Source organism: Bradyrhizobium sp. USDA 3315 (assembly GCF_054056795.1).
In genome coordinates this window covers 4,538,616-4,766,204 of sequence record NZ_JBSRYP010000001.1, presented here as the reverse complement: position 1 = coordinate 4,766,204, position 227,589 = coordinate 4,538,616, and the positions used below count along the sequence as shown (strand labels likewise).

At 62.6% G+C, this 227,589-nt stretch carries 203 protein-coding genes, 1 tRNA gene, 1 other RNA gene and 11 pseudogenes (2 of these 216 running past the window's edge); 68 read left to right on the top strand and 148 right to left on the bottom strand.

Annotation, left to right across the window (positions count from 1 at the left end):
- Window positions 1-358, bottom strand: the 5' portion of a protein-coding gene (gene galE / locus ACVIYL_RS21950) for a UDP-glucose 4-epimerase GalE (RefSeq protein ID WP_456781865.1). The gene continues 686 nt to the left of window position 1, outside the view; 358 of the gene's 1,044 nt are visible here — the first part of the coding sequence; its start codon is at window positions 356-358; the stop codon falls past the left edge of the window.
- Window positions 359-490: 132 nt separating this feature from the next.
- On the bottom strand, window positions 491-1,720 hold the full coding sequence (locus tag ACVIYL_RS21945) for a glycosyltransferase (RefSeq protein WP_456779718.1): 1,230 nt from the start codon (window positions 1,718-1,720) through the stop codon (window positions 491-493).
- Window positions 1,721-1,986: 266 nt separating this feature from the next.
- Between ACVIYL_RS21945 and ACVIYL_RS21940 the strand changes: the two are divergent.
- Window positions 1,987-2,150, top strand: a pseudogene (locus ACVIYL_RS21940) (IS630 family transposase); the annotation flags it as partial.
- 360 nt (window positions 2,151-2,510) lie between these two features.
- Window positions 2,511-3,863, top strand: coding sequence for an O-antigen ligase family protein (locus ACVIYL_RS21935; RefSeq protein WP_456779717.1), 1,353 nt, complete (start codon window positions 2,511-2,513; stop codon window positions 3,861-3,863).
- 1,082 nt (window positions 3,864-4,945) lie between these two features.
- Here ACVIYL_RS21935 and sfnG (ACVIYL_RS21930) read toward each other — a convergent pair.
- From sfnG (ACVIYL_RS21930) to ACVIYL_RS21900, 7 genes are all read right to left on the bottom strand, one after another.
- Window positions 4,946-6,031 carry a dimethylsulfone monooxygenase SfnG gene (sfnG, locus tag ACVIYL_RS21930; protein ID WP_456779716.1) on the bottom strand — a complete coding sequence of 362 codons (1,086 nt, stop codon included), beginning with the start codon at window positions 6,029-6,031 and terminating at the stop codon, window positions 4,946-4,948.
- Window positions 6,032-6,043: 12 nt separating this feature from the next.
- Window positions 6,044-6,823 carry an ABC transporter ATP-binding protein gene (locus ACVIYL_RS21925; RefSeq protein WP_456779715.1) on the bottom strand — a complete coding sequence of 260 codons (780 nt, stop codon included), beginning with the start codon at window positions 6,821-6,823 and terminating at the stop codon, window positions 6,044-6,046.
- 32 nt (window positions 6,824-6,855) lie between these two features.
- Window positions 6,856-8,178, bottom strand: a complete 1,323-nt coding sequence (locus tag ACVIYL_RS21920) for an ABC transporter substrate-binding protein (protein ID WP_456779714.1) — start codon at window positions 8,176-8,178, stop codon at window positions 6,856-6,858.
- A 235-nt stretch (window positions 8,179-8,413) separates the two neighbouring features.
- Window positions 8,414-9,481, bottom strand: coding sequence for a branched-chain amino acid ABC transporter permease (locus ACVIYL_RS21915; protein WP_456779713.1), 1,068 nt, complete (start codon window positions 9,479-9,481; stop codon window positions 8,414-8,416).
- A 3-nt stretch (window positions 9,482-9,484) separates the two neighbouring features.
- Entirely contained in the window at window positions 9,485-10,366 is an 882-nt protein-coding gene (locus ACVIYL_RS21910) for a branched-chain amino acid ABC transporter permease (protein WP_456779712.1), read from the bottom strand.
- Window positions 10,367-10,373: 7 nt separating this feature from the next.
- Window positions 10,374-11,141: an ABC transporter ATP-binding protein gene (locus ACVIYL_RS21905; protein ID WP_456779711.1), complete on the bottom strand. Its 768-nt coding sequence runs from the start codon at window positions 11,139-11,141 to the stop codon at window positions 10,374-10,376.
- 6 nt (window positions 11,142-11,147) lie between these two features.
- The gene (locus ACVIYL_RS21900; RefSeq protein WP_456779710.1) at window positions 11,148-12,569 is read right to left on the bottom strand and encodes an LLM class flavin-dependent oxidoreductase; all 1,422 of its coding nucleotides are present in this window, start codon (window positions 12,567-12,569) and stop codon (window positions 11,148-11,150) included.
- 525 nt (window positions 12,570-13,094) lie between these two features.
- Here ACVIYL_RS21900 and ACVIYL_RS21895 point away from each other — a divergent pair.
- Window positions 13,095-14,318 carry an acyl-CoA dehydrogenase family protein gene (locus ACVIYL_RS21895; protein ID WP_456779709.1) on the top strand — a complete coding sequence of 408 codons (1,224 nt, stop codon included), beginning with the start codon at window positions 13,095-13,097 and terminating at the stop codon, window positions 14,316-14,318.
- 84 nt (window positions 14,319-14,402) lie between these two features.
- Window positions 14,403-14,681 carry an NAD(P)-binding protein gene (locus tag ACVIYL_RS21890; RefSeq protein ID WP_456779708.1) on the top strand — a complete coding sequence of 93 codons (279 nt, stop codon included), beginning with the start codon at window positions 14,403-14,405 and terminating at the stop codon, window positions 14,679-14,681.
- A 348-nt stretch (window positions 14,682-15,029) separates the two neighbouring features.
- On the opposite strand, the gene ACVIYL_RS21885 is transcribed toward ACVIYL_RS21890, so the two are convergent.
- Window positions 15,030-15,521 (bottom strand): Lrp/AsnC family transcriptional regulator, encoded by a 492-nt coding sequence (locus ACVIYL_RS21885; RefSeq protein WP_456779707.1) that lies wholly within the window; start codon window positions 15,519-15,521, stop codon window positions 15,030-15,032.
- 857 nt (window positions 15,522-16,378) lie between these two features.
- On the opposite strand from ACVIYL_RS21885, the gene ACVIYL_RS21880 reads away from it, so the two are divergent.
- The 4 genes from ACVIYL_RS21880 to groL all read left to right on the top strand — a co-directional run bounded on the left by ACVIYL_RS21880 (window position 16,379) and on the right by groL (window position 19,396).
- A complete protein-coding gene (locus ACVIYL_RS21880) occupies window positions 16,379-16,528 on the top strand; it encodes a transglutaminase domain-containing protein (RefSeq protein ID WP_456781864.1) in 150 nt (49 codons plus the stop codon).
- Window positions 16,500-16,943 carry a hypothetical protein gene (locus ACVIYL_RS21875; protein ID WP_456779706.1) on the top strand — a complete coding sequence of 148 codons (444 nt, stop codon included), beginning with the start codon at window positions 16,500-16,502 and terminating at the stop codon, window positions 16,941-16,943. Before ACVIYL_RS21880 ends, ACVIYL_RS21875 begins: the two co-directional genes overlap by 29 nt.
- A 403-nt stretch (window positions 16,944-17,346) precedes the next feature.
- Window positions 17,347-17,661: a co-chaperone GroES gene (gene groES, locus ACVIYL_RS21870; RefSeq protein ID WP_456779705.1), complete on the top strand. Its 315-nt coding sequence runs from the start codon at window positions 17,347-17,349 to the stop codon at window positions 17,659-17,661.
- An 88-nt stretch (window positions 17,662-17,749) separates the two neighbouring features.
- On the top strand, window positions 17,750-19,396 hold the full coding sequence (gene groL, locus ACVIYL_RS21865; protein WP_456779704.1) for a chaperonin GroEL: 1,647 nt from the start codon (window positions 17,750-17,752) through the stop codon (window positions 19,394-19,396).
- A gap of 1,098 nt (window positions 19,397-20,494) precedes the next feature.
- Here groL and ACVIYL_RS21860 read toward each other — a convergent pair.
- Window positions 20,495-20,632 (bottom strand): hypothetical protein, encoded by a 138-nt coding sequence (locus ACVIYL_RS21860; RefSeq protein WP_456779703.1) that lies wholly within the window; start codon window positions 20,630-20,632, stop codon window positions 20,495-20,497.
- Window positions 20,633-20,691: 59 nt separating this feature from the next.
- On the opposite strand from ACVIYL_RS21860, the gene ACVIYL_RS21855 reads away from it, so the two are divergent.
- Both ACVIYL_RS21855 and ACVIYL_RS21850 read left to right on the top strand, forming a co-directional pair.
- Complete coding sequence (locus ACVIYL_RS21855) at window positions 20,692-21,087, top strand: helix-turn-helix domain-containing protein (RefSeq protein WP_456779702.1); 396 nt, start codon at window positions 20,692-20,694, stop codon at window positions 21,085-21,087.
- A 143-nt stretch (window positions 21,088-21,230) separates the two neighbouring features.
- Window positions 21,231-21,619, top strand: a pseudogene (locus tag ACVIYL_RS21850) (IS5/IS1182 family transposase); the annotation flags it as partial.
- An 80-nt stretch (window positions 21,620-21,699) separates the two neighbouring features.
- On the opposite strand, the gene ACVIYL_RS21845 reads toward ACVIYL_RS21850, so the two are convergent.
- Complete coding sequence (locus tag ACVIYL_RS21845; RefSeq protein WP_456779701.1) at window positions 21,700-22,959, bottom strand: Glu/Leu/Phe/Val family dehydrogenase; 1,260 nt, start codon at window positions 22,957-22,959, stop codon at window positions 21,700-21,702.
- A gap of 1,280 nt (window positions 22,960-24,239) precedes the next feature.
- Here ACVIYL_RS21845 and ACVIYL_RS21840 point away from each other — a divergent pair.
- Window positions 24,240-25,910, top strand: a pseudogene (locus ACVIYL_RS21840) (MFS transporter); the annotation flags it as partial.
- Between the two features lie 1,233 nt (window positions 25,911-27,143).
- On the opposite strand, the pseudogene ACVIYL_RS21835 reads toward ACVIYL_RS21840, so the two are convergent.
- Window positions 27,144-27,503 (bottom strand): annotated as a pseudogene (locus ACVIYL_RS21835) (response regulator); the annotation flags it as partial.
- Between the two features lie 826 nt (window positions 27,504-28,329).
- Between ACVIYL_RS21835 and ACVIYL_RS21830 the strand changes: the two are divergent.
- From ACVIYL_RS21830 to ACVIYL_RS21815, 4 genes are all read left to right on the top strand, one after another.
- A complete protein-coding gene (locus ACVIYL_RS21830) occupies window positions 28,330-28,938 on the top strand; it encodes a hypothetical protein (RefSeq protein ID WP_456779700.1) in 609 nt (202 codons plus the stop codon).
- Window positions 28,939-29,055: 117 nt separating this feature from the next.
- The gene (locus ACVIYL_RS21825) at window positions 29,056-30,321 is read left to right on the top strand and encodes a methyl-accepting chemotaxis protein (RefSeq protein WP_456779699.1); all 1,266 of its coding nucleotides are present in this window, start codon (window positions 29,056-29,058) and stop codon (window positions 30,319-30,321) included.
- A 375-nt stretch (window positions 30,322-30,696) separates the two neighbouring features.
- The gene (locus ACVIYL_RS21820; RefSeq protein ID WP_456779698.1) at window positions 30,697-30,918 is read left to right on the top strand and encodes a hypothetical protein; all 222 of its coding nucleotides are present in this window, start codon (window positions 30,697-30,699) and stop codon (window positions 30,916-30,918) included.
- A 471-nt stretch (window positions 30,919-31,389) separates the two neighbouring features.
- Window positions 31,390-31,572, top strand: coding sequence for a hypothetical protein (locus ACVIYL_RS21815; protein ID WP_456779697.1), 183 nt, complete (start codon window positions 31,390-31,392; stop codon window positions 31,570-31,572).
- A gap of 918 nt (window positions 31,573-32,490) precedes the next feature.
- Here ACVIYL_RS21815 and ACVIYL_RS21810 read toward each other — a convergent pair.
- The 6 genes and pseudogenes from ACVIYL_RS21810 to ACVIYL_RS21785 form a co-directional block, all read right to left on the bottom strand.
- A pseudogene (locus ACVIYL_RS21810) lies at window positions 32,491-34,327 on the bottom strand (diguanylate cyclase domain-containing protein).
- A 275-nt stretch (window positions 34,328-34,602) separates the two neighbouring features.
- A complete protein-coding gene (locus ACVIYL_RS21805; RefSeq protein WP_456779696.1) occupies window positions 34,603-35,064 on the bottom strand; it encodes a hypothetical protein in 462 nt (153 codons plus the stop codon).
- A gap of 33 nt (window positions 35,065-35,097) precedes the next feature.
- Window positions 35,098-35,460, bottom strand: coding sequence for a hypothetical protein (locus tag ACVIYL_RS21800; protein WP_456779695.1), 363 nt, complete (start codon window positions 35,458-35,460; stop codon window positions 35,098-35,100).
- Between the two features lie 29 nt (window positions 35,461-35,489).
- On the bottom strand, window positions 35,490-35,630 hold the full coding sequence (locus tag ACVIYL_RS21795; RefSeq protein WP_456779694.1) for a hypothetical protein: 141 nt from the start codon (window positions 35,628-35,630) through the stop codon (window positions 35,490-35,492).
- Between the two features lie 106 nt (window positions 35,631-35,736).
- A complete protein-coding gene (locus ACVIYL_RS21790) occupies window positions 35,737-35,868 on the bottom strand; it encodes a hypothetical protein (protein ID WP_456779693.1) in 132 nt (43 codons plus the stop codon).
- A 230-nt stretch (window positions 35,869-36,098) separates the two neighbouring features.
- Window positions 36,099-36,344 (bottom strand): PilZ domain-containing protein, encoded by a 246-nt coding sequence (locus ACVIYL_RS21785; RefSeq protein WP_456779692.1) that lies wholly within the window; start codon window positions 36,342-36,344, stop codon window positions 36,099-36,101.
- Window positions 36,345-36,939: 595 nt separating this feature from the next.
- Here ACVIYL_RS21785 and ACVIYL_RS21780 point away from each other — a divergent pair.
- The 4 genes and pseudogenes from ACVIYL_RS21780 (at window position 36,940) to ACVIYL_RS21765 (ending at window position 42,333) form a co-directional block, all read left to right on the top strand.
- Window positions 36,940-38,097 (top strand): annotated as a pseudogene (locus ACVIYL_RS21780) (YihY/virulence factor BrkB family protein).
- A gap of 928 nt (window positions 38,098-39,025) precedes the next feature.
- A complete protein-coding gene (locus tag ACVIYL_RS21775; RefSeq protein WP_456779691.1) occupies window positions 39,026-40,048 on the top strand; it encodes an amino acid ABC transporter substrate-binding protein in 1,023 nt (340 codons plus the stop codon).
- Window positions 40,049-40,060: 12 nt separating this feature from the next.
- The gene (locus tag ACVIYL_RS21770; RefSeq protein ID WP_456779690.1) at window positions 40,061-41,254 is read left to right on the top strand and encodes an amino acid ABC transporter permease; all 1,194 of its coding nucleotides are present in this window, start codon (window positions 40,061-40,063) and stop codon (window positions 41,252-41,254) included.
- Window positions 41,251-42,333: an amino acid ABC transporter permease gene (locus tag ACVIYL_RS21765; RefSeq protein ID WP_456779689.1), complete on the top strand. Its 1,083-nt coding sequence runs from the start codon at window positions 41,251-41,253 to the stop codon at window positions 42,331-42,333. The genes ACVIYL_RS21770 and ACVIYL_RS21765 overlap by 4 nt, the downstream gene beginning before the upstream one ends.
- A 207-nt stretch (window positions 42,334-42,540) precedes the next feature.
- Here ACVIYL_RS21765 and ACVIYL_RS21760 read toward each other — a convergent pair whose 3' ends face one another.
- From ACVIYL_RS21760 to ACVIYL_RS21750, 3 genes are read right to left on the bottom strand one after another with little or no spacing between them, the layout of a single operon-like run.
- Window positions 42,541-43,380, bottom strand: a complete 840-nt coding sequence (locus ACVIYL_RS21760) for an ABC transporter ATP-binding protein (protein ID WP_456779688.1) — start codon at window positions 43,378-43,380, stop codon at window positions 42,541-42,543.
- Entirely contained in the window at window positions 43,377-44,180 is an 804-nt protein-coding gene (locus ACVIYL_RS21755; RefSeq protein ID WP_456779687.1) for an ABC transporter permease, read from the bottom strand. Before ACVIYL_RS21755 ends, ACVIYL_RS21760 begins: the two co-directional genes overlap by 4 nt.
- Before the next feature lie 3 nt (window positions 44,181-44,183).
- Window positions 44,184-45,581 (bottom strand): ABC transporter substrate-binding protein, encoded by a 1,398-nt coding sequence (locus ACVIYL_RS21750; RefSeq protein ID WP_456781863.1) that lies wholly within the window; start codon window positions 45,579-45,581, stop codon window positions 44,184-44,186.
- A gap of 345 nt (window positions 45,582-45,926) precedes the next feature.
- On the opposite strand from ACVIYL_RS21750, the gene ACVIYL_RS21745 reads away from it, so the two are divergent.
- On the top strand, window positions 45,927-46,190 hold the full coding sequence (locus tag ACVIYL_RS21745; protein ID WP_456779686.1) for a hypothetical protein: 264 nt from the start codon (window positions 45,927-45,929) through the stop codon (window positions 46,188-46,190).
- Between the two features lies 1 nt (window position 46,191).
- A complete protein-coding gene (locus ACVIYL_RS21740; RefSeq protein WP_456779685.1) occupies window positions 46,192-46,767 on the top strand; it encodes a Crp/Fnr family transcriptional regulator in 576 nt (191 codons plus the stop codon).
- On the opposite strand, the gene ACVIYL_RS21735 is transcribed toward ACVIYL_RS21740, so the two are convergent.
- The 5 genes from ACVIYL_RS21735 to ACVIYL_RS21715 all read right to left on the bottom strand — a co-directional run bounded on the left by ACVIYL_RS21735 (window position 46,764) and on the right by ACVIYL_RS21715 (window position 50,744).
- On the bottom strand, window positions 46,764-47,726 hold the full coding sequence (locus ACVIYL_RS21735; RefSeq protein WP_456779684.1) for a HEAT repeat domain-containing protein: 963 nt from the start codon (window positions 47,724-47,726) through the stop codon (window positions 46,764-46,766). The genes ACVIYL_RS21740 and ACVIYL_RS21735 overlap by 4 nt on opposite strands.
- Before the next feature lies 1 nt (window position 47,727).
- Window positions 47,728-47,961 (bottom strand): 4Fe-4S dicluster domain-containing protein, encoded by a 234-nt coding sequence (locus ACVIYL_RS21730; RefSeq protein ID WP_370987106.1) that lies wholly within the window; start codon window positions 47,959-47,961, stop codon window positions 47,728-47,730.
- A gap of 14 nt (window positions 47,962-47,975) precedes the next feature.
- Entirely contained in the window at window positions 47,976-49,712 is a 1,737-nt protein-coding gene (locus ACVIYL_RS21725; RefSeq protein WP_456779683.1) for a fumarate reductase/succinate dehydrogenase flavoprotein subunit, read from the bottom strand.
- A gap of 9 nt (window positions 49,713-49,721) precedes the next feature.
- Window positions 49,722-50,015 (bottom strand): gamma-butyrobetaine hydroxylase-like domain-containing protein, encoded by a 294-nt coding sequence (locus tag ACVIYL_RS21720; protein ID WP_456779682.1) that lies wholly within the window; start codon window positions 50,013-50,015, stop codon window positions 49,722-49,724.
- Window positions 50,016-50,531: 516 nt separating this feature from the next.
- A complete protein-coding gene (locus ACVIYL_RS21715) occupies window positions 50,532-50,744 on the bottom strand; it encodes a hypothetical protein (protein ID WP_456779681.1) in 213 nt (70 codons plus the stop codon).
- Window positions 50,745-51,251: 507 nt separating this feature from the next.
- Here ACVIYL_RS21715 and ACVIYL_RS21710 point away from each other — a divergent pair.
- The 4 genes from ACVIYL_RS21710 to ACVIYL_RS21695 all read left to right on the top strand — a co-directional run bounded on the left by ACVIYL_RS21710 (window position 51,252) and on the right by ACVIYL_RS21695 (window position 57,019).
- Window positions 51,252-52,754, top strand: a complete 1,503-nt coding sequence (locus tag ACVIYL_RS21710) for an FAD/NAD(P)-binding protein (RefSeq protein WP_456779680.1) — start codon at window positions 51,252-51,254, stop codon at window positions 52,752-52,754.
- Window positions 52,755-53,334: 580 nt separating this feature from the next.
- A complete protein-coding gene (locus ACVIYL_RS21705; RefSeq protein WP_456779679.1) occupies window positions 53,335-53,625 on the top strand; it encodes a PilZ domain-containing protein in 291 nt (96 codons plus the stop codon).
- A gap of 1,032 nt (window positions 53,626-54,657) precedes the next feature.
- On the top strand, window positions 54,658-55,086 hold the full coding sequence (locus ACVIYL_RS21700) for a DUF3551 domain-containing protein (protein ID WP_456779678.1): 429 nt from the start codon (window positions 54,658-54,660) through the stop codon (window positions 55,084-55,086).
- Window positions 55,087-55,585: 499 nt separating this feature from the next.
- Window positions 55,586-57,019: an IS4 family transposase gene (locus ACVIYL_RS21695; protein WP_456779677.1), complete on the top strand. Its 1,434-nt coding sequence runs from the start codon at window positions 55,586-55,588 to the stop codon at window positions 57,017-57,019.
- Window positions 57,020-57,797: 778 nt separating this feature from the next.
- On the opposite strand, the gene ACVIYL_RS21690 is transcribed toward ACVIYL_RS21695, so the two are convergent.
- Together ACVIYL_RS21690 and ACVIYL_RS21685 are read right to left on the bottom strand one after the other, a co-directional pair.
- Complete coding sequence (locus tag ACVIYL_RS21690) at window positions 57,798-58,559, bottom strand: SDR family oxidoreductase (RefSeq protein WP_456779676.1); 762 nt, start codon at window positions 58,557-58,559, stop codon at window positions 57,798-57,800.
- 82 nt (window positions 58,560-58,641) lie between these two features.
- Window positions 58,642-59,457 (bottom strand): hypothetical protein, encoded by an 816-nt coding sequence (locus ACVIYL_RS21685; RefSeq protein WP_456779675.1) that lies wholly within the window; start codon window positions 59,455-59,457, stop codon window positions 58,642-58,644.
- Between the two features lie 35 nt (window positions 59,458-59,492).
- On the opposite strand from ACVIYL_RS21685, the gene ACVIYL_RS21680 reads away from it, so the two are divergent.
- The 3 genes from ACVIYL_RS21680 (at window position 59,493) to ACVIYL_RS21670 (ending at window position 63,076) form a co-directional block, all read left to right on the top strand.
- Complete coding sequence (locus ACVIYL_RS21680) at window positions 59,493-60,215, top strand: SPASM domain-containing protein (protein WP_456779674.1); 723 nt, start codon at window positions 59,493-59,495, stop codon at window positions 60,213-60,215.
- Between the two features lie 280 nt (window positions 60,216-60,495).
- A complete protein-coding gene (locus tag ACVIYL_RS21675) occupies window positions 60,496-60,690 on the top strand; it encodes a hypothetical protein (RefSeq protein WP_456779673.1) in 195 nt (64 codons plus the stop codon).
- 484 nt (window positions 60,691-61,174) lie between these two features.
- Entirely contained in the window at window positions 61,175-63,076 is a 1,902-nt protein-coding gene (locus ACVIYL_RS21670; protein ID WP_456779672.1) for a recombinase family protein, read from the top strand.
- A gap of 449 nt (window positions 63,077-63,525) precedes the next feature.
- Here ACVIYL_RS21670 and ACVIYL_RS21665 read toward each other — a convergent pair whose 3' ends face one another.
- The 4 genes from ACVIYL_RS21665 to ACVIYL_RS21650 all read right to left on the bottom strand — a co-directional run bounded on the left by ACVIYL_RS21665 (window position 63,526) and on the right by ACVIYL_RS21650 (window position 67,149).
- Complete coding sequence (locus ACVIYL_RS21665) at window positions 63,526-64,188, bottom strand: nitroreductase (RefSeq protein ID WP_456779671.1); 663 nt, start codon at window positions 64,186-64,188, stop codon at window positions 63,526-63,528.
- 124 nt (window positions 64,189-64,312) lie between these two features.
- Window positions 64,313-66,088: an ABC transporter permease subunit gene (locus ACVIYL_RS21660; protein ID WP_456779670.1), complete on the bottom strand. Its 1,776-nt coding sequence runs from the start codon at window positions 66,086-66,088 to the stop codon at window positions 64,313-64,315.
- A gap of 34 nt (window positions 66,089-66,122) precedes the next feature.
- Window positions 66,123-66,458, bottom strand: coding sequence for an extracellular solute-binding protein (locus ACVIYL_RS21655; protein WP_456781862.1), 336 nt, complete (start codon window positions 66,456-66,458; stop codon window positions 66,123-66,125).
- Window positions 66,388-67,149, bottom strand: a complete 762-nt coding sequence (locus ACVIYL_RS21650; protein WP_456781980.1) for a hypothetical protein — start codon at window positions 67,147-67,149, stop codon at window positions 66,388-66,390. Before ACVIYL_RS21650 ends, ACVIYL_RS21655 begins: the two co-directional genes overlap by 71 nt.
- 360 nt (window positions 67,150-67,509) lie before the next feature.
- Here ACVIYL_RS21650 and ACVIYL_RS21645 point away from each other — a divergent pair, with 360 nt between their 5' ends.
- From ACVIYL_RS21645 to ACVIYL_RS21630, 4 genes and pseudogenes are all read left to right on the top strand, one after another.
- The gene (locus ACVIYL_RS21645; RefSeq protein WP_456779669.1) at window positions 67,510-67,788 is read left to right on the top strand and encodes a DNA -binding domain-containing protein; all 279 of its coding nucleotides are present in this window, start codon (window positions 67,510-67,512) and stop codon (window positions 67,786-67,788) included.
- A 297-nt stretch (window positions 67,789-68,085) separates the two neighbouring features.
- Window positions 68,086-68,885: pseudogene (locus ACVIYL_RS21640) on the top strand (ATP-binding cassette domain-containing protein).
- Window positions 68,882-70,441 (top strand): ABC transporter permease/substrate-binding protein, encoded by a 1,560-nt coding sequence (locus ACVIYL_RS21635; protein ID WP_456779668.1) that lies wholly within the window; start codon window positions 68,882-68,884, stop codon window positions 70,439-70,441. Before ACVIYL_RS21640 ends, ACVIYL_RS21635 begins: the two are co-directional and overlap by 4 nt.
- A 179-nt stretch (window positions 70,442-70,620) precedes the next feature.
- On the top strand, window positions 70,621-70,905 hold the full coding sequence (locus ACVIYL_RS21630) for a DNA -binding domain-containing protein (RefSeq protein ID WP_456779667.1): 285 nt from the start codon (window positions 70,621-70,623) through the stop codon (window positions 70,903-70,905).
- Window positions 70,906-71,106: 201 nt separating this feature from the next.
- Here ACVIYL_RS21630 and ACVIYL_RS21625 read toward each other — a convergent pair whose 3' ends face one another.
- The gene (locus ACVIYL_RS21625) at window positions 71,107-71,292 is read right to left on the bottom strand and encodes a hypothetical protein (RefSeq protein WP_456779666.1); all 186 of its coding nucleotides are present in this window, start codon (window positions 71,290-71,292) and stop codon (window positions 71,107-71,109) included.
- A gap of 582 nt (window positions 71,293-71,874) precedes the next feature.
- Here ACVIYL_RS21625 and ACVIYL_RS21620 point away from each other — a divergent pair.
- The gene (locus ACVIYL_RS21620) at window positions 71,875-72,153 is read left to right on the top strand and encodes a DNA -binding domain-containing protein (protein WP_456779665.1); all 279 of its coding nucleotides are present in this window, start codon (window positions 71,875-71,877) and stop codon (window positions 72,151-72,153) included.
- 437 nt (window positions 72,154-72,590) lie between these two features.
- Here ACVIYL_RS21620 and ACVIYL_RS21615 read toward each other — a convergent pair whose 3' ends face one another.
- On the bottom strand, window positions 72,591-72,872 hold the full coding sequence (locus ACVIYL_RS21615) for a helix-turn-helix domain-containing protein (protein ID WP_456781861.1): 282 nt from the start codon (window positions 72,870-72,872) through the stop codon (window positions 72,591-72,593).
- A gap of 367 nt (window positions 72,873-73,239) precedes the next feature.
- On the opposite strand from ACVIYL_RS21615, the gene ACVIYL_RS21610 reads away from it, so the two are divergent.
- Window positions 73,240-73,932, top strand: a complete 693-nt coding sequence (locus ACVIYL_RS21610; RefSeq protein WP_456779664.1) for an outer membrane protein — start codon at window positions 73,240-73,242, stop codon at window positions 73,930-73,932.
- 62 nt (window positions 73,933-73,994) lie between these two features.
- Window positions 73,995-75,116, top strand: a complete 1,122-nt coding sequence (locus ACVIYL_RS21605) for a type III polyketide synthase (RefSeq protein WP_456779663.1) — start codon at window positions 73,995-73,997, stop codon at window positions 75,114-75,116.
- Window positions 75,117-75,448: 332 nt separating this feature from the next.
- On the opposite strand, the gene ACVIYL_RS21600 is transcribed toward ACVIYL_RS21605, so the two are convergent.
- From ACVIYL_RS21600 to trbB, 11 genes are read right to left on the bottom strand one after another with little or no spacing between them, the layout of a single operon-like run.
- Window positions 75,449-75,706 (bottom strand): DUF2274 domain-containing protein, encoded by a 258-nt coding sequence (locus ACVIYL_RS21600; RefSeq protein WP_456779662.1) that lies wholly within the window; start codon window positions 75,704-75,706, stop codon window positions 75,449-75,451.
- Entirely contained in the window at window positions 75,703-76,911 is a 1,209-nt protein-coding gene (locus ACVIYL_RS21595) for a TrbI/VirB10 family protein (protein ID WP_456779661.1), read from the bottom strand. The genes ACVIYL_RS21600 and ACVIYL_RS21595 overlap by 4 nt, the downstream gene beginning before the upstream one ends.
- A complete protein-coding gene (trbG, locus tag ACVIYL_RS21590) occupies window positions 76,902-77,981 on the bottom strand; it encodes a P-type conjugative transfer protein TrbG (protein WP_456779660.1) in 1,080 nt (359 codons plus the stop codon). The genes ACVIYL_RS21595 and trbG overlap by 10 nt, the downstream gene beginning before the upstream one ends.
- Window positions 77,978-78,667, bottom strand: coding sequence for a conjugal transfer protein TrbF (trbF, locus tag ACVIYL_RS21585; RefSeq protein WP_456779659.1), 690 nt, complete (start codon window positions 78,665-78,667; stop codon window positions 77,978-77,980). The genes trbG and trbF overlap by 4 nt, the downstream gene beginning before the upstream one ends.
- 3 nt (window positions 78,668-78,670) lie before the next feature.
- The gene (trbL, locus tag ACVIYL_RS21580) at window positions 78,671-80,029 is read right to left on the bottom strand and encodes a P-type conjugative transfer protein TrbL (protein ID WP_456779658.1); all 1,359 of its coding nucleotides are present in this window, start codon (window positions 80,027-80,029) and stop codon (window positions 78,671-78,673) included.
- 11 nt (window positions 80,030-80,040) lie between these two features.
- The gene (gene trbK-alt, locus ACVIYL_RS21575) at window positions 80,041-80,346 is read right to left on the bottom strand and encodes a putative entry exclusion protein TrbK-alt (protein WP_456779657.1); all 306 of its coding nucleotides are present in this window, start codon (window positions 80,344-80,346) and stop codon (window positions 80,041-80,043) included.
- A 12-nt stretch (window positions 80,347-80,358) separates the two neighbouring features.
- Window positions 80,359-81,114, bottom strand: coding sequence for a P-type conjugative transfer protein TrbJ (gene trbJ, locus ACVIYL_RS21570; protein WP_456779656.1), 756 nt, complete (start codon window positions 81,112-81,114; stop codon window positions 80,359-80,361).
- On the bottom strand, window positions 81,111-83,549 hold the full coding sequence (trbE, locus tag ACVIYL_RS21565; protein ID WP_456779655.1) for a conjugal transfer protein TrbE: 2,439 nt from the start codon (window positions 83,547-83,549) through the stop codon (window positions 81,111-81,113). Before trbE ends, trbJ begins: the two co-directional genes overlap by 4 nt.
- 7 nt (window positions 83,550-83,556) lie before the next feature.
- The gene (locus ACVIYL_RS21560; RefSeq protein ID WP_456779654.1) at window positions 83,557-83,832 is read right to left on the bottom strand and encodes a VirB3 family type IV secretion system protein; all 276 of its coding nucleotides are present in this window, start codon (window positions 83,830-83,832) and stop codon (window positions 83,557-83,559) included.
- On the bottom strand, window positions 83,832-84,173 hold the full coding sequence (locus ACVIYL_RS21555) for a TrbC/VirB2 family protein (protein WP_456779653.1): 342 nt from the start codon (window positions 84,171-84,173) through the stop codon (window positions 83,832-83,834). Before ACVIYL_RS21555 ends, ACVIYL_RS21560 begins: the two co-directional genes overlap by 1 nt.
- On the bottom strand, window positions 84,170-85,120 hold the full coding sequence (gene trbB, locus ACVIYL_RS21550; protein WP_456779652.1) for a P-type conjugative transfer ATPase TrbB: 951 nt from the start codon (window positions 85,118-85,120) through the stop codon (window positions 84,170-84,172). Before trbB ends, ACVIYL_RS21555 begins: the two co-directional genes overlap by 4 nt.
- A gap of 663 nt (window positions 85,121-85,783) precedes the next feature.
- Between trbB and ACVIYL_RS21545 the strand changes: the two genes are divergently transcribed.
- Window positions 85,784-86,908 carry a YopJ family acetyltransferase gene (locus ACVIYL_RS21545; RefSeq protein ID WP_456779651.1) on the top strand — a complete coding sequence of 375 codons (1,125 nt, stop codon included), beginning with the start codon at window positions 85,784-85,786 and terminating at the stop codon, window positions 86,906-86,908.
- 382 nt (window positions 86,909-87,290) lie between these two features.
- Here the strand turns inward: ACVIYL_RS21545 and ACVIYL_RS21540 are convergent, their stop codons facing one another.
- The 21 genes from ACVIYL_RS21540 to ACVIYL_RS21440 all read right to left on the bottom strand — a co-directional run bounded on the left by ACVIYL_RS21540 (window position 87,291) and on the right by ACVIYL_RS21440 (window position 105,856).
- Window positions 87,291-88,487, bottom strand: coding sequence for an acyl-CoA dehydrogenase family protein (locus ACVIYL_RS21540; protein WP_456779650.1), 1,197 nt, complete (start codon window positions 88,485-88,487; stop codon window positions 87,291-87,293).
- 33 nt (window positions 88,488-88,520) lie between these two features.
- Window positions 88,521-89,324 carry an ABC transporter ATP-binding protein gene (locus tag ACVIYL_RS21535; protein WP_456779649.1) on the bottom strand — a complete coding sequence of 268 codons (804 nt, stop codon included), beginning with the start codon at window positions 89,322-89,324 and terminating at the stop codon, window positions 88,521-88,523.
- Between the two features lie 66 nt (window positions 89,325-89,390).
- Window positions 89,391-90,719, bottom strand: a complete 1,329-nt coding sequence (locus ACVIYL_RS21530) for an ABC transporter substrate-binding protein (RefSeq protein ID WP_456779648.1) — start codon at window positions 90,717-90,719, stop codon at window positions 89,391-89,393.
- A 29-nt stretch (window positions 90,720-90,748) separates the two neighbouring features.
- Complete coding sequence (locus ACVIYL_RS21525; RefSeq protein WP_456779647.1) at window positions 90,749-91,810, bottom strand: branched-chain amino acid ABC transporter permease; 1,062 nt, start codon at window positions 91,808-91,810, stop codon at window positions 90,749-90,751.
- A 4-nt stretch (window positions 91,811-91,814) separates the two neighbouring features.
- Entirely contained in the window at window positions 91,815-92,705 is an 891-nt protein-coding gene (locus ACVIYL_RS21520; RefSeq protein WP_456779646.1) for a branched-chain amino acid ABC transporter permease, read from the bottom strand.
- Window positions 92,705-93,628, bottom strand: coding sequence for an ABC transporter ATP-binding protein (locus tag ACVIYL_RS21515; RefSeq protein WP_456779645.1), 924 nt, complete (start codon window positions 93,626-93,628; stop codon window positions 92,705-92,707). Before ACVIYL_RS21515 ends, ACVIYL_RS21520 begins: the two co-directional genes overlap by 1 nt.
- Window positions 93,629-93,646: 18 nt before the next feature.
- A complete protein-coding gene (gene sfnG / locus ACVIYL_RS21510) occupies window positions 93,647-94,756 on the bottom strand; it encodes a dimethylsulfone monooxygenase SfnG (protein WP_456779644.1) in 1,110 nt (369 codons plus the stop codon).
- A 566-nt stretch (window positions 94,757-95,322) separates the two neighbouring features.
- Window positions 95,323-95,754 (bottom strand): CopG family transcriptional regulator, encoded by a 432-nt coding sequence (locus ACVIYL_RS21505; RefSeq protein WP_456779643.1) that lies wholly within the window; start codon window positions 95,752-95,754, stop codon window positions 95,323-95,325.
- 7 nt (window positions 95,755-95,761) lie between these two features.
- Window positions 95,762-97,744: a conjugal transfer protein TraG gene (locus ACVIYL_RS21500; RefSeq protein WP_456779642.1), complete on the bottom strand. Its 1,983-nt coding sequence runs from the start codon at window positions 97,742-97,744 to the stop codon at window positions 95,762-95,764.
- Window positions 97,745-97,789: 45 nt separating this feature from the next.
- Entirely contained in the window at window positions 97,790-99,529 is a 1,740-nt protein-coding gene (locus ACVIYL_RS21495) for a relaxase/mobilization nuclease domain-containing protein (RefSeq protein WP_456779641.1), read from the bottom strand.
- 354 nt (window positions 99,530-99,883) lie between these two features.
- Window positions 99,884-100,792 carry a lytic transglycosylase domain-containing protein gene (locus tag ACVIYL_RS21490; RefSeq protein ID WP_456779640.1) on the bottom strand — a complete coding sequence of 303 codons (909 nt, stop codon included), beginning with the start codon at window positions 100,790-100,792 and terminating at the stop codon, window positions 99,884-99,886.
- A 4-nt stretch (window positions 100,793-100,796) separates the two neighbouring features.
- The gene (locus ACVIYL_RS21485) at window positions 100,797-101,132 is read right to left on the bottom strand and encodes a DUF736 domain-containing protein (RefSeq protein ID WP_456779639.1); all 336 of its coding nucleotides are present in this window, start codon (window positions 101,130-101,132) and stop codon (window positions 100,797-100,799) included.
- 36 nt (window positions 101,133-101,168) lie between these two features.
- The gene (locus ACVIYL_RS21480) at window positions 101,169-101,714 is read right to left on the bottom strand and encodes a S26 family signal peptidase (protein WP_456779638.1); all 546 of its coding nucleotides are present in this window, start codon (window positions 101,712-101,714) and stop codon (window positions 101,169-101,171) included.
- The gene (locus ACVIYL_RS21475; RefSeq protein ID WP_456779637.1) at window positions 101,711-102,229 is read right to left on the bottom strand and encodes a DUF2840 domain-containing protein; all 519 of its coding nucleotides are present in this window, start codon (window positions 102,227-102,229) and stop codon (window positions 101,711-101,713) included. The genes ACVIYL_RS21480 and ACVIYL_RS21475 overlap by 4 nt, the downstream gene beginning before the upstream one ends.
- Window positions 102,216-102,479: a ribbon-helix-helix protein gene (locus tag ACVIYL_RS21470; RefSeq protein ID WP_456779636.1), complete on the bottom strand. Its 264-nt coding sequence runs from the start codon at window positions 102,477-102,479 to the stop codon at window positions 102,216-102,218. The genes ACVIYL_RS21475 and ACVIYL_RS21470 overlap by 14 nt, the downstream gene beginning before the upstream one ends.
- On the bottom strand, window positions 102,476-103,114 hold the full coding sequence (gene parA, locus ACVIYL_RS21465; protein WP_456779635.1) for a ParA family partition ATPase: 639 nt from the start codon (window positions 103,112-103,114) through the stop codon (window positions 102,476-102,478). Before parA ends, ACVIYL_RS21470 begins: the two co-directional genes overlap by 4 nt.
- On the bottom strand, window positions 103,111-104,196 hold the full coding sequence (locus ACVIYL_RS21460; protein WP_456779634.1) for a replication initiator protein A: 1,086 nt from the start codon (window positions 104,194-104,196) through the stop codon (window positions 103,111-103,113). Before ACVIYL_RS21460 ends, parA begins: the two co-directional genes overlap by 4 nt.
- A 13-nt stretch (window positions 104,197-104,209) precedes the next feature.
- Window positions 104,210-104,461 (bottom strand): helix-turn-helix transcriptional regulator, encoded by a 252-nt coding sequence (locus tag ACVIYL_RS21455; RefSeq protein ID WP_310882656.1) that lies wholly within the window; start codon window positions 104,459-104,461, stop codon window positions 104,210-104,212.
- Window positions 104,462-104,668: 207 nt separating this feature from the next.
- Window positions 104,669-105,184: a DUF2285 domain-containing protein gene (locus tag ACVIYL_RS21450; RefSeq protein ID WP_456779633.1), complete on the bottom strand. Its 516-nt coding sequence runs from the start codon at window positions 105,182-105,184 to the stop codon at window positions 104,669-104,671.
- Between the two features lie 61 nt (window positions 105,185-105,245).
- Window positions 105,246-105,455 (bottom strand): transcriptional regulator domain-containing protein, encoded by a 210-nt coding sequence (locus ACVIYL_RS21445; protein WP_456779632.1) that lies wholly within the window; start codon window positions 105,453-105,455, stop codon window positions 105,246-105,248.
- Window positions 105,456-105,592: 137 nt separating this feature from the next.
- A complete protein-coding gene (locus ACVIYL_RS21440) occupies window positions 105,593-105,856 on the bottom strand; it encodes a DUF2285 domain-containing protein (RefSeq protein WP_456779631.1) in 264 nt (87 codons plus the stop codon).
- Window positions 105,857-106,091: 235 nt separating this feature from the next.
- Here ACVIYL_RS21440 and ACVIYL_RS21435 point away from each other — a divergent pair, with 235 nt between their 5' ends.
- Together ACVIYL_RS21435 and ACVIYL_RS21430 are read left to right on the top strand one after the other, a co-directional pair.
- Window positions 106,092-106,325, top strand: coding sequence for a helix-turn-helix domain-containing protein (locus tag ACVIYL_RS21435; RefSeq protein ID WP_456779630.1), 234 nt, complete (start codon window positions 106,092-106,094; stop codon window positions 106,323-106,325).
- A 154-nt stretch (window positions 106,326-106,479) separates the two neighbouring features.
- A complete protein-coding gene (locus ACVIYL_RS21430; protein WP_456779629.1) occupies window positions 106,480-106,893 on the top strand; it encodes a hypothetical protein in 414 nt (137 codons plus the stop codon).
- Window positions 106,894-107,007: 114 nt separating this feature from the next.
- Here the strand turns inward: ACVIYL_RS21430 and ACVIYL_RS21425 are convergent, their stop codons facing one another.
- From ACVIYL_RS21425 to ACVIYL_RS21410, 4 genes are all read right to left on the bottom strand, one after another.
- The gene (locus tag ACVIYL_RS21425; protein ID WP_456779628.1) at window positions 107,008-107,331 is read right to left on the bottom strand and encodes a DUF736 domain-containing protein; all 324 of its coding nucleotides are present in this window, start codon (window positions 107,329-107,331) and stop codon (window positions 107,008-107,010) included.
- Between the two features lie 602 nt (window positions 107,332-107,933).
- Entirely contained in the window at window positions 107,934-108,362 is a 429-nt protein-coding gene (locus ACVIYL_RS21420; protein ID WP_456779627.1) for a hypothetical protein, read from the bottom strand.
- A 993-nt stretch (window positions 108,363-109,355) separates the two neighbouring features.
- A complete protein-coding gene (locus ACVIYL_RS21415) occupies window positions 109,356-109,652 on the bottom strand; it encodes a hypothetical protein (protein WP_456779626.1) in 297 nt (98 codons plus the stop codon).
- An 87-nt stretch (window positions 109,653-109,739) separates the two neighbouring features.
- Window positions 109,740-110,861 carry an IS630 family transposase gene (locus tag ACVIYL_RS21410; RefSeq protein WP_456779625.1) on the bottom strand — a complete coding sequence of 374 codons (1,122 nt, stop codon included), beginning with the start codon at window positions 110,859-110,861 and terminating at the stop codon, window positions 109,740-109,742.
- On the opposite strand from ACVIYL_RS21410, the gene ACVIYL_RS21405 reads away from it, so the two are divergent.
- Window positions 110,860-111,162, top strand: coding sequence for a LexA family protein (locus ACVIYL_RS21405; protein ID WP_456779624.1), 303 nt, complete (start codon window positions 110,860-110,862; stop codon window positions 111,160-111,162). The genes ACVIYL_RS21410 and ACVIYL_RS21405 overlap by 2 nt on opposite strands.
- A 316-nt stretch (window positions 111,163-111,478) precedes the next feature.
- On the opposite strand, the gene ACVIYL_RS21400 is transcribed toward ACVIYL_RS21405, so the two are convergent.
- From ACVIYL_RS21400 to ACVIYL_RS21365, 8 genes and pseudogenes are all read right to left on the bottom strand, one after another.
- Window positions 111,479-112,828 (bottom strand): IS701 family transposase, encoded by a 1,350-nt coding sequence (locus ACVIYL_RS21400; RefSeq protein WP_456779623.1) that lies wholly within the window; start codon window positions 112,826-112,828, stop codon window positions 111,479-111,481.
- Between the two features lie 520 nt (window positions 112,829-113,348).
- On the bottom strand, window positions 113,349-114,278 hold the full coding sequence (locus tag ACVIYL_RS21395) for a DUF2493 domain-containing protein (RefSeq protein WP_456779622.1): 930 nt from the start codon (window positions 114,276-114,278) through the stop codon (window positions 113,349-113,351).
- Window positions 114,279-114,606: 328 nt separating this feature from the next.
- Window positions 114,607-115,668: a DUF7146 domain-containing protein gene (locus ACVIYL_RS21390; RefSeq protein WP_456779621.1), complete on the bottom strand. Its 1,062-nt coding sequence runs from the start codon at window positions 115,666-115,668 to the stop codon at window positions 114,607-114,609.
- Window positions 115,668-119,998: pseudogene (locus ACVIYL_RS21385) on the bottom strand (strawberry notch-like NTP hydrolase domain-containing protein). Before ACVIYL_RS21385 ends, ACVIYL_RS21390 begins: the two are co-directional and overlap by 1 nt.
- A 277-nt stretch (window positions 119,999-120,275) precedes the next feature.
- Window positions 120,276-120,689, bottom strand: coding sequence for a hypothetical protein (locus ACVIYL_RS21380; RefSeq protein ID WP_456779620.1), 414 nt, complete (start codon window positions 120,687-120,689; stop codon window positions 120,276-120,278).
- A gap of 102 nt (window positions 120,690-120,791) precedes the next feature.
- Window positions 120,792-122,936, bottom strand: coding sequence for a ParB/RepB/Spo0J family partition protein (locus tag ACVIYL_RS21375; protein ID WP_456779619.1), 2,145 nt, complete (start codon window positions 122,934-122,936; stop codon window positions 120,792-120,794).
- Between the two features lie 124 nt (window positions 122,937-123,060).
- Complete coding sequence (locus ACVIYL_RS21370; protein ID WP_456779618.1) at window positions 123,061-123,432, bottom strand: DUF2958 domain-containing protein; 372 nt, start codon at window positions 123,430-123,432, stop codon at window positions 123,061-123,063.
- A complete protein-coding gene (locus ACVIYL_RS21365; RefSeq protein ID WP_456779617.1) occupies window positions 123,429-124,379 on the bottom strand; it encodes an ArdC family protein in 951 nt (316 codons plus the stop codon). Before ACVIYL_RS21365 ends, ACVIYL_RS21370 begins: the two co-directional genes overlap by 4 nt.
- A 1,179-nt stretch (window positions 124,380-125,558) precedes the next feature.
- Here ACVIYL_RS21365 and ACVIYL_RS21360 point away from each other — a divergent pair.
- Window positions 125,559-127,196, top strand: a complete 1,638-nt coding sequence (locus ACVIYL_RS21360; protein ID WP_456779616.1) for a hypothetical protein — start codon at window positions 125,559-125,561, stop codon at window positions 127,194-127,196.
- A gap of 354 nt (window positions 127,197-127,550) precedes the next feature.
- On the opposite strand, the gene ACVIYL_RS21355 is transcribed toward ACVIYL_RS21360, so the two are convergent.
- The 6 genes from ACVIYL_RS21355 to ACVIYL_RS21330 all read right to left on the bottom strand — a co-directional run bounded on the left by ACVIYL_RS21355 (window position 127,551) and on the right by ACVIYL_RS21330 (window position 133,167).
- Window positions 127,551-127,626, bottom strand: a tRNA-Lys gene (locus ACVIYL_RS21355).
- Between the two features lie 164 nt (window positions 127,627-127,790).
- Window positions 127,791-128,381: a Spy/CpxP family protein refolding chaperone gene (locus tag ACVIYL_RS21350; protein WP_028332421.1), complete on the bottom strand. Its 591-nt coding sequence runs from the start codon at window positions 128,379-128,381 to the stop codon at window positions 127,791-127,793.
- Between the two features lie 162 nt (window positions 128,382-128,543).
- Complete coding sequence (locus ACVIYL_RS21345; protein ID WP_168857133.1) at window positions 128,544-129,827, bottom strand: TRAP transporter large permease; 1,284 nt, start codon at window positions 129,825-129,827, stop codon at window positions 128,544-128,546.
- Window positions 129,827-130,399, bottom strand: a complete 573-nt coding sequence (locus ACVIYL_RS21340; RefSeq protein ID WP_225649490.1) for a TRAP transporter small permease — start codon at window positions 130,397-130,399, stop codon at window positions 129,827-129,829. The genes ACVIYL_RS21345 and ACVIYL_RS21340 overlap by 1 nt, the downstream gene beginning before the upstream one ends.
- 320 nt (window positions 130,400-130,719) lie before the next feature.
- On the bottom strand, window positions 130,720-131,724 hold the full coding sequence (locus tag ACVIYL_RS21335) for a TRAP transporter substrate-binding protein (RefSeq protein ID WP_028342401.1): 1,005 nt from the start codon (window positions 131,722-131,724) through the stop codon (window positions 130,720-130,722).
- Between the two features lie 1,089 nt (window positions 131,725-132,813).
- Complete coding sequence (locus ACVIYL_RS21330) at window positions 132,814-133,167, bottom strand: DUF2200 domain-containing protein (RefSeq protein WP_057020632.1); 354 nt, start codon at window positions 133,165-133,167, stop codon at window positions 132,814-132,816.
- 311 nt (window positions 133,168-133,478) lie between these two features.
- Here ACVIYL_RS21330 and ACVIYL_RS21325 point away from each other — a divergent pair, with 311 nt between their 5' ends.
- Window positions 133,479-134,432 (top strand): MBL fold metallo-hydrolase, encoded by a 954-nt coding sequence (locus ACVIYL_RS21325; RefSeq protein WP_092090555.1) that lies wholly within the window; start codon window positions 133,479-133,481, stop codon window positions 134,430-134,432.
- A 531-nt stretch (window positions 134,433-134,963) separates the two neighbouring features.
- On the opposite strand, the gene dapD is transcribed toward ACVIYL_RS21325, so the two are convergent.
- The 4 genes from dapD to ACVIYL_RS21305 all read right to left on the bottom strand — a co-directional run bounded on the left by dapD (window position 134,964) and on the right by ACVIYL_RS21305 (window position 142,164).
- Window positions 134,964-135,935, bottom strand: a complete 972-nt coding sequence (gene dapD / locus ACVIYL_RS21320) for a 2,3,4,5-tetrahydropyridine-2,6-dicarboxylate N-succinyltransferase (RefSeq protein WP_456779615.1) — start codon at window positions 135,933-135,935, stop codon at window positions 134,964-134,966.
- A 232-nt stretch (window positions 135,936-136,167) separates the two neighbouring features.
- Complete coding sequence (fdhF, locus tag ACVIYL_RS21315) at window positions 136,168-138,954, bottom strand: formate dehydrogenase subunit alpha (protein ID WP_456779614.1); 2,787 nt, start codon at window positions 138,952-138,954, stop codon at window positions 136,168-136,170.
- 36 nt (window positions 138,955-138,990) lie between these two features.
- Entirely contained in the window at window positions 138,991-140,703 is a 1,713-nt protein-coding gene (locus ACVIYL_RS21310) for an NADH-ubiquinone oxidoreductase-F iron-sulfur binding region domain-containing protein (protein ID WP_253607635.1), read from the bottom strand.
- Between the two features lie 207 nt (window positions 140,704-140,910).
- Window positions 140,911-142,164: a molybdopterin molybdotransferase MoeA gene (locus ACVIYL_RS21305; protein ID WP_456779613.1), complete on the bottom strand. Its 1,254-nt coding sequence runs from the start codon at window positions 142,162-142,164 to the stop codon at window positions 140,911-140,913.
- 184 nt (window positions 142,165-142,348) lie between these two features.
- Between ACVIYL_RS21305 and ACVIYL_RS21300 the strand changes: the two genes are divergently transcribed.
- Window positions 142,349-143,233: a formate dehydrogenase accessory sulfurtransferase FdhD gene (locus tag ACVIYL_RS21300; RefSeq protein WP_082653657.1), complete on the top strand. Its 885-nt coding sequence runs from the start codon at window positions 142,349-142,351 to the stop codon at window positions 143,231-143,233.
- The gene (gene mobA / locus ACVIYL_RS21295) at window positions 143,226-143,858 is read left to right on the top strand and encodes a molybdenum cofactor guanylyltransferase MobA (protein ID WP_456779612.1); all 633 of its coding nucleotides are present in this window, start codon (window positions 143,226-143,228) and stop codon (window positions 143,856-143,858) included. Before ACVIYL_RS21300 ends, mobA begins: the two co-directional genes overlap by 8 nt.
- A gap of 15 nt (window positions 143,859-143,873) precedes the next feature.
- Here the strand turns inward: mobA and ACVIYL_RS21290 are convergent, their stop codons facing one another.
- From ACVIYL_RS21290 to ACVIYL_RS21225, 14 genes and pseudogenes are all read right to left on the bottom strand, one after another.
- Window positions 143,874-144,512, bottom strand: coding sequence for an HD domain-containing protein (locus ACVIYL_RS21290; protein WP_456779611.1), 639 nt, complete (start codon window positions 144,510-144,512; stop codon window positions 143,874-143,876).
- Window positions 144,513-144,792: 280 nt separating this feature from the next.
- Window positions 144,793-146,412: a hypothetical protein gene (locus ACVIYL_RS21285; protein ID WP_456779610.1), complete on the bottom strand. Its 1,620-nt coding sequence runs from the start codon at window positions 146,410-146,412 to the stop codon at window positions 144,793-144,795.
- Between the two features lie 230 nt (window positions 146,413-146,642).
- The gene (locus tag ACVIYL_RS21280; protein WP_456779609.1) at window positions 146,643-147,632 is read right to left on the bottom strand and encodes a LysR family transcriptional regulator; all 990 of its coding nucleotides are present in this window, start codon (window positions 147,630-147,632) and stop codon (window positions 146,643-146,645) included.
- Between the two features lie 318 nt (window positions 147,633-147,950).
- Complete coding sequence (locus ACVIYL_RS21275) at window positions 147,951-149,510, bottom strand: 2-isopropylmalate synthase (protein ID WP_038383406.1); 1,560 nt, start codon at window positions 149,508-149,510, stop codon at window positions 147,951-147,953.
- Window positions 149,511-149,919: 409 nt separating this feature from the next.
- Window positions 149,920-150,933 carry a phosphatase PAP2 family protein gene (locus tag ACVIYL_RS21270; RefSeq protein ID WP_456779608.1) on the bottom strand — a complete coding sequence of 338 codons (1,014 nt, stop codon included), beginning with the start codon at window positions 150,931-150,933 and terminating at the stop codon, window positions 149,920-149,922.
- Between the two features lie 92 nt (window positions 150,934-151,025).
- On the bottom strand, window positions 151,026-151,967 hold the full coding sequence (locus ACVIYL_RS21265) for a polyphosphate kinase 2 family protein (protein ID WP_253607626.1): 942 nt from the start codon (window positions 151,965-151,967) through the stop codon (window positions 151,026-151,028).
- Window positions 151,933-152,943 carry a branched-chain amino acid ABC transporter permease gene (locus ACVIYL_RS21260; protein WP_456779607.1) on the bottom strand — a complete coding sequence of 337 codons (1,011 nt, stop codon included), beginning with the start codon at window positions 152,941-152,943 and terminating at the stop codon, window positions 151,933-151,935. Before ACVIYL_RS21260 ends, ACVIYL_RS21265 begins: the two co-directional genes overlap by 35 nt.
- Complete coding sequence (locus ACVIYL_RS21255) at window positions 152,940-153,821, bottom strand: branched-chain amino acid ABC transporter permease (RefSeq protein ID WP_057015074.1); 882 nt, start codon at window positions 153,819-153,821, stop codon at window positions 152,940-152,942. The genes ACVIYL_RS21260 and ACVIYL_RS21255 overlap by 4 nt, the downstream gene beginning before the upstream one ends.
- A gap of 232 nt (window positions 153,822-154,053) precedes the next feature.
- Window positions 154,054-154,758 carry an ABC transporter ATP-binding protein gene (locus ACVIYL_RS21250; protein WP_253607624.1) on the bottom strand — a complete coding sequence of 235 codons (705 nt, stop codon included), beginning with the start codon at window positions 154,756-154,758 and terminating at the stop codon, window positions 154,054-154,056.
- 4 nt (window positions 154,759-154,762) lie between these two features.
- Window positions 154,763-155,536, bottom strand: coding sequence for an ABC transporter ATP-binding protein (locus ACVIYL_RS21245; RefSeq protein WP_050385458.1), 774 nt, complete (start codon window positions 155,534-155,536; stop codon window positions 154,763-154,765).
- Between the two features lie 22 nt (window positions 155,537-155,558).
- The gene (locus ACVIYL_RS21240) at window positions 155,559-156,869 is read right to left on the bottom strand and encodes an ABC transporter substrate-binding protein (protein WP_057015073.1); all 1,311 of its coding nucleotides are present in this window, start codon (window positions 156,867-156,869) and stop codon (window positions 155,559-155,561) included.
- Between the two features lie 378 nt (window positions 156,870-157,247).
- Window positions 157,248-157,811: pseudogene (locus ACVIYL_RS21235) on the bottom strand (substrate-binding domain-containing protein); the annotation flags it as partial.
- Between the two features lie 15 nt (window positions 157,812-157,826).
- The gene (locus tag ACVIYL_RS21230) at window positions 157,827-158,528 is read right to left on the bottom strand and encodes an NUDIX hydrolase (protein WP_438073271.1); all 702 of its coding nucleotides are present in this window, start codon (window positions 158,526-158,528) and stop codon (window positions 157,827-157,829) included.
- Between the two features lie 12 nt (window positions 158,529-158,540).
- Window positions 158,541-159,566 carry an ABC transporter substrate-binding protein gene (locus ACVIYL_RS21225; protein WP_456779606.1) on the bottom strand — a complete coding sequence of 342 codons (1,026 nt, stop codon included), beginning with the start codon at window positions 159,564-159,566 and terminating at the stop codon, window positions 158,541-158,543.
- A gap of 182 nt (window positions 159,567-159,748) precedes the next feature.
- Between ACVIYL_RS21225 and ACVIYL_RS21220 the strand changes: the two genes are divergently transcribed.
- Together ACVIYL_RS21220 and ACVIYL_RS21215 are read left to right on the top strand one after the other, a co-directional pair.
- Window positions 159,749-160,198 carry a cupin domain-containing protein gene (locus ACVIYL_RS21220; protein ID WP_225162591.1) on the top strand — a complete coding sequence of 150 codons (450 nt, stop codon included), beginning with the start codon at window positions 159,749-159,751 and terminating at the stop codon, window positions 160,196-160,198.
- Between the two features lie 218 nt (window positions 160,199-160,416).
- Window positions 160,417-161,742, top strand: a complete 1,326-nt coding sequence (locus ACVIYL_RS21215; protein ID WP_456779605.1) for a 4Fe-4S binding protein — start codon at window positions 160,417-160,419, stop codon at window positions 161,740-161,742.
- A gap of 72 nt (window positions 161,743-161,814) precedes the next feature.
- On the opposite strand, the pseudogene ACVIYL_RS21210 reads toward ACVIYL_RS21215, so the two are convergent.
- Window positions 161,815-162,264: pseudogene (locus ACVIYL_RS21210) on the bottom strand (NAD-dependent epimerase/dehydratase family protein); the annotation flags it as partial.
- 3 nt (window positions 162,265-162,267) lie between these two features.
- Here ACVIYL_RS21210 and ACVIYL_RS21205 point away from each other — a divergent pair.
- Window positions 162,268-162,750: pseudogene (locus tag ACVIYL_RS21205) on the top strand (MmyB family transcriptional regulator); the annotation flags it as partial.
- A 482-nt stretch (window positions 162,751-163,232) separates the two neighbouring features.
- Here the strand turns inward: ACVIYL_RS21205 and ACVIYL_RS21200 are convergent.
- On the bottom strand, window positions 163,233-164,018 hold the full coding sequence (locus ACVIYL_RS21200; protein WP_456779604.1) for an ABC transporter permease: 786 nt from the start codon (window positions 164,016-164,018) through the stop codon (window positions 163,233-163,235).
- Window positions 164,018-164,833 carry an ABC transporter ATP-binding protein gene (locus ACVIYL_RS21195; RefSeq protein WP_456779603.1) on the bottom strand — a complete coding sequence of 272 codons (816 nt, stop codon included), beginning with the start codon at window positions 164,831-164,833 and terminating at the stop codon, window positions 164,018-164,020. Before ACVIYL_RS21195 ends, ACVIYL_RS21200 begins: the two co-directional genes overlap by 1 nt.
- Before the next feature lie 199 nt (window positions 164,834-165,032).
- Between ACVIYL_RS21195 and ACVIYL_RS21190 the strand changes: the two genes are divergently transcribed.
- A complete protein-coding gene (locus ACVIYL_RS21190; RefSeq protein ID WP_253607615.1) occupies window positions 165,033-165,956 on the top strand; it encodes a ketopantoate reductase family protein in 924 nt (307 codons plus the stop codon).
- Here ACVIYL_RS21190 and ACVIYL_RS21185 read toward each other — a convergent pair.
- The gene (locus tag ACVIYL_RS21185; RefSeq protein WP_456779602.1) at window positions 165,932-166,729 is read right to left on the bottom strand and encodes an IclR family transcriptional regulator; all 798 of its coding nucleotides are present in this window, start codon (window positions 166,727-166,729) and stop codon (window positions 165,932-165,934) included. The genes ACVIYL_RS21190 and ACVIYL_RS21185 overlap by 25 nt on opposite strands.
- Before the next feature lie 130 nt (window positions 166,730-166,859).
- On the opposite strand from ACVIYL_RS21185, the gene ACVIYL_RS21180 reads away from it, so the two are divergent.
- From ACVIYL_RS21180 to ACVIYL_RS21150, 7 genes are read left to right on the top strand one after another with little or no spacing between them, the layout of a single operon-like run.
- Window positions 166,860-168,095: an ABC transporter substrate-binding protein gene (locus tag ACVIYL_RS21180; RefSeq protein ID WP_456779601.1), complete on the top strand. Its 1,236-nt coding sequence runs from the start codon at window positions 166,860-166,862 to the stop codon at window positions 168,093-168,095.
- Window positions 168,096-168,151: 56 nt separating this feature from the next.
- Window positions 168,152-169,501 carry an aromatic ring-hydroxylating oxygenase subunit alpha gene (locus ACVIYL_RS21175; RefSeq protein ID WP_456779600.1) on the top strand — a complete coding sequence of 450 codons (1,350 nt, stop codon included), beginning with the start codon at window positions 168,152-168,154 and terminating at the stop codon, window positions 169,499-169,501.
- Complete coding sequence (locus ACVIYL_RS21170) at window positions 169,498-170,304, top strand: SDR family NAD(P)-dependent oxidoreductase (protein ID WP_310880635.1); 807 nt, start codon at window positions 169,498-169,500, stop codon at window positions 170,302-170,304. Before ACVIYL_RS21175 ends, ACVIYL_RS21170 begins: the two co-directional genes overlap by 4 nt.
- A gap of 32 nt (window positions 170,305-170,336) precedes the next feature.
- The gene (locus ACVIYL_RS21165; protein WP_456779599.1) at window positions 170,337-170,930 is read left to right on the top strand and encodes a 3-phenylpropionate/cinnamic acid dioxygenase subunit beta; all 594 of its coding nucleotides are present in this window, start codon (window positions 170,337-170,339) and stop codon (window positions 170,928-170,930) included.
- Window positions 170,931-170,972: 42 nt separating this feature from the next.
- A complete protein-coding gene (locus tag ACVIYL_RS21160; RefSeq protein WP_028342366.1) occupies window positions 170,973-171,167 on the top strand; it encodes an SH3 domain-containing protein in 195 nt (64 codons plus the stop codon).
- Window positions 171,168-171,190: 23 nt separating this feature from the next.
- Window positions 171,191-171,586, top strand: coding sequence for a hypothetical protein (locus ACVIYL_RS21155; RefSeq protein ID WP_225162579.1), 396 nt, complete (start codon window positions 171,191-171,193; stop codon window positions 171,584-171,586).
- 10 nt (window positions 171,587-171,596) lie between these two features.
- The gene (locus tag ACVIYL_RS21150) at window positions 171,597-172,796 is read left to right on the top strand and encodes an FAD-dependent monooxygenase (protein ID WP_456779598.1); all 1,200 of its coding nucleotides are present in this window, start codon (window positions 171,597-171,599) and stop codon (window positions 172,794-172,796) included.
- A 24-nt stretch (window positions 172,797-172,820) separates the two neighbouring features.
- Here ACVIYL_RS21150 and ACVIYL_RS21145 read toward each other — a convergent pair whose 3' ends face one another.
- The 4 genes from ACVIYL_RS21145 to ACVIYL_RS21130 all read right to left on the bottom strand — a co-directional run bounded on the left by ACVIYL_RS21145 (window position 172,821) and on the right by ACVIYL_RS21130 (window position 175,182).
- Window positions 172,821-173,093, bottom strand: coding sequence for a DUF3551 domain-containing protein (locus tag ACVIYL_RS21145; RefSeq protein WP_016844297.1), 273 nt, complete (start codon window positions 173,091-173,093; stop codon window positions 172,821-172,823).
- A gap of 115 nt (window positions 173,094-173,208) precedes the next feature.
- Window positions 173,209-173,481, bottom strand: coding sequence for a DUF3551 domain-containing protein (locus ACVIYL_RS21140; protein ID WP_456779597.1), 273 nt, complete (start codon window positions 173,479-173,481; stop codon window positions 173,209-173,211).
- Window positions 173,482-173,522: 41 nt separating this feature from the next.
- Complete coding sequence (locus tag ACVIYL_RS21135; RefSeq protein WP_229190056.1) at window positions 173,523-174,194, bottom strand: hypothetical protein; 672 nt, start codon at window positions 174,192-174,194, stop codon at window positions 173,523-173,525.
- Between the two features lie 151 nt (window positions 174,195-174,345).
- Window positions 174,346-175,182, bottom strand: coding sequence for a metal-dependent phosphohydrolase (locus ACVIYL_RS21130; RefSeq protein WP_310880641.1), 837 nt, complete (start codon window positions 175,180-175,182; stop codon window positions 174,346-174,348).
- Window positions 175,183-175,412: 230 nt separating this feature from the next.
- On the opposite strand from ACVIYL_RS21130, the gene ACVIYL_RS21125 reads away from it, so the two are divergent.
- The 3 genes from ACVIYL_RS21125 to ACVIYL_RS21115 all read left to right on the top strand — a co-directional run bounded on the left by ACVIYL_RS21125 (window position 175,413) and on the right by ACVIYL_RS21115 (window position 178,120).
- Complete coding sequence (locus tag ACVIYL_RS21125; protein ID WP_016844293.1) at window positions 175,413-175,628, top strand: hypothetical protein; 216 nt, start codon at window positions 175,413-175,415, stop codon at window positions 175,626-175,628.
- Between the two features lie 147 nt (window positions 175,629-175,775).
- The gene (locus tag ACVIYL_RS21120) at window positions 175,776-176,564 is read left to right on the top strand and encodes an ATP-binding cassette domain-containing protein (protein ID WP_253607606.1); all 789 of its coding nucleotides are present in this window, start codon (window positions 175,776-175,778) and stop codon (window positions 176,562-176,564) included.
- Window positions 176,561-178,120, top strand: coding sequence for an ABC transporter permease/substrate-binding protein (locus ACVIYL_RS21115; protein ID WP_456779596.1), 1,560 nt, complete (start codon window positions 176,561-176,563; stop codon window positions 178,118-178,120). Before ACVIYL_RS21120 ends, ACVIYL_RS21115 begins: the two co-directional genes overlap by 4 nt.
- A gap of 18 nt (window positions 178,121-178,138) precedes the next feature.
- On the opposite strand, the gene ACVIYL_RS21110 is transcribed toward ACVIYL_RS21115, so the two are convergent.
- From ACVIYL_RS21110 to ACVIYL_RS21090, 5 genes are all read right to left on the bottom strand, one after another.
- The gene (locus ACVIYL_RS21110) at window positions 178,139-179,101 is read right to left on the bottom strand and encodes an ABC transporter permease (RefSeq protein ID WP_456779595.1); all 963 of its coding nucleotides are present in this window, start codon (window positions 179,099-179,101) and stop codon (window positions 178,139-178,141) included.
- Complete coding sequence (locus ACVIYL_RS21105; protein WP_092089964.1) at window positions 179,091-180,077, bottom strand: ABC transporter ATP-binding protein; 987 nt, start codon at window positions 180,075-180,077, stop codon at window positions 179,091-179,093. Before ACVIYL_RS21105 ends, ACVIYL_RS21110 begins: the two co-directional genes overlap by 11 nt.
- Window positions 180,074-181,252: a COG1470 family protein gene (locus ACVIYL_RS21100; protein ID WP_456779594.1), complete on the bottom strand. Its 1,179-nt coding sequence runs from the start codon at window positions 181,250-181,252 to the stop codon at window positions 180,074-180,076. Before ACVIYL_RS21100 ends, ACVIYL_RS21105 begins: the two co-directional genes overlap by 4 nt.
- A 292-nt stretch (window positions 181,253-181,544) precedes the next feature.
- Window positions 181,545-183,257, bottom strand: a complete 1,713-nt coding sequence (locus ACVIYL_RS21095) for a sulfatase-like hydrolase/transferase (RefSeq protein ID WP_057015052.1) — start codon at window positions 183,255-183,257, stop codon at window positions 181,545-181,547.
- Between the two features lie 171 nt (window positions 183,258-183,428).
- Window positions 183,429-184,136 (bottom strand): TetR/AcrR family transcriptional regulator, encoded by a 708-nt coding sequence (locus tag ACVIYL_RS21090; RefSeq protein WP_253607604.1) that lies wholly within the window; start codon window positions 184,134-184,136, stop codon window positions 183,429-183,431.
- A gap of 107 nt (window positions 184,137-184,243) precedes the next feature.
- On the opposite strand from ACVIYL_RS21090, the gene ACVIYL_RS21085 reads away from it, so the two are divergent.
- Window positions 184,244-184,864 carry a hypothetical protein gene (locus ACVIYL_RS21085; RefSeq protein ID WP_456779593.1) on the top strand — a complete coding sequence of 207 codons (621 nt, stop codon included), beginning with the start codon at window positions 184,244-184,246 and terminating at the stop codon, window positions 184,862-184,864.
- Window positions 184,865-184,876: 12 nt separating this feature from the next.
- On the opposite strand, the gene ACVIYL_RS21080 is transcribed toward ACVIYL_RS21085, so the two are convergent.
- Window positions 184,877-185,110 (bottom strand): hypothetical protein, encoded by a 234-nt coding sequence (locus ACVIYL_RS21080; RefSeq protein ID WP_168857163.1) that lies wholly within the window; start codon window positions 185,108-185,110, stop codon window positions 184,877-184,879.
- 28 nt (window positions 185,111-185,138) lie between these two features.
- On the bottom strand, window positions 185,139-185,540 hold the full coding sequence (locus ACVIYL_RS21075) for a lysozyme inhibitor LprI family protein (protein WP_456779592.1): 402 nt from the start codon (window positions 185,538-185,540) through the stop codon (window positions 185,139-185,141).
- A gap of 136 nt (window positions 185,541-185,676) precedes the next feature.
- Here ACVIYL_RS21075 and ACVIYL_RS21070 point away from each other — a divergent pair, with 136 nt between their 5' ends.
- Window positions 185,677-186,696 (top strand): adenylate/guanylate cyclase domain-containing protein, encoded by a 1,020-nt coding sequence (locus ACVIYL_RS21070; protein WP_456779591.1) that lies wholly within the window; start codon window positions 185,677-185,679, stop codon window positions 186,694-186,696.
- Window positions 186,697-186,889: 193 nt separating this feature from the next.
- The gene (locus ACVIYL_RS21065) at window positions 186,890-187,996 is read left to right on the top strand and encodes a DUF2336 domain-containing protein (RefSeq protein WP_456779590.1); all 1,107 of its coding nucleotides are present in this window, start codon (window positions 186,890-186,892) and stop codon (window positions 187,994-187,996) included.
- 157 nt (window positions 187,997-188,153) lie between these two features.
- Here ACVIYL_RS21065 and ilvC read toward each other — a convergent pair whose 3' ends face one another.
- The 8 genes from ilvC to miaA form a co-directional block, all read right to left on the bottom strand.
- A complete protein-coding gene (ilvC, locus tag ACVIYL_RS21060; RefSeq protein WP_018272993.1) occupies window positions 188,154-189,173 on the bottom strand; it encodes a ketol-acid reductoisomerase in 1,020 nt (339 codons plus the stop codon).
- A gap of 151 nt (window positions 189,174-189,324) precedes the next feature.
- Window positions 189,325-189,933 carry a LysE family translocator gene (locus ACVIYL_RS21055; protein ID WP_456779589.1) on the bottom strand — a complete coding sequence of 203 codons (609 nt, stop codon included), beginning with the start codon at window positions 189,931-189,933 and terminating at the stop codon, window positions 189,325-189,327.
- Window positions 189,934-189,940: 7 nt separating this feature from the next.
- On the bottom strand, window positions 189,941-190,816 hold the full coding sequence (locus ACVIYL_RS21050; RefSeq protein WP_456779588.1) for an EamA family transporter: 876 nt from the start codon (window positions 190,814-190,816) through the stop codon (window positions 189,941-189,943).
- 35 nt (window positions 190,817-190,851) lie between these two features.
- Window positions 190,852-191,547 carry a class I SAM-dependent methyltransferase gene (locus ACVIYL_RS21045; RefSeq protein ID WP_028332477.1) on the bottom strand — a complete coding sequence of 232 codons (696 nt, stop codon included), beginning with the start codon at window positions 191,545-191,547 and terminating at the stop codon, window positions 190,852-190,854.
- A 3-nt stretch (window positions 191,548-191,550) separates the two neighbouring features.
- Complete coding sequence (gene ilvN / locus ACVIYL_RS21040; RefSeq protein ID WP_016841057.1) at window positions 191,551-192,093, bottom strand: acetolactate synthase small subunit; 543 nt, start codon at window positions 192,091-192,093, stop codon at window positions 191,551-191,553.
- A gap of 21 nt (window positions 192,094-192,114) precedes the next feature.
- Window positions 192,115-193,101 (bottom strand): threonine dehydratase, encoded by a 987-nt coding sequence (locus ACVIYL_RS21035; protein WP_456779587.1) that lies wholly within the window; start codon window positions 193,099-193,101, stop codon window positions 192,115-192,117.
- 207 nt (window positions 193,102-193,308) lie between these two features.
- On the bottom strand, window positions 193,309-195,084 hold the full coding sequence (locus tag ACVIYL_RS21030) for an acetolactate synthase 3 large subunit (RefSeq protein WP_016841059.1): 1,776 nt from the start codon (window positions 195,082-195,084) through the stop codon (window positions 193,309-193,311).
- A 359-nt stretch (window positions 195,085-195,443) separates the two neighbouring features.
- Complete coding sequence (miaA, locus tag ACVIYL_RS21025) at window positions 195,444-196,373, bottom strand: tRNA (adenosine(37)-N6)-dimethylallyltransferase MiaA (protein WP_456781860.1); 930 nt, start codon at window positions 196,371-196,373, stop codon at window positions 195,444-195,446.
- Between miaA and serB the strand changes: the two genes are divergently transcribed.
- Window positions 196,372-197,277: a phosphoserine phosphatase SerB gene (gene serB / locus ACVIYL_RS21020; RefSeq protein ID WP_456779586.1), complete on the top strand. Its 906-nt coding sequence runs from the start codon at window positions 196,372-196,374 to the stop codon at window positions 197,275-197,277. The two genes, miaA and serB, sit on opposite strands and share 2 nt — an antisense overlap.
- 97 nt (window positions 197,278-197,374) lie before the next feature.
- Here serB and ACVIYL_RS21015 read toward each other — a convergent pair whose 3' ends face one another.
- From ACVIYL_RS21015 to ACVIYL_RS20960, 12 genes are all read right to left on the bottom strand, one after another.
- Window positions 197,375-198,871, bottom strand: a complete 1,497-nt coding sequence (locus tag ACVIYL_RS21015; RefSeq protein WP_168857168.1) for a Do family serine endopeptidase — start codon at window positions 198,869-198,871, stop codon at window positions 197,375-197,377.
- 269 nt (window positions 198,872-199,140) lie between these two features.
- Window positions 199,141-199,341, bottom strand: a complete 201-nt coding sequence (locus tag ACVIYL_RS21010) for a DUF2065 domain-containing protein (protein WP_028332483.1) — start codon at window positions 199,339-199,341, stop codon at window positions 199,141-199,143.
- Window positions 199,342-199,435: 94 nt separating this feature from the next.
- Complete coding sequence (hflC, locus tag ACVIYL_RS21005) at window positions 199,436-200,335, bottom strand: protease modulator HflC (RefSeq protein WP_310880648.1); 900 nt, start codon at window positions 200,333-200,335, stop codon at window positions 199,436-199,438.
- Window positions 200,332-201,471 (bottom strand): FtsH protease activity modulator HflK, encoded by a 1,140-nt coding sequence (gene hflK / locus ACVIYL_RS21000; protein WP_028342342.1) that lies wholly within the window; start codon window positions 201,469-201,471, stop codon window positions 200,332-200,334. The genes hflC and hflK overlap by 4 nt, the downstream gene beginning before the upstream one ends.
- Window positions 201,472-201,615: 144 nt before the next feature.
- Window positions 201,616-202,128, bottom strand: a complete 513-nt coding sequence (locus tag ACVIYL_RS20995) for a dihydrofolate reductase (protein ID WP_283069694.1) — start codon at window positions 202,126-202,128, stop codon at window positions 201,616-201,618.
- Window positions 202,128-202,613 carry a GNAT family N-acetyltransferase gene (locus ACVIYL_RS20990; RefSeq protein WP_310880649.1) on the bottom strand — a complete coding sequence of 162 codons (486 nt, stop codon included), beginning with the start codon at window positions 202,611-202,613 and terminating at the stop codon, window positions 202,128-202,130. Before ACVIYL_RS20990 ends, ACVIYL_RS20995 begins: the two co-directional genes overlap by 1 nt.
- Window positions 202,614-202,633: 20 nt before the next feature.
- The gene (locus tag ACVIYL_RS20985; protein WP_310880650.1) at window positions 202,634-203,428 is read right to left on the bottom strand and encodes a thymidylate synthase; all 795 of its coding nucleotides are present in this window, start codon (window positions 203,426-203,428) and stop codon (window positions 202,634-202,636) included.
- A 174-nt stretch (window positions 203,429-203,602) separates the two neighbouring features.
- Window positions 203,603-204,583, bottom strand: coding sequence for a tripartite tricarboxylate transporter substrate binding protein BugD (locus tag ACVIYL_RS20980; protein WP_310880651.1), 981 nt, complete (start codon window positions 204,581-204,583; stop codon window positions 203,603-203,605).
- 134 nt (window positions 204,584-204,717) lie between these two features.
- Complete coding sequence (locus ACVIYL_RS20975) at window positions 204,718-206,232, bottom strand: tripartite tricarboxylate transporter permease (RefSeq protein ID WP_018272999.1); 1,515 nt, start codon at window positions 206,230-206,232, stop codon at window positions 204,718-204,720.
- A gap of 7 nt (window positions 206,233-206,239) precedes the next feature.
- A complete protein-coding gene (locus ACVIYL_RS20970; protein WP_057015038.1) occupies window positions 206,240-206,740 on the bottom strand; it encodes a tripartite tricarboxylate transporter TctB family protein in 501 nt (166 codons plus the stop codon).
- Window positions 206,741-206,833: 93 nt separating this feature from the next.
- Window positions 206,834-207,367, bottom strand: a complete 534-nt coding sequence (locus tag ACVIYL_RS20965; RefSeq protein WP_076824254.1) for a chromate transporter — start codon at window positions 207,365-207,367, stop codon at window positions 206,834-206,836.
- Entirely contained in the window at window positions 207,364-207,975 is a 612-nt protein-coding gene (locus ACVIYL_RS20960; protein ID WP_310880652.1) for a chromate transporter, read from the bottom strand. The genes ACVIYL_RS20965 and ACVIYL_RS20960 overlap by 4 nt, the downstream gene beginning before the upstream one ends.
- A gap of 89 nt (window positions 207,976-208,064) precedes the next feature.
- Here ACVIYL_RS20960 and ssrA point away from each other — a divergent pair.
- The 6 genes from ssrA (at window position 208,065) to ACVIYL_RS20930 (ending at window position 211,821) form a co-directional block, all read left to right on the top strand.
- Window positions 208,065-208,420: a transfer-messenger RNA gene (gene ssrA / locus ACVIYL_RS20955) on the top strand.
- Between the two features lie 148 nt (window positions 208,421-208,568).
- Window positions 208,569-209,090, top strand: coding sequence for an SspB family protein (locus ACVIYL_RS20950; protein WP_057015035.1), 522 nt, complete (start codon window positions 208,569-208,571; stop codon window positions 209,088-209,090).
- Window positions 209,091-209,257: 167 nt separating this feature from the next.
- Window positions 209,258-210,676: a class II fumarate hydratase gene (gene fumC / locus ACVIYL_RS20945; protein ID WP_196238196.1), complete on the top strand. Its 1,419-nt coding sequence runs from the start codon at window positions 209,258-209,260 to the stop codon at window positions 210,674-210,676.
- Between the two features lie 274 nt (window positions 210,677-210,950).
- Window positions 210,951-211,139: a DUF4169 family protein gene (locus tag ACVIYL_RS20940; protein WP_016841076.1), complete on the top strand. Its 189-nt coding sequence runs from the start codon at window positions 210,951-210,953 to the stop codon at window positions 211,137-211,139.
- Window positions 211,136-211,411: a ribbon-helix-helix domain-containing protein gene (locus ACVIYL_RS20935; RefSeq protein WP_024580116.1), complete on the top strand. Its 276-nt coding sequence runs from the start codon at window positions 211,136-211,138 to the stop codon at window positions 211,409-211,411. Before ACVIYL_RS20940 ends, ACVIYL_RS20935 begins: the two co-directional genes overlap by 4 nt.
- 56 nt (window positions 211,412-211,467) lie before the next feature.
- Window positions 211,468-211,821: a VOC family protein gene (locus ACVIYL_RS20930; RefSeq protein ID WP_076824248.1), complete on the top strand. Its 354-nt coding sequence runs from the start codon at window positions 211,468-211,470 to the stop codon at window positions 211,819-211,821.
- A 64-nt stretch (window positions 211,822-211,885) separates the two neighbouring features.
- Here the strand turns inward: ACVIYL_RS20930 and ACVIYL_RS20925 are convergent, their stop codons facing one another.
- Both ACVIYL_RS20925 and ACVIYL_RS20920 read right to left on the bottom strand, forming a co-directional pair.
- Window positions 211,886-215,593, bottom strand: coding sequence for an AsmA family protein (locus ACVIYL_RS20925; protein WP_456779585.1), 3,708 nt, complete (start codon window positions 215,591-215,593; stop codon window positions 211,886-211,888).
- A gap of 199 nt (window positions 215,594-215,792) precedes the next feature.
- Window positions 215,793-217,025 (bottom strand): cytochrome P450, encoded by a 1,233-nt coding sequence (locus ACVIYL_RS20920; RefSeq protein ID WP_456779584.1) that lies wholly within the window; start codon window positions 217,023-217,025, stop codon window positions 215,793-215,795.
- A 157-nt stretch (window positions 217,026-217,182) separates the two neighbouring features.
- On the opposite strand from ACVIYL_RS20920, the gene ACVIYL_RS20915 reads away from it, so the two are divergent.
- Window positions 217,183-217,794 carry a TetR/AcrR family transcriptional regulator gene (locus tag ACVIYL_RS20915; protein WP_028342330.1) on the top strand — a complete coding sequence of 204 codons (612 nt, stop codon included), beginning with the start codon at window positions 217,183-217,185 and terminating at the stop codon, window positions 217,792-217,794.
- A 4-nt stretch (window positions 217,795-217,798) separates the two neighbouring features.
- Here the strand turns inward: ACVIYL_RS20915 and ACVIYL_RS20910 are convergent, their stop codons facing one another.
- The 8 genes from ACVIYL_RS20910 to ACVIYL_RS20875 form a co-directional block, all read right to left on the bottom strand.
- The gene (locus tag ACVIYL_RS20910) at window positions 217,799-219,091 is read right to left on the bottom strand and encodes an MFS transporter (RefSeq protein ID WP_456779583.1); all 1,293 of its coding nucleotides are present in this window, start codon (window positions 219,089-219,091) and stop codon (window positions 217,799-217,801) included.
- A gap of 170 nt (window positions 219,092-219,261) precedes the next feature.
- Window positions 219,262-219,900 (bottom strand): hypothetical protein, encoded by a 639-nt coding sequence (locus ACVIYL_RS20905; RefSeq protein WP_253607591.1) that lies wholly within the window; start codon window positions 219,898-219,900, stop codon window positions 219,262-219,264.
- Window positions 219,860-220,501 (bottom strand): hypothetical protein, encoded by a 642-nt coding sequence (locus ACVIYL_RS20900; protein ID WP_310880656.1) that lies wholly within the window; start codon window positions 220,499-220,501, stop codon window positions 219,860-219,862. The genes ACVIYL_RS20905 and ACVIYL_RS20900 overlap by 41 nt, the downstream gene beginning before the upstream one ends.
- A gap of 40 nt (window positions 220,502-220,541) precedes the next feature.
- Window positions 220,542-223,781, bottom strand: a complete 3,240-nt coding sequence (locus ACVIYL_RS20895) for an AAA family ATPase (RefSeq protein ID WP_456779582.1) — start codon at window positions 223,779-223,781, stop codon at window positions 220,542-220,544.
- 223 nt (window positions 223,782-224,004) lie between these two features.
- A complete protein-coding gene (locus ACVIYL_RS20890; protein ID WP_456779581.1) occupies window positions 224,005-224,751 on the bottom strand; it encodes an ABC transporter ATP-binding protein in 747 nt (248 codons plus the stop codon).
- Window positions 224,732-226,531 carry a branched-chain amino acid ABC transporter ATP-binding protein/permease gene (locus ACVIYL_RS20885; RefSeq protein ID WP_310880659.1) on the bottom strand — a complete coding sequence of 600 codons (1,800 nt, stop codon included), beginning with the start codon at window positions 226,529-226,531 and terminating at the stop codon, window positions 224,732-224,734. Before ACVIYL_RS20885 ends, ACVIYL_RS20890 begins: the two co-directional genes overlap by 20 nt.
- On the bottom strand, window positions 226,531-227,388 hold the full coding sequence (locus ACVIYL_RS20880) for a branched-chain amino acid ABC transporter permease (RefSeq protein WP_310880660.1): 858 nt from the start codon (window positions 227,386-227,388) through the stop codon (window positions 226,531-226,533). The genes ACVIYL_RS20885 and ACVIYL_RS20880 overlap by 1 nt, the downstream gene beginning before the upstream one ends.
- A 19-nt stretch (window positions 227,389-227,407) precedes the next feature.
- Window positions 227,408-227,589, bottom strand: partial view of an ABC transporter substrate-binding protein gene (locus ACVIYL_RS20875; protein WP_253607585.1) — the 3' end only. Its footprint extends 1,015 nt past the window's final position; the window shows 182 of its 1,197 coding nt (coding positions 1,016-1,197); its start codon lies beyond the right edge, outside the window; it ends in the stop codon at window positions 227,408-227,410.

Here is a 227,589-nt window from a genome sequence, read left to right as displayed (position 1 = left end):
AAATGAGTTTCTTGACGTTGGCATTCTTCATCGCTGACACGAGCCGGAGTGTTCCGACAAAGTTGTTGTCGTAATAGCCCACGGGATTATCGTTCGACTCTCCGACGGCCTTAAGTCCCGCGAGATGCAAAACGGCCGTCACGCCGAACTCTTTTAGGGTCGCACAGATCGCCTCCTCGTCCCGGATGTCAATCCGTCTGAACGAAAGCGATCTTCCACAAATCGCTTGAACCCGATCCAACGAAGTGCGCTTGCTGTTCGACAGATTGTCTACAACGACAACATCGAACCCCGCGTCGAGCAATGCGATGCAGACGTGAGAGCCAATGTACCCGGCTCCGCCCGTTACCATGATCATTTGAACAGCACCAATCGGTCGATATTCGCCACAAGGATCCAATCGACGCATGGCCCAGCTTTGCATTCCGACGCTTGTCGTGCCACTTGTTGAGCTCACGGTCATTTCTAGAGAATGGATGTCGCTTGTGCCTTAGTTCAGATTGGCGACATCGTCTGAGTCGACGGTCATGGCATCGTTCGATGCACACAAGGCACGACGACCACCAGTCGCGCTTTGGTTGTTCACGTACCTCTTGGTGACTTGTGCCCCTTCAAGTAGAGAGTGGAACAACTCTTCGTACTCCGCTTGAATGATTGCGTTAGTGCTAGTGGCGCAGACCCGAGCACGCGCCGCCTCTCCAAATTTCACAATGTCCTCCGGAGAATTCATTAATCGGATAATCGCATCCTTTAGAGCCTGGCTTGAATCGCAGGGAACAACATAGCCCTCCAGGCCATTTCTGATGAAGTCTCGACATCCGGGGACTGCCGTGACGATGGATGTGCGGCCGCAGGCTGACGCTTCCAGAAGCGCACGTGGAAGGCCTTCACCGCCCCGGCTGGTAAAGATGCCCGCGTGAGCTTCTTGCCAAACGGTTGCGACCTGATCGGAGAAGCCATGATAGTGGATCCCGACAAGCGTACTCCACGTCGCTGGATCAATCGGCTGTGGGTTAGCAGAATCTGGAACGCCGTATATGTGCAGTTCCACTGGATACCCCTCCTGAGCGAGCGATGAAATCGCATCAATGCCAATATCGATGCCCTTCGACCAGATCAGGCGAGAAACGGTTGCGAAACGGAATGGTGGTCTCGTTGGAAGTCCGGTGATCGCAAATTCATCTGGATCAACGCCCGCGCCCATAAATATAGATGTCTTGTGGCCGCGCATGGCAATCCCCGTCAACCAGGCGTCCGAACTGTTCTCGAAAATGAAGTGAGTTCGCTTGCGGGAGGCTAGGCTCAATATCCCGAAGACCAGCCGGCGCGTTAGTCGCGCTTTGATCGTGTGAGAGATTCCGAGAAGGCCTATGCCGGTTACGACAAAAATGAACTTGCAAGATGCAAACAGCCAGTGCACGAGCGTGATGATAAGGCACATCCGCAGGGAATAGACGACGACCACGGATGGCTTCACCTTGCGTAGCGTGGCCGCATACCATAGCGCTTCGCCGAGGATCGATTGAGGCGAATTCTGAGCCCTGATCGTGGGGCTTCGGATAGTCCTCACTCCATCGATCCGTCTGCCATCGCCGGATCGTGACCCAGGTACGATGATAATGACCTCTGCTGTTGTAGTTTTTGCTGCTTCGATTGCAGGAGAAAAATGTCTGAAAAGAAACTCCTCGCTGCTTGCAATTAAACAGATCGCATTCCCCACTCGCTGCCCCCGTCTAAAATTCCTAAAGTAATGATCAACTCGCATGCTACTTTTCAGACCTTGCCTGCGGCAGCCCTCCTAGCCGCTCATCGCGGCGCATGTATCAACTGCAAAGTGGATAGTCTGCGCTAGACCTCCACAATTTGTGGCATAGGTAATTGAAAGACGTGAAAGAAGTCAGCACGGTTAGGTGCTGCGACTACATGATCAGAGCGAGAGTTGTATAACTGGTACACATTTGTTCAATGCGTACCAAATGGTCCGTCTTCAACCCAATCCAAATGACCCTCTCTAAATTGAAAGCGATATTGCGGGCCGCGGGAGCCCGTACAGTGTCCGATCTCTGGCAGGCAATCGCCAACGCGCTCACGCGCTTCTCACCGAGGAATGTCGAGATTATCTCGACACTGCTGGTTACGACGCAACGTAATCGGAAACTGCTCTCGCGGCATGCAGCCGAGCTTCGTAATCAAGGCAAGTCTCGACTATTTGTACGTTACGTACCAACTGTGTTGACGGTGATAGGAAGCCACTAATTCCGTTGCCGGAACGCAAGGTCTCGCTGGACGATTTCGGAGTACGGTCAAAGTGACTTAATCGCTATGGTGAAAAGCAACGGACGCTCGATCGCCTCAACGGCCGACGGAAAGGTCGACGAGTCCTTTGGTCCGTGATAGGCGGGTGCAAGGGAAAGCAAAAGCGGTGACGCAGTGTGCTCGATCTAGAGCTCTCACCACGAGGTCAAGTACTTTGGCCTATCCCCGTCTATCGTTGAGTGCAGCGACCAAAAATGCCCAAACGCCCAGAACGCCCGATTGGTGGTTCTAAAGTTACCGATAGCGCCAACTCGTTTGGCCCCCTCAGGTTCCTTTTCTGTGTTTGGAGCGATACGGACGAGCCCCAACTGCGCGTCACCCAAGTGGGTACAATCGATTTGGCCATCATGCTCATGGCCGCGGCCCTCCCCTGGTCCACGTCCGTTACGATCGTCATCGCACTCACCGTGCTGGTCATGATGCTGATCACGTACGGTCCGAGAAAAATGTTGGGGGACGTCTCGCGACCCGCCTACGCTCTTCCAATCGCGATCGTCGGAATGGCTGCCATCGGGACCTTCTGGACCCATGATGTGTCATGGCCGGATCGATTGCATGCGCTCGAGAAGGTTCTGAAGTTGGTTTGGGTGTTGCCGTTCGCTTTTCATTTCCGGAGAACCGGTTGCGCGCAGTGGGTTTTCGGGACCTATGTCATATCCAATCTGGCGCTGCTCGCATTCTCATTTATGTTGTTCTTCTCGCCCGACCTCTTCCATCTGATTGGAGCGAAAGAGCCAGGCGTCCCAGTTAAAAACTATATCGACCAAAGTCAGGGATTCGTTCTCATAGCGGTTATCTTACTCGGATGTTCCGCTGAGTCCCTACGGACTGGACAACAAACCAAGGCGGCACTTCTCTGTGCAATTTCGGTCGCCTTTCTTGCCAATCTCGCGTTTGTCAACGTTGCGCGCACTGCTTTTATCTATTTACCCATAATGTTGGCACTCCTTGCACTGCGCTACGTTAGAGGATGGCTGCTGCTTGCGCTGTTCGTAGGGACCTGCGTGCTAACGGCGGGATTGTTGGCAACATCACTAAATCTGCAATCGAAGACAACGCGTCTGCTTGAAGAAATAGGCAGCTTTCAAGCGAATGCTGTGACAACCGATCACGGATATCCAGCCGGAGGGGCCGAGCGCCTCGAGTTTTGGCGCAAGTCGATCGGTTTTGTGCGTTCCGCACCGTTTATCGGGCATGGGACCGGCTCGACTAAAGGTCTGTTCGCCGCAGCCGCCGCAGGACATGACGGCCTGACGGGCTTGGTAGTCGACAATCCGCACAATCAAACGCTTGCCGTCGCAATCCAATGGGGATTCCTTGGCTGCGCGATGCTGTTTGGAATGTGGGGAGCCCATCTCTGGCTATTTCGCGAAGGGATGATTAGGCGGACCGGAGGTTTCCTGGCATGGATCGGCTTTATCGCCGTAGTTCAGAACATTACGAGTTCTATCTTCAACTCACACCTGTTTGATTTCTACCAAGGCTGGCTGTACGTGCTGGTGGTTGGGATTGTAGGCGGACAATTAGAGCGGAAAAACGCGGTTTAGTCGTTCGCAACGACGTACCATAATTCGATTGCTGCAAACAAAGCCATTCAGGAACGAACGGATCATGCATGCCATGTGCGGGCAGGCCTTCAATACGGATCACACAAAGACAGTGTTGGTTGACTAGTCAATTGAGCGGGCGCAAGAGCTACATTGGAATTGATTCGCAGCGCAGTTACGAAATTAATCGTTGCAACGGCGGAGCTTTCCGCCTCGCGATGCGCATTACCGGCCGAGCAAAAGGCGAGATGCGATTGCGGATCACACTTATGACTATCCGAACCGGTAACTGGACCAGAGCCGTCAGCCATTTGTCGGGCGCAGCTAAAACCATCCACCGTACCTCAGTCTCATCTCGTCAGCTCGACCTGTCGCCGATTGTCCAATCTTGTCGAGCAAGCCGATATCGTTTCGCAGCCAGGGCCGTGAAGGATACTGCTCGAATCTCCCCGGTCTGAGGAAGGCCGGGCGGTGCAGCCAAGCGACTATCAACCCGGCGAGCCTATTGACCTGTTTGTGCGTGGCTTATGCACGCAACCCCCGTTCCTCGCTGCCGACAAACCGTCCTGAGATGCTGTGCCATCGCCGATGATAATGCGCTCTCGTTGCCTATAGTTCCCTTCAGCCATCATTGAGCCTTATCCGGTACATCTCGCCATGCGATTTGATGAAGAACCATTAATTTAGCGAATGTTCTGATCCCGATTCATGCGATGAGCGGCTCGTCGACGGTTAAATCCTGCGTTCAGGTGCTGTTCTTCGAGGGAGCTGGTTGGCCACCGGCAGAGTCTGGAGGCAACCTATATGCTGACTGGCCGTTTGCAGCGGTGCGCCGCCAGCGGACCACGCTCAGGCGGTGAAGCGGTGGTGTAGCGAATCGCGCGTCATCGCGGGATTAAAGTGCCTCGGGATCAGGTCGGAGTGCCACGCAAAATCTGTGCGGTTTCCATGTTTGCGAGATCCACCAACCAGCCAGCAGGCAGAGTTGCATCACTAACGGGATCGGTGGTTCGAGTTTGCCGCGCTCTCCCGTTTGGTTGGCTTATATGCAGATCATCCCTTTTTTACATCTTGCAATCGTCTCAGGCAGGCACTGGCTCGTGGGTTCGGTTGGCTTTGGCGGGGTTCAAAAGCGGAATCACCTCGCGGCCGAACGCCGGCAACTCGTCGGTGAAATTCAGGAAGGCGCAGAGGATCATGTCGACGCCGATCGCTTCATAGGCCCGAATGCGCTCTGCGATCAGCTCAGGGGGACCGAACAGACGGGTCTTGAAGCCGTCATTGGGCTGGACCAGATTGGCGTGGCTCGAATCCGCCCACATCCCGATCTTCTCGGCTGTCGATGCGCCGGCCTGCTTCACCTGGTCGGCGAAGGCCTGCACGATCTCGGGGGCGGCGCCGGCGATGATCGCTTCGAGCTGCTCGAGCGCTTCCCGCTCGGTCGGCCGCTGGATAACGAAGCCGTTGAGCCCGAACTTGACGGTGCGGCCTTCCGCCTTGGCGAGCGCGCGAACCTCGTCGATCTGCTGCTTGGCGCCCTCCACCGTGGTGCCATTGAGAAAATACCAATCCGAATATTTCGCGGCCATCCGGCGCGCGGCCTTGGAATTGCCGCCCTGGAAAATCTCCGGATGCGGTTGCGAGATCGGCCTCGGCTTCAACCAGGCGTCGTTGATGCTGTAGAAGTCGCCCTTGAAGGTGAAACGGTCCTGTGTCCAGAGACCCTTGAGCACCTGGATGAACTCTTCCGAGCGGCGGTACCGTTCGTCATGTTCCAGCCAGGGCTCGCCGAAGGCGCGAAACTCGTCCTTGAACCAGCCGGTGAGGATGTTGATCGCAAACCGCCCCTTGGAATAGACGTCGATCGTGGCCCCCACCTTCGCGATCATGGCCGGGTGCCAGAAGCCGGTGTGAATCGCGCTGATGAGCTTCAGCCGCCTGGTCTGGGCGGAGAGCACTGCCGTGCAGGTGATGGCCTCCTGCTGCAACTCCCAACCATGGCTCGCGATGAAGCGCGCCGGTGCCAGGCCATATTCGAAGCCGAGCTCCTCAGCCTCGCGGGCGAGCGCAGCATTGTAGTCGAGCGTCCAGTCGGTGCGCTGCGGCACATTGCTGATGACGAAGCCGCCGCTGCCGAGCGGCATCCAATATCCGAAACGAATTGCCATGACTGCTCCTGCTCATGCGACCGGGGTTTGGATTGGCTCCGCGGCGGCCGCGGCTCCCAGATAGAATTCGGCAACATCGTCCCGGCCGGCGAGCTCGGCCGCTGTGCCTGACGCGGCCACCCTGCCGTTCTCAAGCACGTAGCCCTGATCGGCAAACTGAAGCACGAGGTGAGCGTTCTGCTCGGCCAGCAGAAAGCTGACGCCCTCATTCCTGTTGAGATCGCGGATGATGTGGAAAATCTCCTCCACGATGATCGGCGCGAGGCCCATCGATGGCTCGTCGAGCAGCACGAGGGTCGGGCGCGTCATCATCGCACGCCCGATCGCAACCATCTGCTGCTCGCCGCCCGAGGTCAGGCCGCAGCGCACGCCACGGCGCTGCTTGAGCCTTGGAAACCAGTTGAGGATGCGTTCAAGGTCGTTGGTGAGTTCACGGCGGCTCGGCCGGCGCACGAACCCGCCGCTGAGAAGATTCTCCTCGACCGTAAGCTGGGGAAAGACGTGACGGCCCTCGAGAACCTGGACCACGCCTCTGGCAACAAGGTCGGCGGGATCAAGCCTTCCGGTGATCTCGCCGCGCCACGTGATGGACCCACGGTTCAAGTGACCGCGCTCGGACGCGAGCAGGTTCGAGATTGCCTTCAGCGTGGTGGTCTTCCCGGCGCCATTGGCGCCGAGAAGAGCAACGATGGATCCCTCTTCGACCCTGAGCGAGACGCCGCGCAAGGCCAGGATCGCCTGACTGTAGAGGACCTCGATGTTATCGACTTCGAGAAACTTCGACGTGGTCATGGCGATACCTTCGGCGATCCTTCAGGGCAACATCAGTTGGTTGCATCGCGCGGCGTGATGCCCTTTTCCCTGGCGTAGGCGGCGGCGCGCTCATAGATCAGCGGCAACAGCAACTCCCGGTCGGATTTCACCCAGCCGTTGGACACCACGTTCCACTTCTCGCCGTCCCATTGCAGCACCTTGCCGGCGCCACCGCCCTCGTGATCCTTTGCTGAGAGCTTCAGCGGCTGCTGAAGACCGGTGGCGCCGATTTCCGCAAGGCGCTTCTCGGAGAGGTCGAGGTGTTCGAGGCCCCACTGCGCTTCCTCGCCGTTGATCGGCCGCACGCCGAAATGCGCCTGTGCGGTCCGGATCGCCTCCACCGCGACGATCGCCTCGTCCACGCCGGAATTGTAGTAGACCGAGCCGAAGCTCTTCGGGTCCTTGAGATCGCTGAGACCCTTGTCGAGAATGTACTTCTTGAGCTTCTGGTGGATCTCGAAATTCGCGCCGGCGGGGAATGGCGTGATCGCGAGATAGCCCTTGCCTACCGCGCCGGCGGGGCGAACGTCCTCCTCGGAGCCCGACCAGATGCCACCGATGATGTGATCGACCGGAAAGCCCACCTTGGCGGCGGTCTTGATCGCAACCGGCGTCATGACGCCCCAGCCTCGCAAGAACACCCAGTCAGGCTTGAGCTGGCGGATCTTGGCCCATTGCGCCGATTGTTCATTGCCCGGATGCGGCACCGGAATCTGGATGTCCTCGAAGCCATACGTCTTGGCAAGATGGGCAAGCGGGACCTGGGTCTCCTTGCCATAGGGCGAGTCGTGATAGACGGTCGCGATCTTGAGGCCCTTCAGCTTGTCCTTGCCGCCGACCTTCTCCGCGATGAAATTGACCGCCGAGGAGGCTTCGCTCCAGAAGCTGAAAACGACGGGGAAGCTGTAGGGGAACACCCGCCCGTCGATCGCCTCCGTACGACCATAGGCGATCGTCACCAGCGGAATCTTGTCGGCCACCGATTTTTCGGTCAGCGCCTTCGAGATCGGATCGCCATGCGGCAGGAAGATCGGCACCGGCGAACCGTTCTTGCCCGCCTTCACCCGTTCATAGCATTCGACGCCCTTCTCGACCTCCCAATTGGTCTCGCATTCGTCCCAGACCAGCTTGATGCCGTTGATGCCGCCTTCGACCTCGTTGATGTAGCGGAAATAATCGATCTCGCCGGCCCAGACCGGAATGCCGCTCGACGCGTAGGCGCCGACGCGAAATGTCGCGAGCGGGAAGTATTGTGTTTTTGCGTCCTCCGCCGACGCAGTGGCACCGATGGCCGCCGACAGAACGAGGGCTGTCAGCCCGATCGCCCTGCTCATGATCCGCTTCTGCTTCCGTAAAGACATCTGCTTACCCTCCATTTGATGCAGAATTCAGGTTTGACCGTGCGTGTCGCTCACACCCACGGATGATGGTTGCGTTGCCTCTAGATCGCGATGTGATTCCACGGAATCGCGTTACGATCTCATCTCTTTGTTTGAGCATGATCTCCGCGCAAACGCGTTCCGCGTTTGTCGCGAGGGAAAACCGGTTTCCACTTTTCCGGATCATGCTCTAGCGGCCGAGCCGCGAAGACAGCTGCGTCCATGCCCGCGACAGCAACGCTGCGAGTCCTCTCGGCTCCTTGATCAGGAACCAGACGATCAGCGCGCCGAACAACGCCTTCTGAAGATTTTCAAGCTGCCCGGGATCGATCGCGCCACCGAACACGGTGCCTCCGACATGATCGAGCAGGATCGGCAGCAAGATCATGAAGGCGGCGCCCAGATAGTTGCCGCTGATGCTGCCCATGCCGCCGATGATGATCGCAAACATCACCTGGAACGAACGATCCAGGTTGAAGCTGCGCGCATCGACCGTGCCAAGATAGGCAAAGGCCCATAGCGCACCAGCGATTCCGATCACCAGCGAGCTCACAAAGAACGCCTTCAGCTTTCCCGCGGATACCGGAATGCCGATCACCGCAGCCGCGGTATCCATGTCGCGGATCGCCATCCAGGTCCGGCCGGTCTGGCTGCGAACCAGCCGCGTCGCGACGGCCGTCACGACGACGACGGTGACAAGGGTCAGGAAATAGCGACCGGTCGGGCTCGAGAGATCATGACCGAAGATCGCAAGCCGTGGCGCCGAGATCGAGCTCGAGGTCGAATAGTTCGAGAACCAGCCATACTGATTAAACAACCATTCGAGCAGAAACTGCGTCGCCAGCGTCGATGCGACGAGATAGAAGCCTTTGATCCGCAGGCTCGGCAGCCCCGCGACGATCCCAACGAGCCCGGAGATGATGCCGCCGAGCAGCAGGCTGACCGGCAGCGGCAACTCCGGCAGGCGCAGCAGCAGATTGTATGTCGCATACGCGCCGACCGACATGAACCCGCCGGTGCCAAGCGAGGCCTGACCGGCGTAACCCATCAGCAGGTTCAGCCCCAGCGCGGTGAGCGACATGATCAGGAACGGAATCAGGACCGCATTGAGCCAGTAGTCGTTGGCGACCAGGGGAATACCAAGCAGCACCGCAAGCAGCAGCACCGCCGCGCCGACACGCGGCCGGTCCCGCGTCGCCTGCGCGGTGCTATCAGTCGTGCCGAACCCTTCGATGGCGTCGGTGCCGATCGCAGACATGCGTCAAATCCTTTCGATCGGCGCTTCGCCGAACAGGCCAGCCGGACGAACCAGAAGAAAGGCGACCGCCAGCACATAGGCGAACCAGGTCGATACGCTGCCTCCCAGCAGGCTTCCGAGATAGATTTCAGCGAGGCTGTCGCCTGCGCCGACGATCAGCCCGCCGATAATCGCGCCCGCGATCGAGGTAAATCCGCCGATGATGAGCACCGGCAGCGCCTTGAGCACGACGAGGGTGAGTGCGAACTGCACGCCCTGGCGCGCGCCCCACAGCAGACCTGCAACCAGCGAGACGAAGCCCGCGACGCCCCACACGATCTGCCACAGCGTCTGGAGCCGGATCCCGATCGAGAGTGCGGCCTGAGGATCGTCGGCGATCGCACGCAGCGCGATCCCGACGCGCGTCTTGTTGAAGAAGATCGAGAGCGCTATCACGAGAATGCCGGCCGTGCCCGCCGCCGCGAGGTCGAACTGGCTGACCTGGACCCCGCCGATCTCGATCGGGGTATCGACGATGCCGAGATCGAGCTCGTGAACGCTCGCCCCCATCGCGATCTGCGCGACGCCCTCGATCACGAAGGATACGCCCAGCGTCGCCATGAACAGCGTGATCTGCGGCCGGTTGACCAACGGCCGCAACACGACGCGTTCCACCGCGATCCCGAGCACCACCATGACCGAAAGCGTGATCAGCGCGGCCAGCCAGAAATCGAGGCCCTTGTCGCGCAGGGTCACGAAGGTGAGCGCCGCACACAGCACCATCGAGCCTTGTGCGAAATTGAAAACGCCGGACGCCTTGAAGACCAGCACAAAGCCAATCGCAACCAGCGAGTACATGACGCCCGCAAGCAGGCCGCCGACCAGCGTTTCGACGAAGAAGCTCATCTGGACCTCAATGTGCCGTGCCGAGATAGGCGGCGACCACGTCCGGGTTCCGACGCACCTCCTCCGGCGAGCCATCGCCGACCTTGCGGCCATAATCGAGCACGACCACGTGATGCGAGAGTCCCATCACGCTCATGTCGTGCTCGATCAGCACGATGCTGGTGCCAAGGCTCGCGTTGGTCTCCAGGATGAAGCGGCTCATCTCGTGCTTTTCGTCCTGGTTCATCCCGGCCATCGGTTCGTCCAGCAGCAGCAGGCTCGGGCCACCGACCAGTGCCCGCGCGAGATCGACCCGCTTCTGAACGCCATAAGGAAGCGTCGCGACCACCCGGTCACGATGCTTGGTCAGGTCCAGAAAGGCGACGATCTCGTCGACCCGCCGGTTGAACTCGCGCGACTCGCGCCGGTCGCGGCCTATGCCGAAGGCGTGCTCGACAATGCTGGCGCGGCAATGCCGGATCAGTCCGGCCAGTACGTTGTCGAGGACGCTGAGATGCCGGAACAGGGCATTGTGCTGGAAGGTCCGGCCAATGCCCAAATGCGCGGCTTGTGCCGGGCGAATCCGGACGAACTGCTCACCATTGAAGGTGATGCTGCCACCGTCGGCCCGATAGACCCCGTTAATGATGTTGAGCAGCGAGCTCTTGCCGGCCCCGTTCGGACCGATCAGCGCGCAGATCTCGCCTCGCTCCACATTGAAGCTCAGCGCATTCAGCGCCTTGATCCCCTTGAACGACAGCGAGACGTCACGCAGCTGTAGAATCGGTTCGGCCATTGCCCGTCACGCCTCGACGGGCTGACGCGCGGCCGAACCGGTCGCCTCGCGCTCGCGGCGCTTGACCGCCTGGATGTCGCGATAGCTTGCTGCCGGATGGCTCGCCGGCAGGTACGGGCCGTCTCCGAACAGCTTCTCCCGCAGAGTGCCAGGACGATAGCCGGTCGGATAGACGCCACGCTTCTGCAGCTCCGGAACCAGCAGATTGACGACGTCCTCGAAAGTCTCCGGGGTCACTGCGTAAGCGAGATTGAAGCCGTCGACGTCCGTCTCCTCCACCCACTGCTGCAGGATATCGGCCACCGTCGACGCCGAGCCGACGAACACCGGGCCGAGCCCGCCGATGCCGCCCCAGCGCGCCAACTCCTCGATGGTCCAGGACTTGCTGCCACTGGCGAGATGATCGACGACGGAAACGATCGCATTGGTCTCGACTTTCCTGACCAGATCGGTCGGCGCGTACTGTCCGAAATCGATACCGCTCCAGCCGGACATGAACACCAGCGCGCCGTCATAGGAGGCGTATTGCTGATACTCCTTGAACTTTGCCTCCGCCTTTGCGTCGGTTTCGTCGACGATCACCGTGACCAGATTGTAAGTCAGGATCTTGCGCGGATCCCGACCGGCCTCAGATGCCAGTCGCCGCACCTCGGCGACGTAGGATTTCAGGACCGGCTTGATCGGAGCGGCGACAAACACGCATTCGGCGTGCCCGGCAGCAAAGGCCTTGCCGGCACCGGATGCACCGGCCTGATACAGCACCGGCGTCCGCTGCGGCGACGGTTCACAAAGATGATAGCCCGGCACCTCGAAGTATTTTCCCTTGTGCGCGATCTCGTGCACCTTCGAAGGATCGGTGAATACCCGCTTCCCGACATCGCGCAGGACGGCCCCCTCCTCCCAGCTCCCCTCGAGCAACTTGTAGAGCACCTCGGTATATTCCGTCGCCACCTCGTAGCGATTATCGTGACGACGCAGCCCGCCTTGGCCGATATTCTTTGCTCCACTCTCCAGATACGAGGTCACGATGTTCCAGCCGACGCGACCCTTGCTGTGATGATCCGCAGTCGAGAGCCTGCGAGCGAAAGTGTAGGGATGCTCGAATGATGTCGATGCCGTGATGCCGATACCAAGATGTTCGGTTGCGAGGGCGATGGGCGCCACCAACTGCAAGGGGTCGTTCACGGGGATCTGCGCCGCTTGCTCAAGCGCATGGAACAGAGAGCCCCTGTAGACGTCATAGTAGCCGATCACGTCGGCGATGAAGATGCCGTCAAATACCCCCCGCTCCAGCGTTCGCCCCAGATCCTGCCAATAGTCGAGATCCTTGTACTTGTATGAGCGATCGCGCGGGTGCGCCCAGACACCGGGAGACTGATGGCCGACACAATTCATGTCGAATGCATTGAACCTGATCTGTCGCGCCATTCACACATCTCCGTCACGTCGCTCAACGCGACACTGTTGGTTCTTTCGCGCAACATCTCGCCACAAGACGAGATCAATCGTCCATCGCGTTTATCGATCTTTTTCGACACGCATCTTTCGTCGCATCTCGTCGCGAGATGAAAAACTCGCCCCTGGCTGCTTCCGGCGAGGCGCCGCAGGTTTGGCTCATGCGACACACTCGATGCAAGGTGCGATAGCAACTTGCTTCGATTCGATCGCGCTTCGACACGATCCGTCGCGCAAACTGCGCATCACGGAGAAGACTCCTTTCGTGCTCGATGCAATCGCGAGCATCGCAATCTTTTCGCCGACCCTTGCGTCACTTCAGACGACATCGATCGGCAGGCTCACGCGGCAGATTTTTCTTCGCGCGACGTGCAGATCCAAACGATCGTGTTGCATCCGAACAGAAATTCAGTCTGGCTCTCGCGGGCGGGCTGATTATTCTTCAAGACAACAAATTCTGTCCATTCATGGACTCACGGAACGAGCGGACGCAACACGATGACCATTCATCCCGGTAGACCGAGCATCAGCGACGACGACCTGCACAGGCGCTTCGCTCCAATCTTTGAGACGATCGCTGCAAGTGCGGTGGCGCGCGAGCGAAACCGCGCGCTACCGATCGAGGAAATCAGACTGTTGAAGGAGGCCGGCTTCGGAGCCCTGCGTGTGCCGATCGAGTTCGGAGGGCTCGGCGCAACGCTCCGCCAGACGTTCGACCTGCTTATCGAGCTCGCGGCCGCAGATTCTAACCTGCCGCAGGCGTTACGGGCGCACTTCAACCTGGTGGAGGACTTGCGGCTGCACAAGGATGAGGCGGTCAAGGCGCGGTGGCTCGGAGCGATCGCGAACGGCGCGCTCGTCGGTGTCGCCGTTACCGAGCCGGGCCTTGGTGCGGTCGATCGCTACCGGACGGCCGTCACATCGGAAGGAGCCGCGCTACGTCTCAACGGGCTGAAGTATTACACGACCGGCACGCTCTACGCCGATCATTTGCTTGTCGCGGCCGACCGGGACGGCAAGCGAGTTACCATTCTTGTCGACACCAGCCAGCCCGGCGTCAGCGTTGAGGACGACTGGGACGGCTTCGGCCAGCGGCTCACGGCAAGCGGCACCGCGGAGTTCAAGAATGTCACGGTCACCCCGGATCGGATCATCGGCCCCGGCTATGGAACGGAAGGCCGGGTGTTTGGAACGGCCCACGTTCAGCTGATCCTGCTCGCCACGCTCGCAGGGATTGCGAAACGTGCCGCGGCGGATACGACCGACTGGATCAAGGCGCGCACCCGCACATTCACCCATGCCGTCGCCGACCTGCCACGCAACGATCCTCTGGTACAGCAGGTCATCGGTCAGCTCTTCAGCGCCGCCTTTGGTGCGCGGGCAACGGTCCTCGCCGCTGTCGACGAGCTCGCGCGGACGCTCGATGGCGGCCACCAGGACCCTCATCAGCTCGATGCCTCCGAACTTGCGGCGGCGCAGGCGCAAGTAACCGTCATCAAGCTCGTGCTCGACGCCGTGACCACGCTTTTCGAAGTGGGCGGCGCCTCGCTCAGCTCGGACAAGCTGGCCATTGACCGGCACTGGCGTAACGCACGGACCATCGCTTCCCACAACCCCGCCATCTTCAAGCTCCGCGCAATCGGCGCTTACGAGTTGAATGGCGAGACACTTCCATATGCATGGAGTGCTGGCGTTCGTTCCGCACGACAACACGCCAGTTAGCGGGCGCTCGTTTGGTGGCTCGACGCGGTGCCGAGAGGCATGCCCCCGATCGTTCCCAGTCCATTGTTCCATCAGGAGAGCCAAGTGTCCAACAAGCGGAAAGTCGCAATCATCGGAGCGGGTCTAGCCGGAACGACGGCCGGACTTGGTCTCGTCAATGCCGGATTTGACGTCACGATTTATAGCGATCGAAACCGCGCGTCGCTTCGCAACGATGTGCCTCCCACCGGGACGGCTGTCTATTTTGGCAAATCTCTCAAATACGATGCGGAGATCATCGAGGATCTCTATGACATCGGCACCAGCACCGGGATCTGCACGATCGGCTCACAAAAGTTCAGATCTTCGGCACCTTCTATGTAGTGCAAGACAATTTCAGACAGCAGCTGCTGCAACCAACTCCTTGAGGCGCGCGTTCTCTTGCTTGCAACGCTCCAGTTCGCGCTCTTCTGTCATTGCCAATGCGTCGCGAGAACGTGTCATCTACCGTCATGGTTCATGTAGAGCCTGTTCGCGAAAGAATACTCCGGCGAAATTGGTACGTGAGGTACGAACATCTCGCTGCCCACCAAGATGTGTCATCCTGGCTTCAGATTCGTTCGTTTCGTACAAAATGATCCCGTGCTCTCCCTCGTCGCGGTGAGGTGGAGGGTTTGCCAGGAGAGCAATGAGATAGCAGCTGCCAATTGACCTGCTTGATCGAGGACACCATCAACGATTGCTTAATCTATCGCTGGGAGGTCGCTCAACCGGAATAGCAAAGCCGGCTTTCACCCGATCCAATACAACCATCGTCTTGAAGCATTTGATGTCCGGGTTCTTATAGAAGAAGCGTCTAGTGAATTCCTCGTAGTCCTCCATGGTACGCGCGGTAACGTATAAGATGAAGTCAGCATCGCCGGTGACGTAGAAGCCATTGACGACTTCAGCCGACGATTTGATGTCCTTCTTAAACCTGTCAATGATGTCCGAACGCTCCCGCTCCATTGTAACCAACACAAGCATTTGGATTGGCCGTCCCACGGCCTTCGGCGAAACGACCGAGACATCGGCCTCGATGATTCTTTCCGCACGGAGCCTCTTCAATCGTCGTTGGCACGCGGTGGCCGAGAGCCCCGCCATTTCGCCGAGCACCTCGGAAGTCAGTCGGTTGTTCTGTTGCACGATCTCGAGAATGCGGGCGTCTATCTGGTCGTACTGCATTGCATAACAGCTCCGGCCCTGAGGTGAATTTCACCGCCACTCCATGCGTCGGGCAAAGAAAATTGTCCAAGAGCATGAAAATACGGAGAAATTCTCAGCGAGCCCCTTAGCGTGTCAAGCGCGGTAAACTACTTGCCACTGGCGTATGCGCCCTGCACCACCACGCCCATCCTCGGTAATTGCGGCCTGTCCCGGCCGCATTTCTGCTCCTATTGACCATATTGCGCCGCAAAATACACGGAGACTGAATGCTTCAGCCGAGGGCAAAGCCGGGACTTACCGCTGCAGCGATCGCCGGACTACCGCTCGATGGCGAAACCAAAGTAGAACGTATCAGCCCGGTATGCCGTAGGCTCGTGGAAAGCGGACGTCTCCGGCCCATTCACCTATCACCTGCTAACGCATAAGCACCCAGCCCCCGACGTGACGACAAGAGCGCCACCCTTCAAAGTATTGATTGCCGCCGAGCTGGCGCGCATCGAGGCTCAACTCGTGAATACGCCCCACGGGCCAGAGCGCGAGGAGCTTGACCGCAAGCTGCGTCGGCTCAGGACAGCCTTCAACGTCGACAGTTGGGACCGACCAACTTAAAGAGTTCGCTGACGGCCGGGTCTGTTCCTGACGATTTCCGACCCCGTGCGCGCTGACCCATCCAGGCCCTTATGACATTTTGATCAGCGGCCTTCCGTCAGATATTCCGGTGTTGTGTTGCGCCTTGCAGGGTCTCCTGATCCACGAAGCATGGATCGAGAGGAATGGGTTGAACCCAGCCACTTTTGCCGGTCAAAGCCGCTCGACCTTGCCGGTGGCGCAACGCCTGGAGCAGCTTCTGGCGATCGACCCACGACCGCTGACGACTGCTCGACCGGGCAACTCAAGAGCCCCGAGCAACATGCCGGGACTTTTCGTTGATGTTGTGCAGCGTTCTGCGGCATCACGGCGTGCCGGCCCGCATCCGGTGCGGTTTCGGCAGGTACTTTGCTCCGCATCCCTTTCACGATCATTGATCATTGGGTGTGCGAATACTGGGACCGGAGTGCGCGGCGCTGGGTCCTGGTCGACGCTCAACTGGACCAACTACACCGCAGCCTCCTCAAGTTCGATTTCGAACCCGTCAACGTGCCTCGCACAGCGTACATTACCGGTATCGAGGCGTGGAAGCTGTGCCGATCCGTCGTCATTGATCCTGCACAGCTTGGCCACGGAAGCACCACCGGCCTGTTCTTCGCCCGCGTCAACCTGGCGCGCGATCTGCTGGCCCTTGCCAAGATCGAGACCTCGGCATGGGACACGTGGCGCGAGGCGCGTGAACCGCATCGTGCATTGGAAGACGCAGCTCTGCTGCTATGTGATAGCATGGCGCAACGTGGTGAAGAGAGCGCCATCGAAAATGCGCCGTTGTTGGGCACTCCACCCTGGTAAGGGCAGCCGCTTGTGGACGCAGTGTCCAACTCCAAAGCAAGAATTCTTGAATGTGCTTGGCAGGCTGATCGGGTACCGAACCCGGACTGCAGGCCAGGCGTGCGGTTTAATTTCTTGAGCTTGGCGGTGGCGATGAGGGTGTGGCGGGCCGGCCGCCCTCATCCGTCCACCGAAGGTCCAGTTTCTTCTTCCCAAGTGCTCATCGCCAATGACCGTATCAGGAGGCCCCTGTAAGAGCCGAGATTGCTTGTCCGTTTCGTACGAATTTGTTGGAGCAGGCCTTGCAAGCTCTTGCTTCCGAAAAACCCTGTCCTATTTCAGCTGCGCCTGCGTTGGCACTCGCTGACGTCGACTGCCATCAATTCAGCTTTCATCAACGTCTACAGATACTTAGGAGGACCGCATGAAATTCCGTCCGCTTCACGACCGCGTCGTGATCAAGCGCATCGACGCAGAAGAGAAGACCGCCGGCGGCATCATCATTCCGGACAGCGCCAAGGAAAAGCCCTCCCAGGGCGAAGTCATCGCCGTTGGCCCGGGTGGACGCGATGAAGCTGGCAAGCTGATCCCTGTCGACGTCAAGGTCGGCGACCGCGTGCTGTTCGGCAAGTGGTCAGGCACCGAGGTCAAGATCGACGGCCAGGAGCTGTTGATCATGAAGGAGAGCGACATCATGGGCGTTCTCACCGATGTGTCTTCCAGCAAGAAGGCCGCCTAATCTACCGCTCGCAACGCTCACCCTGAGGAGCGCCTGCCGGGCGCCTCGCCAAGGGTGAGACCGATCTAAACACTCAGGGAAACCCGATATGTCAGCTAAAGAAGTTAAATTCGGCGTAGACGCACGCGACCGCATGTTGCGCGGTGTCGACATCCTCGCCAACGCAGTGAAGGTCACTCTCGGTCCGAAGGGCCGCAACGTCGTTCTCGACAAGTCGTTCGGCGCTCCCCGCATCACCAAGGACGGCGTCACCGTCGCCAAGGAGATCGAGCTCGAGGACAAGTTCGAGAACATGGGCGCCCAGATGGTGCGCGAAGTCGCCTCCAAGTCCGCTGACGCGGCCGGCGACGGCACCACCACGGCGACCGTGCTCGCCCAGGCGATCGTGCGGGAAGGCGCCAAGTCGGTCGCCGCCGGCATGAACCCGATGGACCTGAAGCGCGGTATCGACCTCGCGGTCGAAGCCGTCGTTGCGGACCTCCAGAAGAACTCGAAGAAGGTCACCTCGAACGAGGAGATCGCCCAGGTCGGTACCATTTCGGCCAATGGCGATGCCGAAATCGGCAAGTTCCTCGCCGACGCCATGAAGAAGGTCGGCAACGAGGGCGTGATCACGGTCGAGGAAGCCAAGTCGCTCGAGACCGAACTCGACGTCGTCGAGGGCATGCAGTTCGACCGCGGTTACATCTCGCCCTACTTCGTCACCAACGCCGACATGCGCGTTGAGATGGACGACGCCTACATCCTGATCAACGAGAAGAAGCTCTCCTCGCTGAACGAGCTGCTGCCGCTGCTCGAGGCCGTGGTGCAGACCGGCAAGCCGCTGGTCATCGTCGCCGAGGACGTCGAAGGCGAAGCCCTCGCCACCCTCGTCGTCAACCGCCTGCGTGGCGGCCTGAAGGTCGCGGCCGTCAAGGCTCCGGGCTTCGGCGATCGCCGCAAGGCCATGCTGCAGGACATCGCGATCCTGACCGGCGGCCAGGCCATCTCGGAAGACCTCGGCATCAAGCTCGAGAACGTCACGCTGCAGATGCTCGGTCGCGCCAAGAAGGTGATGATCGACAAGGAGAACACCACGATCGTCAACAGCGCCGGCAAGAAGGCCGACATCGACGCCCGCGTTGCCCAGATCAAGGCGCAGATCGAGGAGACCACCTCGGACTACGACCGTGAGAAGCTGCAGGAGCGTCTCGCCAAGCTCGCAGGCGGCGTCGCGGTGATCCGCGTCGGCGGCGCGACCGAGGTCGAGGTGAAGGAGCGCAAGGATCGCGTTGATGACGCGATGCATGCGACCCGCGCGGCTGTCGAGGAAGGCATCCTGCCTGGAGGCGGCGTGGCGTTGCTCCGTGCCACCGAAGCGCTCAAGGGCCTGCGCACCAAGAACGATGACCAGAAGACCGGGGTCGAGATCGTACGCAAGGCGTTGTCCTGGCCAGCCCGCCAGATCGCGATCAACGCTGGTGAAGATGGTTCGGTCGTGGTTGGCAAGGTCCTGGAGAAGGATCAGTACTCTTACGGTTTCGACGCGCAGACGGGCGAGTACAGCAACCTGGTCTCCAAGGGCATCATCGACCCCACCAAGGTCGTGCGAGCCGCAGTCCAGAACGCGTCCTCCGTGGCGGCGCTGCTGATCACCACCGAGGCCATGGTTGCCGAGCTGCCGAAGAAGAACGCCGGCGGCCCCGCGATGCCTCCGGGCGGTGGCATGGGCGGCATGGGTGGAATGGACTTCTGATCCACCTTAATGCAAAAACCCCGGCAGGAATGCTGGGGTTTTTGTTTGCTCTTCCAGTCTTTCACGCTATTCCGGGCTCGCCTTGCGCGCGCCTTGGAAGCCGGCGTGCAGGACCAATAGCCAACCTCGCTGGCTGATTCCCCTCGCTGTACAGCGACCGCCCGTAGCCGCCGAGAGCTCGCATTCGTCCGTTCCGTACAAAGATTGCAAGCCGATAGCAGATGCAATTCGTCAATATCACATCCGTGAAAAGTCTTCGAGTCGCACCAGGACCAGGCGTGATTTTGCGGCCCCCCTAGGGTAAGTGGGCGATGCCTGCGAGTCACCAGCATTGCTGAAGGCAATCACGGCGCGTCGGAGTAATTCGCGGTTAAGAAGTGGATTTGAAGAGCGCTGAGGACGATGACGTGACCCTTCTCCCACTGGGTCCGCCGATCTGCGACTTGACCGCGGAGGCAGCACTGCATCAGAGTTGCGTAGGCATCGCACTTTGCACAGGAAGGTAGAACGATGCACCTGACGAGTGGAAAGCCCATCGGTTATGACCCGCAGTCCATGGTCTATAGATTCACTATGTTCGACGGCGATAGGTGCGTCGATTGCGATATCAGCAATGCAGCGTTGTCCGCTTTGGGAGTTATGTGGGCAAATCCTGGTCTCACTCACGAGTCTGTATTCAAGAACCGTCGTAGGCTCATCGAGAGAGTCGCGTCAAACTTATACAGGGGCGGTCTGGCACCGGTCACGATTTTCGCGAAGCATCTTCCTTCACTGAGGGCGCGAGATAGCGGTTTAGCCAAGCGACCCTCCAGCCGTCGCCAAGTCGCTGCTAGTTTTAACGAAACGCCGATTTAGATCGACTCTTCGTTGGGTTACCGTCGAGCGCCGCCCCGCGCTTATTCCTCAGCCTGCACGGCAAACTGCATCGTAAAGTCTTCTACCGCGCGACCGGCCCGACAATGGCGAACGACGGCAGGTGCGGATCACGTCGTTCGAAGGCATCCGCCGCTTCCCCCGTTATCCGAGGCTCGTCAGTAGACGGGTCTGGTGCATGTCAAGCTGGCGACGATTAAACCCGCACTAGTTGTGATTCGGTCATCATTCTGCCAAATCTGTTGGGCGACGTGTCGATGCTTCCAACACGGCAAGTGCGTCTGGATTTCTTCTTGGATTGCCGTGGTTCTTACGACCAACTGATAACTGAGGATCCAGACGATCATTAATGCGGTACATCATTGACGAATCCCTGAGCAATCCGGGGCCAGGGTTTCCCGATCGAAGGACGGGTCACGAGAATGAACAGATCAACAGCAAAGAAGATGAAGCAGCGCAGCGCCGGCAAACCGGACATTGAGTTGGGCAAGCGGATCCGCCTGCGGCGTGTGGAGCAGAAGATTTCGCAGGCCGAACTCGGCGACAAGCTCGGCGTCAGCTTCCAGCAGATCCAGAAGTACGAGAAGGGCGTCAATCGCGTGGGCGCTTCCCGCCTTCAGCAGATCGCATCCGCACTCGACGTGCCTGTGACCTTCTTCTACGACGGCGACAATAAGGCCCGCGAAGTCGAGAGCCTCCTATTCCTCGACAGCGCTTTCAGCCTCCGGTTGCTGCGCGCCTACAGCATGATCAACGACCAGACCGTACAGCGCCAGCTCGTTTCGCTGATGGAATCGATCGCAGCCAACGAGGACTGAGCGGCACCCGATGTCAGATCGCGGCGCCGCGGACGCGATCGACCCAGCATGAGTGGATCGGCCGGCAACCAACCGCGCGACACACATGATCCGCCAGTCTCCATCGTCAACAACAGTCGCGGGGGTTCTCGGTGGCCGGTTCGCTGCGCGCCAGGTCGCTGCTCGACAACGGTCACACCTTGCGGTACGCAATTTACCGGGCTGAGACGCTCACCAGCTGGGCGGTCGAGCGGGCTTATGTCGACAAGAGCTACCGCGGCTCCGACGCGCAAAGTCGTCGCCGCGTCGTCTCCGACCAATAACGCGGCGTCTTTGGCGCCATCAAACGCGAGCTGTGCCGTCGCTCCGCCATCGAGCCCATCACCACACCTCGGAAACCGAAGGGCACCGGTGTCCTCCGCCAACGTCGTCCTCTCAGCCGTCGGCCACAACTTCCGCCGTATCCTCGCCTGGTTCCGAGAATTGTTGCCCCTGTTGCTGGCCTCCTTCTCAGTGCACACTCAACTGTCCAGCTCAGCTCATCCGGAGATGACTACTGCTGCTTGGGATCATCGAAGCGCTGACGATCGGCGCGAACGGACGATTGTCGTCGGTCTTAATGCGCTGAGCGGGCTACGGGAACAGTCCGCGCATCTCCTTTGCACCCCGTACCCGCTCCACACCGATGGCGGTAGCGGCGGTGCGGTTGAAAACCTTGTCCCGCTGACTTCGCGATAATACCTGTTTAAACGCTCTGTCCAGGATCTGATACTCCCGCTGCATGACCTCGTCCTCCTCCCAGAACAATCGCTGAAGGTCCTGCACCCACTCGAAATAGCTGACGACGACACCTCCCGAATTGCACAGAATGTCCGGGATGAGGAAGATTTCGTCCTGACGCTTTTCCAGGATTCGATCAGCTTCTGGCGTCGTCGGACCATTGGCTCCTTCGGCAAGTATGCGGCAGCGCAGATTACCGGCCACTTTGCCGTTGATGACCCGCTCCACGGCAGCCGGAACAAGCACATCGCAAGGTAAAGTCAGCATCTCCATTGAATCAAACGCGAGTTCGCTGGAGTAGCCGCACAGGCTACCTCGCGAGGTTGCATATCTGACCAACTCGGGGACATCGAGTCCTGCTGGCCTGTAGAGAGCGCCCGTGTGATCGCTCGCCGCTATCACTTTGACTCCCATGTTGTGCAGCTCGAGTGCGGCGATCGAACCGACATTTCCGAATCCTTGCACCACGGCGGTGGCGCCATCGAGACGGAGATCAAGCTCATCTGCTGCACGACTGACCAAATGAGCGACGCCTCTCCCTGTGGCTTCACGACGTCCGAATGTCCCGCCGGCGCTGACGGGCTTTCCCGTCACGATTTCCGTGACGGTTTGTCCTTGATACATTGAGTACGTATCCATGAACCAGGCCATGATCTGCTCATTGGTCCCCATGTCAGGCGCCATCACATCTGTATGCGGACCAACAAACGGAATCATTTCTTGCATGTATCGGCGCGAAAGCGCTTCAAGTTCGCGCTTGGATAAGCTCGAGGGATCGACGCTAATTCCTCCCTTCGCGCCGCCATAGGGCAGTCCGACCAGGGCGCATTTCCAGCTCATCCAGATAGCGAGCGCCGCGACCTCGCCGAGATCAACGCTTGCAGCGAACCGCGTACCGCCCTTCGTGGGGCCCAGCGTCAGGTGATGCTGCACACGATAGCCCTCGAAGACCGCCGTCGTGCCGTCATCACGGTGAATCGGACAAGAGACCGTGACCGCGCGCTTCGGCATCAGTAGCCGCGCTCTCGCGTCCTGCGGTATGGATAGATAATCTGCGATCACTTCGAATTGCTTCACGGCCATGTCAAAGACCGGCCCGCCGTATACGGTCAACGTTCGCTCCTTAACGTGAAGTTACAGACATGCTGGGGGGATGAGGCGGCATCTGTGTCGTAGTCTCCGAATACCCCTTCGCTGCGATGGGCTCACTATCTACTGCGGCAGCAGTCGTCGGTCACGGTCCATTCCCCTCCCAGTTTGCAAGTTATGTTGATCAATTGCGCTCGCTACAGGTACAGACTTTGTACGGAACGGACTATTCTGCGCACTCTTTCAGATCACTACCGACCGATTTAGGCGCTGGCGAGCCGCGCCAGCATCCGGTGGCAATTTCGCAGTCTACAATCGAACCAAGGTCTCACCGGCTCTTGCAATCGACGAGAGAATTTGCAAACAGAGTTTGTATTGTCGCAAGAGACGATGGTGAATCGCGATTATTGTAATCGCCGTTGTTTCCGGATTAACGACGTAGCTGAGAGATATTCCGGCATGACGTTCGTCGAACGGCTTGAAGGGCGGCTGGGCTCGTGACAGAGCACGCGCGATTGCTGAAGCGAGTCAAGCTCATTTCGTAGACGCGGATAGAGGTAGCCAATCCGCGTTGACGCTTGCCACCTCGGTGCACAGGGGACGCGATATCGAGGGGGAGTTACTGGGATGTTTCACAACAGCGCCACGACCTCACTTGTCGAGTACGAAGGCGATCTGCTTGTCTAGCGGAGAGAGAGAGAGAGAGAGAGAGAGATGATCGCTGCCTTGCAGCTCGACCCGTTATTCTGCCGATCATTATTCGACTTCAGCGCATTATTCCTGCGGTTTCTTGGAAATGATGCATTTTATTGGCATGTCAAATCATAGTACGCTGCGTTGGAGCAATGTATTGAAATGCGTGGATTCCTAATCCTCTTTGCGACCGCAATCATTATGTTAGCAGCACGCGGCCAGCACCAATCTGGTTTTGTGCCGTTTCCGACCGCGTCCCTACCACCGGTGAACGTGCCATAACAAGGTTCCGTTCAAGCAGTAGCTGCGCTTCCGATGTTTTCAGATCTGTAGCGCGGCTGCCGCCGTGTCCCTTGCCACCCCTTGAAGCGACGCCCCTCTGGCAATGCCATTAATCGGGAGGGCGCCGATATCACGTCGGCGATGGTGAGCGCGTCTCAGTTGTTCGTGCGACGGCGGGGCGGTAAGACCATCGCCTAGATCAAAGGCGGTCAAGCCGTCGGCATTGCACGACTGCGCTAATATTTCGACGCGAAATCTCGCCGGGGAACGTCATTGTGATTCGTACCAGACTCGAATCGTGATAGATTGTCAGGATCTCACGATCCGATATGACCGATCCAGCCAAAGTCCCTACACGCAGCGCCGACGGTATCACGGCGCCGCTGCGGCACGCGGCCTTCCGGCGCATCTGGCTTGCGAGCCTCCTCTCCAATCTCGGCATCTTGATTCAAGGCGTTGGTGCGGCTTGGGCGATGACGCAAATGACGTCTTCGGCCGACAAGGTCGCACTGGTGCAGACCGCGCTGTTGCTGCCAGTGATGCTGATCTCGATGCCGGCCGGCGCGATCGCTGATATGTATGACCGCCGCATCGTGGCGCTGGTCTCGCTTGGCATCGCGTTCGCGGGGGCAACCGGCCTGACGGTGGTCGCCTGGGCTGGTTTGGCCACACCGAACCTCTTACTTGCACTTTGCGTCGTCGTCGGCAGCGGCATGGCGCTGATGGGACCGGCTTGGCAATCATCGGTTGCCGAACAAGTGCCGTCGGAGGCACAGCTGCCTGCGGCGGTTGCGCTGAACGGCATCAGCTACAATATCGCAAGGAGCGTAGGTCCGGCGATCGGCGGAGTCGTGGTCGCGACCGCGGGCGCAGTGGCCGCATTCGCGCTCAACACGTTGCTCTATCTGCCGCTGATGGTCGCGTTGTTCCTTTGGAGGCGCATCAGCACGCCCTCACGCCTGCCGCCAGAGGGACTTAGCCGCGCCATGATCTCAGGCGTGCGGTACATCACCAATTCGCCGTCGATCAAGATTGTGCTCATTCGGACCCTGGTGACCGGCGTCGTCGGCGGCGCGATCATCGCGCTGATGCCGCTGGTGGCGCGTGATCTTTTGCATGGCGACGCCCAGACCTACGGCATCATGCTCGGCGCCTTTGGCCTAGGTGCTGTGATCGGCGCACTGAACGTCACCGAGGTCCGCAAGCGGATGAGCGGCGAAGCCGCGATCCGCGCCTGCGCGCTGTCCATGGGCGCGGCGATCGCCGCGGTCGCGCTGAGCCGCGTACCTGTGTTGACCGCGGCAGCGCTGGTCTTGGCCGGGGCCGTCTGGATGATGGCGTGGACCGTATTCAACATTGGGGTGCAGCTGTCGGCGCCGCGCTGGGTCGCCGGACGATCGCTTGCTGCCTATCAGGCGGCGGGCTCGGGCGGGGTCGCCGTCGGCAGCTGGGGCTGGGGCCATCTGACCGACACGGCCGGGGTCGAAACCGCGCTGCTGGTGTCGGCCGCCCTGATGCTCGCCTCACCACTCATCGGCCGCTGGCTGCCCATGCCCCGCGTCGGCGCGCGGGGTGAGGCGACCGAGACGCTCGCCGATCCCGAGGTACGGCTCGCCTTGACTGGACGCAGCGGGCCGCTCGTTGTCGAGATCGAATACCGAATTGTACAGGAGAATGCCCGGGCGTTTCATAATGTCATGCAGGACGTGCAACTGTCCCGCCAGCGCAACGGGGCCTATGGTTGGTCGATCGCGCGCGACATTGCCGATCCGGAATTGTGGACCGAGCGCTATCACTGCCCGACCTGGTTTGACTACCTGCGCTGGCGCAACCGCTTGACCCAGTCGGAACGTGCCTTGGAACGGCAGGCAATTCGATTCCACATCGGCCCTGCGCCGGTACGCGTCCGCCGCATGCTGGAGAGGCCGTTCGGCTCAGTACGCTGGAAGGACGACACGCCTGATCACGCGGCCGCCGACGTGCTGCCGGAGATCGCAACCGGGAAGAACCGTACGCAGCCGACCGCTCCGGCCAGCCAGGTGACCCAACTCGCCGGGAGGCGCCGGAAAGCTGCAAGCGGTTCAAAATGACTGAAGCTCAGTTTCCGCCAGGTTCGCCTCTGACCGGTTAATCGTGGGGCAATTGACCTAACGCCGACCGCGACCGCATTCACGCTTCGGGCCCTGGTTGTCGGCACGACTTCTGGCACCGCTACCCGATGGTTAGTCTTCGACGCAACGCATCGTAAGGATTTGCCAACCATGCAGGCTTACCGATCCGCTCGCTAACAATCGACAATCGTTCTGGCACACCTTCCCGTCGGAGTGAAATGGAGAGTTTCGAGCATAACCGGTCTGGCTGTTGTGGAAAATGTGCGCCGCTACCGCGCAATAGCTTCAGTTGTGCCGTCAGGCCGCGACATTTCGACCGTTCAACGGACCTCATTGCTGACGCAGGCCGGGGAATGGGAATGGCAAGCTGTCGTCGAGCTCGAAGCATATTTTGGCCCCTCAAACGGACATCATGGATCTGAAATGGGAGGTCGAGCCACCGCTGATCGGCCCTCCCTCGTGCAATTTAACATTGCTCCGCACGGCAAGTTCGCCCAAATCCTCGTAGCGCGTGGATTTCGACCAAGCCGGCCACCAATGCCAGCGTGAAGCCGGCGCTCCGCGGTCGCGATCGACCGGGCCGATCTCTCCGCAAGCTTCAAATTCTTCCTCGTGGCAAGAAATTCTCGCGAGATCTCCGATTAGTCTCGTTCATCGCGTATCGCTCCCTTGAGAGGTTCTGGCAGGCTCCTCCGACACCGGCCTCGATACGGCGCCTATTTCAGTCCTCATCCTCCTTCCCAACAGACAAGGACCCCGCCGAGCAGAACACGGCGAGGTCCCTCTTTGCGCGATTGGACCCGGGGAGCTACCCCGGGCGTGCCAATAGTAACACGACGCGCGACCACGTCCAGGTAGGGTGGGAATTCGACGCGACTGCGAAAGTGGCCGCCGCACTTCCGGCCGATAACAATTGCAGGGAACGATACTACAGGCTGGGCGTTCTCGCTTGGCACTGCCACTCGGAAATAGGCCTCGACGCAATCAGCCCCGGCGTCGGGGCCTATCGACGTTTCGAAGGTCACAGCAGCCCGAATGCGGGCGTGCATGTAAGAACCCTTCTGCGACCCGCGCAGATGCGAAACCTGTTCACAAGTACCCTTGCGTTGCCCTCGGATGATCGAGCCCGCGCGAATCGTTGGCCACTGCTGCGAAGATTTCCGCAATCAATTCAGGATCCGGCGGCAGCGGGAGGAATTCGTTGGCGCCGGCATGGATCGCGGCGAGCCCGGCGCGGGTGCCATTGGAAATGCCGCAGGCCACGATCGGCACATGCGCGCGCTCGGCCTCGAGCCGTGTGACTAGGTCGCCAATGTCGAGACCGATGTCGACCAGCAGCAGGTCGGTTTCCATGCCACTGCGAAGGATCCGCATTGCCTGTTCATGGTTCTCGGCATGGCTCACGGTCATGCCGTTGTCCATGGCGATCCTGGCGGCTATGGAGAGCTGACTCTTCGACGCATCTACGACAAGAATCCGCATCCTGATATCTCCTGTTCCTGTCGGAGCAGCCGATTGCAGTTCACGAAGCGTTTGCCCCTCTAATCGTTGCATAGCGCGATTACAAATTGGCGAATCGACACATTAGCTGAATCGGCGGACAATAAAATAAACTGGCCCGTACTAAACGTACAAAACGTGTCTTCGATTCAATCTCTCCAGTCGTAATAAGTGAAACGGAGCGTGGCCAGCGATCGCGCTTGGCAGCTGATCGAGGGTCTGCTGAAGCCAATCGGTATGCACGTAACGTACAGAACCCCATGAGTCCCTGCAATCGTAACGCTGTCTCTTCGACACTCATTGGCGCCGTCCCGATCAGACCACCCTTTCATCAAATAGGACGGGTAGACTTCATATAGATTTACAGGTTGCACACTAATAAGGAGCTCGCTGCCCTGCTGCCCTCGGGGTAGCCTTTGACTGCGACGGCCCTGTCGTATTCCCCGACAGGGCCGTTTTCCTGGGTGCTCGCGACCTTCAGCTTTGGCCGGCAGATCGAAAGCCAATAATTTCTCAAAAGCTACGTCGGCCGCAGCAAGAAGCGCCGAAGCAGATGTTTAAGCGACACTGCAAGACGCAGATGCTCTGGATCGCCGGGGACGCTTCGATCAGCGGTGCCGGGGATGTCAGCGTCCTGCTGTACGTAACGTACGGTTCGAGTTCAAGATTTCGAAATCAATCAGGATTAGTTGGTGGTCGTCTCCGACGACGCCGGTCAGCTTTCGTTGAGCGCAATTGGCAATCGTCCATCGGTCCCCCGTGCTAATCAGCAGCCGTGCCAGGGGGTAAAAATCATTCTAGGGACATCATGACTGGCATTACGATCGAGATCGGCAGGCGACCAAGGGTTCACCGGGGCTTTCGCATTGGATTGCGCGGCCAAATTACACTGCTCGGAATTTCCGGGGTCCTTGTCACGGGTGCAATCTGCGTCGCCGCCCTGAATTATGCGAGCCGGGTCCAGAGCGCTTCGAACGACAGCAACGAGTTCAAAGCCCATGTCACGTCGTTGTCGCAAAGCTTCCTAGAGTCGCGACAAATCGCGAGCGACTTCCTGCGCAAGCCAAGCGAGATCGCGATCAAGAAGCACGCCGAGAGTTACGATCGGCAACTCGCAGACCTAATTCGCGTCGAAGCCTTTGTAGCGGGTTTGCCCGACGACGACCCGCTGAAGCAAGGGATCTTGCGTCCGGCAGTCAATCTCTATGCAACGCGCTTCCAGAACTTGGTCTCGGCGCAGCGCAACCTCGGTTTCAATGAAGATGATGGGTTGCAGGGCAAGCTGCGCATCGCCGTGCACGCCGTTGAGCAGCGGCTGTCAGAGGTGAACCAGCCGCGCCTCACGATCTTGATGCTGATGATGCGCCGGCACGAGAAAGACTTCCTCTTGCGCGGCGAAGACAAATATGGCGACTAACTCGCGGACCGGGAGACAGAATTCGAGACAACACTCGCTCAGTCGAGCCTGCCCGCAGAAATGAAATCCCAGACCCTCGAGCTAATCCGAGCATACAAGGCGAGTTTTGTGTCATTCATGGTGACGCAGCAGGCGTTGCGCGACCAGGTCGACGATCTTGGACAGATATACGATCGCATTCGCCCGGCGCTCGTAAAGATGCTGGCTGCCGCAGACGCCCATTCGCAGGCTGCGGCCATGCGAGCTGAAGAAATTCGGCAGAAGCTGGTCTGGGTGATCGGCTTTGCAACGCTGCTCGTGGGCCTGCTCTCGTTACTGTTCGGCCGGCATATTGCCCACACAGTCGCTTCCATGACGGCGGCGATGCGCCAACTTGGCGACGGTCGATTCGACGTCGTTCTACCGGGTCCTGGCCGAAAAGATGAGCTTGGCGAGATGGCCGAAGCAGTCGAAATGTTTAAGTTGAAAGCTCGCGAGAAGGCGCAGGCCGAGCTCGATGCGAAGGCCGCGCGGGATCGTAACATCGCCGAGCAACGTCAGGCCGATATAGCGCAGCTCGCCGGCGAATTCGAAGACGCCGTGGGTAAGGTCATTGAGACCGTCTCGTGCGCCTCCTCACAACTTGAAGCCTCCGCACGCAGCCTGACCTGCGCGGCTGATCACAGCCGGCTTCTCTCTGTTGAGGTCGCCTCCGCCTCGGAGGAGGCGTCCACCAACGTTCAGCGTTTGGCGACCGCGACGAGCGAAATGGCGGCAACCATCACCAATATCGGCCGACAAGTCCAAGAAGCGGCCAATATAGCGGGCGAAGCGGTTCGCAAGGCCGAGCTCAGCGATCTGCGGATGGCTAGTCTGGCGGCCGCCGCGGAGCGGATCGGCAACGTGGTCCAGCTGATTGCAGCGATCGCGCGGCAGTCCAATTTGCTCGCGCTCAACGCAACAATTGAAGCTGCGCGCGCCGGCGATCGCGGCAGAGGTTCTGCGATTGTCGCCGAGGAGGTGAAGTCTCTCGCGGCGCAAACCGCGCATGCGACCATTGAGATCAGCGAGCAGATTAGCGGCATTCAGGCGGCGACGACTGATTCCGTCGGCGCGATTTCGGAAATCGGCGTGATCATCGGCCGCATCTCGGAGATTGCCCGGATTGTGGTCGACGCCGTCGGAGAGCAAGAAGCAACGAGCAAAAGCATCGCGCTCAATGTGCAGGAAGCGGCGGTCAGAACGACGCAGGTGGCGGCCAGTGCCGGTGACGTTACCAACCGCGCGAAGGAAACCGGAGGGGCCACGATGCAGGTGCTGACGTCTGCTGAATTGCTGTCTGAGCAAAGCTCTCGACTGAAGCACGAACTGAACAACTTCCTGGACAGGATCCAGGCGGCTTAGGTTGACGTGTCAACATTGCACAAATCGTTGCCGAGTGGCCCCAAGCACGCTCTGAAAGCTCACTTTCGACCTCGGCGCCGGTTCCGCAACGGCACTGCCGCAGCCGCGATTGCCAGCTGGCAGGCACACGCATCGGATCGGCGTTGGGACCTCACGAACGAACGTACCTTGGTCGAGGGAGGCAGAAGGGTGACTAGGGTGGGACCGACCACCTTAGGCCGAAAGGTCAATACGTCTTCCGTAGTTCATCCGGCCTGAACGCTTCCACCGATCGCCTTGGTGATCCCAATCCGTCCGAAAGCCGCCGATTTCTCCGCAGGCCGCCGGTTCCCGTGTTAAGGTTCCTCTGGAACCGGTCGGCTGGAAGGCGAGCAGATGTCGATCTACCTACACTTGCAAACCGACGCCATGGCGCCGAAAGAAGCCAGTCTTGTCGTAAAGGCTTACGAGCAAGCCTTGCATACGTTGTGCGTCAAAGACCGCGATGATCCACTCACGGAGATGATCGCGAAGACGATTATCAAGATTGCGGAGACCGGCGTCAAAGACGCCGCCCAGATTTCCGCTCTCGCGATCGATGAACTCCAAATGCGGTAAGGCCTTTCGGTCCTCAGCGATGTGAAAGCCGAAACATTTCCGTTCTCGGGCGGTTTTCAGCTCATGGGGCTTCGCAACTTGCGAGGCGTGCTATGACCCGTCTGCCGGCGAGCGACGTATTTCTCACCGTTACGATCATGAGCGTGACCTTCCTGATCGAGATCGCTTTTTTCGCTTTTATCGGCGTGTTCTGAGCGCATCTCTCGAGGTCTGCGGTTCTCCCTCGGGATCGTCCCGGCGGCTTGTTCGCCCACAAACTGCTGTTCCCCTACGTTCCGCGAACTCTTGAGCGAAGGCTGCATCACATAGAAGCGGTGCTTCAGATGAGCCGATGGTGGCGTCGATCGAATGGCAGCCGTTTCGTTAATCATGCCATATTTCGGAGAGGGCGCTTCAATTTCGACGAAAGTTTTCCAAGGTTCCTGCAACCATCGCTCTCGTTCGGCATCATTGCTCGTAGTGCGGAGCGTTATGGACGACGACGAGGAACCACGGGAGCTTCACGACCGCATCATGCGCTACCGCATGATGGAGCGCGAGGTGACGGATCCGCTCGCCCTCGGCTTATTGCAAGATATCGTTGCAGAACTAGAGGCGGCTCTCCCGCAACGGGTGGCCGCCTGCCCGATCCGGTTCTCGAACCGTGAAAGCTGAGATGGCCCGCGGTTACGCAGCCCTCTTGACGCGAGCTCCGATGCGGGCCCTCGCGCGGCTCGGTGAGGCCGCCAAGGGGGCGACGACACCCTCCCCGCGTTTGATGATCCGGCGCGCGATGTGCCGGCGAGCCTCGGCACCCTCGGCAGATCTGACAGGTCCTTTCCAACGCGATGTCCATATTGGCGAAGGTCCGACAGTCAAACCGGTCTGCAATGAGCATGGTTGGTTTCCCAAGCGACCGCTTCGGTGAAATGGAGCTAGGCGGAGAGTGATGCGCTAACTCGGCTTCGATGCGCCGTCGATAGCTCAGTGACCCCCGCCACTTCCGGCCTGGCCGCACAGAATTCTACGTAACCGAATTACGAACAGTATGACGACCGCTCAAAAGGCGACCACGACCCGGCCGGGGACATAAAATCGCGTCCTGGTTCCGATCGCAAAGGGAGAGAGACGGCATGTCGTCGCCCATGCGTTTTGCATGCCACGTGGAACGGAAGCTCATCGCCGTCGCACCTCCGCTAGGAACGACAACCTCCAATCACATGTTGCCCGGTCTGCCATCCCACCTTGCAACTGCCAGTACGATGCCAACCAATGTCGGACCGATTGAAAGGACATGCCTAAGCGCCGCTGCTCCGTAGTTCCCCGGGATGGAAGTTCTGCCCGCACCACAGGATAATCGCGGCGTTCATCAAATTTATATTTACGTTCGCCCGGCCGACTTAATTGGCGGCCGGGCTTTTGCTTCGGCCGCGCGCCTCGTCAGAGCGCCATCGGTCCGGGGCAATGGCCGAGCCAAAACCGCCGGTGCCGCTTGCACTCGCATAAGGGCCGGTCCCCGACTAGTCCTCGTTTATGTACTCGTGCTCTTGCGTGCAGGGAGCTGTGTTGCGACTAATTCCGTCCATAAGGGAATTAAGACACAGAAGATTTGATCGATCCGGGCCATGCGATTACCTGTCCTGACATGACGAGCCGATCCCGTCCGCCCTCCTTGGCGGAGTAGAGCGCCTTATCCGCAGCCTCTACCAGTGACGTGCAATGTGCCTTGTCGCTGGCTGGCAAGTTCGTTGCGCCGCCAAGGCTCAAGGTGACCAGCTTGGAAGGCGGGTTGAGCGCGTGCAAGATGCCGAGGTCACGAATGGATTGCTGGACTCGCTCGCCGACCTCCATGCAACCTGTCGCATCCGTATTCGGCAACAGCAGAGCGAATTCCTCGCCACCATATCGGGCTGCGACATCCGCGGGTCGGCGCGCCTGCTCGCTCAACACTCTGGCGACGGAACGAAGGCAGGCATCGCCGGCTTGGTGTCCATACTGGTCGTTGAAGTTCTTGAAGTGATCAACGTCCAACAACAGCAGCGACAAGGGCGTCCCCTCGCGCCTGGCTCGCTCCCACTCCGCCTGGAGCTGCTCGTCGAAATGTCTGCGGTTCGCCAACCCCGTCAGGCCATCCGAACGGGCGAGAACCGCAAGCTTGTCTTCCAGGTCCTTGTGCTCCGTCATATCTCGCGAGATCGCCACCAAGCCGTCTATCTCGCCGGTCTTTGGATCGCGGGTGACGCGCAGGGCGCTTTCCATCCAGATCTCATCCTTTTCGCGATGTCGATTGCGATAGATGATTCTGGCCTCTTCGGCTTCGCCGGCCCGTAAGGACGAGACCGTTTGCTCAACCCGCGGCAAGTCGGCCGCATTGACGCCGGCGAGAGCCGGGCTCCCCAGGAGCTGGTTGGGCGCCCAGCCGATAAGCTGGGAACTGGATGGCGAAACGTATAGGAGTCGCCCCTCAAAGCTTATGCGCGTGACCATGTCTCCAGAGTGCTCGGCAAGGAGGCAGAAATCCGCTTCCTTCGCCGCGATGGCTGCCGCCAGTTTCTGCCCCCGCCGCAGCTGACGCACTAGCAAGAGACCTGCGCTACCGAGCGCGGCGGCCAGACCCACGACCACAGCCAGGCGCGACAGCGCGGCCCTGCGCCACGGGACCAGGACGTCGTCCTCGGATTGTGTGGCTACGACGATGACGGGATAGCGATTACTCTGCTGGTAGAAGCTCAGGCGCTGGACGCCATCGAGGGGCGATTTGAAATAATAAGCCCCCGTGGCGGGCCGCTCCCGGAGATTCGCGAAAAGAGGACTGCCAGACAGGTCGCGGCCCGTGAAACTGCCGTCATCCGGGCTGCGCGCGAGGATGATGCCATCGGCGCTGGCCAGAGCGATAGATCCGTTAGGGCCGATGTTAAACCCGCGATAGAATTGCAGGAAATAGGAGACATCGATTGTCGTGAGGCCACACCGGCAAAGCTGCCGTCGGGATGATTGAAGCGTCTGGACGCCGTGATGATCCATTGGCCGCCGGATCTGCTCTTCACGGGATGCCCAATATAGGTGCCCCGGTCGGCGGAAGTCCGATGATGCTGGAAATATTCGCGGTCGCTGTTGTTGAGGTTTGCGAAATTGACCGGCTCGCTGGTCGCGAGCCAGCGGCCGGTCTCGTCGTAAACGAACACACCACGGATGCGGTTCACGGCTTTGCGCCGGGCAAGGAAGGTCTGGACCTTGGCGATTGCCGCCGGGCCATTTCCCTCCAATTCGAACTGATTGACGAGCACGTTGAGGTGTCGGTGAGTTCAAACGTGTCCTCGGCATGTTGCGTCAGCGAGCGGGCCAGATTGGCCATATCCGTTTCGGCGTTCTTCAACTCATGCTGCCGCGATGACCACTCCCGCCAGCAGCTCAGTGCGATGATCGCCATGCAAGCCAGCGCCACAAATGTCGCGGCCCAGAGCGTCACGTGCGCCTTGCCAAGATCGCTGCTTTGGCTGGTCAAATCGAGTATCCTCCTACGCCCAGGTTTGCACGCGCCAGTTAAGGCACCATTGCCGGCTGAACGGGTCCTATGTCACCGAGATCCCCTGTTTCGCGGGACCGAGGCGCTTCATATGCCTACGTTTGAACTGAAGCGGCGCGATCATTTCCGAGCGTTAACGATACCCATCAGTTTCGATTGTATCCGGACCAGCGCGTCGCTCAGCCTCGCAGCTTCCTCAAATCGGGTTTCCTGATATGGCGGGCGCGCGGCGGGATCGAGATGGCCTCGGCTGAGCCCGCGAGCCGGCGCAGCGGCGTACTGATCCATTGGGCAGCACAGAACAGCAGCGCCAGTGCGGCGATGGCGCCGGCGCCGAGGATGATCCAGAACGACCGGATCAACTCGCGGGTGGGCGCCATCGCGTCGTCGGCATTCTGCCGAACAAGAAGGGACCAGCCGAAGCTTGGCAGGTCCGCAAAGCCGATGGTCGGAACGATCACCGTGAAATAGTCCTTACCGTCGGGCCAGCGCTCGCTCGAGAACGCGCTGGTGACCCGGCTGGCCGCGAGAGCCGAGCCAATGTTGAGCGGCTTGTTGATGAGATCAGGCGGACCGAACAGCACCGTTCGATCCCGAGACAGCAGCAGCACATCGATCCCGGGCGCCTGCAAGGCGGCCATGCCCTCAGCCACCCACTTCCAATTCAAATGGGCTCAGATCACGCCGGCGACGGATCCTTCGTGGCGCAGTGGAGCGGCCAAATCAATAAAGCGCAGGGGTTCAGGAGACGCGGGCAATAGGCTCGCCAACAATTGCGCCTCATGGACGTCGACGGCCGCCGGGGCGTCAACGCCGCGCCTAAACCAGGGCCTCTGCGCCACGCTTGCGCCCTCCAGCATTCCGTCTCTGGCCGCCAGCACCCTGCCCTCAAGATCGGCAATGCCGAGCCAGGAATAGCGGCTATCCAAGCGGCTGAGAAACTGGACGTGCTCGCGGGCATTCGCGAGGTCGGTGGGGTCGATCAGATCAGCGAGCCGGGAGACGTCCATCCAGACCCCATAGATGCGGCGCGCCAACAGGTTGGCGCTCAGTTCGCCGCGGGTCGTCAGCTTTCGACCTGCAACTGCTCGCCGCGCTGCTGCAGGGCGGCCGTATACAGCGTAGCGGTCACGATGGCGGGCACCAGCATCAGCGTGGCGTCCCCCAAGAACAAGAGCGTACCCAAGCTCAGTCTCTTGCTCGCCATCGCACCTCCTCAATGAGTTAGGGCCCGCGCCAGTTCGCGGATTATCTGCATGATATCCCCACGGTTAGAGCCGCTGGCCTCGATCCAAGTCGCAATCCGAACCTCGTCACTCACTGAGGATTCCAGCGAGCGCGTGCGGAGCCCATGCGGGCGGCAGCGCGGCGACCTTGGCCTTCACCTCCGGATAGTCGTTCGAGCGTTCGGATTGCACCGCCCACCGTTCGAGTTGGGAGCGCAAGCCTCTTCCTGGCCAGTTTCGAGCATCCTGCCGCTTCGGGCGACACTCTACACCCTGTCCGACAACGCCTGGCTCGTCGACGCCGGGCTTCTCGACAGGCATCGGCGCCGGTATTACTGGCGCGCTGTTTCCTCTGGGCGTCGCCGACCTGACGTGCCCAATCTGGCGCGAGCTGCGTGGTCGAGAGTTAACTTTGCGAGCCGTAAGAGGACGGCGGCTTCGGCCCGATCCTAGCTTGGCTCGAAGCGGACGCCGATCCGCTTGTCTTTCCGCCAAACGATACGGCAGGGCAGCTTGCTTCGATCCGTATCAACGAGGAGCGTAAACCGATCCGGGATTCCAACGGGCGATATCACGTCGAGCGCGGCACCGGCTTCTGACAGGTTGCGGACCGTGCAATCGATCGCGCCCCCACCGAACGAGATCTTGCCCGCTTTCAGCATTCGTCGCCGCTGTGCCGCTCGCTGCTCTTCCATCGTCGACCTCGCAAGGCATAATGACCGCTTAGCCAACGCGTGGGATGGCTGTCTTGAGCGATCTCCTCCGGAAGATTGAAAGGACCTTGGTTAATGGACCATCACCATGGTTCGTCGCCATCGATGTAGTGTGATGACGAAGCGCTTATCCTTTGGCGGGCGCTCATTAGACCGCAAGTGCGCGTTAAGGCCAGTGTGCGGGTGTTGCTCGCGACAGGACAATTTCAGATGCCAAGTAGCCGCCGCGAACTCGGCAAGGATCGTTTGCCCTTTTGGGGCGGCGGTTTCCTGGCATTGGCCTGGGTCGCCATTCTGGCGCTGAGCGGATGGTGCAAATGGGAGTCGCGCCAGGTCGATCTGAGAAAGCCTAAGTGGACATGGCCAAGCTCGCCAGTTCGCTGCCCAACACGTCGAAGGACGCGCTCGACCGGCGGACACGATCCCGACTTTATTGGTCGACCAGCACGGAAGTCAGCGGAACGAACCGCCGCGGCTGCAATACGGGCTCAGTCCGGGCCGCCACCGCTCAGACGACCGGACCCCAATCAGGAACTCGTTCTCCGCGGGACGATTGATTCCTGCGGAGGGGAGTTCGATGGCAAACATCCCGACGTCGCGTGCCCAGCGCACGAATGGCGTGGCATGGACCTTGGCCGCAGCGCTGGGACTTCTTGCGGTGGCGTTTTTGTGGGACCGCTTGGCACCGCCAGAGCACGCAGCCCGGCCCGATGAAGGCGAAGCTTTTCCCCGCAGAGAGCCAGCCGATCGCAACGCCTCGGCGATCGGCCTGGTGATCGAAGGCGAGGATCGAAGCCGGCAGGCCGAATCGCCGTCCGAGATTCCGACCAAGGGATGGAAAGACATCCTGCTTCGAGTCTACGCTAACATCTCCGAGCACCGCGTCCTCGCGCTCGCCGCCGGTATGACCTACTATAGCCTGTTCGCGATCTTTCCAGCCCTGGCGGCTCTCGTTGCGATCTATGGCCTCTTTTCGGATCCTGCCAGCATCGCGAAGCATCTCGACCAGGTCTCCGGAGTCCTTCCCGGCGGCGCCCTTGATGTCGCGAGAGAGCAGCTCACGCGCGTCGCCTCCAAGGGCAATCAGACGCTCGGTCTGACCTTCATGATCGGACTCGCGATCTCGCTCTGGGAGCGCGAACGCGGCGATGAAGTCGCTGTTCGACACGCTCAACATCGTCTACGGCGAGAAGGAGAAGCGCGGCTTCGTGAAGCTAAATGCGGCGTCCCTCTCCTTCACGCTTGCCGGCATCGCCTTCGTCCTGGTTGCGCTCGGCGCGGTAGTGGTCCTCCCGGTAGTCCTGAACTTCGTCGGCCTTTCGATCGCCGCCGATATTCTGGTGCGCATCGCCCTCTGGCCCGCGATGTTCGTCGCCGTCGCGCTGGCGCCCGCGCTTATTTATCGCTTCGGGCCGAGCCGGGAGGCCCCGCGCTGGCGCTGGATCACATGGGGCAGCGCGGTAGCGACCATCCTGTGGCTCGGCGCGTCCGCCCTCTTCTCATGGTACGCAGCCAATTTCGGCAAGTTCAACGAGACGTACGGATCGCTCGGCGCCGCGATCGGCTTCATGACCTGGCTCTGGATCTCCGCCGTCGTGATCCTGCTCGGAGCCGAGCTCGACGCCGAGATGGAGCACCAGACCGCGCGCGACACGACGACGGCGCCGAGAAGCCCATGGGCGCGCGCGGCGCGAGGATGGCGGATACGGTGGGCGCACGCCCGACTTCCCGGTGATCGTTCTTTCCGATCTAGGTGAGGATGCTTCCATTGCCGCCGTCATCCGACGCCGTGGCCTCGGCTCGAGCGCGGCGACCAAACGGCGCACCGAATGTGCGCTCTCGGGCTGCGGATGTGCATGGCGCCATTTCAGCCTCACCTAAGCCGCCTCGACCTCGTCCCGACCGGCGTATCATCGAGCCAGTTTAATGTGGCATTTATCCTTACGAGTAGGAGCGCAATTTCGTCTTGCTCGTGCAAACCGGGCTCCTCTTGCAGCCGCTCCAATAGCCGCTGCTTTTGCGCGAGGAGTTCACCAACAGTCGGCGTCATTGCCCTCTCTCGTTTACGACGTATGGCCATTTCTGCAACTAGCTGGCCCATTGTTAGTTCCGGGCTTCGCGCGACCCAGCTTAAGCGCGTCCCGCATGACGCTGGGCCAGGGATGGAAGCTGTCTCTTTTGGCGGCTGGCCGCGTGGCAGCATTTTTCGTATCTCACCGGCATTTGCGCCTTGGGCCACGAGTCGATTGGCCTCCCCGCTCGTAACGGGGCTGTGTCCGTTTATCTGTCGCAACTGCTGAGAAGAGAACGCTCGATCTGCGAAGAGCGCGAAAAAGAGATAGCCATTTTATTGACCATCGCGACTGCCTATCAGAGACTCAGTTGGCGAAACGACTTGCTAGGGAACCGACAATGAGCGCAGGCGATACGGGGATGCGCCTTTCACTATGCGGTCATGATCAATAGGCATAGGTCCGAGCGCGCCCGGCGTAACAACAGATCAGCATACCTCAGCTGGCTGCCATCGGGTGAAAGGGATGGCCTGACCGCCGCAAGTCGTGCTCCGAAAGAGCTTAAAGAGCTTGCGGCGGGGACTCGGCTAGGGTTCATCAGCGCTGTTTTTCTGCACGATCATTAAGAGACACGATCATTAAGAGATTCGAATGGCTGTTCTTACCACCTGGTCAAGATGGATTTTTGCCGCGCTGATTGGCGTGGCAGCGCTCAACTCGACGGCCGCGTCCGCCGGTCCTACACTTGACAGGATCAAATCGAGGGGCCTCATCAAAATCGGTGTCGGGACCACGCCTGGCTTTTTTGCGCCGGACGACAGTGGCCGCTGGCAAGGGTTCTTCATTGATTACGGACGCGCTTTGGCGATTGCGGTCCTCGGTGATGCCAACAAGGTCGAGTTCACGAGTTCGTCACCGCAGCAGCGCCTACCGGCGCTCCAGTCCGGCGAATTCGACATCTTGCTATCCGGCGTGACCGTTACGATCACGCGCGCGTTCAAGCTCGGCTTTCATTTCGGACCGACCATCTTCTATGACGGACAGGGGATTTTGGTCCGCAAAGACATTGGCGTGACATCGGCATCTGAGCTCGACGGCGCCACGATCGGCATTCAGAGCGGCACGACGGGCGAGTTGAACATTGCCGATTTCTTCCGCAAGAACCGGCACAAATTCACCCCCGTCACGATCGAAGATACCAGCCAATTTGTCGCGGCCCTAGAGTCCGGCCGCGTGGACGCGATCACGCAGGATTCATCGGATCTGGTTGGAAAGCTCACCCAGCTGAAGAAACCGAATGACTACGTCCTGCTGCCGGAACGGCTGTCGAAGGAGCCGCTGGCGCCGGCGGTGGCGGGCGGTGACGATCGTTGGCTCGAGATCGTCAACTGGACGGTGAATGCGACGATCCAGGCCGAGGAATGGGGGATCACCTCGCAGAACATCGACACTTTCTTGAAGTCAGAGGATCCGTCGATCCAGCGTTTCCTCGGCGTCGATCCGTCACTTGCGCAGGCGATTAGGCTCGATCCGAAATGGGCCTATAACGTCATCAAGACGGTCGGCAATTATGGCGAGATCTTCGATCGCCATCTCAAGCCACTCGGCTGGGAGCGTGGCTATAACAAACTCTGGACCAACGGTGGTCTATTGTATTCCCCGCCGTTCCGCTGACATGCGTTTCAGATGACCGTCGCGCCGAACGCAGCGAGCGTGGCGAGGAAACCATCCCGTCGCCGGCAAGTATTTGACCGGCTGGGTCCGAGGCCAGGGCTGCAGCTTCTGATCTTGGCCGGCGTGCTCGCGATCCTGATCGTGCTCGGATCCAACATCGCGACCACTATGGCGCGGACCGGGGTGACGCCGGGCTTCGCCTTCCTGAAAAGCGCGGCCAATTTCGAGATCGGAGAAGGTATGATTGCCTTCCATGCCGGCGACAGCTATGCGCGGGCGATCACCGTCGGCCTATTGAATACGGCGAAGATCGCGTTACTGGGATGCGGCCTGGCCACGATCCTTGGTGTTGCGCTCGGCGTGATGCGGCTTTCGGGCAATCTGGCGCTATCTGGGCTCGTGCGTTGGTATGTGGAGATCGTTCGCAACACACCATTATTGTTGCAGCTATTCTTCTGGATCGCTCTTGCACAGGCCCTGCCCCCGCCGCGTCGCGCCATTGCGTTGCTTGATGCCGTCTTCCTAACCAACCGCGGTGTGTATTTGCCGGGGATTGTCGTACAAGACGTCTCGCCTGCAGCGATGCTGGTTCTGATCGGCATCGCCGGGGCCTGGATCCGGCTGACATGGCGCGGTTGGCGCAACAAGCAGGCAGGACTGCTGGCGCCGCTGCCGGTATCTCTCATGAGCATATTTGTGTTCGGCGCAGTACTCGCCGCCGGCGACACGCGGATCGGCTTCGAAGTGCCGGCAGCCAGCGGTTTCAACATTCGGGGCGGCTTCAGCCTGACGCCGGAGTTTGCAGCGCTCCTGGTTGGATTGACCGTGAAATTTTCTGCGATCATCGCGGAGATCGTCCGGGCCGGCATCCTGTCGGTACGCCAAGAACAGTGGGACGCGGCGCGTGCGTTGGGACTGCACAATGCCAAGATCATGCGGCTGGTGGTCCTGCCGCAAGCCCTACGGGTCATCACGCCATTGGCGACCTCGAGCTATCTGGACCTCATCAAAGACTCTAGTCTTGCCGTTGCGATTGGTTATCCGGATCTCATGAACATCGTCAACACGACCGCCAATACCACCGGGCAGGCCTTCGAAGCGCTGCTGATTGTCGTTCTCCTCTATCTCGCCTTGAACTTCGCCGTTTCGGCGTTGATGAGCGTCTATAATACGAGGGTCGCGCTGCGCGGAGAGAAGTCGGCATGACGACAATCGAGGCTCGGCCGAGGCGCCCGAGCCGCCGCCCCCAGCTCCGGACGAGGCTACGAACAGGCTTATTCGGCAGCTGGCTGAATTCGACCATCACGGTCATCGTGGGCCTGATCGTCGTCAGGGTTGTGCCATCGCTATTTCGCTGGCTCGTACTTGATGCGACTTGGCACGGAACCTCGGCAGACTGTCTGGCGCATGACGGCGCGTGCTGGGCATTCGTCGTAGCCAAGCTGCGCTTCATCACTTTCGCTTTTTATCCGGTCGACCTTGATTGGCGTCCGGTTGTCGTCTGTCTCTTGCTGGCCTCCTTGCTGGCTGTCACGGCCGTGCCGCGCTTCTGGCGGCGCGAAGTCGCAGTCGGCTGGCCGGTTGTAATCCTGTTGTGCTGGCTCTTGATGGCTGGTGTCCCGGGAGAGGCGCGGATTTCCTCGAACCAGTGGGGTGGCCTTCCCGTGACTTTGCTGGTCTGGATGGCCTGCTTTGCCGTTTCGGTGCCGTTGGCGATCCTGCTGGCGCTGGCGCGGCGATCCAGGATGCGCGTTCTGCGGGTGCTCGCGATCGGCTATATCGAGTTCATGCGGGCGATGCCGATGGTCGCGATCCTTTATTTTGCGACGCTGATCTTGCCCATGGCGCTGCCAGCTGGTCTGTCGGCCGACAAATTACCGCGCGCGATGATCATGATTTTCCTATTCTGGACCGCTTATATTGCCGAGGTCATACGCGGCGGTCTGCAAGCCGTCCCGATTGGCCAGCAGGAGGCCGCGGGCTCGCTCGGACTGAGTTATTGGCGATCGATGCGGCTGGTCATCCTGCCGCAGGCGTTGCGGACGGTGATCCCAGGACTGGTCAATCAGGCCATCGGTTTTCTGCTCGCGACCTCCTTGCTTGCCGTCATCGGCATCGTCGACATTCTTAACGCCGCCAAGGCGGCGGCGACCGATCCCAACTGGCTTGGATTCTACAAAGAGGCGTTTTTGGTGGTCGCCGTGATCTATTTCGTGATGGGCTATTGCGGCTCGCGCTACAGCCTCTGGCTCGAACGCCGTCTTGGTCGCGTCGGTAAAAATTGAGCACAACGCAGCCAGGCTACGAGTCCCGTTCCTTCCTCACCCCGGCCGACCCTCTCCAGATTGACGATCGGCCGACGGCTTCGCTGGCACGTTGATCGTAGCCGAATTCGTGTTTAGCGTCAGTTTCGGCCGGGACGGTCTGGACCGGCTTACCTCTTGCAACTCGGACGGACTATTCACCGGAAGGGTATTCGCTGGATACGAGAGCTAGTTAGCCATTCCGAGCGGGCTCAGACGTGGCAGCGTCGCGGCGCCGCCCGGGCGCCGTAGGAGCTCGAGCACGTGTCGCTTGAGACGCACAAACTCGCTCTCGGTGACAAGCTCACTGTGCCGCGGCCGCCCAAATGGCAGGCGAATGTCGTCGATCACCCGTCCCGGTCTTGCGCTCATGACGATAACCCGATCGGCCAGGAACAGGGCTTCCTCGATATCGTGAGTGACGAACACGGTCGTCGTCGGTATCTTGGTCCAAATGTCGAGCAGCACTTCCTGCATCAGGCTGCGCGTCTGGGCGTCCAGCGCACCGAATGGCTCGTCCATCAACAGAACCCGCGGCTGGTTGATGAGAACCCGCGCGATCTCCACTCGCTGCTGCATGCCGCCCGAGAGCTGTGCCGGGTAGAACTGCTCGAATCCCTCAAGACCGACCAGCCTCAACATGTCCTCCGCGGCTCGATGTCGCTCAGCCTTGCCGATGCCGCGCATCTTCGGTCCGAACGCGACGTTGTCGCGGACCTGCTTCCATGGAATCAGCGTGTGCTGCTGGAATACGATTCCCCGATCCGGACTTGGACCCAGGATCGGTTGATCGTCCACCGTCACCTGGCCTCGAGTCACCTCCAAATGCCCTGCCAGCGCGCCGAGTAAGGTCGATTTGCCGCAGCCGGACGGACCGAGAATGCAGACCAGCTCAGCCGGGGCGATCGTGAAGTCGAGATCGCAAACCGCCTCAAAAGCATGCTTGCCTTCTCCAAGAAATATGGAGAGATGGCTGACGTCGATCCGTCCCACCGTATGCGCTGCAACATCCGACGTCCGGAGGTTCATCGGGTGACCCCGGCACGCCGCCAGGGCATCAAATATTGTCCCAGTGTCGTCAACAGCCAGCTGCTACCCATCCCGAGCAGACCGATGACCAGCATGCCGACGATGATATCGGCGTAGTTCTGCAGCGTATAAGCCTCCCATGTGTAATAACCGATCCCGAACTGGCCTGAGATCATCTCCGCCGTAACAAGGCAGAACCAGGAGGTGCCCATCCCGATGGCAAGCCCTGTGACGATGCTGGGCGCTGCGCCCGGCAGAATGATTTCCCACAGGATCGCGACCGGCCGGCCTCCGAGGCTGCGTGCGGACGCAACCAGCCTGCGGTCGATATTGGCGGCGCCGTGCACCGTGTTCAGGATGATCGGAAACAGCGCGCCGATGAAGGTGATGAAGATCATCGACAGTTCGGACGATGGGAAGATCAGAATTGACAGCGGTATCCACGCGACCGCCGGAATCGGCCTTAGCAGTTCAAGCGGTGGCAGCAAGAGATCGCCGGCGGCGCGCGAGCGGCCGATCGCAAAGCCGAAGGCTATTCCGATCACGGTCGCCGCCCCATACCCGGCGAACACCCGCCACAGGCTGCTCGTGACATGCGCTAGAAGTTTCGGCGATCTCGCGAGCAAGACTGCCGACTGCACCACTTCGGTCGGCGGCGGCACGTTGTGAAACGTCACGACGCCAAGGTTCACATGCTGCGTCGAGGCAAGCTGCCAAAGTGCAATGCAAGCAACGATCGAGAAGCTGCGCACAAACCAGCGCAATGCCTGCCGTCCGTCCGCGCTGAGCCGGAATGCCATCGGTTACCGACTCGCGACGAGGGCTTCGCGCGCGCCAGCGTAATCGACCACTTGGCCGCTGTGCTCTTTCGCCCACTTCTCGGCACCGTCTTTGAGCAAGAAGGCGCTGAGCTCCCCCTTGGGTGCACGGACGAACCAGGCCTGGCTTGCGAACAGCTTGATGCCGCTCTTGCGGTCCTGGGCATAGACCACGCGGACCGCCTTGCCCTCCTTCTCCAGCGCTGCCAGCGCGTTCAGGGCATTCTCGGGCGAGCTATAGTGGCGCACCTGAGGCTCGTCCTTGACCCAGATCTGCGCCACCCGGCTGAAATCGGTGATATCAGCTCCGGTCGCCGCATCCTTGGCCTTCAGGGGAAGCTGGGCATAGTTTTTCAACTCGGCGTCGTAATCACGGCCTGCCTGTGCAAGTGCGGTGCGGATGAACTTGTCGGTCACAAACTGGCTGATATCAAGATCGCTGTCGGCGCGCTTCAGGTGCTTTAGCGTCAGAATCGAGGTTGCCACCGCCTGCCGGTATTCCGGCTTCCAGGTCACGTCACGGGTCTGCAGGCCGAGCGGCCCATGAAACAAATAGACCACCTCCGCTTCGATGCCTGTGACCTTAGCGATCAGCTCGCTGTATTTCTCCGGCTCTTGCGTGATCAGACGATCGGCCTCAAGCGCGGCGCGGAGATAGGCGACGACGATCTCAGGGTACTTTTCCGCATATTCGGCATCGACGAGAGCACCATGCATTGTCGGCGCATTCGCCTGCGAGCCGTCAAAAATCTTGCGCGCGAAACCGCGCCACGGGAACAGCTCTGCAAACGGGACGAAATCCGCGTGCGCTTCGATCTTGTTCGCCTGCAGGGCTGGACCGGCGACTTCGGGTGCCTGGGTGATGATGTTGACGTCGGTTTCCGGATTCCACACCTGGGCTTCGATGGCGCGAAGCAGCATGCCGTGGGACGTCGATGCGAAAGGAACGGAGATTGTCTTGCCTTTCAGGTCAGCAATCGACTGTGCCGTTGAACTCGCCGGCACCACGATGCCATTGCCACTGCCTTTGGTGCTGCCTGACAGCACGCTAATGAACAGGCTGCGGCGGCCGGCCTTCTGGAAGGCCACGCCGTTGAGCGATCCAGGAAAATCTGCCATCGCGCCGAAATCAAGTTTGCCCGCGACCATTTCGTTGGTCAACGGCGCGCCACTGGTGAAGTTCTTCCACTGGATGTCGTAGGTGACGTCCTTGTACTTGCCATCGTGCGGCAGGAATCGTTCGAGGAGCTTCAACTCGCGGATCAGGAGACCGCCGGTTGCACAATTGATCGTCGTATCCTGCGTTCCGACCGCGACCCTGATGGTTTCCGCACGCGAAATGCCCATTAAGCCAATGGTCGCAACGGCGACAACAGCGGTCATCCTCTGAATTTTGGACGAGATCATTGGCTCTCTCTTTCGATTGCGCGCGGCCGGCAGACTACCCCCGACACCTCGGGAGCGAACCCTTGAGCCGATGCGGCGGCCGGTGAAGCAATTACTTGCGTTGGGGCTGCTTGTCTCGCGATGTCCCAATTCCGTCGCAATACGGGAGTGAGGACACGTTGAATTTCCTTCTCGTTGCGCCGCAATGGAAAGATGAATCATTTCCTCGGCTACGCTTTTTCCGGATCAGTTTGCTAAGTGCATTTCAGCACAATCAAAGATATGGACTTTGTGTTTTCGTCCGCTTTAGCTACGCGCGAACCGCAGGGCGAACCGACACTAATGACCACATTCAAGGCCGCTTTGGACTCCGAGGCTGGAAACCCGATTGCGCGACGTGGCGCTACGGTTCAGCTTGACTGGCCCACGAAGCTGAGCGCTGCCGCGGCATCTGCCACCCGCCCGACAGATACCGAGACTGCGCTGTTCATGAGCGAAAGCATCGATGGCCTTAACCTGGGCGCGCATTTTCTTGAACGTCTGTCGAGCGACGAAAGAGGACAGGTGCTGGCCGCGGGGCGAGCCGTTTTCGTTCAGCAGGGCTGAGATGGTGTTCAGCCAGGGCGAATACCATGACGGGATTTTCATCATCAGCCGCGGCCAGGTCCGGGTCTACTACACTGCCCCTTCCGGGCGGGAGATAACCCTCGCGTACTGGACGGCCGGACATTTCGTCGGAGGGCCAGAGATCTCGGGATTCGGAGTGCACATGTGGTCCGGCGTCGCCGTTGAGGACTGCGAGATAATCGCCCTGTCCCGCCGCACATTGCAGAAGCTCCTTCTGCAGATCCCATCTTTCGCACTGGCCATGATCGATGGGCTGATCGCCAAGGGCAAGTGCTACTCCTCGATGGCGCAGATGCTGGGCACGCGCTCTGTGATCGAGAGGCTGGCACAATATCTGCTGAATCTAGCTGAACTCTACGGAACTGCAGATGGCAATACGGTTTTGATAGCTCGCAAAGTGACCCACGACCAGATCGCTGCCATGGTCGGCTCCACGCGCCAATGGGTCACGATGATGATGAAGCGCTTTCAGAACAAGTACATCATCAGCCTCGACGGCAACAACATCCGCATCGATCGGCTCGATGAACTCAAGAAGATCTTGTTCAAGGATTAGCTCGCCTCAATCTGTTGGAGAGCCCATGTCACGGTCTTTCTGACGTCGGGATCACTGTCACTCGCGCGAGCAGCCAGAGCGTCGTGGGCGCTGGGATCGCCGATCTCGCCAAGCGCGGCGGCGGCCTCCTTGCGGAGCGACGGCAGCTCGTCATCGAGGAAGGGAATGATGGCACCCACTGCTCCCCGGAACCGGAGCTTGCCCAGGCTTTGCAATACTTTCTGACGAACCTGCCAATAGCGGTCGTTCAACGCTCCGGTAAGGGTCGTTGCCACTGAGGCCTGACCAATCTTCCCGATCGTCTCAGCGGCGACGGCCCTCACCTGCCATTCTCGATCCGAGAGCGCATCGGCCGCCGCCTGGGCGGCGGCCTCATTTCGAGCAAATGACAGCGCATCAACCGCGGTAAGCCTCACATCAGGATGCCCGTCCTTGGTCGCACGGATCAGAGACGGCAGCGCTTCAGTGAGCTTGAGATAGCCGATCACGCCGACCGCCTGCGTGCGCACCGCCGGGTCCTTGTCATCGAGTGCGGCAATGGCCGGGCCGAGCGATTCGCTGACCTGGAGCGCTTTCACGGCGCGCAGGATCGCGGCCCGCACGAAGCTGGACGAATGGGTCACGAGCGGCAGCAGGATCGCGCTGGCCGCCGGGTCGCGAAGCTCAGCCAGACTATCCGCAGCAGCCTGCGCGACGCCGGTCTCGGTATCGGCCAGAATGCCAGTCAGCGCCTTGGCCACGTCGACGCCGTCAAAGTCCCCCAACGCACGAGCGACCTGTAGCCTGACCCCCGCATCGGCGTCACCCGCCGCCTGCGCCAGCACAGGCACGGCTTCATCCGCCGACGTCTCCACGAGCTCAATGACGGCGAGACGGCGGACCGACGGGTCGGAGCTTTGCAGCCGTTCCGAGATTTCGTCGAGATCGCCGAAGGACTCGAATGGTTCAAATGCGGTCATGTCAGCGCAACAGATAGGGAATATTGACGGTCACGGCGCCGGTCGGACAATCTGCCTCGCAGGGCATGCAGTACCAGCATTCGTCATACTTCATGTAGGCTTTGCCGGTGAGATCGCTGATCCTGAGCACGTCGAGCGGGCAGACGTCGACGCAAACCGTGCAGCCCTTATCGGCTATGCATTTGGCCTCATCGATGACCACTGGAACGGTTGTGGGCGTGTGAGCAATCGGCATATGGAGTCCATATTTTAGGCGTGCTGTCGAATGCGCTGGCGGTCGTAAGCCGAACGCTCGGATTCGTCGATCGGGACGATATAGGGCGCGACCGCCCGCTTCTCGGCGGTCATGCGCCCGTCCTGCTTGCGCAGTATAGTATGGTAGAACCATTCGTCGTCGTTCTTCTCGGGATAGTCGACACGATGGTGGTAGAGGCCCCAGCGGCTCTCGGTGCGGAACAGCGAGGCGAACGCCGCCATCTCGGCGCAATCTAGAATCGAGGCGACCTCAAGCGAGCGCATCAGCTCGTGCGCATCGCGTACCACCATCGCATTTTCCATATCGTCTCGGATTTCGGCGAAGCGCGCCTGGGCGAGCTTCATCTTCGCCGTGACCTTTGGCGGCTGAAGATAGTCGTTCACGAAGCGCCGCGTCTTGTATTCGAGCTGGTTCGGCGGAATCCCGTCCTTGCGCTTCGTAGGCGCCAGCACACGGTCGCGCTCCTGTGCGACATCGCCTGGGTCATAGTCGGGAAGATCGATATTGGCCGCGAGTTCAGCAGCGTGCTCACCGGCAACCGCGCCGTTGGTAAAGGCGCCGAGCATGTAGTTATGCGGCACACTCGCCATATCGCCGGCCGCGTAGAGGCCCGGCACCGTAGTTCGTGCAAACTCGTCGACATAGACCCCTGATGCGCTATGGCCTGAGCAGAACCCGATCTCGGAAATATGCATCTCGATCATGCGCTCGCGGTAGTTGGTGCCGCGATTGTCGTGAAAACGCCCGCGCGACGGCCGTTCGACATTGTGCAGCACGGCCTCGATCTTGCCGATGGTCTCGCTATGCAGATGATCGAGCTTCAGGAACACCGGCCCCTTGCCGGATTGCAGCTCGTTGTAGAACTCCTGCATCATCTGTCCGGACCAATAGTCGCATTCGATGAAGCGGTTGCCTTCGCTGTTGGTGGTGTAGGCCCCGAACGGACCGGCCACGTAGGCGCAGGCGGGGCCGTTGTAATCCTTGATCAGCGGATTGATCTGGTAGCATTCGAGGTTCGCCAAGCCCGCGCCGGCGTGATAGGCCATCGCGTAGCCGTCGCCTGAATTGGTGGCATTCTCGTACGTACCCCAGAGATAGCCGGACTGCGGCAGGCCCAGCCGTCCCGCCGCGCCGGCGCAGAGAATCACGGTCTTTGCGCGCAACACGAGGAATTCGGCGCTGCGCGTGTTGACCGCGATCGCTCCTGCAATCACGCCGTCACGCCCCGTCAGCAGTCGCGTTGCCATGTAGCGGTTGGAGATCAGCACCTCCTCGCGCCGCAACTGCCGGTAAAGCGCCTTCTTGACGGTGTCGCCATTCGGCATCGGCAGCACGTAGGAGCCGAGATGATGCACCTTCTTGACGTCGAAATCGCCGTTCTCGTTCTTCTGGAACTTGATGCCGAAACGATCGAGCTCCTGAATGATGTCGAAGCAGCGTGAAGCGTACTTGTAGACGGGCGCCTGGTCGCAGATGCCGTCGTTGGCGATGGTGATTTCTTTGGTGTATTGCTCGGGCGTGGCATAGCCGGGAATGACTGCGTTGTTGAGGCCGTCCATGCCCATCGCAATCGCGCCCGAGCGCTTGACGTTGGCCTTTTCCAGTAAGACGACGCGCGCCGCGGGATTTTTCCGCTTGGCCTTGTACGCCGCCATCGGCCCGGCCGTCCCGCCGCCGATCACCAGGACGTCGCAGGCAATTTCCATCAGTCCCTCTTTGATCTCGTCCATCTCGCGGCCTCAGGCGGGCTGCCGTTCTGCGAGCTCACGCAGATAGGCCCAGGGGTAGATGCCTCGGTCGTGCCCGTCGGAGAACGACAGCCGCACGGCATAATTCCCGATCGACTCGATGCCAGCGACGTGAAGTCCTGGCGCTACCGTGAGCTCGATGCCGTCCACCTGCCGGCGGATTTCGCTGGCCGCACGACTCGCACGGCGTAGTATCTCCGCGCCGAGCAGCCGGGTTCCGCAGTCCGGCCAAGTCAATGCCAGTGTCGTTGAATTGTCGCGTAACGCGACCTCGATTGGTTGCACGTTCACCTCGCATTGTTGCCGTCACGGTCTTCTACGCTGGTCCGGGCGGCCGCCGCCCGCAATAAATTGCTTTCGCGTTGCCTCAGTGCGGGAGCGACCGGCCCGGCTCGAAGCAATTTGCGACCGCGCCAGTGGCCGAGCGTGCGCCTATCTTGTCATAAGCGACGCTGCTTGCCTCGCGCAGGCAGGCCATCGAACAGCCGGCGCTGAACACTTAGGGACTCAGGTGCAGGCCGCGGGCCGAGCGCCGATACTCGCGTCGTCCTCCAAGAGGGCCCGGCGACCTCTGAATGGGAAGCTTTGTTCAGCAGGCCGCTGATCATGGCGGGCCTTAACGACGACCTCGGCGCACTTGATCGCGCGGGCTCAGGGCCCGGTTCGTATTGCGCTCCGGGTGCTCCCAATCATCCACGGAGACGGTCTGGATATCCATGCGGCCCGCAAGAGGACGGCTAACCTGCGCAAACCGTCCGATTAAAGAACGTTGCCGTCTTCGCTACGTCCTGATGCCGACGCTCACACGCGGCTAGACAATTGACCTCCAACGAGACGACGCCGTGCTATGAACAGCGCGCGTGCCGCGCGCTCCGCATCGCGCGCTGAACGAAACTCATGACCATCGAGGCTGTCGAAGATGCGGTCGGAAGAAAAGAAGTGGTAGCTGCGCTTGTCTTTTGTGACGATACCTGCGGTGTGGCTATCGATTTCGATGATGCAGGCGTTGGACATGCTGGCACGTTCGCCGGCTTTGCGGCGCTCCCGTCTTACGATATGATCTGAATTGGACTACAGATAGATCAACGACAGGCGCCGGTCGCCGCAGAGACGCAACGCCGCGCCTTGTGCTTGCGCACATCACTGGGCGCGGGTGTTTGAGCCGTTCTCATGCCGATAACCTTTAGCAGAGCGATCTCTGCGTTAAAAACATCCGACACTTCAGCTTAGCCGTCAATGAAATGGCCGTTCATATTTGTCGTTACGACGCGCTTGTGCTTCTCCTCATGCGATAAAAGATGGAATGCCGCCAACCGCGTCGGAACGTCACAGCACAGCACCTCGACATCGACAGCGACGACGTTCGGTTTAGATGCCGGTTCCTGCTACTCCTGAACTCCCGCCCCGCTCGTTCGAAGAAAAATAATCTTCTCAAATTGCCAGCCCAGTTTGCGCGCCAGGATCGGGAACGAGACGAGCGTCGTTGCATTAATCTCATTGGCAACCCGGGGCGGTCCTTTCATGAGCAATTTTGCGACCAGGCATGCGATCATTATCGGCGGCGGCGCGAGCGGCGTCTTGCTCGCCTATCAGCTTCTGCAAAACCCGGAGTTCGGATTTCGCGTCACGCTGATCGAGCGAGGGATCGAGATCGGCCGTGGTCCAGCCTATCACACCAGCAATCCCGAACATGTCCTGAATGTTCGCGTCGCCAACATGAGTGCGTTGCCGGATGACCCTGAGCATTTCTGGCGTTGGCTTTCGAACCGCGCAGAGGGGCCCCAGTGTCCTGATCCGTATTGTTTCGTCCCGCGGCGAGCCTATGGCGATTATCTGGCAAGCCTAATCACACCCTTCACGTCGTCCGAAAGTGGAGCCCCTCGCCTGACCGTTGTGCATGGCCAATGCGTGGACGTCATCGAAGGCGCTGTTGGCGTCACCGTGATGCTTGACAACGGTCCATCCCATACCGGCGATATCGCCGTCCTCGCCACCGGAAATGAGAGCCCAGTGGCCAGGTTCCCCTGCGATGCCGATCCCTGGGCGCCACCGTCCACATCCGCCGACCGGGATGCAACGGTGCTGATCCTCGGCACGGGGCTCACGATGGTCGACTACGTATTGTCGCTGCTACGAGGCGGTCATCGGGGCCAGATTGTCGCAATGTCGCGACGCGGCCTGTTGGCCAGAGCTCATCGCCGCACCGATCCTGCGCGACTCGATGAAAACGACGTCCCCTTCGGGGCGAGCGCCAGCCAGCTGCTAAGATGGCTCCGTGACCGCATCAATGCGCAGATGGCCGCGGGGGGCGATTGGCGCAGCGTGATCGATGCCGTCAGACCCCATACGCAACGGCTCTGGCACGATCTGCCGCTCGCCTCCAGGCGCCGCTTTCTCGAGCACGCGCGGGCCTGGTGGGACATCCACCGCCATCGTACGGCGCCTGAGGTCGAGATGCGCCTCACTCCTGCGCTCGCTTCGGGGCGTCTCTCCGTGGTGGCTGCGAAGGTTACCGACATCGAGCCGAATGCAGCCGGCGCGCTGGTTCGCTATCGCCGGCGAGGCCAACGGGATACCGTCAGCCTGCAGGTCGGCTTGATCGTCGATTGCACGGGGATTGTGAAGGACCCGCAGGCAACCAACAATCCTGTGATCCAGCGCCTGTTCGAGCAGGGCCTGGCACGCGCGGATGCCCTGCAGATCGGAATCGACATCGCGGATGATTGCGCTGTGATCGGCCGGAGCGGCATTGCTTCACGGCGGCTGTTCGCGGTGGGCCCACTGACCCGCGCCGCCTTCTGGGAAATCGTCGCGATTCCAGACATCCGCAACCAGTGTGCTGAGCTTGCCCCACGACTCGCGGCCATTTGCGATCCAATCGTCGACCTGCCTGAATTGCCGCCGCTGAGTGGTAACGCGTCCTTACCGTCAGGGACGATGCCAGCAACGGCGCTCGAAGGATTAGCTGCTGAACCCGCGCGAATGAACGCTGGCAGCGTCTCCTGGATGAACTGCTTGACCTAGGGTGAACTAACGAACGTCGATGAGGGTCCTCAGCGGCCAATCCTCTCTTCACCAAACCCGCTTCTTTGAGCAGATGCTCAACTTAACATCACAGTTATCTCGACGAACCAGGATCAGCAGAGCTTGCTTCGATCACTAGGCGTCCATCGTAGTTCTCAAGCGCCCTGAACGCGAATCCGAATGGCACGCCGTCGTCCTCGACCGCTCCGGTCGTGACGTCGCCAGGATCGCGGCGCAAACATTGCCGTCTTGAAAGTCGGCTTATCACGCGGCGCGTTCCATCATCGGCGTCACACGATGCATACCGGATCTCGCATGGGCCTGCTGTTCGTGACAGCGGTCGATCTCCGGCGGTTTCTTGCCGCGTTGGCATTTCGTCGTACACTCAATTGGTATCCTGGGCGAATTTTTATCTGGTTGAGCGCTCGACTGCTCCGTCCGTAGCGGACAAACCCTCACCACAACTATTGGTGCCCCGCTAATGAAATGACATTAGATCGGAGCCGATCGCTGCGGGTGCGCGTTAACTGTCCGGCAAACAAAATGTGCCATCAACGGTCATCGTTTTTGGTGATTTCCATTGGCGTCCCCCGCTGAAAAGCGAAAGAGCCATCGCGTTCAGTTCTCGCGCGGCATCAGCGTCCAGATCGTCGCGATCGACGGGACGTGGAATCGTGCGTGCAAAATGGAGGACGTTTCACAGACTGGCGCGAAGCTCTCGATCAAGGGCTCCCTCGAAGGTTTCCACCTGAAAGAGTTCTTTCTAGTCCTATCCACGATGGGGACGGCATTCAGGCGATGCGAGCTTGTTTGGATCAATGGATCGGATATCGGCGTCCGCTTCTTGACGGACGATAAGAAAAACCGATGACCGCGTGGACCTGAATAGCACGCGCTCGGCCTGATCCGCCGCGGCGCAGTAGACAAACGCGACTGCTTCGCGCTGGACGTCGGGCCAGCTCAGAGGCGTTGCCGCGAGGCCATTAGGCAACTTCCTTATCAATGCGCGTGATCGAATGTGGGACGGGTTCGGCAAGGCTTCGGTCGACACGCCACGACTCGCCGTAGGCGGTCTTTTCTCAGTCATGCCGTCCGCTTTGGCGCAGGTCGACTGCGCCAGATATCGTTCTAGTCCACTGATTCATGCGATCGTGCGTGCTCTATAATGAGATTCAGCATGAGCTGTCTCGCCCCAAAGTTGGCCAGTGTTTAAAGATAGTCTTGCCGTGAGCTAAACAAACGAGATGCACTGGTTTCATTCACGAGCGATGCAGCGACGTTGGTTCGTTGGCTTTTCTTCCGTCTCCATGCCCACGCGCATCTGGCCGAACACAGCGTCGGAGCGGATCACTCCGCGACTGGATGAAGCGCATGAGTAAGAATGTGCAGCTTTCAAGGACAGACGACTACACACTTTCTTGATTCCCTGCTGGAACACCTCTCGTTCGTCACCACCGCTTAACATCGACCAGACCGCGAGTGGCGCGCCGCCTGCGACGCGTGCCAGATTGCGAGACCGCCTCGCCTTGTACGTTGCGGACGATGGTCCGGATAAGTTCGGTCGTGCAGCCGAGGAACGAAGAAAAAGAAATGTCAATTCCGCCTGCCCGTGATCGAGGAGCACATTATCGACCATCCGCCTTCAGGCGGCTTCGACAATCGTCTTCGCGACAACTGGGTCTTCCAATGCAATATGCCTATGTAGGAGCGCTTGCATGCGCGCAAAACTAAGTACGATTCATGACGAACAATTGCACAATAGTCTTAGTGGATTGCTCGCGCATGTCTCCTATGTCGCGCGACGACTTTCTTGATCAGCCCACGCGGGGTACTCGCGGCGCTGCTCATGCGGATCGCATGTGCACCAATATCGGTGACATCGTAGTTCGGTGGAAAGAGAGACATGCTGACGAACAAACGCAATTCGACCGAGTCATTAACGACTGCATCTGGGACCCTGTCGAGACGCACTCCCGGATCTGGCTCAGATATGTTGTCTACGATGACACCGGCCCCGCAGATCACCCATCCATCCCGCAGCGCGGCTCGTACGAGGGTTAGGTTCCTGCGCGATATTCTATTCGCCAGTCTCTTGGCCATTACTTCTGCAACGATCGTGGCCCCATCCTTCGCGCGTACAAACATGGATCGTGTTGGCGCAGATGGACAGTCCGCACCGGATCGATATTGCCTCCAAGGACCACCGCGGGGCTGGCCCGGCGAGTGCGAATACTCGACCTATCAGCAATGCAAAGCGACCGCGTCAGGTGTAGGAGGGCTTTGTGTAGAGAATCCGGAATACCTGTTTCCGGAGCATTGGCGCGGCTACTAGGGTCACCAGTGCTGCTCGCCCGTCTCCATTCTAAGATTCGAAACTGGACGTAGCAGCATTGATCGCCGCGCTTGAGCGGACATTGCAGTTCTGGCACCACAAGTCTCAGAGGAAATGATGAGAATCAATTCGAAAAACGCGTTCGCGGGAGCCGCCGATCGCAGGCGACCACGGACGGCATTTAGTACGCAACGGAGAGACCTTTCGCGATCCGCCAATTCAGGCTCGACGCCGAAGAAGCATCCTCGCGCCGGAGGTACGCTGAGGCGCGTCTTGCTGATTGAACACGCCCTGGCCAACACGGGCTTCTGTCATGAGATCAGTTATCGTCTGTACGCCGATGAACTCGGTGTCTCCCTTAGCGCCGTTTCCGTCCGGTACACCTTTCAATTACCCACATTTGACTCGGATTTGAGCGAGGCGCGGCGGGCGAAATCTTGAATCGGCAGAATCTGTTGTGATTCATTGTTGAGCACCTGATTCGGAAGTGGGGTGCTCGATGGGGTTGGTGAAGGAACGCGCGGAGACGCGTGCTCAGCGATTGACGACCGGTATCGCGACGTGGGTTGATCGAGAAGCTGCGGGATGCGAGTTTAAAGATGAGCGGCTTGGTCGCCGGTTCTGCAAATTGCTCGCACAAGTCGGGAGCGACATGGGTCAAAGCATCCCGTTGGTTTGTCAGGACTGGGCCAACACAAAGGCCGCCTATCGCTTCTTCTCCAACGAGCGGGTCAATGAGGCGGATATTCTTTGCGGTCATTTCGAGGCGACGCGCGGGCGCGTAGCGGCGACGGAGGGACCGATCCTCGTCCTCCATGACACGACGGAATTCAGCTTCAAGCGCGAGAAGCCGGATCTGATCGGCTTTACGGGCAAGACGGCAGGACGCACACAGTGCGGCATCCTGATGCATTCGAGTCTCGCCGTGACGACCGAGGGGCTTCCGCTCGGACTGTCGGCAATCAAGTTCTGGACCCGCAAGAAGTTCAAGGGGACGACGGCGCTGAAGCGAAAGATCAATCCGACACGGGTGCCGATCGAGCAGAAGGAGAGCATCCGCTGGCTCGAGAATTTACGGCAATCGACCGACCTTCTCGCTGCTCCTGGACGATGCGTTCATATTGGTGATCGCGAGAGCGACATCTATGAGCTGTTTTGCCTGGCCGAGGAGGTCGGAACGCATTTCCTGGTGCGAACCTGTGTTGATCGGCTTGCCGGGGACGGCAATCATACAATTGCCGACGAAATGGACGAGGTGACGATCAAGGGTCTACATCGGATCAAGGTCAAGGACGACAAAGGCGATCCCGACGACGCCGTTCTTGAGATCAGGTACCGCAAGATACGCGTCCTGCCGCCGATCGGCAAACAGACGAAATATCCCGCACTCACTCTGACCGTGATCCACGCTCAGGAGCGGGGAAGGCCGAAGCGGCGAAAGAAAATCGAGTGGAAGCTCCTCACCGATCTCCCGGTCCAATCGCGCAAGGACGCCATCAATAAGATCGAATGGTATGCCTTGAGGTGGAAGATCGAAGTCTTCCATAAGATCCTCAAATCTGGCTGCAAAGCAGAGGACTCAAAATTGCGAACTGCTGAGCGTCTGGTCAATCTGATCGCGGTCTTCTGCATTGTGAGTTGGCGCGTCTTCTGGATGACGATGCTCAATCGCTCCTCGCCCAATACCCTACCGCAAACCGCGCTGACAGATCCCGAAATCAGGCTTCTTGATCATTTGGTGAAAGACAGGGGTGGCGACTGCTCTCGACGAAGCACGCTCTCGCACTATGTCGTCAAGATCGCGCGGCTCGGAGGATATTTGGCCCGAGCCAACGATCCGCCTCCAGGAAATACCATGATCTGGCGCGGACTATCGCGGCTGACCGACATCGAACGGGGAGCTGCGATCGAGGCAAAAATTATGGGTAATTGAAAGCCGGTACACCGGTCCACGTGACCCGAGCAGTTGCTTCGATTTCCGCAAGGGGGTGTGGTCTGGCAACACTCCGATCGAAATGGAGGTTATCCTGGATAGCCCGGCTTCGGACACTCAGCTCGCGCGGCTCAAGGATACGGTTGAACGCCATTGTCCAGGTTGGGGTATGCTACGTAAGCTCGCGCCGATACGGTCCGCGGTTCGGCTTGCGTCATTGAGCCTCGCAGCCGAATAGACGAGAGGGAACTGCGAGTCTTCGATGCTCGTGCATTGCGAATGCAGATCGTTTCGAAAGGCATTCGCCTCGTACGATTCGTACCAATGCGGAACTCCGATTGGCTTCCGGCAAGGATCCAAACGAGCCCCGAAGATATCCGGACATCAGCCCTCAGCTGAGAGCTTACAACAAGAGGCCGATGGTCCGCGCGAATTGTATGGATATCGCTCAGCGTACGCTCTGGCCTGGATCATGCCGCCGCTGCATTTGTTCGGTATCCCCTATTTCCTAATAGCGGACAATGGTCACGTATCGCCGACGTCGAGCCGAAACCGAGCTTTCGTGCGGTCGATGGCTCACGTTCGCCAATCCGTTGCTCGGCTTCGCGGCCGTCATTCTGTATTTCCAGGACCGCGGCTGGGAAGGCCAATCAGCCGTCGCATTCGCACGTTCGTCAAACACATGACCGGAGCTGCGGCGCAAAACGACTACCACGGTCCCGGCGCGTATGGTGCGACCAACATTCGTCCGATTGGATCGATTGACTATCAGACGGCCTCAACGAAAGATGTTCTCGAGCGCTAGGCATTTGCGCGGAATACCGACCGTCAGACCACCATCAATGACGATCTCCGAACCAGTAAGATAGCTGGAGTCGTCACTGAGTAGAAATAACACTGCCCGCGATACTTCATGCGGTTCGGCTGGTCGGCCGAGCGGAATGGGGAAAACGGACGACTCTATGCTTTTGACCGTCTGTGTCGCGACCAAGCCGGGATGAATTGAGTTGACGCGCACGCCCGAGGCCGCGGCTTCGAGCGCAGCGGACTTGGTTATCCCCCGCACCCCAAAATTGGAGGCAACATACGCGTGGAGCCCGGCGCTGCCCCGTAGCCCCTCGACCGACGACACGTTGACGATCGAACCTCCGCCCGCTCGCCTGATGGCCGGCAGCGCGGCCTGCATCCCGAGGAATACACCAGTTAGATTAATGGCAAGGGTCCTGTTCCACTGATCAAGCGGGAAATGCTCGATGGCGGCGGCGCTAACGATACCAGCATTATTGACCAGCCCATGCAGCGCACCGAAGCATAACTCAGCACTAGCGACGGCTTTGGCCCACTCATCGGCCCGGGTGGTGTCCTGACTGACAAAGACCGCGGATTTGCCGAGTTGAGCGGCAAGAGCTTCTCCTTCCGTATGAAGAATATCACTGATCACGACTCTGGCCCCCTCGGCCACCAGCAGGCGCGCATGAGCCGCTCCCATCCCACGAGCCCCACCCGTCACCAAAATGACTTTATCTGCCAGACGTCCCATAACTGATTGCCTTGGACCGATGATCAGCGCGCACCTACATCTTCAGAGCGTCGAATGACGGAGGCCTCCACTGTCCGACATTTCACCGATAGGCCGCGAACTGCATCGCGCGGCCTTCGGGGATGACCGCGTTCGAAATATGTGTGATCGGTGGCCAGTCGGGCTCCGCGAAATCAAAATCGATTTGGATCGTTTCCCCGTTACTCCGGATCACGCGCGCCAGTGCCTCGGTTACGGCGGCTGTCGGCAAATGAGAGTCCAAATCGCTGTAGGTCTTTTTGCCGTCGATCCAATCCTGGAACAATGTGGACTCCGCGGCGTACGAGAAGGAGTTTCCATAGGGATGGGTGAGGCGTTCTTCAGTGACGAATTCCTGGGTACCGGTGACGAGAGCATTGGACCGCGAGGTCACGATTCCCATGTTCTTCCCCCGCAAATCTGATTGGCCTTTCCGGGACGAGATAGGCAGTTTCACGACATGCCCGTTCATTGAAAAGAGAGTGCCCAAACGAACGTCGATATCCGTGCAATGCAGTCGACCATTGATATTGTAGGACACCTCCGGGAACGTCCCCCAGGACCGCATACCTGGCGTGGTTTGTTCGAGGGCTATCGTACCCAAGCATAGGGCTGCGTCGGTACGGCGAAAACAAAGCGCAAACGAAGCCACAACGTCCGTCTCACCGTAAGGCAGCCCTGGGTCGAAATTCGCCATGTGCTCACGGTAATCGTCCAGCCTGTCCATTACGCCAACGGGCACCCGCTTCTCTTGATCTTTCGGAAACGCGGAAAACCCGCTCATGCGTAGATACATTTCATCATCTGAATATATCCGCCGGGTCATCTGCAAGAGGCGGGTCACGAGATCAACGTAGTGATAGGCGCCGTGCATCAGCATGCCATAGCCATACTTGTACGGATGGTCTTCCCTGAGTGCGTACTCATACGGAAGATTCCAGACGCCAGACGCTGTTCAAGCAATGTCTGGCGCGCGTACCGACGGCTGTCGACATACATTTTTCCGGCTACTCCGAACCCTGGCTCAATCGGGATTGCACCGAAATGGTGGAGCTGGCTCACGCGCGCGGCCATGACATCCGGATCTATACGACACTTGTTGGAATGAACGAGGCTGACCTACGGCGTCTGCAAGCGTTACCCTTTAAAGCATTCGTAGTTCACGTATTCGATGGCGGCGCACAGATGAATAGCCGCTTTGTCGGGAAGCAGTATCTTGACCTGTTCCGTCAGTTGGTCGGCGCAAAGATTCCCTCAATTCAGTACCTCGCCGTCGGCGGGGTTCATCCCACCCTGATTGAGCTCATCCCCGCGGAGGCACTGGTTCGCATGGGCTCCTTGATCAGCAGGGCCGGAAGCGTCAATGCCGATATAGCGAAACCACGAGCCCCGGTAACCGGCCCTCTTGCATGTGCTGAACGACGACAGCATCGTAATGTTCTTTTGCCAAACGGCGATGTCACCCTCTGTTGCACGGATTTTGAGCGTCGCCATGTCCTGGGGAATCTTCTGCGCAACAGCTACGAAGATCTCTTCGAAGGGCACGTCTTCCGGCAGATCGTCAATCGCATGAATGGCAAGAGTGGATTCCTGCTTTGTCGAATGTGTGAACATGCCAGGCCAGCGCCGCAGAACTAATGATTTGATGAGGACGACTCCTCGTCGAAGCCTTCCGAGACCGGCTATCCGATGACACTCGACCTAAGACGCACGCACTATCATACGGGTTCGCGCGAGCACGCCGCATCAGACACATTTTGTCACACCTGCATCACCTCTGGCCAAGCAATTGCGTGAAGGCACTAGCCGTCAACCGCCGCCCTAGACTGGCATCAACCGCTTGCCGGCACGTCCGGCAGATTCCGTTTTCTATCTCCCGAACGGCCTGCTTCGCGGCATGATCAACGGGGAGTATTCCATGACAAACAAAGCTAAACCCAAGAAACCCGGTCACGAAGCCTTCATCGTGACTGGCGAAGGTGAGAGTGCATTTTGGACGAAGGTTGGCGGTGTCTGGCCTCACGATGACGGGAAGGGATTCAACGTCGAACTCATCGCCCCACCCGTGACCGGCCGGCTCGTTATCCGCGAACGCAAGGAGGCCAGTGCGTAACCGTCTGCGCCGATCTGGATAGCTCTGTGCAATTCCTACCCGCTCCCGGGACGAGGCACGCTGGCGCGGCAAGGGGATCCATCCTTACGGACGGCAAGCCCTCGAGAGCTGGTGGCCCGCAACGTGCAGAGCTTTGCCCACACCGGACACGGTGTGGGGCATTTCCCATGATCAAGCCACTATCACGGAATCGGGCTTCGCTAAGTCGTCCACCCCAAATCCTAGCGCCCCAGAACGTGTCGACTGCTTGCACGAATGCATTGCCTTCAGCCCCAACAGAGTTTCGTGCTGATCGAGGCGCCGAGATCGGAACCTGAGAACCAATCCAGCAGAAATCGCTTGAACCTCACGCCGCGTCAGGGCGTAACCTTCCCCGATCCAGCCCAAAAAGCGTGGGCAGGGATGTAAGGCACAAAGGACAGAGCTGGTTCGAGCGGTCGATTCTGGCGAGGCACAATCGTACGTGCTTCCCAAGGTGGTGACCATGCCAACGAGCGAGCTCCATGCTCCATCGTCACGCATCATGAGTACACGTCCTCACAACGGTCAGACGCGCGCGGCACAATACCTGCGCATGTCGTCAGAAAATCAACTCTACTCCACTGAAAACCAAAAGAGCGCGATTTCCGACTACGCCGAGCAGCACGGCTACGCGGTGGTCGCATCCTATATCGATGCTGGAAAGAGCGGTCTTTCGTTGAAAGGCAGAGACGCACTGAAGCAGCTGCTCAGCGATGCACTGGCGACGCCGCGCCCGTTCGACGCTATCCTGGTTCTTGATGTCAGCCGCTGGGGGCGTTTTCAGAATCCTGATCAAGCCGGTCACTACGAATTTCTATGCCGACAGGCCGGCGTGCGCGTCGTCTATTGCGGCGAACCGTTCGGGGAGGACGTCACCCCGATCACGACGATCGTCAAGCACCTCAAGCGGGTTATGGCGAGCGAATACAGTCGCGAGCTGTCGGCAAAGCTGTCGCGGGCGCATCGGCAGCAGGCGCTCCTTGGCTTCCGCCAAGGCGGCGGTCTCCTCTACGGTTTCAGGCGGCTACTTGTTGACGCAAAGCGAAACCCAAGACAGCTCCTGAAAAGAGGCGAGCACAAAGCACTCAGCAACGACAAAGTGGTGGTGGTGCCGGGGCCAACCGAAGAACTCGAGGTGATCCGACGCATATTCAAGCTCTACGTGCGGGACAAGTTGTCGATTTATGAGATTACCCGGCGCCTGGCGAAGGCCGGCGTGAAGGGCCACGGCGGCGACGCGCTCTCGGAGACGACCATTCACCGAATCCTCGGCAGCGAACTCTGTGTGGGTCGGATGACCTACAACGTCACGACCAAACGGTTACAGGGCCACGCGGTAAAGACCCCAGAATCGACATGGACGCGTTTTCAATCATTCGAACCGATCGTACCGCCAAGACTGTTCCGCAAGGCGCAAGCCCGTTTGGTTGTCGGCAATCGGCCTTGGAACAAGGAGACGATCATCGCCTCACTCAAGCGGCTGCTTGAAGAGAAAGGCCATCTCTCCCAGCGATTGCTCAACAGCACCAGGGGAGCCCCTTCCGCGGATACTGTCGACCGTCACTTCGGCTCGCTTTGTGCTGCCTATGTCGCGGCTGGTTACGATCCCGCAACCAGGATGCTTTTTGGGAACAACGGCAGATACTGGACGGAGGCCGCGGTTATCACAGGGCTAAGGCAGCTTCATTCCACCAAAGGCCGGATCTCGAACCGGCTGATCGAACGCTGCCCGGACCTGCCATGTCCGAGGCACATCCGCGTTCGCTTCGGTTCTCTTGCGAATGCCCTCCGCAAGGCGGGCCTGCCAGTTCCAAACCACAGCGAGATACAGCGCGACGGATGGAGACGCAGGAAAGATGGCGGTGGTGACGACTATATCCACGGCGTCCACTGGAGTGACGCGGAGCTTCTACAGGCCTTGCGCCGCCTTCATGAGAAGCATGGATATGTCACGCTCAATCTTCTTGACCGGGACGAGGAGACGCCCGGCGCCTATTATTTCGTGAAGCGATTTGGTTCGCTCACCCAAGCGAAGGCTTTGGCCAGGCTACCACTCGAGACGCATTCGCAACTCATGCAGGCTGCCTGCCAGCGCAAGCGTGAAGGCAAGACAGTCGGCCGGCAACGCCGCCACCCCGGCCAACGCGCCAAGCTTGGTTATCGCACGGATGATCTTTTGCTGGGGCTCAAACGCCTCGTGGACCGGGAGGGCGCCATTTCCGCGCGATTGATTAATGACGATCCCGAGCTGCCCTGGTCAGCGACGGTAGCTCACCATTTTGGGAAGCTATCGAAGGCCTATCGATTGCTCGGTCTCGTCAGACTAAAGGGTAAGCCTGCGCGGTTTGGCTTGCGACGAAGATAATTAGCGTCCAGCAACATAGGCGACCCCCGCGAGGGCGCGAGCACTTCGTCGAAGGCAAGACGATCAAGAAGATCGCCTGTGACCTGAAGTATCGCAGACCTGCGAGACAACGATTACGCGACGATTGGTTTGGTCTCGAGGCTGACGGTACAGACTGATCGCAAGGATGCGCGGGGGATCGCCGGTTCATCCGGTTGGGATGGTTTCGGCCTGCGCTGGGCCGGACGGTCTTAGGGATTCTGAACAGCAGAGCGACAGCGACCAGAAGCTCATCGAGTTCCAGGCCTTCCGCATCCGTCTGGCATCCATATGGCCCGGCCCCAGGGCCGTCGCCCCGAACCCGCAATCGGTCAAGCCTACATGGCCGGATAATCGCCAACGCGCGAGCACTGGGCTGCTTTCGCTCCTGTGGCACGTGATCGACATCGCGACATCGCGATCGGACTCAATCATCTAAAGCCGCGCAGAACGCCCCCCCAATCGGAAATCGGATCTCGCCCGGTTCTGAGTGTGTTGATGGGATCTTCGTCTGCAAAGCCCAAGGCCATCCCGCAGAAAACCAATTCCTCGGTGGATAAGTCGAGCAATTCCGTCAGGGTCTTTGGGTAACGTGACCAGTACTCCTGTGCACAGGTCGCAAGTCCTTCTTCGACCGCCAGGAGCATCACTGTCTGGATAAAGATACCGAGATCCGCCCACTGCGGTGGGCCGAACCTTCGGTCGAGACAGAAAAATAGGCCGACAGGTGCGCCGAATAGCTGCCCGTTTCGAGCCAGCTGCTGCAGCCGACCTGCCCGATCTTCCCTCGGAATGCCGATCACGGCATAGAGGTCTTCGCCGTACTCCCAGCTTCGGCGCCGATAGGGGTCCCACAGCGAGTCTGGATAAATTTGATATTCCGGGGGCTCCCCAAGCGGATTTGCGCTCGCGCGCTCCTTAAGTTCATCGAGCGGGCTGCCGGTGAGCACGTAGACGCGCCATGGCTGGAGATTGCCTCCCGAAGGGGAGCGACGGGCTCTCTCCAGCGGGGAGCGCACCCGTTCTTTGGAAACTGGATCAGACTTGAAAGAGCGGACCGACATGCGCCGCTCGAGGGCTTCGGAGACATTCACGCGACCACCCCATATTTCGGGAGCAAGGAAACTGACCAGGCGCGCCAGTGACAATTCTCATGAAAGTTGTGCCAGGCCTGTCCGGCAGGGCCCTTCATCGAAGCAGGGCAACGAAGGGCGACCGTCACGAGGCGGGACTTGCGACAGTATCGCGCGTATCTTCTGACTTGCGCGAAAGGATCATCTTGAACTTCTCTCCTGCGCCGGTCGCTTTCCTCAGCAACGCCACGAGCATTGATGCCGCCAACAGCGCAGCCAATTGGAAAGCGCCGACCACGGCTGTCTTTGGGCTAATTTCCAGATGAATATCTTGCCACATCAACATTGCGAGTGGCGTCTTGGATGGCGAACTCAAGAACATGCTCAAGACGCGATCGTCGAACCCGGCGAGGAAGGCGAAGAGGAAAGCGCTGGACAATGCGGGAACGAGAAGCGGCAGCGTAACAGTGAAGAATGCTGCCATCGGGGTGGCTCCTAAACCGACTGCTGCTCGCTCGACATCGATGTCGCTGCTTTGCAGGGCAGCGGTCATGATAATGACCACATAGGGAAATCCTAGAACGGTAAAGCCAAGCCAGAAACCAGCAATGGTACCGTTGAGCTTCAACGCAACGGTGAGAAAGAACAACCCGATACCAAGCACAATTTGCGGCAGAATCATCGGGACAACCGCGGCCAGCCACATGATCCTGCGTGCACGCAAGACGCCTCTGGTCAAGGAGATGCTATAAGCTGTCCCCACCAGCAATGCCGTGGAAGCGGAAAGTGCGGCCATGCTGAAGCTGAAAAGCGCTGCGTCGCGCCAGCGCTGATCGGCGAGCAGTGACTTAAACCAGCGTGTAGAAAAGTCCGGCGGTGGAAACATGAGATAGGGTGCATTGCTGAACGCGATCGTGACGACGACGATCATCGGCGCCAGCAGGAACAGCAGTACCAAGATGAAGAGGATGAAGAGACAAGGATTGGCCACAAGAGCCGTTGCGTCGAACAAGGTAAGAAGGGCCCGCGCCGCCTGGCCGATACCCAATCGCCGATACCAGGCACCACCACTGCGCAGGCCTCCTTCTCCGGACCGCCATCGACCGTGGTCGACAGCCCCCAGAGTGACAATGTTCCGGCGAAACAGGAACAGGAACGCGCTCACCCCGAAAAATAGCATGCAAGCCAGGGCGGCTGCGAAATCGAAATCCGCCAATGTCGAGACGCGGACCTCAATTGCCTGGGCCACCAGGTAGTCGCCAAGGGCTCCAAGCATGGCTGGCGTGATGTAAAAGCCAATGGCGCACAGAAAGACCAACGCGCATCCGGCCGTCAGTCCCGGAAGCGAGAGCGGGAAAACGACGGTCCAGAAGACGGTTGCCGGGCCCCCGCCAAGACTCTGCGCAGCCTTGATCAACGCCGGATCGAGTCTCCGCAGGACACCGTAGAGCGGCAGGATCATCATCGGCAGAAGGATGTGAACCATGCCGACATAGCTGCCAAACGTGCTGAAGACCAGCGGCAGCGGCTCGCTCGTCAGCCCGATGGAAATGAGAAGCCGGTTTACAATGCTGGAGCTGCCGAGGATCGCGATCCAGCTATAGGACCGGATCAGGATGCTGGTCAGATAGGGAATCGCCACCAACATCATGACAGGAGCGGCATACCGACGGATCCGGGTCGCGACGAAGGAGGCATAGGGATATCCAAACAACGCACAGAGCCCAGTGACGGAAAACGCCATCCAGAGGGTCTTGAGGAAAATTCCAAAAAAGGCCGGAGCACGAACGATCTGTGCGTATGCTTGAGTGCTCCAATGCCCTTGATGCCGCAGGCTCATCCAGACGACGATAGCCATTGGCAAGGCGTAGCCAGCCGCCAGAAGCGCAACGCCCGGCAGAGGAAGAGCCAGCCGTTTCACTTGTCCACATCGCTTGCCGGAGAAATTGGCGACGTTAGCCTCCCGCGACCCAGCGTTCCCACTCCACGATGGCGCGTCGCAAGCCGGTTTCTCCGGTGGCATCCACCGCATTCCAGAAGGCATAGTCCTGCACAATCTGCCGCTCTTTGAGCCCAGGCGCGGTAGGCATCAACTCTGCCCGCTGTTTCGAGAGGTGTTCGAAAGCGCGAGAGTTAGTGGGTCCATAGGTGATCAGCTCGGAGAATCTAGCCTGAGGCTCCGGACGGCTCATATAGGCGATGTATTTCTGTGCGTTCTCGCTATTCTCGGCTCCCTTTGGGACAGCCCAGGCGGCCCATTGCAGAATGCCCTGGTTCCAGCTCTTGCCGATCCTTGCCCCCTGATCGTTCGCGCCATCGATGCGGCCATTCCAGGCGCTGCCAACCGTCGCCTGTCGATCGACCTGAAGGCACGCTTCCAGTCCAGCGGTCGATCGACGGGTCGATTTCTTGGACGATCGCCAGCAACTGGTCAGCGAGTTGCACCGTCGCTTTTGTCCCCTGCTTTTCCCAGTAGGCTCTGTCGGTCGGAGCCGCTTCTGCATCCTCGTCCTCATCCACAACCCCTCTGGACATCTCGTCCATCACTTTCGTGAAGACTAGAGTCGTGTGCTCACCAACCTTTAACGCCTGCATCTGCAGCGCGATCAGCGGAATCACCCCGTTGAAGAGCGACACGACATTTAAGAACCGACTGGTGATATCCTCCGCAACAACCACCGCGCAGTGCTCATATTGAGGGTAGCGCTTTCGCTCGATGTCCCAATACTCAATAGAACGGACGATGTGTGCTTCGTCCGTTGAACCGAGTTGGACTTCGACCTCGTAGCGGCGCTTCGTCTCTGAGTGCTGAAGAAGTAAATCCAGCCTACCGGCCCGGGGCTGTACCCGTTCCTTATCGCGCAGCACCAGAGTCCCCAGTCCCAGGATTTTTGGGTCGGCGGCAATCAGGCCCTGTACCCAATTCTCGTTAAGCTCAGGATGGAGTTTGAGCGAGATGCGCTCCGCTTTCGTAAAGTTCATATGGTTGTCGTCCAATCTATAGCCGACCAGCAACGTGTGCGTGCGGGCGTTAAACAAGGCTGAACGGAGCCGCATGCGCAGACGCGCCGTCTCTCATGTGCCTAACGAGAAGAGAATCGCAACCACATTTCCGCTGTTTTTCCGATCCGCCAAGGTGCGTGTTTTCCGCAGAAGGCCCCGATTAAGGACACCGACCGCGTCAGCCCTGGTATCCGCTTAGGCGCTATACGGGCCAGCCGTGATCCTGCCCCCGCCATGGTAAACGAAGTCGATCCCGTAGCGGAAAAGCCCTTGACGGTCGCTCACCCGTTTCGCGACGATCAGCATCGATACGCCTAAAGTAGCGTAGGAGATTCTTTGATGAGGGAAACGCTACTCGATCCGACTGTCGATGACATTGCACCATCGAGCGCAAATCTGACCGTCTACGACGAGGAACATTTGATTACATACTGGCGGCTGCTTGATGCCGATGCCGAAGGTGCAGATTGGCGTGAGGTTGCGCGCGTCGTTCTTCACGTTGACCCGGCCATCGAGTGGAACCGAGCGCGCCGTGCTTTCGACAGCCACCTGGCTCGGGCAAGGTGGATGGCAGATCACGGATATCGACAGCAGCTTCGGCGCACGACGCTTGGCTGACCGATGAACTGGCCCCGCCCCATCTGATAGAGCACATTGCGCTGACAGATCGACCATGATCTGCGCGCAGACTTTGTACGATACGGACGAACGAGCCGGAAGCAGAACGGTACGCTTCGTACCAGAGCACTCACGAGGCCGTTGTCGATTTCGTATTCTCAAGGCATTAGGCGTCGTGCCGCGAGCGGCGGCGGGTCGCATAGGCTTGCTAGTGTCCTTCGAATCCGAAGTTCGCTAACCTGCCGACCGTAGAATGACGCCAACTTCGGAACACTCGCGCACTGGTCCAGTCCAACTATGGCACTCGCACCGATGATCGCCTACGCCCATGTCGGGAAGCGCTTTGCCGACGGTCACGACGGCGAACGCATCACAGCCGTCAACGATGTCTCGCTCGATATTGCCGCGGGCGAATTCCTGGCGATCGTCGGCACCTCCGGCTCCGGCAAATCCACCTTGCTGCGGCTCGCCAACCGCCTGCTCGACCCGAGAGCGGCCGCGTCATGGTGGAGGGCCAGGACGTGCGCGGCGTCGATCCGGTTCACTTGCGCCGGCGCATGGGCTACGTGTTCCAGAGCGGCGGGCTGTTTCCGCATCTGCGCGTCGCCGACAACATCGCCGTCACGCCGCGATTGCTCGGCTGGCCCGCCGCCGAGATCGCCGCGCGCGTCGATGAGCTCCTTGACCTGGTGCGGCTCGATCGCTCCCTCCATCGCGATCGCCTTCCGCATGAACTGTCGGGAGGACAGCAGCAGCGTGTAGGCGTGGCGCGGGCGCTCGCCGCCCGTCCCCGCATCATGCTGATGGACGAACCCTTCGGCGCGCTCGATCCGCTGACCCGCGACACCCTGGGCGAGGAGTACCGCGCCCTGCATCGCAGGCTCGGTTTGACCACGGTAATGGTCACCCATGACATGACGGAGGCGTTGCTCCTTGCCGATCGCATCGCGGTGATGCGGGCCGGACGGGTTGTGGCGCAAGGCCAGCCAGCCTACCTGGCAAACAACAAGGATCCCTACGTGGCGGAGCTGTTGAGCACACCCAGGCGGCAGGCCGAGCGGCTGAACGCCCTGCTCCCGGGAGCAAGCGCGGGATGAGTCTCCTGACCGACCCTCGTTGGCGCGATGCGGCGGCGCACCTGCCGGACTATCTTGGCAGCCATGTTCAGGTGAGCCTGGCAGCGCTGGCGCTCGGGCTCGTGATCAGCCTGCCGCTTGCGATCCTTGCCCGCAACCATGCCGTGATCCGTGGCATCCTGCTGGGTCTCGCCAGCGTCGTCCAAACCGTGCCGGGACTGGCGCTGCTCGCGCTGTTCTACCCGCTTCTGCTCGCCATTGCGTCGTTGACGCTTCGTTGGTTCGGCTTCGACTTTTCCGCGTTTGGATTCTTGCCCGCCATGCTGGCGCTGGCGCTCTATTCCATGCTGCCGGTGCTGCGCAACACCATCACAGGGCTGAACGGCATCGATCCCGCGCTGCTCGAGGCGGCGCAAGGGGTCGGTATGACGCCGCGGCAATCGCTGTTCACGGTGGAATTGCCGTTGGCACTGCCGGTGATCATGGCCGGCATCCGCACCTCGGCGGTATGGGTGATCGGGACCGCGACATTATCGACGCCGATCGGGCAGACCAGCCTCGGCAATTACATCTTCGCCGGATTACAGACCCAGAACTGGGTGCTCGTGCTGTTCGGCTGCGTCGCCTCGGCGCTGCTCGCGCTCGCGGTCGATCAACTTTTAACGCTCATCCAGCGCGGATTACGCGAACGCAAGCGCCTCCGCACCATGCTCGGCAGCGTCGGGATCGCCGCACTGGTCGCGGCCACGCTGATCCCTTCGATGGCACGGGCGCCGTCGACTTACGTCATCGGCGCCAAGACGTTTGCCGAACAATATGTGCTCTCCGCGCTGATTGAGCAGCGGCTACAGGCCGCGGGATTGCAGGCCTCGACGCGCGAAGGCCTCGGCTCCAGCGTGATTTTCCAGGCGCTCGCGGCGAACAACATCGACGTCTATGTGGATTATTCCGGCACGCTGTGGGTCAACCAGTTTCACCGCACCGATATACCGCCACGCGAAACCTTGCTCGCCGAGTTGAAGGAGATCCTGGCTAAGCAAGACATTACCCTGCTCGGCGCGCTCGGTTTCGAGAACGCCTATGCGCTGGTGATGCCGCGGCAGCGCGCCGATGCACTTGGTATTCATTCGATCACCGACCTGGCTGCGCATGCGCCGACGCTGTCGATTGCAGGCGACTACGAGTTCTTCTCGCGCCCCGAATGGAGCGCCCTACACAAGGCTTACGGCCTCTCATTTCGCACGCAACGACAGATGCAGCCGGATTTCATGTATGCGGCAATGGCGAGCGGCAACGTCGACGTCATCGCGGGCTATACCAGCGAGGGGCGGATCAAGGAATTTGACCTGGTGACGCTGTCCGATCCCAGGCAGGCAATTCCGCCCTATGATGCGGTCCTGCTGCTGGCACCGCGGCGCGCGCATGATGCGGCGTTGCAGGAGGCGCTGAAGCCGCTGCATGGCCGGATCGACATCGCGACGATGCGCGAAGCTAATTTGCGCGCCAGTGGCAGCAATGCGAACTCCTCGCCCGCCGCGGTGGCGCGCTGGCTGTGGCAGAGGATCGGTGGGCAGTAGATGCAGGCCCAGAGAGTCAAATGGCTGGGAACACGGTGGACACGGAGCGGTAGTCCTTGGGTACCGGCCATTCGCGCACTCGCGCCCACTGGGGCCTTGACTTAGCACCTGGTCTACCCAAGGCTCGAAGCAGCCGAAGGATCGTCATTGAACCGATCTACTTTCTTGGGGAGATTGCCATGCAAAATCCGCCGCTCGATCCGCATGTCAACGATGCGGCGCCAACTGATTCGATCCTGACTCCCTACGACCAGGAACACGCTGTCACCTATATGCGTCTCCTGGACGCAGACGCCGAAGGCGCCGACTGGAGAGAAGTCGCTGAGATCGTGTTGCGCATCGATCCCAAGCGTGAGCCGCAGCGTGCCCACCGGGCCTACGAGACCCATCTCGCTCGTGCCAAGTGGATGGCCAGGCATGGTTATCGGCATCTGTTGCGGAGCGGTTGGCCAAGTTCGAACTGAGCAACGATTGCACGCGAGTCTGGTGCGAAGTGCGCAGCGCTCAGGATAGCGATTGACATCGCCGCGCTATTGATGACTGCCGCGAAGATTGTCGTGTGCGAGAGCTTTGTTGGATCCGGTTGTCGCGGAGCATCAAACAAAGCTTGCGTTTTGGTAACGCGTGCTCCGCTGGTCGTCTGCCTCCAAGGCCGGCGACCAAGATCAAGCCGGCGGTCGCTCTGCAGAGATACCTACCCCCACCCCGTCGCGAAACAGGAACTGGACGCCCTTCGCCTCGAACACTCGTCGGGAGGTATAGACGATGTCGGCCTGCGGCTCGCCCTTGTCGTCGAACAGGCGAATGGAGCCGGCGGTCGCGACGAGAAAGCGTCCTCCCAGGGAGCTCAAGCGTGTGCTTGGTGCTGGAGTCCGGCGGCAGGCGATGCTGCTCGGACGCTGAGGACATCCTGTGCGCTTGGCCGGCGCAACCCTTCTGGTTGGCCGGCGTCGCGACTTGGGCGGGCGGCGGATCTGCGGCCCACGCGCTCCCCATTAGCCCGCAGGCAAACAGGATCATGGCAAGGGAGGCGTGGCGCGGCGCGATCATCAATTGCATCGAGTTCTCCTGTCCCGGCGCGCACGCTGGTGCGCGAGGCCACAAAACGGCTCGAACCACTAGCTGAGGCCGGGGAACAACGAACCTACTAGATCCGATAGTCATCACCATTGCCGGACGCCCTATCAATCGCGGTGCGAAATCGGTCGCAAACAAATCTAACGGAGTGTACCTCCACGGCTTCAGCAAACGCGCTTACGGCAACGCGATACTTGCGCAGTTCCGAGAGCATGTTCGCAAACCTCAAATTTCTTTGTACGTAAAGCGCATCAAGTGATGTGCCCCAGACATCACCAAAACTAATCCACAATCGGAAGGTACTTGGAGTACAGTGATCAACTTCGTTGCCCCTAACACTACATGGGACATTTTCAGTGCGGGAACCGCTACTCGATCTTACCGTCGACGACGTTGCGCCATCGGACACGAACCTGACCGTCTATGACGAGGAGCATTTGGCTACGTACTGGCGGCTGCTTGACGCCGATGCTGAGGATGCAGATTGGCGCGAGGTAGCTCGCGTTGTTCTTCACATTGATCCTGCTCACGAATGGGATCGAGCGCGGCGCGCTTTTGACAGCCATCTCGCCCGGGCTAGGTGGGTGGCAGATGATGGTTATCGGCAGCTGCTTCGCGGTGGTGCTCAAAGTTAGAGACGGGTAGACCAATAGGCCGCACTGACGGATGAAATGTACTGGACTGCGATGTCGGCTTCTATTAGTTCGGACTAGATCAATTGAGCTCCGATCAGAAGAGCGATCCCGTCCTTGGCTGTTCTCAAGTTAATATTTGGGAAAGTGCGAATTCTCAGTGAGCCGCTGGCCAGTATAGCGTCAACAGCCATAGCACAAGCAGACCCGCACGGAGCGAGGAGCTGTCTGCCAATGTGTCCTTTCGTTAGATTGACAACAGGATCGTCGCGCGTCGTTCATCAGGCCTAAACCTACGTTGAGGCTGCTGGCATCATCCTCGGCGACCTTGTGGGACGAACCAGAACTCATATCGGAACGTTTGGGACGCGCGCTGTAGCCGCGCGATCGTTTGTTCGTGGCTCTCTAATGACCCACAGTCTCTCACCGGCGTGTGATAATTACTCCTTCCCACGACGTAGACGCGCTGGCTTGCGACCTCTAGGCAACGTCTTGGGAATCCCGGCACGTTTGGAAGGCCGAACAAAGAACTCGGACAACTGAACGTCCAGCGTTTCGGCGATGCGGCCGAGAATCTCTATTGTCGGGTTTTTCGATTGCCGCTCAAGACAACCCAGGTAGGAGCGGTCAATCCCGGCCTCGTAAGCCAATCTCTCCTGCGAAATACCGCGTTCCACGCGGATCCGACGCACATTTCTGGCCACAAGCGCTCGAGCTTTCATGGGCCCACGCATGCCATTCGGCCAGGCGGTCAAACCACTGGCTATAGTCCAACCATTTAGTAATTCTTCCTGAAAGCAGCTTGATGGCCGCAGCGTAACTCGCCTCGAGCGGCGGCAGAAGAGAGCGGCGCACAAGAGGCCGATGGGACTCTTTTGCTCTCGACGGCAGAGCTCCGGTTCGACGATGTCAAAACGGCTCGGCGCGACAACCATATAGCCCCCACAGAAGAAGCGAGCCATTCATTCCTAGAGACGGACACAATCTCTCCAGTCACCTATCAACCCTATCAATTGATCAAGAAGACAGACACATGGCATGCATCCGCGTTGCGTGAAGACCGTCAAGAACGTTTGTCGAGAAGGAAGAATGAAAAGGCTGCTCCTGGGCACAATAGTCATCATGTTGCTGGCCGCAGCTGTCGCTGGTCTGGGCGCGCGGCTCTGCGAGCAAAACGGCTCTGACATCGGTATCAATGGCAGCAGTGGCCGTCGATGCTGGGAGTTCGTCAACGCTGGCGATGTAGTCCGTGCGCCGCCTTCTGCCCCGAGATGTCCTGGTGCGACAAGATGGACGCTCGGCGGCGAAATCGGTTTCCGATGGCAGATAGCCCACTTGGTGTTCGGCATCGCGGCGAACGGCAACTGCGCCAACCACGAGCAATCCAACGCTAAGCTCGTTCTGCCAGGCCTTCAGGATGAAGGCAAGATTGTTACCCGCGGCCCGGTTGAGGACCCGCTCGGTTACGCCTGGAATGACGTGCTCCTGTATGCAAAAGGCGCCACTGCGGTCGCCCGCAACAAATATCAGCCCTATGAGCTTGCGGCACCGCTGCCCCTCGTCAACGGCAGCGAAGGCCAACGGGGCTATGCAGCCGGTGTGGACGTGGAGTCTTCGTTGCTGCCCACTTGGCCGCCAGCGCTGAGTACGATTGCGTGCTCATGGGCCCTCCGATCATCGGCTTTTGCGCAACCGGAATCGCAGGCTTTTCCAACGAACGGTCTCGCAGGAACTGCCCACGTTGGGCAGGACATCAACGTCGGTTTGGTCCACGTGAACTAACGCCTGGATGTCGCGGACGTCCTTGTTTGGTGTGAATCCCTGTCGAGCGACAAGAGTAACTGATGTCCAGAATTTTGGCTGTTGGGACGGCTTTACCATCGTTCCGGTTTTCTCAGACAGACGTCAAGGCTTTAGCGGGCCGCCACTTCGTTTCCAGAATGGAGAAGCTGAAGAGATACCTTACAGTATTCGATCATGCGCTAGTCGATCAGCGCTTCTTTTGTGTTACGCCCGAATGGCTTCTCAGTGAGCATCGCATAAGTGAGACAAACCAGATATACTTGGATTGGGCGAAGGAGCTCGCGTGCAAAGCAACAGTGCTCTGTCTCGACCGGGCTGGGGTTAAGCCCGAGCAAGTCGATCGGGTTTTGTTCGTCTCGACGACAGGGATAGCGACCCCTAGTCTCGACGTGGACCTGATCTTCAAGATCGGATTGCGACCAGATGTGGGACGGACGCCGATCTTTGGCCTCGGATGCGCTGGGGGAGCGTCGGGAGTTAGCTTAGCAGGAGCTCTTTGCCGAGCAACCAATGAACGCATTCTCCTCGTTGCTGTGGAGCTGACTTCTCTTACATTCCAGCCGAATGATCTCACCCCAAAGAACGTTGTCGCCGCGAGCCTCTTTGGCGATGGCGCTGCCGCGCTGTTGATCGGACCAGCTGAAAGCGGCTCTGGCAAACTGGATATCGTGAGAAGCACGAGTTTGCTTCACCCGGACTCCACTTCTCTAATGGGCTGGCATTTTGGAGACTCCGGATTTGAGGTCGTGGTCTCCGAGCGCATTCCATCAATGATTAGCGAATTGATGCCACGTGCAATGCGATCGTTGCTACCGGCGGATGGCATCCCCCCTAGCCAGGTGAAGAGCTTTATCTTTCATCCCGGCGGGAGAAAAGTATTGGAGGTTTGTGAGCGGGGCCTTGGGAGGTCCTCTGAGAACTTCTTTTCCAGCTATGAGACGCTTCGACTTTATGGAAATATGTCCAGCGCAACTGTGCTATTCGTGCTGGAACACGTGCTGGCGCATGAGGAGCAAGCGCCGGGATCATACGGCATCTTAGGCGCCTTTGGGCCCGGCTTCTCGGCCGAACTGTCGCTACTGAAATGGGTAAACACCGAAACGGCACAGCCACCCCCCGCAAACCATGAGTTGTCGGACAACCGATTGAAGCGGGTCGCCTAGTAGTGACCGGCGTCACCAAACTTGTTGCCGCGGCTGTTGAGCGCCCGCGTGCCCGAGATGCTGCCACTGGTCTGCTCTGTTCAATGGTACCCCAGCAGCGTCCGCGGGACCGGTTGCCGTTATAGCACGCTCGACCGGCTTCTGACCTTAGTCGGTGCGGATAGGGGCCTCCTGCTGGCGTTGGAAGGCGCGACCGGCGCAGCCTATCAGGGAGTGACCTTCCGCGAGGTGCATGATGCCGAGGGTCCGACGCGGCTGAGCTTCCGCGCTTATTGGCGGCAGGACAACTGCAATCCATCGCTGCGTCCGTTCCTCGACCTGCTTCGCGAGCGCTATCCAGATCTTTCCGCTGCCCCAGAGACAGGCTGAGCAGCATTTCGTCGGGCCTTCGCAAACGCTCGGTCGGTCGCCATGAAACGCTCGATCATCGGCGCGATCAGTTTGGCAGGCTCGGCCGGTATCGTCGCGCCTCCGCTGCGCGTCAGAATCTCGGCGTAGCTTTTGAGATCCCTAAAGACCGCCGCCGGCAGCTCGATCGTGAGCTTTACCGGCTTGTCGTCTTCAAGTGGTCCAAGCTTGAGCTTCGTCATGGTCTTCCTCCCTTCGCGTAGGGCGCCAGCACTAGGTCCCGCGTGACGATGACGCGAACCGGGAAACCTGGCCGGATGGTCAGCGTCGGCTGGATATTGAGCTGGCGCTGCACGATCTGCTGGCCGGTCTGGCTGATACTGTTGGACGCACCGCTGCGGATCGCTTGAACGAGGTTGTTCTCGTTCTGGCTCGTGCCCGCCTCGGCTCCAACGCTGAGCATGGTCGAGAGAACGGCGGCCTTGAACAGCATGCCCCAATGGTTGTCGACCTCGTCCTCGAGCCCAGCATAACCACCGGTGTCGGCGCCGGGCTGGCGCTCCAAGACGATCGAGTTACCATCTGGCATGATGATGCGGGTCCAGACCAGGAGGATGCGACTCTGGCCGAATGCCACGGAGCTGTCATACTGGCCGATCAGCTTCGCACCCTGGGGGATCAGAAGATATTTGCCGGACGGGCTGTCGTAGACCGCCTCCGTGATCTGGGCGGTGACTTGGCCGGGCAGATCGGAGCGAATGCCCGTGATGAGCGCAGCGGGGATCACGGTACCCGCCTGCACAACATAAGGCGAGACCTTGGCCTCGAGCCGGTCCGGACTGACCGTGCGCTTATCCGTCGACGCATTGAGGAAGGCCGATTTGCGGTCCTGCATGTTCTGGGCCGATCCAGCGTCGACGGGGGGTGTTGCGGCCGGTGGCGTCGCTGCTCCGGTCGCCGAATTCGGGATGATTTGGCTGACGCTCTGCGGTTGCTGAACGGTCTGGGCAAAGAGCCGGCTGACGCGCGCCGCTTCGATCTCCTGCGCTCTGTGCTGGGTCTCCGGATCAGGCGTCGTTGTAGAGACGACGGTGTTCGATGCAGCGCCAGCATTAAGGATCGGCTTGCCGAGATCGCCGGGCAGCGGTGGTCCGAGCGGCGGCGCCTGCCTCGGCAGACCAGTATAATCCTTCGGCAAGGCGGCGAGACCCTCGGCCGAAGGGCTATTCTGGGTGCTGAGCAACTCTTGGCCGGCTTGCTGCTTGTTGCGGGTTTGCAGGGCGTAGCCGAGCGCTCCCGCCACTGCGAGGGCAGACACCGTGCCGAGGCCGATCAGGATCTTGCGAGAAAGGCGTGTGACAGGTGGCCGCTCGCCTCGGAGCCGAAGATCCGGCGGCGCGACGGGCGGGGTGTCGCTTTGATGTTGGTGTTCGTCGTCTATCGCCATGAGCGCGGCCTTCCGTCGGTGCGGACAATGCGCACGCGCCGCTCGCTGTCCTTGTCGCCAAGACGCAATTCGGCGGCGGCGAACAGGCGGTCGACAATGTAGTAGTTGCGGTTCACGCGGTAGTTCACCAACTCGGAGCCGCCGGCTGGTCCAATGACGAACAGCGGCGGCATTTCGCCCTGGACGATCCCGCTGGGGAATTCGATGTAGACTTTGTTGCCGTCATCGAAGGCGCGCAGCGGACGCCAGGCCGGATCATCGCCCTCGATCGCGTAGCGGAAGTTGATCGAGGCGAGATCAACGCCGGCCGCGATTGGCGCTGCGGTTTCAGCCGCCGCATTCTGCCGCCGAAGTGCAATGAGCTGGTCCTCGGGATACTGCCACGAAACCGAGGCCATGTAGGCCTTCTCCGTCGAGCGTAGCTCGAGAAGATAGGTCCGCCGGTCGGTGTTGATGACGAGATTGGTGACCAACTCCGGCCGCGTCGGTTTGACGAGGATGTGGATCTTCTTGGTCGCGCCCGCGCCGCTTTCGGTATCGCCGATGATCCAGCGCACGGTGTCGCCGGCAGCGACCGGACCGGAGCCTGTGAGCTGCTCACCCTCCTGGAGGGCGACATCGGTGATCTGGCCGGGCGCCGTATAGACCTGGTAGAGGGCTCCACCCGAGAACGGATAGATCTGGACCGCGTTGATGAAACCGGTGCGGACTGGCTGCACCCGTGCCGCAGCGTTGGCCTGTTTGACGCGGACCTTCGGATCAGCAGCTTCCGGGACGCGTTTGCCCGGGGCGAGCGGTTTCAGCTGCCCAGGCAGCGGCAGGGGTTTTGGCAATTCCACGATCTTGACGGGCGGCGGCGGATCGGCAGTCAGCGTTGCCGGCTCTGCGGTGTCGTAGTTGATGTCGGGCGGGATGAAATTGTGCGCGCAGCCGCCAAGGGCCGAGACGGACATCAGCAACGCCGCCAAAGCGGATTTACGGAAGCTCGTATCGCCGCATTTCCGGCTTCGCTGAACGATGAAGAGACGCGAAGCCGGACGGCCCGCGCTTAACGAGATCGGCGGGGTCATTGTCCGAGCTCCTTCGACCAGTTGATGGCGTTGATGTAGATGCCGAGCGGATTCTTGCGCAGCCGGTCGGCATCGGTGGGCGGCTGAATGGCGATGGTGAGGATCGCAGTCCAACGTGAGGTGCCGGCGAGCGCTCCGTCCTGATAGCGGTGCTCGACCCAGGCAACGCGAAAACTGTCCGGCGAGGCACGGATGACGCTGGAGACGTCGATTGCGACCTGCTGCTTGCCGAGACTGGCGAAGGGGTCATTGGCGCGGGCGTAATCATTCAGTGCCATCGCGCCCGCCGTGGTCGTGAAATCGTAGGCCTTCAGCCAGTTCTGCCGCACGATGATCGGATCGGCCGGAAGCGAGCGCACCATCGCGACGAAGTGGGCGAGATACCAGGCAATCTGCGGATCGCTCGGCCTATAGTCGGCCACAGCCGGCGCCACTGCTTGTGCCTCGCCGAGCTTGTCGACCTGCACCACCCAGGGAACGACGGTGCCGTGCGTGGATTGCCAGACGAGCCCGCCGGCAAATCCGCAAGCAAGTAACAGCGAACCGAAGGCCATCAGCCGCCAGTTCTTCGCCTGCACGCGGGCCGAGCCGATGCGATCGTCCCAAACCTGCGCTGCGCGCTGATACGGGGTTTCGGGTTCGGGCGTGCGGCCGTAGCGGACCGACGATCGCCGAAAGATTGACATTCTTTATTCTCCTCCCGAGAGGTCGACGGAGTGGCCGCCGCCATGGCTGTCGCCGGATTTGAGGGCTTGCGCGGCGGTCTGCGCGCCGTGAATAACTGCCTGATTGCGCTTGACGCGCTGGGCCCAGGCGGGCGGACCGCCCTCGCCCGCCGCTTGAGAGGCTCCATCGTTTGCGGCCTCGCCACTCGCAATGGTTCCCATCGTCGAGGAGCCACCCGTGTTGGCGACACCGGCACGGGCGCCAGAGCTGAAGCTCTCCAACATTGCCCCCGTTGCTCGCTCAGCGGCACGTCTGACGGGAGCTGCTACGCTACTGGCCGCCGCACGGCTTGCGCCACCGAGACCGAACGCGACTCCGCCAGCGCCGGACCGGCCGGCCGATGCGAGGCTGTAGGCTGAAGACATGCCGCCTGCCATCGCCGCACCACCACGTGCGGCCGCGGCAGTACCGGAGGCGGCTGCCATCGCTCCCCTCCCGGCGAGCCCAAGCGCCGCGCCGCCCGCCATCGCCGTGCCGGCGACGGCAAGTCCGGAGCCGACGGCAGCGCCCGCGCCAAGCTGCGGTGCTCCTGAGACAAGACCAGTTGCGATACCAGGCCCGAAGATACCGAGGCCGAGCATGGCGAGTGCTGCCAGCACGACCGAGAGTGCCTGCTCGATCGTCGGCTGGCCGCCGCCATAGGCCGACGTGAACTGGGCGAACAGTCCGGTGCCGATACCGACGATGACGGCGAGCACCATCACCTTCACGCCGGAGGCGACGACATTGCCGAGCACCTTCTCCGCCAGGAAGGCGGTCTTGTTGAACAGCGCGAACGGAATCAGGATGAAGCCGGCGAGCGTCGTCAGCTTGAACTCGATCAGGGTGACGAACAGCTGCACCGCCAGACTGAAGAAGGCGATCAGTACCAACAGCCAGGACACCATCAACACCGCGATCTGGACGAAGTTCGCAAAGAAGCTGGTGAAGCCTATCATCTGGCTTGCGGCATCCAGCAGCGGCTGCCCGGCATCTAGGCCGACCTGCGCGAGCCGGCCGGGCCGCAGGAAGTCCGCCGTCGAGATCGACGAGCCGCCGGCCTTCAGGCCGAGGCCTGCGAAGCTGTTGAAGATGATGCCGGAGAGATTGTTGAAGTTTGTGATGATGAAGGCGAAGAACCCGATATAGAGCGTCTTCTTCACCAGCCGCTGGAGAATGTCTTCGTCTGCTCCCCACGCCCAGAATACACCTGCCAAGGTGATATCGATGACGATCAGGGTCGAGGCGAGATAGGTGACCTCGCCTTTGATCAGGCCGAATCCTGAATCGATATAGGTGGTGAAAGTATTGAGGAAGGTGTCGATGACGCCGACGTTGTTCATCGCTGGCCTCCTTACCTCACGTTCGTCGTTGAAGGTGTGGCCGGCGCGGCCTGCGGCAGAAGTGGCCGCGCCGGCCTGCCGAAGAAGCGCGCGCGGTTCTCCTCCCAGACCGCCTGGCATTGCGGATCTTCGGCATCCTGGGGTCCGAGCACGCGGCAGCGGCGCAGCTCAGCCGATAGATCATCGGGCGTGGAAACGACGGGAGCGTCAGATATGGTCCGCGGCGCGGGACGCCGATGGATATAGGACAGCGTGGCCATGAAGATGGCCATCAAAATGGCCATCGCAACGGCGCGTAAGATATCCGAGCGCTCCATAGTCCCATGCCTTTAGTTGCCGCTGAACATCGTGACGGTGCCGGGTTGGTAGCCGCTGCGCGTCGCGAAGATCCTGTATTGCTGCTGCCCCTGCGACTCGGTCGCCGTCACGCGCGCCTGCTCCAGCGCGTCCGCTCGTCCCTTCGCGGCGAGAACTGCGACGAGATCGGACAACTGCTGCGATTGCAGCGCGAGGAGCTGGTTGCCGGCCTGAGCGGCCTGCAGCGCGCCGCTCGCGGACTGGCTGGCGGTGACCAACGATGACATCGCGCTGGAGTTGGTCGAGATATTGCCGACGACGCCAGCCTGGACTTTCAGGGAGTCCTCGAATGCGCCGACCGAGTTCTGCCAACGATTTTGAGCCGCGGCAAACATTGTGGCATTGGAGCCCGTGCCCGCCGCCGTGCCGTAGCTGCTGGAATAAGCCGTCTGGATACCCTGAACGTTGAAAGCGATATTTTGCGCCTGGCTCAGCAGCGATTGGGTCCGAGCAATCGTCGACTGAAGCTGGGCCAGCGTCGACATTGGCAGGCTCGCGAGGTTCTTTCCCTGGTTCACCAGGCTCTGGGCCTGATTGGTCAGCATCTGGATCTGATTGTTGATCTGCTGCAGCTCGCGCGCCGCGGTCAGCACGTTCTGGCTGAAGTTGCTGGGGTCGTAGACGACCACCTGGGCAGACGCCCGCGTCGTTAAATGCGACTGAAACGGCAAGGTCAGCGACAGGGCGCACGCGGCCATTAAGCCACGGCGTGTCTTGCGGACGGTCATGATTGCACCTCCAGGTTTGTCAGGTCAGGGATGAGATCGGCAGCCCAAAGCAGCTCGTGTTCGGCGAGCCAGGCCGGTGTAAAATTCTCGCGGCCGTGCTCGTCCAGCAGCCGTTCGATCGCGGCATGGTCGGCTTTTGAGGATGCCGCGCAGAAGGCGAGCGCGATCGGCCCGAGCCCCAACTCGAAGAGCCGGTTGCCGCGTCGCGATTGGCAGTAGTAATCCCGCTTCGGCGTCGCGCGCGCGATGATCTCGATCTGGCGATCGTTTAGACCGAAGCGCCGATAGATCGCCGTGAGCTGCGGCTCGATCGCGCGCTCGTTCGGCAGGAAGATGCGCGTCGGGCAGCTTTCGACGATCGCGGGTGCGATGTTGCTGCCATCGATGTCTGAGAGCGATTGCGTGGCGAAGACGACGGAGGCGTTCTTCTTCCGTAACGTCTTCAGCCATTCGCGAAGCTGCTGGGCAAAAGCCGGATCGTCGAGGACGAGCCAGCCCTCGTCGATGATGAGGAGCGTCGGCCGGCCGTCGAGCCGTCCCTCGATGCGATGGAAGAGGTAGGTGAGGACGGCGGGTGCCGCGCCGGCCCCGATCAAGCCCTCGGTTTCGAAAGCCTGGACTGACGCGAACCCGATCTGCTCAACCTCGGCATCGAGCAGCCGCCCGGACGGGCCGCCGACGCAATAAGGTTGCAGCGCCTGCTTGAGCGCGGTCGATTGCAACAGCACGGTCAGGCCGGTGATCGTCCGCTCCTCGACGGGCGAGGAAGCCAATGAGGTCAAGGCCGACCAGACATGTTCCTTCGCGGTCGGGTCGATGGTGACGCCTTCCTTGGCAAGGATCGCGGTCACCCATTCGGCAGCCCAGGCGCGCTCAGCGGCATCGCCTATCCGTGCGAGCGGCTGAAGCGAGACGGAGTCATCGGCGCTGTTTGACAGGCTGCCGCCGAGGTCGTGCCAGTCGCCGCCCATGGCGAGGGCCGCGGTGCGGATCGAGCCGCCGAAGTCGAAGGCAAAGATCTGGCTTTTGCGGTAACGGCGGAACTGGATCGCCATCAGTGCGAGCAGCACGGATTTGCCGGCGCCGGTTGGGCCGACGATCAAGGTGTGTCCGACGTCGCCGACATGCAGCGAGAAACGAAACGGCGTCGAGCCCTCGGTCTTGCCAAAGAACAGCGGCGCGCTACGGAAATGCTCGTCGCGCGCTGGCCCCGCCCAGACCGCCGACAGCGGAATCATGTGGGCCAGGTTCAATGTGGAGAGCGGCGGCTGGCGAACGTTGGCGTAGGCGTGCCCCGGTAGCGAGCCAAGCCAGGCTTCGAGCGCATTCACCCCCTCCGGCATACAGGTGAAGTCGCGCCCCTGGATCACCTTCTCGACGAGGCGAAGTTTTTCGGTGGCGCGGCTGGGGTCCTCATCCCAAACGGTGACGGTCGCCGTGACGTAGGCTTGGCCTACGTCGTCGGTACCCAGTTCCTGCAAGGCGAGATCGGCGTCAGTGGCCTTGTTGGCTGCGTCGCTATCGACCAGGGTCGAGGCCTCGTTCGTCATCACCTCCTTGACGATGGCGGCGATCGACTTTCGTTTGGCAAACCACTGTCGGCGGATCCTGGTCAGCAGCTTCACCGCCTCGGTCTTGTCGAGGAGGATCGCGCGTGTCGACCAGCGGTAGGGAAAGGCAAGTCGGTTCAGCTCGTCCAGGATTCCGGGATGTGTCGCGGTCGGAAAGCCGACCACGGTGAGCGTGCGAAGGTGGTGGCTGCCGAGCCGCGGCTCGAGGCCACCGGCGAGCGGCTCGTCCGCGATCAGCGCGTCGAGATGCATCGGCGTCTCCGGGACACGGACACGCTGTTGCCGGGTCGAGATGGTCGAGTGCAGGTAAGTCAGCGTGGCACCGTCATCCAGCCATGCCACCTCGGGCATGAACCCCTCGACCAGTTGCAGGACGCGGCTGGTCCGATCGACAAAGCCGCGCAGCAGCTCGTAAGGATCGACGCCGCTCTGCGCACGGCCCTCATAGAGCCAACCCTCGATGCGCGAGGCGTCCTCGGCCGGCGGAAGCCAGGCGAAGGTCAGGAAATAGCGGCTCTCGAAATGCGCACCGGCCTCCTCGAACGCATCCCGTCGCTCCAGATCAACCAGCGCCGATGCGGCATCCGGAAAAGCGCCGTACGGATAGGTCTGGGCGGCGCTGCGCTGGGCTTCGACGAAGATCGCCCAGCCCGAGCCGAGACGGCGGAGCGCGTTGTTGAGGCGGGCCGTCACACCGACCAGTTCCGCAGGCGTCGCGCTGTCGAGATCCGGACCACGGAAGCGCGCCGTCCGCTGGAACGATCCGTCCTTGTTGAGGACCACACCGCGTTCGACCAATGCGGCCCAGGGCAGGAAGTCGGGAAGGCTGGCAGGCCGATTGCGATATTCAGCGAGGTTCAGCATGGAAGCCTCATGCGGCGAGGTAAGGCGGATAGCGGAGGTGACGGCGAACGACGTCCACGAACTGCGGGTCGCGCTTGGCCGCCCACACTGCTGCGACGTGGCCCACGGCCCAGATCAGTGCGCCGGGAATCCAGAGCCGCAGCCCGAGTGCGATGGCAGCCGCCAACGTGCCGTTAGCGATCGCGACGCTGCGCGGAGCGCCGCCCATCAGGATGGGCTCGGTGAGCGCGCGATGGACCGGCGCGAAAAAGCCCGGCACCTCTGGATCGACAAGCGCAGCCATCAGACCAGCGCTCCGCCCGAGAAGCTGAAGAACGTCAGGAAGAAACTCGAGGCGGCGAAGGCGATCGACAGGCCGAAAACGATCTGGATCAGCCGGCGGAAGCCGCCGGATGTATCGCCGAACGCGAGCGTCAGGCCGGTCACGGTGATGATGATGACCGACATGATCTTGGCGACCGGACCTTGCACCGACTCCAGGATCTGATTGAGCGGCGTCTCCCACGGCATCGAGGAGCCGGAGGCGTATGCCGCAGGCGCGAACGCGATCGAGATGAAGGCGATCGCGGCGAGGTCGGTAAAGCGGTGGCGAACGAGACGGGTCGCGAAAGCAAGCTTGATCATGATGGGTCCTTGGGAAGCGAGGATTCGCCGCCCGCCCCGGCGGACTGGACACGGTAATCGCCGGTGGCGGGATCAAGGCCGGCGACGAGAGCAAGTTCGGCGAGGCGGCGTTCGCTGCCGCGGCCGCGCAGCACCGCGACGACATCGATCGTCTCGGCAATCAGCGCCTTGGGCACGGTGAGGACGGCTTCCTGGATGAGCTGTTCGAGGCGGCGGAGCGCGCCCAGCGCCGTGCCGGCGTGAATCGTGCCGATCCCACCGGGATGGCCGGTCCCCCAGGCTTTGAGAAGCTCCAAGGCTTCACTGCCCCGGACCTCCCCGACGGGAATGCGGTCAGGGCGCAAACGCAGCGAGGACCGAACCAGATCGGACAGGGACGCGACGCCGTCCTTGGTGCGTAGCGCGACCAGATTGGGCGCACGGCACTGCAGCTCGCGGGTGTCCTCGATCAGCACCACGCGATCGGTGGTGCCGGCGATTTCGGCGAGCAGCGCGTTGGTGAGGGTGGTCTTGCCGGTCGAGGTGCCGCCAGCGACCAGGATGTTCTTGCGCGAAGCGACGGCGGCCCGCAGCGCCGCCGCTTGATCGACCGTCATCGTGCCGGCGGCGACATAGTCATCGAGCGTGAACACCGCGACGGCGGGCTTGCGGATTGCAAAGGCCGGCGCAGCGACGACCGGCGGGAGAAGTCCCTCGAACCTCTCTCCCGTCTCGGGAAGCTCGGCCGAGACACGAGGGCTGGCGGCATGCACCTCAGCGCCGACATGGTGCGCGACCAGACGCACGATCCGCTCACCATCGGCGGCGGACATCGCCTGTCCGCTATCCTCCAAACCGCCTGACAGCCGATCGATCCACAGCCGACCATCGGGGTTGAGCATCACCTCGACGATCGAGGGATCTTCGAGGAAAGTCGCAATCGCCGGCCCAAGCGCGGTGCGCAGCATGCGCGCGCCACGCGAAAAGGCTTCTGAATGGATTGAAGTGACCGCCACGCCCGCCCCCGTCGAGCACTAATCGCAACAAGCGATCGGTGACGGGGATGGATAGAAAACGCAGGAAATGGGTCAGTTCAACAAGTATTCGGCCGTCGTAGGGAGCCAGCGCAGTGCAGCGAAAAGATACTTTCTAGATCGAAGACGACCTGACCGGAATGCGGCGCCGAACGAGGCGCGCCCGACGAATGGCCTGAATCTTATGAAGCATGATGGGCGAGGTAGCTGACGAGAAGCTGACGCGCTGGGCGTCAAGCGTCTGCGGCGCGCTTCTACTACGATCAAGCTATCGCGATCGGGCCAATGCAGCTCGCTTGCGTGACAGAAGGATCCCATTCGCGGTATCGCCCCTCCAATCGCGCGCTATCAAGAGGTGAGAATATTGCGGAACGTCTCATTCCCTAGCGTCGACCTCGTTATTCGATTACTATCGAGCGGCGCAGCCTATTGCTTGCCTACCCTGTCGAGTTCGGCGACCTTCTCCATCGGCCCGTGATTTGTTGCGCAGATCACCAAGATGGCGCTCAATGCAGCGCAATGACGATGTCGACGCAGCTTTTGCGGATGAACTTCGTGGCGCGCGCAATCGGGCGATTCGTTCGAAGGAGCATAGATATGGGCGGCTGCATTTCACGACTGACCGTACGGCACGAGCGCTCTCAGGACGATGAACATGCCCAGGCAACCGAGTTTGCGACTCGACTGGATTCCGTGCGATCGAGTTCGCCTCGGTCCAGTATTGAACAGCAGCACTCGCCCGAACCATCTTCGGGCGTCGGCGGCGGAACCGGGTCTAGCCGCACCCATCCAGCGCGCGTTGACGAAAAACTCCAGTTGCTTGGCCAAGCTCTCGAGCGTGCAGAGCAGGCGGGAATTTCGTCCGGTCTCACAGAATACGGTCAGCAAGTTGCTCGCTATCTGTCCGCCAACAGACAACCCGACGAGGAATTATTATCCCTCGATATCGACAATATCGATCGCCTGGCGAACAGCTATGACCGGCGCTACCCGGAGCTGAATCTTAAGTACATGGACTCGCCAGCCAAGTTTCTCGAGGCATTGGCTGACCGATCGTCGGATGGCGCTTGGCGAGCTGTCGTGCGGTTGGCGGACGGCGAGAAGCACCACTTTGCCGCTGATGTTCGAACCCGCGCGGGGGCAGCGCCGACGGTTATCGTTCTGGAACCGGCCAACTTTTACAACTTCATGACCCCGTACTTCAGATTGCGACGTGAATCGCTACACCAGCTGGGAACGGAGCCGAAGTGGGCCTTTATCGGGGTTGGCGCGCAGAAATCTCTCGCTGATTGCGTGATATTCGATATGCAATTTGCGCTAGCAGCATACCAAAAGTCGTCGACCTTCGATGACTGGCATGACAATCTTTATCGGCATGGGACGATTGCCGACGAGGGAGATCGCTCCAGCGACTACATGCCCTCACCCGACGCCATGCTGGAATATGCCGAAATAAAGCTCTTTCACGGGGAGAGATTCCTTCCAGCGCTGTTTTACAAGCACTCCCACTCCAGCGGAGTAATCGATGAGGTCGCAAGCTACCAACCTGGCATCAAAGAAAAAGACCTGAGCACCAGCAGACGCGATCCCAAAACGGAGTCGTTGACCGAACGGCTCCAAGCCTTTGCTGTCCAGCGAGACTCCAGGCAATATAGCGCATCGATCGAGACATCGAGAGCGACCAAAATTCGCACGGCGCTAGATCGGATATTGCCCGACTGATACGATTCTTCGTGTCAATTCGGGGCGAGGCTTGGACGGATTTACCGTAAGTGATCTGGGTGCACTGAACATCTGACGGTGTTGTCCTTGACGACACACGGGAGCCAGGAAGCACACAACGCCAAGTCGGACTTGCTCGTGGTGAGCAAGGACAGCGGTCACCCGCATATACGACTCTAAAAACGTCGACGGGTTTATAAAATTCGATCATGAGGTGAGCTATGCCGTCAGCCTGCGCATCCGCCTAAGGCAAGGGAAGCAGGCCGCTCATGGAGCCCGTTCCACGCGTTGCTTTCACTCCCGATCTCCCACGTGTAGAAAGACCAACAGTCTGTCTGCGGGTAGAGCGGATGATGGGACGAAAGCGGCGAATCGTCCCTACCTATTCTCCACCCTCATAGAACAGCTCGAGCGGCAACCCGACCAGCGACTTTCCAATCCAATCCCGCGCAATCACATTGGATGGACCCATCGCGATGGCGGCACGTGCATCCCGAAACGACCGTTCAATCGGCCCACGTCGATAGCCGTAACCGCCTGTCACCGTCAGCGCCGCAGCGGCCACCTTGTTGGCAACCTCTGCGGCATGAACCTTGAATTCCGTGAGCGGAATCAGGATCTCGCTCTGCGGCTTGCCAGCGCGCCACAGCTCATCCAGCTTGGCGGCGAGCTCGTTGCGCCACGGACGCAAGGTCTCGACGAGCACCTTTGCAGCCCCGAGCTCCTGGCGGATGGCCTGATAGTCCGATAGGTTTTTGTTCTTGTCCCTGTGAACGAAGCTCGAGGTGTGTGCGACCGCCGCATTGAGGACGCCGCGCGCCACTCCTTCCCACACCGCACCGAGGCCAATGAGGTACACTGGGGAGACGCCGTCATAGATGATCTCCTTGCCCTGTCCCTCGGCACCCAGCCGGTCGCGGCTGGGAACCTTGACGCCCTTGTAACGGATCGGGCCGGAGTGATTTCCTCGTACCCCAAGCGCCTCCCACGGGCCGGCTTCGATTCCAGGCGCCTTGCCGTCGACGATGAAGAAAGAGATGTCGGTCTGGTCCTTGGCACCGGGAGAGCGCGTCTGCACCACGTAAAAATCGGCCTGGCCGGAACTCGTCGTGAAGGACTTCTCTGCGTTGACGACATAGTTCCCGCCGTCGCGCGCAGCTTCCGAGAAATTGTACCACCAATGTCCGCCAGAGGCTCGCTCGCTGGTCGAGTAGGTACCAAGCAGCGCGCCGCCCTTTGCCTTTAGCCAGCGCTCTTTCTGATCGTCATTGCCGAACAGGTTGATCGTCTGCACCGCGCCGACATGCATGACATAGACGAGGCCTGTCGAAGCATCATGCTGGCCGATCCGATAGGCCGCCTCTGCGAAGTCGCCATGGCTCAGTCCTAGGCCGTCGAAACGCGGCTCATTGAGAACCCCGGTCCAGCCGGCCGCCGCTAGCGCTTGCAGATTTTCTCTTGGAAAGCGGCCTTCGATGTCGTTTCGCTCGGCATGGAGCTTGACACTGCTCTGGATCGCATCATCGAGGCGGGTGTAGATGTCGTCCTGTGCGGCGCGCGCGAGATTGTCCTTGCTCATGGGTATTCTCCTCTGTCTATTCGATGAAACCATTCAAGCCGCATGATCGGCCGGTGACGGGCGGCGTAACGCGGCAACATGTGATGCGCTCTCCTCGGGACTTCCGAGATAGAGCGCCTTGATTTCGGCGCGCCCGCGCAGGTCCGCGGCGTCGCCCGCCAACACCGTCGATCCACCGTCGAGGACGGCAGCACGATCGGCATAACGTAGCGCCACCGTCGAGTTTTGCTCGGCGACCAGGATCGACAATCCCTCCTCACGGTTAAGCCGCTTCAACGTGCTGAAGATCGCCTCGACAACGAGGGGGGCCAGGCCCATCGAGGGCTCGTCCAGCAGCAACAACCGCGGGTGCGCCATCAAGGCGCGACCGATCGCCGTCATCTGCTGCTCGCCGCCCGAGGTGAGGCCCGAGGCGGACCGCCGGCGCTCTTTCAGGCGCGGAAACAATGTGTAGACGCGCTCAAGCCCCGCAGCGATCTCGCGTCGCGACAAACCGCCTCCGATGCCGCCGGCGACGAGGTTCTCCTCGACGGTGAGCCCACGAAAGCAGTGGCGGCCTTCCAGCACCGGGACCAGGCCCAGTCGAACCAGTTCGGCGGAAGCGAGCCTGGTGGCATCCTGCCCGTCGAACACGATGCGGCCACGGGTGACCTGGCCACGCTCGGCATGCAACAGATTGGAGACCGCTTTCAGCGCCGTCGACTTACCCGCGCCATTGGCGCCAAGGAGTGCTACGATCTCGCCTCGTCGCACCGTGAGCGAGACGTCCGACAGGGCGCGAATGGCATGGTTGTAGGTCGCAGCCAGGCCTTCAAGCACAAGAAGATGATCGCTCATTGCGATGCTCCCGATTTTCTCGGACGGGAGCGGGCGTTGCCCGCTCCCAAGCCGTCTTGAATGCCGCTACTGGCTGACCGGCGCGTCGTCGGAGGTGCGGATCTTGATGTTGTGCTCAGCCGCATACGCCGCCGAGGATTTCTCGATGATTGGGCGCAGGAACGCCCAGTCGGGTGCAATCCAATCCGACACGACCTTCCACTTGGTGCCGTCCCACTGCTGGAACGTCACGCGACCGTCACCCTCGTGATTGTCCCAGGCCACGTTGATGGAATGGAACAGGCCCTTGGCGCCCAGCGCCTCGACACGCGCCGGGTCGAGCTGCAAATGTTCGAAGCCCCAGCGCACCTCGTCGCCGGTGAGCGTCCGCTTGCCGAATTTCTGCTGCGCGATCCGGATCGCCTCGACATTGAGAATGCCGTTAACGATGCCCAGGTTGTGATAGACGCTGCCAATACGCTTCTTATCGTCGAGATTGCCCTTGCCTGCACCGTAGACCGTCTTGATGATCTCCTGCAGCACCGGGTAGTCGGCGCCAGATGCCTGCGTCGTGATCGCGACATAGCCCTTTGCCGCATCACCGGCGGGAATAACGTCCTCTTCCGAATTCGACCAAACATTACCGATGATGTGATCGACCGGGAAGCCAACCTTTTGCGCCGTCTTCAGCGCCACGGGATTCATCACACCCCAGCCGCGCAGTACCACATAGTCCGGCTTGGCGCGCCGGATCGACAGCCATTGCGACTGCTGTTCATTGCCGGGGTGCGGCACCTCGATCTGCTCAAGAGAGAAGCCATACTTGTCGGCGAGCAGCTTATAAATCGGGATCGTCTCCTTGCCGTAAGGCGAGCCGTGATAGAGCACGACGATCTTCTTGCCCTTGAGCTCGTCGGCGCCGCCCTCGCGCGAGGCCATGTAGTTCACGATGCCGGACGTCTCGCTGTAAGGATTGAGCAGCAGGGGAAACACGTAAGGAAAGACCCTCCCGTCGGTCGAATCAGTCCGCCCGTGGTTGATAGTGATGAGCGGCACCTTGTCTTTGGTGATGCGATCGATCATCGCATAGGCGATGCCGACGGAAAGTGGATTCCAGGCCGCGACGCCGGGGTGGCTTTTCAATCGCTCATAGACCTCGACACCGCGCTCGACCTCATACTGAGTCTCGCCCTCCCCCCAGGTCAGCTTGACGCCGTTGACGCCGCCGTCGCGGATATTGATGAGATTCAGATAGTCGATGAAGCCGCCGAAAAACCCAGTGCCGCCGGCCGCGTACGGACCGACCCGGTAGCTCTGTAACGGGAAGAACTGCTCATCGGCGTGGACCGGCAGCGCAGCACTGAGGCCGATGCCGACGGCGAGCGCCGCAGCACGAAGGGATCTTGGTAAGCGCATGACATTTGTCCTTTGGTTCGAGAGACTTTTCAAGGCTGGGTGGAGCGAGGAAGCGGACCAGGAAACCGGCGCAGGATCGGTTCTGCGAGGCGATCGACCAGCGCGATCAAGCCGCGCGGTTCGGCGATCAACAGGCCAATGATGAGCGCACCGGTAACGATGCGCTGGCTCATCTCGAGCACGCCGGAATCGAAGACGTCGCCGAGAAGTGCTGCGCCGAGGCGCGAGAGCAACAGCGGAAACACGACCATGAATGCCGCACCGAGGAACGCGCCACGGATCGAGGCCAGCCCGCCAATGATGATGATGAAGAGGATCTCGAACGAACGGTCCAGGTTGAAACCTGCGGGCTCCACTGTGCGCAAATAGGCGAACGCCCACAGCACCCCTGCGATTCCGATGATGAACGACGAGACGCCGAACGCGAGCAACTTGGTGCGGAGCAGTGGCACGCCGATCACCTTGGCCGCCGTCTCATGGTCGCGCAGCGCAATGAAATTCCGACCGATCTGCGAGCGCAACAGGCGGATGGCGAGCAGCGTCGCGATGACGACGACGGTCAGGGAAAAGAGGTAGCGCCCGACCGCGCCCGAGAAGGTGATGCCCGCCACCGCCAGCGGGGGAGCGTCGATCACGCCGGACGGATTGTCGTTGGAAAACCAGCCGAACTTGGTAAGGGCCCACTGCACGAAGAACTGCGCCGCAAGCGTCGAGACCGCGAGGTAGAAGCCGCGCAGCCGAAGGCTCGGCAGGCCGAAAACGATCCCAACCGCCGCCGCCACAAAACCCGCGGCTACGAGGCTCACCAGGAACGGCACGTCATGCAGACGCAGGTTGAAATTGTAGGCGGCATAGGCACCGACCGCGAGAAACGCGGCCGACCCGAGCGAGACCTGGCCGGCATAGCCGGTGAGCAGATTGAGCCCTAACGCGGCAAGCGCGAGCGCAAGGAACGGCGTCAGCACTGCATCGAGCAGATAATCGGAGCCTACGAACGGAATGACGCCATAGGCTAGGATCAGAAGAACTGCGGGAGCGAGATGATTGGGGCTAAGCCAGCCGGCGGCAAGCGAGCGAGCAGGTCTCGTCATCAGATCAGACCCTTTCTACCAATTTCTGGCCGAACAGCCCGGAAGGACGCACCAGGAGGAAGCCGAGCGCCACCACATAGGCGGCCCAGGCCTCAATGCCGCCGCCGAACAAGGGGCCGACGTAGACCTCAGCCAGTTTCTCGATTGCGCCGATCAGGAGGCCCCCAACGATGGCTCCCGCGACCGAGTCGAATCCGCCGAGCACCAGCACCGGCAGCGCCTTGAGCACGACGAGCGACAGTGAGAACTGGACGCCCAGTCGCGCGCCCCACAACAGGCCGGCGACCAGCGCGACGATGCCCGCCGCGGCCCATACCGCCGCCCAGACGCGCGACAGCCGTAGCCCCACCGCTAGCGCCGCGAACTGGTCATCGGCGACGGCGCGGAACGCGAGGCCGGTTCGGGTGTAACGGAAGAACAGCGCAAAGGCTGTGACCAGTGCGCCCGCGATTGCCGCTGCGAACAGGTCGAACTGGCTGATCAGCACGCCGCCGACCTCGAAGGGAACATCGTCGATGCCAAGATCGAGCCCGTGGACCTGTGTACCCCACAAGAGCTGCGCGGCTCCCTCGATCACATAGGACAGGCCGAGCGTCGCCATGAACAATGTCATCGGCGACTGGTTGACGAGCGGCCGCAGCACCGTGCGCTCGACGGTGACGCCAAGCACGACCATGATCACCAACGTGGCGGAGAGGGCCAACCAGAACGGCACGCCCCGTTCGACCAGGCTCACGAAAGTGAGCGCCGCGAACAAGAGCATCGCGCCTTGCGCGAAGTTCAGGACGCCGGACGTCTTGTAGATCAGCACGAAGCCGATCGCGACCAGCGAGTACATGACGCCGGACAACAGCCCGCCGACGAGAACCTCGATGAAGAACTGGTAGTCGAACATCAGATCACGAGCTCCGTCTCACCCTCATGAGCAACGCCAAGATAGGCGTCGATCACCGTCTGGTCGGAGCGCACCTCTTCCGGGGTGCCGTCGGCGATCTTGCGGCCGTAATCGAGAACCGCGATCCGATCGGACAAGCCCATGACGACACCGATGTCGTGCTCGATCAGCACGATGGTGGTGCCATAGGCACTGCGCGCATTGCGCACATGAGCCGCGAGCTCCTGCTTCTCGCCGAGGGTGACACCGGCAAGCGGCTCATCCAGCAGCAACAGCTGCGGCCGTGCGACCAGCGCTCTGGCGAGTTCCACTCGCTTTTGGATTCCGTAGGGGAGACCGCCGGCAAGCTGGTGCTTGACAGCATCAAGATGCAGAAACGCGATCACCTCCTCAGCGGCAGCACGGGCCTCGGCTTCCTCGCGGCGCGCTTGCGGCGTCGACAGCATCTGCCGAACGAAACCGGCTTGCCTGCGGTGCACGACGCCCATGATGACGTTGTCGAGCACTGGCAGCCCCTTGAACAATGCAAGGTTCTGGAAGGTACGCGCCACGCCGTGGGCTGCAAGGCGCGCCGTCGGCACATGCGTGAACCGTTCACTGCCGAGCCGCACCAAGCCGTGGTCAGGACGGTAGAGCCCGCTGACTACGTTGAGCAGCGAACTCTTTCCGGCACCGTTCGGACCGATGATGGCGCGGATCTCGCCCTTCGCGACGGCCAGATCGATAGCATCCAGCGCGGTAACGCCGCCGAAGCTGAGCGAGATGCCCTCAAGGCGCAGCACGGGCACGGCGGTGCTGGAAACCAGCACCGCCGCCTCGGCCGCTGGATGGGCGCCGCCCGCCTCCAGCGCGGCCTCGGCAGCACGCTCATGCGCGCGCGCCAAGATAAGGGCGTCGCCCCCCGATGTCACAACCAGGCTCATGCGCCGCCCCGCCTCCAGCTATTCCGCCGCCTGGGCGTGCGGCGAGCGGCTTGCTTCGAGCCCACGCACCAGCGGGATCACGTGCTTGCCGAAATACTCGACCTCTTCCTGGAAATGCAGGAAGCCGAGGAGGATCAGGTCGGCGCCGGCATGCTTGAGCTCGATGATGCGTTCGGCAACCTGCGCCGGGGTACCGATCAGATTCGAGCGGAAGCCATCATTGTACTGGACGAGATCCTGGAAGGTAGACTTGGCCCAATTGCCCTCACGCTCGGGGCTGGCATTGCCAGCATTCTGGACCTCATGGTGGAAGCCGTGCACCGCTTCCGGGATCGCCTTATCAAGGATCTCCTGCAGGACGTCCCTAGCTTCCTTTTCCGTTCGCCTGATAATGCCGAACGCATTGATACCGACCTTGGTTCGCCAGCTCTTTCCGCCAAAGGTCTTTTCCTTGGCCCTGATATCGTCGACCTGTGCTTTCAGGCCATCTGGCGTATTGCCATTGGTGAAATACCAGTCCGACACACGGGCAGCCATGTCACGGGCCGCACGCGAGGAGCCGCCTTGAAAGATCTCCGGCAGCGGATCGAGCGGTTTTGGCTTCAACGAATAGTCGTTGAACCGATAGAAGTCGCCCTTGAGCGTGAAGTTTTCCTCGGTCCAGATCCCGCGCAACGCGCTGATGAACTCCTCGGAGCGGCGGTAGCGCTCGTCGTGATCGAGCCAGGGCTCGCCGATGGCGTGAAATTCACCGCGGAACCAGCCCGACACAATATTGACTGCGACGCGCGCATTGGTCAGTTGGCTGATCGTTGCAATCTGCTTTGCGGCCAGCGCCGGACTCCATGGCCCAGGCAGAAGAGCGGCGATCACCTTGAGCTTTTCGGTCGCGGCGAGCAGCGCGTGCGAGAAGGCGACGGATTCGTGCTGCTTGTCAGCTCCATAGCCCGCTGTGAAACGGATCTGACTCAGCGCATAGTCGAAGCCTGCCTTTTCCGCGATCTGCGCGAGCTTGCGATTGTAGTCGATGTCCCAGCTGGTTCGCTGCTCGATCGACGAAATAACAAGGCCGCCGGATACGTTCGGGACCCAGTACGCGAACTTGATGGGGGTGTTGTTCGTGGTCATGCTGTTACCTCACGTGAATTGTCTTGCGATGAACGGTCGGCTGGGTTTGAAGCAGGCAGCACATCGCATCCGTCCCTGCTCCAGACGAGCGAGGGCGCAATTGCTAGGGTCGGATGCCAGGCTACAAGGGAGAGATGTATTCGCGATCTGCGGCGTCAGCGCAGGAACGAGGGATTGAGATCGTCAACAGAGTGACGCGCGCATGACGCGACAGGACATCGCCAGTGTACAAAAACTTCCCGCCTCATCGACGAGAGCATTGCAAATCATCTGCGCTCCCCTCTCTCAATCACCATTGATTGACGATCAATACTCTCAGAGAAGAAACGCGCTTGCGAGTCCAAGACCAACTCTTTTTCATCGCGTCTGGGAAACTCATTTTTCTAGATTCGCAACTGACGGTTCGTTTGTTGCGGCGCGCCCAAAAACTTTCACTCACACAGACGTTCGCGAGACGACGAGTCAAGAAAGCGTCGATAGTTATCTCTTTCACGAGACTACCGCCGCAAGACAATTTTCTACTACCGGGGTAGCTGTTGTCCGTCCCGACGATTGAGACGGTCATCTCATGTCGAGTCGGCCTTCTGAGTATCCTCCAGGATTTCCTGCCGCAGCTTCGGCCCTTGACTGAGCCGTCGCCCGAGCGCCGCGACAAAATTGTCGTAGCGCGCGGCCGCCTGCGCCCGCGCCGCCTTTGCAGCCGGCTCGGGGAGTGGTGGTGTCGTCGTAAGCCAGAACCGAACGAACAGCGCCAGGGTCTCGACCGAGATCCCGATATCGCGTTCGAGCCGCGCGACGCGGCGATCGACTTGATCTAGTCGCTTGGCAATAGCAGCCTCCCGCCGCTCGTCTGCGTCCGGTGACAGGAAGGACGCGATCGCGGCTTCGGCGATGAGCGACAGCGACTGCTCGCGCCGGGCGGCATAGGCCGTCAGCGTCTTCATGACCTCCGGATCGAGATAAACTGATATCTGGGCTTTCTTCTTCGGCGCGGTCATGCCTGCCTCACAATCCGAGATCGTCGCCAGGATCGAGCGATGCCTGGCGCGCGACGCCCTGCATCATGTCGCTCATACGCTTGTTACGTGGGGCGTCTTCATCGAGCTCGTCGGCAAAGTCAGGCGCGAACTCGTTATCGAGCGGCTCCTTTTGTTCCACGGTGTCTCGATCGAGTTCTGGCTGCCGCCGGCGGTCCGCGGTCTTCGGATCCTCTACGTCGGTCTGGTCGTCGGTCGACGTCGGAGGCGCCTTGGGGCGAGGCGGCAGTGGCCGTGCACTCCAATCGTCCGGGCGGCTGCCATTGGGTCTGGAGAGCGCCGGCGGCGCCAGGATGCGCTCCTGGAAGCGTCCGTCCTCGTAATAGCGCGCCTTCTTGGCGCGGATCGGATGGAGCCCCGACATCATGACGATCTCATCTGATGGCGGCAGTTGCATCATCTCGCCGGGGGTGAGCAGCGGGCGGGGGGTCTCCGACCGCGACACCATGAGGTGACCGAGCCAAGGTGCCAGCCGGCTGCCCGCATAGTTCTTCATCGCCTTCATCTCAGTTGCCATGCCCAGCGCATCGGACACCCGCTTCGCCGTCCTTTCATCGTTGGTCGCGAAGCTGACCCGGACGTGACAGTTGTCGAGGATCGAGTTGTTTGGCCCGTAGGCCTTCTCGATCTGATTCAGCGACTGGGCGATCAGGAAGCTTTTGATGCGGTAGCCCGCCATGAAGGCCAGCGCCGACTCAAAGAAGTCGAGCCGGCCGAGCGCAGGAAATTCGTCGAGCATCAGGAGGAGCCGGCATCGGCCTGACTTAGCCTGGAGATCCTCGGTCAGGCGGCGGCCGATCTGGTTGAGGATTAGCCGGATCAGCGGCTTGGTACGATTGATGTCCGATGGCGGAACGACGAGGTAAAGCGTGGTCGTTCGCTCTCCGCCAACGATGTCGGTGATCCGCCAGTCGCAGCGCCGCGTCACCTCCGCCACGACCGGGTCGCGGTAGAGGCCGAGGAACGACATCGCGGTGCTCAGGACCCCGGAGCGTTCATTGCCGGACTTGTTCAGCAGTTCGCGCGCGGCGGAGGCGACGACGGGATGGACGCCGGCCTCGCCGAGATGCGCCGTCCGCATCATCGCGGCAAGCGTCGATTCGATCGGCCGCTTGGGATCGGACAGGAAGGCTGCGACGCCGGCGAGCGTCTTGTCCTCCTCGGCATAGAGCACGTGAAGAATCGCGCCGACCAGCAGCGCGTGGCTAGTCTTCTCCCAGTGGTTCCGCTTCTCGAGACTGCCCTCCGGGTCGACCAGAATGTCGGCGATATTTTGAACATCGCGCACCTCCCACTCGCCGCGCCGGACTTCCAGCAAAGGGTTGTAGGCTGACGACTTCGCATTGGTCGGATCGAACAGGAGAACGCGGCCGTGCCGGGCACGAAAGCCAGCTGTGAGCTGCCAGTTCTCGCCCTTGATGTCGTGGACGATCGCCGAGCCGGGCCACGTCAGCAGCGACGGGATGACGAGGCCGACGCCCTTGCCGCTCCGGGTTGGCGCGAAGCACAGAACATGCTCCGGCCCATCATGACGGAGGTAGGCGCGCTCGAACCGGCCGATAACCACACCGTCAGGCCCGAGCAAACCAGCCTGCTCGATCTCTTTCGCCTCAGCCCAACGTGCGGAGCCATAGGTCTCGGCATCCTTCGCTTCGCGGGCGCGCCAGACTGACATGCCGATCGCGACGGCGGCGGCGATGATGCCGCCGGATGCCGCGATATAGGCGCCCTCGATGAAGATATCTGGCGCATAGGCATCATAGGCATACCACCACCAAAAGAAGGCGGGCGGCAGGTAGAAGGGAAAATGAAACAGTTCGAACCAGGGTCGTCCGAGTTGAGGTTGGAAGCCGAGCCGCCAGGCCGTCCACTCCGTCGCCGTCCAAAACGTCAGCAGGACGATCACTAAGACAGTGATGACTTGCCCCCAGAGTATTTTGGTCGCGGACATGGACGGCCGCCTCCTTCTATTAAATTCGATGATGGGAGAGATGGCTCACAGGCCGATCCCCCGGTTGCGTCCGAAACCCCAATCGATGCCGCCATCGCCGCGTACGACGCCGGAAACATTCCGGCCAAGTTGCTTTTCGAGTGAGGGCGTCCACGGCACGAGCTGGAAGCCGAGACCATCGTCGATCATCGCGAAGCGGCCGGAGGCGAGCGCGAAGCGCTGCCGATAGGTGCCGGCGACATACTCGCCGGCGGCCGGCGGATTGAACGGCCGGCCGGTCTCGGCGACGAGCTTCTGGCCGAGAGCCTCTAACTCCCGGTGCCGCAGCGTGCCGATGAGGTTCTTCGCGAACACCACCCCACGTACCTGGCGCTCGGCGAGACTCTGCTCGATGAGGTGCTCGGCCCGTCGTTCCATCGCCTCGCGGACCTCGGCGCCGAAGCCGGCCTGGCCCAGCGCCACCGGATCGCGCGCGACGGCCTGCCGGTCGAGCCATGTCGCGCCGCTCGCCGTCACCTGCGCTTCGATCGAGAGATCGGAACGGACGGCCAATGCCACGCGGCGCTGGCCTCGCGCGTCGTCGAACTTGCGGAGTTCGACGATCGACCCCGGTGCGCTGTCGCCGGCGGCGTCGAGATCGGGCAACTTGATATGGTGAGTACGGCCATCGACGCCGTCGATCACGGCATAGGCGGTCGCCTTGAGTTCGTCATCGAGGCCGCGATCGACGAGGCGTCCGATGATGGGGACATCGAGGCTTTCGCCTGATAGCACGTAGCTCGCGGTCCCGCGCTCGATGCCGCGTTCGGTCAGGCTGCGATGGATGCGTTTGATGATGTCGCCGCGCTCGCCAAGCTCGCGCAAGGTCGTCTCGGCGGCCTCGTCCATGACCCATTGGCCGGGCCCGAGTTGATGCGCAAGGCCAAGGCTCTCCAAGCGCCGCAGCCGGCCGACCTTCAAGGCATGGAATTGATCGGGCTGCTGCGCCGGATTCGGCGCAAGGTCGATGACGCCATGCCGACCCGCGTCGCGAACGAGCTGTCGATCGAGCTGCGTCCAGCGCTCGGCCTCAACTTGGCTCTCGAGCGAGCGGTGAATGTCGAGATCGGAGCGCAGTCCGAGTTCCTGGGTGACCAGGTCCTGCGCGCGAGCACGCATCCCCTCCTTGATGTAGTCGCGGGAGATCACGAGATCCTGGCCGTCCTCAGCGATGCCGCGTACGAGGATGTGGACGTGTGGATGCTGGGTATTCCAGTGATCGACGGCGACCCAATCGAGCCTGGTCCCAAAATCCCTCTCCATCTGGCCGACCAGTTCACGCGCGAAGCCCTTGAGGTCGGCCATATCGGCCGCGTCCTCCGGCGAGACGATGAACCGGAAATGGTGCCGGTCACTCTGGCAGCGCTCACCGAACGCCTTGGGATCGGCATCGTCGGTGTCGGGGCCGAACAGACGGGCCTTCTCCCCGTCCCGGGTGACGCCCTCGCGCCGGAGATAACCGAGATGCGCGGCGAGCGACGCAGAACGCGCCTTATGACGGACGACGCGGGTCTTAACCGTCACCAGACGCGAGCGGCCCGTGAGCAGACGGTTCGCCCGTTCACTGGCGAGCCGGCCGCGGCCGAAACGCGAATGACGATGGCTGGTGAGATGGCCGGCTCGCGAAACGACGCCGCCAGCGCGCTGAGCGGCGGCAAGCGCCTGGGCGATGAAAGGCCTGGCCCGCTGGCTCCTCGAGGAGCGGATGCGGCCAGGCCGAGGCTGAAATTCCTTCTCCTCAGCCATGGCCAGTCTCGGCAATGTGCGAAATTGAGAATCCTTGCAATGAGTTGATGGTGGGACGCACATTGCGTGCCGAAGCCCCACATTGCCGGATCAACGAAAAAACAAAGCAACAACAACCGACCGACCGAGCCGCACGTTGCGGCCTTTTATCTCGCCCTCGTTCGGTCGTTGCCTGCTCGTCTCCCTCGCCTGCTCTTTCTCCCTCGCAGCAATGCGCTAAGACACGCCTGAGCAAGAATTCGTAACGGATTGCGGTGGCGAGCCGCCATCGCGCGCGGGATGTCCAGATCTCCGCAGCATAGGTGCTCGCAGGCCCGCACCGCGCTGGGTACTGATGTTGATCATGACCCACAGTCATTGCGATCGTCCCGTTGTCGAGAGCGCGACGAACAGGCCTTCCGACTGCGGCGCAATCGCGGAGAGATCGTGCACGGGAACGGCAGCCGGCCTGTCGTACGCCGGTCGATCGGGTATCGCTCGCGCGACAGACGACGGCGCGTCAACGTGGTCGAAAAAGAGCGGCGACCGCGTCCAGGATGAACGAGAAGAGGCCGCGAGGAGAAGAGGTCCTGGTGCCTTCTCCGCATCGACAAAAGGGACGATGGCCGCGACGTAGGCGACGGTCTCGGCCGGCAGCGGACGATGTCTATCGCGAAACTCCTCGTAGCGGCCGGGCCCTGCATTGTAGGCCGCAAGGAAGCCCGGCGAGCCGTAGCGGTCGTGCAGCTCGCGAAGGAAGGCGGCACCAGCGAGGATGTTGTCACGGGGATCGAAGGGATCGCGCCCGAGACTGTAGCGAGCGCGCATGTCCGCCCAGGTCTTGGGCATCAGTTGCATCAGGCCGAGCGCGCCTTTCGGTGAAACGGCGCGCCGCTCGCCGTGGCTCTCGATCCGCATGACGGCGCATATCCATGCGGTCGGAATGCCAAAGCGCCGCGCGGCTTCCGTCACAAAAGTAACATAGCGATCGTTCGTCGGCTGACCGCGCGCCGGCGCTTTCTCTGCTGACACTGCCGGCATTGACCCGCCAATCACCAGCAGGCCGGTAAGGAGGAGAACGGCAAGGCCCGCCGTGGCTCCGCCATCACGGCGAGGTGTCGTGCTGCTCGCCGACGGTGCGCGCGGACCGCTGGTTTGACCACCGCTGTGCGAGGCGGCCGGCCGACGGTTGCACGGAACGGAGGGATGAGACGGCTTTGCCGCGAACAAAAGGATGGAGCTTCGATGCGCCTTGTCGGCGGCACGCGTGACGGGACCCTGCATGCAATCAATCCCGCTCGGCGCGCTGGGGCGGACGATTCCAGTTCAGCGTCCAAGCCGATTTATCGTCGCCCGACTGGAAGAGATTGGCGCGGATCGGGCGCGGGAGCGTGGGATCATCGATGATGAGCGAAACGTACTCGCCGGCCTTCTCGCCGGTCCGTTTCCAGCCCGCGCCGATCTCCGGGCCATCGGCATCGCCGAGGCGGATGCGGTAGTCCGGCGCGTTCTCGGCATCCGAGGATTCGGCTGGAGTGAGGATGAGAATCCGCTCGAAGAAAAGCGTTTGAATGCGCCCGGTGAAGCCGGACTTGTCGCGGGTGAACTGACCGATTTGCGCCATGGGAAACCTCCTTGGTTGGCGGGTTGAGAAAGCGGGTTAGTGGGTGGCGGCACGCCAGACGAAACGACCGTCGGCGGCCTCATCGGTCCAAAGCGGGACCGCGCGCGCGACGATCGAACTGACGGGCAGCGAGCCGAAATAGCGGCCGTCCAGGCTATCCGGGACGGTCGGGTTCATAAGGAAGACCTCACCCGGCTGGAGAGTGGTGCAACCGCTCCAACGTGGCAGCGGTCGGCCGAGATGGTCGCGATCGTGTGCGGCACCGACATCGACCGCATTGACCGTGATGGCATCGCCGGACCGGCACACGGTCTGTCCCGGCAGCGCCATCACATGCTTGAGCAACGGCACACCTTTCGGAAGAAGGCCCCTATCGGCGAGAAACTTCGCGATCGGCTCTGGGAGCCGTACCAGAACCAATTCGAGGTCATGCAGCCGTCCTACCGGATGCAGCGCGTAGAGCCCTCTCGGCGTGCTTGCCGTGGCGTTCCAAACCAGCCTCGGCGCGGGACGAGAGAACGCCAAGCCACCGGCAGCGAGCACGGCAATGTACGTCACCAAGACATAGCCAAATCGGGTCATGGCGTGACGCTCCGGCGCTTGAGCCACGCGACATGCTGCTCGCGCGTGTAGGCGCGCGGCACGTGGTCGGCGGCGAGACGGTTGTGCAGATGCCGCCAGTAATCGGGCGCGGCATCGGCTGGATTGATGGCGAGCGCCTCGATGGCATCGATCGCCTGCAACACGCGCTCGACCTTCGGCCAGCTATCGACGCGCAGCAGGATCTCGCCGCCGGGCCGGACGAATGGCAGCGTCTGATAGCGCTGGCCCGCCTCCACGGCGCGCACGATGTCCATGCGCGAGACCACGGTGCCATAGTCGTTCGATGCCCAGCGAACGAAGCCGAAGATGCTGCCAGGCGCAAAACTTGAAACACTGCGGCGGCGATCGAGAATCTTTTCCTCGGCCCGATGACCGAAGCGAAGCCAATGCTCTATCCTCTTCTCGATCCAGGTCAGCTCGACATGGGTGAGCGCAACGCTCCGCCGATGCGAGGGCGGCACGGCACGCGGCGGCAAGGCCTCAGTGTCGTTCATGACGGCTCTCCGGTCTCAGTGGGAACTCTCGCGCCAGCAATTCGCGCAGCATGTCGGCGACGGTGACGCCGCGTTGGAACGCGGCGACCTTGATGCGGCCGCGCAGCGCCGGCGAGACGTCGATTGTCAGGCGCGCGGTCAATGCTACTGTGTTATCTGTGCGACGCCGCGACGCATCACTGGCCTTGATCCAGCCTTCGGCATCGCCAGGTCGCGACGCGAAGCCGCGCTTGGAGGAGCGCCCGCTCATGGCGCGAGCCTCGCGACTTCGGCGCCGAGCGCGGTTATCTCGCCGGATGCTGTGCTCTGCTCTGCAAACTCGAAGACGAGCCGACCCGACTGCGCGGCATCGGCAAAGACAACACGCTGCCCGATCGTGGTGGCGAGCACTGGCGGATCGTGATCGGCGAGCGTCTCCGCTGTCGCGCGGGCGATGCCTGTGCGCGTATCGCAGCGATTGAGCACGAAGCGAGCGGCGAGCTTCGGATGGTAGATGCGAGCCTCGCGCAGCAAAGCCAGCATCTCCGCCGACGCCCAGCCGTCGAATGGCGACGGCTGCACAGGAATCAGCACCAGGTCAGCGGCCAGCAGCGCCGATCGTATCAATCGGGCGACGCGCGGCGGCCCGTCAATGACGACATGATCGGCAGTGCGCGCGATCTCAGGCGCCTCGCGATGGAGTGTATCCCGCGCGAGGCCAATAACGCCGAATAGCGGCGAGACGTTCTCCCGCGCCCGCTGCTGCGACCAGTCCAATGCCGAGCCTTGGGGGTCGGCATCGAGCAGCGTTACACGCTTTCCGCGGAGCGCCCATTCGCCGGCGAGGTGCAGTGCGAGTGTCGTCTTGCCGACGCCGCCTTTCTGGTTGAGCAGTGCGACAATCATCGCTTGCCTCCCGCCTTGTGATCGAGAAGCGGCAGCGATTGTTGGCTTGGGGGCGCGGTTGACGGCGGCTCAGCGCTCGCGTCGGCGATATCCGCATGACGCACGGGCCCACTACAACAGTTAGACTCCAGGTTAGAATCTAAGTTAGATTCTAATGCGTGCGTGCGAAGTCCCGACGGGGCTGCGTGCGGAGTCCCGACAAGGATTGCGTGCGAAGTCCCGAGCTCGTCCACAGCGCCATCCACAGGGGCGGTGGACAACTTCGCCGGCAGAATGCGCAGCAGCTCACGGCGGCCCTCGCGTTCGACGTACAAGCTGTAGCCGGGGAGTGGTTGGCGTGCGGCGATAAGCCGGATCTGCCGCGCGAAATCGGAGGCTCGCACCAGGCTGCCGGACTTCTTGTGGAGGTGCGCGATCTCAAACAGCCATCCTCGTGGCTGTCGTCCGGCATGCTTGCGCGCGACGCGGTAGAGCCAGCGCTCGATCCCGCCGGTCAGGCGGAAGTAGGCCGGATCGATTGCAAGGACGAGGGAGCGATCGATGACGCCGCGGTAGAACCAGTCGGGGAGGACAAATTCCATGCCTTCCACGCGACCGTCGCGCCTCGCGCATTCCTCCCATTCATTGATCCAGGAGAATTGGTGGCGCCGCCAATGCTCGCCCTGCCGGATGGTGGTACGGATGACGGTCGCCTGCAGACGGGCCAGTGCCCCCTTCAAGAGCTTGTAATCCCGCGCCCCGGTCTGTCGGCCGACCGCGATCAGAAGCTGGTAGGGCGTGAAGCGCAGGAAGCGCGAGGTCTTCAGACCAAGGTTCTCGGCCTCGACGATCTGGCTCGCCGCCCAAATCAGCACGTCGGCGTCCCAAATGGTCGCCATACCGTGCTCAGGGACTGCATAGACTTCGACACGTACATCGCCGGCCTGGTAGAGGATCGGCCGGGTGCGCCTCGCCTTGGCAAGCGAGAAGAATGGCCGTTCCATCAGGTCGCGCTGATCGCGCGGGCTGGCGTCACCAGTGGCGACAACGAACGGATCGAGCTTGCTTCGCTCGCTGGGCATGATGAGGTGTCGCGACGACATGGCGAGCGCTGCCTTAGCGATGCGCGTGGCCAGCGGCGCGGGCCTCGACGTAGCGGGGATCAGAGGTCGAGCTGCAAGCAGCCTGATCTGCCCAGGCCTCGAGATCGCCAACGGCGTAGACAACGCGACCTCCGAGCTTGCGGAACGTCGGGCCGTTGCCATGGCAGCGGTATTTCTCAAGCGTGCGCGGCGAGAGGCCGAGGAGGCGTGCGGCCTCAGGGGTGCGCACGTAGCGCGTGGAGAGCTGCGCGGTCCGGTCGAGCATGGGAGATCTCCGTCTTGCCTCGAAGCGCCGCGGCCAAATCGCGGCATGTCGGGGCCAGAGTGGCGGAGAGTTCAGGCGTTGGGGGTGGACGAAAATTTTTGGAGATGCGTGTCCCCCCACGGTCGCAACCAGGCAAACCGGGGCGCTACCGGCGGGGCGCTGGTGGGCCTCATCATGCGGACGCGCTTGGAGGGATCGAGGGGCCGGTCAGAGGCCGCGCAGGAGTTTCAGGTAATCCCGCTCAACCAGGGCAATCGAATCATGGATGAGACGGTTCGCAGCACGGCGGGCATGCGAATCTTTCCACTCGACCGAACGGCGCTGGGCGTGGTCGGAGGCGAGCACTTCCGCTGCCACGTCTCTGGGGCTGCCGCCGGATTCATGCACGTCGAAGGCGTGAAGGAGCTGAATCAATCGACGCTTCTTAAAGGGCGTTAGCCGCAGAGCCGCCGGCAAAAGACCGATATGCTGGGCGCCAAGGCGGCGGATGAAGTGTAGCGCGACGTCAAGCCGCAACTCGACCATGCTGTCGAGCGGCAGAAGCACAGCGGGACGGCGCGCGGCCTGCTCATCTTGCAAGCGGACATGGAGTTCACCCGATCCGTCGGCGATCACCAGTTCGCGACCGTCAGCATCCGTCCGCTCGACGAGCGGCAGTCCGAAGGCATTGCGATCGATCGAATGGATGGTTTTGAAGCTCGACGGAGCAGGTTCCAGGATCACTATTCCGGGTGATGCCTCGGGCAGCCATATGGTTGCTTCATGCCCAACCGGGGAAACTGGGTCATGGGCGAAATCGCAACCCCCAACGACGTGCAAGACTGGCACGGACAGTCTCGGGATCAACGCCGTCGCGCGCGATCTGGCGCTGTGTGCGGGCGAAGTCGCGGCGGTACTCAGCGTTGCGGCGCAGGAACTCAAGGGCGAAGCCCGGGCGCTCGAGCCGCTTGAGGCGCTCAATCGTCTCCGGCGAGCGCCAATGCTGTGTGGGCATGGTGTGTCCTCCTGCTTTCTTCTTATTCTGTCCTCCCCAAGGAGGGACACACCACGATCGGGAAAGACGGTCCGGCAAACTAGTCCCATAGGTTGCATCACGCACGACCACAATTTGTGTGACGATCGCCCCCTCGGTCACTGCATTCGCGGGTCCAACAAATACCGATATCCAGCTTCCGTCATCCATCGGGCGCGCGCGAGATGGCTCTCATGGACGATTTTGGCACGCTCGGGTTCTCGAGCTGGATCGAGACCGAAGATTACCTGCACGACCTCACGCCAGTCGGCTCCCTCTTCTTCCGCCATTAATAATTGAACATAGATCGCGAGATGTTGCTCGTCATAGGCGTTCACACGATCGGTCTGTGGCGGCCGTTCCTGGAATGGCGCTTCGTTCATTGCGATCGTCCCCTCAGGATCGAAACAACGTTAGACATTCACTTACCGTGGAACTTGCACTTGCCGTGGAACTTGGCAAGCCGCGAAATGCCGCGCCGCGGTGCGCAGACCGCATCACGGTGCTCCCTGTAGACGGGTAACTGGCCTTGGACGGAGCCTATGATTAGTATTTCGCCCCACGAATCGGAACGATCGTTCCTGGCACGATCGTTCCGGTGTGAGTTCCCTTATCGCTATGGATCTCAACGAGATCATGGCGATCAATCTGCGTCGGATCCGTCATGTGAAGAAGATGTCGCAGGAAGAATTGGCCGATGGCGCCGGACTAAGCGTCCGCTACATCGGCTCAATCGAACGCGCCGATGTGTCGGCCAGCGTGACGGTGCTGGGTCGGATCGCGAAGGCGCTAGGCGTCGAAGCAACCGACCTCATTAAGCGGACGACGGTTCATTCTACTCGCGGTCGATAACAGGCGAGTTTGTGTCAAGCCACAGCGCTGGTGCGTTGGAAATCACCTAAACGTGGTAGATGATCGGCTTTGGGCGTAGATTTGCTCTGGCCCGACGGTTGTTGCTCTGTTCGAAGGACCGAAGGGTAATGGTTGGCAGAGCGGAGCCTGCGCTATGACGACGCTATACGAGCACTTGCCAGACGACATCCGCGAAGTGGTGGATGCCTACGTTGCGGAACTCAGGCCCCAACCCTGGCCAATTCGCTTCCGCGCACTTGTTGATCTGCTCCAAGAAAAGTTGGACACCAGCGCCGAGTCGGAGCGCTGGCGTCTGATTCAAGAATGGACCGGCATAGTGACGGCGACGTTGGAGCATTTGCCGCCCCACAGTTCGATCGTCGAATGCCTGGGGTTGATGAGCATAAGTTTCAACGACCAATGGCGCGCTCAGGCGCTCGGCCAGATCGACCGAGACCCCAGGGTGATAGACCGACTCATCGCAGTTTGTCCCGACTGGGATGACATCGTCGATGGCGTGGCAGAGGCCCATCAAAGACGGCCGATCAAACCGGCACATGGGCGCTGACCGGCATCTGTTACGCCCTCTGCTTGCGGCGGCACGGCCAATGAGGTGCCTTCGCGATTTTCGAGCGTGGCAATGCCCCGCCCGGACCAGCCGGGCGAGGCATTGTAGGCCGGGTCAGTCGCCGTTGCGGCGGCTGGGGCGGGACCAGATCAGGCTGAAGCCCTCACCATCCTCGTCGTCGAAGAGGTTGGCGAAGATCGGAGCGGTGAAGCTCGGATCGTCGAGCTTGAGGCTCAGATAGTCGCGGCCCTCGTTGGAGCGCTTGGACCAGCCGGCCCCGATCTCAACTCGGCCGACATAGACCCGGTGGCTGGGCGCGTTCTCGCCGGAGCGGTTGGTTTCGGGGATGATCCGGACGTTCCTGGCCTGGAGCGAGAGGGTGACGATTTCGCCGGTCAGTTCGTTGCCGGTCTTCTTGAAGGTGCCGATGGTCGCCATGGTAGTTCTCCTTGATCTCTGTTTTTCCGAGCCCGCACCTTGCGGCCTCGATGGTGATCGACAGGCCGGAGGCGATCGACGGCGCACCCCGAAGGGGCCTGACAGCAAAGGAGCAACTTTCTTGGCTCGCGCGAGGAATGACGGCGCAGCCGGCAGGGGAAGAAAGTTGTGACGCCGCTGTTGCGCCTTAGGCGGTCGAGGCGTCAGCCGTCCTTCGGGCAGATCAATCCATCGAAGAGGCAGTTAGTGCGCTCGGCCTACGGAACTGACGTCAAGGAGAATGTGGCGAGTTCGACCGCACCGAGAGGCCGGCAACTGAGTTCGATGGTGACACGCGCCCTCTGCCTTCAGCAACGGACGGATTTGGCGTCGTGATTACGGGTCGGCCGCGCGGCCCGTTCACATTTATTGTCGGCCGTATCCTTGAGATGCGACCGCTTGGTCCATACCTCCATGATCACCGTGACGAAGCCGGGTCGCAAGCTCGACGATCGGAGCTTCAACGGCCAGCCCGCTCTCGTTCGAGTTTCGACGATGAGGACCGCGAGAATTGCGGATATCTGGTCCAGTCCCGCCTGTCGACGCGACGCCTTCAGTGGACGCTACCATTGCCCGGCAGGTCCGGGTGCGGCCATTCCAGTGAAGCGGATGAACGCTGTGATGCTGACGGCAATGGCGCCCACGACAGCAAATATCGTCCGCCAGATTGGTGAAGGCACCGCCATCAGGGCGATTCCATATGTGGCGCTATAGCCCGCGACGGTAGCCGGCGCGACGTAGAGAAGGATGATCAGGAGCCGAACCCAAGCCCATGGCGCGAGAGCGAGCGCAAGCCTGGCGACGCCGAAGGTTAGTGCGCCTGCCACGAGGCCAATTGCGACGCCTCCGAGCAAGCCGGCACCGGCATGGAAGCCCAACATGGCGGTTGTCATGCCAACGAAGACTGGGAGCGCAGAAGCAGCAAGCATGAACGCCAGCCAACAGAACAAGCCGATGACGAGGATAATGAGTGGTGGTCCGAGGATGATCATGGCGGTGGGCTCCGTGAGATAGAAGTCTGACGGCTGCGCCTTCCACCACCACCACGGCGCGACTGTGAGTATAACCGCAAATAGGCCCTTGAGTAACAGGATCGATCGCGAGGCTCTGCGCCTACTTGCCGATAAAGGCCGAAAAGCGCGGCAGCAGTTCGCGAGGAAGGCAGATCGAAAGACACCGTGCGCTCGCACGGGCTGCGAATGGGGTCGGATTTTGGCCGAAATCGTTGGCATTCATCATCAAGAACTTGATCCACGTTCCGACCTCGGTCGTGGCGCGATCGCGTGATGAACTGTAGGTGAGCGACAATACCGATCTCGAAACAGGATCGTCGAAGCGATACGACACTATCGCGAGCTTTCGCCCTCGTGGAGAACCTGGAACGAGAGGACGCTCCCACGCATCGAGCGCTGACGAACACACCGCTTGATTTGGCGTGGGCCATAAAGGCCAGGTAGCGCCATCTCTCAAGGATGGGCTGTTTGAGATTGGTCCGGCCGCGGTCTCGCGGTCGGACAAAGCGTGGGCCGCGCTGACTGAGGCGACTGCAAGATTGGGATTACCCGCCTGCCGGTGGCCGCCCTGGAGCGGCAGCTGGGATATATTCCAGAAATCCCGACGGAAGCGGAAAATCCTGCCTAGCTCAGGGAATGCCGAGGTTCAAACCCGCAGTTCACCATCTCGTCTACCTAGCGCCACGCATTTCAACAAGTCGGTCGATACCCTGCTCCGTGCTCTCGTGCCGAGCATTGCGTGAAGCAGGAGCCGCGATTTACCCAAGACCAAGATCTTCTGCCGCTTGCTTGCCGCGGTTCGTCATCAATTCAGGGCTGACCTTCGCCCCTCGGCGTAGCCTTTCCCATCTTCACTTCCAAGGATTTGCGCAGAGGATTCCAGCTGCGGCCAAATTAATCTTGTGTTTAGGGCGCTCAGTACGGAGCTTATCGTTCCGCGCCGTGACGTATTGCTCCATGGAAAGGGAATCGCTACTGATCAGATTGAATATTCACCAATATCTCCCCCGCGACGATTTCGGGGTCTCCAAGATTGAGGTCATGCAGACTCGCTTGAACGAACTCCAAGACCTTCTTGTTCGCTGCATTGGCGCTTTCGCGATCCTCGAATATCATCACAGCGATACCGACGCCTTCACCTCCGTCCAGCACATAATACGATTTGAATCCATGTGATTCCCTTAGGATCTGACCGATGCCGCTTTTCGCGCGGCGGGCGGCATCCGCAACCGAACGAACCTTGGTGTACTTGCGAATGACCATGTACATTGAAGCACCACGCGTCTCATTTCCACGCTACACATCAAAGCACATTAGGTCGGCGCTGGCCTAGGTCCTAGTGGCTCTGCACAGTGATTATGACTCTTTGGAAGTCGCGGGATAGGCGCGGCCCATTTTGGTGCGGGCCTTGTCTGTTGTGAACATCCATTTGATGCGAGAGCGGGCGGCATTTCGCTTCCGTTCCCAAGCGGCGATTTCGCGGCGCAACCGCTTGGGGGCGTCGATTCTGCGATTGAGGCACTGGCCCCGCAGGACGCCGATCTCGATCTCGACCATGTTGAGCCAGCTTGCGTGCTTAGGCGTGTAGTGGAACTCGAGCCGTCGCAAAATCCGCCTGGCTTCGGCGGGCGGGAAGGCCTGATACAGGGCGCCGGCGGAGTGGGTCGATAAATTATCCTGGACGACTCGGATGATCTCGGCGTCGGGATAATGGATGTCGACGAGGTCGCGCATGCAGGAGGCATAGTCTTCAGCCGCGCGCCGCTCAGTGACTTTGACCTTGCGCCAGGGACGATGCACGTCGAGGAATACGAAGAGATTGACCGTGCCGTTGCGACGGTACTCGTAATCGTAACGTTCGAGCTGGCCGGGCTCGGCCGGAATCGGTTGACGCGCCTCGCCGATGAGCTGCACCGGGCTTTCGTCGAAGCACACCACCGGCCGCTTGGGATCTGGCGCCTCGGCGTAGAGGTCGAGCACGTCCTCCATACGGGCGACGTATTCGCCGTCGATCTGCGGAATGCACCACATGTCCCTGCGCCAGGGCTTGAGGCCATTTTCGGCCAGGCGCCGCCGAACCGTCTCATGCGACAGGCTCTTGTGTTCGGTGAGCTTGACCATCGCACCTGCCAGCAGCTCAAGCGTCCAGCGGGCCCGGCCTTCTGGCGGACTGGCGCAGGCCGTCGCCACCAACAAGGCTTCTTCCTTGACCGTGAGTTTGCGCTCCGCTCCGGGCCGCGGCTCATCGCTCAGCGCCCGCTCCAGATTGCCTTCCACGAAGCGGCGCTTGGTCCGGTACACGGTCGAGCCGCCCACGCCGACGCTCCGCGCGATCTCCTCATCGCTGCCGCCGGTGTCGGCAGCCAGCAAAATCTGCGCGCGCTTGAGCTTACGGGACGCATGCTTGCCGCCGCTGAGCAGCGCCTTGAGTTCCGTGCGCTCGATTTGGCTGAGGTCGACCCGATAGCGTACATTCATGGCATGCCTCCGTGTTCGAGGCACGCACCAACAACTGAATCGGATGGCCGGCGTGAGTCCTTCGGCAAAACCCTTCACGCCCACACAGGGGCAGTACCTGGCCTTCATCCACCTCTACACGCGCCTGCACCGCAGACCCCCGGCGGAAGCCGACATGCGGGAATACTTCCGCGTTAGCCCGCCCTCGGTTCACCAGATGGTGCTGACGCTGGAACGGGAGGGCCTCATCAGACGGCAGCCAAGGACCCCTCGCAGTATCGAGGTCCTCGTTGATCCAAAACACCTGCCGGAGCTACTCTGACCGCCAGACGCAACCCGTCAAAATCACTGTGCAGAGCCACTAGTTCCATGACCGAGCATACTGCGGCTTGACTATGTAAAAGCCAAGCATGACGGCGCCCACATCCAAACTGGACTTGCTGGACCTGGGCTTGATCTCCCACACCGGAAGCGTGTCCTCGTTGGATTATCCTGCGCATCTATCCTGCGACCGCGCCGCACCGCTCGCGGCAGGTCTATGACAGTCATCTTGCTCGCGCCAAATGGATAAGCGAGCAGGGCTATAAGGATCCTTCTGCTAGCACTACTTTGGCAGATTGTGTTTTCGCCGCTGTTTTTCACGGATCTGCTTTCGGCAATATGGGCACTGCTGAGACGGCGGCCGAAGGATGAGATCGACGATGGCGTGACGTACGGCTGGCATGGTTGGCTGAGGCGGAGGCCCGTTGATTCTTTTTTTTCCGCCCCGCGTATGCGAGGCGACGATGTTGCAGGAAGGCGTAGGCAATCATTGTCATCAAGGCGTGGCGATGAAGACCTTGCCATGATCGCCCTTCGAAGTGATCAAGTCCAAGTTCCTCCTTCAACTGCTGATGCGCCTGCTCACAAATCCACCGTGCCTTGATGGTGGCGGCCAGCGTGCGCAGATCCGTCGCCGCCGGAAGGTTGGCCAGATAGTATTTCTTCTCCCCGGACGCACGTTGCTCGCCAATGAGCCAGGCTTCGTCGCCTGGGAGATGCTGCTGACCTTTATCCCATATCCGCTGCGGAGGGCCGTCGGCGGTCCGGACACGGAGAGCAGCAAATTGGGCTTTAAGCCGACCTTTCGTCCCGCTACGCCAACTCACGGTTTTCCATTTGGCGCTGGCGAGCATTTGTTCTGCGGCAATCGATAAGATATCGGGCACGTGGTGCTTTCGTGGTTTTCCGCGGACTTTGGTAATCGGCCAAATGAGCTTCACATCGACCGGATACACTTTCTGGTGCCGAGGGATGCCGACAGCCCAGGTCAGCCCGCGCTCTGTTAGCCCTTGTCGAAACGGTGCGCTGAGGCCGTATCCTGCATCCGCCAGCACACATCCAAAGCGCACGTTGGCTGCCATCGCGCGGTCAATCTCGGCTAGAGCAATCTCGGGCTTGGACCGTGCCGTTCGATGTTCGACTGGCACGCGAGCGCGCTTCAAACGAGATATGTCGCTTGTCCAACTGTCAGGCAGAAAGAGACGTAACGCGACCATCACGGGCACTTCGCCGCGAGCAAGCGTCAAAGACACCAGCGTTTGGCAATTTGCCGTTTTACCGAGAGCCGACGCGTATTGAGCCGCAACACCGACCGAGCGCTCACCCTTCTTGGGAAGTGAGGTGTCATCGATAACCAGCATCGCATCCCTGCCGCCGACAAGTCGGTCCGCCTGGTTGAGCAGCTCCGTCTCCAGCGGCGTCGCATCCCAGACACCGTCCGCAATGAAATGGTGCAACTGGTCGTAGTTGCTCGTGGCAAGGCGTTCCGCCATCGGCTGAACGCTCTTGCGATCGCCCGGACCGATCAATCCCGCAACATACAGAGGACACATCCGCTGCCGGGTCTTATGACCCAGCCGGTCCAAGAACGGCATTAGCCAGCGTTCGAGTTCGTCTTCCCATCTCGGCATGGTCAGCCCTCCAAGAGCCGACCACCCATGAATCATTGAAAAATTGATTCGGGAATCCTATAAAACGCGGCAAAATCAACAATCTGCCAAAGTAGTGCTAGGCAATATCCCAAGCCTTATTTAGGACGGCCTGTCACATCTCTCGTTCATCTTCTGCGGAAGTTTTGATTGGCTCGATAGATAGAAGCGCCTGCCTGGCGTACGACGAACAACAGTTCATTGCGAGATGAGACGGCACCGTAGAAATTTAGCCTGCCTACGCAAAGACCGCCTCGTTGCGATCGACGGTTGGCGGCGGATGATCAGCGCGAGGTTCACGTACGGACGCCGCGAAGTCACATTTTATTCAAGAGCCTCATGCAAACTGGAACCTGATCGTCGCGGCCGGATGTACGCTGCGGCATCACGAGCCCTGGCTTTCATGCCGGGGTTTTTCGTGTGATCCGAGCGAACCCGGTGCAAGGCAGCGGCGAACGCGCCCGGGCCGCGGCTGGTCGCACGATCAGCGACACCGAGTGAGCGGAGAGCTCCTGGTCATTAGAATGTGCAGCAGCGCTCACGCGCCGCCGAATTTCCAGACCGGGATGCCTAGCTTCTTGGCTTTGTCGGCGAGGTTGTCCTGGATGCCGGTGCCGGGGAAGTGCAGCACTCCGATGGGAAGCGCCTCCAGCATCGCATCGTTGCGTTTGAACGGCGCGGCCTTGGCATGCTTTGTCCAGTCCGGCTTGAAGGCGATCTGCGGGACCTTGCGGTTGTCGGCCCATTTGGCGGCGATCAGCTCGGCGCCCTTGGGCGATCCGCCGTGCAGCAGCACCATGTCCGGGTGCTTGGCGTGCACCTGATCAAGCTTGGCCCAGATTAGCCGGTGATCGTTGAAGTCGAGCCCGCCGGTCAGCGCGACCTTTGGGCCGGGCGGCAGGAGCACCTGATTGTCGGCGCGCCTCTTCGCGGCCAGGAAATCGCGGCTGTCGATCATCGCGGAGGTCAGATTGCGGTGGTTGACCTTCGACCCGTTGCGCGGCCGCCAGGTGGAATGGGTGTGGCGTTCGAACTCGTCGGCGGCCTGGTCGCGCATCAGCTCGAAGGCGCCTCGTCGCTCGATCAGCGTCTGCCCTTCCGCCGTCAGTCGCTCCAGCTCGACGGATTTGACCTCGCTGCCGTCCTGCTCCCGCTGCGAGCGCTGCTGCGCCAGTTCGTTGTCGTCGAGCTCGCGTTCGATCCTGTCGATGGCACGGTGGAAGATGTTCACGGTCGACCAGAGCAGGTCTTCGAGGTCGGGTTCAAGACGGGTATCGGACAGCGCGGCCACCACGGCATCGAAGATGTCGGCGATGCTGCCGGCGAGGACTCGCGCCTCGGGGAGCCCGCGGGGATCGGGCTCATCGTGGAAGGGCCGGTAGCCGTAGAGCTGGAGTTCCTGGAGGATATGGTCGGTCGGGGATGAGCTGTGCTGCGGCTCGAAATCGTCGTCATGGCCGGTAGTCATTGCGGCTTTCCCTCGTCGGATCGACCGCGCCCATCGCGGCCTTCATGGCGACGAAAGCGGCAGGCGGAACGGACTTGCACCCGCAGCGCGAGCTGTGGGCCGAAGCTTTGGCGGAGGACCGACGGGGGCCGACTATTTTGCCTCGCGATGTAAAGGCGGCTCTGCCGCCGACGGAAAATAGTCGGCCCACGAGGTTGCCGGTCCAGGCCGCTTGCCGCCCGATCGCCCTCTTGAAAAGGCCGTGGGTGCGGTCCTCTCCGGCGCCGAGGGAAGCTTGACCACTGGCCTCGCGGTTACGAATCAGCAGCGTCACCCCTCCCCGTTCCGGCTATGCCGCCAGCTCCATGAAGCGTGCGACGTCCTGCGCCGCGATCTGCACGCGGCTCGCGGCCCGAAGGGCGTCAAATCCGAGCAGGCGAAGATCCTCGTTGAAGTCGCCAAGCCGTGGCGAGATCACGATCGCCTCGATGCCGGCCTCCTGCGCCCGAGTGATCAACGTCGCCATGGCGCCATCACCGGCAGGATCGTCGTCGCGGGCAATGTAGAGCCGGCGAAGCGTGTCCGGGAAGAGGATCGCGGAGAGATGCGCCGCCGAGAGGGCTGCGACCATCGGCATCGTCGGCAGGACGCTGCGGAGCGAGAGCATCGTCTCGATGCCCTCGCCGGCCGCCATGACTTCGCCAGCTACGCCAAATCGAACGGCATGACCAAGCAGGTCGCCCATCGCCCGTTTCGGCGTGTCGATCCGCGCCTTGCCGAGCGTCATCTCGCTGAAGCCGTCAGGGTCAAGCCAGGTGCGATGCGCGCCGGTCAGGTGGCCGGAGAGATCGGTGACGGCGGCGATCATCGCCGGCCAGGTCTCGGTCGGGCTGTGGTCGTCGGGCCGGTAGTAGCAACGTGGATGAAAGCGCAGACTTCCGGTTTTGTGCAGAGCCGTAATGCCGCGATTGCGGAGATACGCTTCCACGAGTGTGCCCGCGATCGACCGCGACATGCAGAAGAGCCGTCGCGCCGCCTCTGGCGATCCGAGGGGCACGGGCGATTTTCTCGACGGCAAGCGATTTAGCTCTGTCTCCAGTTCTGGACGCGGCAAACTTAGAAAGCGTCGTGCTTCAGTGACGACATCGCGGAAGTCCACGAGACCGCAGCTCTCGCGGATCACGTCGAGGAGATCGCCATGTTCGGCCGAGGCGGCATCGGTCCATTTGCCCGCGGGTCCCTTCACCGATTCCGTGAGCCGGACGAACATCGAGCGACCAGGCGTATTACGGACGTCGCCCACCATCCAGTAGCGGCCCTGACGCCGTCCGTTGGGCAGGTAGTGGCGGCACACCGCCTCGGCGTCACGCGCGAGACGGCGGGCCAGTTCGGAGGCGCTGTCGCGGGCCATCAGGCGGCCTCCCGCTCGCCGATGCGCGCGACCGGATAATGGTCGATCAGCTTCGCCAGCACTCCCGCGCCGGTCGCATCCGTCGGCACGAACATGCGCAGCTTCCACGAGATGATCTCGCTGAAGAGGCCATAGGCGCGCAGCCGGTCACGCATCGCGTCGGTGAAGCCGGACAGCTCGATGCGATGGGTGCCCATCACGCGGACACGACGGAGCTGCAGGTCCTCGGCAAGGTCGAGGACGGTGCGCCCCTCCGTCAGCGCCGAGAAAGCCTCCTGTGGGGTCAAGCTCCTAGTTTCGGTCACGCAAGCGTTCGCCGCCCAGGCTGGCGAGACCCTGCGACCTATGATGCGTTCGCCCTCGTCGGTCTGGAGCCGATAGACCCGGGTCGACTCGTTCGGAAGCCGCTTCCAGATCGGCAGCAGCAGGCCGGCGACGATGTGGAGGGTGCTTTCGGCGAACTCGGGCACGTCGACGACTTCGCCGTTCCATGCGGCGGCGAATGTCTCGCGATCCGCAGGCAGCCAGTGGCTCTCGTCCATCATCTTTATCGAAGCGTGATGGTGCTCCATCGGACGGATCAGTCGCACGCGGCGTTCGATCTCGCCGTCATCGAGCATGAGGCTCGGCGCCGGAATCTGTACCGCGGCGCGGCCCGAGCGCTCGTTGAGCAGTAGGCCCCCCGCTTATCGCCGAGATAATCGAGCGCGTGATCCAGCGTCATGGGGCGATTGCGCCGGCGTTCGGTGATCGTGAGCAGCCGGGTTTCCGCGCCGGTCGCAGGGTGCGTGTAGATCGGGCGCCGATCAGTGACGACGAAGCTCTCAGCCTGTAGTGTCTCCAGGCCGATGTCGTAGACGCCGCTGGCGATGGCGCTCTCGACCTTGGCGTTCAGCAACTGCTCGAACGCCGTGAACAGCACACCCTGTAGGTCGATGGTGAGCGCGAGCAGCCGGTTCAGGAACGTCGTGATCGGCGGCAGATCGTCCCTGATGCCGTTCGCGTCCATGAGCTTCAGGCCCGTGGCCTCTTCGAATATCTGGAGCGAGCAGCCTTCGACCTTGCCGCGCACGAGCAGCAGATAGAGCTGGCGTAGCGCATCGCGGGCATAATGGCTCTCAAGATTGTCCTCTGGCCGGAACAGGCCCTGGCCGCCGGTCTGGCGCTGCCCGCGCGTGATGGCACCCAGCGTGTCGAGCCGGCGCGCAATGGTCGAGAGGAAGCGCTTCTCGGCCTTCACGTCGGTCGCAATGGGGCGGAACAGCGGTGGCTGCGCCTGGTTGGTGCGGTTGGTCCGACCGAGCCCCTGGATCGCGGCATCGGCCTTCCAGCCCGGCTCGAGCAAATAATGCACGCGAAGCCGGCGATTCCGCGCCGACAGCTCGGCGTGGTAGCTGCGGCCCGTGCCGCCGGCCTCCGAGAAGACAAGCACGTGCTTTGCGTCATCCATGAAGGCGGCGGTCTCGGCGAGATTGGCGGAGGCGGCACGGCTCTCGACCGCAAAGCGGTCACCCCTGCGCACCACGCGCCGCGAACGTCCGGTCACTTCCGCCACAAGGTCCGTGCCGAAGCGCTGCACGATCTGGTCGAGCGCGCCGGGAACGGGTGGAAGCGACGCGAGGTGCTCGATGAGCTCATTGCGGCGGGCGACGGCCTCGCGACTCTCGACCGGCTGGCCGTCGCGGAAGACGGGCCGGGACGAGAGATTGCCCTCGCTGTCGGTGAAGGGCTCGTATAGCTGCACCGGGAAGGAATGGGCGAGGTAATCCAGCACATACTCGCGCGGTGTGATGTCCACGCGGACATCGTTCCATTCCTCAGATGGAATCTCGGCAAGCCGCCGTTCCATCAGCGCCTCGCCTGTCGACACGATCTGGACGACGGCGGCATGGCCCTCGGCCAAATCCCGCTCGATGGAGCGGACCAGGGTCGGCGTCTTCATGCTGGTGAGCAGATGACCGAAGAAGCGCTGCTTGGCCGACTCGAAGGCCGAGCGCGCGGCTGACTTGGCCTGACGATTGAGCGTGCCGGTCTCGCCAGTGATGTTGGCGGCCTGCATCGCTGCGTCGAGGTGATTGTGGATGACGCTAAAGGCGCCGGCGTAGGCGTCGTAGATGCGCCGCTGCTCGCAGGTGAGCTGATGCTCGATGAGCTCGTATTCGACGCCGTCGTAGGAAAGCGAGCGGGCGGTATAGAGGCCTAGCGAGCGAAGGTCGCGGGAGAGCACCTCCATCGCCGCAACGCCGCCCGCCTCGATCGCCTGGACAAACTCGGCGCGGGTGGCGAACGGGAAATCCTCACCGCCCCACAGCCCGAGGCGCTGGGCGTAGGCGAGATTGTGGACCGTGGTGGCGCCGGTCGCCGAGACGTAGACGACGCGGGCATTGGGCAGCGCATGCTGCAGGCGCAAGCCCGCACGGCCCTGCTGCGAGGGCGCGACATCGCCCCGCTCGCCCTTGCCGCCACCGGCATTCTGCATGGCATGGCTCTCGTCGAAAATGATGACGCCGTCGAACTCGGAGCCCAACCATTGAACAATCTGCCGGACGCGCGAAAGCTTCTCGCCGCGGTCGTCGGACCGCAGCGTAGCGTAGGTTAAAAATAGGATGCCTTCGGCCAACCGGATCTCGCGCCCTTGAGGGAAGCGCGAGAGCGGGGCAACCAGCAGGCGCTCCATGCCGAGCGCCGACCAGTCGCGCTGGGCGTCCTCGAGCAGCTTGTCGGACTTCGAGATCCAGACCGCCTTGCGCCGGCCCTGCAGCCAGTTGTCGAGAATGATGCCGGCGGACTGGCGGCCCTTGCCGGCGCCGGTCCCGTCGCCGAGCATGAAGCCGCGACGGAAACGGACGGCGCTCGGCGCGTCGTCGCGGTCCGCCGTGACGAAGTCAAAGGTCTCGTCAACGGTCCACGCGCCGGCGAGATAGTTGGCATGGGCCTCGCCGGCATAAATCACCGTCTCGAGCTGGGCGTCGGACAGGATGCCGTCGCTGACGAGGTTCGCCGGCAGCCGCGGCCGATAGCTTGGCTTCGGCGGCGCCACCGAGGCCATCGCGGCCGACTGCACCAGCTTGGTCGGGTGCGCCTGTGCGCCGGGGATCCGGAGCGATTGGAGCCGGTATTCCTCATAGATAGCATCGCTGAGGCGCGCGCCCTCGGGCGAGATCCAATCGATCGTATTATAGGCGAGGTCGACGGCTTCGGGATCGGCGACCGACGCATCAACCGACTGCGCGACCGCCCGCGCGAGATAGCCGCGCACGGTGCGAGGCACCGGCGAGGCTGATACAGGAAGCGCGCCAGTCGAGACGACCGGCAAGCGAGCCGGAACGTGTTCGCCGATCCAGCGGAGCAGTGTGGCGACGTCGGGCGCCATTCCCGGTGACTTGGGGAATGCGTTCGGGTCATCGGCCGGCACCTTGTCGATGACGGTCAGGCGTGTCTCGATCGTGGTGCCGTGCTTGGCATAGACCGCGCCGGCGATCGCGGCGGTGAACACCACGCGGCCGCGTTCCTGCAACCGGGCGAAGGCGTCGCGCCAGGCTGAGGCTTCGGGTGAAAAGTTTGCGCCTGATATCGTGACCAGCCTGCCGCCATGGGCGAGACGCGCCAGAGCCGAGGCGATGTGACGGTACGCCGTGTCGCCCATGCGGCCGGAGACGTTCGCCATCGCCGAGAACGGCGGGTTCATCAGCACGACAGTCGGAACGACCGTGCGAACGAGATGATCATCGATTTGAGTCGCATCGAAGCGCGTGACGGAAATGGCTGGGAAGAGGGAAGAGAGCAACATGGCCCGGGTCTCGGCCAGTTCGTTCAGCACGAGGGCGCAGCCCGCGATCTCGGCGAGGATAGCGAGCAGCCCGGTGCCTGCGGACGGCTCGAGCACGCGGTCCGCCGGCGCAATGGCGGCTGCGGTCAGCGCAGCCAGGCCGAGCGGGATCGGCGTCGAGAATTGCTGGAAAGCCTCGCTCTCGGCAGAGCGGCGCGTGTGGGTCAGCAGAAGCCCCGCGATCTTGTCCAAAGCGGAAAGTCGTGAAGCCTGAGAAGCGGCTTTGCCGAACAGCGCCTTTCCGTATTTGCGCAGGAACAGGACGACGGCGACCTCGCAAGCGTCATAGGCCATCTTCCAATCCCAGGCGCCCGTCGCATCGGATGCGCCGAAGGCCGCTTCCATGGCGGCGCGCAAGATTGCGTTATCGATGCGTCGGCCACGCTCGAGATGCGGGAGGAGTTGCTCCGCAGCAGCGATGATGATGCTGGCGCCCGCGCGAGCGCGGACGGGCGAGATCGGCGCAGGCTGATCGGCCGCGATCGGGGAGTGGTCATTCATGAAAGGAGGCCTTAAGGAGAGCGGGAACGGGCGAGCCGGCCGGCGCTCTCTCTCGGACCGCACCGGCTCAAACTCGTTCCGGGCCGACCTCTCCCTCTCTGCATCAAGGCCGTGCCTGACATGAGAAACGGCGCCCCACCGGGCGGCGGCGCGCCGCGCACAGGGATTCGTCAGTATCCGAACGGCCGAGATGGCCAGGCTCGGCCGTCGTCAGCGTCGGCGACCGCTTCCCCGCGGTAGCTCGCATTGCCTTCGACGACGGTGACGATGTATTTCGTCATGACGCGGCTCCCTCGATCGGATCGTTTTCGCCCGCGAGAATGGCCTCGGCCTTTGCGATGGCAGCGTCCGCCCGACGGCGCCAAAGCTCGACATCCGCTGAGCCTCCCTCCGGGGCGTGAGCGAGTATCTTGAGCAGACCGAGCAGCAACTCGAAATGGCTCGCCTTGCGCTCGACCTGCTCGTAAAAACGTGAGGGGATGGGCAGGGCCGCGCCGATATAGGCAGCGTCGCGGCCTTCCCAGACGCCCGTGACAAACGTGGCGCCGGACTTTTCGACGTCCGACCTGTTGTCATCCCAGCCCTCGTCGGCAATCGCGAGATCGCAGGCTTGGTCGAGGGTTTCGGCGTCGTAAGTTCGCTGCCGATAGATCGGCAGGCGATAGGTCGTCTCGATGGTGAAGAGGGGCACGAGAGCCTCCATAATAGGAAAAGCCCGGCAGGAGCCGGGCTTTTGGGGTGGATTGGCAGTGAAAGAGACGCGGGACGGCGGATACCGGCCCGCGTGCTCGAGCTATTCGGCCGCGATCATGTGCGGCTCGTCCGCATCATCGGCCGGTGACTCCTCGGCGTCGCCGGCGAGGAATTCCGGCAGCGCCTCGCTATCGCCCTCGGGCTCCGCGCCGTCGACGGTCGCCGTCTGGTCGGCGCCGGCCATGCGCAGGGGCTCGGGCAGCCAGCCGGTCCCGGCCAGGAGCCGTTCGGCCTCCTTGGCCATGTCGCCCTTCTTCAGATGATCGATGAGCTGGCCGGCTCGCTCGCCGGCACCCTCGCGTACCGCCTCAAGGATGCGGCGCTTCGGCACCCGGCCGAGATAACTCTCGACGGTGGGACGCCAGCCGGCTTCCACCATGTCGAGATCGACGGCGCTTGCGATGCGATCGGCGTCGGCGATGCGCTGCTCGACGGTGTGCAGCGTAGCGCCGCCGCCGTAGCGGTCGCCCTTCTCGTAGAGCGCGTTTACGCCGAACGAGGCGCAGTGCGCAAAGAGCGCCGCCTGCTCGTCGCCCGTCAGACCGGTAAGCCAGTCCCAGAGATCGGTTCTGTCCTTGGGCAGGCGCTCCTCCCATGTCTTGTGGCGCGCGTCGATCGCCTTGGCTGCCGGCGTGTCCTTCAGCCCCTGCGCCTGCACCGGGAAGCTGGCGCTACGCACGGAGATCTCCATCGCCGTTCCATAGGAGGAATACCGGGAGAAGGCGTCGAGGCAGAATTTGTGCAGCACCGCCTGGAAGGCGACCGAAGGCGTGATCGCCAGCTTGTCGCGTAGCGCGAGCGTCCGCTCCGCCGTGAGCTCGGTCAGCAGGCGGTCCGGCAGGGGCTTCACCGCATCGTCATCCTCGTCCTCGGGCTCGGCGACTTGGCCGCCGATAGTAATGACCGCGCGCTGGACAACCGCCGCTGACGGTTGGGCGCCGTCCACGGCCACGGTAGCGGGTTCGCCATCGCTGTTCTGCTCCGGCTCGGCCACGGGCACTTCGTCCTCGGGTCGGATGTAGCCGCGATCGACCAAGAGCGTACCTTCGGCATCGATGCCGACGAACACGCCCGCGCGGGCGATGTCGGCCGGCTGATAGATGACGAGGCAATCGTCGAAAGTGGCGAGAGCCGTCTCGATTTCGCCAAGTCGCTGGTCGACCTCGTCGGGCAGCTCATCCACGCCGTCGCAATCGGCCTCGAGCCTGGCATATTCGGCCTTGAGCGCCTCGATGGTCCCCTGCTCTTCGCCCGAAAGATCAGCAGCCATGCCGTCCAGTTCGCGCAAGCCGCGAGTATGGCCGTAGGGGAAGTCAATGGAGACCTCGATCCACTTCCAACCTTCGGCGGCAATCGTTTTCGCCTCTGTCTTCAGCTTCTCAGCGACCAGACGGTCGAGCAGAGCGACGTCCTCAAGCCAACCGCCATCGTCGGACTGGAACAGGTCGCGCAGCACACCGCCACCGGCCGCCTCGTAGGCGTCGAGGCCAACAAACACGGCGCGCCGGTCGGAGGCGCGCACCGTCTTCTCCGTCAGCATGCGGCGGATCTGATAGGGTTCTTTCTGCCAAGAGTCGGAGATAGCCTGCCAGACCTGCTCCTGGCGACCGTGATCTGCAGTGACGGTGAAGGCCATCAACTGCTCGAGCGACATGCCATCGTCGGCATAGACGTCGAGCAGTGCGGGCGAGACGGAGGCGAGGCGCAGGCGCTGCTTCACGACGTTGACCGAGGTGAAGAAGGCGGCGGCGATGTCCTCCTCGCTCTTACCCTTCTCGCGCAGAGCCTCGAAGGCGCGGAATTGGTCGAGCGGGTGCAGCGACGCGCGCTGGACGTTCTCGGCGAGCGAATCGTCCTCGGCGAGAATGTCAGTCGCCGGATCGCGTACGACGCAAGGCACCGGCGCAGTCTTGGCCAGGCGCTTCTGCTTCACCAGCAGCTGCAACGCCCGATAACGGCGCCCGCCGGCCGGGATCTCGAACATGCCGGTCTCGGCGCCGTCCGCGTCGAGGACCGGCCGGACATTGAGGCTTTGGAGCAAGGTACGCCGGGCGATGTCCTCGGCCAGTTCCTCGATGGAGGGGCCGGCCTTCACACGCCGGACGTTCGACTGGCTGAGCACCAGCTTGTTGAAGGGAATGTCGCGCGAGGACGACAGGGTGATTTTCTGAACCGCAGTAGCCATCGAGATGGTCTCCGCGGCGGGCGACCGAGAGCCTCTCTCTCGACCTCCAACCCGCCGCGAAAGCCGGCGCAGCCCTCTCCCTCTCTTTTCCAGCGCCCTTACAAAGTCACGGCGAAGACGCGCGTCAGTTGTTCTCACGTTTGGCTCGCGCCGCGGCGTAGAGCACGCGCTCCGTCGCCCGAATACTGCCGGTCCGCCGCGCGGCTTCGGCCCAGACCGAGATCGGAACCATGCCCTTGAAGAGAAGATCGCGCTCGATTCCCATGCCGAGAGGCAGACGGACGGCCGTCATCTCCGCCAGACTGAACGACCCCAGTTCGGATTCGCCGAGATCAGCCAGGCCGAACAATGTGTCGCCGTCGGAGTCGAGCTTGGTCGCAAGCCAGACTTCGGCACCGAGCGGATTGAAGAACTTGACGACCGGCACATGGTCGGTGTCAGGTACACGGCCATTGTCGAGTAGGCGTTCGCGGATCTCAGGAGTCAGGAGAATCATGCCGCACTCCTGTCGATCACGGCCTGGGTCTGATCGTCGGCTGGCAGGAAGCCGAGAATCCAATCGGCCGCCTTACTCGCTTGGGAGGCGGCGCGGACAACGGCGCGATTGTCGTCGCGTAGCACCTCGAGCCAGGAGCCGATGTAATCGGCGTGCCGGACGGTCGGCACGATGCCGAGGGAGGCGCAGCAGAAAGCGGCGTTCATTTCTGCAATTAGCTCTTCGAATGCGTACTTCTTCGTGCCGAAGCTGCCGCTAAGATCGCGACCGAACCGCGAAGCATGGCCGGTGGCGTGGCCAAGCTCGTGCAGGGCCGTGCGATGCCAGTTGATCGGCTCGAAGTAGGCGTGCGGCGGCGGCACCATGACGAAGTCCGAGCCCGGTGCGTAGAAGGCGCGATTGCCGCCGATCCGAAAATCGATACCAGTGGCCCGGATCAGCGCCTCGACCTGGGGCTCGATCAGGCCCGGCGGAGGCGGTGGCGCGATGGTCGCCACGTCCTCGGGCAGGCCCTCGCACTGCGCCGCATTGAACACGGTGAAGCGTTTCAGGAACGGGATCGTGGCGGCTTCTTCGCCACTCTCGCGTGCGCGCCTCTTCTCATCGTCTGGCACGAAACGGTCGGCGTATACGACGGTCGTGCCGTGTTCACCCTTGCGAACATTGCCGCCGAGCGAGAGCGCCTGGCGAAATGTAAGCCAGCTCTGGCCGGGATAGCCATGAGCGATGACGGCGCCCCAGAGGATCAGGATGTTGATGCCGGAATATTGTCGGCCGGTGGCGGCGTTCTTCGGCACAGCGAGCGGCGCTTTCGCTGCAGCCGTTCCCCAAGGCTGGACCCAAGGCACGCGGCCGGCCTCCAGCTCGCCGATGATCTTGTCGGTGATCTCATCAAAGAGGCTCGCCCGGTTGGAGCCGGCGCGAGCGGATCTGGTGGTTCTGGACATCGCGGATCTCCGCGACGGGCGCCGGAGGCCTCTCCTCCAGCCTGCAACCCATCACGACAAATCGCGTCCGCACTCTGACTCTAAGGGGGCGTTGCGGGGACCTCCCCGCAGAAGGGGGCGGCCGAGACCAAAGGCTCGGGCGTAGGGGAAGGCTTTCCCCTCAAATCCGCAGAACCGCAAGACTGAGCGGCTCGCCATGGGCGATGACAAGGGTAGGATTCTCGTCGCTTTGAGTTGCGTAGTGGTAGGCAACCGAGCGGGCATTCTTTTGAGCTGAAGGCTCTCAACTTAAGCCGGTTCGGTAGGCGTCACCCGTCAACAGCAGCGCAGAAATGAAAGGACGAAACTGCAACACCAACTCCAGATCAGCCTCTTACCTCTTTGGCTCGGCGTAGGATCGCAACGCTGGACTTTTGTACTCCATGGAACTCAGCTTCATTTTGAAGTAAGCCAAAGCGCTTGCGATGATAGTTAACTCTTCCTCCACGGCGTGAAACAAATTGCAGCTCCCAAAGGGTGATCACGAAAATGTTCTTCGTGCGCTCGACTTTGCACTTTCCCGATCGGCTACGCTTGGCATCTCGGATGCCGCGCACAACAGCGATACAACACGTTGATATCGCTCGACACTCTCTCTTGCATTGCGGCCGCAACTTGTCATCTTTGTCACGATGCAGAGCAATCCGCGGACAGGGCTGGAACCTGCGATCTTCAAATTATGTGACTGAAGGTCGAGACTCAACCGCACCAGTCGCACCAGAAACAGCGCAAATAAGCCATCACGAACGAGATCGAACCCAAACGAAAACGCAGTAGATCAACGAAAGCGATGGATATGCTGCCGCGTATAACGGTCTGGTTGCAGGTTCGCATAGAGGCGGCGTGCGAATGCACAACGTGGTCGCGGACGTATCCGTTTGCACGTACCGAACGGTCCACATAGGATGATGGCGCCCTATTCTTCGACCGAGGTTGCAATTGCGATAGGCGTCTCACTGGACACCTTCTATCGCACGCGTCAAATCCGGCACGAGCGCGACGGCTTGCCAGCGCCGATCAGCGAACGCGGGCCGCTTAAATGGGAACGTACTGGCTTTGACGCCTGGCTGACTCGGCATCATCCTATGCGACCGAAGACGATCGCTGGTGACGCATTCTCTGCACCGCCGGCAGCAAGCGATGAAGAACATCGCGAGCGGCTTAGAATGGCCTATGGGGATCATGGCGCTTGACATTCAAGGTCGCCCTAGATTCCAATGGTGCCCTCTCACTTCGGCACCGAGACTTTCAATGGCCGATCCCAAATTTCCATACGTGAAGTGGCGTGACGGCCGTCCGCGCTCATCACATGGCGCTTACGCTAGGGCGCTCGGCTTTGTCGATACCGACCTGCGCCATCCGCCCCACGACGAAAAGGGCCGCCCGGTCGGCGCGTGGTTCAATCTCCAGGAGGCGTCCGACTTTTCCGACAGACGACGATCGGAAATCGATGCGGCGCGCCGCGCTGGTAAGCTGCCGAAAAAGATTACGGTCCGCAAGCGCACCACGATCGAGGATCTTCTAGACGATTGGAGCAAATCGGCCGAGTTCAAGGCGCTTTCGGCCGCGTCGCAATCCTCATATCGCAAGTGCATCTCCGCCATCCTATACCGGCCGCAGACGCGCGAAGCCGCTGCGAAGATGCGTGCCGAGATCCGCGCCGCCAAGCTGCTAGGCGTGGCCGAACCCGCGCGCGAACTGGAGGCGATTGCGACCGCCACACCATCCTCAATCGGCAAACCGGAGCTTCGAGCGTTCTACAATTATGCGAAATCGGTCCGTGGCCATCATATGGCGCTGTCGATGATCGCGACGCTATCAGCTGCACTCACCTGGGGCCAGGAAAGCGTCCTATGGCGCCTTGGGCCCAACCCGCGAGAAGGAATGGAATTCGATCATCCGGACGGCCGCATCGTGCTGGTCGCAATGCCGGAATTTTCCGCCTGGGTTGCCGCAGCGGATGCAATCGAACGATCGTCGATTGGCGACAGTTTCTATCTCGCGCTGTTCACTGGACAACGCCAGACAGACCGCTTGATCATGCGCAATGAAAGCGACGCCGAGGGACGGCACACGTTTCGGCAGAGCAAGACTGGCGAACTCGTCGACATCAAGGAAGCACCACAACTCACCGCACGGCTGAATGCGGCGCGCGCGCGGGTGAAGGCACTCAAGCTGCGGCTTCAGCTTGAGACGGTACCGGTCGAGTTGGTCGTCAACGAGGACAATGGCGAACCTTATGATGAGAGCACCTATCGGCATTGGGTGTCGACCGCGCGTGCCGTCGCCGTGTTCGGCTTCCTCGCACGTGATACCGCACGACAGGCAATCGTCCGCGCGGAGCGACTGACCTCCGAGTTGACCAGGATCGTCGACAGGCTCTTTGCAACTTTCCCGCTCGACGAAGAGAACAAGGCACGGCGAGCCCGCGCGGTCGATCAGCGCGCGCATGCGCTGGCGCAATGGCTGGATGCGCAGACGGTGCGCGACAGCAATGGCGATGAAGCAGCATGGCGGCTGAAACCGTGCCAATCGCTGATGTTCGTCAATGGTGCCGGCGAACTCGACCAGAAACACGATCAAGATCTGCGCGATACTTGCGTCATGTTGCTCGATCGTGCTGGCTGCGATTTGCTTACCATCTGCGACATCACCGGGCATTCGTACCGAAGTGCGCAAACCATCGTGAAGCATTACCGCGCCCGCAATGTAGATCGCGCCGACGCCGGCATCGACCGGCTCGAATTGCAGGTACGCAAGGAAGGGATGAAGGGCTAATCGCCAAAGGCCCGACGGCTTGCAAGGTTGATGCTGTGGTGATGATGACGAACGCCATCCCGTTAACGGCTTTCCGAGCCCCCGCCAACGCTTGGCCACACGGCCGGCTATTGGCTCCAGCACACCGCCAGCACAGTCGACTCGCGCGGTGTTCCGCTTCGTCTTAGCGGCGAAGTGCGGACAATTCCCCTGTCTATTTTGGCGGCCACGTGCAGACCGGGTTCCATCGAAAACATTCAGAGAACTCGATTCGTCGCACGGCGTGCGACGTACGACCACAAAAAGCGTCGCACGAGACTCGTTTTGTTCTCCACCGTCATCCCGCGAAGGTCTTGGAAAATAAGGATTTTCCTTTGGTGGGCGCACCAGGGCTCGAACCTGGGACCCGCTGATTAAGAGTCAGCTGCTCTACCAACTGAGCTATGCGCCCGGAACTTGTCCGGAAATGACCCTCGCAAGAGAGCGGTCGTTTAGCAAAGCGATTCCCCGATGTCCAGCAAGCTCAAGCAAGTTTTCCCGACTTTCTGACAACCGAAAGGCCGCCGGAATCCGGCGGCCTTTCATAGACTTGGCGAGGGTGCCGGCGGACAGCGCTCAGAGCCGGCCGGAGCGCTCCTGATCAGGGCCATCGTCGCGGTCGAAACGGTCGTGATCGAAGCCGCGGCCGCCGCGCTCCCAGCGGTCCATGCCGCGCTCTAGGCGGTGGCGGCGCCAGCCTTCGGCGCCGAAGCCGCGCCCTTCCATATGGGTCAGCATGCTCAGCCGCCGCTTCTGGTTGTCGTCGAGCGTCTTGTAGAGCGGGTCGGCGGCATCGGCGATCTTCGTCAGCGACGTCGCGGTCGCCGCCATGTTGCCGGCGCGCTCGCGCAGGCGGGCGACCGGATCATCCGGCTTCTGCGACTTGTCCGCATCGGTCTTCTCGGCGGCCATCCGCGCATTGGCACGATCGAGCCGCATCTTCGCGAAGTCGCGCACCGCGGCCTCAACCGGCGGCCACAGCTTCTCCTGATCGGCGTTGAGCTTCAGCCCGGCGTGGACGGCGGCGATCCGCGCGTCGAGGAAGGCGGCCCGATCCTCGGGGCTCATCCGCATATGGCCGTGGAACCAGGGACGATGCTGGGCATAGACCGCGGTCGAACCGGCAATCGTGAGCGCCGCGATGCCGGCGAGCAGAACTTTCTTCATACGAACCTCCTTTGAAGGTTGCTCGAAGATGATGCCGCCCGCCCGCGCCTTCAACTTACGGATTGGACAGAGAGAGCTCTGTTACCAAGATGTAATCCGCTTTCATTGCACCGCAGAAACATCCAAGGCGCGAGGTCGCGCTTTGGATGTCTGTTGTTTGCGCTAGATCATGCCGAGCAAGCGCGGCAGCCACAGCGAGATCTCCGGCACGTAGGTGATCAGGCCGAGGAACACCAGCATCGCGCACAGCCATGGCAACACCGAGATGGTGATCTCGCTGATGCCCATCTTGGCGATACTGCTCGCAATGTAGAGGTTGAGCCCGACCGGCGGGTGGCACAGCCCGACCTCGGTGTTGACGATCATCAGGATGCCGAGATGCACCGGGTGCACGCCGAGCTTGGTCGCCAGCGGAAACAGGATCGGCGCCATGATCAGGAGGATCGACGACGGATCCATCACGTTGCCGGCGAGCAGCAGGATGATGTTGACGACGAGCAGGAACATCCAGACCGAGAAGTTCTTGTCGATGATCCAGGCCGCCATCTCCTGCGGGATCTGCTCGTGCGTCATCAGGAACGAGAACAGCACCGCGTTGGTGATGATGTAGAGCAGCATCGAGCTCATGCTCGCCGCCTGCAGCAGCACCTTCGGCACCTCGGAGAGCTTCAGCTCCTTGTAGACGAATACGGTGATGAAGAAGGCGTAGGTCGCGGCGACCGCTGCGGCTTCGGTCGGCGTGAAGATGCCGCCATAGATGCCGCCGAGCACGATCACGATCAGCAGCAGGCCCCAGATGCTTTCGCGGAACGCCTTGAACTGCTGGCCGATGGTCGCGCGCGGCATCTTCGGATAGCCGTTGCGCTGCGCGACGAAGAAAGTCACCGCCGCCAGCATCAGCGCGAGCACGACGCCCGGCACGATGCCGGCCATGAACAGCGCGCCGATCGAGGTGTTGGTGGAGACGCCGTAGAGCACCAGGATGATCGAGGGCGGCACCAGGATGCCGAGAGCGCCCGAGGTCGAGATCACGCCGACGCCGAACCGCTTCGGATAGCCGTGATCGACCATCGCCGGCATCATGATCGAGCCGATCGCAACCACGGTGGCGACGCTCGAGCCCGAGATCGCCGCGAACATCGCGCAGGCCGCGACGCCGGCCAGCCCAAGGCCGCCGGGCAGATGCCCGACCAGCGAGGTCGTGAACGCGATCATGCGCCGCGCGACGCCGCCGCGGGTCAGGAAGGTGCCGGCCAGGATGAAGAACGGGATCGCCATGATGCCGAAATTGTCGAGGCCCGAAAACAGCTTCAGGCCGACGCTCTCGATCGGCACCTCGGTCATGGTGAACAGGAAGGTGAGCACGGTCAGGCCGAGCGAAATCGAGATCGGCATGCCCGTCAGCATCAGGGCAAACAGCAGTCCGAAAATAAGTGCGGCGCTCATCACGCTTCTCCAAGCGCGACGGGCGCGGTCTTGCTGGTCTCGACGCCATCGACATGGGAGGCGTCATGGTGCGGCAGGTCGTCGGTCCACCAGTAATTCCAGCACACCTGCAGGAAGCGGAAGCACATCAGATAGGAGCCGAGCGGAATGCAGGCGTAGACGATCCAGCTCGGGATCTCGAGATCCGGTGAGACCTGGTCGGTATGCATCAATTCGAACACGAATTTGGCGCCCATGGTGCCGACGATCCCGGTGAATAGCGCGCCGCCGAGCAGGCCGAAGGTGATGGTGCGCTTGCGCCAGAAATCGTTGAGCCGGTTGATCAGGACGTCGACGCCGACATGGACGCCGGCGCGCACGCCATAGGCGGCGCCGAACTTCGCCATCCAGATGAACATGTAGATGCAGAGTTCCTGCGACCAGGCGAGATTGATGCCGAACAGGTACGGATAGAGCGCGGGAACGTCGACCAGAAAACGGTGCACGACCGTGACGAAGGTCAGCAGCGTCGCGGCCCCCATCAGGCTCGCGATGATGATTTCCTCGAGCCGGTCCAGAATTTTAAGCAGCATTGATCTCCCCTGTCATGGCCTGATGCGGCAACCGGCCACGGCACCCTGGCCGCGGCCTCACGCGGCCGCGGCGTTCACTATGTTTGCGGTTCAAGTCCCGCGTGACTGTTGCCGTCGATCGGAGCTGCCTCCGATCTACCTCGCCCCGCGTGCGGGGAGAGGTCGAAATTCAAGCGCAGCTTGAATTTCCGGTGAGGGGGAGCTTCCGCGAGCACATCTGGAGCCGCGTTCGCGGAGAAGGCCCCTCACCCCAACCCTCTCCCCGCAAGAACCGGGAGAGGGAGCTCGTCTGGCATCGCCTCAGCGGCGAAGCATCGCAGCTAGTTCATCGGGCTGCGGCCGGTTTCCTTGAGGAATTCGTCGATCAACGGCTGGCCGACGCGCGATGCCACGTCCTTGTAGACCGGCATCATCGCCTTGCGCATCGCCTCGTCCTGCTCCGGCGTCAACGCGACGATCTCGGTCTTGCCGGCCTTCTTGATCTCGGCGAGCGCGTCGTCGTTTTCCTTGGCCGACTGGCTGTTGCCGAACTCGGTGGCTTCCTTCATTGCCTTGGAGAGCTGCTCGCGGATATCGGCCGGCAGGCCGTCCCAGAACTTCTTGTTCACGACCACGACGTAGCCGATGTAGCCGTGATTGGTGACGGTGGCGTACTTCTGCACCTCATGCATTTTCTGGGTGTAGATGTTCGACCAGGTGTTCTCCTGGCCGTCGACCACGCCGGTCTGCAGCGCCTGGTAGACGTCGGAGAATGCCATCACCTGCGGGATCGCGCCGAGCGCGCGGAACTGGGCTTCCAGCACCTTCGACGACTGGATGCGGAACTTGAGCCCCTTGTAGTCGGCGGGCGCGACCAGCTTCTTGTTCGCGCTCATCTGCTTGAAGCCGTTGTCCCAATAGGCGAGACCGGTCATGCCCTTGGAATCCAGCTTCTTGAGCAGCTGGGCGCCGAGCGGCCCGTCGGTGACCTTCCGCAGCGACTTCAGGTCGGGCAGGATGTAGGGCAGATCGAAGACTTCGAATTCCTTGATGCCGATCGGGCCGAACTTCGAGTTCGACGGCGCCAGCATCTGCACCGCGCCGAGCTGCAGCGCCTCGAGCTCTTCCTTGTCCTTGTAAAGCGTCGAGTTCGGGTAGACCTCGACCTTCACCTTGCCGCCGGTGTACTTCTCGGCGAGTTCCTTGAACTTGTCGGCCGCCTTGCCCTTCGGCGTATCCGAGGCCACCACGTGGCTGAATTTGAGAACGATCGGCGACTGCGCCGCCGCAGGCCCGACAAAGGTCAAAGCCGCGATCGACGCCGCAGCCAATATGAGTTTACGCATGTTTCCTCCCGCGTAATTGCGGAGCGCGAATACCGGCCCCGAGACATCCGGTCGCACCATTACAGACAAGCAAAGACGATTGCCATTGCCCCTTTAGCAGGGGCCAATTGCACCATTGCTGCACTGCAAAATTCGATGCGGCGGTATCCCCTTCGGCTCTTGCGACCGTTCAATGACACCGCCCGCACGCTGTGCCCGGCCACGGCAATGAGGTCAATGCGAGGTTTGGCAATGGCGGGTTCGCCGGGCGCGAATGCTGCGCGTGTTTCTTGCCGGCTGTCGCCCTGCGAAAACAGAGATCCATACGCCGCGGCAAATCTTGCAGATGTGACTCTTCGTTGTCGTCCTGGCGAAAGCCAGGACCCATAACCACCGCATTTGATTGTGAACGAGGTCGTGGCCCCAGCATCGCGCAACAAGTCTCATTTGGGGTAATGGGTCCTGGCTTTCGCCAAGACGACACTGACGCCAAGACGACACTGAATGTGTTGGACCACGTGTGGCTCATGCTTCCGCAGTCTCGCGGCGCATTGCGTCCGAGCTTTGCATCTTGTTCCGCCCTCACCTCAAGCAGAGGGCGCAGGGAAAGCCGGGTGCCGATCGCACCCATGGGCCCCGAGCAATGGGTAGAAAGCTCGGGGGTAGGACCACAGGTGTAACCGGAAACAACCCGGCTTTCCCTGCGTGATGGGCTACGGCTTACTTCGTGCTCTCCCCGGCGAGACTGGGCTTGGTTGTCACCGTCTTCGCAACGCGCACTGCGCAATCGGAAAAGACACCTGCCGCTAGGGCGTCAGGACCACACGACTTCACCGTCCGCCTCATGCACGTTCGTCAACTGCGCAATCGGCGTCCACCGCATCTCGACCCACGTTCGTGACGACCGCGAAGCGCCCCTCGTGTCGGGTGAGACGGGCAGACCATACACCGAGCCACGCTTCGGATAAAGCGAAATATTTTTGCTGCGAAGGCTTGCGCCCGTCGGGCAACTCAGTGGTAGCGGCCCTCCCCGGTCCTTTCGTCATTGCGGGCGACGCACCAGCGTCCGGTGTCGCCTCGCCGAGCGAACGGAATCCGGTCGATCAGGCGTCATTCCCTCCGCAGGATTTTATCCATGGCCTTTCCACGCGCCAGCTCATCGATCAGTTTATCCAGGTAACGAATTTCCCGCATGGTCGGCTCTTTGATTTCCTCAACCCTGACACCGCACACCATGCCCTTGATCAAGGCCCGCGAAGGATTCATTTCAGGCGCCTTTGCGAAGAACGTTTCGAAGTCGGTTTGTTTTTCCAACTGAGCTTCCAGCTCCTTCGAACCGTAGCCGGTCAACCAGGAGATCACCTGATCAACCTCCGCTTTGGTGCGTCCCTTCTTCTCCGCTTTCGCGACATAGAGCGGGTAAACGCTTGCGAAGCTCGTGGTATAGATCCGATGCTTGGCCATGAATTGCTCCGAACGTTCGTATTCCGGGGTCTCGACGAGGAGATATTAGTCCTGGGTTGAACCGGCTCCGCCAATCCGAAGTGTCGCACGTGGCTAGGGGCATGGCGATGGCCTGCTGCCTCCCGTTTCGTCCCCAGCGCTCGCGTGCGGCGGCCCGCATGCGTTGGCAGCAATCGCTCTACAGCGACGGCAACCGCTCTGGGGCGGCGCCCCACCCGATCCGTTAGATCACCACCATGTCCAATCCACGGGCGGAAACAATGCGGCCCGCCGGGATCGAACATCAGGATCGAACGCAGGAGTTTTCAACGATGAACCAGATGATCCGCAATACTCAGGAGACAAGCATGAACCTCGACAATGTCTCGCACGCCGGTCAGCCGGGGCCAAACGAGTTGGTGCCATCGCGCTACGCGCTTAAGATCGGCGAGATCGACGTGCTGGTCGTCAGCGACGGGGTGCTGCCGCTGCCGACCAAGATGCTGGCGCACAATGCCGAGCCGGCCGTCCGCGCGGCCTGGCTGGACGACATGTTCCTGCCGCCGGACGCGTTCGACTGGGCGCTGAACGTGGTCGTGGTGCGAAGCGGCGGGAAAACCATCCTCGTCGACGCCGGGCTGGGGTCGGACCCGGACCTGCACCTGCCGAAGGCCGGGCAGACGGTCAAGCGACTGGAGGCGGCCGGTATCGATCTTGGGTCCGTGACCGACGTGGTGCTGACCCACATGCACATGGACCACGTTGGCGGGCTGCTCGTCGAGGGCGTGAAGGAGCGGCTGCGTCCGGACCTGCGGATCCATGTGGCGGCTGCCGAGGTCAAGTTCTGGGAGGCGCCCGATTTCTCCCGCGTCTCGATGCCGCCGGGTTTCCCCGACGCGCTTCGTGCGACGGCCAAGCGGTTCAGGAAGGAATACCAGAGCCAGCTGCGGCTGTTCGACGAGGAGCACGAGGTGGCGCCCGGAGTGGTCGTCCGTCGCAGCGGCGGCCACACTCCCGGCCACAGCGTCGTTCGTCTGGCGTCCGGCGGCGACCGGCTGACATTCGCCGGTGACCTCGTGTTCGCGGTCGGGTTCGAGCACCCCGAATGGCACAATGGCTTCGAACACGATCCCGAAGAGGCGGCCCGCGCCCGGATCAGTCTGTTGCGGGAACTGGCGGCGAACCGCGAGTTGCTGGTTGCCACGCATATGCCGTTCCCGTCCGTCGGACATGTCGCGGTCGAGGGTGACGCCTTCCGTTGGGTGCCGGTGTTCTGGGACTACTGAGACCTTGTCGAGTTAGAGCCGAACCGGGGCGCGTACTCATATCGATCATGGGGGCGGGCTCCGGCTTCCGCGCGGCCCTTCTGAGCAAAGGTCGGCTACGGGCCCCACAAGCTGTCATTCAAGCCGGTCGAGAGCGAATTAGCTTGCCTTGCTTTGAGTCCTTTTGCACTCTCAGGCAAAGGAGGCCGATGCATGAAGATAATGACCGTCGCGTGCGCTCTCGGAGCGGCCCTCGTGCTGTGCAACCTCGGGACGTCTGGTGCTGAAGCCCGGGCGCGGAAGGCACAAGTCGTTCATGAACCAAGGAGGGTCATTATCCCGACGCCCGTGATAAGGCCAACTCCGTGGGACTATTATATTGTTCCACGATATCAATATCGCCCTGAAGACGACCGGGTCGATCCATACGCCCCGCCCCTGGTGTCGTCGTGGCGCCTCTATGAGGCGTGGCGGTGGCCATACTGGTGGTGAACAGCGATCGCGCCAAACAGATCACATTCCGAGTGGTGATCGTCCCCTGACGGACGGGGACTAGCTGTGAAGTTGCGCGTTGAGGCCGTCCCAATTTGGCGTACGCTTGGTTGCCTCAAGGGCACCGCTCTGGGAATTCCGACGAAAAAGCAGGCCCTTCTGGCCCGAGAGTTCTTTGGCTTTCAGGACTCGGCCATCTTCCAAAAGGATGCGCGCGCCTGCCGTGACATAACAGCCCGCTTCGACGATACAATCGTCACCCAATGAAATGCCGATACCGGCGTTGGCTCCGATCAGGCAGCGCTCACCGACTGTAATCCTCTCTTTCCCTCCTCCGGACAGAGTGCCCATGATCGACGCTCCGCCACCAACGTCGCTGCCGCTTCCGACAACCACACCGGCGCTGATCCGGCCTTCGACCATGCAGGGACCGAGCGTACCCGCGTTAAAATTGCAAAAGCCTTCATGCATGACGGTCGTGCCCGGGGCCAAGTGGGCTCCGAGCCTTACGCGATCCGCATCTGCAATTCTCACGTCTGCGGGCGTCACATAGTCAGTCATGCGCGGAAATTTATCCACGCCTGTCACCTCGAACGCGAGGGCACGCTTTCGTGCCTCCATTCGCGCGTCCGGTACACGAGAGCACTCACAGGGACCGAGGGTCGTCCAGGCAACGTTAGGTAAGAGACCGAAAACTCCCTCGAGGTTCAGGCAATTCGGCTGGACGAGCCGGTGGCTCAGCAGATGGAGTCGAAGATACGCGTCGTGCACGTCAGTCGGTGCAGATGCAAGGGAGCCAATTTCTGTGCGGATTGGAACGATGTCGACATTGCGAATGTCGTCGTGTCGCGCATATCCGTCCGCCGACTCGCCCAACGATCTGGTGATCTCGTCGCTCGCCAGCCGCACCGTTGCCGTCTTGTCGGCCTCCGCGACCAGGCGCAGCTGAAGAAACCAGGAATCCAGCACGCGCCCTTCAGCGGCAATCGTCGCAAATCCCTCGCCTCTCGCGCCCCTCAGCTCCATCGTCATCTGAATTTCTCACACTGCGATCCTGCACGTCATGCATACGCGAGTTCTCGTGGAAATGGCAACTTCCGGGCTCTCAAACAGGTCCGCTTTGGGGCAAAGGGCGACATGGGTCCACGCCGCAGCGACGCCCCGCTCTTACGCTCTGAGCGGACGTCGATCGACGGTGCTTGCGGTGCTGTGTCGGGCGAGCGAGTAGCCGGCGGGCGGCTTTCCGCGCTTCGTCCCCGGACCGCTATTCCGCCGCGGTCCGGATATCGATCTTCTCGGCGCGGACCGCGCAGAACTTGAACTCCGGAATCTTGCCGAACGGGTCGAGCGCCGGGTTGGTCAACAGGTTGGCCGCCGCTTCCGCGTAGCAGAACGGCATGAAGACCATGTTCTCGGGCACGTCGCGGTCGGCACGCACCTTGACCTCGACCGCGCCGCGGCGCGTCTCGAGACGGATGAAGTCGCCGGGCGCGAGTCCCTTCTTGTGCATGTCCTTCGGGGTCATGAACGCGACCGCTTCGGGCTCGATCTGGTCGAGCACCTGGGCACGGCGCGTCATCGAGCCGGTGTGCCAATGTTCGAGCACGCGGCCGGTCGACAGCACCATCGGGTACTCGTCGTCGGGCAGTTCGTCAGGCGGGATCACCTTGGCCGGCACGATCTTGCCGCGGCCGCTTTCGGTCGGGAAGCCGGTGGTGAAGATGATCTCGTTGCCGGGCTTGTCGGGATCGTCGACCGGATAGGTCACCGCGCCCTCGCGCACCAGGCGCTCCCAGCTGATGTTCTTCAGCGACGGCATCAGCTCGGCCATCTCGGTGAAGACCTCACCCGGCCCCGCATAGTTCCAGGGCAGTCCCATCCGCTTGCCGATCTCCTGGATGATCCAGAGATCCTGCCTTGCATCGCCCGGCGGCTTGATCACCTCGCGCGCCAGCTGCACGCGGCGGTCGGTGTTGGTGAAGGAGCCGGACTTTTCGGCGAACGCCGAAGCCGGCAGGATGACGTCGGCGTGGAACGCGGTCTCGGTGACGAACAGGTCCTGCACGACGAGATGATCGAGCTTGGCGAGCGCCTCGCGCGCGTGCTGCAGGTCGGGATCGGACATCGCGGGATTCTCGCCCTCGACATACATGCCGTGGATTTCGCCGGCGTGGATCGCGTTCATGATCTCGACCACGGTCAGGCCGCGCACCGGATCGAGCTCCTGTCCCCACAGCTTTTCGAAGGCGCCGCGCATGTCGTCGCGGCCGACCGGCTGGTAGTCCGGAAGGAACATCGGAATCAGGCCGGCGTCGGAGGCGCCCTGCACATTGTTCTGCCCGCGCAGGGGATGCAGCCCGGTGCCGGGGCGGCCGACCTGGCCGGTGATCAGGGCCAGTGCGATCAGGCAGCGCGCATTGTCGGTGCCGTGGACGTGCTGGCTGATGCCCATGCCCCAGAAGATGATCGACGATTTGGCGCGGGCGTAGGCGCGTGCAACCTCGCGCAGCGTCTCCGCCGGAATGCCGCAGATCTGGGACATGCGCTCCGGCGTGAACTCCTGGATCTTCGCCTTCAGCTCGTCATAGCCCTCGGTATAGCCGGCGATGTACTGCTCGTCGGTCAGGCCTTCGGTGATGATCGTGTGGATCATCGCGTTCAGCATCGCGACGTCGCTGCCCGGTTTGAATTGCAGGTGCTCGGTGGCGTGGCGCGACAGCGTCTGCCGGCGCGGGTCCATCACATAGAGCTTGGCGCCGCGCTTGGCGGCGTTCTTGATGTAGGTGGCGGCGACCGGATGGTTCACGGTCGGATTGGCGCCGATCACCCAGATCACCTCGGCGTCGGCCGCGGCCGCGAACGGCGCCGACACCGCGCCTGAGCTCAATCCCTCGAACAGCGCCGCCACCGACGAGGCGTGACACAGCCGCGTGCAGTGATCGACATTGTTGGAACCGAAGCCGGTGCGCACCAGCTTCTGGAACAGATAGGCTTCCTCGTTCGAGCCCTTGGCCGAGCCGAAGCCGGCGAGCGCCTTGGCGCCCTTCTCGTCGCGGATCTTGCGCAAGCCCGCAGCAGCGAGATCGAGCGCCTCCTCCCATGTCGCTTCGCGGAAATGGGTGTAGGGATTGGCCGGATCGACCTGGTCGTTGGCATCCTTCTTGACGCCGGGCAGCCGCACCAGCGGCTTGGTCAGACGATTGGGGTGATGGATGTAGTCGAAGCCGAAGCGGCCCTTGACACAGAGCCGGTTGTGATTGGCGGGACCATCGCGGCCTTCCGCGTAGATCACCTTCTCATCCTTGACCTGGTAGGTGACCTGGCAGCCGACGCCGCAATACGGACAGAGCGAATCCACCTTCTTGTCTGGATAGGTGACGCGGGTCTGCTTGTCGTCGAGCATGACCGCCGGCATCAGCGCGCCGGTCGGACAGGCCTGCACGCACTCGCCGCAGGCGACGCAGGTCGATTCGCCCATCGGATCGTCGAAGTCGAACACGATCTTGGCGTCGTGGTTGCGGTAGGCCATGCCGATCACGTCGTTGACCTGCACCTCGCGGCACGCACGCACGCAGAGGCCGCACTGGATGCAGGCGTCGAGATTGACGCTCATCGCCGGATGGCTGGTGTCGGCGTGCCAGCGTTCAGTCGCGGGAAAGCGGCTTTCGGTCACGCCGGTCTTCTCGGCCCAGTGCCAGAATTTCGAGTCCGGATCGTGCGAGGTTTCGCGCGCCGGCTGGTCCGCCACCAGCAGCTCCATCACCATCTTCTGCGCCGCGACGGCGCGCTGGCTGGCCGACTTCACTTTCATGCCGACCGTCGGCATCCGCTTGCAGGACGCCGCCAGCACGCGCTCGCCTTCGATTTCGACCATGCAGGCGCGGCAATTGCCGTCCGGCCTGTAGTCCGGAGCGGGCGAATAGCACAGATGCGGGATCTCGGTGCCCTGGCGCTTGGCGACCTGCCAGATCGTCTCGCCGGCCCGCGCCTCGACCTGCTGGCCGTCGAGCTCGAACTGAATCGTCAGGCCTGAGTTCTGATTGTTGCTCATTCAACTCCTCGTCGAAATTCGTCTGCTCGGCCTTGCCTACTCGGCGGCTTGCTGCGGACGAAAGCCGTCCGGAAAATATTTGATCACGGAGGTCAGCGGATTGGAGGCCGCCTGACCGAGGCCACAGATCGACGCATCGCGCATCGCCTGGCTCAATTGGTCTAGCAGTTCCTTGTTCCAGACCGGCTGCTGCATCAACAGTGCCGCCTTCTCGGTTCCGGCGCGGCACGGCGTGCACTGCCCGCAGCTCTCGTCCTCGAAGAACTTCATCAGGTTCAGCGCGGCGTCCCTGACGTCATCGGCCTGCGAAAGCACGACCACGGCGGCGGAGCCGATGAAGCAGCCATATTTCTCCAGCGTGCCGAAATCGAGCGGGATGTCGTCCATCGACGCCGGCAGGATGCCGCCGGATGCACCGCCCGGCAGATAGGCCTGCAAGGTATGGCCATCGGCCATGCCACCGCAGAACTCGTCGATCAACTCGCGCAGCGTGATGCCGGCGGGAGCGAGCTTGACGCCGGGATTCTTGACGCGTCCCGACACCGAGAAGCTGCGCAGGCCGTGGCGTTCGTTGCGGCCGTGGCTCTTCCACCAATCGGCGCCCTTCTCGACGATGTCGCGCACCCACCACAACGTCTCGATGTTGTTGATCAGCGTCGGCAGGCCGAACAGCCCGACCTGGAACGGATATGGTGGCTTGTGCCGCGGCAGGCCGCGCTTGCCCTCGATCGATTCCAACAGCGAGGATTCCTCGCCGCAGATATAGGCGCCGGCGCCGCGCCGCAGATGCAGCGTCGGACCACCCGGTGGGAGCTTCGCGATCTCGCGCGCGAGGATGTCGCGGCAGGCCGGGTACTCGTCGCGGATATAGATGTAGACTTCCGGCGCCTCGACCACGTGGGCGCCGATCAGCATGCCCTCGAGGAAACGATGCGGATCGGTCTCGAGATAATAGCGGTCCTTGAACGTGCCGGGCTCGCCTTCGTCGCCGTTCACCGCCATCAATCGCGGACCGGGCTCGCCGAGCACCGCGCGCCACTTGCGGCCGGTCGGAAAACCGGCGCCGCCGAGGCCGCGCAGCGACGCATCGTCGAGCGCCTTCAGCAGGTCTTCGCGCGGCAGCTCGCCTGAGCGCAGGCGCGCCAGCAGCCGGTATCCGCCGCCCGCCACATAGGCGTCGTAGTCGACATATGGCGGAAGGTGCACATGGGTGTCGCCGCTCTTCGCCGCCGCCAGCACATTGGTGACGGTCGCATGATCGACGAAGTTGTGGCCGACCTCGGCAGCGGGCGCGGTGTCGCAGCGGCCGACGCACGGTGCGCGCACGACGCGGATGCCGGGGCCGGCGCGGTTCTGCAGATCCTTCAACAGCTGTTCGCCGCCGAGCATCGCGCAGGTCAGCGAATCGCAGACACGTACGGTGAGCGGCGCGATGTCAGCCTCGCCTTCCTTCACGATGTCGAAATGCGCGTAGAAGGTGGCGGTCTCGAACACTTCGGCGAACGACAGCTTCATCTCGTCGGTGAGCGCGGCAAGATGCGCCGCCGAGATCTGATGGTATTTGTCCTGGATCAGATGCAGATACTCGATCAGGAGGTCGCGCCGCCTCGGACGATCGCCGAGCAGCGTCTCGATCTCATGGGCGGCCACGGGGTCGACCTGGCGTCCCTTGGGCGTGGCCTTCGCTCGCTTCCTGCCCTGTCCGGGATGCTCGAACGCACGAACCTTGTGAACGTCGTCTCGACTCATGAAGCCTCGCCTTGGGAACCACGCTTTGCGCGAATTGCACTGCTTCGACGAACTCTATTCTCTGGTATGCCAGAGGCAAGCAGTTTTAGAACGTCTCTAGCAGCGTCGGGTTGCCGCGTAGGCCATTGTTTATGTTTGCCTATCGGGCGATCTGATTTTGCTATCGCGCACCCGTCGCGCTGCGCGGTCCCGACCGCGTTTCAGCTCTCACAGCAGGTCGGCGTAGCCGAGAAAGCCGACGGCATCGCCAGGTTCAACCCGCACCACCGACTCGCCGAGTTCGACCAGTCCATCGGTCTCGATCAGCGACGACAGCAGACCGGCTCCCTCGCGAGGAAACTTGTTCGCTTCCAGCGTACCGTCCGTCGCCCGTCGCAGCGAGACGCGGACATATTCGCGCCGCCCACTCTTCTTCTTGTAGCTGAAGGCCGCCCGCACCGGCATCGGCAGCAAGGGGGACGGCACAGCGCCCGATAGCGCCAGCACGGTCGGCCGCACGACATGAACGAAGGTGACGAAGCTCGCCACCGGATTGCCGGGCAGGCCGATCAGCGGCGTGCCGTCGATGATTCCCATCGCCACCGGGCGGCCGGGCTTGATCGCCATCCGCCACAGCACCAGCGAGCCCGCCTGTTCGATACCGGCCCTGACGTGGTCCTCTTCGCCGGTCGAGACCCCGCCGGTGGTCAGGATCAGGTCGTAGCGCCGCGCGACCTGCTTGAGCGCCGCGGCGAGCTCGGCCCGCTCGTCGCGCAGGATGCCGAGATCGCCGACCTCGCAACCGAGCCGCCGCAGCATCGCCATCAGCATGAAACGGTTGCAATCGAACAGTTGCGCTTCGGCGCGCGCGCTGCCGGGCGCGGCTAGTTCGTCGCCGGTCGAGAACACCCCGACGCGAAGCCGACGCACCACATCGAGCGTGGTGAGCCCGAAGGCCGCGGCGACCGCGATATCCTGCGGGCGCAGCCGCCGGCCCGCCGCCAGCGCGACATGGCCGCGCGGAATGTCTTCGCCGCTGGGGCGCACATTGGCGCCGACCTTCAGGCCGGACGGCAGGATCACGCGCCCGGAATCGTCGATCCGCACGTCTTCCTGCATGAACACGGTGTCGGTGCCTTCGGGCATCGGCGCGCCGGTGAAGATCCGCACCGCCTGTCCGGGCTGCGCCGGCTGCGCCGACGCGCCCGCCTGCACCCGTCCGGCAACGGGGAACGCGCGCTCGCCGCTCGCCGGCAGGTCCGCGCCGGATACCGCGTAGCCGTCGACGGCGGAATTCTTGAACGGCGGCAGCGCAAGCGGCGCGACAATGTCGTCGGCCAGGATGCGTCCGTCCGCATCCACCAGGGCAACGGCTTCGGTCTCGCCGACAGGCTTGACCCGCGCGGCGATGATCGCGACGGCCTCATCGACCGACATCATCGGTCCGCCGAATGCGAAGCAGTCGTCCGAAAGCTGCGCCATGATCTCCCTCAGTCCTCGCCATCGACAAGATTTGTTCGACCCGGATCGCGAACTGCGGCGTTATCCTTAAAGCCGGACCGATCGATGGCAGTTCCCGCGACGCGGCGGAGAGTCGCCAGTCAGTCTCCGAACGTGCTTATATCCCTAGCTGCGATGCCATGTGAACCCATCTGGACGTCAAGCAGTGCCCGAGAAGACCACCGCTCCCATCATTGTTCCTGATCCGGACGATCCACGCCTGACGGAGCGCGTGGTCGGCGTCGATCAGACCGGCGCACGGACCGAGATCAAGGTGCCGGTCGAGCGGCCGCTGACGCTGTACCTCAACGCGCAGGAGATCGTCACGATGATGACGATCAACGACTATCCCGAATACCTCGCGCTCGGCTACCTCTTGAACCAGAACATGCTCAAATACGACGACGTCGTCACCGAGGTCGAATATGACGACGATCTCGAGGTCGTCGTGGTGCGCACCGCGCACCACACCAATTTCGAGGCCAAGCTGAAGAAGCGCACGCAGACCTCGGGCTGCGCCCAGGGCACGGCGTTCGGCGACCTGCTCGAAGCCGTCGAGAAGGTGGCGCTGCCGAAAGCCGAATTGCGAACCTCCTGGCTCTACCGGATGACGCACACCATCAACACGATGCCGTCGCTCTATCTGGAGGCCGGCGCCATTCACGGCTGCGTGCTGTGCAAGGAGGCGACGCCGGTGTGCTACACCGAGGACGTCGGCCGGCATAATGCCGTCGACAAGATCGCGGGCTGGATCTACCGGCACAATGTCGATCCGGCCGACAAGATTCTCTACACCACCGGCCGGCTGACCTCGGAGATGGTGATCAAGACGGTGCGGATGGGGATCCCGATCCTGGTCTCCCGCTCCGGATTCACGGCGTGGGGCGTCGATCTGGCGCGGCAGGTCGGGTTGACGCTGGTCGGGCGCGCCCGCGGCAAGCGCTTCATCGCGCTGTCCGGTGAGGAGCGGATCGTCTACGACCAGAACCTCGACTATGTCGAAGAGGAATCGATGCGTCACAAGCGCAAGGGCGAGACCGACAATGACTGACATTCCGGGGACTAGCATCCCGGGCGTGCTGCTCGCCGGCGGCCTCGCGCGCCGGATGGGCGGCGGCGACAAGCCGATGCGCAAGATCGCGGGCCGCACCATTCTGCAGCGGGTGATCGACCGTCTCGCTCCGCAATGCAGTGGGCTGATCATCAACGCCAATGGCGACCCGGCGCGCTTCGCCACGTTCGGCCTTCCGGTCGTCGCCGACGATGTCGCCGATTATCCCGGTCCCCTCGCCGGCATCCTGGCCGCGCTCGACTGGACCGCCGCCAACCGGCCGGATGCGCAATGGGTGCTCAGCGCCGCGGGCGACTGTCCGTTTCTGCCGCGCGATCTCGTCACGCGCCTCGAAGAAGCGCGTCGAGCGCAGAATGCCGAGCTCACGGTCGCTTCATCCGGCGGGCAGACGCATCCCGTCATCGGCCTCTGGAGCGTGCGCCTGCGGAACGAGTTGCGCAAGGCGCTTGTCGTCGAGGACGTGCGCAAGATCGACCGCTGGACCGCGCGCTATCCGCTCGCAACGGTCGAGTGGCCGACCGAGCCGCTGGATCCGTTCTTCAATGCCAATACCGTCGAGGACATCGCGGAAGCCGACCGCCTCGCCGCGCTCGACGGCGGCTGATATCCGCCGTGCCGTTTAGCTCGGCCACGGCGTGCTGCGGATCCGGGTGCAGGCGTTCGGCCTGTGAAATGTGGGATCGCGCTCCGCGACGAAGTCGAAATTGACAGAGCCGAACGTGGTCTGCGGCTTCTTCAGGGCCGAGCAGGTCTGAACCTCGATGAACTCGTTCTTGAAATCGCCGCGGGGCAACGCGGCAAGGACGCCGTCGCGCTGCTCGGCCGTATAGTCATCGTATCCGACGCCGACGGCATCGACCAATACGCCCGCATTGGTGAGCGCGATTTCCGGCCGCATGTATTGCGGAATGCCGGGCGTGGTGTGCAATGCGATCGCCTCCCACACCAGGTCTGCTTTGGGCTCGGCGATGCCGTGGCTCCTGAGAAATTTGCGCGCCGCATCGGCGCCGTCGACCTCAAACCGTTTGGTGTCGGTATGAAAATGATCGACGAGGCCGAGATCATGAAACAGCGCGGCAACATAAAGCAGTTCAGCGTCGAACTTCAGATTTTGACTGGTACCCTTGAGCGCGCCGAACACAAACACGCGGACCGAGTGATTGAACAACATCTCGGTCTCATGTTGCCGCACCAGCTCGGCGGCTTCCCGCGCGATCTTGCTGTCCGGGATTCGAACGCTGGAAATCGTGTCCACCATCATCGCACTCCTGCCCTGTGTAGCGTCCCGGATGGATGCACTGGACGGCCAATGGCGTCACGATTCATGCGCGCCGGCACTCCGCTGCAGTGAATCGCACCCCACTACCTAACCCGCGAAGCGGCAACCGGAAGGCCCCTGCCGCATGAAGATTCTGCAGGGAGATCGTGAGGCTGGTGCAATACGGAAAGCGCGATCGGGTTCAGCCGATCGTGCCTCGCCTGATCCAGCCGAAGCCTGACCGGAAGCAGCCGGCACAGGCTCCGCTGGGTCGCGGCGATCAGTGCCCCGCGGCGATCCGGGTCGGGCCGCAGACGTCGTCCTGCGAGTCCTTGTCGTGGCCGCGGCCATTATCCTTCATCCGGCCGTGATCACCATCGCAATTGACGGGAGCGAACGACACGCCACGATAGACCATACCGAACGCCGGCGGCGCAACCACGTCAAAGGCTTCGTTCGCCGGAAGCGTTGTCGCCGCGACCCTGTCCGTGATGGTGACGACTTGATTCGGATCGGCGCCGGGCTCGACCGAGTTGCCTACGGTCGACGTCACCGCGAAAAGCGTCGCGGTGCCGTCGCGGTTGACGCGGCCGGTGATGTTGCGCAGGCCGCCGGTTGCCGGATCAGTCGGATAGCCGTTGACATGATAGAGCGTGCCGAGGTTCAGGCCCTTTTGCAGCGTGTAGGCAAGGCTCCAGCTGCCGTTGACATAGACCCACTTCTGAAGACCTGCGGTCGGTGACGTGGCGGCGTCGGCGAGATTGCCGTCACCTTCCTGGGCGACATAAAGCGTCGTCGAATTGGCGAACCAGATGCCAAAGGGATAGAAGCCGTTCGCGCCCGAGTTCGCCGAGGGATTGTTCGGGAAACCCGGAAGAATGCTGAACGTCGTCGACGCGGCCGTATCCCTCGTCGGCAACACGCCCGGCTGGCCGACCTGATAAACCGTGTTGATGCCGTTGCTGCCGCTGCCCTTGGTCACGTAAAGCGTGTTGTCGGAGATCGCGAGACCGCGGAAATTATCGTCCTTGCCGGACTTGTCGGCGGCAAAGCCAAGCTGGGCAACCGAGAAGCCGAACTGGAAGCCATTCTTGCTGCCGGGCGTGCCCTGCTGCACGCCAACCACGGCGTCGGAACCATCGACACCGGGCGTCGCAAGTTGAACGCCGGTGTCGTTGACGACGAGCACTGGCTGGGTGCCGCTGCCGTTTCCGGCATTGCCGACCGTGAAATACTGGTCGGCCTGGGTGCCATTGACCTTGTTGGCGCGGATCGCGCCGCGGCCATTGTCGCCGCTATAGACATTGACCTTGGTCCGGTGCAGCGAGCCGTCGAAATCCAGCTCCGCGACCACGCGCGCATGCACACCGGTGTCCGGATTGGTCGGGTCGACGTGGTTCGGCGAATTGGAGTTGGAAACGTCCAGCTGGTTCACCGCCGCGTCGTAGCCCATGAACGTCACGGCCTTGCCGTCGGGCGACAAATGCAGCGACAGTTCAGACTTGGAGCTGAAGCTCGTCACCGCCACGTCCGCCGGGACGGTCAGCGCGCCGATTTCGCGCAGCCGACGGCCTTCCAGATGAAATTTCTTGATCACCACCGGCGCGGTCACGCCGAAATTCGAATCGACAGCCACGTTGTTGAAGACCCCCGGATAGCTGCCGTCGGCCACAGCCGTCGCGCCGGTCGGCAATGTCTGGCCTACGGTGACGGTCGATGGGTTGCCCGCATAGACCGCGGTGCTGACCAGCAATTCGTGCGGATTGCCCGCGGTCTGGGACAACACCGGATGGACCGCAAAAAGCACCGGTGAGAGCGCCGTACCCGCGATCAGGCGCCGGACAATCGCGCGGCGAAATGTTTCCGGAGTTGTTTGCGATTTGGCGATCGATTTGAACATCCGAAGACCCCCCATTCTTTGAAAATTGGAATGGGTTTCCTCATACGGGGCCGATCGCAACACTCGTGTGACAGATTGCCGCACTTCGTGTTCACGTTCCGGAAATCTCGCGGCTCGCGTGCCCGCCGATGCGGGAGACGCCAAAGGGCGATGAGATTGGGTCGGATCGTCACCGCGCCTTGGCTCATGGTTCGAGCATGATCGCCGCGCAAACGCTTCGCGTTGATCGCTTAGCTGGCCCGTCCGCCAACCCGGCCGACCCGATCCGTTTCGATCGCCCGCAGATAGTCCAGCATCAGACGGCTGGTTGCCGACAGATGCGCGGTGTCGCGGACCACGATCTTCAGCTCGCGCCGTCCCCAATCGTCGCGCAGCGGGATCGCGCGAAGGCCCATGCCGGCGCCGACCACCTCGAAGGCGCGGCCGGGGATCAGCCCGAGCCCCATATTGGCCTGCACCATGCGGCAGACCGCATCGAAGCCGGGCACATTGATGCGCAGCCGCATCGCCTTGCCGGCTTGCGTCGCCGCATATTGCGAGCGCAGATAGATCGAGCTCGCGGTGTGCAAGCCGATATGGTCGAAATCGAGCGTCTCGGTGAATAGCAATGTCTCGCGGCCGGCCAGCCGATGGTCGGCGCGCATCACCACCACCAGATTGTCGTAGCGATAATGGAAGGCCTCGAGCGCGCGGCTGTCGGCCTCGGCCGAGCAGATGCCGATCTCGGCCGCGCCCTCCTCGATGCCGCGCACCACCTGCCCGCTCGGCCGCTCCTGCAGATCGACGCGGAGCAATTCATGCGCGGCGAAGAAGGCGGAGAGATCCTCGGGCAGGTATTGCACGATCGCCGAGAGGTTGGCGAGCATGCGGACATGGCCGCGCACGCCTTGCGAATATTCCGACAGCTCGACCGCGATCTTCTCGACATTGAGCAGCGTCACCCGGGCGTGGTGCAGCAGCGCCTCGCCGGCCGGCGTCAGCGCCATGCCCTTGGCGAGCCGCTTGAACAGCGTGACGCCGAACGCCAGCTCGAAATCGTTCATCCGCTTCGACACCGCCGACGCCGCGATCCCCTCGCGCTGCGCGGCGCGGGTGAGGTTCTGCTCGTCGCAGACCGCGACGAACAGGCGAAGCGTTGTCAGGTCGACCCGGCGCGTCAGCGCGGTCTCCGCCGGCGTGGCGGCGCGCGGAAGGTCTGTCACGATGGAGGAGATCGGCATGGACGGCGTTCCCCAGGAAAGAACGCAGCGTAGCGCTGGAGATGGCGCGGAAGATTCCAAAGCAGTGCGGGATGGAGCGGAATATTGGTAAATGATTCCAACGGTAACCGGAATGATCTAATTTTATTCCAATCTGGCCAACTACCGCCGTCATTGCGAGGCGCGAAGCGACGAAGCAATCCATGTATCAGGAATCGGAGAGATGGATTGCTTCGCTACGCTCGCAATGACGGAGGACTCTCGCTCTAGATCTGCACGCCCGAACGAAAAACGCGGCGCCGGGGCGCCGCGTTTCAACCTGTCGGTCGACCGCGCTCGTCAGCCCGCAGCCTTGGCCGGGACGTCGCGTTGGCGCTTCATCACGATCTTGTTCAGCGCGCCGAGATAGGCCTTTGCGGAGGCGACCAGCGTGTCCGGATCGGCGGCGCGGGCAGTCATCGAGCGACCTTCATGGGCCAGACGCACCGAGACTTCGGCCTGCGCGTCGGTGCCTTCGGTCACCGCGTGCACCTGATAGAGTTCCAGCTTGGCCTCGTGCGGCACCAGGCGCTTGATGCAGTTGAAGACGGCGTCGACCGGGCCGTTGCCCTCGGCCTCTTCGATCTTGATCTGGCCGTCGACGTCGAGCTTCATGGTCGCGCGCTGCGGGCCGTGGGTGCCGGCGATCACGGTCAGCGAGGTCAGCTTGATGCGGTCGTGCGCGGCCGCCATCTCCTGGTCGACCAGCGCCTCGATGTCCTCGTCGTAGATGTCCTTCTTGCGGTCGGCCAGCGCCTTCATCCGCGTAAAGGCATCCTCCAGCTGGTTGGCGCCGAGCTTGTAGCCCATCTCCTCCAGCTTGTGGATGAAGGCGTGGCGGCCGGAATGCTTGCCGAGCACCAGCGAGGACTGCTTCAGGCCGACCATCTCGGGCCGCATGATCTCGTAGGTCGAGGCGTCCTTCAGCACGCCGTCCTGATGGATGCCGCTCTCATGCGCGAACGCGTTACGGCCGACGATTGCCTTGTTGTACTGCACCGGGAACGAGGTGGCCGCGGACACCACCTTCGAGGCGCGGGTGAGCTGCGTGGTGTCGATCTTGTTCCAGAACGGAAACTTGTCGTTCCGCACATTGATCGCCATCACGATCTCTTCCAGCGCGGCATTGCCGGCGCGCTCGCCGATGCCGTTGACGGTGCACTCGACCTGCCGCGCGCCGCCGACGACGCCGGCCAGTGAGTTCGCGACCGCCATGCCGAGGTCGTTGTGGCAATGCACCGAGAAGATCGCCTTGTCGGAATTCGGCACGCGCTCGATCAGCGTGCGCATGAAGTGGGTGTATTCCTCCGGCACCGTGTAGCCGACGGTGTCGGGGATGTTCACCGTGGTGGCGCCGGCCTTGATCACCGCTTCGACGATCCGGCACAGATAGTCCATCTCGCTGCGGGTGCCGTCCTCGGCCGACCATTCGACGTCGTCGATCTGGTTGCGGGCGCGGGCGACCATCGCGACCGAGGTCTCGATGACCTCCTCGGGGGTCTTGTTCAACTTCACCCGCATATGCAGCGGCGAGGTCGCGATCACGGTGTGGACGCGGCCGCGGCGGGCGAACTTCACGGCTTCGGCGCAGCGGTCGATGTCGGCCGGATGGGCACGGGACAGGCCCGCGATGACCGAGTTCTTGGAGCGGCGGGCGATCTCGCTGACCGCCTGGAAATCGCCTTCCGAGGTGATCGGGAAGCCGGCCTCGATGACGTCGACGCCCATGTCGTCCAGGAGTTCGGCGACCTCGAGCTTCTCCTCGAAGGTCATGGTGGCGCCGGGGCACTGCTCGCCGTCGCGCAAGGTGGTGTCGAAAATGATGACGCGGTCCTTCTCGGACTTGTTCGCGGTGGCCATGTCAGAAATTCCTTTAAGCTTTGCGCCCGTCATGTTGCTCCTTGAGCAATTACCTGGGCGATATCAGGGTTCGGTGATCTCGTACAAACCCCTGAGTGCCCAGGCGCAAACGCCCAGCCGGCCCTCAGGGGCAGGTAAGAAGAAGGCCGCCAATAAGCAGGGTGGGCGCTGCGGCAGGAATCGTGGCGGTAGCCTGGGCCACCTCCCCCGAAATCCCATCAATTTGGCCGCGAATCAGCATTGCCAGACCCTGTTGAGCGCCAAAATTCTCGGGCAAAACCATTGACGGTTGGTTGCCGGGACGCGCTGTGCGCCGTCGTTCTAGACGATTATGGCAAGCCGCCGCAATGGGTAAAGATGGTCAGGTGGATTGACCTATCGTTGCCGCATGGCGGGGGCGCGATCGCTCTCACCTGACTTCCGCCCGGGGCTCAGCTCGTTGCACCGCGGGTATCATCGCCCATGCTCCTCGCCGGACCACAGCCACGTGCCGCTGCATCCAGGTGTGAAGCCAACCAGCGAGGATCACGGACACGATCGTGATCACCAGACCGCCGATCAGGTCCGCGACGTAGTGACCGCCGACGATCGGCGTTGCCAGGATCATGCCCAGATTGACGAGCGTCATCGGGATGCGCAGCCAGCGGATGTTCCAGCTTGCCCAGATCAGGATCAGGGCTGCCGCGCAATGGAAGCTAGGAAACGCGATCAGTCCCTTGCCCTGGAAATTGCGCAGGCTTCTGAGGCTTCCTTCGCGAATCCGGATCAGCTCGTCGATCCAGCCGTCGGACGACAGCGGCAAATTCCGGAACGAGGATATCTCGGTATCGCTGAGATGCAGATGGGTCCACGCCGTGGTGGCCGGAACCAGGGCAAAAATCCCAATCGTCAGCAGCAGTGATATGATCGCCGCCAGGATGAATTTCTCAAGCGTCTTGACATCCTTCTTGATGGCCAGCGCCAGGATCACAACATTGGGTAGATAAAAAATCGAGTTATAGAATTCGCTCACGATGCGGACCATCGTGTCCGAGCCCGCGAAGAACCCCGCATAAGCTCTCCAATCATATCCGATCAGCTGATCAGCACGCAGCAATTGGTCGTCGATCAAGGGACGGCCGACTGTCGCGGCGGCATAGGTCAACATCGTCGCGGCGATCGCAACCACCAGATTCTGCGACCAGCAGTTTATGAACAATTGGACGAATTGGATTCGCAGTCCCTTTGTCACGAGGTAGGCGCTGAGCAAGATCGCTGCCATCCCGCCATAGCCGGCCCAATTGACATCGACGTGCCGGAATCCGGACCAATGGAAGGCAGCAAAGCAACCAGCCAGGAACAGCAGGACAGGCGCCCATAGCACGCCCCTCAGTGCGACATCGTTCGCGTTGTGACTGCCTGTCGCTAAATCTGTGGTTGTCATGCCCCCATGTTGCGTCAATTCATTAAGATTGCCTTGCGAGCGGCCGGTACGCGCTGGGAATATCCGCATGCGACAAACATGGGACGCGGCGCCTACTTCTTTGCAGACGTCTTCTCGCCCGCCCCGCCCTTGCCTTCCGCCTCCAGCGCCGCGCGGACGCGCTTGAATTCGCTCAAGTCGGCCTTGTCGACTTCGGGGAATTTCAGGTCGAGCCCGTCGAGGGCGTTGACGATGGTCGAGCCGATCACGACGCGGGCGAACCATTTGTGGTCGGCCGGCACGATGTGCCAGGGCGCCTCTTTGGTTGCGGTGTGATGGATCATGTCCTGATAGGCGGCCTGATATTTGGCCCACAGCTTGCGCTCGGCGACGTCGGCCATCGAGAACTTCCAGTTCTTGGCCGGCTCCTCGAGCCGGTCGAGGAAACGCTGGCGCTGCTCCTCCTTGGAGACGTTGAGGAAGAATTTCAGGATCACGGTGCCGTTGCGCGACAGATAGCGCTCGATCGACGCAATGTCCTCGAAGCGTTCGCGCCAGATGTCCTTGGTCACCAGCTTCTTCGGGATCTTCTGCTTGTCGAGCACTTCCGGATGCACCCGCACCACCAGGCACTCCTCGTAATAGGAGCGGTTGAAGATGCCGATGCGGCCGCGCTCCGGCAGCGCGATCATGGCGCGCCACATGAAGTCGTGGTCGAGCTCCCTGGTCGAAGGCTGCTTGAAGGAGGAAACCTCGCAGCCCTGCGGATTGACGCCCTCGAACACGCTCTTGATCGCGGAATCCTTGCCGGCGGCATCCATGCCCTGGAAGATCAGCAGCAGCGACCAGCGGTCCTGGGCGTAGAGCTTCTCCTGGAAGTCGTTGAGCCGCTTGCGGTTGGCCTCGATGATCTTGCCGCCGGCGTCCTTGTCGATGCCGCCCTTCTCGGCGGTCGGATACGATTTGAGGTGAAATTCGCCCGACCCGTCGAAGCGGAACGGCGCGACGAAGGGCTTCAGTTCATCGGCGAGCGACGGGGACGGTTTGTTGCTCATGGCTTCTCGACGGCTTGCGTGGCGATTTGATCCGGTCGATCACGCTACCAAGAATGCCCTTGGGCAGGAAGATGATGAACAGAACCAGCAGCACGCCATAGACCAGATTGTCCCAGCCGACCGCCTTGGTGCCGAAAGAGATGCGCAGCACCTCGGCCAGCACGATGGTGATGACGGCGCCGACCGTCGGTCCCAGCGCGACATAGACGCCGCCGACGATCGCCGCGAACACCATCTGCAGGGAGACCGCGATGCCGCTCACCGTGTCGGGCGAGATGAACATCTGGTACTGGCAGTAGAGCGCGCCCGACAGCGCGGTCATCAGCGCGCTGATCAGGGTGATCTTGAGCTTCTCGGCGGTGACGTTGACGCCCGCGGCGGCGGCGGCATCCTCGTCTTCCGAGATCGCCTCCATGGCATGGCGGATCATGCTGCGATCGATCGCGCGCCAGATCACGAGGCCGGCGAGCCAGACCGCGAGCGCGATCAGATACCAGGTGGTCTTCTCGTCGAATTGCAGCGCGAGCAGCCCCTTGCCGCTCGGGGCGCGCTGCGGGGTGTAGCCGAGCGAGCCGCCGGTATAGTCCCGGGTCGCGGTGATGACCTGCAGCACGATGCCCGACAGCGCCAGCGTCACCAGCACGAAATAATGCCCGGTGATGCGGAAGCGGAAGCAGGGATAGGCGACGACGAGCGCGAGCACGCCGGCGGTTACCATGCTGAGGGGAATGCCGATCCAGGGCAACACGCCGAGATGGTTCCACAGCAGCGCGGTGACATAGGCACCGATGCCCATGAAGCCGCCATGGCCGAGCGAGACCAGGCCGAAGCGCCCCATGATCGACCACGAGGTGTAGGCGAACGACCAGATCAGGATCAGCACCAGCACGTGCAGATGATAGGGATCGCGATGCACGAAGGGCACCGCGACGAGCGCGATCAGCGCGATGATCCAGCCGGCGGCTTGCCTGTTCACGAGCGCCTCGCCAGGAGGCCCGCGGGCCGGATGAACATCATGACGATGAAGAAGGCAAAGGCCAGCACGTAACCCCATTCGAGATCGGAGAACAGGCCGCCGAGCGAGATGATCTCGGCGAACACGAAGGCGGCGATGAAGCCGCCGATGAAATTGCCGAGCCCGCCGAGCACGCAGATCAGGAAGGTGATCGGCCCGAATGACAGGCCGACGAACGGATGCACGTCATATTGCAGCACCAGGAGGCAGGCGGCGAGGCCGGCGAGCCCGCCGCCGATCGCCGAGGTGACGAGATAGATGCGCTTGGGATCGACGCCCATCAGCGGCATGATCTGGCGGTCCTGCGCGATGGCGCGGATCGCGGTGCCGGTGAAGGTGCGGGTCAGGAACAGATAGACGCCGATCATGCCGAGCAGCGCGGCGGCGAACGACAGCAATCGCGCGTAGCTGAAATTCATCTCGCCGAGTGCGAGCACCGGCAGGCGGATGCCGAGATTGCGGAAGTCGATGCCGAAGGCGACGGTGGCAAAGCTCTGCAGGATGAACAGCACGCCGCCGGTGGCGAGCAGCTGGTTGATCGGCGGAGCGGTCAGGAGCGGGGCGATCACGAAGAAATGCAGCGCGGCGCCGAGCAGCGCCACCAGCAGGATCACCAGCGGCGCCGCCGCCCAGTATGGCAGGCCGTAATACTGCACGAGATAGTACATGCCGTACATGCCGATCATCACGAGCTCGGCGTAGCAGATCCAGGTTACGTCGATGACGCCGAAGATCAGGTTGAGCCCGAGCGCAAGCAGCGCCAGCACGCCACCGAGCAGGATGCCGTTGATGACGGCCTCCAGCAGGTAGATGTCGAAGATGTCGAGGAAGGATTGCATGGTGGCTCCGCCTTAGACCGAGGCGTCGTCATCTGGCCGAACTCGAACTAGCGCAACCGTCATCCTGAGGTGCGAGCGGAGCGAGCCTCGAAGGATGCACGGCCCGTCTGTGGCCGATTCATCCTTCGAGGCGCGCAAGAGCGCGCACCTCCCGAGCGAACGCAAACGCGTTCGTCCGGGGATGACGGGGAAATATGTGAGTGCGCTTGCTCGATTCACGATCATTACCCCCTCACACCCCCAAATACGCCTGCTTGATGGTGTCGCTCGCCGCGAGCTCCGCCGCTGACCCGGCGGCGCGGATGCTGCCGGCTTCCAGCAGATAGGCGCGGTCGACCACGCGCAGCACCTGCTGCACGTTCTGCTCGACGATCAGCACCGTCAGCCCGCTTGAGCGGATGCGCTTGACGAGCTCGAACACCTGCTGCACCACGACCGGCGCGAGGCCAGCCGACGGCTCGTCGAGCAGCAGCAGTTTCGGGTTCGACATCAGCGCACGGCCGATCGCGCACATCTGCTGCTCGCCGCCCGACATCGTCCCGGCCATCTGGTGCTGGCGCTCCTTCATGCGCGGAAACAGCTCGAACACGAAGTCGAGCCGCTCGGCGTAATGCGCGCGGGCACCGGGCATGTAGGCGCCCATCTTCAGGTTGTCGGCGACGGTGAGCCGGGGAAACAACCGGCGATTTTCCGGCACATGCGCGATCCCGAGGCTGACGATGCGATGCGGAGGTGTCGCGATGACGTTCACGCCTTCCATCGCGATCGTGCCCCTGATCGGGCGGATCAACCCTGAGATCACCCGCATCAGGGTGGTCTTGCCGGCGCCGTTCGGGCCGATCACGCCGACCGCTTCGCCCGCCTTGACGTCGAGACTGACGTCGAACAGCGCCTGGAAGCTGCCATAGCCCGCGTCGATCGATTTCAATTCCAGCATGCGCTCACGCCCCGATCCGGCGCCGCGCCTGGGCTGCGGCCGCGGCTGCGAGGCTCGCATCCGCATCGGTGCCGAGATAGACCTCGATCACTCTTGCGTCGCCGGCGACATCGGCCGGCAGGCCCTCGGCGATCTTCTCGCCGTGATCGAGCACCATCACGCGATCGACCACGCGCATCAATACGCCCATGATGTGCTCGACCCAGATGATGGTGATGCCGAGCTCGTCGCGGATCCGGCGCAGCATGTCGGCGGCCTGGTCCATCTCGGCCTCGTCAAGGCCGCCAAGGCTCTCATCCGCGAGCAACAGCTTCGGGCCGGTGGCGAGCGCCTTGGCGAGCTCGAGCTTCTTCAACCCGGCGGCGCCCAGGCCCTCGACGCTGGCGTGACGATCGGTCGGCAGCCCGACCATCGCGAGCGCCCGCTCGGCCGCCTCCTCGGCCTTGCCGCGGCTGTGGCGGCCCTGGCCGTAGAAGCCGGCGAGCACGACGTTCTCGAAGATGCTGAGGCGATGGAACGGCCGCGGGATCTGGAAGGTTCGGCCGATGCCACGGTTGATGATCCGGTGCGGGGCGAGCCCCGCGATCTCGTGGCCGTCGAACAGGATCGAGCCGGAGGTCGGCGGCAAGGTGCCCGACAGCATGTTGAAGATCGTGCTCTTGCCGGAGCCGTTCGGGCCGATCAGGCCGAGGATCTCGCCCTGCTCGACGCGGAACGACACGTTGTTGACGGCACGAAAGCCGCCAAACCGCTTGACCAGGCCTTCGACGGCGAGCACGGCAGTTCCCTTCGCGAGCGAGCTATTTGTAGCTGTAGGTGGTGCCGGCCGGCAGCGGCAGCTCGGTCTCGCGCTGCATCTGGCTCTTCGGCCACACCACATAGGATTTGTCGTCGATATATTGCAGCACCACCGGGAACGAGCGCGCGTTCTGCCCGGCATACTGCTCTCCCTCGCCGTAGAACTTCACGCCGTAGCCGAGCATGGTGCCGCCCTCGGGTATGTCGGTGTCGAGCGCGGCCTTGCGCAGCGCATCCGGATCGACGCCGCCATACTTCTTGATCGCGCGCGGCAAGACGTCGTCGAGGAAGACATAGGCGTTGGCCGCGCCGATGCCGACATGGGCGGATCGGATCGGCACGCCGGGCTTCAGCCGGTCAAACTCCTCGCCGACCATCTTGATGACCGGCGGCAGCTTGGGATCCATGTTCTTCTGGTTGGCAAGCCAGATCGAGATCGGGTCGGTGTTGAAGAGATAGTTGGCGTCGGTGCCGAGCCCTTCCTTCAGCTTTTCGTAGACGCCGTAGCCCGCGCCATGGCCGACAATGGCGCCGAACTTCAATCCCTGCTCGCGGGCCTGGCGGAACAGCAGGGTAATGTCCGGATTGTAGCCGGTGTGGAAGATCACGTCGGGCTTGGCGCGCTTCAGCTTGGTCACCAGCGCCGACAGATCGGGCGCGGTCGCCGAATAACCCTCCTTGAGCACGATGTTGAAGCCGGCCTTCTTGGCGCCGGCCTCATTGCCCTTGGAGACGTCGACGCCATAGGCGCCGTCCTCATGGATGATGGCGACGCGGAGATCCTTCGGCTCCTTGCCGAACTTGGACATGGAGTATTGCGCGATGAAGTCGGTCGTCATCATGCCGTACTGGTTGCCGGCGGCCTGCGGACGGAACACGTATTTGTAGTTCTTGCCGTCGAACACGCCGGAGGAAATGCAGGTCGTGATCCACATGAACTTCTTCATCTGCTCGACCCGCGCCGACACCGGCACGCATTGCGCCGAGGAGAAGAAGCCCATCACCATGTCGACCTTTTCCTGCTCGAGCAGGCGGACGGCCTCGTTGATCGCGATGTCGGGTTTGCTCTGCGCGTCGGCATAGACGGCCTCGACCTTGTAACCCTCGACGCCGGTCTTGGCGTAATGGTCGAGCATGATCTTGACGCCGGTGTATTGCAGCTCGGAGCCGCCGCCGGCCAGCGGGCCGGTCAAATCGAAGATCACGCCGATCTTGATCTTCTTGTCCTGCGCATGCGCTGCATTGGCCACAGCAAGCGCCGCAAGCGCGACAGATAGACCCGCAAGCCAGCGGGCAGCCCTCCTGACCGGCATGAATCCCTCCCCAGAGATTGTGCACTGCATTTTTTGTTGTCGTGCGACCCTATCACAGGGGGAGCGGCCGATGATGTCAAGCGCGATGGCTGCGTCCGCACCGCGCAGGCTTGCGCAAGGTTTCGGCGGAACGGTGCCGACGCGCGGCGCTCGGGCGTGCGCTTGGCCGCGGCAATTTATCCGCGGGGCCGTTCCATGCCGGCCCGTTTGATGGCCGTGAGCAAAATATCGCTGTCCGAGACAAGAAAATCGATCAGGCGCTTGGCTGCTTCCGGCGCTTGCGCGTCGCTGACGATCGCGGCCGTGAAGGTCTGGGACCAGCTGGAGATCTGGCGGCAGCAGGCCGACAACTTCGATGCCGCTCTCCTGAACCAGTTCGCTGGTCGGGCCGATCGAGAGATTTGCCTTGCCTGCTCTCAGCGCTTCGGCCGCCTCGGTTCCGCGTGTCTCGAGGGTGAGCCTGACCGTGTCCGGCAAGTTCAACCTGGGGAAAACCTTGTCGCGGACGTACTGTCCGCTCGTGCTGCTCGGCGCCACCACCTCGCCGACGTCGATCAAAGCCTGCCTGAGCGCGACATCATTGCCGATGTCCGGCCTGGATGAGCCCGCCCGAACCGCCGCGGCCAAAGGTGCGGTCGCCAGTCCGACTTCCGATCCCACACGAATTCGGCCATCTTCGATCAGACTTCGAAGTCCCTCACGCGAAAGGATAACCACGTCCGCTTTGGTGCCGTTCGCGAGCTGGTGCCTGATCGTCTTCGGACCAGTGCCCTCCGACGCGCCAGATCCAGTCTCCACCCTGATGCCCGTGCTCCGCTCGAATTCAGGCAGCACGTCTCGGTAGACCGCGGCGAAGCCACCCGAAATGATGACCTTGATCGTTTTAGGACCGTCGGCGATTGCCGGTGTCAATGCGGCGGCAGCGGTGGCTTGACCGGTCATTGCGCATTCCTTTGCCTAGGCCGGCAGCTGCGTCTCGATGAACGCGGTGACGAAGCGCGGCATTGCCGGAGTGAGATCGGCGCGGCTGCGCACCAGATGGATGCCGGCAAGCTCGGGATTTGCCTGGCGCGCGAGATTGGCCTCGATCCGCGCCCGCAACGCGTCACCAGGCATATCGACGCGCAGGATCTGCATCATTGCAAGCGCAGGCCCGGTGTAGATGCAGTGCCAGTCGGCGTCGCCGCGGCAATCCGACGGCAACAGTCCCGTCTCCTCCTCGAGCTCGCGCATCACGCTGCCGGCGATATCGACCGTGTCGCCCCTAATATCGTCGAGGTCGGGCGTGCCGGAGGGAAAATAGATGCGTCCGGCATTCGCGGTCTGCTCGCCCATCACCCCGCACACGAAGGCGCCGTCGCTGGCGAGCAGCGCCCCCATGCCGAAACCGTTGAACACCTCGTGGTCCGGAAAGCCCCAGTCGCGCCAGGCGAGGAAGCTCGCGAAATCGGTCTCGAAATAGCTCGCGCTAAGCCGCTCGCCGGCGAAGACCGGATCGCGCCCGAGCAGCACGCGGCCGTTCCACAGGTTCGGGTTCAGCCGCTGCTGCTCGGCGAAATGCGCGTCGATCTCGGCGCGCCGCTCGTCCGCGAACGGCCAGGGACGCCGCTGCAAGGCAAGGTCGAGCGCGGTGACACGACAAATGAGCGGAGACTGCATGTCCGTACGCGTTTACTTTCCGCTTCCGGTGGTCTTCTTGGCCTGATCGACGAACTTGTTGGTGTAGGTCTTGGTGACGTCGATGCCGGCCTTCGCGACATCGGGTGACCCTTCGCTGAACACCGCGAGCACAGCTTCCGCGCCTTTGGGGTCCATCTTGCCGGTTTCCGAATACATCGGAATCGTGTTCTTCAGCGCGGCGAGATACTGCGCCCTGTTCTTGCCGACGATCTCATCCGGCATCTTGGCCATGATGTCCTCGGCGCTGTGCGAATGGATCCACGCCAGCGTCGCCATGATCGCGTTGGTCAGCGCCTGCACCTCCTTCTCGTGGCCGTTGACCCAGGCCGCGGTCGAATACAGGGCGCCGCCGGGATATTCGCCGCCGAACACTGCAAGCGTATCGTGCTGGGTGCGGGTGTCGCTGAGAATTTTGAGGTCCTTGTAGCTGCCCTGCAGCACGGTGACGGCAGGATCGAGCATCACGGCGGCGTCGATCTGGCCCTGCTCCATCGCCGCCACCGCAGTGGCGCCGAGGCCGACGCCGATCACGGCGGTGCCCGTAGGATCGAGGCCGTTCTTCTTCAAGAGATATTTCAGGAAGAAATCGGTCGAGGAGCCCGGCGCGCTGACGCCGACCTTCTTGCCGGCGAGATCCTTGATCGAGTTGATCTCGCCGGTGTGCTTCGGAGACACCACCAGCACGAGGCCGGGATAGCGGTCATAGACCACGAAGGCCTGCAGCTCCTGCTTCTTGGCCGCAAGATTGACGCAGTGGTCGAAATAGCCGGAGACGACGTCGGCGCTGCCGCCGAGCACGGCCTTGAGCGCATCCGAGCCGCCCTTGAGGTCGACCAGTTCGACCGCGAGCCCGGCCTTGTCGTATTCGCCGAGTTGCTTGGCCAGCACGGTGGGCAGATAGCACAGGCAAGCGCCGCCCCCGACCGCGATGGTGATCTTGCTTTGCGCCGCGGCAAGGCCCGTGGACAGGGTCAGCGCCAGCAGCATTCCGGCAAGCTTGCCAAGCAGTTTGTTCATGACGTCCTCCGTTCGACTGGCCGGCAAGATAGAGGAGCCGGCAGGCCTTGAGAAGGCGACTTTCCGACAGCTGGTCAAGCCTGCGGGGGCGGCATAGCATCGCGGATACAAGAAAACGCAGAAGAAGCGCCAAAACCATAAGCACCAAGAATACTTCAAGGGAAACATCAAGGGAGGTCTTCATGAATCGTATTGCAACCGCGCTGTCGATCGCTACCGCCTTTGCCGCGGGCTGTGGCATCACCCATTTGCTGCGGCCGGCGCTCGCCGCCGAAAACATCACGGCGCAGGTCATCCACACCGGCGAGATGGAGGGCGACAAGCTCGGCGACGCCAACAAGGTCGGCTTCCGTTCCAAGATGTTCGTCTCCGCCGACGGCGCCACCGTCTCTATCCAGGACGGCAATGTGCCGAAGCACATGCATCCCAACACCAACGAGATGCAGTTCGTCCTCGAAGGCACCGGCACGGTCTGGCTCGGCGACAAGGAAGTGACGGTGAAGCCGGGCGACCTGATCGTGATCCCGAAGGGCACGCCGCATGGCGGCACCAAGCCGAACGGCCGCGCCATCAAGGCCATCGCGATCAAGACGCCGCCGCAGGCGCCGGATGATACCAAGCTGCTGGATTGATTACGGCCATCCTCAACGTCATTGCGAGCGAAGCGAAGGCAATCCATCTCTCCGGATAGGCGGACCCATGGATTGCTTCGTCGCTTCGTTCCTCGCAATGACGAAAGTCGCGCGCGCCAGCGCCGGTTCCATGACATGACACTTGACAGATAATTCACTTGCCTCAAGTTCGTTCGCTCCATAGGATGACAATCGTCATTTCATAGAAAGCTAGACCCATGAGCCTGGACGATCACCCCACGGTCAGGGCTGTGCGCGCTCGCAGCAGCGAACCGGTCCGCGACGTCCCGGTTTCATCGGAACTGATCAAGGATATCGCGCGGCGATGCGGAGCTGATGATGTCGGCATCATCGAGTTCGAACGGGCCGCCATCGCGCCGCAGCGGGACTTCATTCGCAAGGTCTATGGCCGGACGCGCTCCCTGCTCGCGATCGTCTGCCACATGAACCGCGAGCCGGTGCGCTCGCCCTCGCGCTCGGTCGCCAACGAGGAATTCCACAGCACCTACGATCACGTCAACGAAACCGCGCGCGCCATCGTTCGCGCGCTCGACGAGCACGGCATCCCGGCCTGCAACTCGGTTGCCGCGTTCCCGATGGAGATGGATCTGCCGAGGATCATGATGGTTCAGCACAAGCCGATCGCGGTGGAGGCCGGTCTCGGCCGCATGGGAATCCATCGCAGCGTCATCCACCCGAAATTCGGCAGCTTCGTCCTGCTCGGCACCATCCTGCTCGGATGCGAGGTCGACGCCCATGACCATCCGATCGACTACAATCCCTGCCTGGAGTGCAAATTGTGCGTCGCCGCCTGCCCGGTCGGCGCCATCAAGCCCGACGGCGGCTTCGACTTCCTGTCCTGCCACACCCACAACTATCACGACTTTCTCGGCAACTTCTCGCAATGGGTGGAGAAGGTCGCGGATGCAAAGGACGCAAGGGATTATCGTGCCCGCGTTCCCCGCACCGAGACGCTAAACATCTGGCAATCGCTGTCGTTCAAGCCTGGCTACAAGGCGGCCTATTGCATTTCGGCCTGCCCGGCCGGCGAAGACGTGATCGGCCCCTTCCTCCACGATCGCGACGCCCACTTCTCCGATGTGGTGCAGCCGCTGATCGACAAGGACGAGTTCGTCTACGTGATCCCGGATACCGACGCCGAGGACACGGTGACGCGGCGCTTTCCGCACAAAAAGCTTCAGCATGTCACGTCCGGCCGCCATACCGGCAGCCTGCAGGCCTATATCTTTTCGCTCTCGCTCGGATTCCAGCGCGGCAGGGCCCGAGGTCTGGATTTCGTGACGCATCTGCGCTTCACCGGCACGAGCGCGCTGGACATGACCGTTGCGATCAAGGGCAAAGATCTCCAGGTGGTGCCGGGACGGCATGTCGGAGAGGCGGCTCTGACCATCACCGCCGATTCCCAGGCCTGGCTGCGCGTGCAGAACCGCGACCTCGAACTGGCCGACGCGATTGCCGCGAAGCTGGTGAGCTACAGCGACGAAGCATTGTTCGCCGCCTACATGCGGTGCTTCCCGCTCTGAGCCGCAGCGTAGATGCGTCGGGTGGCTTACGCCTTCGGCTATCCCACCCTACGCATCCTACTGCGCTGCTTCCTATTGCGCGGAATAGACCAGCTGTTCGAGATCGGCAATCAACCCCGGCCCGGTCGGCTGCCATCCAAGCTTCCTGCGCGTCTGCTCGCTGGAAGCCGCCATGTCGTATGCCGCGAACGTGCCGAGCCAGCCAAAGAAGGCTTGCGCCTCTTGCGGGGCGATGGATTTGACCGGCAGCTTCAGCCGCCGTCCGATCGTTTCGGCAATATCGCGCATCGAGACCCCCTCTTCCGCGACGGCATGATACCTCGCGTTCGGCTCAGCCTTTTCGATGGCCAGCCGGTAGAGACGCGCCACGTCGAGAACATGCGCCGCCGGCCAACGATTTTGCCCGTCGCCGAGATAGGCGCACACGCCCTTTTCGCGGTACACCGCGATCAAGGGGGTGATGAGACCCTGCCTGACAGGATCGTGAACCTGGGGAAGACGCATGGCCGACGCGCGGACGCCGTTCCGCGCCCCGCCGTGATACGCACCGCAACCTGGGATATCGTCGCCTGGAATCGGGCCGCGACCGTGATGCTGACGGACTACGGATCGCTGCCGCCGCGCGAGCGCAACGTGCTGCGCTTCATGTTCCTCGATCCGCGCGTCCGCGCGGCACAACATGACTGGGCCAGCGTGGCGCGCTTCGTGGTCGGCGCCTTCAGGGTGGACGCGGCACGTGCCGGTGCCGCAGCCGAGGTGCAGCCGTTCGTCGACGAGCTCTGCCGGCTCAGTCCGGAATTCGCGGCGCTGTGGCGCGACAACGACGTGCGAACGCACGGCGAAGGCGTCAAGCAGCTTCGGCATCCGATCCTGGGCCCGGTCAAGTTCGAATATTCGGCGTTCGCGGTCGACGGCCGGCCCGACCTCAGCATGATCGTCTACAATCCGATCGACCCCGAGGTGGCGGAGAAGATTCGCGGGTTGATGAACGCCGCACCGGCGAAATGAACGGACATATCGTCGGCGCCGTTCACGAAGCGAAACGCGAATTGAAGCGCTCCTTTGATGCGACCTATGGTATAGTGCCCCACTACCGAGCCAACGGTGGATGGGAGAAGATTGCCACATGAAAGCCTCGTCACTTTGCGTCGCAGGCCTAGCTGTCGCAATCGTTTCGATTGCATCTGCGAATGCTGAGAACAAGCGCAAGGTCATCACGCAGGCCGCCGCGGAAACGCACCCGTCTGGTTGCTCCGTCACCAGCAGCTGGCCCAATCCGGCGCCGGTGCCGTGCGCGCCACGTCTCGTCCAACGTTTCCACAGCTACAACGAATGCCGGGAATTCCTGCTCAAGTTAGGCCATGATAGCTGGGGCACCTCATGGTGGTGCACCAGTCAAGGATACAAGACCTGATCCTTTCGCGTCTTGAATGCGGAGAGGCCACCAACGCTGGGGGCCTCTTTCGTTCCGGACGCGCCAAGCTTGTGCCCTAGTCCCGCGTCACCGGCGTCGGCCGCCACACCAGCAGCCGATTCTCGACCATCGTCACGCCCATGTCGATCAGGATGACGAAGGCCGACAGCACGAACATGCCTGCGAACACGCCGGCGACGTCGAAGACGCCCTCGGCCTGCTGGATCAGGTAGCCGAGGCCGGCGGCGGAGCCGAGATATTCGCCGACCACCGCGCCGACCACCGCAAAGCCGACCGAGGTGTGCAGCGAGGAGAACATCCAGGACAGCGCCGACGGCCAGTAGACGTGGCGCATCAGCTGCCGCTCGTTCATGCCGAGCATGCGGCCATTGTCGAGCACCGTGGTCGGTACTTCCTTGACGCCCTGGTAGACGTTGAAGAACACGATGAAGAACACCAGGGTCACGCCGAGCGCGACCTTGGACCAGACGCCGAGCCCGAACCACAGCGCAAAGATCGGCGCCAGCACCACGCGCGGCAACGCGTTGACCATTTTCACATAGGGATCGAACACCGCGGCGACGCGCGGCTGGCGCGCGAACCAGAAGCCGACCAGAATGCCGCCGGCCGAGCCGATCACGAAGGCGAGGATGGATTCCCACAGCGTGATCGCGAGATGCTTCCAAATCACCCCGGTCGAGAACCATTTCACGATTTGGCTGAAGACGTCGACCGGATTGGAGAAGAAGAACGGCGGCAGCAGCACCTTGCCGAACACCGGCACGGTGGAGAAGAGCTGCCACAGTACCAGCGTGACGACGGCAACGAGAACCTGCAGGGACAGCAGCGTGACGCGCGACATCAGGCAGCTCCCGCCTGCGTCGACTGGACATAGCCCTTCATCACCTCGTCCTTCAGCACGCCCCATATCTCGCGGTGCAGGGCATGGAAATCATTCTCCATCCGGACCTCGGCGATGTCGCGCGGCCGCGGCAGCGTGACGCGCCAGTCGCCGATGATGCGCGCGGAAGGACCGGCCGACATGATCACGACGCGATCGGCCAGCGCGATCGCCTCCTCGAGATCGTGGGTAACGAACAGCACCGCCTTGCGGTCGGCGCTCCACAATTCCAGCAGCAGATTGCCCATGATCTGCCGGGTCTGGGCGTCCAGCGGTCCGAACGGCTCATCCATCAGCAGGATCTTCGGATCGCGGATCAGGACCTGCGCCAGCGCAACACGCTTGCGCTGGCCGCCCGACAGCATGTGCGGATAGCGATTGGCGAAGGCGCCGAGCCCGACCGAGGTCAGCCATTTCTGTGCGCGCGCGAGCGCCTCGGCGCGCGGCGTGCCTGATATCTCGAGCCCGATCGCGACATTGTCGATCGCGGTCTTCCAGGGGAACAGTGCATCGGCCTGGAACAGGTAGCCGGCATCACGGTTGAGGCCGCTCAGCGGCTTGTCGAAGATCCTTGCCGTTCCGGCCGCGGGCTTGAGCAGCCCGGCCGTGACATTAAGTAGCGTCGATTTCCCGCATCCAGTCGGTCCGACAATGGCGACGAACTCGCCATGATCAACCGAAAGATTGGCCTGTTCGACCGCGGTATAGACGCGTCCATCCGCCAACCGAAACGCCACCGTCGCACTGTCAAGCGCGACCGCCGTCGGCTCCGTCATCGCCTCGCATCCCTCCCGAACTTTCCGAGATGGCTTAGCGGTTCGGGCGGGCAAGTCAACGCAGGAAGATGGCCTAGCAAACAAGGCTGTGGTCACGCGATTTTCAGACAGGCCAGGGTTGCTCAATTGCGCAACCGGGTTGCGCATTGCGCCGACATCGTCGAGGCTGCGGGCCAAAGCGACGGACAAGGAGACAATCATGCGGATCGCAGTGGTGGGCGCCGGAGGCGTCGGGGGCGGCTTTGGTGCGGCGCTCGCGCATGCCGGCGCGGACGTCACCTTTATCGCGCGCGGCGCTCATTTGGCCGCCATGCGCAGCGAGGGGCTGAAGGTTCAGGGCGGCCGCGGCGAAACCCATCTGGTCCCGACCCAGGCGACCGACGATCCGGCAAGCGTCGGCCCGGTCGATATCGTGCTGTTCTGCGTCAAGCTGTGGGACGTCGAGAGCGCCGGCCAACACATCAGGCCGATGGTTGGCCCCGACACCGCGGTGATCCCGCTGCAGAACGGTATCGACGCGCCCGACAGGCTGGTCCCGATCCTGGGACGCAACGCCGTGATGGGCGGCGTGGCGCAGATCTCGGCCTCGATCATCAAGCCTGGCGTCATCAACCAGGTCGGCACCTTCATGCGCATGATCTTCGGTGAGCTCGACGGCCGCATCACACCGCGCGGCAAGGCGCTGCTCGATCTCTGCCTGAAGGCCGGCTTCGACGCGACCTTGAGCGAGCAGATCAACACCGAGCTCTGGATGAAGTTCGTCGGCCTCGCCACCAATGCCGGCATGACCGCGGTCACGCGGCTGCCGATCGGCAAGCTGCGCGACGATCCCGATTTGCGCCCGCTCTTCGTATCGGCTTGCGAGGAGATCATCGCCGTCGCGCACGCCAGCGGCATCAAGCTGCCGCCGGATGCGCTGACGAAAGTGCTCGACTTCATCGGACACGCGCCGCCGGCGATGAAGGCCTCCATGGCGCTCGATCTCGAGCGCGGCAACCGGCTCGAACTGCCGTGGCTGAACGGCAAGGTGGTCGAGCTCGGCCGCAAGCTCGGCGTCCCGACGCCGACGCACGACATGCTCTATGCGGTGTTGAAGCCCTATGCGATGGGCGCGCCGTCCTGATAGCCCAGCAGAACCGAAATCTGCCGGCCGGCCTCGCGCACCAGCTTTGAATATTCCAATAGCTTCCGCTCGTCGATGCGCGCGCTCGGTCCGTAGAGGCCGACCGAACCGACCACCTCGCCGCGGTGATCGAAACACGGCGCGGAGACAGCGACCGCGCCGGCGAAGATCTCGCCATGGCTGGTCGCATAGCCGTTGCGCCGCGCAAAGCTCAGCGCGTCCTCGAGCCGCGCACGATCCGCGCTCTTTGCAATGCTGGCAAGAAGCGCGGCCTGCCGCGTCGGGTCCATGAAGGCCAGCATCGCCTTGCCGGTCGATCCCTGGATCAAACTCAGACTGTGGCCGACGCCTCGGCTGATCGAGAGCACGTGACGGCTCTCGCATTCGAGGATGCAGATGCCGCGATCGTCCTGCTCGCGGAACAACGCTGCGGTCTCGCCGGTCGCCTCGCGCAGGCCCTCGACGACCGGGCGGGCGATCGCGACCACCTCGAGACCCTTCAGCCACACATGGGCCAGTTTCATCACGCCGTGCGACAGCCGGAAACGCTGTGGGTCGCCTTCGGCCTGGATCAGGTCGCGCTGCGCCAGCGTCTGTAGCAGGCGATAGAGCGTCGGCCGGCTCAACCCGACCCGCTTCTGGATCTCGATCACGCTCATCGCCGGCTGATCCGGCGTGAAGCATTGCAGGATCGCGATGGCGCGGTCGACCGCCCGCACGCCTGACGCCCCCTGCTCGGCGTCGTGAACTTCCGCCTTCGGTTTCTTTGCCATCCGTCTACATCCGCAAAATCGGCAGGGGCGCGCTGCATCCAGCGCGGTTGACCAATCGGCCCGCGCGGCTAGTATCGCAAATTATGAGAATAATGTCCACTAGATGGACATGTGAAAATCGACGGGAGGATTGGAATTGCTGCAGACAAACGCCTCGCGCAGATCGGCCGCCGCCGCGATCGCCACGCTGATGCTTTCGGCGCCGCTGGCGCACGCCGCCCCCGACGGCTCAGGCATCTCGGACGGCGTAGTGCGGATTGCGGTGCTGGGTGACTACGGCAGCGGCCGCGATCTCGGCGGGCCGGGCTCGGTGACCGCCGCCAAGCTTGCCGCTGAGGATTTTCACAACAAGGTGCTGGGCAAGCCGATCGAGATCATCTCGGCGGATCACCAGAACAAGCCGGACGTCGCGGTCGGAATCGCGCGGCAATGGTTCGACGTCGAGCATGTCGACGCGGTGACCGATCTCGCCGTGAGCTCGGTCGGACTCGCCGTCGCCGGCCTTGCAACGCAGAGCAACCGCACCACGCTGGTCTCGGGCGCCGCGACGTCCGATTTGACCGGCGACAAATGCTCGCCCGTCGTCACGCATTGGGCCGACGACACCTACGCACTGTCGGCCGGCCTGGTCGGCGAGCTGAGCCGCCGCGTCGGCAAGGAATGGTTCTTCGTCGCGGTCGATTACTCGTTCGGCACCGCGATGGTGAAGGACGCCTCGCGCGCGGTGACCGATACGGGCGGCAAGGTGCTCGGCGCGGTGCGCTATCCCTTCAACACCACCGACTTCTCATCCTTTTTGCTGGCCGCGCAGAGCTCCGGCGCCAAGGTGGTGGCGCTGGCCGGCACCGGCGCCGACACCGTCAACGCGGTGAAGCAGACCCACGAATTCGGCCTGCAACAGGGCGGGCAGACCATCGTCGGCATGCTGACCTTCATCTCCGACGTCCATTCGATCGGCCTGCGCGACGCGCAGGGCATGTACATCGCGTCCCAATACTACTGGGATGATGACGACGGCACCCGCGCCTTCGCCAAGCGCTTCATCGAGATCGAGAAGCGTGAACCGACCAAATTGCAGGCCGCGACCTACGCCGCCGTGCGCCACTATCTGAAGGCGATCGAGGCCGGCGGCAGCGACGAGGCGAAGGCGGTGAACGCCGAGATGCGCAAGCTGCCGGTCGATTTCTTCGGCCGCCCCGCGCACATCCGCAAAGACGGCCGCGTCGTCTACGACCTCTCGCTCTACCGCGTGAAGAAGCCGGACGAGAGCAAATATCCCTGGGACTACTACCAGAAGATCGCGGCCATCCCCGGCGACAAGGCGTTCCGCCCCGAGGGAACCGGCGGCTGCAAGCTCGACAAGTAGGACGCACCATCATTCACCGCGACTGACGGTCGCGCAGGCCAGACAAGGAGGAGCCGATGCCGCTTCGCAACGATTTCGATCAGCTTGTTGACGTCAAGGGTGGCTTCATCAGCCGCGAGATCTTCGTGGACGCCGATATCTATCGGCAGGAGCTCGACAAGGTCTTCACGCGCGCCTGGCTGCTGGTCGGGCACGAAAGCCTGGTGCCCAATCCCGGCGATTTCTACACCTCGCGGATGGGCGAAGAATCCGTGATCCTCTGCCGCGACAAGAAGGGCGAGATCCACGTCTTTCTGAATTCGTGCCGGCACCGCGGCATGAAGGTGTGCCGCTACGAACAAGGCAACACGTCGCTGTTCACCTGCCCCTATCACAGCTGGACCTACACCACCGACGGCAAGCTGCAGGGCGTTCCGCTGCACCGGACGCTGTATGACGGGGTGCTCGACCGCGAGGCCAACTCGCTGGTCTCGGTGGCGAAGCTCTGCAACTACAAGGGCTCGATCTGGGCGACCTGGGACAAGGACGCGCCCGACTTCATCACCTATCTCGGCGATGCCAAGATCCATCTCGACCAGGCGCTCGACTGCCGCGACGGCCGCGAGGGCGGCTCCGAGGTGATCGGCGTCCACAAATGGGTGTTCCCCGCCAACTGGAAATTCGCCGCCGAGAATTTCCTCGGCGACACCTATCACAACCCGAGTCATCGCTCGGTTGACCTGATCGGCATAGGCCCGAGCGCTGCCGCCGGCAAGAAGGGCCGCCGCGACGACGAGCTGGAGAAGGCGCAGCACGTCTGGATCAGCTTTCCGGAAGGCCATGGCGTGCACAGCGCGATCCAGCCGGAGGCCAATGAATACATCGAGTCCTTCCTCGACAACCCGATCCTCGAAAAATACTTCCGGCACTGTTTCGAGGAACGCAAGCGGCGGCTCGGCGAAGGGGCGCGGCTGCTGCCGTTCGTCGGCACGATCTTCCCCAACACCTCCTATCACGGCCGCCAGCCGCGCGGACTTTGCGCGTGGCATCCGCACAGCCCGACCTCGACCGAAGGCTGGCGCTTCTTCCTGGTCGACAAGGACGCGCCGAAGGAAGCCAAGGAATATCTGCGCCGCTACTACATGCGCTACTCCGGCCCCGCCGGCATGACCGAACAGGACGACATGGAGAACTGGCTCTATGCGACCGCGGCGAGCACCGGCACGGTGGCGCGGCGCTATCCCTTCAACTATCAGCAGTCGATGGGCGCCTACGTCACCGACCATCCGCTCGGCGGCGATGTCTCGACCCAAGTCACCGAGCAGATCGCGCGCGGCTTCTATCGCCGCTGGACCACCTACATGCAGAGCGGCGATTGGCACGAGTTGCTCGGATCGCCCGCAGGCAACCGGCAGGCCGCAGAATGACCGCGCCCGCAAAAACCGTCCTCGTCAGCGGGGGCACCTTCGGCATCGGCCGCGCGATCACGCTCGGCCTCGCCAGGCGCGGCCACGCGGTGGTCGCGTTCGGTCTCGAGGCGGCACAGGTCTCGAGTACCGCGCAGAACGCCATTCCGGCCTTGCGCCAGGAGCTTGATCGCGAAGGGCTCTCCGCCGAACTGATGGAAGCCGATGTGTCACAGGCCGGCGATGTCGCCAAGGTGGTCGCGCACACGATGGCGCGGTTCGGGCGCATCGACGGCGTCGTCAACAACGCCGCGATCGGCCCGCTCGGCACGGTGCTCGACACCGACGAGGCGCTGTTCGACCGGATCATCGCCGTCAACCTGAAGGGACCGTATCTGACCAGCCGCGCCGCGATCCCGCACATGATCGCGCAAGGCGGCGGCTCGATCGTCAACGTCGGCTCCGGCGCCGGCTGGGGCAAGCCGAACATGGCGGTCTACAGCGCAAGCAAGGGCGGCGTTGTCGCGCTGAGCGCAGCGATGGCCTACGACTTCTTCCACCAGCGTATTCGCGTCAACACCGTGATTCCCGGCGGCGGCGGCATCGTCAGCGGCATGAGCCTCGGTCGTGTCGGCGGCGATGCGGCGCGTTTCGGCAAGGGCGCGCCGGGCACCGCCGCGGGCCGCGTCGCCGCCGGTGACGACATCGCCAATGTGGTCGCCTTCCTGCTGTCGCCGGAAGCCGAAACGCTGTCCGGCACCGTGATCGATGTCGGCTGCTTCGCCCAGCAGGGCGGACCGATTCCGCCCAAGCCGGCGCTCTGACAACCCCTGCGATGCCTGATGAGGAGATAGCGATGACGACGACCGTTCAGGATCAGGACCAACAACAACACGCCGGCAACGCTGCGATCGAGCGATCGGCGGCCTACTACCGGCTGAAGGCCGATGTCGAGGATTTCTACTATCATGAGGCCGATTTGCTCGACGACCGTCGCTTCCGCGACTGGCTCGAGCTACTCACCGATGACATCAGCTATTTCATGCCGATCCGCCGCAACGTGAAGTTCGGCCAGCAGGCCGCGCGCGAGAACACCAAACGCGGCGAAGGCATCAGCTGGTTCGACGAGGACAAGTGGACATTGACCAAGCGGGTCGAGCAGATCCTGACCGGCGTGCACTATGCCGAGGAGCCGCTGTCGCGCATCACGCACATGGTCAGCAATGCGCAGATCAAGGGCGCGCAGCCGGATATCGACGCGGCGCGCGAGCTGGATGTCACTAGCCGCTTCCTCGTCTACCAGAACCGCGTCGAGTACGAGACCTACATCTTCGTCGGCCGCCGCAACGACACGCTGCGCCTGACCGACAATGGCTGGAAGATCGCGCGGCGCGAGATATTGCTTGAACAGAACATCCTGCTGGCCAAGAATCTCACCACGTTCTTCTGAACGAGGCCAATTCAGAGTGGGCCAAGCGTAGCAGGGGTAGCGATGATTGACGTGATGGCGATCAAGGTGGGGACGCGGCTGAAACTGGAGGCCGGCGTCGTCGCCGAAGTGGTGGAGAACATGGACGATGGCCAGTGGCTGCAGGTGCGCTATCTGGAGTGCCCTGCCCGGCCCGCCGACGTTGGCACGGTGGAGCTGTGCCACGCCCAGGACGTCATCAAGGTGCTCAGCGAGTAGTCCCAGTCAACGGACCGACGATCATGCTGCGATTTGAATACATGCCGAGCGATTTTCATCCGCTGTTCCTGTTCCTCGGCGAAGCTGCCGATCTCGCCGCCCTGGCAATGCTGCTGCGGCGCTTTGCCGAAGACCCGCAGACCATTGCCGTCGCGGAGCGGATTCCCGGTGCCGTCTCGCGCGACGCGCTGGTGCTAGCGCCTGCCGACGACGAATTCGGCATGCGCGATCTCGGCGGCCGGTTTGCCTGGAAACTGACCGATTGGCAGGCGGAGCGGATCGCCGAGCGCATCGAGCTGTTAACCCCTGAGGATAACAAGTCCGGCTCGGAGATCGTCGAGATCGGCAGCGTCGGCGAGATCCCGGTCAAGCTGTCGCGCGGCGAATTCACCGACGACTTCCTGATCACGCGCAGATAGCGGTGTTCGCGTGAGTACAGACCGCAAGCCAAAGGTCCTGATTGCCGGCGCCGGGATCGGCGGTCTCGTCGCCGGATTGTCGCTGCTGCAGCGTGGCATCGAAGTCGAGATCTTCGAGCAGGCGTCCGAGCTGCGCGAGCTCGGCGCCGGTGTCCAGCTCAGCGCCAACGGCACCAGCGTCCTCATCGCGCTCGGCCTCGAGCAGGAGATGCAGGCCATCGCCTGCGAGCCCTCGGGCAAGGAGATCAGGCTGTTCAGCACCGGGCGGACCTGGAAACTGTTCGACCTCGGCGCCTCCTCGCGCGCGATCTATGGCGCGCCCTACTGGATGGTGCATCGCGGCGACTTTCACCGCGTGCTGGTCGACGCATTCACGGTTCGGGCGCCGGGGCGGCTGCATCTCGGCAGCCGCTGCACCGGATTTGACCAGGACGGCGACGGCATCTGGCTGGACTTTGCCAACGGCGAGCGTCGGCGCGGCGACGTCGTGGTCGGCGCCGACGGCGTGCACTCCGCAATTCGCCGGCAGATCGGCGGCGACACCAAGCCGTTCTTTTCGGGCGTGGCCGCCTGGCGCGGACTGGTGCCGATGGAACGGCTACCGTCACCGCTCAGGCGCGACGTCGGCACCAACTGGATCGGCCCGGGCGGCCACGTCATCACCTATCCGGTTCGCCGCAGCGAGTTGTTGAACTTCGTCGGTATCTTCGAGGGTGAGAGCTGGTCGGTCGAATCGTGGACCGAACGCGGCACGCGCGAGGCCTGCAGCGGAGCCTTTGCCGGATGGAATCCGCAGATCCACACCATTATCGCGAGCCTCGATATTCCCTACAAATGGGCGCTGCTCGGCCGCGACCCGCTCGATCGCTTCGTCGTCGGGCGCGCCTGCCTGCTTGGCGACGCCGCGCATCCGACGCTGCCGTTCCTGGCCCAGGGCGCCAACATGGCGATCGAGGACGGCATGGTGCTGGCGCGCTGTCTTGAAGGCTTCCCGCCCGAGGAAGCGCTGCAGCGCTACCAGACCGCACGGCTGACGCGGACGAACGCGATCGTGGTGAAGTCGGCCGAGAATGCCAGGCGCTTCCATAATCCCGCGCTTGCCGACGCCGAAGGCGCCGACGCCTATGTCTCGCGCGAATGGCAGCCGGACCGGGTGCGCGAGCGCTATGATTGGCTGTTCACCTACGATGCCTTGCGTGTGCCGCTTTGACGGGACGAGTTTCGCGGGCCCGCCTCACTGAACGGGATGGCGTCCGCGGCGCACCGGACGTTCCGGGGGTGGTGGCGGAGGAGCGAAGAAGGGATTGACGATGCACATCGCAGAGAGACCCGATGCGGTCGCCTGACACTGCGGGATCGAGGTGTAGCTGCAATCGATGTGGTCTCCGGCCATCGGCCCGTTGTAGAGATGCAAACAGACCGGATAGTTCGGATCATAGGCCTGTCCGGCGGCAGGTCGGGCCAGCGCAACCGCGAACGCAGCGATCGCGAAAAGTTTCAGGCGCATCGGATTCTCCTTATTGCTCGGACCGTTTCCTCACAACTGCCGGAGTTAGTCAACCGCACTGGGGACACGACGGCCATACAGTCTTGAGCAACGGCAGGCGGCAAGCCTGAGCGCGCTAGTTGGCGGATTGGCGTTGTCGCTGCCCCCGTTGCTTTGGCGGCTTTTTCGGACCTTTGTAGAACGGATTGACCGAACACGTCGCGGAGCGCCCCGAGGCCGTCGCCTGACACTGCGGAAGCGACGTGTAGCTGCAATCGATATACTCGGGCGTCAGCCTGCCGCCATAGACTTCCAGGCACACCGGATAGTTCGGATCGTACATTTGCGCGGCGGCGGGCTCGGCGAGACCAGCGCCGAGGGCGGCGACGATGATGAATTTCAAGCGCATCGAATTCTCCTCAAGCCTGGTCCGGATCGCCGGGCGCGTGGCTATCGCTGTTCGTCGGCCGGCTTGCCGTCGCCCTCTCCGAGGCAGCGAATCATGAAGGCCGTCGTGTCCCGCGGCAGCACTTGCGCGGCGCGCGCCTTGAGACGGCATTCGAGCTGCGCGATCTGGCGCGCCCGCTGCCGTTCGGACGGCAGCGTCGATTGCCGCAACCGCCGCAACGTCATCGGCGAGCCGTCCGACTCGAAGCTCAGCTCGTATTTCTTGCCGTTCTGGTCGGTGGCGGCGCAGGTGATGGTGGACACCTGCCGCGTGATGAAGCTTCCGACCTGACGGCATGAGCCCGTCGACATCTCGACCAGCGGCACCGGCAGACCATCCACCCGCGGGCGGTCGCTGGACTTCAGCAACATGCGGTCAACCGCGAGCTCGAACAGATTGTCCTGGGTGCGCTCGGTGCTCTCGCCGGAGAACGAGATGATGTGGCTCTTGTCGGCGGGATCGTCGAGTACCACGGTGAATTCGGAACGGCCGCGCAGGGTGTGGAAGTAAGCGACTGCCTTGCAGGTGTAGCTGCGGCCCGCAACGGTCACGTTGCGGCAGGTGCCGGACATCAACGCGTACAGATCGACGTCGTAGACCGGACCGGCGGCAACGGCCAGCGCCGGCCAGCAGAGAACGGCAGCCGCAATCAATTGAGCGAAACGGGAGATCATGCTGAAAGGGTCGAAAACACGGTCGCTGGAGGGGTCCATGGCGCAAGGTCGCTGATTTCTATGGACTGTGCAACGACGAAGCAGGCCTAAATGTGGACACCACGCGAACGGCTGGGGAACGCAGCACAATCCGTGCTGAAAGGCCGCGGCGTCAGATTTGCGGGCCGGACAGCGTCACCTCGCGCTCGGCGCGGAACACGTTGCTATAGAGGTTCGCGATCCACTGGCGGCCGCTTGCCGTCATGTTCAGGCAGTTGATGGCGCCTTGAATGTGCGGCGCAACCATGTTCCAGTAGAATTGCGGATAGCGGTCGACGATATCGGCCGGCGACTCATAGCCGAGCTGGCGGTTGATGCCGACCTCCTCGAACTCGTGATAGAGCGCGTTGGCCTTCCTGATATAGTTGGGATCGCCGAGCTGACCGATGAAATCGGCCGCCCGGACGATCGACGCCTCATCGTCATATTGCTGGCCTTCGGGCGCCGGAAACCGCGTACCCTCGATGTTGCGCGCGACGCGCTCGCGATCGAGTGGAAGGACGGCCTCGAGCCTGTCGAGCACATACAGCTTCGAGCGGTCGACATGATACGGCATCAGGCCGGCATCCGACGAGCCACGCGGCAGCACCACCTTCTTGCCGGAGGCATCGATGACGTAGCCATCGGGTCCATCGCCTTTCAAAAGACCGCGCACATAGCCGATGTCGTGAGTCAGGCAGGCGATGATGGTGTGGGTGTAATCCTCGGCGGTGACGTGGGTGTGCAGCGCGCGGCCGCGGATGATGTCATGCCCGGCGAGCGTGACCAGCATGGTGTGCTCGACATTGTGGTAGAGCGCGTCGCTGTTGCCGATGCATTCCAGCGCGATGCGCGCGGCGGCCGGCAGGAGCTCGCCGAAGCGCGCCTGCGAAGCGCCGAAGGTGCGGCTGACATGCGTGGCGAGAAACTTCTCCAAAGCACCTGCCGCCAACTCAGGTAACGTCATCATCGATGCAGCCCCCGACCGCGCAACGTTCCTCGCTTGCCCCGATCTCACGCCGTAGTTGGGCAGCGACTATAGCGTATCTACGGGCGTGCGGCTACGCGCTGACGGCCGTGACGATTCGCTCCGGCCGTACTTTCCCGGTCTTGTCGGCTGCGACGCCAGAGCTGCTGATAGTGGCATGAACCCTGCATGATTCGGGTCAGACCGGGTTAACCCCACTGATAAAGGCCGTCATGCTCGTTACGCTCGTCGCCATCCTCTGCAATGCTCAACTCTGCATGGAAAAGGTCGTCACCACGAGTGACCAATCCGGCATCACCATGGGCGCCTGCGCAGTGAATGCGCAGATCGGCATCGCCGATTGGCTCGCCAAGGGGCCGTATCACGAATGGCACCTGCAGAGCTATAAATGCATCATGGGCAAGTACGTACCCAAGAACGAAGTGTGATGTGTGCTCACAGCCCCGGACGGGGCTGATCCGCTTCGACCGGAACAGCCTGCGAAACCACCGCGCAGGCGCCCGCGCCTCGAGTCAAAGTCCAATTTATGGGCTATCACTGTCGTTAACGACGGTGAGACATGAGGTCGCCCTGGAATGCCCGCAACGCCGCTGATTGCCTATGCGCATGTCGGCAAGAGTTTTGACAGTGGTCGCGTGGTGGCGGTCGACGACGTCTCGCTTGACGTGGCCGAGGGTGAATTCCTGGCGATTGTCGGCGGCTCGGGCTCCGGCAAGACGACGCTGCTCAGGCTCGCCAATCGCCTGATCGAAGCCGACCACGGCCGGATCGCGGTCGAGGGTGAGGATGTGAGCCGCATCGACCCGATCCTGCTGCGGCGCCGCATCGGCTATGTCTTCCAGAGCGGTGGGCTGTTTCCGCATCTGTCCGTCGCCGACAACATCGGCATCACGCCACATCTGCTCGGCTGGACGCAGGCGGAAATCTCGGCGCGGGTCGATGAACTGCTCGACCTTGTGCGGCTCGACAACTCACAATATCGCGAGCGTTTGCCGCACGAACTCTCCGGCGGCCAGCGTCAACGCATAGGCGTCGCGCGTGCGCTGGCTGCGAAGCCGCGCATCGTGTTGATGGACGAGCCGTTCGGCGCGCTTGATCCCCTCACCCGCGACGCGCTCGGCGACGATTATCGAACGCTGCACCGCGAGCTCGGCCTGACCACGGTCATGATCACCCACGACATGACCGAGGCGTTGCTGCTGGCCGATCGTGTCGCGGTGATGCGCGGCGGCAGGCTGCTGGCCCAGGGCACGCCGGCGGAACTCTCGGCCAGCACCGATGGCTATGTCGGTGAACTGATGCACACGCCGCGGCGGCAGGCTGAACGCCTGGGCGCTTTGCTGCCGCGGGGCGACACGGCATGACTCTATCAGCCGATCCGCGCTGGAGCGAGGCGCTTTCCCATCTGCCCGACTATCTCGGCAATCATGTGCGGGTCAGCGTCGCCGCGCTGGCGCTCGGGCTCCTGATCAGCCTGCCGCTTGCGATCATCGCGCGTAACCGGCCGGTGCTGCGCACGACGTTGCTCGGGCTTGCCAGCATCGTGCAGACCGTGCCCGGTCTCGCGCTGCTCGCATTGTTCTATCCGCTGCTGCTGGCGCTCGCCGCGTTGACCGCGGCGTGGCTCGGCTTCAGCTTCTCCGCCTTCGGCTTCCTGCCCGCCGTGCTGGCGCTCGCGCTCTATTCGATGCTGCCGGTGTTGCGCAACACCATCACCGGTCTGTCCGGGGTCGATCCGGCGGTGCTGGAAGCCGCCCAGGGCGTCGGCATGACGCCGCGGCAATCGCTCACCATGGTCGAGCTGCCGCTGGCGCTGCCGGTGATGATGGCCGGGATCCGCACCGCGGCGGTATGGGTAATCGGCACCGCCACCTTGTCGACGCCGATCGGCCAGACCAGCCTCGGCAACTACATCTTCGCGGGATTGCAGACCCAGAACTGGGTGTTCGTGCTGTTCGGCTGTTTCGCTGCGGCCGTGCTCGCGCTTGTGGTTGACCAATTGCTGGCGCTGATCGAGAACGGCCTGCGCAATCGCAGCCGCATCCGGACGGCGCTCGGCGGGCTCGGTATCGCCGCCCTGATCGCGACGACGCTGGTGCCCGCGATCGCGCGCCCGCATGCGGGCATCGTGGTCGGCGCCAAGACGTTTACCGAGCAATATGTGCTGTCGGCGTTGATCGCGCAGCGGCTACGGGCGGCCGGCCTTCCGGCCACGACCCGCGCCGGCCTCGGCTCCAACGTGATCTTCGACGCGCTCGCGGCCGGCGATATCGATGTCTATGTCGACTATTCCGGAACGTTGTGGGCCAACCAGTTCCACCACACCGACATCAAGCCCCGCGCCGAGCTGTTGGGCGAATTGCAGACAACGCTGGCGAAGCAAGACATCACGCTGTTCGGCGAGCTCGGTTTCGAGAATGCCTATACGCTGGTGATGCCGAGGAAGCGCGCCGAAGAGCTCGGCATCCATTCGATCGCCGACGTCGCGTCACGCGCCGCGACGATGTCGATCGCCGGCGACTATGAATTCTTCTCGCGGCCGGAATGGGCCGGCATCCAGAAGGCTTATGGGCTGACGTTCCGCGCCCAGCGTCAGATGCAGCCGGATTTCATGTATGCGGCGGTCGCCTCCGGCGAGGTCGACGTGATCGCGGGCTACACCAGCGACGGGCTGATCGCGAAATACGATCTTGTCACGCTCGAGGACAACAGGCACGCCATCCCGCCCTATGACGCCATCGTGCTGCTGTCGCCAAAGCGGCGCGACGACGAGACGCTCAAGGCGGCGCTGCGGCCGCTGCTCGGCAAGATCGATATCGCCGGGATGCGCGAGGCGAATTTGCGCGCGTCGGGCAATGACGCATCATCGTCGCCCGACGCCGTGGCGCGCTGGCTGTGGGACAAGATTGGGCCCCACTGAACGGCCGCGCTCTGCGCCTCAGGCCCTGACCTCCTGGCGCTGGAACAGGACGTAGCCGGCGACGAACAGCACGATGGTGCAGGCGATCAGGCCGACCGTCTGCGGCCAGGCGATCATCACGCTCTGGCCGAACGGCAACGGGGCCCCCATCACCGCGCCGCGGATCTGGTCGAGGAACATTGGGCCGAGCGTGCGCGTGGTCGGCGACAGCACCGCCAGCATCGCCTCGCCAAACAGATCATTGGGCGAGAAGCGCTGCAGCAGCTGGGTCCAGATCGCCGTGCCCGGCGTATCGAGGCCGAGCGCGGCGAAGCGCGGATCGGGCGGCACGATGGCCTGGGCGATCGCGGGCGCCAGCATTGGCCACAACACGGTCAGGAACAACCAGATGCCGAGCACCACCAATGCCGCGGTCGCCGGCGAGCGGAACACGATCGAGAGCAGCATCGCGAGCGACAGCCAGACCCCTGCATAGAAGATCGCGATCACGAGGAAGGCCAGCGAGCGAGCGATCTCCTCGCCGCCCGGCGGAACGCCGAGGAAGATCAGGCCGAGGCCGATCACCAGCAGCCACAGCGCGGTGAGGCTGATCACGATGGTCGCGAGCCCGGCGAGATATTTGCCGAGCAGCAGCGCGTCGCGATAGATCGGCTGCGCCAGAATCCGCGACAGCGTGCGCCGGTTGTGCTCGCTGTTGATCAGGTCGAAGCCGAGCCCGATCGCCATTAGCGGAATCAGGAAGCCGAGGATGGCGACAAAGGACGGCAGCGGCGCCTGGCTCACCGTGAACAGCCGCAACAGCAGGAGTGGATCCTCCGCGGTGTTCTGGCGGAGCGCGACGATCGCCTCATAGAGCGCCGCCATCGCGGTCAGCACGATCAGAAGCTCGAGCATCAGCATGCGGACGCTCGAGATGTTGTCCGACAGCTCCTTGACGAGGACGGCACCGACGCCCTGGAATGCTGAACCTTCACGCCGCATCGCGCACGCCTCCTGACGGGGTGGCCTGGAAATAATGGGCGTAGATCGCCTCGAGGCTCGGCTCGTCGACCGAGAGCCGCCGCAACGCGCCGTTGGCCGCGACCACCGCGCGCGCGGCATCGGCCCGGACGTCGCGGTCGGCGGTCATGCGGAAGCGGTCATCGGCGAGCGTCTCGACATTGCCGACGCCCGGGATCGCCGCGAGCCGCCGCGCAATGCCCGCGCCGTCGGCCTCGACCTCGACGACGAAGCCAGCGCCCAGCACCTGGACCGAGAGCTCGGCCACCGAACCCATCATCGCGATCTTCCCGGCCCGGAACAGCGCGACGCGATCGCAGACGCGCTGCACTTGGTCGAGCATGTGCGACGACAGCAGCACGGTAACGCCCTCAGCCTTCAACTCCCTGATCAGGTCGAGAAATTCAATCGTCGCCTGCGGGTCGAGACCCGTGGTCGGCTCGTCGAGGATGGCGATCTCGGCGCGTTTGACGATGATCTCGGCGAGCCCGAGCCGCTGCCGCATGCCGCGCGAAAACGTCGCGACGCGCCTGTCGGCGACGTCGAGCAGACGCACGCGGGTGAGCGCCGCCGCGATCCGCCGCGAGCGTTCGGCCATCGATAGGCCCATCAACTTGGCGGCGTAAGCGAGGTTCTCCACCGCAGTCAGGTGGTCGTAGAAGCCGACAGCGTCGGGCAGATAGCCGACCCGCCGCTTGACCTGCAACGGCTGCCGCGCGGGATCGAAGCCGAGCACGCTGACCCGGCCGGCCGAGATCTCGGTGAGCCCGAGCATCATCAGGATGGTCGTGGTCTTGCCGGCGCCGTTCGGGCCGAGCAGCCCGAACACCTCGCCCTTGGCGATGTCGAAATTGATGGCGTCGACGACGCTGGTCTTGCCGTAGCGCTTGGTGAGATCGCGTGCCGCGATGACGGTGTCGGGCCGTGTTGCAGCACTGTTGTTCCGCTGCTCGCTCATCGCCGTCCGAACCTCGCAACCGCACCCAGCATCAACAGCAGCGCGACGCCGATCACCCCGGCGCCGGCCATGCCCCAGACGGTGGAAGTGCTCACCGTGACGCGGAACTGGCTCGACGCCGTCTCGCCGCGCGAGGTAGCGCGCATCGCGAGCTGGTAGTCGCCGGCGAGCGACTTGTCGCTCGGCGTCACCAGCGCCTGAACCTCAGTGTCCTTGCCGGGTACCAGACGCTCGATCTTGGCGGGCTGGAACGTGACCTTCCAGCCGCTCGGCGCCGTCGCGGCGAGCTCGATGTTGTCGGCCGGCGCAGTGCCACTATTGGTGACCACGACCGGGATCGTGCTCTGCTCGGCGGCGACCGCACGCGCGCTCAGCAGCCCGTCACGGCCGGAGAGCTGAAGCTGCGGCTGGCCCGCGACGTCGAGTGCCACCTCGGTCTGCGCCGACGCATCCTCGGCGTTGACGGTGACCTTGACCGGGAAATGCCCGGCATCGATCGCGCTCGGCGGCCGCACCTTGAGCTTGATGTCCTTGGATTGCCCGGCATCGATCGGGATCGACGACAATTCCTGTGTGCCATAGGCCTCGGTGAACGAGGTCTCGAAGTTTTGCGGCGCCGCCGCGGCGAAGCTTGCGACCAGGTTGCGGCCGCTGTCGTTCTTGATGGTCAGCGTGTATTCGAAATTCGATTTCGGGCTGCCGCGCAATTCGGGAAGTTTCGACGTCACCGTCAGCTTTGCCGGCAACTCCTTGGCGAGCGCGACCACGATCGGCAACGTCGCCTCGCTGCCCTGCCCTTCGGCCTTCACCGTCAGGGTTTGCTCGGCGAGCGAAGCGTTGGCTGGCACGTCGAGCCGGAGCTGCAGCGGCACGCTGGAGTCGGGCGCCGGCATCGCGGCCGCGACCGGCTGGCCGCCGCCGAGCAGCGTCGCAGTCCAGCCACTCGGCACGCCCCCGACCGATAGCTTGTAGCGCTGCGGGCCGAGATCGTAATTCTGCAGACGCAGCGAGATGTTGGAGGTGGTGCCGGGCCTGATGGTGACGGCCGGATAGTCCGTCATCAAGTAGAGCCCCTTGATATCGTGCGGCGGCTCCGCGGCGGAGGCTGAGGGAACGGCAAGGGGGATAGCAAGTCCGAAGGCGGCGACAAGGCGCGCAACATCGAGCGCTCGCATGGGCAAACACTCCTGCAAGAAGGGCGGGATTGGCTGACTTGACGCTGCGCTGATGAACACCGTGGCAGCGGCGCGACAGATAATCGCAACAATCGTGACGAAATCTCGGCGGCGTAATTACAAATGAGTAATGCGCGCGGTTTCGCGCGACGACCTTCGTCTACCGACGTTAGTCTAGTTCACGATGCGATCGCTGTGATGTGCGGAGCGGTTGTCACGAGGAGCTCGCAGCGCAGTTGCGGTTGGCGACAATGGATTGCTTCCGCCTTAGCCCGAAGGCCGCGAAGCATGCTCAAAGTCCCTTGATGATCCCCGCGTCGATCAACAGGCGATTGAAGCGGCGTGCTTCTGCGCCGTCCTTGCAGGAATAGAATGCGCCGTTGCAGCGAAGCATGATCGCCTTCTGCTCCTCGAACGACGGATCGAGCGGAATGCCCGCGGCTTCCTGAATCACCAGCGGCAGATAGGCGGCGTCGATCGTGTCCATCACCGCCGGGCTCTTCACGGGTTCGAAGTTGACGGCGTCGATCGCATAGTAGGTCGCATAGTAACGCGGATCGTAATCCATCAGCTTCTTGCCGATGCCGGCCTCGTCGAGATCGGGATCGAGCAGCTGCGGCGAGAATTCCGGCTGATGATCGCCGTAACGCACGATCAGGAAAGGCTGCGCCGGAAACTTCTTCTTCAGCGCCGCGACGAAGCCGGCATAGTCGCCAGCGCTCATCGCCTGCCGGCGCAGATATTCGTCGACCGCGGGCGTATTGCCCGGCCGCTTCCACGACGGCAGCAACTCGGGACGGAATTTGGTTTCCCAGGGGAAATGATTGGCGGCGAGATAGACGAAGGCGAACAGCGGCGTGCCTGACGTCTTCTGCTCGGCCATCAGCTTCAGCGCCTTGTCGTAGAAGAAGCTGTCGGGCTCGACATCCTTCGCATGCAGGTCATGCGCGTCGTAGAAGCGCTGGATGCCGGTCGTGGTCTGGAAGTTGCGCGCGCTCATGAAGGCGCCGAATGCGGGATAGAGCGAGAGCGTGTCGTAGCCGCAGCGGCGCAGCGCCAACGGCAGGCCGCGCTCCACGCGCCCCGATGCGATGCGGGTGACGAAATAGGAGAACCGGCCGAACGAGCGCGAGGACAATCCCGCAAGCACGTTGTACTCGGTGAACCAGCTCGGCCCGCCATTGCTCTCGGCAAGGAATTTGCGCGCGACGCCGTCGTAGGACTTGAACTGGCTGCCATAGCCCGGCGGCACCTTGACGCCGGAGGCGGCGCGGATGTCGAAACTCGATTCATCATGGATCATGATGATGTTCGGCCGCCGCCCGGCGGGATGACAGGCATCGACCAGGGGCATCTTGAGCTGATCGCTCGCGGTCGGATCCGACTCCATAAAGCCGTAGGCGACGAAATCGGACACGGCCGTGACGCCGGAGCGCGCGAACTTCGAGAGGTAGCCGTCGTCGTAATAGCCGCGCCAGGCTTCATCCGGCCAGGCGAAGGCATAACCCGAGAGCGCCGCGGTGCAGGCGAGGCAGGCCGCCGCAGCCGGCAGCCGGCGAATGCGGAACGGATCGAGCCACCACAGCGCGTACATCAGGGGCAGCGTGACGAGGCCGGCGCCGATGATCGACCAGCGCAGGCTCGGGAAGATCGTCAGCAGGAACGCCGCGGTGTCGCGGTCGATCACCATCAGGTCGACGAAGTTCGCGGTCATCTGCACCACGTCGTGCTTGAAGCGCGACAGCAGCACCAAGACCACGACCAGTGTCAGCGACAGCGCGCCCGACAGCGCCGGCCGGCGCAGCAGCGCGATGAACAGGAAGTTCAGGATTCCCCAGGTGAGCAGGAAGCAAAGCCGCGAGCCGAAATCGGTCTCGGTGCGCAGCATCAGAATCAGCGCGCCGAAATGCGGTGCCGCGACCGCCATCAACCGCCAGATGCCAAGCGCGGCAAGACCGCCGGCCAGTGCGGCAACGGAGGAGTTCTGCTGAGGCGCGGGCGCCATGGGCGGGACGCAATACAACCCGGCGCAATGCCACCGCCTTGACTGGCAACGGCCAGGAGGCATGCGGCACAGCCGGTGTCTGGGCCGCGTCACAAAACCGTAATTGAATCGTTATGAACGCGCAATGAATTTGCCTGCCCAAGCCTGGCCGCGGCAGGCAGTGCGCGCGCCTTAAACTTTTGCGGCCGGCGCGGCGTGGCTCGCGATACCCGCGATGAAGAGATCGACGATGTCGGCAGCCATCTGCTCGACCTCCGCATCGCCGACACCCCAGCGCGGCAAATGACCGTCGATGTGCATCCGCGCGAAGCCATAGACCAGCGCGCGGCCGGCGATCTGGACCTGCCTGAGGTCGCGCGTCCCGAGTTGGCCAGCTGAAAATGCCTCCGCCAGCGTGCGCTCGGTCAGGCCGATCAACTCGGCATTGTCGCCGGAGACGGCGGCCGAGCGGTCGTGGTCGAAGAAGCGGCGGCTGGAGATGATCTCGAAATGGGTCGGGTTCTTCATCGCCCAGCGCAGATAGGCGATCCCGAGATGGCGGAAGCGGCCGAGCGGATCGCCTGGCGGCGCCTCGGCCAACGCCGCCTCGATCTCGGCGCGAAAGCGGCGTTGCGCCTCCTCCGCCACCGCATTCATCAGCGCGTCCCGGCTCGGGAAATGCCGGAACGGCGCGCCCGGCGAGACCCCGGCCCGGCGCGCGGCCTCGCGCACGCTGACCGCCTCCGGGCCGCCCTCGCCGACCAGTTGCATGGCGGCATCGATAAGGACCCGGCGGAGGTCGCCGTGGTGGTACGGCCTCGCCGCCTGCGCCCGCGTCGCGGCCGGACGCGGCTTGGCGGGCCGGCGGCCGGTGGGCGGGCTTTTGGCGGGGCGGCGCATGGCGCACCTCTAGCATCACCCGCTTGTGAATGTAAGCGATGATTACACAGATTGACCGCGCGTGGGGCCGAAATGTAACTGGTGATTACATAAAACGGGAGGCGGATATGGCGACGCGTCGCAACTGGTTCGAGGGCTGGCGGCTGTTTGGCCTGCTCACCCTCACCTTGATCGGACTTTCGATCTGGATCGCCGCGATGCGGCAGTTCGAGGTCGAGGGCGTGCGGATGGTGATCCGCTTCACGGCGCGGACCTCGCTCTTGTTCTTCTGCCTCGCCTTCTCGGCGGCGGCGCTGGCGCGGCTGTGGCCGAACGCCTGGACGCACTGGCAGCGCCGCAACCGCCGTTATTTGGGCTTCACCTTCGCGGCCTCGCACGCCATCCATGCGGTCGCGATCGCCGCCTTCGCGATGCTCGATCCGCCCGGCTTTGCGGCCGCGACCTCGATCGTCTCCTACGTCTTCGGCGGTATCGGCTATCTCGCCATCATCGCGCTGACCGCGACTTCGTTCGATCGCACGGCTGCACTGCTCGGCCCGCGCGCCTGGCGCAGGCTGCATCTGATCGGCGGCTATTATCTGCTGCTGCAGTTCATGGTCTCGTTCGGCAAGCGGATTCCCGAGATGCCGCTCTACGCGCTATTCCTCGTGCCGCTCGCTGCGGTGTTCGCGCTCAGGATGATCAGCATGGCCGGCCGGCCCGCGCCACGTCAGGCGCAGGCGAGCTGAGATCAAGTCGCCTCACACGAGGTGAAACTTGCGGCCGAGCTGGCGATGAACCGATAGCACCGCGCGGTCGACGTCGCTGATCAGGCTGTCGCCGAGCACGACGTTCGGAATCTCCCAGTTGCGTCCGATCTGCGCATCGGGCAGCCCGGCGATCGCCGGCACGCGCGCGGTCTCACAGCCGGGCTGGGCGCGCAACGCCTCATCCGCAAGCTGGGTCAATTCGTCCTGGCTCTTTCCATCAGTCATGACCTCGGTCCTGACTCCGGAAGATGGCTCACTGATGGCCAAGATTCTCCAGTTCCTTAGCGCGGGCTTCGGTCATGCTGCGCATGCATTCACCGGCATCGAGCCGGGCGATAGTGCCCTCGCCGAGGTCGTAATACAGGCAGTTGGCGTCACGATACTGGATCCATAGCAGCTGCGCGGTGCGCAGCTGTTCGCGCTGCTTGTCGTCGGCGGCATCCTTCGACGCCTTCTGGTAGGCGACGTTCATCCGCTTGTCCCACTGCGCGGTCTTGGCCTTGAGGCATTCGACCATCTGGTAGGTGCCGCCGTCGCAGGATGGCTCGCCAACGCTCTGATCGCCGGCGCGGGTAACCGGCGCGGTGAAAGCGATGGAGACAGCCGCCAGAACGGCCATGAGCCTGCACGCGCCAGTGGTGACAGCCGATGTCATGCCACTTTCCCTGTTCGATCGATCCTGTCGTCGCAGCATACATGAGTGCCGCCGCGATGCATCCCGTCCACCGCCGGCCGCGCCGCGGCTGGCCTTCCCGGTCCGCGCAGGATATTTCATATGCATGGAGGGGACCATGCGTCGCGCCGTGATGCCTGCGATCATTCTGGGCGTGGTCGGCCTGCTGGTCGGCGGGCTGTTTCGCTACGCCTTCGACGAGTCCGACGAGGCTTCCGTCGCGAACTATCTGCGCAGCGCCCTCGACGGCGCAGCCCTCACGGTGATCGTCTGGGCGACGCATCTCTATCTGGCCGCACGTGGTGGCTGGCTGCGACGGCAATCACTCATCGTCGAGCTGATCGGCCGCTCTGTGATCCTCGCCGTCACCGTTGCGGCCGCCGCGATCGTGCTGGAAATCGTGCTTTACGGGCATGGGCTCGAAGCCAAGTGGATGCGCGAAACCTTCCTGAAGATCATTGGCGTCGGCCTGCTGCTGTCGATCCCGATCACGACGATCTACGAGCTGGTCCGGATGATCGGCGGGCACACGCTGCTCAGCATCGTGCTCGGACGCTATCGGCAGCCGGTGCGCGAGGAGCGCGTGCTGCTGTTCCTCGACCTGGTCGGCTCGACGACGCTAGCGGAGTCGATGGGCGAGCTGCGCGTGCAGGAATTGCTGACGCGCTTCTTCTTCGACATCGACGAGCCGATCGTGTCGCACGGCGGCGAAGTCCACGCCTATGTCGGCGACGAAGTGATCGTGACCTGGTCGGCCAATGCCGACGGGCGATCGCGGCGGTATCTCGATTGCGTGTTCGCGATCGAGGATCGCCTCGCCAAGCGGGCCGATCAATATCGCAAGGAGTTCGGCGTGGTGCCCGCGTTTCGAGCCGGGATGCATGCCGGTCCGGTCGTCACCGCGGAATGCGGGGACTCGCGGCGACAGATCGCCTATTTCGGCGACACCGTGAACGTCACGGCGCGGCTGCAGGCGCATTGCAAGGAGGCCGGCCGTCCGCTGCTGGTATCGGGCGACCTGCTGCGCCTGCTGCCGCCGGATCGGGATTTAGTCGTCGAGCCGCTCGGCTCGACGCAATTGCGCGGACGTGCCGCGTCGATCGACATCTTTTCCGTCGCGCGGCGCCTATCGTCCTAAACGATCTCTTAAAATGCACGGGCATCAGCTTCCGCCAAGCCGAAAGCGCGCATTGAATCGAGTCCGGTCGCAGCCTGTTAAGGATGCGACGCACACCGTATTTGCACCGTGTTCCACCTTAACGCAGGTGTAAGACCGCGCCCCGCATGGTGCGCAAACAGGTGTCATTCAACAAAAACAAGGTTGCCCATCGATGGCGCAACAGGCGTCACAATCGATTATCGCCGAACTCGAGGATGCGGTCCGGGACGGGACATCAGCCAAGCGCGTGCAGACGCTGCGGCAGGTCACCGATCTGTTCCTGAACGACGGCGACCGCCTCAACGATGAACAGGTCAAGGTGTTCGACGACGTGCTCTGCCTCTTGGTCGCGCGCGTCGAGACGCGTGCGCGGGCCGAGCTCAGCAAGCGGCTCGCACCGCTCGACTATGCGCCGTTCGAGGTGATCCAGCACCTCGCCTGGGACGACGACATCAGCGTCGCCGGCGACGTACTGACCCACTCCAGCCGCCTCTCGAACGACGCCCTGCGCGAGATCGCGAGCAGCAAGGGCCAGGACCACCTGTTCGCAATCTCCGCGCGGGAAAACCTGCCGCCTTCCGTCACCGACGTGATCATCAACCGCGGCGAGGACAAGGTGATCCGGCGTCTCGCCAAGAACGCCGGCGCGCAGTTCTCCGACAACGGCTATTCCAGCATCGTCGCCCGCGCCGAAGGCGACGACGAGTTGGTCGAGATCCTCGGGCTGCGCATCGACATTCCGGCCAAGCTGCTGCGCGACCTGCTGCAGCGCGCCAAGGATACTGTGCGCGCCCGCCTGCTCTCGATCGCGTCGCCCAGGGCGCGCGAGGAGATCAGCCAGGTGCTGAACGACATCGCCCAGGAAGAGGCCGCGGCGCCGCGCCGCAACTACGGCATCGCCGAAGAGCTGGTCAAGCTGATGAAGCAGCTGAACGAGCTCGACGATGCGGCCGTCTACAAATTCGCCGAAGAGGGCAAGCTCGACGAGGTCACGGTCGCGCTCGCCGTGCTCAACGACATGCCGATCGCGATGATCGAACGGCTGATGCTCGGCCTTCGCTCCGACCTGATCCTGATCCCGTGCCGCTCGGCGCGGCTCAACTGGCCGACGGTCGAAAGCATCCTGCGCAAGCGGCCGCTGCCGTTGCCGCTCGACAATGCGACGCTCGAGATCGCGCAGCGCGATTACCGCCGGCTCTCGCTGGAAACCGCGCAGCGCACGGTGCGGTTCTGGCAGCTGCACAACAGGATCGAGAAGCAGCCGATGGCGGCCGGCTAGCGGCCGCTGCGCCTCTGCGACAAAGAAAAAGGGTGGGCAACGCGCCCACCCTTTTTCATCACAGCGTCATTCCGGGGCGCCTCGAAGAGGCGAACCCGGAATCTCGAGATTCCGGGCTCGGTCCTGCGGACCGTCCCAGAATGACAGGCCTCGCCTGTTAGTTCTTGCTCTTGTCGACCAGCGCGCCCTTCTTGATCCAGGGCATCATGTCGCGCAGCTTGGCACCGACTTCCTCGATCGGATGCGCGGCGAGCTTGGCGCGGGTGGCCTTGAACGAGGTCTGGTTGACCTTGTTCTCCAGCATCCAGTCGCGGGCAAACTTGCCGCCCTGGATATCGGCGAGCACGCGCTTCATCTCCGCCTTGGTCTCGGCCGTGACGATGCGCGGACCGGTGACGTACTCGCCGTATTCGGCGGTGTTGGAGATCGAGTAGTTCATGTTGGCGATGCCGCCTTCATAGATCAGGTCGACGATCAACTTCACTTCGTGCAGGCACTCGAAATAGGCCATCTCGGGCGCGTAGCCGGCCTCGACGAGCGTCTCGTAGCCGCCCTTGATCAGCTCGACCAAGCCGCCGCAGAGCACCACCTGCTCGCCGAACAGGTCGGTCTCGCACTCTTCCTTGAAGGTGGTCTCGATGATGCCGGCGCGGCCGCCGCCGATCGCCGAGGCATAGCTGAGGCCGAGGTCATGGGCGTTGCCCGACGAATCCTTGGCGATCGCGATCAGGCAGGGCACGCCGCCGCCGCGCTGGTATTCCGAGCGCACGGTGTGGCCGGGGCCCTTCGGCGCGATCATCAGCACGTCGAGGTCGGCGCGCGGATCGAGCAGGTTGAAGTGCACGTTGAGGCCGTGGGCGAACACGAGCGCCGCGCCCTTCTTCATGTTGTCGTGCAGGTGCTCGCGATAGATGTCACCCTGCAGCTCGTCCGGGGTCAGCATCATGACGAGGTCGGCCCACTTGGCGGCTTCGGCGACTTCCATCACCTTGAAGCCGGCGTTCTCGGCCTTCTTGGCCGACGCCGAACCCTTGCGCAGCGCAATCGCCACTTCCTTGACGCCGGAATCCTTCAGGTTCAGAGCGTGGGCGTGGCCCTGGCTGCCGTAGCCGACGATGGCGACCTTCTTGCCCTTGATCAGGTTCAGGTCGGCATCGCGATCGTAGTAAACTCGCATCGTGGTTTCCTCGTTTGAAAGGGGGCCAAAATCGGCCGATGAATCAGGCTTTCGGAAGGTCAGAACCGCCGGGCGCCCGCGAATTTCCGGCGTTGTCTAGAGCATTTTCCCCCTCAGGGGAAACCCTCATCTCGCATGGCGCGGTGCGGCATCATGCGTCCATGAAGACCGGGTAGAGCGAGGCCAGCAGCAGGATGGCCATCACCACATTGAAGGCGCGGATCGCCCGCGGCGAGGTCAGGATCGGCCGCAAGGCGGTCCCGAACAGCGCCCAGACGACGCAGGACACCGTCCCCAGGATCAGGCTCAGGCCGACCTGGATCGCGATGTTCCAGGGAAAGGCGGCAATCGCCGCATAGGCCGTGATGGTGCCGATCACCATCACCCAGCCCTTGGCATTGATCCACTGGAACATGGCGGCGCCCCAGAACGTCATCGGGCCGCGGCCGCCCCTGTCGTCCTCGTCCGCCGAGGGCGGCTCGGCCATGGCGATGACGACGGCGAGATAGATCAGGTAGGCGACGCCGCCATATTTCAGGATCGTCCGCAGCACCGGATAGGCGATGAAGACGGTCCCCAGCCCGACGCCGACCGCGCCGACCATGAAGGCGAAGCCGACGGTGATGCCGGCGATATGGGGCACCGTGCGGCGGAAGCCGTAGGTCAGCCCCGACGACAGCAGCATGATGTTGTTGGGGCCGGGCGTGAAGAACATCACGACGGCGAACACGACAAAGGCAAACAGCAGCGAATTCGACATGGTGCCCTCACACGACTTTCGGCAGAGCTTTTGGCCGCTTCGACAGCAGCATCACGGCGATGCCGGCGATCACGGTGACCATGCCGGCCAGCCGCAGCGGCCCGAATGTCTCGCCGAACACGATGCTCGACGCGGCGGAGCCGACGAACGGCACCAGCAGCGCAAACGGCACCACCTGCGCCGCCGGATAATCCCGCAGCAGCCGGCCCCACAGCCAATAGGCGATGCTGGTCGAGATGCCGCCGAGGCAGAGCATGCAGACGAGCCCGGTCAGCGACATGTGGGTCAGCGCATGCCAGGTCGGCTGCGGCCCGTTGGTGATCAAGGTCAGCACTGCAAGCGGCACCGCGGCGGACAGGCACAGCCAGGCGAACAGATCGAACATCGGCGCGCCGTTCGCCTGCCGCAGGAGAAGATTGCCGATCGCGAAGCTGATCGGGCAGATCATGATGATCGCAAACGCGGCGACGCTGAAGTCGTAGCCGACCGTCCCGCAGATCATCAGCAGGCCGAGCGCGGCGATCGCGATGCCGATTGCCTGGCTCCGTGTCGGGATTTCCCCGAAGGCCAGGGCGGCGAAGGCGATGGTGAAAAGCGCCTGGCTCTGCACGATCACGCTGGAAAGCCCGACGGGAACGCCATGCGCGATCGCAAAGGCCTGTGCGAGGAACTGGCCGAGGAACAGCGTTGAGCTGATCGCGATCAGAAGCGGCCAGGAAACGCCGGGCTTGCGCAGGAACAGGCACGGCAGCGCGGCGATGGCGAAGCGCAGCGTCGTCATCAGCTCCGGCGAGAACTCATCGAGCGCGATCCGGCTTGCGACGAACGCAAGCCCCCAGATCACCGCGACCATGACGGCGATGCCAACATCGGCCGGCTTCATTGTTGTTCTTCTTTTGCTTCCGTTTCGGTCGGGATCTAGATCTGTTCGTCGGGCTTCGGTTTGCGCAGCAGATAGGTGCCGTGCAGGGGCGCGTGGTAGTCGACGGAGACCAGCGTGAAACCGGTCTCGGTCAGCATGCGCTCCATCACCCAGCCGAAGGTCGAGTATTCGTCGCGCATATGGGTGATCACGCTTTCGCGCTCGAAGCCGTGATTCTTGATCGAGAAGTCGGCCCATCCTTCGACATCGCGATCGACACCGTCGGGCATGCCGACGAACACCATGTCGCGCAGGTAGAAGTTCGCGCCGGGCTTCAACGCGTTGAAGATTCGCGACAGCGCCACCGCCTTCCAGAAGTCCGGCAGATGGTGCAGCGTGAACTCGCTGACGATGAGGTCGTAGGAATTCGGTTGGTAGGCGAACGACAGCAGGCCGGCCGGCTGGGTCCGGATCTTCGCCTTGCGGTCGCGCGCATAGATCTCGGCAAGCCCGATCATCGCCGGCGAGATGTCGATGGCGTCGACCTCGGCGCCCATCAATGCCGCCTCGGTGGCCAGCACGCCGTTGCCGCAGCCGATATCGGCGATCCGCCAGCCCGGCTTGACGCCGAGCATGGTCAGCGCCTGGCGGGCACGGACATCGCTGTCCTCGCTGACGTCATAGATCGAGGCCACCGCGGTATCGAGACCGACCTGCCGCCGTTGCGTGTAGTACCAGTCGCGCGCCAACATGCCTCACATCCCTTCCGGCCCGCGCGTGATCGCGGCCACCCCGGTTCGTGACACCTCGACCAGGCCCAGCGGACGCATCAGGTCGATGAACTGACTGATCTTGGACGAATTGCCCGTGATCTCGAACACGAAGCTCTCGGTCGTGGCGTCGATCACCCGGGCGCGGAACGCATCCGCCAGCCGCAGCGCCTCGACGCGGTGATCGCCACCGCCCCGCACCTTGACCATCGCAAGCTCGCGCTCGATCGAGCTGCCGGTCAGCGTCATGTCGACGACGCGGTAGACCGGGATCATGCGGTCGAGCTGATGCTTGATCTGCTGGATCACCATCGGCGTGCCGGTGGTGACGATCGTGATCCGCGAGAGATGTTTCTGGCTCTCGGTCTCCGAGACGGTGAGACTCTCGATGTTGTAGCCGCGGCCGGAGAACAGGCCGATCACGCGCGCGAGCACGCCGGGCTCGTTCTGCACGAGCACGGACAAAGTGTGCGTCTCGTTGGGATCGTGACGCTCTTCGAGGAAGTAGGCGGATGCGGGCTGGTTCATGGTCGTCCCCTTACATTCTGTTCACGCCACCGCCCGCTCGGCGGCCGGCGCAGCATCCGTTCCGATCCAGGTCCGGAACAGATCGAAATCGATATTGCCGCCGCTCAGGATCAGGCCGACCCGCTTGCCGGCGAGCCTGCTCTTTTCCTGCAGCGCGGCCGCGAGCGCCGCAGCGCCCGCGCCCTCGGCGAGATTGTGGGTATCGGTCCAGTAGGCGCGGATCGCCTGCCCGACCTCGTCGTCGCTGACCTGCACGATGCGCGAGGCGCCCTTGCGGATCAGCGCGAACGCATCCGCGTCCGGAATCCGCGTCGCCATGCCGTCGGCAAGGGTGTTGCTAGTCTCGGTGGTGACGATCTTTCCGGCCGCAAACGACAGCGCGTAGGACGGCGCCTCGGTCGACTGCACGCCGACGATCTCGGTCTTCAGCCCGAGCAGGTCGCGCGCCATGATGCAGCCGCAGATGCCGGAGCCCTGCCCGATCGGCACGTAGAGAATGTCGAGATCGGGCGCGGTACGGAACAGTTCGAGCGCGTAGGTCGCGACACCCAGCACGAGGTCCGGGTGGAACGACGGCACCATGTGCAGGCCGGCGAATTGGGCGCGGCGCTCGGCCTCTTCGCGCGCGGCCTGGAAGTCGTCGCCGTGCTCGACGAGCTCGGCCCCGAACGCGTACATGGCGCGGTTCTTTTCGACCGAGTTGCCGCGCGGCACGTAGATCGTCGCCGACACGCCCTGACGCCCTGCCGCGAACGCCAGGCTCTGGCCATGATTGCCGCGCGTCGCCGAGATGATGCCGGGAACGTCGGGCCGCTCGCGCTTCAGCCGTTCGAGATAGACCAGGCCGCCACGCACCTTGAAGGCGCCGGTCGGCGTGTGGTTCTCATGCTTGACCACGACCTCGGTGCCGAGCCGCTCGGCCAGCAGCGGCCAGGCGTGCGCCGGCGTCGCCGGCACCGCGGTGCCGACGATCCGGTGTGCACGCTCGAGCTCGTTGAGGTCAAACATGGGAGCCGCCCTCCATTCGAGCGCGCGATAAGTTCCCTCTCCCCGCTCTTTGCGGGGAGAGGGTTGGGGTGAGGGGCTGCTTCCAGAGCAATGGTGAGAGACGGATTCGCGGAGACTCCCCCTCAGCCGGATTGCGCTTGCGCGCAATCCGACCTCTCCCCGCAAGCGGGGCGAGGTGAAAAGAGAGTGCTCCACGCCGATCCATCATCACACCAGCGCCTTGCCACCGGAGAAGGCCTTCGCGGTGGCCTCATCGGTCGCCTCTTCCGGCAGCAGCATCTCGTTATGCGCCTTGCCCGACGGGATCATCGGGAAGCAATTCTCCAGCGCGGCGACGCGGCAGTCGAACAGCACCGGGCGCTTGATCGAGATCATCTCCTTGATCGCGCCGTCGAGATCGGACGGCTTGGTCGCCTGCAGGCCGACGCAGCCATAGGCGTCGGCGAGCTTGACGAAGTCGGGCAGCGCCTCGGAATACGAGTGCGACAGGCGGTTGCCGTGCAGCAGCTGCTGCCATTGCCGAACCATGCCCATGTACTGGTTGTTCAGGATGAAGATCTTGATCGGCAGCTCGAACTGGACCGCCGTCGACATCTCCTGGATCGTCATCTGCACCGAAGCGTCGCCGGCGATGTCGATCACCAGGCTGTCCGGATGCGCCACCTGCACACCGACCGCGGCCGGCAGGCCGTAGCCCATGGTGCCGAGACCGCCCGAGGTCATCCAGCGGTGCGGCTCCTCGAAGCCGAAGAACTGCGCGGCCCACATCTGGTGCTGACCGACCTCGGTCGTGATGTAGGTGTCCTTGCCGCGGGTCAGCTCGAACAGGCGCTGGATCGCGTATTGCGGCAGGATGATATCGTTGTTCTTGCGGTAGGACAGCGAGTTGCGCGCGCGCCATTGCGCGATCTGCTGCCACCACGACTTGATGTCCGGCTTCTTGGCTTCTGCCTTGAACACCTGCAGCAAATCGCCGAGCACGTTGCCGGCGTCGCCGATGATCGGCACGTCGACGCGGATGTTCTTGTTGATCGAGGACGGGTCGATGTCGATGTGGATCTTCTTCGAGCCCGGCGAGAAGGCGTCGGTACGGCCGGTGATGCGGTCGTCGAAGCGCGCGCCGACGCACAGCATGACGTCGCAATCATGCATCGTCATGTTGGCTTCGTAGGTGCCGTGCATGCCCAGCATGCCGAGCCAGTTCGGGCCCGAAGCGGGATAGGCGCCCAGCCCCATCAGGGTCGAGGTGATCGGGAAGCCGGTCGCCTCCACCAACTGGCGCAGCAGTTTCGAGGCCTCAGGACCCGAATTGATCACGCCGCCGCCGGAATAGATCACGGGACGTTTGGCATTGGCGAGCAGCGCCACCGCCTTGCGGATCTGGGTCGCGTCGCCCTTGACGCGCGGCGTGTAAGAGATGTGCACGTCCGACTTGCGCGGCGGATGATAGGTGCCGGTCGCGAACTGCACGTCCTTCGGCACGTCGACCACGACCGGGCCGGGCCGGCCGGTGGTGGCGACATAGAAGGCCTCGTGCAGCACCCTGGCGAGGTCATTGACATCGCGGACCAGCCAATTGTGCTTGGTGGCGGGCCGCGTGATGCCGACCGTATCGCACTCCTGGAAGGCGTCGTTGCCGATCAGATGGGTCGGCACCTGGCCGGTGATGCAGACCAGCGGGATCGAATCCATCAGCGCGTCGGTCAGCGGCGTCACCATGTTGGTGGCGCCGGGGCCCGACGTCACCAGCACCACGCCGGGCTTGCCGGTCGAGCGGGCATAGCCTTCGGCGGCATGGCCGGCGCCCTGCTCGTGACGGACCAGGATGTGCTCGACCTCGCTCTGCTGGAAGATCTCGTCGTAGATCGGAAGCACCGCACCGCCGGGATAGCCGAAGACATGCTGCACGCCGTGATCGATGAGCGCGCGCACGATCATCGCGGCGCCGGTCATCTGATTGGGATCGTGGCTCTTGTCGGTCATGGTTCGCTCCGGATGCGCTTGTTTTTGCGCGGCTTTTGTCAGTTCTCGTCAGTTCGGCTTCGGGCAATAAAAAGGGGCCCTAGAGGCCCCATGCACACCGCCCGAATTTGGATGGCCGCTAGCCATCCCCGGCGGTGTGCCTGGGTACGACGGCGATAAGCAGTTTGGTAATAATGTTGCGCACGATACGACCCAGTCTTCCCAAAGGTTGCGCGAACATAGCGGCCAAAGCCTGAATGTCAAGGCAAGGCAAGCACTTTCGCGATTTCCGTACTCTACCGGGGTTCCGCTCGTTCGGCGAGTGTTTTTGCGCAGGCGAACGCGCATGGCTGACGGGCGTGCGGGAGCGCCGGTCCGGGCTACGGGACCCGACTCTCCAGCCATTCCCCGCCAGCTTCCGGCACCACCCAGGCGAATTCCGGGAGCTGATGGCGAAACCAGGTGAACTGGCGCTTCGCATAATGGCGGGTGTCGGCCTGGCCGATCTCGGCCGCCTCCTCGCGGCTGATCTCTCCCCTCAGGTGCCGGATCAGCGCCGGCACCCCATGGGCCTTCATCGCCGGCAGCAGCGGATCTAGCCCACGCGCCGCCAGCGCCGCGACCTCGTCGAGCGCGCCGGTATCGAGCATGACACCGAACCGGGCGTCGATCCGTGCATAGAGCCTCTCGCGCTCCGGCGCGAGAAACAGCGCATGAAAATCGCCCGGCGGCAGCAGTGGCGGCAGGCCCTCGCGATGCCAGTCCGGCAGCGGGCGGCCGGTGGCCTCGACCACCTCGAGCGCGCGCGCGATGCGGGTGCGGTCGCGCGGCTTCAGCCGCTCGGCCGACACCGGATCGCGCGCTGCAAGCTCGGCATGCAGCGCCTCGACGCCGAGCTGCTCGAGCCGTGCGCGCACGCCGTCGCGCACATCGGCCGGGATCGGCGGCACCGCCGACAAGCCGCGCGTCAGCGCCTTGAAATAGAGGCCCGAGCCGCCGATGAAGATCGGCAGCCGTCCCTGCGCACGCGCCTCGCCGAGCACCTTCGCCGCATCGGCCACCCAGGCGCCGGCGGAGAAATTCACGCCGGCGTCGACATGGCCATAGAGCCGGTGCGGAACCAGCACCTCTTCGCCTGCGGTCGGCCGCGCGGTGATGATCCGGAGGTCACGATAGACCTGCATGGAGTCGGTGTTGATCACGACCCCGCCGGTCCGCTGCGCGAGTTCGAGCGCCAGCGCCGACTTGCCGCTGGCGGTCGGCCCTGCGATAAGCACTGCCTTGTTCAACAATCCCGAATGCGCCTGCATGTCCCTCGTTGCCACGCTGATCTGCAATCCTGCAACCCCCGCGCTCGACTCCACCATCGTCGACGGTGCGCGGGCCCTGCTGCCCTCACCCGGCCCGGCGCAGTGGCTGTTCAACGAAGTCGCCGCCGACATTCCGTTCGAGAGCGAGGACAGCAGCAGGGACGGTATCAAGACAATCGAGGAACGCGTTCGCCAGGCCCGCGGCGACCTGCCGATCGACATCGTCGTGCAGCCTCGGATCGCCCGGCGCAAGAAGCTTTTTCTGGCCGACATGGATTCCACCATGATCGGCCAGGAGTGCATCGACGAGCTCGCCGACTTCGCCGGGCTCAAGGCCCATGTCGCTGCGATCACCGAGCGTGCCATGCGCGGCGAGATCGAGTTCGAGTCCGCGCTGCGCGAGCGGGTGGCGCTGCTCAAGGGACTGCCGGTCAGCGTGGTCGACGAGGTGCTCGACAAGCGCATCACGCTGACGCCGGGCGGCCGCGAACTGGTCATGACCATGCGCGCGCACGGCGCCTATACCTGCCTGATCTCGGGCGGCTTCACCTTGTTCACCAAGGTGGTCGCGGCGAAGGTCGGCTTTCAGGAAAACCGCGCCAACCAGTTGCAGGTCGTGGACGGCAAGCTGACCGGTGAGGTGGTCGAGCCGATCCTCGGCCGCGCCACCAAGCTCGCCACCTTGATCGAGCTCACCGAGTCCTTCGATCTCGACGAGATCGACACCCTTGTGGTGGGCGACGGCGCCAACGATCTCGGCATGATCCAGGCTGCGGGCCTCGGCGTAGCCTATCACGCCAAGCCGGCGGTCGCGGCCGCGGCCGCGGTCCGGATCGACCACGGCGATCTCACCGCGCTGCTGTACGCGCAAGGCTACCGGCGGGATGAGTTCGTGGCGGGGTAGCAAACCGTCATTCCGGGGCGATGCGAAGCATCGAACCCGGAATCTCGAGATTCCGGGTTCGGTCCTGCGGACCGCCCCGGAATGACGTATGTGAATGTTACTGCACGCCGAGCGCGACGAAGCGCAGTTCGCCGTCGCCGTTCGAGACCAGCAGCAGCACCGACTTCTTGCCGTCCTTCTTGAGTTGATCGACGCGCTTCTTGATGTCAGCGGCGCTCGACACCGCCTCCTGCGCCACCTCGACGATGACATCGCCCGCCGACAGCCGCTTCTCGGCGGCATCGGAATTGCCGTCAACGCCGGTAACGACGACGCCCTTCACGCTGTCCTTGATCTTGTACTTGGTGCGCAGGTCCTTGCTCAGCGCCGCGAGGTCGAGACCGAGCGCCTTCTGGGTCACCGGCTTCTCGGCGGTGTCGTCCTTCGACTTGGCGTTGACCTGCTGAACCTTCTCGTTGTCCTCGAGCCGGCCGAGCGTGACCTTGCGGGTCTCCTCATTGCCCTTGCGGATGACGACGACGTCGACTTCCTTGCCGACCGCCGTGTCGGCAACGATGCGCGACAGATCCTTCGGATCCTTGACGTCCTTGCCGTCGAACTTGACGACGACGTCGCCGGGTTCGATGCCCGCCGGCTTGGCCGGCCCCTTGTCGTCGACGCCGGCAACCAGCGCGCCGCGCGCCGGCTTGATGTTGAGGCTGTCTGCGATCTCGTCGGTGACCTGCTGGATGCGCACGCCGAGCCAGCCGCGGCGCAGCTCGCCGAATTTCTGCAACTGGTCGACGACGCCGGCCACGGTCTTCGACGGCACCGCGAAGCCGAGGCCGATCGAACCGCCGGTCGGCGAGATGATCAGCGTGTTGACGCCGATCACCTCGCCATCGAGGTTGAACAGCGGACCGCCGGAATTGCCGCGGTTGATGGCGGCGTCGGTCTGGATGTAGCTGTCATACGGGCCCTGGCTGATGTCGCGGTTCTTGGCCGAGACGATGCCCGCGGTCACCGTGCCGCCGAGGCTGAACGGGTTGCCGATCGCGACCACCCAGTCGCCGAGCCGTATCTTGTCGCTGTCGCCGAACTTGACCGCGGTGAGCGGCTTCGGCGGCTTGAATTTCAGGACCGCGAGGTCGGTTTTCTTGTCGACGCCGACCAGCTCGGCCTTGATCTTGGTGCCGTCGTTGAGGATGACGTTGATCTCGTCGGCGTCGGCGATGACGTGGTTGTTGGTGACGACGATGCCCGCGGTGTCGACGATGAAGCCCGAGCCGAGCGAGTTGGTCTTGCGCGGCTGGAACTCACCGCTCTTGTCGCCGCCCTTGCCAGGCGGCCCGCGGCGGTTCTTGAAGAAGTCGTCGAAGAATTCCTCAAACGGCGAGCCCGGCGGCAGCTGCGGCATCGTCCGGTCCTTGGCCTCGACGGTCTGCGACGTCGAGATGTTGACGACGGCGTCGATCACCTTCTCGGCGATGTCGGCGATGCCTTCAGGACCGCGTGCGAACGCCGGCACGGAGCTCAGCATGCTCGCAGCACCGATCGAGATCGCGGCTCCCATCATGCGGAAGCGGCGGCTCAGGGCTGGTCTGGCAGCGGTCATGTAGGAGTTTCTCCAGAGGCAAACGGGTTCAAATGCGCTAGTTACAGAGTGCGCCCGAACGGGCATACGGCGCAAGCATCTCACCCGGACATTTCGGCGAAAAACCGGCTGCGAGAGGCTCACGATTATGTTCAGTCTTGCTTGTCATTCCGGGGCAGCCCGACAGGGCTGAACCCCGGGGACGCAATTGCGCGCCTTGGGGAATCTCGAGGTTCCCCGATGCGCAATCGCGCATTAGCGGTCATGCTTCGCATGCTCCGGAACGGCGACTATCTTCGCACCACCCAGATCAGCACAAGCCCGGCGACCGCCGAGCCGATACCGACGATGCGCAGGATATTGTCGGGCGTCGCCAGCGCGCTCTTCATCGCCCGGCGCATCCAGGCGGGGCTTGCCGCGAACAGGATGCCTTCGAGCACGAACAGGATTCCCAACCCGATGAGGAAGTCGCCGAACGCTATGGACTTCATCGGATGGCAGCCTCCCGCTCGATGCTTGTTGTTTTTGGTCGGCGGCGAAGCGTCATCCGCATCGCCGCCAAGTCCTGATGTTCAAGTCGTGACGTTACTGCTTCGGCGCGGCGGCCGCCTCAGGCAACTTGCCGCTTGCACCGCCGAAGTATCTGAAGAATTCCGAGTCCGGCCGCAACAGGAAACGCGTGTCGCTGGAACGCAGGCCGTTCTCATACGCCGTCATCGAGCGATAGAATGCGAAGAAGTCCTTGTCCTTGCCATAGGCTTCGGCGAACAGGCGGTTGCGCTCGGCGTCGCCGGCACCGCGGGTCTGATCCGCGGCCGAGTTCGCCTCGGCGACGATCACGGTCGCTTCGCGGTCGGCCTTCGAGCGGATTTCCTGCGCCTTCTGGTCGCCCTGGGCACGGAACTCGGCCGCCTCGCGCTCACGTTCGGTCTTCATCCGGTTGTAGACGGCCTGGCTGTTCTGCTCCGGCAGGTCGGCACGGCGGATGCGGACGTCGACAACCTCGATGCCGTATCCGTCCGCTTCCCTGTCGAGCTGCTCGCGGATCCGCTGCATCAGCTTCTCGCGATCGTCACGCACCACGGTGATGAAGTTGACCTCGCCGAGCACGCGGCGCAGCGCTGCGTTCAGCAGCGTGGTCAGCTGCAGATTGGCGGCCTGGATCGAGCCGACGCTGGTGTAGTAGCGCAATGCATTCTTGATGCGATAGCGCGCGAAGGCGTCCACCACGAGCCGCTTCTGGTCGGAGGCGATCACCTCCTGCGACGGGTTTTCCAGATCGAGGATGCGCTTGTCGACGTTGATCACCGAATTCCACGGCGCCTTGAAGTGCAGGCCGGGCTCGGTGACGATGTCGACCGGCTCGCCGAACCGCAAGACAATGGTCTGCTCGGTCTGCTGCACGGTGAACACCGAGCTGTAGCCGACGGCGAGCACAATGAAGAGGATGATCAGGAACACAATGCCGGTGACGGGGGACCTCATCGGGTGGCTCCCTGCTGCTGGCCGGTCGTGGCCGGTGCCGCCGGACGCCGCGGCGTCAGTTCGCCGAGCGGAAGGTAGGGCACGATGTTCTGGCCCGGGCCGCCGTCATAAACCAGCTTCTCGGAGCCGCCGAGCACTTTTTCCATGGTCTCCAGATAGATGCGCTCGCGCGTCACGTCGGGTGCCTTCTTGTACTCTTCATAGACTTTCAGGAAGCGTGCGCTCTGGCCCTTGGCGTCGGCGACCGCCTGCTCCTTGTAGCCTTCGGCGGCCTGCAGGATCTGCGCGGAACGACCGCGCGCTTCCGGCACGATCCGGTTGGCGTAGGTCTGTGCCTCGTTCTGCTTGCGCTCGAGGTCGGCGCGCGCCGCCTGCACGTCGCGGAATGCGTCGATCACCTGCGCCGGCGGATCGACCTTCTGCATCTGCACCTGCGTGATCTGGATGCCCGCGTTGTAGGTATCGAGCGTCCTCTGCATCAGCTCCTGGACGCTCTGCTCGGTGACGTTGCGCGCCCCGGTCAGGATCGGCTGGATCTGCGAGCGGCCGATCACCTCACGCATCGCGCTTTCGGCAACCGCCTTCACGGTGCCTTCGGGATTCTGGATATTGAACAGATAGGCGCCGGCCCCACCCGGCTTGATGCGCCACAACACCGTGAAGTCGACGTCGACGATGTTCTCGTCGCCGGTCAGCATCAGGCTCTCTTCCGGCACGTCGCGCATGGTGCGGCCGCGGCGAGCGGGATCGTCGATCAGCGTCATGCCGATCGAGATCGTGTTGACGCGCAGCGCTTTCGGCAGCAGCACTGTCTCAATCGGATATGGCAGGTGATAGCGCAGGCCCGGCTGCGCATCCCGGACATACTTGCCGAAGCGCAGCACGACGCCGAGCTCTTCAGACTGCACGCGGAAGATGCCGGTCGCGAACCAGATCGCCAGCGCGGCGACCAGCACCAGCGCGACGCCCATGCCGCTGAAATGCCCGCCGGGCAGCCACTGCTGCAGGCGGTCCTGGCCGCGCCGCAGCAGATCCTCAAGATCTGGCGGCCTTGGCCCGGCTGACTGCGGACCGGTGCCCCATGGCCCTTTCGGACCCGAGCCCCAGGGCCCCCCGCCTTGATTTTTCCACGGCATCAAACATCTCCTCGGCAAGTCCGGACGGGACGCCCGGCCTCGAATGTCCGGCCCGGTTATAGGGGACCGCTAGGGCCCTTACAACGCAAGCTTCCTGGCCGGACGAGCTATGCGCCGGGGCATAATTGTCAATGCAAACATTGGTTAACCCCGGCCGCGCCGACGATATGTCACATAGGAGAAGTCGGCACTGTCGTCCGGGCCTGCCGGATTTCGCACGCGCGCCACCTCGTCCCATAGCTGCGCATCGATTTTATCGAACCGCGTGTCGCCGTCCGGCCGGGCATGGACCTCGGTGATCTCAAGGCGATCGGCGGTGCCCATCCATTGCGCGTAGATTTCCGCGCCACCGATGACGGCAATCTCAGTGGCGAAACGCCGCAGCGCGTCGCCAAGCGCAATGGCGCGGGCGTTGTCAAACGACGTCGTGACGATGGCGCCGCGCGCGCGGTAGTTGGGATCGCGCGTCACCACGATGTTGGTGCGGCCCGGCAGCGGCCTGCGCAGGGATTCGAAGGTCTTGCGTCCCATCACGACGGGCTTGTTCAACGTAATCGCCTTGAAACGCTGCTGGTCGGATTTCAGCCGCCACGGAATGGCGTTGTCGCTCCCGATCACGCCGTTCTCGGCGACCGCAACGACGAGCACGATCTCCATCAGCGCGCCCCTTCCGCGAGAGCCGACAGCGCCTCGCCGGAGACGCGGCAAATCGTCCATTCGTCCATCATCTCGGCGCCGAGCGACTTGTAGAATGCAATCGACGGCGCGTTCCAGTCGAGCACCGCCCATTGCAGGCGCGACCAGCCATTGGCGAGGCATTGCTTCGCCAGATGCACGAGCAGCGCCTTGCCGATGCCTTTGCCGCGCAGCGCCGGACGCACGAAGAGGTCTTCGAGATAGATGCCGTGACGGCCGGCGAAGGTCGAGAAGTTGACGAACCAGACCGCGAAGCCGGCAGGCTCGCCGTTCCATTCCGCGATGTCGCAATAGAGCTGTGGGTTGGCGCCGAACAGCGCCTCGGCGATATCGGCCTCGCTGGCGTGAACCTCATGCAGAAGCTTTTCGTATTCGGCGAGTTCGCGGACCAGCGAGAACACCAGTCCGGCCTCATCGGGCCGCGCGCGGCGGATCGTCAGCGACATTCAATCCCTCGGACCGCAACTTATACCGCCACCTCGGCCTTGATGTGCGGATGCGGGTCGTAACCTTCGAGTTTGAAGTCCTCGTAGCGGAACTCGAAGATATCCTTCACGTCCGGATTGATCACCATCGTCGGCAACGGCCGCGTCGGCCGCGTCAGTTGCAGGCGCGCCTGCTCGAGATGGTTCGAGTAGAGGTGCGCGTCGCCGAGCGAGTGCACGAAATCGCCGGGCTTGAGCCCGGTCACCTGCGCGACCATCATGGTGAGCAACGCATAGGAGGCGATATTGAAGGGCACGCCGAGGAAGACGTCGCCCGAGCGCTGATAGAGCTGACAGGACAATTTGCCGTTCGCGACATAGAACTGGAACAGGCAATGGCACGGCGGCAGCGCCATCTTGTCGACCTCGGCCGGATTCCAGGCGCTGACGATCAGCCGCCGCGAATCCGGATTGCGCTTGATCATCTCGACCACGCCAGCGATCTGGTCGATGCTACGGCCATCCGGCGCGGGCCACGACCGCCATTGCGAGCCGTACACCGGACCGAGGTCTCCGTTGGCGTCGGCCCATTCGTCCCAGATCGTGACGCCGTTGTCGTTGAGATATTTGATGTTGGTGTCGCCGGCGAGGAACCAGAGCAGCTCGTGCACGATCGCCTTCAGCGGCAGCCGCTTGGTGGTCAGCATCGGGAAGCCGGCCGCGAGGTTGAAACGCATCTGATGACCGAAGATCGACAGCGTCCCGGTGCCGGTGCGGTCGTGCTTCTCGGCGCCGTCGGCGAGGATGCGTTCGAGCAGGTCGTGATACTGGTTCATGGCGTCTGTTTCGGGCTTTCGAGAGAACGGCCAATGTAGCGACCAAGGCCGCCGGTCGGCACGCTGATTCGGCTGAACACACCGATTATACCCTGAAAAGTGAGCACTCCGCGCCAAACGACAAGGGGCGGAACTCGCGTCCCGCCCCTATCCTATCCACTTGATTGTACTGGATTAAGTTGCCGGCTTGAGCACCGGCGTCCACTTCGCGATCTCGTTCTTGACGAGGGTCGCGAGCGCCTCCGGCGTACGGTTGGCGGGTGCCGGGATCACGCTGCCGAGGTCGAGCAGGCGCTTGCGGACATTCTCATCGTCGAGCGCCTTGATGGCCGCGGCATTCAACGTGGCGATGATGGCGGGCGAAGTTCCCTTCGGCGCGAAAATCGCATTCCAGGCCTGGGCCTGGAAGGCCGGCAAGCCGGCTTCCGTCGTGGTCGGCACATTGGGCAGCGACGGGTTGCGCTCGGGGGTCGCGACCGCATAGGCCTTAATGGTGCCGGCGTTGATCTGCGGCACCGCGTTGACGATCTGGTCGCACATGTAGTCGACCTGGCCGGCGACCAGCGCATTCATGGCCGGGCCGGTGCCGTTGAAGGGCACGCCGACCGGCTTGATGCCGAGGATCGAGTTCAGGAGCTCGCAGGAGGCGTGCGAGACCGAACCGATGCCGGCATGCGCGGCGTTGACCTTCTCGGCATTGGCCTTCACGTAGGCGACGAATTCCTTGAGGTCCTTCGGCGGAAAGTCCTTGCGGGCAAGGATCAGGATCGGCGTGCCGGCGAGCAGCGCGACGGGCTCGAAATCCCTTTCCGGGTGGTAGGCAAGCTTCGGATAGAGCGGCACGGAGGCAGCGTGCGTGCCCATATGCCCTGTGATCAACGTATAGCCGTCATTGGCGGCACGTGCGGCGCGCGTCGTCGCGGTGGTGCCGCCGGCGCCGACCACGTTCTCGATGACGATGCTCTGTCCCAGCGTCTGCGCCATGTGCGCGGTGACGATGCGCGAAATGACGTCGGTCGGGCCGCCGGCTGCGAACGGCACGATCATGGTGATGGTGCGGGTCGGATAATTTTGCGCAGACGCCGGTACGGCGAATGCGCCGAGCGCGACAAATGCCGAAAGGCATGCGCCCGCAAGCGAGCGAATGGACATCATCTCAATTCCTCCCGGTGATCGTTTGACCAATAAAAATGCCGGCCAAATCGGCCGGCATTTTCATTTCACGGGACGACATCGAGTGTCGATTCGACTTCCGCCTGCGGCGCGCCGACGCAGGGCCGACGGCTCGCTCAGCCCTCGGATTCCACGAACACTTCGTCGCGCTTGGCACGCAAGGTCGGCAGCACGGCAAGCACCAGGAGACCGGCCGCGATCGCCAGCAGCACCGCCGACAGCGGCCGCGAGACGAACACGCTCCAGTCGCCGCGCGAGATCAACAGCGCGCGACGCAGGTTCTCCTCCATCAGCGGGCCCAGCACCATGCCGAGCAGCAGCGGTGCCGGCTCGAAATCGTGCTTGATCAGCCAATAGCCGACCAGGCCGAACACGCCGGCGAGCACGACGTCGACCGGCGCGTTGTTCACCGAGTAGATGCCGATCGCGCAGAACACCACGATCGAGGGGAACATCAGGCGGTACGGCACGCGCAGCAGACGGACCCAGATGCCCACCAACGGCAGGTTGATGATGATCAGCATCAGATTGCCGATCCACATCGAGGCGATCATGCCCCAGACCAGATCGGGCTGCTTCTGCATCACCTGCGGACCCGGCACGATGCCGTGGATGGTCATCGCGCCGACCATCAGCGCCATCACCGCGTTCGGCGGGATGCCGAGCGTGAGCAGCGGGATGAACGAGGTCTGCGCCGCGGCGTTGTTGGCGCTTTCCGGCGCCGCCACGCCCTCGATCGCGCCGCGGCCGAACCGCTTCGGATCCTTCGCCAGCTTCTTCTCCAGCGTATAGGCCGCGAACGACGCGATCACGGCGCCGCCGCCCGGCAGGATGCCGAGGATCGAGCCGAGCACGGTGCCGCGCAGGATCGCAGGCGTGGAATCCGCGATGTCCTTCCTGGTCGGCATCAGACCGGTGATCTTCTGCTGCACCAGGTTGCGGTTCATCTCGGCGCCGTGGTCGAGGTTGCGGATGATCTCGGCGAAGCCGAACACACCCATCGCCACGGTGGCAAAGCCGAGACCGTCGGCGAGTTCGGGGATGTTGAAGGCCATGCGCGAGGCGCCGGTCTCGATGTCGGAACCGACCATCGACAGCAACAGGCCGAACACGATCATCGCGATCGCCTTCAGCACCGAGCCCTTGGCGAGCACCACCGCGAAGATCAGGCCGAGCACCATCAGCGAGAAATATTCAGCCGGACCGAACGCCAGCGCGAGCTTGGTCAGCGGCGCGCCGAGCACGGCGATCAGCACGGTCGCGACGCAGCCGGCGAAGAACGAGCCGATCGCGGCGATCGCCAGAGCCGGACCGGCGCGGCCCTGCTTGGCCATCTGGTGGCCGTCAAGCGCGGTGACGACGGAGGTCGCCTCGCCCGGAATATTGACCAGGATCGAGGTGGTCGAGCCGCCATATTGCGCGCCGTAATAGATGCCGGCGAGCATGATCAGCGCACCGACCGGCGGCAGGCCGAAGGTGATCGGCAGCAGCATGGCGACGGTGGCGATGGTGCCGATGCCCGGCAGCACGCCGACCAGCGTGCCGACCAGTGCGCCGATCAGGCACATCAGAAGGTTGATCGGCGAGAATGCGACCGCGAAACCGTGGGCGAGATTGGCAAACAGTTCCATCACGCCCTCACTGGATCAGGAAACGCGGGAACATCGGCATCGGAAGTCCCAGCACATAGGGGAAAAGCAGCGCGCAGCCGAGGGTCAGACAGGCGCCGACAATGATGGCCTCGACCAATTTCGTCTCCTGCGAGCCCATCGCCGCGATCATGAAGGCGGCAAAGGCGGAGACCACAAGCCCGAGCGGCCGGATCGCCAATGCGAAGAACACGATTGCGGCGGATACGAACAACGGGCCGCGCCAGGAATAGGCCGCGATATGCGGGCCATTCTGCAGAACTCCCATCAGCGCGACACCACCGCCGAGCAACAGCAGCAGCACGGCGAACATGCGCGGCGCGGTTCCGGCGCCGAACGAAAATCCGTGCATGCCCTGCAAATCGCTCGAGGCCCACAAGGCAAACAGCGCAACCGCCATCATGGCGAGCCCGCCGACAAAATCCTGCGGACCGCGCACCCATTTCGGCAAGATCGATTTGACCGGCGCCTCGCTCGGCGTATCGCTCATGACTTCGCTTCCCCCGTCAGGGCTGTCCCGCCCGTTTTGATTGAATGGCTTGGTTTGTGGTGCGTTGACCGAAAGCCTTGCTAGCGATTTTCGTCAGATAACGCCAGCGAAACCCAAAAGGCCTCCGGCCAGCAACATCCACAAAGGGTTGATCCGCGTCGCAAAAGCAAGCGCGGCCGCGACAATGGTGATCAGGACCGCGATCCAACTTTGGTCTGAGGTCTGCGCCACGATCAGGCCGGAGGCCGCCATCAGACCGATCGACAGCGGAACCAGTGCCGCCTGGATCATCGCCGGCCAGCGCGCCTCGCGCGAGCGATCGAGGAAACGGCTCACATAATAGGCAAGCAGCGCGGTCGGTCCGCACATCGCCACCGTCGCGGCCAACGCCCCGGCGACGCCTGCGACAGAATAGCCTATCAAGGTCACGATCAGCACGTTCGGCCCCGGCGAGAGCTGCGAGATCGCGAATACGTCGGCGAACTGCTTGTCGGTCAGCCAGTGATGCACGTCGACGGCGGCACGGTGCATTTCGGGAATCGCCGAATTGGCGCCGCCGACCGCAAACAGCGACATCAGGCCGAAGGTCCAGACCAGCGCCGCGATCGGGTTGGACTCCGAGCTCATGCCCGCACCATGCGGCGCGCCAGGACCGTCGTCGCAATGCTGAGCGGGATCGCCACCAGCAGCACGATCTGGAGCGGCCAGCGGATCAGTCCGATCGCGACGAAAACAGCAGCCAGAATGACGAGGCCCGTGACATCGCGCCGCTTCAGGAGCGGCATCATCATCTTGAAGACGACGGCGAACAGCAGCCCGACCGCGGCGCAGGCGACGCCGGCGAGCGTCCGGCGCAGCACGTCGATGTCGCCGTAACGGGCATAGAGCGCGGCAAGGATGGTCGCGATCACCATCGGCGGCCCGACCAGCCCGGCGAAGGCCGCGAGCCCGCCGGCTATGCCGCGAAAGCGCGAGCCGAATACGACCGACAGGTTGACGATGTTCGGACCTGGCAGGAAATGGCACAGCGCGAAGGTCTCGTTGAACTCCTCCGCGGTCATCCAGCGGTGCTGCTCGACGATCGCGCGGCGGGCCCAGACCAGAACCCCGCCAAAGCCGGCCAGCGACATCTTGGCAAAGGCCAGGAACAGCTCGAGCAGGCCGGGCTGGTGGGGCGGCGATGGTACGGGGGCATCCGGCGCCGGGGCGGCAACCGGCGGAGATTCCGGGGGCATGGACGAAACCTAGAACGGCGCCGGGACAGCGCCAAGACCTTGGCCAGCCCCAAATCGGCGGGTTTTCACAGCCGAAAGGACCTGAATCGGCTCTGTTTTTCTAAGACTTTGCCGCTATATTGGGGGTGCCGGTTCGCCGGCTATGGAAATAAATGACCGTCGCAATAAACCATTCGGACCCGGGGGCGGTACCCGGCGCCTCCACCAAAACCCATCCGTCGCGGTGGCTTTCGGCGGGGGCGAAATAGGATCGACGAGGGCGTAAAGGGCGTGTTTTTTCTCGGTATGGTTCCGCCGACATCGGGCCAATGCAATAGTTGCCAACGACAACTTTGCTCCGGTTGCTCAGGCTGCGTAACGCAGTTTGAAAGACCATCTTAAAGTCCTAGCGGGTTAAGCTCCGCTAGGCGGGGTTCGGAGGCACCTGGCAACAGAAGCCTCCACTTTATCCCTTGTTTCCCAATCGGGCGTCCGCGCGCATTTCAGCGGCCAGCCCTGCTGATTTCCGGCTCCCGGCGGGGTAGCATGGCAAAAGGGCGAGTCGGACGGTCCGGCGCCGCCCCGGCGGGCATTTTCGAAGCGACAGGATCACCATGGCGACCGATCACATCCGATATGACGTGCTGGCGCGCGATGCGCTGCGCGGGGTGCTGCGCCGGGTGCTGTCCGACGCCGCCGAGCATGGCCTGCCGGGCGAGCATCATTTCTACATCACCTTCCTGTCGCACGGCGACGGCGTGAAGCTGTCGCCCCGGCTGCTCGCGCAGTATCCGGAGGAGATGACCATCATCCTGCAGCACCAGTTCTGGGATCTGGTGGTGACCGAGGATCGCTTCGAGGTCGGCCTGTCGTTCGGCGGGATTCCCGAGCGGCTGACCGTGCCGTTCGCCGCGGTGACGCGCTTCCTCGATCCGTCCGCGCCGTTCGATTTGCGCTTCGATGTCTCGGACGCATTGTCCGAAGAAGCCCCTCCCGCCACCGCACCGGCCTCTCCCCTGCCCGCCCCTGCGGCCCACGCAGCGGCCGAGACCGAGAGCGCCGAGACCGAGCAGGAGCCCGCGAAGCCCAGCGAAGGCGCCGAGGTCGTGCGGCTGGACCGCTTCCGCAAGAAATAATCTAAGCGCAGATCACGCCTCGACCTTGTAGGATGCTTGCCGGGATCGGGATGACAAATCGTCATCGCGGCCTACCTTCTGCATGAACGTGCCCTTCACGCGGACGCTGTCGCGTTGCCGCGCCGGGCCACGTTTTGATGACGCAACGGCAAGCATCCACGGAAAGCATGATGGCTCGATCGACGATCCCCTCCAAGGCAAAGACCCGCAGCGAGACCGACAGCTTCGGTCCGATCGACGTTCCCGCCGACCGCTATTGGGGCGCGCAGACCGAACGCTCGCGGCAGAATTTCAAGATCGGCCACGACCGCATGCCGATCGCGATCGTCCATGCACTCGGCATCGTGAAGCTTGCGGCCGCGGAGACCAATCGCGAGCTCGGCCAGCTCGATGCGCGCCGCGCCGGCGCCATCATCCGCGCAGCCAAGGAAGTAATCGAAGGCAAGCTCGACGACAATTTCCCGCTGGTGGTCTGGCAGACCGGTTCGGGCACGCAGAGCAACATGAACGTGAACGAGGTGATCGCCAACCGCGCCAACCAGATGCTCGGCGGCGAGCTTGGCGCCAAGAAGCCGATTCATCCGAACGATCACGTCAACATGAGTCAGTCGTCGAACGACTCGTTTCCGACCGCGATGCATATCGCCGCAGCGAGCCGCATCGTCGCCGATCTGATTCCGGCACTCACCGAACTGCATCGCGCGTTGCGCAACAAGGAGAAGGCGTTTGCCAAGATCGTCAAGATCGGGCGCACCCACACCCAGGATGCGACGCCGCTGACGCTCGGCCAGGAATTCTCCGGCTACGCCGCGCAGGTCGAGAGCGGCATCGCGCGGCTGCGCGTCGCGGTGAAAGATCTGTTTCCGCTCGCGCAGGGCGGCACCGCCGTCGGCACCGGCCTCAACTCGAAGCCGCGATTTGCGAAAACCTTCGCGCGCCACGTCGCCAAGATCACCAAGCTGCCGTTCACCAGCGCGGCCAACAAGTTCGAGGCGCTGGCTTCCAACGACGCCTATGTGCTGGTGCACGGCGCGATCAACTCGGTGGCGACCGGCCTGTTCAAGATCGCCAACGATATCCGCTTGCTCGGCTCGGGCCCGCGCTCGGGCCTCGGCGAGTTGATCCTGCCCGAGAACGAGCCGGGCTCGTCGATCATGCCGGGCAAGGTCAACCCGACCCAGTGCGAAGCCATGACCATGGTCTGCTGCCAGGTGTTCGGCAATCAGACCACGATCACCGTCGCCGGCAGCCAGGGCCATTTCGAGTTGAACGTGTACAAGCCTGTGTTGGCATACTGTATGATAAATTCCATTCAGTTGCTGTCTGACGTTGTCCGCTCATTTACCGAGCATTGCGTTGTCGGAATACGCGCCGACGAAAAGCGCATCAACGAACTGATGCAGCGCTCGCTGATGCTGGTCACCGCACTCGCACCGAAGATCGGTTACGACAACGCAGCCAAGGTCGCCAAGTCGGCGCATGCGCGCGGAACGACGCTGAAGGAAGAGGCTTTGCGGCTCGGATTTGTTTCCGCGGATGAATTTGATCGCCTCGTGCAGCCGGACAAAATGACACACCCGGGCTAAAGCGAAGCGCGCATTGTCCGGATAATTACGGTCAGCGCGCGTGATATAATTATGGATCATAACGCCTAAAGACTAAGGCGCGTTACCTATGAGCTCTGCGCTGGCGCATGGTACAGACGTCTAGTTTTCGCAGAGCGAAACGGATTCTTTGATGCTATCAGAGCATCAAACGGGGATTCGGGATGGATATCGAGCCGGGCGCGTAGCGCAGTTGCTCTTGCTTTCGTCACGATGCATCACCAATTCCGCTCTGGGGACGATGAGGACGACGAGCATGGGCGACGTGGTCAACTTGAAACGATTCAAGAAGCGCGGTGAGCGCGAACAAGCAGCGAAGCAGGCCGAAGCCAATCGTGCGCTATTCGGTCGCACCAAATCCGAACGAGCGCGTGACGAATTCCTCGGCGAGCGCAACGCGCGTGTGCTCGATCAGCACCGCATCGAAAATGGAGACGCATCATGAAGTCTCCCGTCGTCAAGCGCTCGATTGTCGTCGCCGGACACAAGACCAGCGTCAGCCTCGAAGAAGCCTTCTGGAATGGCATGAAGGAGATTTCCGGTCTGCGGAACATGACGCTGTCGGAGTTGGTCGGCGAGATCGACAACAACCGTCAGCAGGGCAATTTGTCCTCCGCGATCCGGCTGTTCGTGCTCGACTACTTCCGCTCGCGCGCCACGCCGGCGGTGCCCACGGATGTCAGGCCGCAACAGGTTGACACGCGTCAGCAGGCCTGACGGCCGTCTCCGACCGTCGCCACCAGTAGACGGTCGTTCCGCTGCGCGGGCTCAGCATGAAGGTCAATCGGATCGTCGCGAACGTTGCCGCACCGGACACAGCGGCAGCGAAGTCGTTTTATCGCGACGTGCTTGGCCTCGAGCCCCTGATGGATTTCGGTTGGGTTGCGACTTATGGCTCATCCGAAACAATGCAGGCTCAAATCAGCTTCGCTTCCGAAGGTGGCTCCGGCACGCCGGTGCCTGATCTCTCCATTGAGGTTGACGATCTCGACGAGGCCCTGCGCCGAATGAAGGCAGCCTGCATCGCGATCGAATACGGACCGGCGGACGAGCCGTGGGGCGTGCGGCGCTTCTTCGTCCGCGATCCCTTCGGCAAGCTGATCAATATTCTCCAGCACCGATCATGAGCCAGCGCTTCGTTTGACGCGCTGTCTTGACGCGAACCGGTGCCCACTTCGCTTGAAAGCGCGTTTAGTTCTGCATCGCCGGCCGCTGCGGTGGATTGGCGACCTGCGGCGTCAGCGACAGCGGGGGCCGCAGCGGCTTTGGCCTGGCCGCGCCGGGCGCCGGCTTGACCTCGATCGGCGGCGGCAGCGGCGCCAGCTGCGGCTGGCTCGCAAGCGACGCGGGCGGCGCAATGGCGGGCGCGGTGGCGGCCGGCGGGACAGTCGGCGGCCGCGGCGCAACGATCTTCGGCTTCGCCGGCACGCGGCGCGGATCAGGACCAGGCCCCGGCAAGTTGGCGGAAGGCACGCCTGCCGAATTCGGGTTGGATGCATCCGGCGCCGGCTCGGCCGGATGCGGAAGCGCCGTTTCGGTCGGCGGCGGCGCCGGTTCGCCGCGCTCGATGGCGTCGAGCCGCTTGGTCTCCCGGTCGATCGCGCGCACCGCAAGCCACGACGACAGCGCCGCAATGTCGATGCTGCGCGACAATCCGTCGGGCGTGCCAACGGCAAGCAGCTGGATTTCCGGTCGGCTGTTGGCCGTGCCGACCTGCGTCGATGCCAGGGCGGCGCGGATGTCGGCCTGGTCGGCCGGAATGTCGTAGCCGCCGGATACGATCGCATTGGCGCCGTTCGCCGCGAGCGTGGTGGCGCCGACCCGGAGACGGCCGTCGCGGATGTTGAAGGGGATTTGCGCCGAAGCAATCGACAGCGCGCCGCTCGCGAGCACCGGTTCGACGATCTGCCGCAGCCGCGTGTCGTCGGTCGCCTGCCCGGAATCGCTGGCGCGGATCGCAACCTCGAAGGCGCGCGGATCGAGGCCCGGAAGGCTCAGCCCCTCCAGCGTCACGGTGCCGCTGCCGGACAGCGCGCCGGTCAACGCCGAGGCGCTGCGGCCCTGCGTCAACAACGTCATCTGCATCGAAGCGCGCCCCTTGGGCATCGCGAGACTGCGGTAGCGCAAGGCTGAACTGTCGATGCCGGACAGCTGCACATTGGCGCTGAGCGCAAGTCCGTTGGCGCCCTGTCGCGCATCGATGGTGGCGGTCGCCTCGCCACCGCCGAGCTTGCCCTTGATGCCGTCGAAGGTCAGCGATTGCCCGTCCGACCTGATGGTGCCGCTGACCGGCTGCAGTTCGGCGCCACCCGGCAGCAGGCCATGCAGCGCTTCGAACGTGACCTTGCCGCGCCAGGCGCTTGTGAGGCCCTGGCCGAGCGGCTCCGTCGCATCGTGACCGGCCGCGCCGATCGCGGCCGCGAAAATCGGCGCCAGCGTGATCTGATCGAGACCGACTTCGCCGTCGACGCTTTTCTGATCGGCGAGCGTCAGCGCCAGATGACCGCGCAGCCGTGAACCGGCGACGATGCTGTCGAGATCGTCGAAGGTCAGCTTGTCGCCCGCGAGCGTCAGCTTCGACGACAGGCGGATGTTTGCGACCGGATCGGCTGGCTTCAGATTGAGCAGCGGACTGATGTCGGCGCTGCGGACGCGGAGGCTGATGCTCGATTTGCCCGCGTTGGCCCCGTCCTTGGTCCAAGGCTCCGCGGTCCCTTCGGCATCCGCGTCGAGCCCTGCGCCCCAGAGCCTTGCCTTCAGCCGCAACGGCGCGCCCCACGCGCCGATCGCCGTGCCCTCGAATTGCGTCGAACCGGCACCGGCTGCGACCGCATGGTCAAGCCCAAGCAGCGCCAGCAAAGCGTTGCCATCGCCTGCCGAGAATTTCGTCTCCGCTGCAACCTCGTGGCGGCGAAGTGCATCGAAGTCCAGCGCACGGATCGCGGCCACCTGTGGCGTCGCCGAAATCACCGTATTGCCCTTGAGCTGCGGCGTGTCGAGATCGAGCGTCGCGCGCGCGCTGACGCGGTCGGCAGCCTTGCCCTTGCCGAGGTCGAGCGCGAGCCTGGCGCGAACCGGGCCGGCATCCGCGCGGAGCACGCCAAGCCGCGCGGCCAGCGCCGGCGCGAACGGCTGAACCACAGCGGTCAGCCGGCCAAGCGACGCGGCGGTCGCGTCGACCGCGAGCTTGCCGGTCGAATTGGCGCGGTCGAAATTGCCGCTGCCGTCGAGCGTGACGTTGTCGGGCTGGCCGATCTTGACGCGCTCGAGCACGACATTCTTCGGGCTATAGGCGACCTTCGCCAGCAGCGGCCGCAATTCCTGCCCGGAAGAGACCGCGCGCCCGACGTCGAGCGACAGCTGCGCCTCGTCGGGCCATTCGCCTTGCGGACCGGCCAGCGAGCGGATCAATGCCGCGGTCGCGTCGAGATCGAGCCGATCCGCCTTCAACTGCGCCTCGACCTTCGAGCCGCTGGTTGCCTCGCGGTACGTAACCGCGACGCGGCCCTCGAGCGTGCCGCTTTCGATCTCCGCCTTCATCGCATCGATCGAAAAGCCCGATGGTGACACCATGACGTCGCCGCGCAAACGCAGCGGCCTCTGGCTGCGATAGGTGGCGTCGCCGCGCCCCTGCAGCCAGGTCATCAGCGCGTCGGGATCGGACGATTCGATGTTGAGCGCGGTCTTGAAGCTGTTCGCCGCTCCAGCTTGCGCGCTGGCACCGCTCATCGAGACCCGCGTGGATCCCGGCGCGCGAAATTCCAGCCGGCGCACCGTCCATGATTTCGCATCCGATCGCAGCTCCGCCGAGATGTCCTGCAATGGACGGCCGCCGAGCATGATCTGCTCGGATGCCAGCTCCACCTGCGCCGGTATCGGGCTTTGCGGAAGACCCGACAACACCGCGCGCATCGCCGGCAGCACGCGGACCGGCTCGACATTGCCATTGCTGCTATCCTTGGCGGCGAACTTGTCGCCGTCGAGCTGCCGCGCCGTAAGCGAGGCGCGCAGCAGCGGCGACGCACCGAAACGCAGATCGCCATTGCCGGCGAGCTTCAGCGCACGGTCCTCGGCGCCATAGCTCACGTCGATCTGGTCGAGCCGCGCCGCCGAATAATCCGATTTCACCTTGGCCGCGATCCGCCATGGCGGCGCATCGCCGCCGCGCTGACCGGGCGCACCCGCCAGCGTCAGCGTGCCCTCGAACCGCGGCGCGCGGGCCTCGAATGTCAGGATGCCGTCGAGATCGGCCGACACCGGCCGCTGCCCGGGATCGATGCTGAAGTGCAGGCGAGTGCCGCTGCCATCGGCGCTCTGCCCCGAGGAGACCCGAAACGGGTAGCGGTTGCCGTCGAACATGAAATTGCCGTCACCCCGGATCGCGCCGGCAAGCGAGCGGACGTCGCCACTGAAGGCAATGTCGTTGAGCTCGAGCGTGCTGCGGCTCGCTGCATCATGCAGCGCGATGCGGCCGGTCAGGTTGAGCCGGTCGATCGCCAGCGAAGCGAGGTTGAAGCTCCCGCTCGACGGCGACCAGTCGATCCGCCCTTTCGGGTCCAGCCCGAGATCGAGCGACACGCCGTTGATGGTGAGCTCGTTCGCGCGCCACTCGCCGCGCATCAGCGAGCTCAGGCTGAGTTCGACGTCGAGATTGGCAGCCCGAATCTTGCCGAGGTCGTTGGCGCCGCCGACGGTGACCGTCTTCAACCGCAGCGAGGGTGCCGGCAGCAGACGCGCGTCGAGATTGCCGGCGACGCGAATCGGCACGCCGATGATCTTGGACGCCTCCGCCTCGAACTGCGGCCGGAACTGGTTCCAGTCAACGAAATATGGACCGACCAGCGCCGCGACCAGTGCAAGAATGAAGGCAATTGCCAGGCCGAGCAGCGTCGTCTGCACGGTGTCTCCCTTTGAGCCAGCTCCGGGGCAGCCTCCTCATGCTGAACCCTTTGCCAACCTCTGGCCGGAGCAACCCAAATATAGAGACAAGTACGGCGAAGTCACAGCCGGTTTACTGCTGGGACTCTGGACAGATGGTTGATTTCCCGTTCAAGCGTGCGTGTGCCGGCCTCGCCGCGGATCGCTGCCCGCGGGAACGTCACCAGCTCGCCGGCAGCCGCTTCAGCCCGCGCAGCACGAAGGTCGGGCGCCACTCCGGATTTTCCGCGTCATCGAGCCGCAGGTCGGGAATTCGGCGCAGCAGTGTCGAGATCGCGATCTCGGCCTCGATCCGCGCCAGCTGGGCGCCGAGACAGAAATGGATGCCTCCGCCGAACGACAGCGGCTTGACGTTCGGCCGCCGGATGTCGAGCCTTTCGGGGTGGTCGGGGTAGACAGTCTCGTCGTGATTGGCCGAGCCCAGGAGGCACAGCACGCTCTCGCCCTTCGGGATGCGCTTGCCACCGAGATCGTCGATATCCTCCAGCGCGACACGGCCGGTCAGCTGCACCGAGGAATCGTAACGCAGAAACTCCTCGATCGCGTTGGTGATCAGGCCGGGATTGGCCTTCAGCAGCGCGAGTTGGTCCGGGTTGCGGAACAGCGCCAGCAGGCCGTTGCCGATCAGGTTCACGGTCGTCTCGTGGCCGGCGCCGAACAGCAGGATGATGTTGCCGGTCAGTTCCTCGTTGGTGAGCTTCTGGCCGTCCTCTTCGGCCTGCACCAGCTGGGTGGTGAGGTCGTCGCCGGGCTGCTTGCGGCGCAGCTCGAACAGCTGATGGAAATACATCGCCGCCATCGCATTGGCGGCGTTGCCCTGCTTGATTTCCTCGGGCGTCAGCGGCACCGGCTCGAGGATGCGGCCGCCATCGCGCGAACCGTTGTAGAAGGCCTCGCGATGTTCCTCGGGGATGCCGAGCATGTCGCAGATGATGGTGACCGGCAGGCGGAACGCGAAATCCTCGATCAGGTCCATCTTGCCTTGCGGAATGATGCGGTCGAACGTCTCGTCGACGACGTGCTGGATGCGCGGCCGCATGTCCTCGACCCGCCGCGCGGTGAAAGCCTTGACGACAAGGCCACGCAGGCGGGTGTGGTCGGGCGGATCCTGCTGCAGCATCCAGTGGCTCATGCTGCGGAAGACCGGCTCGTCCATGATCTTCGGACCGTAGCGGCGGATCGAGCGCTCGGCAAAATCCTTGCCGAACCGCTTGTCGCGCAGCACGAGGCTCGCCTCGGCGTGCCGGCTGGCGACGAAAGCGCCGTGCACATTGACATGCATCGGATCGAGGCGGCGCAGCCGCTCGTAATACGGATAGGGATTGCGAATGAATTCAGGCGCCAGTGGATTGAAAAGCGGCTCGCCGCTCGCCGGCTGAACTTGCTCGTTCATGGTGACCTCGTTCGCTCGCTACGCCGATGCCTAAAAGGCTGGCGTGCCCTGGTGTCATCCTCAAGACCGCATCATCACGGATGCGGCTGTTCTGGTTCTGTCGAATGCAACTCGATACACTCTTGTATCGAGTTGCATTCTGCCCTAAAATGCGCCGATGTCAAGGGTTCGAACCAGACCGACACGGGACGACACCTGCGAGAAGCTGTTCGAGGCTGCGGCGCGGGTGTTCGAGGAACAGGGCATCGGCGGCGCCAGCATCGAGGCGATCGCGGCCGCGGCGGGCTTCACCCGCGGCGCCTTCTATTCGAACTTCAAGAGCAAGGACGAGCTGATCTTCGCGATGCTCGAGGATCACGTCGAGCAATCGATCCGGCGCAATCTCGACTTGCTCGCCCGGCACAGCAACCTGGCCGACTTCCTCGAGGCGCTGCGCACCATGGATCGCAGCCGGCAGGATCCGCTCGGCCGCTCCCCTCTCCTGCACATGGAGATGATCCTGTTCGTGGCGCGCGCCGAGAAGCGCCGGCCCGAGCTCGCCAAACGTCTGCGCGCGCGGCGCAAGCTGATCGCCGACATTGTCACGACTGCGCAGAAGAACAGCGGCCGGAACGGCAGACTCGATCCGGATTGGACCGGAGCGATCGTGCTGGCGCTGGAAGATGGTTTCCGCCTGCACCGCCTGATCGATCCGGAAACCACCCCCGCCGACAGCTGCCTGCGCGCGATCACCGACCTGCAGCGCGCCATCGGCGTTTCGTCGGCCTGATGCGTCAGGCCGCGCTTGCGGCCTTGTGCATCTGTCCGGCGACGGCGCGGACCTTGCGGGGCGCGGCCTGCCAGATCGCAAATGCCGACAGCAGGCTGACGGCGATCCCGAGCAGGAAGGCGCTGGTATAGCTGCCCGAGAGATCATAGAGCTGGCCGGTGATCCAGGGGCCTGCAGCGCCGCCGGCGAGCGCAGCCAGCATCACGGTGCCGAAGATGCTGCCGTAATGCTTGCCCTGGAAGATCTCCAGCACGACCGGTCCCATCACGGATGTCAGGCCATAACCAAGCGCGCCCTGGGTGAAGACCATGAGATAGATCAGCGTCATGTTGGGCCAGTATTTCAAGGCGGCGAGCGCGGCGAAGCAGATCACGAAGCCGAAGCAGGAGATCGCCCACACCCATTCGCGGCCGATCCGATCGGAGAGATGCCCGAGCCAGATCTGGCCGGGAATGCCGAGCAGGCTGACGACGCCAAGCGCCCAGACGCTGACGCTGGAGCTGAAGCCGATGTCGAGCAGGAATTTGGTCTGATGCACCTGCACCGCGTACCAGATGTACAGGCCGCAGAAATAACCGATCGCGATCCACCAGAACCGCGCGGTGCGCAGCGCACGCGACAGCGTCCAGTCGGTGCCGGCCCACACGGGGTCGACGATATTCGATGCCGGCCTGGCTGACGTCGCCGTCGGCGCGGCATCGCCGTCGGGCTGCAGGCCGATGTCCTCCGGCCGCTTGTGCAGCAAGAGATTGATCGGCGCCAGCACGACCAGCACCACGATCCCCATTGCGGTGCAGGCGGTGCGCCAGCCGGTGTGCTCGATCATGTGCTGCACCCACGGCAGCAGCGTCACCGAGCCGATGCCGACGCCCGCGAAGGCGAGCCCGATCGCAAGTCCGCGGCGGCGGAGGAACCAGTTCGGCACGAACAACGATTGTCCGGAATAGCCGAGGCAGACGCTGCCAGCGCCGACCAGCACGCCGATCGTGAGATAGAGGTGCCAGGGCTGCGTCGTCAGCGGCGCCAGCAGCAGGCCCGAGCCCATCAAGAGCACGCCAAGCTCCATCACCGCGCGCGGACCGCCGCGGTCCATCAACCGGCCGATCAGCGGACTTGCGATCGCCGAGGCGACAAAGCCGAACGAGAAGGCGCCCGCCGTGATGCCGCGCTCCCAGCCGAATTCCGAGATGATCGGCGGATAGAACAGCGAGAACGCCGTACGCGCGTTGACGCCGATCGCCATGGTGACGAAGGTCACCGCGACGATGATCCAGCCGTAGAAAAAGGGAAGTCGCATCGGACGCAGCATTCCATCCGCAACGGAACAGGCTGGACCGGCGCCGTAGCGGACACTTGGGCAGCCGGCAGCAGGCGCTGCCACCAGCCAGATTCAGGACGACCTGGAGACAGAAGGGCCGACGCATCCGTCGACCCTTGCCGCCACAATCAACCGCCGTGACCGCCTCGTCAACGCTTGCGCGGACGCTTGGCCGACTTTTTGGCTGCCTTCTTCTTGCCAACGACCTTCTTCTTGCCGGCGCGCTTCCCGCCGCCTGATTTGGTGCGCCTGAACGTTGGCCTGCGGAGCGAAAGCTCGGGCCAGGCGATCGGCTGTTCACCGCTGTCCGGGTCGTTGTCGCCGGGCGGATCTTCGGCGCTGTCATCCATCGGCCCTTGCACGACCAGATGGACAAGATAGGCGGTACCGGCCCCATTCAGGTAGTTCGCGAGCGGCTCGTTGTTGCTCGGAAACAGATGCGGATGGGTCACCACGCTGTTTTCCTCGACCGAGAACTTCACCGCCTTGATCGCGGTTCGGGTCATCGCGTCGCCCAGGATCTTCTTGATCGCCTCTTGCGTCTCCTGAGGCAGCACATGGTGGAGAAAGAAGAACCATTTCCGCTTGGCATCATCCTTCCCGTAGTCCTTGCTCGGATAGGCACCGATGCGGAACGCCACGCGCCGCAACCTGTGGCTCGGATCAAACAGCTTTTCTTTCTTGTTGTGCTTGCGAAGAGTAGCCAGATCCTTGCCGCTGAAGAGCTCATTCAACCGGTCCACGATTTCAGCATCGGGACCGCTGCCGACGGGAAGTAGCGCACCCATTTGTCGTCTCCCTTTGTGCAATTTGATTCAGTCGTAAGAACTCGGACAGATAGCACCGCGGAATTGCCGGCGCGGCCTCCGGTCGAACCAGTACATGTTTGCGCCTCGGCCAATGATCGGCCCAGCACACGCTTGGACCGCGCTTGCGAGCTCTCAGGCCGCAAGCGGCAAGCGCAGTCAACTGCTCGATGCTCGATACCGCGCGCTCAATCGAGAGCGTGCGCCCGGTCTGCTTGCGTAGCCGGGCTGCGCCCTTGGCGAGAATCCAGCGGTCCGCCGCGCACTCGCAACCGAGCTCGGAATTGGCGGCGAGCCGGCCGCCTTTCGACAGATGGTGTCCGACTTCGTGAAGCACGGCGAAGACCAGGCCATCGGCGTTCATCGCCGCGTGGTAAGCCAGTCCGCCATAGATCCGCACGACGCGGTCGTTGCCACGAATGAAGGCCTGGGCATTGACGGTTGCGCTGCCTTCGTCGAGTTCGAAAAGCAGATCGGGAAACGCACGCCTGAAATCGGCAAGGATGTCGCAAAGGAGCGCGTCCCTGCGCGTGCGGGCGCTTCCTTTGCCGACCGGTTCGCCCGTCATATTCGCGAACAACATGAGATCATCCGAATGGGATCAGAACAAATTCACTCGCAATTCAAATATTATTGGCTTCGTTCGAACTTCGACTCGCTTTGACCGTCTTTCCCGCGCCACCGACAAAGGGCGCGAAGATCATCGCGCCGGTCTCGTGAAGCAGCGCGGTCGCGCGGTCCAGTTCCTTCGTGCCCTCCTCGGCCTCATCGCTGCGCCCGGAGCGCAACAGCAGATCGGCGCGAACCGATCGGGCAAGGCATTCCGGAATGCGCGCGTGCCGCTTGACCGCAACCGCAATCGCCTCGTCGACGGCGGACAACGCCGCCGCCGCATCTCCCTTCTGCCGATACGCGTTCGCCAGATCGGCGAGAATCCGTGCTTCGTTTTCGAGGCCGGCCTTGCGGGTTCGCGCGAAGTCGAGCGCGGCCGTCAGGTCCTCGATCGATGATGTGATCCGACCTGCCACCATATGGGACAGGCCGCGGCTGGCCTGGGCGTAGACGCGCAAATATGGATTGCCGCTTTTGACCGCGAGCAAGAAGGCGCGATCGGCGTGGTGCTGGGCCAGTCCGACGTCGCCTTCGGACCAGGCGAGGTCGACATAGGCGAGGCTCGGAATGACATAGTGAATGGCATCGACCTGGCTGCCATCCAGTTGCAGCACGCGATCGAGCAGTGGCCGGGCCTCGGACCCGCGCCCTAGCATCACGAGCGTCTGCCCGCGCATGGCGGTCAACCAGACCTCGACGTCGAATCCAAGCGTCTCCCGGTCCGACTTCACGATCTCCGAGGCGCGCGCGGCCGCCTCCAAGTTCATCTGCAGCGCCTCCGACATCCGCCCCGAGAGCCGGAGCGCATGACAGAGAATGGCCTTCAGCGTGACCTGGACGCTGGTGTCGGTGCCGGTGTCGGCAAGCGCCTTGGCTTCCAGCACCCGCTCGACATATTCGTCGGCCGAGCCGCCATTCGCCAAAATCCGGCCGTAGGCAGCGTGAATCAGCGTGTTGGCGCGCAGGTCCCCCATCGCGAGCGCGAGGCCGCGGGCTTCCTCGAAATAGACCTGCGCATCGGCGGCGGAAATTCCCTCGCGCCAGCCGAAATTCACGATCTGGCCACAGGCCATCATCTTCAGATAGTCGGTCATTTGCGACGGAGGCTGGTGCGTCAGCAGTTCACGCACCTTCTTCCAGCTCCGCAAGGCCTGACTGGGATCGTTCGCGCCGACCCAGACCGCCGCACGCATGTGCTGCTGCGCCGCCTTCAAATGTTCGCCGGCATGCTCCCAATGGTAGGCGAGAAGCGACGCCCGTTCCTCGGCGCGATCCTTGAACAGCTTCTCGATCGCCTGCGCGACGGCCGCGTGAAGCTCGCGGCGCCGCTCGTGCAACAGCGACAGATAAGCGACTTCCTGGATCAGCGGATGACGAAACGCGATCAGCCGCTGCTCGAAGGGAGGCACGTCGTAGAGCAATTCGGCGCGTCGCAAATGTCCCACGGCTTCCAGCAGCTCGGCCTTCGCCAGTCCGGCAACGGCATCGAGAACCGACAACGAAATCTCGCGCCCGGCAACCGAAGCGACCTCGAGGGCTCTTTTTGCGTGTTCGTCGAGGCGATCGATGCGCGCCGCGACCACTGCTTGCACGGTCGTCGGAAGCGGGATTGTGTCGATGCCGCCCTTCAGCCGGTACGCGCCCTTCTCGCCCTCGAAGTCGCCGCGCTCGACGAGGGCGCTCATGAGCTCTTCCAGGAAGAACGGATTGCCGTGCGCGCGCTCGACGATGTTCCGGCTCAACAGCGCCAGCGACGGGTCGGTACCAAAATGATCGCGCAAGATCGATTGCGCCTCCGCGGGCCCAAGCGGCGCCATGTTGATCTGCCGATAATGCGACCGCTGCATCAGCGGCGCGCTCAATCCGGCCCTGAAATTGACCAGCAGCATCGTCGTGGTTCCGACCACGGCGTCGGCAAGGGCCTCGACAAACTCCTCGCTCGCCGGATCGATCCAGTGCAGATCGTCGATCAGGACGACCGTCACATTGTCACGAGGTGCGGCGCGTACCAGTTCGCCGACGAAATCGAGCAATTGGGCCTTGCGGGCCTTGGGATCCAGTTTCGGCGCGGGCTGGTGCGGGTCCGCCAGACCGAGGAATTCCAGCAGCACGGGTGCCAGATGATCGGAGACCGGCATCGCCGCCAGCCGGTCGAAGATACGGCGGCGCGAAACGTCCGGCGCTTCCTCCTTGATGCGAAGGCCGAAAATATCCCGAAGCAGCGCCAGCACCGGCTGAAACGGCGTTGCGCGGCCGTGCGCGAGCACACGCGCCTCGAAGACGCGGATGCCCTTGCTGCGACAACTCTCGGCAAATTCGAAGCAAAGGCGACTCTTTCCAATGCCGGCTTCGCCGACGACACCGATCACCCGGCCATCTCCCTTGCGGGTGTTCTCGAGTTCAGCTGTCAGCGCCGCAAACTCGTCGGCGCGGCCGGTCAAGGGACTCAACCGTCGTCCGGTCCGGAACACACCGCTCGACGGCGCATGCTGAAGGCCCCTCAGCCTGAGCACCTCGACGGGAGCCGCGAGCCCCCGAATGGCCTGCTCGCCAAGCGACTCCACCTCCACGAACTGCTTCGCGACAGCGTAGGTTTCCCTCGAGACCAGAATGGTGCCGGGCTCGGCAAGGTGCTCCAGTCGACTGGCGAGGTGCACGTTCGCGCCCGCGGCATCATAGGTTTGATAGATGCCGTGCTCGATGGCCTGGAAGACGACCTCACCGGTGTGGACGCCGACGCGGATTTGCATATCGACGTCATGCAGCCGCTTGACGTCATCCTGCATCGCCAACGCCGCGAGACAGCCCCGAACGGCGTGATCCTCATGAGGCTGCGGGGCGCCGAACATCGCCATGACGCCGTCGCCTTGGGCCTTGTTGACGACGCCGCCGTAGCGGTGAACCGCCTCGTTCATCAGGTCGAGCACCGGCTGCAAGCGCCGCATGCCCAGTTCGGGATCTCCGAGGCTATCGATGATGCCCGTCGAGTTGCTGATATCAGCGAAAAGGATCGTGAGGCGCTTCCGCTCCCCGCCCTTGGCATGCAGGCTCCTCAGGGCATGCTCGTGCGACGGCTGAACCCGGGTCGCGTCAATCGCCGTCGCCAACGCAGCGCCACACTTTCCGCAAAAGCGGCTGCTTGATCCGTTCAGGTGGCCGCAAGCTTCACACGTAATTCCGAGAGAGGCCCCGCACCCTTCGCAATACTCATTGGTCGCCCTGTTCTGACAACCGCAACGCAAACATTGCATCGTAGGCCTCTTGAAGAGAGCTGCAGACGCAGGCAACCGCAACAAGTCTTAAAAACAACGCGACAATGATCACAATCGGGCATCGCTGTGAAGCTTAGCAAAGCCGCCTGCACCTGTCGTGTCATTTTATGGCGCACGTGCAGATTGCGCCACAACGGCAGTCGACGCCGCATCCGATCACAAGTTGCGTGGCCGTTGGCGTCGAGCACACAGGTTGCATTGGCTAGGTCTGCAACGCGTGGCTCTCATGGCCGAAATAGGCACGCTCGAGCCGATGCGCGAGGTCGCTCTCTCCGGTCGGCGCCTCCAGCGCGATCGCACCCTGCACCAGCGCGTAGACGCGATCGGCACAGGCGAGTGCCTTCTCCAAGAGCTGCTCGACCAGCAGCACGGAGGTGCCCTGCTCGCGCAGCCGGCCGATGACGTTGAGGACGCGATCGACCAGCACCGGCGACAGTCCGGCGGACGGCTCGTCGAGCATCAACAGCCGCGGCCGGCGGACCAGGCCCTGCGCCACCGTCAGCATCTGCTGCTGCCCGCCCGACAGCGCGCCGCCGCGTTCATGCCGCTTCTCGGCGATTTCGGGAAAGAACGCCAATGCCTCCTCGATGCGCACGGCGCGCTCGGCGCGCGGCAGGTCATAGCCGGCAAGCAGCAAATTGTCGGTCACCGAGATCTGCGTGAACACGCGATGTCCCTCGATCACATGCACCAGCCCGGCACGCGCGGCATCGCGCGGCGTGGCGTTGGTCATGTCGCGGTCGCCGAACCGGACCTGTCCGGCAGTGACGGGCAACAGTCCGGACATCGCGCGCAGCAGCGTGGTCTTGCCGGCCCCGTTGGGCCCGAGCAGCGCCACGACCTCGCCGGCGCCAATCGTGATGTCGATGCCGTGCAGCACACGGATCTTGCCATAGCCGGACTGCAGCCCATTGACCGCGAGCAACGGTTCAGCCGCCGAGATAGGCACTGACGACCTCCTTGTGGACGCGGATCTCCGCCGGGGTTCCCGCCGCCAGCGTCCGGCCCAGATTGAGCACGGTGACCTCGTGGCAGATATCGAAGATCAGATCGGCATGGTGCTCGACCAGCAGCACACCGGTACCGCGGCCGCAGACCGCCTTGATCAGGCTGGCAAGCCGCTCGATCTCGTCATTGGAGAGACCCGCGGCGGGCTCGTCGAGCAGCAGGAAGTCCGGATCGAGCATCAGCGCCCGCGCGATCTCGATGAAGCGCAGTTCGCTGTGCTGCAGGCGATCGGCGCGTATGTCGGCGAGCGCCTCGAGGCCGACGACGCCGAGCAGTGCGTACGCCTTGGCCGCGAGCAGACGCTCGTCGGCGCCGTTGCGCGGCAGTGCGAGTATCGCCTCGACGAAATTGGCACGGCCCTCGATCGAGCCGCCGATCATGACGTTCTCTAGCACCGAGGCTTCGCCGATCACCCGCGGCGTCTGGAAGGTGCGCGCGATGCCGCACGCGGCGCGCTTGACCGGCTGGCCCGCGGCCAGGACTTCGCCGCCAAGCGTCATGGTGCCGGCTTTGGCGGCATAATAGCCCGAGATCACGTTGAGCGTCGTGGTCTTGCCGCTGCCGTTCGGTCCGATCAGCCCGTGGATCGCGCCGGGCGCAATATCGAGATCGAGACCATCGATCGCCTTCACATTGCCGAAGCTCAGCGCGATGCCGCGCAGCTGCAGCGTCTTGCCGCCGTCCCTGCGGCGCACGATGTCGGCGAGTGCAGCGGGACGCGGAACGATGGCGCGGTTGCTGGCGAGCGGCCGGCGGTTGCGGAAATCGAGCAGCGCCGCGATGCCACCGGGCATCACCAGCACGATCACGAGCAGCAGCACCGCGTAGAGGAAGGTCGACCACGCCGCGAGTGGCGCCGCGATCTCGGGCAGGATGGTCAGGATGATGGTGCCGAGCATGGGCCCGAGGATCGAGCCGCGGCCGCCGATCAGGATCGCGATGAAGAACAGCACCGAGAGATCGAAAGTGAACGCATCGGGCGTGATGTAGGTCTGCAGGGTCGCGAACAATCCGCCGGCGATCGCCGCCAGCGCGCCGGCGAACAGGAAGATCGCGATCAGCATTTTCGGCTTGGAGATGCCGCTGGCCTCAGCGGCGACCTCGGCGTCGCGCACCGCGATCAGCGCGCGGCCGAACCGGCTGCGCGCGACATTGGCGCTCATCCAGGTGGTCAGCGCGGCGAAGGCGATGCAGAGGGCGTAGAAGCCCCACGGCGTATTGAACGGCGGCGGGAATTCGGGACCTGCAATGCCGATGCCGCCGCCGGTCACGCTCTGCCAGGCCAGCGCAATCTGGGTCACGATGGTCGCAAAGCCAAGCGTCGACATGGCGAAGTAGAAGGTACGCAGGCGCAGCGCCGGCAGACCGACCACCACGCCGAAGATCGCGCCGATCAGGCCGGCGATCGGCAAGGCGACGAATACCGGAAGCGCCGGCATCACGTTGCCGGCAACCAGCACGCTCGTCGTGTAGGCGCCGAGCGTCAGCAGCGCGACATAGCCGATCGCAAGGTGACCGGCGAAGCCGACCACCAGATTGAGGCCCGACACCAGCACCCAGTAGATCGCCATGCGGGTACCGATCAGCACCCAGTAATCGTTGCTGACGAACGGCAGCAGCACCGCCGCCACCAGAATGCCGAGGAACGGCAGGACGTGCGGCAGCGCGGCGCGCCACACGCCGCTGTCGGTTCGGGACGGCGTGGCCACGACCGACGTCATCACACTCTCCGCGCGGTCGAGGCGCCGAACAGCCCTTGCGGCGCGGCGAGCAGCACCACGATGAACAGCGTGAACACCGCGACCGAGGAGAAGATGCCGCCGACCAGGAAGTTCGCCGCCTGCTGGAACAGGCCGAGCGCCAGCCCGCCGATGATCGCGCCTCTGTTATTGCCGAGCCCGCCCAGCGCCACCGGCACGAAGCCGTAGAAGTTGAGCAGCGCGCCGTTGGCGAAGAAGGCCAGCAGCAACTGCCCGCCGGAAAACCCGGCGATGCCGCCGACCACGCCGGCGAGCGCGTAGCTCGCGACGCGCAGATTGCACTCCGGCAGGCCGAGCGCCCGCGCCGCAAAATTATCCTCGGCGATGGCAAGGAACGCGCGGCCGACCAGGGTGCGGCGGTAGAGATATTCAAGGCCGATGATGGTGACGGCGCAGGCGAGGACCGGCAGCCAGAATTTCTCGTCCCAAACGCCCTCGCCGAATCCCGCGATGCGCGGGAACGGCTGCGGCTCGGTGCCCCATTTGATCGCGGTGATTTGCTGGATCATCAGCGCGACCGCGAGGGTCGAGAGCACGTAGAGATGCTGGTCGAGGCTCTTGAGCACCGGCCGCACCGCGACGAATTCCGTGATGATTCCGATCACCGCGCAGCAGAGCAGCGTCAGCACGAAGCCGACGGCAATGGGCAGGCCGAGCTTCAGCGTGAACATCGAGCCAAACACGCCGCCCAGCATCGCCAGCTGGCCGGCGGTGAAGCTCATCACCCGCGAGGTCGAGAACATCGTGTTGTAGGTGACGCCGACGAGCGCGTAGATCGCGCCCGCCGCGAGACCGGATGCAAGGATCGAGGCCAGCATCGGCTGCGCCCTCGCCCTTCTATGTATACCCCGGCGCCAGCGCGAAGGTGCCGTCCTTGGCGGTAGAGGCTTCCGACATCACGATCTCTTCGGTCAGGTAGCCGTTGTGCTCGGTCGGCGAGAAGCGGTAATTGCCGAAATAGCCAGGATAGGTCGACAGCGTGTTCCAGTACTTGATGATGCCGGCGCTGTCGGTCGAGC

Excerpts from the sequence above, each read along its gene's own strand:
- ACVIYL_RS21935 (WP_456779717.1), top strand. The coding sequence starts at position 2,511 with ATGCCCAAACGCCCAGAACGCCCGATTGGTGGTTCTAAAGTTACCGAT.
- sfnG (WP_456779716.1), bottom strand. The coding sequence starts at position 6,031 with ATGGCAATTCGTTTCGGATATTGGATGCCGCTCGGCAGCGGCGGCTTC.
- ACVIYL_RS21925 (WP_456779715.1), bottom strand. The coding sequence starts at position 6,823 with ATGACCACGTCGAAGTTTCTCGAAGTCGATAACATCGAGGTCCTCTAC.
- ACVIYL_RS21920 (WP_456779714.1), bottom strand. The coding sequence starts at position 8,178 with ATGAGCAGGGCGATCGGGCTGACAGCCCTCGTTCTGTCGGCGGCCATC.
- ACVIYL_RS21915 (WP_456779713.1), bottom strand. The coding sequence starts at position 9,481 with ATGTCTGCGATCGGCACCGACGCCATCGAAGGGTTCGGCACGACTGAT.
- ACVIYL_RS21910 (WP_456779712.1), bottom strand. The coding sequence starts at position 10,366 with ATGAGCTTCTTCGTCGAAACGCTGGTCGGCGGCCTGCTTGCGGGCGTC.
- ACVIYL_RS21905 (WP_456779711.1), bottom strand. The coding sequence starts at position 11,141 with ATGGCCGAACCGATTCTACAGCTGCGTGACGTCTCGCTGTCGTTCAAG.
- ACVIYL_RS21900 (WP_456779710.1), bottom strand. The coding sequence starts at position 12,569 with ATGGCGCGACAGATCAGGTTCAATGCATTCGACATGAATTGTGTCGGC.
- ACVIYL_RS21895 (WP_456779709.1), top strand. The coding sequence starts at position 13,095 with ATGACCATTCATCCCGGTAGACCGAGCATCAGCGACGACGACCTGCAC.
- ACVIYL_RS21885 (WP_456779707.1), bottom strand. The coding sequence starts at position 15,521 with ATGCAGTACGACCAGATAGACGCCCGCATTCTCGAGATCGTGCAACAG.
- groES (WP_456779705.1), top strand. The coding sequence starts at position 17,347 with ATGAAATTCCGTCCGCTTCACGACCGCGTCGTGATCAAGCGCATCGAC.
- groL (WP_456779704.1), top strand. The coding sequence starts at position 17,750 with ATGTCAGCTAAAGAAGTTAAATTCGGCGTAGACGCACGCGACCGCATG.
- ACVIYL_RS21860 (WP_456779703.1), bottom strand. The coding sequence starts at position 20,632 with ATGATGTACCGCATTAATGATCGTCTGGATCCTCAGTTATCAGTTGGT.
- ACVIYL_RS21855 (WP_456779702.1), top strand. The coding sequence starts at position 20,692 with ATGAACAGATCAACAGCAAAGAAGATGAAGCAGCGCAGCGCCGGCAAA.
- ACVIYL_RS21830 (WP_456779700.1), top strand. The coding sequence starts at position 28,330 with ATGACTGGCATTACGATCGAGATCGGCAGGCGACCAAGGGTTCACCGG.
- ACVIYL_RS21825 (WP_456779699.1), top strand. The coding sequence starts at position 29,056 with ATGGTGACGCAGCAGGCGTTGCGCGACCAGGTCGACGATCTTGGACAG.
- ACVIYL_RS21820 (WP_456779698.1), top strand. The coding sequence starts at position 30,697 with ATGTCGATCTACCTACACTTGCAAACCGACGCCATGGCGCCGAAAGAA.
- ACVIYL_RS21815 (WP_456779697.1), top strand. The coding sequence starts at position 31,390 with ATGGACGACGACGAGGAACCACGGGAGCTTCACGACCGCATCATGCGC.
- ACVIYL_RS21805 (WP_456779696.1), bottom strand. The coding sequence starts at position 35,064 with ATGGCCGCCTTGCAGGCGCCCGGGATCGATGTGCTGCTGCTGTCTCGG.
- ACVIYL_RS21795 (WP_456779694.1), bottom strand. The coding sequence starts at position 35,630 with ATGGCGAGCAAGAGACTGAGCTTGGGTACGCTCTTGTTCTTGGGGGAC.
- ACVIYL_RS21785 (WP_456779692.1), bottom strand. The coding sequence starts at position 36,344 with ATGGAAGAGCAGCGAGCGGCACAGCGGCGACGAATGCTGAAAGCGGGC.
- ACVIYL_RS21775 (WP_456779691.1), top strand. The coding sequence starts at position 39,026 with ATGGCTGTTCTTACCACCTGGTCAAGATGGATTTTTGCCGCGCTGATT.
- ACVIYL_RS21770 (WP_456779690.1), top strand. The coding sequence starts at position 40,061 with ATGACCGTCGCGCCGAACGCAGCGAGCGTGGCGAGGAAACCATCCCGT.
- ACVIYL_RS21765 (WP_456779689.1), top strand. The coding sequence starts at position 41,251 with ATGACGACAATCGAGGCTCGGCCGAGGCGCCCGAGCCGCCGCCCCCAG.
- ACVIYL_RS21760 (WP_456779688.1), bottom strand. The coding sequence starts at position 43,380 with ATGAACCTCCGGACGTCGGATGTTGCAGCGCATACGGTGGGACGGATC.
- ACVIYL_RS21755 (WP_456779687.1), bottom strand. The coding sequence starts at position 44,180 with ATGGCATTCCGGCTCAGCGCGGACGGACGGCAGGCATTGCGCTGGTTT.
- ACVIYL_RS21750 (WP_456781863.1), bottom strand. The coding sequence starts at position 45,581 with ATGACCGCTGTTGTCGCCGTTGCGACCATTGGCTTAATGGGCATTTCG.
- ACVIYL_RS21745 (WP_456779686.1), top strand. The coding sequence starts at position 45,927 with ATGACCACATTCAAGGCCGCTTTGGACTCCGAGGCTGGAAACCCGATT.
- ACVIYL_RS21740 (WP_456779685.1), top strand. The coding sequence starts at position 46,192 with ATGGTGTTCAGCCAGGGCGAATACCATGACGGGATTTTCATCATCAGC.
- ACVIYL_RS21735 (WP_456779684.1), bottom strand. The coding sequence starts at position 47,726 with ATGACCGCATTTGAACCATTCGAGTCCTTCGGCGATCTCGACGAAATC.
- ACVIYL_RS21730 (WP_370987106.1), bottom strand. The coding sequence starts at position 47,961 with ATGCCGATTGCTCACACGCCCACAACCGTTCCAGTGGTCATCGATGAG.
- ACVIYL_RS21725 (WP_456779683.1), bottom strand. The coding sequence starts at position 49,712 with ATGGACGAGATCAAAGAGGGACTGATGGAAATTGCCTGCGACGTCCTG.
- ACVIYL_RS21715 (WP_456779681.1), bottom strand. The coding sequence starts at position 50,744 with ATGTCCAACGCCTGCATCATCGAAATCGATAGCCACACCGCAGGTATC.
- ACVIYL_RS21710 (WP_456779680.1), top strand. The coding sequence starts at position 51,252 with ATGAGCAATTTTGCGACCAGGCATGCGATCATTATCGGCGGCGGCGCG.
- ACVIYL_RS21700 (WP_456779678.1), top strand. The coding sequence starts at position 54,658 with ATGCTGACGAACAAACGCAATTCGACCGAGTCATTAACGACTGCATCT.
- ACVIYL_RS21695 (WP_456779677.1), top strand. The coding sequence starts at position 55,586 with ATGGGGTTGGTGAAGGAACGCGCGGAGACGCGTGCTCAGCGATTGACG.
- ACVIYL_RS21690 (WP_456779676.1), bottom strand. The coding sequence starts at position 58,559 with ATGGGACGTCTGGCAGATAAAGTCATTTTGGTGACGGGTGGGGCTCGT.
- ACVIYL_RS21685 (WP_456779675.1), bottom strand. The coding sequence starts at position 59,457 with ATGCTGATGCACGGCGCCTATCACTACGTTGATCTCGTGACCCGCCTC.
- ACVIYL_RS21675 (WP_456779673.1), top strand. The coding sequence starts at position 60,496 with ATGACAAACAAAGCTAAACCCAAGAAACCCGGTCACGAAGCCTTCATC.
- ACVIYL_RS21670 (WP_456779672.1), top strand. The coding sequence starts at position 61,175 with ATGCCAACGAGCGAGCTCCATGCTCCATCGTCACGCATCATGAGTACA.
- ACVIYL_RS21650 (WP_456781980.1), bottom strand. The coding sequence starts at position 67,149 with ATGAACTTTACGAAAGCGGAGCGCATCTCGCTCAAACTCCATCCTGAG.
- ACVIYL_RS21645 (WP_456779669.1), top strand. The coding sequence starts at position 67,510 with ATGAGGGAAACGCTACTCGATCCGACTGTCGATGACATTGCACCATCG.
- ACVIYL_RS21635 (WP_456779668.1), top strand. The coding sequence starts at position 68,882 with ATGAGTCTCCTGACCGACCCTCGTTGGCGCGATGCGGCGGCGCACCTG.
- ACVIYL_RS21630 (WP_456779667.1), top strand. The coding sequence starts at position 70,621 with ATGCAAAATCCGCCGCTCGATCCGCATGTCAACGATGCGGCGCCAACT.
- ACVIYL_RS21615 (WP_456781861.1), bottom strand. The coding sequence starts at position 72,872 with ATGAAAGCTCGAGCGCTTGTGGCCAGAAATGTGCGTCGGATCCGCGTG.
- ACVIYL_RS21610 (WP_456779664.1), top strand. The coding sequence starts at position 73,240 with ATGAAAAGGCTGCTCCTGGGCACAATAGTCATCATGTTGCTGGCCGCA.
- ACVIYL_RS21605 (WP_456779663.1), top strand. The coding sequence starts at position 73,995 with ATGTCCAGAATTTTGGCTGTTGGGACGGCTTTACCATCGTTCCGGTTT.
- ACVIYL_RS21600 (WP_456779662.1), bottom strand. The coding sequence starts at position 75,706 with ATGACGAAGCTCAAGCTTGGACCACTTGAAGACGACAAGCCGGTAAAG.
- ACVIYL_RS21595 (WP_456779661.1), bottom strand. The coding sequence starts at position 76,911 with ATGGCGATAGACGACGAACACCAACATCAAAGCGACACCCCGCCCGTC.
- trbG (WP_456779660.1), bottom strand. The coding sequence starts at position 77,981 with ATGACCCCGCCGATCTCGTTAAGCGCGGGCCGTCCGGCTTCGCGTCTC.
- trbF (WP_456779659.1), bottom strand. The coding sequence starts at position 78,667 with ATGTCAATCTTTCGGCGATCGTCGGTCCGCTACGGCCGCACGCCCGAA.
- trbL (WP_456779658.1), bottom strand. The coding sequence starts at position 80,029 with ATGAACAACGTCGGCGTCATCGACACCTTCCTCAATACTTTCACCACC.
- trbK-alt (WP_456779657.1), bottom strand. The coding sequence starts at position 80,346 with ATGGAGCGCTCGGATATCTTACGCGCCGTTGCGATGGCCATTTTGATG.
- trbJ (WP_456779656.1), bottom strand. The coding sequence starts at position 81,114 with ATGACCGTCCGCAAGACACGCCGTGGCTTAATGGCCGCGTGCGCCCTG.
- trbE (WP_456779655.1), bottom strand. The coding sequence starts at position 83,549 with ATGCTGAACCTCGCTGAATATCGCAATCGGCCTGCCAGCCTTCCCGAC.
- ACVIYL_RS21560 (WP_456779654.1), bottom strand. The coding sequence starts at position 83,832 with ATGGCTGCGCTTGTCGATCCAGAGGTGCCGGGCTTTTTCGCGCCGGTC.
- ACVIYL_RS21555 (WP_456779653.1), bottom strand. The coding sequence starts at position 84,173 with ATGATCAAGCTTGCTTTCGCGACCCGTCTCGTTCGCCACCGCTTTACC.
- trbB (WP_456779652.1), bottom strand. The coding sequence starts at position 85,120 with ATGCTGCGCACCGCGCTTGGGCCGGCGATTGCGACTTTCCTCGAAGAT.
- ACVIYL_RS21545 (WP_456779651.1), top strand. The coding sequence starts at position 85,784 with ATGGGCGGCTGCATTTCACGACTGACCGTACGGCACGAGCGCTCTCAG.
- ACVIYL_RS21540 (WP_456779650.1), bottom strand. The coding sequence starts at position 88,487 with ATGAGCAAGGACAATCTCGCGCGCGCCGCACAGGACGACATCTACACC.
- ACVIYL_RS21535 (WP_456779649.1), bottom strand. The coding sequence starts at position 89,324 with ATGAGCGATCATCTTCTTGTGCTTGAAGGCCTGGCTGCGACCTACAAC.
- ACVIYL_RS21530 (WP_456779648.1), bottom strand. The coding sequence starts at position 90,719 with ATGCGCTTACCAAGATCCCTTCGTGCTGCGGCGCTCGCCGTCGGCATC.
- ACVIYL_RS21525 (WP_456779647.1), bottom strand. The coding sequence starts at position 91,810 with ATGACGAGACCTGCTCGCTCGCTTGCCGCCGGCTGGCTTAGCCCCAAT.
- ACVIYL_RS21520 (WP_456779646.1), bottom strand. The coding sequence starts at position 92,705 with ATGTTCGACTACCAGTTCTTCATCGAGGTTCTCGTCGGCGGGCTGTTG.
- ACVIYL_RS21515 (WP_456779645.1), bottom strand. The coding sequence starts at position 93,628 with ATGAGCCTGGTTGTGACATCGGGGGGCGACGCCCTTATCTTGGCGCGC.
- sfnG (WP_456779644.1), bottom strand. The coding sequence starts at position 94,756 with ATGACCACGAACAACACCCCCATCAAGTTCGCGTACTGGGTCCCGAAC.
- ACVIYL_RS21505 (WP_456779643.1), bottom strand. The coding sequence starts at position 95,754 with ATGACCGCGCCGAAGAAGAAAGCCCAGATATCAGTTTATCTCGATCCG.
- ACVIYL_RS21500 (WP_456779642.1), bottom strand. The coding sequence starts at position 97,744 with ATGTCCGCGACCAAAATACTCTGGGGGCAAGTCATCACTGTCTTAGTG.
- ACVIYL_RS21495 (WP_456779641.1), bottom strand. The coding sequence starts at position 99,529 with ATGGCTGAGGAGAAGGAATTTCAGCCTCGGCCTGGCCGCATCCGCTCC.
- ACVIYL_RS21490 (WP_456779640.1), bottom strand. The coding sequence starts at position 100,792 with ATGCAGGGTCCCGTCACGCGTGCCGCCGACAAGGCGCATCGAAGCTCC.
- ACVIYL_RS21485 (WP_456779639.1), bottom strand. The coding sequence starts at position 101,132 with ATGGCGCAAATCGGTCAGTTCACCCGCGACAAGTCCGGCTTCACCGGG.
- ACVIYL_RS21480 (WP_456779638.1), bottom strand. The coding sequence starts at position 101,714 with ATGACCCGATTTGGCTATGTCTTGGTGACGTACATTGCCGTGCTCGCT.
- ACVIYL_RS21475 (WP_456779637.1), bottom strand. The coding sequence starts at position 102,229 with ATGAACGACACTGAGGCCTTGCCGCCGCGTGCCGTGCCGCCCTCGCAT.
- ACVIYL_RS21470 (WP_456779636.1), bottom strand. The coding sequence starts at position 102,479 with ATGAGCGGGCGCTCCTCCAAGCGCGGCTTCGCGTCGCGACCTGGCGAT.
- parA (WP_456779635.1), bottom strand. The coding sequence starts at position 103,114 with ATGATTGTCGCACTGCTCAACCAGAAAGGCGGCGTCGGCAAGACGACA.
- ACVIYL_RS21460 (WP_456779634.1), bottom strand. The coding sequence starts at position 104,196 with ATGTCGTCGCGACACCTCATCATGCCCAGCGAGCGAAGCAAGCTCGAT.
- ACVIYL_RS21455 (WP_310882656.1), bottom strand. The coding sequence starts at position 104,461 with ATGCTCGACCGGACCGCGCAGCTCTCCACGCGCTACGTGCGCACCCCT.
- ACVIYL_RS21445 (WP_456779632.1), bottom strand. The coding sequence starts at position 105,455 with ATGCCCACACAGCATTGGCGCTCGCCGGAGACGATTGAGCGCCTCAAG.
- ACVIYL_RS21440 (WP_456779631.1), bottom strand. The coding sequence starts at position 105,856 with ATGAACGAAGCGCCATTCCAGGAACGGCCGCCACAGACCGATCGTGTG.
- ACVIYL_RS21435 (WP_456779630.1), top strand. The coding sequence starts at position 106,092 with ATGGATCTCAACGAGATCATGGCGATCAATCTGCGTCGGATCCGTCAT.
- ACVIYL_RS21430 (WP_456779629.1), top strand. The coding sequence starts at position 106,480 with ATGACGACGCTATACGAGCACTTGCCAGACGACATCCGCGAAGTGGTG.
- ACVIYL_RS21425 (WP_456779628.1), bottom strand. The coding sequence starts at position 107,331 with ATGGCGACCATCGGCACCTTCAAGAAGACCGGCAACGAACTGACCGGC.
- ACVIYL_RS21420 (WP_456779627.1), bottom strand. The coding sequence starts at position 108,362 with ATGATCATCCTCGGACCACCACTCATTATCCTCGTCATCGGCTTGTTC.
- ACVIYL_RS21415 (WP_456779626.1), bottom strand. The coding sequence starts at position 109,652 with ATGTACATGGTCATTCGCAAGTACACCAAGGTTCGTTCGGTTGCGGAT.
- ACVIYL_RS21405 (WP_456779624.1), top strand. The coding sequence starts at position 110,860 with ATGGCATGCCTCCGTGTTCGAGGCACGCACCAACAACTGAATCGGATG.
- ACVIYL_RS21410 (WP_456779625.1), bottom strand. The coding sequence starts at position 110,861 with ATGAATGTACGCTATCGGGTCGACCTCAGCCAAATCGAGCGCACGGAA.
- ACVIYL_RS21400 (WP_456779623.1), bottom strand. The coding sequence starts at position 112,828 with ATGATTCATGGGTGGTCGGCTCTTGGAGGGCTGACCATGCCGAGATGG.
- ACVIYL_RS21395 (WP_456779622.1), bottom strand. The coding sequence starts at position 114,278 with ATGACTACCGGCCATGACGACGATTTCGAGCCGCAGCACAGCTCATCC.
- ACVIYL_RS21390 (WP_456779621.1), bottom strand. The coding sequence starts at position 115,668 with ATGGCCCGCGACAGCGCCTCCGAACTGGCCCGCCGTCTCGCGCGTGAC.
- ACVIYL_RS21375 (WP_456779619.1), bottom strand. The coding sequence starts at position 122,936 with ATGGCTACTGCGGTTCAGAAAATCACCCTGTCGTCCTCGCGCGACATT.
- ACVIYL_RS21370 (WP_456779618.1), bottom strand. The coding sequence starts at position 123,432 with ATGATTCTCCTGACTCCTGAGATCCGCGAACGCCTACTCGACAATGGC.
- ACVIYL_RS21365 (WP_456779617.1), bottom strand. The coding sequence starts at position 124,379 with ATGTCCAGAACCACCAGATCCGCTCGCGCCGGCTCCAACCGGGCGAGC.
- ACVIYL_RS21360 (WP_456779616.1), top strand. The coding sequence starts at position 125,559 with ATGAAGAACATCGCGAGCGGCTTAGAATGGCCTATGGGGATCATGGCG.
- ACVIYL_RS21350 (WP_028332421.1), bottom strand. The coding sequence starts at position 128,381 with ATGAAGAAAGTTCTGCTCGCCGGCATCGCGGCGCTCACGATTGCCGGT.
- ACVIYL_RS21345 (WP_168857133.1), bottom strand. The coding sequence starts at position 129,827 with ATGAGCGCCGCACTTATTTTCGGACTGCTGTTTGCCCTGATGCTGACG.
- ACVIYL_RS21340 (WP_225649490.1), bottom strand. The coding sequence starts at position 130,399 with ATGCTGCTTAAAATTCTGGACCGGCTCGAGGAAATCATCATCGCGAGC.
- ACVIYL_RS21335 (WP_028342401.1), bottom strand. The coding sequence starts at position 131,724 with ATGCGTAAACTCATATTGGCTGCGGCGTCGATCGCGGCTTTGACCTTT.
- ACVIYL_RS21330 (WP_057020632.1), bottom strand. The coding sequence starts at position 133,167 with ATGGCCAAGCATCGGATCTATACCACGAGCTTCGCAAGCGTTTACCCG.
- ACVIYL_RS21325 (WP_092090555.1), top strand. The coding sequence starts at position 133,479 with ATGAACCAGATGATCCGCAATACTCAGGAGACAAGCATGAACCTCGAC.
- dapD (WP_456779615.1), bottom strand. The coding sequence starts at position 135,935 with ATGACGATGGAGCTGAGGGGCGCGAGAGGCGAGGGATTTGCGACGATT.
- fdhF (WP_456779614.1), bottom strand. The coding sequence starts at position 138,954 with ATGAGCAACAATCAGAACTCAGGCCTGACGATTCAGTTCGAGCTCGAC.
- ACVIYL_RS21310 (WP_253607635.1), bottom strand. The coding sequence starts at position 140,703 with ATGAGTCGAGACGACGTTCACAAGGTTCGTGCGTTCGAGCATCCCGGA.
- ACVIYL_RS21305 (WP_456779613.1), bottom strand. The coding sequence starts at position 142,164 with ATGGCGCAGCTTTCGGACGACTGCTTCGCATTCGGCGGACCGATGATG.
- mobA (WP_456779612.1), top strand. The coding sequence starts at position 143,226 with ATGACTGACATTCCGGGGACTAGCATCCCGGGCGTGCTGCTCGCCGGC.
- ACVIYL_RS21290 (WP_456779611.1), bottom strand. The coding sequence starts at position 144,512 with ATGGTGGACACGATTTCCAGCGTTCGAATCCCGGACAGCAAGATCGCG.
- ACVIYL_RS21285 (WP_456779610.1), bottom strand. The coding sequence starts at position 146,412 with ATGTTCAAATCGATCGCCAAATCGCAAACAACTCCGGAAACATTTCGC.
- ACVIYL_RS21280 (WP_456779609.1), bottom strand. The coding sequence starts at position 147,632 with ATGCCGATCTCCTCCATCGTGACAGACCTTCCGCGCGCCGCCACGCCG.
- ACVIYL_RS21275 (WP_038383406.1), bottom strand. The coding sequence starts at position 149,510 with ATGGCCACCGCGAACAAGTCCGAGAAGGACCGCGTCATCATTTTCGAC.
- ACVIYL_RS21270 (WP_456779608.1), bottom strand. The coding sequence starts at position 150,933 with ATGACAACCACAGATTTAGCGACAGGCAGTCACAACGCGAACGATGTC.
- ACVIYL_RS21265 (WP_253607626.1), bottom strand. The coding sequence starts at position 151,967 with ATGAGCAACAAACCGTCCCCGTCGCTCGCCGATGAACTGAAGCCCTTC.
- ACVIYL_RS21255 (WP_057015074.1), bottom strand. The coding sequence starts at position 153,821 with ATGCAATCCTTCCTCGACATCTTCGACATCTACCTGCTGGAGGCCGTC.
- ACVIYL_RS21250 (WP_253607624.1), bottom strand. The coding sequence starts at position 154,758 with ATGCTGGAATTGAAATCGATCGACGCGGGCTATGGCAGCTTCCAGGCG.
- ACVIYL_RS21240 (WP_057015073.1), bottom strand. The coding sequence starts at position 156,869 with ATGCCGGTCAGGAGGGCTGCCCGCTGGCTTGCGGGTCTATCTGTCGCG.
- ACVIYL_RS21230 (WP_438073271.1), bottom strand. The coding sequence starts at position 158,528 with ATGCAGTCTCCGCTCATTTGTCGTGTCACCGCGCTCGACCTTGCCTTG.
- ACVIYL_RS21225 (WP_456779606.1), bottom strand. The coding sequence starts at position 159,566 with ATGAACAAACTGCTTGGCAAGCTTGCCGGAATGCTGCTGGCGCTGACC.
- ACVIYL_RS21220 (WP_225162591.1), top strand. The coding sequence starts at position 159,749 with ATGAATCGTATTGCAACCGCGCTGTCGATCGCTACCGCCTTTGCCGCG.
- ACVIYL_RS21215 (WP_456779605.1), top strand. The coding sequence starts at position 160,417 with ATGAGCCTGGACGATCACCCCACGGTCAGGGCTGTGCGCGCTCGCAGC.
- ACVIYL_RS21200 (WP_456779604.1), bottom strand. The coding sequence starts at position 164,018 with ATGTCGCGCGTCACGCTGCTGTCCCTGCAGGTTCTCGTTGCCGTCGTC.
- ACVIYL_RS21195 (WP_456779603.1), bottom strand. The coding sequence starts at position 164,833 with ATGACGGAGCCGACGGCGGTCGCGCTTGACAGTGCGACGGTGGCGTTT.
- ACVIYL_RS21190 (WP_253607615.1), top strand. The coding sequence starts at position 165,033 with ATGCGGATCGCAGTGGTGGGCGCCGGAGGCGTCGGGGGCGGCTTTGGT.
- ACVIYL_RS21185 (WP_456779602.1), bottom strand. The coding sequence starts at position 166,729 with ATGGCAAAGAAACCGAAGGCGGAAGTTCACGACGCCGAGCAGGGGGCG.
- ACVIYL_RS21175 (WP_456779600.1), top strand. The coding sequence starts at position 168,152 with ATGCCGCTTCGCAACGATTTCGATCAGCTTGTTGACGTCAAGGGTGGC.
- ACVIYL_RS21170 (WP_310880635.1), top strand. The coding sequence starts at position 169,498 with ATGACCGCGCCCGCAAAAACCGTCCTCGTCAGCGGGGGCACCTTCGGC.
- ACVIYL_RS21165 (WP_456779599.1), top strand. The coding sequence starts at position 170,337 with ATGACGACGACCGTTCAGGATCAGGACCAACAACAACACGCCGGCAAC.
- ACVIYL_RS21160 (WP_028342366.1), top strand. The coding sequence starts at position 170,973 with ATGATTGACGTGATGGCGATCAAGGTGGGGACGCGGCTGAAACTGGAG.
- ACVIYL_RS21155 (WP_225162579.1), top strand. The coding sequence starts at position 171,191 with ATGCTGCGATTTGAATACATGCCGAGCGATTTTCATCCGCTGTTCCTG.
- ACVIYL_RS21145 (WP_016844297.1), bottom strand. The coding sequence starts at position 173,093 with ATGCGCCTGAAACTTTTCGCGATCGCTGCGTTCGCGGTTGCGCTGGCC.
- ACVIYL_RS21140 (WP_456779597.1), bottom strand. The coding sequence starts at position 173,481 with ATGCGCTTGAAATTCATCATCGTCGCCGCCCTCGGCGCTGGTCTCGCC.
- ACVIYL_RS21135 (WP_229190056.1), bottom strand. The coding sequence starts at position 174,194 with ATGATCTCCCGTTTCGCTCAATTGATTGCGGCTGCCGTTCTCTGCTGG.
- ACVIYL_RS21130 (WP_310880641.1), bottom strand. The coding sequence starts at position 175,182 with ATGATGACGTTACCTGAGTTGGCGGCAGGTGCTTTGGAGAAGTTTCTC.
- ACVIYL_RS21125 (WP_016844293.1), top strand. The coding sequence starts at position 175,413 with ATGCTCGTTACGCTCGTCGCCATCCTCTGCAATGCTCAACTCTGCATG.
- ACVIYL_RS21120 (WP_253607606.1), top strand. The coding sequence starts at position 175,776 with ATGCCCGCAACGCCGCTGATTGCCTATGCGCATGTCGGCAAGAGTTTT.
- ACVIYL_RS21115 (WP_456779596.1), top strand. The coding sequence starts at position 176,561 with ATGACTCTATCAGCCGATCCGCGCTGGAGCGAGGCGCTTTCCCATCTG.
- ACVIYL_RS21110 (WP_456779595.1), bottom strand. The coding sequence starts at position 179,101 with ATGCGGCGTGAAGGTTCAGCATTCCAGGGCGTCGGTGCCGTCCTCGTC.
- ACVIYL_RS21105 (WP_092089964.1), bottom strand. The coding sequence starts at position 180,077 with ATGAGCGAGCAGCGGAACAACAGTGCTGCAACACGGCCCGACACCGTC.
- ACVIYL_RS21100 (WP_456779594.1), bottom strand. The coding sequence starts at position 181,252 with ATGCGAGCGCTCGATGTTGCGCGCCTTGTCGCCGCCTTCGGACTTGCT.
- ACVIYL_RS21095 (WP_057015052.1), bottom strand. The coding sequence starts at position 183,257 with ATGGCGCCCGCGCCTCAGCAGAACTCCTCCGTTGCCGCACTGGCCGGC.
- ACVIYL_RS21090 (WP_253607604.1), bottom strand. The coding sequence starts at position 184,136 with ATGCGCCGCCCCGCCAAAAGCCCGCCCACCGGCCGCCGGCCCGCCAAG.
- ACVIYL_RS21085 (WP_456779593.1), top strand. The coding sequence starts at position 184,244 with ATGGCGACGCGTCGCAACTGGTTCGAGGGCTGGCGGCTGTTTGGCCTG.
- ACVIYL_RS21080 (WP_168857163.1), bottom strand. The coding sequence starts at position 185,110 with ATGACTGATGGAAAGAGCCAGGACGAATTGACCCAGCTTGCGGATGAG.
- ACVIYL_RS21075 (WP_456779592.1), bottom strand. The coding sequence starts at position 185,540 with ATGACATCGGCTGTCACCACTGGCGCGTGCAGGCTCATGGCCGTTCTG.
- ACVIYL_RS21070 (WP_456779591.1), top strand. The coding sequence starts at position 185,677 with ATGCGTCGCGCCGTGATGCCTGCGATCATTCTGGGCGTGGTCGGCCTG.
- ACVIYL_RS21065 (WP_456779590.1), top strand. The coding sequence starts at position 186,890 with ATGGCGCAACAGGCGTCACAATCGATTATCGCCGAACTCGAGGATGCG.
- ilvC (WP_018272993.1), bottom strand. The coding sequence starts at position 189,173 with ATGCGAGTTTACTACGATCGCGATGCCGACCTGAACCTGATCAAGGGC.
- ACVIYL_RS21055 (WP_456779589.1), bottom strand. The coding sequence starts at position 189,933 with ATGTCGAATTCGCTGCTGTTTGCCTTTGTCGTGTTCGCCGTCGTGATG.
- ACVIYL_RS21050 (WP_456779588.1), bottom strand. The coding sequence starts at position 190,816 with ATGAAGCCGGCCGATGTTGGCATCGCCGTCATGGTCGCGGTGATCTGG.
- ACVIYL_RS21045 (WP_028332477.1), bottom strand. The coding sequence starts at position 191,547 with ATGTTGGCGCGCGACTGGTACTACACGCAACGGCGGCAGGTCGGTCTC.
- ilvN (WP_016841057.1), bottom strand. The coding sequence starts at position 192,093 with ATGAACCAGCCCGCATCCGCCTACTTCCTCGAAGAGCGTCACGATCCC.
- ACVIYL_RS21035 (WP_456779587.1), bottom strand. The coding sequence starts at position 193,101 with ATGTTTGACCTCAACGAGCTCGAGCGTGCACACCGGATCGTCGGCACC.
- ACVIYL_RS21030 (WP_016841059.1), bottom strand. The coding sequence starts at position 195,084 with ATGACCGACAAGAGCCACGATCCCAATCAGATGACCGGCGCCGCGATG.
- serB (WP_456779586.1), top strand. The coding sequence starts at position 196,372 with ATGTCCCTCGTTGCCACGCTGATCTGCAATCCTGCAACCCCCGCGCTC.
- miaA (WP_456781860.1), bottom strand. The coding sequence starts at position 196,373 with ATGCAGGCGCATTCGGGATTGTTGAACAAGGCAGTGCTTATCGCAGGG.
- ACVIYL_RS21015 (WP_168857168.1), bottom strand. The coding sequence starts at position 198,871 with ATGACCGCTGCCAGACCAGCCCTGAGCCGCCGCTTCCGCATGATGGGA.
- ACVIYL_RS21010 (WP_028332483.1), bottom strand. The coding sequence starts at position 199,341 with ATGAAGTCCATAGCGTTCGGCGACTTCCTCATCGGGTTGGGAATCCTG.
- hflC (WP_310880648.1), bottom strand. The coding sequence starts at position 200,335 with ATGAGGTCCCCCGTCACCGGCATTGTGTTCCTGATCATCCTCTTCATT.
- hflK (WP_028342342.1), bottom strand. The coding sequence starts at position 201,471 with ATGCCGTGGAAAAATCAAGGCGGGGGGCCCTGGGGCTCGGGTCCGAAA.
- ACVIYL_RS20995 (WP_283069694.1), bottom strand. The coding sequence starts at position 202,128 with ATGGAGATCGTGCTCGTCGTTGCGGTCGCCGAGAACGGCGTGATCGGG.
- ACVIYL_RS20990 (WP_310880649.1), bottom strand. The coding sequence starts at position 202,613 with ATGTCGCTGACGATCCGCCGCGCGCGGCCCGATGAGGCCGGACTGGTG.
- ACVIYL_RS20985 (WP_310880650.1), bottom strand. The coding sequence starts at position 203,428 with ATGAACCAGTATCACGACCTGCTCGAACGCATCCTCGCCGACGGCGCC.
- ACVIYL_RS20980 (WP_310880651.1), bottom strand. The coding sequence starts at position 204,583 with ATGATGTCCATTCGCTCGCTTGCGGGCGCATGCCTTTCGGCATTTGTC.
- ACVIYL_RS20975 (WP_018272999.1), bottom strand. The coding sequence starts at position 206,232 with ATGGAACTGTTTGCCAATCTCGCCCACGGTTTCGCGGTCGCATTCTCG.
- ACVIYL_RS20970 (WP_057015038.1), bottom strand. The coding sequence starts at position 206,740 with ATGAGCGATACGCCGAGCGAGGCGCCGGTCAAATCGATCTTGCCGAAA.
- ACVIYL_RS20965 (WP_076824254.1), bottom strand. The coding sequence starts at position 207,367 with ATGAGCTCGGAGTCCAACCCGATCGCGGCGCTGGTCTGGACCTTCGGC.
- ACVIYL_RS20960 (WP_310880652.1), bottom strand. The coding sequence starts at position 207,975 with ATGCCCCCGGAATCTCCGCCGGTTGCCGCCCCGGCGCCGGATGCCCCC.
- ACVIYL_RS20950 (WP_057015035.1), top strand. The coding sequence starts at position 208,569 with ATGGCGACCGATCACATCCGATATGACGTGCTGGCGCGCGATGCGCTG.
- fumC (WP_196238196.1), top strand. The coding sequence starts at position 209,258 with ATGATGGCTCGATCGACGATCCCCTCCAAGGCAAAGACCCGCAGCGAG.
- ACVIYL_RS20940 (WP_016841076.1), top strand. The coding sequence starts at position 210,951 with ATGGGCGACGTGGTCAACTTGAAACGATTCAAGAAGCGCGGTGAGCGC.
- ACVIYL_RS20935 (WP_024580116.1), top strand. The coding sequence starts at position 211,136 with ATGAAGTCTCCCGTCGTCAAGCGCTCGATTGTCGTCGCCGGACACAAG.
- ACVIYL_RS20930 (WP_076824248.1), top strand. The coding sequence starts at position 211,468 with ATGAAGGTCAATCGGATCGTCGCGAACGTTGCCGCACCGGACACAGCG.
- ACVIYL_RS20920 (WP_456779584.1), bottom strand. The coding sequence starts at position 217,025 with ATGAACGAGCAAGTTCAGCCGGCGAGCGGCGAGCCGCTTTTCAATCCA.
- ACVIYL_RS20915 (WP_028342330.1), top strand. The coding sequence starts at position 217,183 with ATGTCAAGGGTTCGAACCAGACCGACACGGGACGACACCTGCGAGAAG.
- ACVIYL_RS20910 (WP_456779583.1), bottom strand. The coding sequence starts at position 219,091 with ATGCGACTTCCCTTTTTCTACGGCTGGATCATCGTCGCGGTGACCTTC.
- ACVIYL_RS20905 (WP_253607591.1), bottom strand. The coding sequence starts at position 219,900 with ATGGGTGCGCTACTTCCCGTCGGCAGCGGTCCCGATGCTGAAATCGTG.
- ACVIYL_RS20900 (WP_310880656.1), bottom strand. The coding sequence starts at position 220,501 with ATGTTGTTCGCGAATATGACGGGCGAACCGGTCGGCAAAGGAAGCGCC.
- ACVIYL_RS20895 (WP_456779582.1), bottom strand. The coding sequence starts at position 223,781 with ATGCAATGTTTGCGTTGCGGTTGTCAGAACAGGGCGACCAATGAGTAT.
- ACVIYL_RS20885 (WP_310880659.1), bottom strand. The coding sequence starts at position 226,531 with ATGACGTCGGTCGTGGCCACGCCGTCCCGAACCGACAGCGGCGTGTGG.
- ACVIYL_RS20880 (WP_310880660.1), bottom strand. The coding sequence starts at position 227,388 with ATGCTGGCCTCGATCCTTGCATCCGGTCTCGCGGCGGGCGCGATCTAC.